Annotated in this window: 210 protein-coding genes, 4 tRNA genes and 3 pseudogenes (1 of these 217 only partly in view); 138 read left to right on the top strand and 79 right to left on the bottom strand. The window is 45.0% G+C overall.

Annotated features, from left to right (window positions below):
- Positions 1 to 181, top strand: partial view of a uroporphyrinogen-III synthase gene (locus ICN44_RS01530; protein ID WP_216262287.1) — the 3' portion only. Its footprint begins 644 nt before the window's first position; 181 of the gene's 825 nt are visible here — the last part of the coding sequence; its start codon lies beyond the left edge, outside the window; the stop codon is at positions 179 to 181.
- Positions 182 to 197: 16 nt separating this feature from the next.
- Here the strand turns inward: ICN44_RS01530 and ICN44_RS01525 are convergent, their stop codons facing one another.
- The 3 genes from ICN44_RS01525 to ICN44_RS01515 all read right to left on the bottom strand — a co-directional run bounded on the left by ICN44_RS01525 (position 198) and on the right by ICN44_RS01515 (position 4,017).
- The gene (locus ICN44_RS01525) at positions 198 to 770 is read right to left on the bottom strand and encodes a chorismate lyase (protein WP_216262286.1); all 573 of its coding nucleotides are present in this window, start codon (positions 768 to 770) and stop codon (positions 198 to 200) included.
- Positions 771 to 772: 2 nt separating this feature from the next.
- Positions 773 to 2,314, bottom strand: a complete 1,542-nt coding sequence (locus ICN44_RS01520) for a DEAD/DEAH box helicase (RefSeq protein WP_216262285.1) — start codon at positions 2,312 to 2,314, stop codon at positions 773 to 775.
- A gap of 305 nt (positions 2,315 to 2,619) precedes the next feature.
- The gene (locus tag ICN44_RS01515; protein WP_216262284.1) at positions 2,620 to 4,017 is read right to left on the bottom strand and encodes a coniferyl aldehyde dehydrogenase; all 1,398 of its coding nucleotides are present in this window, start codon (positions 4,015 to 4,017) and stop codon (positions 2,620 to 2,622) included.
- Positions 4,018 to 4,066: 49 nt separating this feature from the next.
- On the opposite strand from ICN44_RS01515, the gene msrA reads away from it, so the two are divergent.
- On the top strand, positions 4,067 to 4,639 hold the full coding sequence (gene msrA, locus ICN44_RS01510; protein ID WP_216262283.1) for a peptide-methionine (S)-S-oxide reductase MsrA: 573 nt from the start codon (positions 4,067 to 4,069) through the stop codon (positions 4,637 to 4,639).
- Positions 4,640 to 4,652: 13 nt separating this feature from the next.
- On the opposite strand, the gene pdxH is transcribed toward msrA, so the two are convergent.
- Complete coding sequence (pdxH, locus tag ICN44_RS01505; protein ID WP_216262281.1) at positions 4,653 to 5,288, bottom strand: pyridoxamine 5'-phosphate oxidase; 636 nt, start codon at positions 5,286 to 5,288, stop codon at positions 4,653 to 4,655.
- Between the two features lie 22 nt (positions 5,289 to 5,310).
- On the opposite strand from pdxH, the gene ICN44_RS01500 reads away from it, so the two are divergent.
- The 5 genes from ICN44_RS01500 (at position 5,311) to pepN (ending at position 12,137) form a co-directional block, all read left to right on the top strand.
- Positions 5,311 to 6,060, top strand: a complete 750-nt coding sequence (locus ICN44_RS01500) for a ThiF family adenylyltransferase (protein WP_216262279.1) — start codon at positions 5,311 to 5,313, stop codon at positions 6,058 to 6,060.
- A gap of 245 nt (positions 6,061 to 6,305) precedes the next feature.
- A complete protein-coding gene (locus ICN44_RS01495) occupies positions 6,306 to 7,688 on the top strand; it encodes an amino acid permease (protein ID WP_216262277.1) in 1,383 nt (460 codons plus the stop codon).
- A 12-nt stretch (positions 7,689 to 7,700) separates the two neighbouring features.
- Complete coding sequence (ald, locus tag ICN44_RS01490; protein WP_216262276.1) at positions 7,701 to 8,819, top strand: alanine dehydrogenase; 1,119 nt, start codon at positions 7,701 to 7,703, stop codon at positions 8,817 to 8,819.
- 87 nt (positions 8,820 to 8,906) lie between these two features.
- Entirely contained in the window at positions 8,907 to 9,482 is a 576-nt protein-coding gene (locus tag ICN44_RS01485) for a TMEM165/GDT1 family protein (RefSeq protein WP_216262275.1), read from the top strand.
- 45 nt (positions 9,483 to 9,527) lie between these two features.
- The gene (gene pepN / locus ICN44_RS01480; RefSeq protein ID WP_216262274.1) at positions 9,528 to 12,137 is read left to right on the top strand and encodes an aminopeptidase N; all 2,610 of its coding nucleotides are present in this window, start codon (positions 9,528 to 9,530) and stop codon (positions 12,135 to 12,137) included.
- 4 nt (positions 12,138 to 12,141) lie between these two features.
- Here pepN and ICN44_RS01475 read toward each other — a convergent pair whose 3' ends face one another.
- Both ICN44_RS01475 and ICN44_RS01470 read right to left on the bottom strand, forming a co-directional pair.
- Positions 12,142 to 12,525: a type II toxin-antitoxin system VapC family toxin gene (locus ICN44_RS01475; protein ID WP_216262273.1), complete on the bottom strand. Its 384-nt coding sequence runs from the start codon at positions 12,523 to 12,525 to the stop codon at positions 12,142 to 12,144.
- Between the two features lie 2 nt (positions 12,526 to 12,527).
- Entirely contained in the window at positions 12,528 to 12,731 is a 204-nt protein-coding gene (locus ICN44_RS01470) for a type II toxin-antitoxin system VapB family antitoxin (RefSeq protein WP_215320319.1), read from the bottom strand.
- Positions 12,732 to 12,900: 169 nt separating this feature from the next.
- Between ICN44_RS01470 and ICN44_RS01465 the strand changes: the two genes are divergently transcribed.
- Positions 12,901 to 13,899: a class 1 fructose-bisphosphatase gene (locus tag ICN44_RS01465; protein ID WP_216262272.1), complete on the top strand. Its 999-nt coding sequence runs from the start codon at positions 12,901 to 12,903 to the stop codon at positions 13,897 to 13,899.
- Between the two features lie 70 nt (positions 13,900 to 13,969).
- Here the strand turns inward: ICN44_RS01465 and cphA (ICN44_RS01460) are convergent, their stop codons facing one another.
- Both cphA (ICN44_RS01460) and cphA (ICN44_RS01455) read right to left on the bottom strand, forming a co-directional pair.
- A complete protein-coding gene (gene cphA, locus ICN44_RS01460; protein ID WP_216262271.1) occupies positions 13,970 to 16,540 on the bottom strand; it encodes a cyanophycin synthetase in 2,571 nt (856 codons plus the stop codon).
- Positions 16,541 to 18,733 (bottom strand): cyanophycin synthetase, encoded by a 2,193-nt coding sequence (gene cphA / locus ICN44_RS01455; RefSeq protein ID WP_216262269.1) that lies wholly within the window; start codon positions 18,731 to 18,733, stop codon positions 16,541 to 16,543. It lies immediately after the preceding gene.
- A gap of 204 nt (positions 18,734 to 18,937) precedes the next feature.
- Between cphA (ICN44_RS01455) and ICN44_RS01450 the strand changes: the two genes are divergently transcribed.
- The 8 genes from ICN44_RS01450 to ICN44_RS01415 all read left to right on the top strand — a co-directional run bounded on the left by ICN44_RS01450 (position 18,938) and on the right by ICN44_RS01415 (position 28,540).
- Positions 18,938 to 21,271, top strand: a complete 2,334-nt coding sequence (locus tag ICN44_RS01450) for an ABC transporter ATP-binding protein (protein ID WP_216262267.1) — start codon at positions 18,938 to 18,940, stop codon at positions 21,269 to 21,271.
- Positions 21,268 to 21,735 (top strand): DUF1854 domain-containing protein, encoded by a 468-nt coding sequence (locus tag ICN44_RS01445; protein WP_216262264.1) that lies wholly within the window; start codon positions 21,268 to 21,270, stop codon positions 21,733 to 21,735. The genes ICN44_RS01450 and ICN44_RS01445 overlap by 4 nt, the downstream gene beginning before the upstream one ends.
- Positions 21,736 to 22,283: 548 nt before the next feature.
- Positions 22,284 to 23,546, top strand: coding sequence for an oxalate/formate MFS antiporter (gene oxlT / locus ICN44_RS01440; RefSeq protein ID WP_216262263.1), 1,263 nt, complete (start codon positions 22,284 to 22,286; stop codon positions 23,544 to 23,546).
- Between the two features lie 113 nt (positions 23,547 to 23,659).
- Positions 23,660 to 24,031 (top strand): DUF2946 domain-containing protein, encoded by a 372-nt coding sequence (locus ICN44_RS01435; protein ID WP_215320305.1) that lies wholly within the window; start codon positions 23,660 to 23,662, stop codon positions 24,029 to 24,031.
- Positions 24,032 to 24,110: 79 nt separating this feature from the next.
- The gene (locus ICN44_RS01430; RefSeq protein WP_216262262.1) at positions 24,111 to 26,303 is read left to right on the top strand and encodes a TonB-dependent receptor; all 2,193 of its coding nucleotides are present in this window, start codon (positions 24,111 to 24,113) and stop codon (positions 26,301 to 26,303) included.
- A gap of 2 nt (positions 26,304 to 26,305) precedes the next feature.
- Positions 26,306 to 27,553, top strand: a complete 1,248-nt coding sequence (locus ICN44_RS01425; protein WP_216262261.1) for a sialidase family protein — start codon at positions 26,306 to 26,308, stop codon at positions 27,551 to 27,553.
- Positions 27,550 to 28,026, top strand: coding sequence for a TlpA disulfide reductase family protein (locus ICN44_RS01420; protein ID WP_216262260.1), 477 nt, complete (start codon positions 27,550 to 27,552; stop codon positions 28,024 to 28,026). The genes ICN44_RS01425 and ICN44_RS01420 overlap by 4 nt, the downstream gene beginning before the upstream one ends.
- Positions 28,027 to 28,063: 37 nt before the next feature.
- A complete protein-coding gene (locus ICN44_RS01415) occupies positions 28,064 to 28,540 on the top strand; it encodes a copper chaperone PCu(A)C (RefSeq protein ID WP_215320296.1) in 477 nt (158 codons plus the stop codon).
- Between the two features lie 85 nt (positions 28,541 to 28,625).
- Here the strand turns inward: ICN44_RS01415 and ilvD are convergent, their stop codons facing one another.
- Positions 28,626 to 30,317 carry a dihydroxy-acid dehydratase gene (gene ilvD, locus ICN44_RS01410; protein WP_216262259.1) on the bottom strand — a complete coding sequence of 564 codons (1,692 nt, stop codon included), beginning with the start codon at positions 30,315 to 30,317 and terminating at the stop codon, positions 28,626 to 28,628.
- A gap of 229 nt (positions 30,318 to 30,546) precedes the next feature.
- On the opposite strand from ilvD, the gene ICN44_RS01405 reads away from it, so the two are divergent.
- Positions 30,547 to 31,176: a response regulator transcription factor gene (locus tag ICN44_RS01405; protein WP_216262258.1), complete on the top strand. Its 630-nt coding sequence runs from the start codon at positions 30,547 to 30,549 to the stop codon at positions 31,174 to 31,176.
- Positions 31,177 to 31,253: 77 nt separating this feature from the next.
- Positions 31,254 to 32,264, top strand: a complete 1,011-nt coding sequence (locus tag ICN44_RS01400) for a helix-turn-helix domain-containing protein (protein WP_216262256.1) — start codon at positions 31,254 to 31,256, stop codon at positions 32,262 to 32,264.
- A gap of 34 nt (positions 32,265 to 32,298) precedes the next feature.
- On the opposite strand, the gene ICN44_RS01395 is transcribed toward ICN44_RS01400, so the two are convergent.
- From ICN44_RS01395 to ppa, 3 genes are all read right to left on the bottom strand, one after another.
- On the bottom strand, positions 32,299 to 32,637 hold the full coding sequence (locus ICN44_RS01395; protein ID WP_072583818.1) for a P-II family nitrogen regulator: 339 nt from the start codon (positions 32,635 to 32,637) through the stop codon (positions 32,299 to 32,301).
- 70 nt (positions 32,638 to 32,707) lie between these two features.
- Positions 32,708 to 34,327: an NAD+ synthase gene (locus ICN44_RS01390; protein ID WP_216262254.1), complete on the bottom strand. Its 1,620-nt coding sequence runs from the start codon at positions 34,325 to 34,327 to the stop codon at positions 32,708 to 32,710.
- 31 nt (positions 34,328 to 34,358) lie between these two features.
- Complete coding sequence (ppa, locus tag ICN44_RS01385) at positions 34,359 to 34,895, bottom strand: inorganic diphosphatase (protein ID WP_216262252.1); 537 nt, start codon at positions 34,893 to 34,895, stop codon at positions 34,359 to 34,361.
- 182 nt (positions 34,896 to 35,077) lie between these two features.
- On the opposite strand from ppa, the gene ICN44_RS01380 reads away from it, so the two are divergent.
- A complete protein-coding gene (locus tag ICN44_RS01380; RefSeq protein WP_216262250.1) occupies positions 35,078 to 37,138 on the top strand; it encodes a sodium-translocating pyrophosphatase in 2,061 nt (686 codons plus the stop codon).
- 111 nt (positions 37,139 to 37,249) lie between these two features.
- Here ICN44_RS01380 and trxB read toward each other — a convergent pair whose 3' ends face one another.
- On the bottom strand, positions 37,250 to 38,206 hold the full coding sequence (gene trxB / locus ICN44_RS01375; RefSeq protein WP_072583823.1) for a thioredoxin-disulfide reductase: 957 nt from the start codon (positions 38,204 to 38,206) through the stop codon (positions 37,250 to 37,252).
- Positions 38,207 to 38,245: 39 nt separating this feature from the next.
- Between trxB and ICN44_RS01370 the strand changes: the two genes are divergently transcribed.
- The 3 genes from ICN44_RS01370 to serS are packed head-to-tail and all read left to right on the top strand — an operon-like array spanning position 38,246 to position 42,607.
- Positions 38,246 to 40,558: a DNA translocase FtsK gene (locus ICN44_RS01370; RefSeq protein WP_216262248.1), complete on the top strand. Its 2,313-nt coding sequence runs from the start codon at positions 38,246 to 38,248 to the stop codon at positions 40,556 to 40,558.
- Between the two features lie 9 nt (positions 40,559 to 40,567).
- Positions 40,568 to 41,248, top strand: coding sequence for an outer membrane lipoprotein carrier protein LolA (locus ICN44_RS01365; RefSeq protein ID WP_216262247.1), 681 nt, complete (start codon positions 40,568 to 40,570; stop codon positions 41,246 to 41,248).
- Between the two features lie 48 nt (positions 41,249 to 41,296).
- A complete protein-coding gene (gene serS, locus ICN44_RS01360) occupies positions 41,297 to 42,607 on the top strand; it encodes a serine--tRNA ligase (protein ID WP_216262246.1) in 1,311 nt (436 codons plus the stop codon).
- Here serS and ICN44_RS01355 read toward each other — a convergent pair.
- Positions 42,604 to 43,026, bottom strand: a complete 423-nt coding sequence (locus ICN44_RS01355) for a type II toxin-antitoxin system VapC family toxin (RefSeq protein WP_216262245.1) — start codon at positions 43,024 to 43,026, stop codon at positions 42,604 to 42,606. The genes serS and ICN44_RS01355 overlap by 4 nt on opposite strands.
- Entirely contained in the window at positions 43,026 to 43,271 is a 246-nt protein-coding gene (locus ICN44_RS01350; protein ID WP_072583827.1) for an AbrB/MazE/SpoVT family DNA-binding domain-containing protein, read from the bottom strand. Before ICN44_RS01350 ends, ICN44_RS01355 begins: the two co-directional genes overlap by 1 nt.
- 135 nt (positions 43,272 to 43,406) lie before the next feature.
- Between ICN44_RS01350 and ICN44_RS01345 the strand changes: the two genes are divergently transcribed.
- Positions 43,407 to 43,496, top strand: a tRNA-Ser gene (locus ICN44_RS01345).
- A gap of 83 nt (positions 43,497 to 43,579) precedes the next feature.
- On the opposite strand, the gene ICN44_RS01340 is transcribed toward ICN44_RS01345, so the two are convergent.
- From ICN44_RS01340 to ICN44_RS01330, 3 genes are read right to left on the bottom strand one after another with little or no spacing between them, the layout of a single operon-like run.
- Positions 43,580 to 44,143 carry a hypothetical protein gene (locus ICN44_RS01340; protein WP_216262244.1) on the bottom strand — a complete coding sequence of 188 codons (564 nt, stop codon included), beginning with the start codon at positions 44,141 to 44,143 and terminating at the stop codon, positions 43,580 to 43,582.
- Positions 44,144 to 44,165: 22 nt separating this feature from the next.
- The gene (locus ICN44_RS01335; protein WP_216262243.1) at positions 44,166 to 44,711 is read right to left on the bottom strand and encodes a hypothetical protein; all 546 of its coding nucleotides are present in this window, start codon (positions 44,709 to 44,711) and stop codon (positions 44,166 to 44,168) included.
- Between the two features lie 17 nt (positions 44,712 to 44,728).
- The gene (locus ICN44_RS01330) at positions 44,729 to 45,094 is read right to left on the bottom strand and encodes a hypothetical protein (protein ID WP_216262242.1); all 366 of its coding nucleotides are present in this window, start codon (positions 45,092 to 45,094) and stop codon (positions 44,729 to 44,731) included.
- Positions 45,095 to 45,295: 201 nt separating this feature from the next.
- Between ICN44_RS01330 and ICN44_RS01325 the strand changes: the two genes are divergently transcribed.
- Complete coding sequence (locus tag ICN44_RS01325) at positions 45,296 to 45,646, top strand: hypothetical protein (RefSeq protein WP_216262241.1); 351 nt, start codon at positions 45,296 to 45,298, stop codon at positions 45,644 to 45,646.
- 325 nt (positions 45,647 to 45,971) lie between these two features.
- Here the strand turns inward: ICN44_RS01325 and ICN44_RS01320 are convergent, their stop codons facing one another.
- A complete protein-coding gene (locus ICN44_RS01320) occupies positions 45,972 to 47,063 on the bottom strand; it encodes a cyclic nucleotide-binding domain-containing protein (protein ID WP_216262239.1) in 1,092 nt (363 codons plus the stop codon).
- Positions 47,064 to 47,600: 537 nt separating this feature from the next.
- Here ICN44_RS01320 and ICN44_RS01315 point away from each other — a divergent pair.
- The 8 genes from ICN44_RS01315 (at position 47,601) to ICN44_RS01280 (ending at position 62,446) form a co-directional block, all read left to right on the top strand.
- Positions 47,601 to 49,163 (top strand): ShlB/FhaC/HecB family hemolysin secretion/activation protein, encoded by a 1,563-nt coding sequence (locus ICN44_RS01315; RefSeq protein WP_216262237.1) that lies wholly within the window; start codon positions 47,601 to 47,603, stop codon positions 49,161 to 49,163.
- Positions 49,164 to 49,169: 6 nt separating this feature from the next.
- Positions 49,170 to 53,774 carry a filamentous hemagglutinin N-terminal domain-containing protein gene (locus ICN44_RS01310; RefSeq protein ID WP_216262236.1) on the top strand — a complete coding sequence of 1,535 codons (4,605 nt, stop codon included), beginning with the start codon at positions 49,170 to 49,172 and terminating at the stop codon, positions 53,772 to 53,774.
- 323 nt (positions 53,775 to 54,097) lie between these two features.
- A complete protein-coding gene (locus ICN44_RS01305) occupies positions 54,098 to 55,951 on the top strand; it encodes a peptide transporter (protein ID WP_216262234.1) in 1,854 nt (617 codons plus the stop codon).
- Positions 55,952 to 56,538: 587 nt separating this feature from the next.
- Entirely contained in the window at positions 56,539 to 57,189 is a 651-nt protein-coding gene (locus ICN44_RS01300) for a response regulator transcription factor (protein ID WP_216262232.1), read from the top strand.
- Positions 57,177 to 58,478: a GAF domain-containing protein gene (locus ICN44_RS01295; RefSeq protein ID WP_216262230.1), complete on the top strand. Its 1,302-nt coding sequence runs from the start codon at positions 57,177 to 57,179 to the stop codon at positions 58,476 to 58,478. The genes ICN44_RS01300 and ICN44_RS01295 overlap by 13 nt, the downstream gene beginning before the upstream one ends.
- Before the next feature lie 266 nt (positions 58,479 to 58,744).
- Positions 58,745 to 58,969 carry a hypothetical protein gene (locus ICN44_RS01290; protein WP_216262228.1) on the top strand — a complete coding sequence of 75 codons (225 nt, stop codon included), beginning with the start codon at positions 58,745 to 58,747 and terminating at the stop codon, positions 58,967 to 58,969.
- A 407-nt stretch (positions 58,970 to 59,376) separates the two neighbouring features.
- Complete coding sequence (locus ICN44_RS01285; RefSeq protein WP_216262226.1) at positions 59,377 to 61,653, top strand: CHASE2 domain-containing protein; 2,277 nt, start codon at positions 59,377 to 59,379, stop codon at positions 61,651 to 61,653.
- 4 nt (positions 61,654 to 61,657) lie between these two features.
- Complete coding sequence (locus ICN44_RS01280) at positions 61,658 to 62,446, top strand: 3',5'-cyclic-nucleotide phosphodiesterase (RefSeq protein ID WP_216262224.1); 789 nt, start codon at positions 61,658 to 61,660, stop codon at positions 62,444 to 62,446.
- Positions 62,447 to 62,455: 9 nt separating this feature from the next.
- Here the strand turns inward: ICN44_RS01280 and ICN44_RS01275 are convergent, their stop codons facing one another.
- Genes ICN44_RS01275 through ICN44_RS01265 form a run of 3 tightly spaced genes read right to left on the bottom strand, consistent with a single transcriptional unit; the run spans position 62,456 to position 69,973 of the window.
- Positions 62,456 to 62,944 carry a FecR domain-containing protein gene (locus ICN44_RS01275; protein ID WP_216262222.1) on the bottom strand — a complete coding sequence of 163 codons (489 nt, stop codon included), beginning with the start codon at positions 62,942 to 62,944 and terminating at the stop codon, positions 62,456 to 62,458.
- A 13-nt stretch (positions 62,945 to 62,957) separates the two neighbouring features.
- A complete protein-coding gene (locus tag ICN44_RS01270) occupies positions 62,958 to 68,225 on the bottom strand; it encodes an S-layer family protein (RefSeq protein WP_216262220.1) in 5,268 nt (1,755 codons plus the stop codon).
- 26 nt (positions 68,226 to 68,251) lie between these two features.
- Positions 68,252 to 69,973: a ShlB/FhaC/HecB family hemolysin secretion/activation protein gene (locus ICN44_RS01265; protein ID WP_216262218.1), complete on the bottom strand. Its 1,722-nt coding sequence runs from the start codon at positions 69,971 to 69,973 to the stop codon at positions 68,252 to 68,254.
- 332 nt (positions 69,974 to 70,305) lie between these two features.
- Between ICN44_RS01265 and ICN44_RS01260 the strand changes: the two genes are divergently transcribed.
- Positions 70,306 to 73,482 carry an ESPR-type extended signal peptide-containing protein gene (locus ICN44_RS01260; RefSeq protein ID WP_216262216.1) on the top strand — a complete coding sequence of 1,059 codons (3,177 nt, stop codon included), beginning with the start codon at positions 70,306 to 70,308 and terminating at the stop codon, positions 73,480 to 73,482.
- A 31-nt stretch (positions 73,483 to 73,513) separates the two neighbouring features.
- Complete coding sequence (locus ICN44_RS01255) at positions 73,514 to 73,966, top strand: CBS domain-containing protein (RefSeq protein ID WP_216262214.1); 453 nt, start codon at positions 73,514 to 73,516, stop codon at positions 73,964 to 73,966.
- A gap of 125 nt (positions 73,967 to 74,091) precedes the next feature.
- Here ICN44_RS01255 and ICN44_RS01250 read toward each other — a convergent pair whose 3' ends face one another.
- From ICN44_RS01250 to ICN44_RS01230, 5 genes are all read right to left on the bottom strand, one after another.
- The gene (locus ICN44_RS01250; RefSeq protein ID WP_216262212.1) at positions 74,092 to 74,877 is read right to left on the bottom strand and encodes an SURF1 family protein; all 786 of its coding nucleotides are present in this window, start codon (positions 74,875 to 74,877) and stop codon (positions 74,092 to 74,094) included.
- A gap of 534 nt (positions 74,878 to 75,411) precedes the next feature.
- Positions 75,412 to 75,612: a hypothetical protein gene (locus ICN44_RS01245; protein ID WP_216262210.1), complete on the bottom strand. Its 201-nt coding sequence runs from the start codon at positions 75,610 to 75,612 to the stop codon at positions 75,412 to 75,414.
- Between the two features lie 198 nt (positions 75,613 to 75,810).
- Complete coding sequence (locus ICN44_RS01240) at positions 75,811 to 76,785, bottom strand: hypothetical protein (protein WP_216262208.1); 975 nt, start codon at positions 76,783 to 76,785, stop codon at positions 75,811 to 75,813.
- Positions 76,786 to 76,787: 2 nt separating this feature from the next.
- On the bottom strand, positions 76,788 to 77,207 hold the full coding sequence (locus ICN44_RS01235) for a hypothetical protein (RefSeq protein ID WP_216262205.1): 420 nt from the start codon (positions 77,205 to 77,207) through the stop codon (positions 76,788 to 76,790).
- A gap of 85 nt (positions 77,208 to 77,292) precedes the next feature.
- Positions 77,293 to 78,123 carry a hypothetical protein gene (locus tag ICN44_RS01230; RefSeq protein ID WP_216262203.1) on the bottom strand — a complete coding sequence of 277 codons (831 nt, stop codon included), beginning with the start codon at positions 78,121 to 78,123 and terminating at the stop codon, positions 77,293 to 77,295.
- 112 nt (positions 78,124 to 78,235) lie between these two features.
- Here ICN44_RS01230 and ICN44_RS01225 point away from each other — a divergent pair, with 112 nt between their 5' ends.
- From ICN44_RS01225 to phoR, 8 genes are all read left to right on the top strand, one after another.
- Complete coding sequence (locus ICN44_RS01225; RefSeq protein ID WP_216262201.1) at positions 78,236 to 79,249, top strand: CorA family divalent cation transporter; 1,014 nt, start codon at positions 78,236 to 78,238, stop codon at positions 79,247 to 79,249.
- Between the two features lie 181 nt (positions 79,250 to 79,430).
- Positions 79,431 to 80,453 (top strand): phosphate ABC transporter substrate-binding protein PstS, encoded by a 1,023-nt coding sequence (gene pstS, locus ICN44_RS01220; RefSeq protein ID WP_216262199.1) that lies wholly within the window; start codon positions 79,431 to 79,433, stop codon positions 80,451 to 80,453.
- A gap of 73 nt (positions 80,454 to 80,526) precedes the next feature.
- Complete coding sequence (gene pstC, locus ICN44_RS01215) at positions 80,527 to 81,513, top strand: phosphate ABC transporter permease subunit PstC (RefSeq protein ID WP_216262644.1); 987 nt, start codon at positions 80,527 to 80,529, stop codon at positions 81,511 to 81,513.
- Complete coding sequence (gene pstA / locus ICN44_RS01210; protein WP_215320256.1) at positions 81,510 to 82,376, top strand: phosphate ABC transporter permease PstA; 867 nt, start codon at positions 81,510 to 81,512, stop codon at positions 82,374 to 82,376. Before pstC ends, pstA begins: the two co-directional genes overlap by 4 nt.
- Positions 82,377 to 82,384: 8 nt before the next feature.
- A complete protein-coding gene (pstB, locus tag ICN44_RS01205; protein WP_223146584.1) occupies positions 82,385 to 83,221 on the top strand; it encodes a phosphate ABC transporter ATP-binding protein PstB in 837 nt (278 codons plus the stop codon).
- A 13-nt stretch (positions 83,222 to 83,234) separates the two neighbouring features.
- Positions 83,235 to 83,942 (top strand): phosphate signaling complex protein PhoU, encoded by a 708-nt coding sequence (phoU, locus tag ICN44_RS01200; protein ID WP_216262196.1) that lies wholly within the window; start codon positions 83,235 to 83,237, stop codon positions 83,940 to 83,942.
- Between the two features lie 14 nt (positions 83,943 to 83,956).
- Positions 83,957 to 84,670 carry a phosphate regulon transcriptional regulator PhoB gene (gene phoB / locus ICN44_RS01195; protein ID WP_216262194.1) on the top strand — a complete coding sequence of 238 codons (714 nt, stop codon included), beginning with the start codon at positions 83,957 to 83,959 and terminating at the stop codon, positions 84,668 to 84,670.
- A 64-nt stretch (positions 84,671 to 84,734) separates the two neighbouring features.
- A complete protein-coding gene (phoR, locus tag ICN44_RS01190) occupies positions 84,735 to 86,033 on the top strand; it encodes a phosphate regulon sensor histidine kinase PhoR (protein ID WP_216262192.1) in 1,299 nt (432 codons plus the stop codon).
- A 2-nt stretch (positions 86,034 to 86,035) separates the two neighbouring features.
- Here the strand turns inward: phoR and ICN44_RS01185 are convergent, their stop codons facing one another.
- Together ICN44_RS01185 and ICN44_RS01180 are read right to left on the bottom strand one after the other, a co-directional pair.
- The gene (locus tag ICN44_RS01185) at positions 86,036 to 86,236 is read right to left on the bottom strand and encodes a hypothetical protein (RefSeq protein ID WP_216262190.1); all 201 of its coding nucleotides are present in this window, start codon (positions 86,234 to 86,236) and stop codon (positions 86,036 to 86,038) included.
- 83 nt (positions 86,237 to 86,319) lie between these two features.
- Positions 86,320 to 86,796: an MgtC/SapB family protein gene (locus tag ICN44_RS01180; protein WP_216262188.1), complete on the bottom strand. Its 477-nt coding sequence runs from the start codon at positions 86,794 to 86,796 to the stop codon at positions 86,320 to 86,322.
- Positions 86,797 to 87,269: 473 nt separating this feature from the next.
- Between ICN44_RS01180 and ICN44_RS01175 the strand changes: the two genes are divergently transcribed.
- The 8 genes from ICN44_RS01175 (at position 87,270) to ppx (ending at position 94,440) form a co-directional block, all read left to right on the top strand.
- Entirely contained in the window at positions 87,270 to 87,446 is a 177-nt protein-coding gene (locus ICN44_RS01175) for a hypothetical protein (protein ID WP_216262185.1), read from the top strand.
- A 38-nt stretch (positions 87,447 to 87,484) separates the two neighbouring features.
- Complete coding sequence (locus ICN44_RS01170; protein ID WP_216262183.1) at positions 87,485 to 87,982, top strand: arsenate reductase ArsC; 498 nt, start codon at positions 87,485 to 87,487, stop codon at positions 87,980 to 87,982.
- 23 nt (positions 87,983 to 88,005) lie between these two features.
- The gene (locus tag ICN44_RS01165) at positions 88,006 to 88,446 is read left to right on the top strand and encodes a tautomerase family protein (protein ID WP_216262181.1); all 441 of its coding nucleotides are present in this window, start codon (positions 88,006 to 88,008) and stop codon (positions 88,444 to 88,446) included.
- Between the two features lie 144 nt (positions 88,447 to 88,590).
- Positions 88,591 to 89,937 carry a DUF2252 domain-containing protein gene (locus ICN44_RS01160; RefSeq protein ID WP_216262180.1) on the top strand — a complete coding sequence of 449 codons (1,347 nt, stop codon included), beginning with the start codon at positions 88,591 to 88,593 and terminating at the stop codon, positions 89,935 to 89,937.
- A gap of 93 nt (positions 89,938 to 90,030) precedes the next feature.
- Positions 90,031 to 91,776: an alkaline phosphatase gene (locus tag ICN44_RS01155; RefSeq protein ID WP_216262179.1), complete on the top strand. Its 1,746-nt coding sequence runs from the start codon at positions 90,031 to 90,033 to the stop codon at positions 91,774 to 91,776.
- A gap of 11 nt (positions 91,777 to 91,787) precedes the next feature.
- Complete coding sequence (locus ICN44_RS01150; RefSeq protein WP_216262178.1) at positions 91,788 to 92,504, top strand: MgtC/SapB family protein; 717 nt, start codon at positions 91,788 to 91,790, stop codon at positions 92,502 to 92,504.
- Between the two features lie 52 nt (positions 92,505 to 92,556).
- Positions 92,557 to 92,766, top strand: a complete 210-nt coding sequence (locus tag ICN44_RS12390) for a GDCCVxC domain-containing (seleno)protein (RefSeq protein ID WP_370624848.1) — start codon at positions 92,557 to 92,559, stop codon at positions 92,764 to 92,766.
- A 111-nt stretch (positions 92,767 to 92,877) separates the two neighbouring features.
- Entirely contained in the window at positions 92,878 to 94,440 is a 1,563-nt protein-coding gene (gene ppx / locus ICN44_RS01145; protein WP_255537316.1) for an exopolyphosphatase, read from the top strand.
- 71 nt (positions 94,441 to 94,511) lie between these two features.
- On the opposite strand, the gene ICN44_RS01140 is transcribed toward ppx, so the two are convergent.
- The 4 genes from ICN44_RS01140 to ICN44_RS01125 form a co-directional block, all read right to left on the bottom strand.
- On the bottom strand, positions 94,512 to 95,267 hold the full coding sequence (locus tag ICN44_RS01140) for a GNAT family N-acetyltransferase (protein WP_255537358.1): 756 nt from the start codon (positions 95,265 to 95,267) through the stop codon (positions 94,512 to 94,514).
- A gap of 187 nt (positions 95,268 to 95,454) precedes the next feature.
- Positions 95,455 to 95,859: a diacylglycerol kinase gene (locus ICN44_RS01135; protein ID WP_216262176.1), complete on the bottom strand. Its 405-nt coding sequence runs from the start codon at positions 95,857 to 95,859 to the stop codon at positions 95,455 to 95,457.
- 12 nt (positions 95,860 to 95,871) lie between these two features.
- A complete protein-coding gene (locus tag ICN44_RS01130; RefSeq protein WP_216262175.1) occupies positions 95,872 to 96,900 on the bottom strand; it encodes a glycosyltransferase family 1 protein in 1,029 nt (342 codons plus the stop codon).
- Positions 96,897 to 97,706 (bottom strand): UDP-2,3-diacylglucosamine diphosphatase, encoded by an 810-nt coding sequence (locus tag ICN44_RS01125; protein WP_370624847.1) that lies wholly within the window; start codon positions 97,704 to 97,706, stop codon positions 96,897 to 96,899. The genes ICN44_RS01130 and ICN44_RS01125 overlap by 4 nt, the downstream gene beginning before the upstream one ends.
- Positions 97,707 to 97,809: 103 nt before the next feature.
- On the opposite strand from ICN44_RS01125, the gene ICN44_RS01120 reads away from it, so the two are divergent.
- Together ICN44_RS01120 and ppk2 (ICN44_RS01115) are read left to right on the top strand one after the other, a co-directional pair.
- Positions 97,810 to 98,604 (top strand): 1-acyl-sn-glycerol-3-phosphate acyltransferase, encoded by a 795-nt coding sequence (locus ICN44_RS01120; protein ID WP_216262174.1) that lies wholly within the window; start codon positions 97,810 to 97,812, stop codon positions 98,602 to 98,604.
- A gap of 50 nt (positions 98,605 to 98,654) precedes the next feature.
- Positions 98,655 to 99,560 (top strand): polyphosphate kinase 2, encoded by a 906-nt coding sequence (gene ppk2 / locus ICN44_RS01115; RefSeq protein ID WP_216262172.1) that lies wholly within the window; start codon positions 98,655 to 98,657, stop codon positions 99,558 to 99,560.
- Between the two features lie 4 nt (positions 99,561 to 99,564).
- Here ppk2 (ICN44_RS01115) and ppk2 (ICN44_RS01110) read toward each other — a convergent pair whose 3' ends face one another.
- Entirely contained in the window at positions 99,565 to 100,338 is a 774-nt protein-coding gene (gene ppk2 / locus ICN44_RS01110; protein ID WP_216262170.1) for a polyphosphate kinase 2, read from the bottom strand.
- Entirely contained in the window at positions 100,338 to 100,628 is a 291-nt protein-coding gene (locus ICN44_RS01105) for a serine/threonine protein kinase (protein ID WP_216262168.1), read from the bottom strand. Before ICN44_RS01105 ends, ppk2 (ICN44_RS01110) begins: the two co-directional genes overlap by 1 nt.
- A 158-nt stretch (positions 100,629 to 100,786) precedes the next feature.
- Between ICN44_RS01105 and ICN44_RS01100 the strand changes: the two genes are divergently transcribed.
- The 7 genes from ICN44_RS01100 (at position 100,787) to ICN44_RS01070 (ending at position 106,117) form a co-directional block, all read left to right on the top strand.
- Positions 100,787 to 101,113: a helix-turn-helix transcriptional regulator gene (locus ICN44_RS01100; RefSeq protein ID WP_216262167.1), complete on the top strand. Its 327-nt coding sequence runs from the start codon at positions 100,787 to 100,789 to the stop codon at positions 101,111 to 101,113.
- A complete protein-coding gene (locus ICN44_RS01095) occupies positions 101,110 to 101,571 on the top strand; it encodes an ArsI/CadI family heavy metal resistance metalloenzyme (protein ID WP_216262165.1) in 462 nt (153 codons plus the stop codon). Before ICN44_RS01100 ends, ICN44_RS01095 begins: the two co-directional genes overlap by 4 nt.
- Positions 101,572 to 101,588: 17 nt before the next feature.
- Positions 101,589 to 102,068 (top strand): arsenate reductase ArsC, encoded by a 480-nt coding sequence (locus tag ICN44_RS01090; RefSeq protein WP_216262164.1) that lies wholly within the window; start codon positions 101,589 to 101,591, stop codon positions 102,066 to 102,068.
- Positions 102,065 to 103,108, top strand: a complete 1,044-nt coding sequence (gene arsB / locus ICN44_RS01085; protein WP_216262162.1) for an ACR3 family arsenite efflux transporter — start codon at positions 102,065 to 102,067, stop codon at positions 103,106 to 103,108. The genes ICN44_RS01090 and arsB overlap by 4 nt, the downstream gene beginning before the upstream one ends.
- Before the next feature lie 118 nt (positions 103,109 to 103,226).
- Positions 103,227 to 105,290 (top strand): hypothetical protein, encoded by a 2,064-nt coding sequence (locus ICN44_RS01080; protein ID WP_216262160.1) that lies wholly within the window; start codon positions 103,227 to 103,229, stop codon positions 105,288 to 105,290.
- A 114-nt stretch (positions 105,291 to 105,404) separates the two neighbouring features.
- Positions 105,405 to 105,803, top strand: a complete 399-nt coding sequence (locus ICN44_RS01075) for a hypothetical protein (protein WP_216262158.1) — start codon at positions 105,405 to 105,407, stop codon at positions 105,801 to 105,803.
- A gap of 56 nt (positions 105,804 to 105,859) precedes the next feature.
- The gene (locus tag ICN44_RS01070) at positions 105,860 to 106,117 is read left to right on the top strand and encodes a hypothetical protein (RefSeq protein WP_255537315.1); all 258 of its coding nucleotides are present in this window, start codon (positions 105,860 to 105,862) and stop codon (positions 106,115 to 106,117) included.
- A 32-nt stretch (positions 106,118 to 106,149) separates the two neighbouring features.
- On the opposite strand, the gene ICN44_RS01065 is transcribed toward ICN44_RS01070, so the two are convergent.
- Positions 106,150 to 107,028, bottom strand: coding sequence for a hypothetical protein (locus ICN44_RS01065; protein ID WP_216262154.1), 879 nt, complete (start codon positions 107,026 to 107,028; stop codon positions 106,150 to 106,152).
- A gap of 217 nt (positions 107,029 to 107,245) precedes the next feature.
- Between ICN44_RS01065 and ICN44_RS01060 the strand changes: the two genes are divergently transcribed.
- A complete protein-coding gene (locus tag ICN44_RS01060) occupies positions 107,246 to 107,461 on the top strand; it encodes a YdcH family protein (protein ID WP_215320203.1) in 216 nt (71 codons plus the stop codon).
- A gap of 63 nt (positions 107,462 to 107,524) precedes the next feature.
- On the opposite strand, the gene ICN44_RS01055 is transcribed toward ICN44_RS01060, so the two are convergent.
- Positions 107,525 to 107,869 (bottom strand): zinc ribbon domain-containing protein YjdM, encoded by a 345-nt coding sequence (locus tag ICN44_RS01055; RefSeq protein WP_216262152.1) that lies wholly within the window; start codon positions 107,867 to 107,869, stop codon positions 107,525 to 107,527.
- Positions 107,870 to 107,935: 66 nt separating this feature from the next.
- Here ICN44_RS01055 and ICN44_RS01050 point away from each other — a divergent pair, with 66 nt between their 5' ends.
- The gene (locus ICN44_RS01050; RefSeq protein WP_216262151.1) at positions 107,936 to 109,735 is read left to right on the top strand and encodes an AsmA family protein; all 1,800 of its coding nucleotides are present in this window, start codon (positions 107,936 to 107,938) and stop codon (positions 109,733 to 109,735) included.
- A 27-nt stretch (positions 109,736 to 109,762) separates the two neighbouring features.
- Here the strand turns inward: ICN44_RS01050 and ICN44_RS01045 are convergent, their stop codons facing one another.
- Genes ICN44_RS01045 through ICN44_RS01035 form a run of 3 tightly spaced genes read right to left on the bottom strand, consistent with a single transcriptional unit; the run spans position 109,763 to position 110,599 of the window.
- Positions 109,763 to 110,110 carry a phage holin family protein gene (locus ICN44_RS01045; protein ID WP_216262149.1) on the bottom strand — a complete coding sequence of 116 codons (348 nt, stop codon included), beginning with the start codon at positions 110,108 to 110,110 and terminating at the stop codon, positions 109,763 to 109,765.
- 59 nt (positions 110,111 to 110,169) lie between these two features.
- Positions 110,170 to 110,367 (bottom strand): SlyX family protein, encoded by a 198-nt coding sequence (locus ICN44_RS01040; RefSeq protein WP_216262147.1) that lies wholly within the window; start codon positions 110,365 to 110,367, stop codon positions 110,170 to 110,172.
- Between the two features lie 10 nt (positions 110,368 to 110,377).
- On the bottom strand, positions 110,378 to 110,599 hold the full coding sequence (locus ICN44_RS01035; protein WP_216262145.1) for a hypothetical protein: 222 nt from the start codon (positions 110,597 to 110,599) through the stop codon (positions 110,378 to 110,380).
- A 33-nt stretch (positions 110,600 to 110,632) separates the two neighbouring features.
- Here ICN44_RS01035 and ICN44_RS01030 point away from each other — a divergent pair, with 33 nt between their 5' ends.
- The gene (locus ICN44_RS01030) at positions 110,633 to 111,631 is read left to right on the top strand and encodes an LLM class flavin-dependent oxidoreductase (protein WP_216262143.1); all 999 of its coding nucleotides are present in this window, start codon (positions 110,633 to 110,635) and stop codon (positions 111,629 to 111,631) included.
- Here ICN44_RS01030 and ICN44_RS01025 read toward each other — a convergent pair.
- Positions 111,626 to 112,042, bottom strand: coding sequence for a putative toxin-antitoxin system toxin component, PIN family (locus ICN44_RS01025; RefSeq protein ID WP_216262141.1), 417 nt, complete (start codon positions 112,040 to 112,042; stop codon positions 111,626 to 111,628). The two genes, ICN44_RS01030 and ICN44_RS01025, sit on opposite strands and share 6 nt — an antisense overlap.
- Before the next feature lie 9 nt (positions 112,043 to 112,051).
- A complete protein-coding gene (locus tag ICN44_RS01020) occupies positions 112,052 to 112,597 on the bottom strand; it encodes a YaeQ family protein (RefSeq protein ID WP_216262139.1) in 546 nt (181 codons plus the stop codon).
- Between the two features lie 120 nt (positions 112,598 to 112,717).
- Between ICN44_RS01020 and ICN44_RS01015 the strand changes: the two genes are divergently transcribed.
- The 5 genes and pseudogenes from ICN44_RS01015 to ICN44_RS01000 all read left to right on the top strand — a co-directional run bounded on the left by ICN44_RS01015 (position 112,718) and on the right by ICN44_RS01000 (position 118,673).
- Positions 112,718 to 114,331 carry an NAD(P)/FAD-dependent oxidoreductase gene (locus tag ICN44_RS01015; protein ID WP_216262136.1) on the top strand — a complete coding sequence of 538 codons (1,614 nt, stop codon included), beginning with the start codon at positions 112,718 to 112,720 and terminating at the stop codon, positions 114,329 to 114,331.
- An 18-nt stretch (positions 114,332 to 114,349) separates the two neighbouring features.
- Positions 114,350 to 115,765: an oxygen-independent coproporphyrinogen III oxidase gene (hemN, locus tag ICN44_RS01010; RefSeq protein WP_216262134.1), complete on the top strand. Its 1,416-nt coding sequence runs from the start codon at positions 114,350 to 114,352 to the stop codon at positions 115,763 to 115,765.
- A gap of 169 nt (positions 115,766 to 115,934) precedes the next feature.
- Entirely contained in the window at positions 115,935 to 116,084 is a 150-nt protein-coding gene (locus ICN44_RS12305; protein ID WP_255537314.1) for a hypothetical protein, read from the top strand.
- 15 nt (positions 116,085 to 116,099) lie between these two features.
- Positions 116,100 to 116,570: pseudogene (locus ICN44_RS01005) on the top strand (OmpW family protein); the annotation flags it as partial.
- A gap of 156 nt (positions 116,571 to 116,726) precedes the next feature.
- A complete protein-coding gene (locus ICN44_RS01000) occupies positions 116,727 to 118,673 on the top strand; it encodes an ATP-binding cassette domain-containing protein (RefSeq protein ID WP_216262132.1) in 1,947 nt (648 codons plus the stop codon).
- 9 nt (positions 118,674 to 118,682) lie between these two features.
- Here the strand turns inward: ICN44_RS01000 and ICN44_RS00995 are convergent, their stop codons facing one another.
- From ICN44_RS00995 to ICN44_RS00980, 4 genes are all read right to left on the bottom strand, one after another.
- Positions 118,683 to 118,991, bottom strand: coding sequence for a chaperone modulator CbpM (locus tag ICN44_RS00995; protein ID WP_216262641.1), 309 nt, complete (start codon positions 118,989 to 118,991; stop codon positions 118,683 to 118,685).
- 5 nt (positions 118,992 to 118,996) lie between these two features.
- Positions 118,997 to 119,977 carry a DnaJ C-terminal domain-containing protein gene (locus ICN44_RS00990; protein WP_216262130.1) on the bottom strand — a complete coding sequence of 327 codons (981 nt, stop codon included), beginning with the start codon at positions 119,975 to 119,977 and terminating at the stop codon, positions 118,997 to 118,999.
- A 61-nt stretch (positions 119,978 to 120,038) separates the two neighbouring features.
- On the bottom strand, positions 120,039 to 121,586 hold the full coding sequence (locus ICN44_RS00985) for a UxaA family hydrolase (protein WP_216262640.1): 1,548 nt from the start codon (positions 121,584 to 121,586) through the stop codon (positions 120,039 to 120,041).
- A 26-nt stretch (positions 121,587 to 121,612) separates the two neighbouring features.
- On the bottom strand, positions 121,613 to 122,575 hold the full coding sequence (locus ICN44_RS00980; protein WP_216262127.1) for a tripartite tricarboxylate transporter substrate binding protein: 963 nt from the start codon (positions 122,573 to 122,575) through the stop codon (positions 121,613 to 121,615).
- A 54-nt stretch (positions 122,576 to 122,629) separates the two neighbouring features.
- Between ICN44_RS00980 and ICN44_RS00975 the strand changes: the two genes are divergently transcribed.
- Entirely contained in the window at positions 122,630 to 123,775 is a 1,146-nt protein-coding gene (locus ICN44_RS00975) for a mandelate racemase/muconate lactonizing enzyme family protein (protein ID WP_216262126.1), read from the top strand.
- On the opposite strand, the gene ICN44_RS00970 is transcribed toward ICN44_RS00975, so the two are convergent.
- Positions 123,762 to 124,697 carry a 3-hydroxyacyl-CoA dehydrogenase family protein gene (locus ICN44_RS00970; protein WP_216262125.1) on the bottom strand — a complete coding sequence of 312 codons (936 nt, stop codon included), beginning with the start codon at positions 124,695 to 124,697 and terminating at the stop codon, positions 123,762 to 123,764. The genes ICN44_RS00975 and ICN44_RS00970 overlap by 14 nt on opposite strands.
- A 141-nt stretch (positions 124,698 to 124,838) precedes the next feature.
- Here ICN44_RS00970 and ICN44_RS00965 point away from each other — a divergent pair, with 141 nt between their 5' ends.
- The 4 genes from ICN44_RS00965 to ICN44_RS00950 are packed head-to-tail and all read left to right on the top strand — an operon-like array spanning position 124,839 to position 128,575.
- Complete coding sequence (locus ICN44_RS00965) at positions 124,839 to 125,771, top strand: SMP-30/gluconolactonase/LRE family protein (protein WP_255537313.1); 933 nt, start codon at positions 124,839 to 124,841, stop codon at positions 125,769 to 125,771.
- A 1-nt stretch (position 125,772) separates the two neighbouring features.
- Complete coding sequence (locus tag ICN44_RS00960) at positions 125,773 to 126,507, top strand: GntR family transcriptional regulator (protein ID WP_216262124.1); 735 nt, start codon at positions 125,773 to 125,775, stop codon at positions 126,505 to 126,507.
- A gap of 6 nt (positions 126,508 to 126,513) precedes the next feature.
- On the top strand, positions 126,514 to 127,563 hold the full coding sequence (locus ICN44_RS00955; protein ID WP_216262123.1) for an Ldh family oxidoreductase: 1,050 nt from the start codon (positions 126,514 to 126,516) through the stop codon (positions 127,561 to 127,563).
- 28 nt (positions 127,564 to 127,591) lie between these two features.
- The gene (locus ICN44_RS00950; RefSeq protein WP_216262122.1) at positions 127,592 to 128,575 is read left to right on the top strand and encodes a tripartite tricarboxylate transporter substrate binding protein; all 984 of its coding nucleotides are present in this window, start codon (positions 127,592 to 127,594) and stop codon (positions 128,573 to 128,575) included.
- A 21-nt stretch (positions 128,576 to 128,596) separates the two neighbouring features.
- Here ICN44_RS00950 and ICN44_RS00945 read toward each other — a convergent pair whose 3' ends face one another.
- Entirely contained in the window at positions 128,597 to 129,298 is a 702-nt protein-coding gene (locus ICN44_RS00945) for a pirin family protein (RefSeq protein WP_216262121.1), read from the bottom strand.
- Positions 129,299 to 129,384: 86 nt separating this feature from the next.
- Between ICN44_RS00945 and ICN44_RS00940 the strand changes: the two genes are divergently transcribed.
- Positions 129,385 to 130,806: a TAXI family TRAP transporter solute-binding subunit gene (locus ICN44_RS00940; RefSeq protein ID WP_216262119.1), complete on the top strand. Its 1,422-nt coding sequence runs from the start codon at positions 129,385 to 129,387 to the stop codon at positions 130,804 to 130,806.
- Between the two features lie 4 nt (positions 130,807 to 130,810).
- Here the strand turns inward: ICN44_RS00940 and ICN44_RS00935 are convergent, their stop codons facing one another.
- The 3 genes from ICN44_RS00935 to ICN44_RS00925 form a co-directional block, all read right to left on the bottom strand.
- A complete protein-coding gene (locus ICN44_RS00935; protein ID WP_216262116.1) occupies positions 130,811 to 131,269 on the bottom strand; it encodes a phosphate-starvation-inducible protein PsiE in 459 nt (152 codons plus the stop codon).
- Between the two features lie 105 nt (positions 131,270 to 131,374).
- Positions 131,375 to 132,649, bottom strand: a complete 1,275-nt coding sequence (locus tag ICN44_RS00930) for an NAD(P)/FAD-dependent oxidoreductase (protein ID WP_216262114.1) — start codon at positions 132,647 to 132,649, stop codon at positions 131,375 to 131,377.
- 11 nt (positions 132,650 to 132,660) lie between these two features.
- Positions 132,661 to 132,996 carry a c-type cytochrome gene (locus ICN44_RS00925; protein WP_216262112.1) on the bottom strand — a complete coding sequence of 112 codons (336 nt, stop codon included), beginning with the start codon at positions 132,994 to 132,996 and terminating at the stop codon, positions 132,661 to 132,663.
- 182 nt (positions 132,997 to 133,178) lie between these two features.
- On the opposite strand from ICN44_RS00925, the gene ICN44_RS00920 reads away from it, so the two are divergent.
- From ICN44_RS00920 to ICN44_RS00900, 5 genes are all read left to right on the top strand, one after another.
- Positions 133,179 to 134,900 (top strand): glycosyltransferase family 39 protein, encoded by a 1,722-nt coding sequence (locus ICN44_RS00920; protein WP_216262110.1) that lies wholly within the window; start codon positions 133,179 to 133,181, stop codon positions 134,898 to 134,900.
- Complete coding sequence (locus tag ICN44_RS00915) at positions 134,897 to 136,135, top strand: exo-alpha-sialidase (RefSeq protein ID WP_216262108.1); 1,239 nt, start codon at positions 134,897 to 134,899, stop codon at positions 136,133 to 136,135. The genes ICN44_RS00920 and ICN44_RS00915 overlap by 4 nt, the downstream gene beginning before the upstream one ends.
- An 8-nt stretch (positions 136,136 to 136,143) precedes the next feature.
- Positions 136,144 to 136,746, top strand: coding sequence for a hypothetical protein (locus tag ICN44_RS00910; protein ID WP_255537311.1), 603 nt, complete (start codon positions 136,144 to 136,146; stop codon positions 136,744 to 136,746).
- 79 nt (positions 136,747 to 136,825) lie between these two features.
- Positions 136,826 to 138,112 carry a DUF3300 domain-containing protein gene (locus ICN44_RS00905; RefSeq protein WP_216262104.1) on the top strand — a complete coding sequence of 429 codons (1,287 nt, stop codon included), beginning with the start codon at positions 136,826 to 136,828 and terminating at the stop codon, positions 138,110 to 138,112.
- Positions 138,113 to 138,134: 22 nt separating this feature from the next.
- Complete coding sequence (locus ICN44_RS00900; protein WP_216262102.1) at positions 138,135 to 138,503, top strand: Rap1a/Tai family immunity protein; 369 nt, start codon at positions 138,135 to 138,137, stop codon at positions 138,501 to 138,503.
- 60 nt (positions 138,504 to 138,563) lie between these two features.
- Here ICN44_RS00900 and ICN44_RS00895 read toward each other — a convergent pair whose 3' ends face one another.
- From ICN44_RS00895 to fabI, 6 genes are all read right to left on the bottom strand, one after another.
- A complete protein-coding gene (locus tag ICN44_RS00895; RefSeq protein ID WP_216262100.1) occupies positions 138,564 to 139,553 on the bottom strand; it encodes a tripartite tricarboxylate transporter substrate binding protein BugD in 990 nt (329 codons plus the stop codon).
- A 94-nt stretch (positions 139,554 to 139,647) separates the two neighbouring features.
- The gene (locus ICN44_RS00890; protein ID WP_216262098.1) at positions 139,648 to 140,493 is read right to left on the bottom strand and encodes a CoA ester lyase; all 846 of its coding nucleotides are present in this window, start codon (positions 140,491 to 140,493) and stop codon (positions 139,648 to 139,650) included.
- 38 nt (positions 140,494 to 140,531) lie between these two features.
- Complete coding sequence (locus ICN44_RS00885) at positions 140,532 to 141,908, bottom strand: MmgE/PrpD family protein (RefSeq protein ID WP_216262096.1); 1,377 nt, start codon at positions 141,906 to 141,908, stop codon at positions 140,532 to 140,534.
- 18 nt (positions 141,909 to 141,926) lie between these two features.
- Positions 141,927 to 142,811 (bottom strand): MaoC family dehydratase N-terminal domain-containing protein, encoded by an 885-nt coding sequence (locus tag ICN44_RS00880; protein ID WP_216262094.1) that lies wholly within the window; start codon positions 142,809 to 142,811, stop codon positions 141,927 to 141,929.
- 22 nt (positions 142,812 to 142,833) lie between these two features.
- Positions 142,834 to 144,162: a chromate efflux transporter gene (gene chrA, locus ICN44_RS00875; protein WP_216262092.1), complete on the bottom strand. Its 1,329-nt coding sequence runs from the start codon at positions 144,160 to 144,162 to the stop codon at positions 142,834 to 142,836.
- Complete coding sequence (fabI, locus tag ICN44_RS00870) at positions 144,159 to 144,944, bottom strand: enoyl-ACP reductase FabI (RefSeq protein WP_072583474.1); 786 nt, start codon at positions 144,942 to 144,944, stop codon at positions 144,159 to 144,161. The genes chrA and fabI overlap by 4 nt, the downstream gene beginning before the upstream one ends.
- A 50-nt stretch (positions 144,945 to 144,994) precedes the next feature.
- Between fabI and ICN44_RS00865 the strand changes: the two genes are divergently transcribed.
- From ICN44_RS00865 to ICN44_RS00845, 5 genes are all read left to right on the top strand, one after another.
- Entirely contained in the window at positions 144,995 to 146,863 is a 1,869-nt protein-coding gene (locus ICN44_RS00865; protein WP_216262090.1) for an extracellular solute-binding protein, read from the top strand.
- An 11-nt stretch (positions 146,864 to 146,874) separates the two neighbouring features.
- On the top strand, positions 146,875 to 147,939 hold the full coding sequence (locus ICN44_RS00860) for a microcin C ABC transporter permease YejB (RefSeq protein ID WP_216262638.1): 1,065 nt from the start codon (positions 146,875 to 146,877) through the stop codon (positions 147,937 to 147,939).
- Positions 147,936 to 148,961, top strand: coding sequence for an ABC transporter permease (locus ICN44_RS00855; RefSeq protein WP_216262088.1), 1,026 nt, complete (start codon positions 147,936 to 147,938; stop codon positions 148,959 to 148,961). The genes ICN44_RS00860 and ICN44_RS00855 overlap by 4 nt, the downstream gene beginning before the upstream one ends.
- Positions 148,958 to 150,595: an ABC transporter ATP-binding protein gene (locus ICN44_RS00850; protein WP_216262086.1), complete on the top strand. Its 1,638-nt coding sequence runs from the start codon at positions 148,958 to 148,960 to the stop codon at positions 150,593 to 150,595. Before ICN44_RS00855 ends, ICN44_RS00850 begins: the two co-directional genes overlap by 4 nt.
- Before the next feature lie 137 nt (positions 150,596 to 150,732).
- On the top strand, positions 150,733 to 151,380 hold the full coding sequence (locus ICN44_RS00845; protein ID WP_216262084.1) for a C40 family peptidase: 648 nt from the start codon (positions 150,733 to 150,735) through the stop codon (positions 151,378 to 151,380).
- A 26-nt stretch (positions 151,381 to 151,406) separates the two neighbouring features.
- Here the strand turns inward: ICN44_RS00845 and ICN44_RS00840 are convergent, their stop codons facing one another.
- Positions 151,407 to 152,330, bottom strand: a complete 924-nt coding sequence (locus ICN44_RS00840; RefSeq protein WP_216262083.1) for a patatin-like phospholipase family protein — start codon at positions 152,328 to 152,330, stop codon at positions 151,407 to 151,409.
- A 186-nt stretch (positions 152,331 to 152,516) separates the two neighbouring features.
- On the opposite strand from ICN44_RS00840, the gene scpB (ICN44_RS00835) reads away from it, so the two are divergent.
- The 9 genes from scpB (ICN44_RS00835) to ICN44_RS00795 all read left to right on the top strand — a co-directional run bounded on the left by scpB (ICN44_RS00835) (position 152,517) and on the right by ICN44_RS00795 (position 165,615).
- A complete protein-coding gene (scpB, locus tag ICN44_RS00835) occupies positions 152,517 to 153,245 on the top strand; it encodes an SMC-Scp complex subunit ScpB (protein ID WP_216262081.1) in 729 nt (242 codons plus the stop codon).
- A 6-nt stretch (positions 153,246 to 153,251) separates the two neighbouring features.
- Complete coding sequence (locus ICN44_RS00830) at positions 153,252 to 155,054, top strand: pseudouridine synthase (protein ID WP_216262080.1); 1,803 nt, start codon at positions 153,252 to 153,254, stop codon at positions 155,052 to 155,054.
- Between the two features lie 173 nt (positions 155,055 to 155,227).
- Positions 155,228 to 155,719 carry a ribosome maturation factor RimP gene (rimP, locus tag ICN44_RS00825; protein ID WP_072583483.1) on the top strand — a complete coding sequence of 164 codons (492 nt, stop codon included), beginning with the start codon at positions 155,228 to 155,230 and terminating at the stop codon, positions 155,717 to 155,719.
- Entirely contained in the window at positions 155,716 to 157,197 is a 1,482-nt protein-coding gene (gene nusA, locus ICN44_RS00820) for a transcription termination factor NusA (protein ID WP_215320118.1), read from the top strand. Before rimP ends, nusA begins: the two co-directional genes overlap by 4 nt.
- A 13-nt stretch (positions 157,198 to 157,210) precedes the next feature.
- Complete coding sequence (gene infB / locus ICN44_RS00815) at positions 157,211 to 159,970, top strand: translation initiation factor IF-2 (RefSeq protein ID WP_216262078.1); 2,760 nt, start codon at positions 157,211 to 157,213, stop codon at positions 159,968 to 159,970.
- A gap of 5 nt (positions 159,971 to 159,975) precedes the next feature.
- Positions 159,976 to 160,356 (top strand): 30S ribosome-binding factor RbfA, encoded by a 381-nt coding sequence (gene rbfA, locus ICN44_RS00810; protein ID WP_216262076.1) that lies wholly within the window; start codon positions 159,976 to 159,978, stop codon positions 160,354 to 160,356.
- A gap of 3 nt (positions 160,357 to 160,359) precedes the next feature.
- Positions 160,360 to 161,271: a tRNA pseudouridine(55) synthase TruB gene (truB, locus tag ICN44_RS00805; RefSeq protein WP_216262074.1), complete on the top strand. Its 912-nt coding sequence runs from the start codon at positions 160,360 to 160,362 to the stop codon at positions 161,269 to 161,271.
- A 51-nt stretch (positions 161,272 to 161,322) separates the two neighbouring features.
- Positions 161,323 to 163,140, top strand: coding sequence for a translational GTPase TypA (gene typA, locus ICN44_RS00800; protein WP_072583488.1), 1,818 nt, complete (start codon positions 161,323 to 161,325; stop codon positions 163,138 to 163,140).
- A 111-nt stretch (positions 163,141 to 163,251) separates the two neighbouring features.
- A complete protein-coding gene (locus tag ICN44_RS00795; protein ID WP_216262072.1) occupies positions 163,252 to 165,615 on the top strand; it encodes a Tex family protein in 2,364 nt (787 codons plus the stop codon).
- A gap of 49 nt (positions 165,616 to 165,664) precedes the next feature.
- On the opposite strand, the gene ICN44_RS00790 is transcribed toward ICN44_RS00795, so the two are convergent.
- From ICN44_RS00790 to ICN44_RS00780, 3 genes are read right to left on the bottom strand one after another with little or no spacing between them, the layout of a single operon-like run.
- On the bottom strand, positions 165,665 to 166,618 hold the full coding sequence (locus tag ICN44_RS00790; protein ID WP_255537310.1) for a transglutaminase family protein: 954 nt from the start codon (positions 166,616 to 166,618) through the stop codon (positions 165,665 to 165,667).
- Positions 166,596 to 169,184 (bottom strand): circularly permuted type 2 ATP-grasp protein, encoded by a 2,589-nt coding sequence (locus ICN44_RS00785; protein ID WP_216860432.1) that lies wholly within the window; start codon positions 169,182 to 169,184, stop codon positions 166,596 to 166,598. Before ICN44_RS00785 ends, ICN44_RS00790 begins: the two co-directional genes overlap by 23 nt.
- A 35-nt stretch (positions 169,185 to 169,219) precedes the next feature.
- Positions 169,220 to 172,615 carry a DUF2126 domain-containing protein gene (locus ICN44_RS00780; RefSeq protein ID WP_216262068.1) on the bottom strand — a complete coding sequence of 1,132 codons (3,396 nt, stop codon included), beginning with the start codon at positions 172,613 to 172,615 and terminating at the stop codon, positions 169,220 to 169,222.
- Between the two features lie 195 nt (positions 172,616 to 172,810).
- Between ICN44_RS00780 and ICN44_RS00775 the strand changes: the two genes are divergently transcribed.
- The 5 genes from ICN44_RS00775 to ICN44_RS12385 all read left to right on the top strand — a co-directional run bounded on the left by ICN44_RS00775 (position 172,811) and on the right by ICN44_RS12385 (position 176,060).
- Entirely contained in the window at positions 172,811 to 173,026 is a 216-nt protein-coding gene (locus ICN44_RS00775; RefSeq protein ID WP_215320092.1) for a hypothetical protein, read from the top strand.
- A gap of 32 nt (positions 173,027 to 173,058) precedes the next feature.
- Positions 173,059 to 173,847, top strand: a complete 789-nt coding sequence (gene scpB / locus ICN44_RS00770; protein WP_216262066.1) for a methylmalonyl-CoA decarboxylase — start codon at positions 173,059 to 173,061, stop codon at positions 173,845 to 173,847.
- A gap of 59 nt (positions 173,848 to 173,906) precedes the next feature.
- Positions 173,907 to 174,809: a pseudouridine synthase gene (locus ICN44_RS00765; RefSeq protein WP_216262064.1), complete on the top strand. Its 903-nt coding sequence runs from the start codon at positions 173,907 to 173,909 to the stop codon at positions 174,807 to 174,809.
- Positions 174,810 to 174,906: 97 nt separating this feature from the next.
- Entirely contained in the window at positions 174,907 to 175,224 is a 318-nt protein-coding gene (locus tag ICN44_RS00760; protein ID WP_216262063.1) for a hypothetical protein, read from the top strand.
- Entirely contained in the window at positions 175,221 to 176,060 is an 840-nt protein-coding gene (locus ICN44_RS12385) for a GGDEF domain-containing protein (RefSeq protein ID WP_216262060.1), read from the top strand. The genes ICN44_RS00760 and ICN44_RS12385 overlap by 4 nt, the downstream gene beginning before the upstream one ends.
- A 26-nt stretch (positions 176,061 to 176,086) precedes the next feature.
- Here the strand turns inward: ICN44_RS12385 and ICN44_RS00750 are convergent, their stop codons facing one another.
- On the bottom strand, positions 176,087 to 177,727 hold the full coding sequence (locus ICN44_RS00750) for an FMN-binding glutamate synthase family protein (protein WP_216262058.1): 1,641 nt from the start codon (positions 177,725 to 177,727) through the stop codon (positions 176,087 to 176,089).
- A 139-nt stretch (positions 177,728 to 177,866) separates the two neighbouring features.
- Here ICN44_RS00750 and ICN44_RS00745 point away from each other — a divergent pair, with 139 nt between their 5' ends.
- The 6 genes from ICN44_RS00745 (at position 177,867) to ICN44_RS00720 (ending at position 181,597) form a co-directional block, all read left to right on the top strand.
- Positions 177,867 to 178,250: a translational machinery protein gene (locus ICN44_RS00745; RefSeq protein ID WP_215320084.1), complete on the top strand. Its 384-nt coding sequence runs from the start codon at positions 177,867 to 177,869 to the stop codon at positions 178,248 to 178,250.
- Positions 178,251 to 178,273: 23 nt separating this feature from the next.
- Positions 178,274 to 178,528 (top strand): hypothetical protein, encoded by a 255-nt coding sequence (locus ICN44_RS00740; protein ID WP_216262056.1) that lies wholly within the window; start codon positions 178,274 to 178,276, stop codon positions 178,526 to 178,528.
- 231 nt (positions 178,529 to 178,759) lie between these two features.
- Entirely contained in the window at positions 178,760 to 179,893 is a 1,134-nt protein-coding gene (locus ICN44_RS00735; protein ID WP_216262053.1) for a PAS domain S-box protein, read from the top strand.
- 13 nt (positions 179,894 to 179,906) lie between these two features.
- On the top strand, positions 179,907 to 180,275 hold the full coding sequence (locus tag ICN44_RS00730; RefSeq protein WP_216262051.1) for an HD-GYP domain-containing protein: 369 nt from the start codon (positions 179,907 to 179,909) through the stop codon (positions 180,273 to 180,275).
- 96 nt (positions 180,276 to 180,371) lie between these two features.
- Complete coding sequence (dusA, locus tag ICN44_RS00725) at positions 180,372 to 181,454, top strand: tRNA dihydrouridine(20/20a) synthase DusA (RefSeq protein ID WP_370624846.1); 1,083 nt, start codon at positions 180,372 to 180,374, stop codon at positions 181,452 to 181,454.
- A 67-nt stretch (positions 181,455 to 181,521) separates the two neighbouring features.
- Positions 181,522 to 181,597: transfer RNA gene (locus tag ICN44_RS00720), tRNA-His, on the top strand.
- A 68-nt stretch (positions 181,598 to 181,665) separates the two neighbouring features.
- Here the strand turns inward: ICN44_RS00720 and ICN44_RS00715 are convergent.
- Positions 181,666 to 182,157, bottom strand: a complete 492-nt coding sequence (locus ICN44_RS00715; RefSeq protein ID WP_216262047.1) for a hypothetical protein — start codon at positions 182,155 to 182,157, stop codon at positions 181,666 to 181,668.
- Between the two features lie 90 nt (positions 182,158 to 182,247).
- On the opposite strand from ICN44_RS00715, the gene ICN44_RS00710 reads away from it, so the two are divergent.
- The 7 genes from ICN44_RS00710 to ICN44_RS00680 are packed head-to-tail and all read left to right on the top strand — an operon-like array spanning position 182,248 to position 192,289.
- Positions 182,248 to 183,477 carry an HD domain-containing phosphohydrolase gene (locus ICN44_RS00710; protein ID WP_216262046.1) on the top strand — a complete coding sequence of 410 codons (1,230 nt, stop codon included), beginning with the start codon at positions 182,248 to 182,250 and terminating at the stop codon, positions 183,475 to 183,477.
- 5 nt (positions 183,478 to 183,482) lie between these two features.
- Positions 183,483 to 184,313: a GGDEF domain-containing protein gene (locus tag ICN44_RS00705; RefSeq protein WP_216262044.1), complete on the top strand. Its 831-nt coding sequence runs from the start codon at positions 183,483 to 183,485 to the stop codon at positions 184,311 to 184,313.
- A 40-nt stretch (positions 184,314 to 184,353) separates the two neighbouring features.
- Complete coding sequence (locus ICN44_RS00700; protein WP_215320065.1) at positions 184,354 to 184,698, top strand: diacylglycerol kinase; 345 nt, start codon at positions 184,354 to 184,356, stop codon at positions 184,696 to 184,698.
- The gene (locus tag ICN44_RS00695) at positions 184,698 to 185,390 is read left to right on the top strand and encodes a hypothetical protein (RefSeq protein WP_216262042.1); all 693 of its coding nucleotides are present in this window, start codon (positions 184,698 to 184,700) and stop codon (positions 185,388 to 185,390) included. Before ICN44_RS00700 ends, ICN44_RS00695 begins: the two co-directional genes overlap by 1 nt.
- 5 nt (positions 185,391 to 185,395) lie before the next feature.
- Positions 185,396 to 188,122 (top strand): UDP-forming cellulose synthase catalytic subunit, encoded by a 2,727-nt coding sequence (gene bcsA / locus ICN44_RS00690; protein ID WP_216262040.1) that lies wholly within the window; start codon positions 185,396 to 185,398, stop codon positions 188,120 to 188,122.
- A 5-nt stretch (positions 188,123 to 188,127) separates the two neighbouring features.
- The gene (locus ICN44_RS00685; protein ID WP_216262038.1) at positions 188,128 to 191,889 is read left to right on the top strand and encodes a cellulose synthase subunit BcsC-related outer membrane protein; all 3,762 of its coding nucleotides are present in this window, start codon (positions 188,128 to 188,130) and stop codon (positions 191,887 to 191,889) included.
- Between the two features lie 13 nt (positions 191,890 to 191,902).
- Positions 191,903 to 192,289 carry a hypothetical protein gene (locus ICN44_RS00680; RefSeq protein WP_216262036.1) on the top strand — a complete coding sequence of 129 codons (387 nt, stop codon included), beginning with the start codon at positions 191,903 to 191,905 and terminating at the stop codon, positions 192,287 to 192,289.
- Here ICN44_RS00680 and bcsG read toward each other — a convergent pair.
- On the bottom strand, positions 192,286 to 193,830 hold the full coding sequence (bcsG, locus tag ICN44_RS00675) for a cellulose biosynthesis protein BcsG (protein WP_255537355.1): 1,545 nt from the start codon (positions 193,828 to 193,830) through the stop codon (positions 192,286 to 192,288). The two genes, ICN44_RS00680 and bcsG, sit on opposite strands and share 4 nt — an antisense overlap.
- Before the next feature lies 1 nt (position 193,831).
- Positions 193,832 to 194,845, bottom strand: coding sequence for a glycosyl hydrolase family 8 (locus ICN44_RS00670; protein WP_216262031.1), 1,014 nt, complete (start codon positions 194,843 to 194,845; stop codon positions 193,832 to 193,834).
- Between the two features lie 118 nt (positions 194,846 to 194,963).
- Here ICN44_RS00670 and ICN44_RS00665 point away from each other — a divergent pair, with 118 nt between their 5' ends.
- The 6 genes and pseudogenes from ICN44_RS00665 to ICN44_RS00640 all read left to right on the top strand — a co-directional run bounded on the left by ICN44_RS00665 (position 194,964) and on the right by ICN44_RS00640 (position 200,638).
- Positions 194,964 to 196,274 (top strand): HD-GYP domain-containing protein, encoded by a 1,311-nt coding sequence (locus ICN44_RS00665; RefSeq protein WP_216262029.1) that lies wholly within the window; start codon positions 194,964 to 194,966, stop codon positions 196,272 to 196,274.
- Positions 196,271 to 197,824 (top strand): sensor domain-containing diguanylate cyclase, encoded by a 1,554-nt coding sequence (locus ICN44_RS00660; protein WP_216262027.1) that lies wholly within the window; start codon positions 196,271 to 196,273, stop codon positions 197,822 to 197,824. The genes ICN44_RS00665 and ICN44_RS00660 overlap by 4 nt, the downstream gene beginning before the upstream one ends.
- A 23-nt stretch (positions 197,825 to 197,847) precedes the next feature.
- Positions 197,848 to 198,633, top strand: a complete 786-nt coding sequence (locus ICN44_RS00655) for an SUMF1/EgtB/PvdO family nonheme iron enzyme (RefSeq protein WP_216262025.1) — start codon at positions 197,848 to 197,850, stop codon at positions 198,631 to 198,633.
- Positions 198,634 to 198,636: 3 nt separating this feature from the next.
- Positions 198,637 to 199,965, top strand: a complete 1,329-nt coding sequence (locus tag ICN44_RS00650; RefSeq protein ID WP_216262022.1) for an ATP-dependent RecD-like DNA helicase — start codon at positions 198,637 to 198,639, stop codon at positions 199,963 to 199,965.
- A gap of 55 nt (positions 199,966 to 200,020) precedes the next feature.
- A complete protein-coding gene (locus tag ICN44_RS00645) occupies positions 200,021 to 200,311 on the top strand; it encodes an AbrB/MazE/SpoVT family DNA-binding domain-containing protein (protein ID WP_255537308.1) in 291 nt (96 codons plus the stop codon).
- Positions 200,312 to 200,316: 5 nt separating this feature from the next.
- Positions 200,317 to 200,638: pseudogene (locus tag ICN44_RS00640) on the top strand (type II toxin-antitoxin system PemK/MazF family toxin).
- A gap of 8 nt (positions 200,639 to 200,646) precedes the next feature.
- On the opposite strand, the gene ICN44_RS00635 reads toward ICN44_RS00640, so the two are convergent.
- Together ICN44_RS00635 and ICN44_RS00630 are read right to left on the bottom strand one after the other, a co-directional pair.
- Complete coding sequence (locus tag ICN44_RS00635) at positions 200,647 to 202,233, bottom strand: gamma-glutamyltransferase family protein (RefSeq protein ID WP_216262021.1); 1,587 nt, start codon at positions 202,231 to 202,233, stop codon at positions 200,647 to 200,649.
- Between the two features lie 22 nt (positions 202,234 to 202,255).
- A complete protein-coding gene (locus ICN44_RS00630) occupies positions 202,256 to 203,236 on the bottom strand; it encodes a tripartite tricarboxylate transporter substrate binding protein (protein ID WP_216262020.1) in 981 nt (326 codons plus the stop codon).
- Positions 203,237 to 203,325: 89 nt separating this feature from the next.
- On the opposite strand from ICN44_RS00630, the gene ICN44_RS00625 reads away from it, so the two are divergent.
- The 3 genes and pseudogenes from ICN44_RS00625 to ICN44_RS00615 all read left to right on the top strand — a co-directional run bounded on the left by ICN44_RS00625 (position 203,326) and on the right by ICN44_RS00615 (position 205,331).
- Positions 203,326 to 204,666, top strand: coding sequence for an aspartate aminotransferase family protein (locus ICN44_RS00625; RefSeq protein WP_216262635.1), 1,341 nt, complete (start codon positions 203,326 to 203,328; stop codon positions 204,664 to 204,666).
- 63 nt (positions 204,667 to 204,729) lie between these two features.
- Positions 204,730 to 205,008 (top strand): annotated as a pseudogene (locus ICN44_RS00620) (type II toxin-antitoxin system RelE/ParE family toxin).
- An 8-nt stretch (positions 205,009 to 205,016) separates the two neighbouring features.
- Complete coding sequence (locus ICN44_RS00615) at positions 205,017 to 205,331, top strand: HigA family addiction module antitoxin (protein ID WP_216243822.1); 315 nt, start codon at positions 205,017 to 205,019, stop codon at positions 205,329 to 205,331.
- 15 nt (positions 205,332 to 205,346) lie between these two features.
- Here the strand turns inward: ICN44_RS00615 and ICN44_RS00610 are convergent, their stop codons facing one another.
- On the bottom strand, positions 205,347 to 206,075 hold the full coding sequence (locus ICN44_RS00610; RefSeq protein ID WP_216243821.1) for an LrgB family protein: 729 nt from the start codon (positions 206,073 to 206,075) through the stop codon (positions 205,347 to 205,349).
- Positions 206,068 to 206,415: a CidA/LrgA family protein gene (locus ICN44_RS00605; RefSeq protein ID WP_216262019.1), complete on the bottom strand. Its 348-nt coding sequence runs from the start codon at positions 206,413 to 206,415 to the stop codon at positions 206,068 to 206,070. The genes ICN44_RS00610 and ICN44_RS00605 overlap by 8 nt, the downstream gene beginning before the upstream one ends.
- Positions 206,416 to 206,633: 218 nt before the next feature.
- On the opposite strand from ICN44_RS00605, the gene ICN44_RS00600 reads away from it, so the two are divergent.
- The 12 genes from ICN44_RS00600 (at position 206,634) to soxA (ending at position 217,404) form a co-directional block, all read left to right on the top strand.
- Positions 206,634 to 207,785, top strand: coding sequence for a branched-chain amino acid ABC transporter substrate-binding protein (locus ICN44_RS00600; protein WP_215357072.1), 1,152 nt, complete (start codon positions 206,634 to 206,636; stop codon positions 207,783 to 207,785).
- Between the two features lie 31 nt (positions 207,786 to 207,816).
- Positions 207,817 to 208,749 (top strand): branched-chain amino acid ABC transporter permease, encoded by a 933-nt coding sequence (locus ICN44_RS00595; RefSeq protein ID WP_216262018.1) that lies wholly within the window; start codon positions 207,817 to 207,819, stop codon positions 208,747 to 208,749.
- Positions 208,750 to 208,751: 2 nt separating this feature from the next.
- A complete protein-coding gene (locus tag ICN44_RS00590; protein WP_215357068.1) occupies positions 208,752 to 209,894 on the top strand; it encodes a branched-chain amino acid ABC transporter permease in 1,143 nt (380 codons plus the stop codon).
- Positions 209,891 to 210,685: an ABC transporter ATP-binding protein gene (locus ICN44_RS00585; RefSeq protein ID WP_216262017.1), complete on the top strand. Its 795-nt coding sequence runs from the start codon at positions 209,891 to 209,893 to the stop codon at positions 210,683 to 210,685. The genes ICN44_RS00590 and ICN44_RS00585 overlap by 4 nt, the downstream gene beginning before the upstream one ends.
- Before the next feature lie 2 nt (positions 210,686 to 210,687).
- Positions 210,688 to 211,395, top strand: coding sequence for an ABC transporter ATP-binding protein (locus tag ICN44_RS00580; protein ID WP_215357064.1), 708 nt, complete (start codon positions 210,688 to 210,690; stop codon positions 211,393 to 211,395).
- A 6-nt stretch (positions 211,396 to 211,401) separates the two neighbouring features.
- Complete coding sequence (locus tag ICN44_RS00575; protein ID WP_216262015.1) at positions 211,402 to 212,547, top strand: M20 family metallopeptidase; 1,146 nt, start codon at positions 211,402 to 211,404, stop codon at positions 212,545 to 212,547.
- A 122-nt stretch (positions 212,548 to 212,669) separates the two neighbouring features.
- Positions 212,670 to 213,119, top strand: a complete 450-nt coding sequence (locus ICN44_RS00570; RefSeq protein ID WP_216122551.1) for a (2Fe-2S)-binding protein — start codon at positions 212,670 to 212,672, stop codon at positions 213,117 to 213,119.
- A gap of 10 nt (positions 213,120 to 213,129) precedes the next feature.
- Positions 213,130 to 215,346 carry a molybdopterin cofactor-binding domain-containing protein gene (locus tag ICN44_RS00565; RefSeq protein ID WP_216262013.1) on the top strand — a complete coding sequence of 739 codons (2,217 nt, stop codon included), beginning with the start codon at positions 213,130 to 213,132 and terminating at the stop codon, positions 215,344 to 215,346.
- Between the two features lie 27 nt (positions 215,347 to 215,373).
- Positions 215,374 to 215,814, top strand: coding sequence for a sulfur oxidation c-type cytochrome SoxX (gene soxX, locus ICN44_RS00560; protein ID WP_216262011.1), 441 nt, complete (start codon positions 215,374 to 215,376; stop codon positions 215,812 to 215,814).
- A gap of 11 nt (positions 215,815 to 215,825) precedes the next feature.
- Complete coding sequence (locus ICN44_RS00555) at positions 215,826 to 216,299, top strand: SoxY-related AACIE arm protein (RefSeq protein ID WP_216262009.1); 474 nt, start codon at positions 215,826 to 215,828, stop codon at positions 216,297 to 216,299.
- On the top strand, positions 216,296 to 216,625 hold the full coding sequence (locus ICN44_RS00550; RefSeq protein ID WP_216262008.1) for a thiosulfate oxidation carrier complex protein SoxZ: 330 nt from the start codon (positions 216,296 to 216,298) through the stop codon (positions 216,623 to 216,625). Before ICN44_RS00555 ends, ICN44_RS00550 begins: the two co-directional genes overlap by 4 nt.
- Positions 216,622 to 217,404, top strand: a complete 783-nt coding sequence (gene soxA, locus ICN44_RS00545) for a sulfur oxidation c-type cytochrome SoxA (protein ID WP_370624845.1) — start codon at positions 216,622 to 216,624, stop codon at positions 217,402 to 217,404. Before ICN44_RS00550 ends, soxA begins: the two co-directional genes overlap by 4 nt.
- Before the next feature lie 17 nt (positions 217,405 to 217,421).
- On the opposite strand, the gene purU is transcribed toward soxA, so the two are convergent.
- The 4 genes from purU to ICN44_RS00525 form a co-directional block, all read right to left on the bottom strand.
- Complete coding sequence (gene purU / locus ICN44_RS00540; RefSeq protein ID WP_216262005.1) at positions 217,422 to 218,276, bottom strand: formyltetrahydrofolate deformylase; 855 nt, start codon at positions 218,274 to 218,276, stop codon at positions 217,422 to 217,424.
- A gap of 75 nt (positions 218,277 to 218,351) precedes the next feature.
- A complete protein-coding gene (locus ICN44_RS00535) occupies positions 218,352 to 218,702 on the bottom strand; it encodes a hypothetical protein (RefSeq protein WP_216262003.1) in 351 nt (116 codons plus the stop codon).
- Positions 218,703 to 218,712: 10 nt separating this feature from the next.
- Positions 218,713 to 219,117: a surface-adhesin E family protein gene (locus ICN44_RS00530; protein WP_216262001.1), complete on the bottom strand. Its 405-nt coding sequence runs from the start codon at positions 219,115 to 219,117 to the stop codon at positions 218,713 to 218,715.
- An 85-nt stretch (positions 219,118 to 219,202) separates the two neighbouring features.
- Positions 219,203 to 221,662 (bottom strand): penicillin acylase family protein, encoded by a 2,460-nt coding sequence (locus tag ICN44_RS00525; RefSeq protein ID WP_216261999.1) that lies wholly within the window; start codon positions 221,660 to 221,662, stop codon positions 219,203 to 219,205.
- 135 nt (positions 221,663 to 221,797) lie between these two features.
- On the opposite strand from ICN44_RS00525, the gene ICN44_RS00520 reads away from it, so the two are divergent.
- Positions 221,798 to 221,886: transfer RNA gene (locus tag ICN44_RS00520), tRNA-Leu, on the top strand.
- A 20-nt stretch (positions 221,887 to 221,906) separates the two neighbouring features.
- Positions 221,907 to 222,371 (top strand): hypothetical protein, encoded by a 465-nt coding sequence (locus ICN44_RS00515; RefSeq protein WP_255537307.1) that lies wholly within the window; start codon positions 221,907 to 221,909, stop codon positions 222,369 to 222,371.
- Position 222,372: 1 nt separating this feature from the next.
- Here ICN44_RS00515 and ICN44_RS00510 read toward each other — a convergent pair whose 3' ends face one another.
- The 5 genes from ICN44_RS00510 to ICN44_RS00490 are packed head-to-tail and all read right to left on the bottom strand — an operon-like array spanning position 222,373 to position 226,539.
- Positions 222,373 to 222,786, bottom strand: a complete 414-nt coding sequence (locus ICN44_RS00510; RefSeq protein ID WP_215361198.1) for a biopolymer transporter ExbD — start codon at positions 222,784 to 222,786, stop codon at positions 222,373 to 222,375.
- Positions 222,787 to 222,788: 2 nt separating this feature from the next.
- A complete protein-coding gene (locus tag ICN44_RS00505; protein WP_216261998.1) occupies positions 222,789 to 223,481 on the bottom strand; it encodes a MotA/TolQ/ExbB proton channel family protein in 693 nt (230 codons plus the stop codon).
- 5 nt (positions 223,482 to 223,486) lie between these two features.
- Positions 223,487 to 224,173 (bottom strand): energy transducer TonB, encoded by a 687-nt coding sequence (locus ICN44_RS00500; protein WP_216261996.1) that lies wholly within the window; start codon positions 224,171 to 224,173, stop codon positions 223,487 to 223,489.
- Positions 224,170 to 224,976 carry a glutamate racemase gene (gene murI, locus ICN44_RS00495; RefSeq protein WP_216261994.1) on the bottom strand — a complete coding sequence of 269 codons (807 nt, stop codon included), beginning with the start codon at positions 224,974 to 224,976 and terminating at the stop codon, positions 224,170 to 224,172. The genes ICN44_RS00500 and murI overlap by 4 nt, the downstream gene beginning before the upstream one ends.
- Before the next feature lie 39 nt (positions 224,977 to 225,015).
- The gene (locus tag ICN44_RS00490) at positions 225,016 to 226,539 is read right to left on the bottom strand and encodes a fumarate hydratase (RefSeq protein WP_216261992.1); all 1,524 of its coding nucleotides are present in this window, start codon (positions 226,537 to 226,539) and stop codon (positions 225,016 to 225,018) included.
- A 187-nt stretch (positions 226,540 to 226,726) separates the two neighbouring features.
- On the opposite strand from ICN44_RS00490, the gene acs reads away from it, so the two are divergent.
- The 5 genes from acs (at position 226,727) to ICN44_RS00465 (ending at position 230,021) form a co-directional block, all read left to right on the top strand.
- Positions 226,727 to 228,700: an acetate--CoA ligase gene (gene acs / locus ICN44_RS00485; RefSeq protein WP_216261990.1), complete on the top strand. Its 1,974-nt coding sequence runs from the start codon at positions 226,727 to 226,729 to the stop codon at positions 228,698 to 228,700.
- A 57-nt stretch (positions 228,701 to 228,757) separates the two neighbouring features.
- Positions 228,758 to 228,848 (top strand) — tRNA-Ser (locus ICN44_RS00480).
- A 103-nt stretch (positions 228,849 to 228,951) separates the two neighbouring features.
- Positions 228,952 to 229,257: a YciI family protein gene (locus ICN44_RS00475; protein ID WP_216261988.1), complete on the top strand. Its 306-nt coding sequence runs from the start codon at positions 228,952 to 228,954 to the stop codon at positions 229,255 to 229,257.
- Between the two features lie 60 nt (positions 229,258 to 229,317).
- Positions 229,318 to 229,674: a DUF6516 family protein gene (locus tag ICN44_RS00470; RefSeq protein WP_216261986.1), complete on the top strand. Its 357-nt coding sequence runs from the start codon at positions 229,318 to 229,320 to the stop codon at positions 229,672 to 229,674.
- On the top strand, positions 229,671 to 230,021 hold the full coding sequence (locus ICN44_RS00465) for a winged helix DNA-binding protein (protein WP_216261985.1): 351 nt from the start codon (positions 229,671 to 229,673) through the stop codon (positions 230,019 to 230,021). The genes ICN44_RS00470 and ICN44_RS00465 overlap by 4 nt, the downstream gene beginning before the upstream one ends.
- Before the next feature lies 1 nt (position 230,022).
- Here ICN44_RS00465 and ICN44_RS00460 read toward each other — a convergent pair whose 3' ends face one another.
- Positions 230,023 to 230,616 (bottom strand): DUF1080 domain-containing protein, encoded by a 594-nt coding sequence (locus ICN44_RS00460; RefSeq protein ID WP_216261982.1) that lies wholly within the window; start codon positions 230,614 to 230,616, stop codon positions 230,023 to 230,025.
- Positions 230,617 to 230,686 lie beyond the last annotated feature (70 nt).

Raw genomic sequence — 230,686 nt, 5'->3', positions numbered from 1 at the left:
ACGTTACCTCGGCGAAGTCATGAAAGACCAGTTTACGCAAAACCTTAATGTCGCCAGTGCACTATGCCCACACCACAATATTGCGGATGCGGCCGAAATAATTGGGTTTGGTGAGGTCTTTATAAGTGAGCCGGGCGATGAAGCTTTGATCAAGTCAACCCTAGCTTGGCTGACAATCTAAAAGTAAAAGCGAATAATTAACGCTTTGCGGTCTGTAGCAAGGCAGGCAAAAAAATCTCATTTACCAAGATGGGATGACCCTTTAAGCGATAGAGGGTGCGTCTTGCCCATAAGGGTGAGTCCAAGTCAGCAAAATGCTTAGAGTATTTTTTCCACAATTCACTGCTTTTATCTAGACGTGCAATATCGCGCGGCGGCTTTGTCTTGGAGTATTTGCGAGTTTTACTAAACAAGACTGCGCCCAAAGGCTTAGTACCTAAGCGCAAGACCTGATGATTGCTGCCACTAGAACTGAGTGTTGGAATGACGCTGTGTGCCATCACTAAAGGAATGCCATTTGAGCAGAGCAATACTTCACGAACTCTGCAGCGTCTGAGCTTGAAATGAAAATAGCGACTTTCGTCGCTATTAAGTGATTGAGGACAGTCGCGCAAAACCTGAACTTCTAGCTTTTGCCCAATTGCATTCTCAATTTTTTGGGTGAGAGACCCGGTATCGCTTAGCCAAGGTTGCCACTCGCGTGGCGCCCGATGGATTTCACCGGAACCGACCCGATTCCATGCAGAACGGAGACGATTACGGTGAATCATTTTTAGCTACCGCTAAAGCTGCGACGTTGACCGCCGGCCTTTGGTTTAGCAAAACGTGGTCCGCCTGCTGGACGTGAGTCACCAGAGCGTGCCGGACGTGAGTCAGCAGAACGCGCAGGACGTAAGTCAGCAGAGCGCGCTGGACGTGAATCGCCTGAACGACCACCACCAGCATTACCACCACCAGCATTACCACCACCGAAGCCGCCGCCAGAGCGAGACTCTGAGCGAGCGCCCGAGCCATAACGACCACCGCCGCCACCGCCAGAGCGATTGCCACCGCCGAAGCCACCGCCACCAGAGCGATTGCCGCCACCGCCACCACCAAAGCTTGGCTTGGCTTGCGGCTCAAGACCAGCAATGACTGAAGCAACAATATCTTGCTGTGTGAAGCGTTCGATATTGCGGATCTTCGCGCGATCACGATGTTCAACCAAAGTGATAGCAACACCATTACGACCTGCACGACCTGTACGACCGATGCGGTGCGTATAGTCTTCTGGTTTCATTGGCAAGCCAAAGTTAATCACGTGACTAATACGTGGCACATCGATACCACGAGCCGCTACGTCAGTTGCAACCAAAATCTTGGTGTGACCTTTACGTAAGGACTCGAGACGGCGCATACGCACAGCTTGAGGCATTGCACCATGTAGGGCAGTTGCTTCATAGCCATTGGCACGCAATGTGTCAGCAATTTTTTCGCTCTCAACTTGAGTGCTTGCAAACACAACTGCTTGATCCAAATCGGCATCAGCCAAAATGTGCTCGAGCAATTTATGCTTGTGTGACATGCTGTCAGCCCAATGCAACTTCTGTTCAATGTTGGCGTGCTTTTCACCTGCGTGAGCAAGTTCAATACGCTTGGCATCTGTAGTCAACTCGTTTGCTAAAGACATAATCTTTGGCGCGAAAGTTGCAGAGAACATCAAAGTTTGGTTACGGCCTGCGCAACGCTTATCAATTGCCTCGAGATCGTCAGCAAATCCCATGTCGAGCATGCGGTCTGCTTCATCGATAACGAGTTGTTTAACATCATCTAAGCGAATTGCTTTGCTATCGCACAAGTCGAGTAAACGACCTGGAGTTGCAACAACTAACAACGCACCTTTCAATGCCTGGATCTGCTTGCCGTAAGGCATGCCGCCCATCACAGTTGCGATACGAATACCTTTCATGCCGCGAACTAAGTTCACTGCATCAGCAGAAACCTGCTGAGCCAATTCACGAGTAGGGCAGAGCACTAACACTTTAGGTTGTGCGCGACCTGGTACAGGTGAGTTGTTCGGGTTGTCTTCGATGAGTTGATTAATCAAAGGTAATAAAAAGGCTGCGGTTTTACCGCTACCGGTTTGGCTGCTGACCAATAAGTCGCCACCAGCTAAAGCCGCAGGAATAACCTGAGCTTGCACGGAAGTGGCTTGGGTATAACCCAGTTCAGCAACGTTTTTAAGGAGTGATGCCGCTAGGGCAAAATTCTGGAACTCAGTTCCAGTGCTCTTTGAGTCTTTCGACTCGTGATTAGTTTCTTTAGAAAAAGTCATGCTATTACACATCCCCTTTAAGGGATGTCTCCGTATGTTGCACCCATGGTTTTTTATAGGGTGCGATGGTCAAAGGCATCGACCATCAGACAAGCGGCAGCGCGTTTTGTGACTTCTGTGTTTATGACTTCTAAACGGTACGCTGAAATAGAGCTGGGGGGCGATGAATAAAATTGCTTTAAAAAGCCTCCTATTATGGCATTTTCAGCACTCTATTACAAGGGTTTTCCCGACTTAATTCAGAAATAGACGCTTAAATCTTCATCTTCTCAGCTTAGTCATACAAGCATTGCATGTTTGACTCTTTATTTGAGATAACGCAAAAGCCACTCAGTCATTTTTCCATATGGAGGGCGCGCTGTTTTGGTTCCCTTGAAAAGATTTAAGCCAAAGAAGCCGCGCACTTCCAGAATCGACTTTTGATGACTGAAGGTATTAAAGCCTGCTTTGCCGTGATAGCTTCCCATGCCACTTGCACCCACTCCACCAAAAGGAAGATCTTCAATGGTGATATGTAGAAGCGTGTCATTTATGGTGACGCCACCAGAACACGTTTCATTTAAAACCCGCTTCATATTCTTTTTGTCTTTGCCAAACCAATATAGAGCCAAGGGATTGGGTTTGTTGTTGACATAAGCAATTGCTGCCGAGGTATCTGCAACAGTCACGATCGGCAGAATGGGTCCAAAGATTTCTTCATGAAGAATGCGGGCTTCCGGCGGAACATTGATCAATGCAATGGGCTCGAATGGTCTTGCGCCAGCACCAGGGTTATTGAGCAAAGGAATCACTTTTGCACCACGGTCTTGAGCATCGCTGACTAGATGTTGCCAGTATTCTAGCTGTCGCTCATCAATCGGGCCTGTCAGCTCTTCTGGGTTGCTAAATTGTGTTTGAGCTGCAGTTTGTAATTCTTGAATAAATTCTTCTTGAATGCCTTGTTCTAGCAAAACATAGTCAGGGGCAATACAGGTTTGACCACCGTTCAGTAATTTGCCGTAAGCAATTGATGCAGCAGCATCTTTGAGATTGGCGCTCTTATCAATAATGACGGGTGTTGTACCGCCAAGCTCCAGAGTGACTGGTGTCAGATTTTCTGCGGCAGCACGCATCACTTTTTTACCAATGGCTCCTGAGCCAGTGAAGAAAAGATGGTTAAAAGGTAGTGCTGAAAACTGCTCGGCTACTTCTGGGCCGCCAGTAGTGACACAGAACTCGCTAGGGTGGAAATACTCTTGAATTAAGCTGGCAATAAATCCAGAGGTGCGTGAGCTTCGTTCAGAAGGCTTTAGCCAAACGCGATTACCAGCAGCAAGAGCTGCGATTGCTGGAATGAGTGCTAATTGAACCGGATAGTTCCATGGACTCAGAATGCCAACTACGCCTAGTGACTGACTTTGAACCCAAGCCTGCGAGGCGCCCATGTGTGTTGGAACTTCTCTTTGCTCAGGCTTCATCCATTCTTTGAGATGCTTGCGGGTGTACTTGCAGGCCTGATAAATCATCTGGCATTCAGCTAGTCTCGTTTCTACTGGGTGGCGCACCCCGAAGTCAGCCTCAAGGGCTTTGCAGATCTTCTCTTCATTTGCTTCAATCATTTTTTCAATGCGAGCAATTCGATCCAGTCTCACTTCGAGAGTGGCGTTTGGTTCTGCAGCGTAGGCTGCTTTCATTTCATCGAGCTGGATAGTGAGGCGATTCATAGTCTATTAATAGTTGGCAGGTATTGGAATAAGGCATTAGGATAAAGCCATGGAAACAAATTTAGATAAAAAAGAACCACTTTTAGAGCGTGCCACCTTGGGTGGGGGCTGTTTTTGGTGTTTGGAGGCGGTTTACCAGCAAATTTCTGGAGTGCGATCAGTGGTTTCTGGCTACGCCGGTGGCGCTAGACCTAATCCGACGTATGAGGCTGTTTGCACGGGTGTATCTGGCCATGCTGAAATTGTCGACATCTTGTTTGATTCGCAAATTGTTTCATTTAGGGATTTATTAGAAATCCTTTTCGTGATTCATGATCCGACTACCTTGAACTATCAAGGCAATGATCATGGCACGCAATATCGCTCGGTGATTTTTACGCATAGTGAAGAGCAGTCCAAGATTGCTCACGAGGTTGTGCAAGAACTTGAGGAATCAAAAATCTATGCCAACCCAGTGGTGACGAAGATCGATGCTGCGCCAACCATTTATCCCGCAGAAGACTATCACCAGAATTACTTTCAGCAGCATCCTAATCAAGGATATTGCATGGCGGTAGTCGCACCTAAGCTGGCTAAATTTAGAGCGAAATTTAAATCGCTCATAGCGCCACAATATTCCTAAGGATTAACAGTCTCTAGGGTGCTAGGCGATTCACTCGCCAGTTGGCACCTTCTAGTTTGTAGTGCATGCGGTCATGCAATCTAGAAGGGCGACCTTGCCAGAATTCAATTTCAGTGGGGCGCAAGCGGTAACCACCCCAATGCTCTGGGCGTGGAGGTGTATCACCAAACTCTGTCTTAAAACGTTTTTCCGCTTCTTCTAAGAATTCACGGTTTGGGATGGCAGTGCTCTGAGGCGAGGCCCAGGCACCAATTCTGGAGGCGGCTGGGCGAGAATGGAAGTACTCATCGCTTTCAGCTGCGCTAACTCGTTCAACAATACCCTGAATGCGTACCTGGCGCTCTAATTCATGCCAATGGAAGAGGAGGGCTGCTTGAGGGCGGATAGCCAAGTCTTTGCCTTTTTGACTCTCGTAGTTAGTAAAAAAGGTGAAGCCATTCTGGTCTGCGCCTTTTAGTAAGACAATACGGGCTGATGGATTGCCAGCTTGGTTAGCTGTTGCCAAGGTCATGGAGTTGGGTTCAGGACATTCTGCTTTCACCGCTTGATCAAACCAAAGCTTGAAAAGCTGAAGCGGGTCTTGGGGAACCTCGGTCTCTGAGAGCTGACCAAAGGTATAGTTTTTGCGAAGTTGTGCAATGGAGTCCATTTATTCAGTATAAAGAGAAGCTATGGCAGAAGACAAGGTAGAAGGCAGCTTAGAAAATCGTCGTTTTGGTGGGGTCTCACGACTCTATGGGCCAGAACTGCGCGAGCGCTTTCTGAATGCAACGGTTGTTGTGGCTGGTCTGGGGGGTGTTGGGTCCTGGGCGGCAGAGGCCTTAGCTCGCACGGGTATTGGGCACCTTGTCATTATTGATTTTGATCATATCTCCGAAAGCAATACCAATCGACAGCTGCACGCCATAGAAGGGCAGTTCGGCAAAGCAAAAGTTGAGGCGATGAAGGAGCGCATTCTGCAAATTAATCCAGAGATCAATTTGACTGCTTGTGATGAATTCTTAGAACCGGAAAACTTAGATCGACTTATTCCAACAAATGCATTGGTATTAGACGCGACCGATTCAGTACAAACCAAAATTGCTTTATCAGTGTGGGCCGTGAAAAATAATCGTGCATTAGTCATGTGTGGCGCCGCTGGTGGTAAGTCAGATCCCACATCAGTGCGCTGCGAAGATCTTTCTCGTACCGAACAAGATGCTTTATTGGCTAAAGTTCGCCAAGGACTCAGACAAGATCATGGGTTCTCCAGAAATCTGAAGAAAAAAATTGGCATTCGTGCGATCTACTCGCATGAACCACGAGCGGGAGCTTCCAGCGGAGGTCTGGCCTGCTCGGGCTATGGCTCCACCGTGATGGTAACGGCTGCTTGTGGGCTTGCAGCTGCCGCAGAAATTCTGAATCTCATCTCTACACAGTAAGTTTTTCTCAAAAATTACTGTAAATCCTTAAGGGGATTCCCTGTAGGAAATTACTGATTCTTTTGCAATCAGAAATAATTTATTTCAAACTCCGCGTTGATTTCAAAGACATTTCAATATTTGCCTAAATAGATTTATTTATTTAATCACTTTAGTAGTTTTTCTCCCCTAGTGCTGATCACCAGTCCTCCCTAGACTTTGCTCCGTTGGTAAGTTGCCAATGACAAATCAAAAGGAGGTCTCCCTTGCAGACTGAACACTCTGGCTTAAAACGTCACCTCAAAGTACGGCATATTCGTTTGATGGCCTTAGGCTCAACGATCGGCGTTGGATTATTTCTGGGGTCAGCAAGCGCAATTCAAATAGCAGGCCCATCCATTCTTCTAGGTTATTTGCTGGCAGGCATTGTTGCTTTTATTGTTCTGCGGACACTTGGTGAGATGGCGGTGCATGAACCTGTAGCCGGTTCTTTCGCGGCCTACGCCAATACCTATGTGGGTCCACTGGCGGGGTATATGGTGGGCTGGGGATACTGGACTTATTGGATTGTGGTTGGAATTGCTGAAGTTACAGCGGTTGGCATCTATATGGGCATTTGGTTTCCCGAGACCCCGCAGTGGATTTGGGCACTTTCTTCTATCGTGATGATGGGCTTAATCAACCTGATTGCAGTAAAGGTATTTGGAGAATTTGAGTTTTGGTTTGCTCTGATCAAAGTGGTAGCGATTGTCGCGATGATTGCTCTGGGAGGTTCAGTCATCTTGTTTGGCTTTACCAATAATTGGCAGCCCATTGGCCTGAGTAATTTATGGCAACATGGCGGCTTCTTTCCAAATGGCATCAGCGGAATGTTGTTGTCATTGCAAATGGTCTTGTTTGCTTATGTTGGTATAGAAATGATTGGTCTTTCTGCAGGCGAGGCTGAGAATCCACAAAAAACTATTCCGATGGCCATTGATTCATTGGCTTGGCGCATTCTCATTTTCTACATGGGCGCTATCCTGGTTATTTTGGCAATCTTTCCGTGGAATCAAGTTGGGCAGCAGGGTAGTCCATTCGTAGTGATGTTTGAGAGGTTGGGTTTGCGAGAAGCAGCGGGCTTAATTAACTTTGTTGTGATCACTGCAGCGCTCTCTTCTTGTAATGCCGGGATCTTTAGTGGTGGACGCTTGTTGTACTCCTTATCGTCTAACGGCTATGCTCCTAGATCTTTTTCAAGGCTCTCACGGTACGGCGTTCCTCATCGAGCGGTAATGACTACAGTCGGAGTCTGTATGTCGGGTGTAGTCCTGAACTATTTTGTACCAGACAAAGCCTTTCAATACATGATGGCTGCAGTGACCTTTATTGGCTTAATGGTTTGGATCGCGATCTTGATTACACAGATCAAATTCCGTCACTCGCTATCCAAATCCCAAGTAGCAGAGTTAGGGTACCGCGCTCCTTGGTGGCCATATTCCTCATGGTTTGCTTTGGCATTCATCGGATTAGTGGTGGTGTTGATGGGCTTTCATGAGGATGCACGGATCGCACTCATAGTGGGGCCGTGTTTATTGGGCGTGTATCTCGTAATGTTTTATGTCGTGGGCTTACATCGCAAAACAGCAAACCAGCGTGACTTTAAATAATAGGAGAAGGTAATGATTATTGGCGTACCTCAAGAGGTAAAAAATAATGAGTTTCGGGTGGGATTAACCCCGGGTAATGTCAGCGGACTTTGTAAGCAGGGACATTCTGTCCTGATTCAGAGAGGAGCAGGTGAGCAAATCGGTTTAACAGATGAGTCTTATCGGCTTGCCGGTGCCAGCCTCGTGGATAGTGCAGCAGAAGTGTTTCAAAGAGCGGAGATGATTGTCAAAGTCAAAGAGCCTCAGGCGCAAGAATGCGCCATGTTGCGCGAGGATCAAATTTTATTTACCTATTTACACTTAGCGCCAGATCCAAGGCAGACAAAAGCTTTACTGCAATCGGGCGCCACCTGTATTGCCTATGAAACAGTGACTGCTATGAATGGCGCTCTTCCTCTATTGGCGCCTATGAGTGAAGTAGCGGGCCGCATGTCCATTCAGGCAGCCGCATCACATTTAGAAAAAACCAATGGTGGCTTGGGTGTGTTGATGGCAGGTGTGCCTGGTGTATCGCCTGCCAAGATTATCATTTTGGGCGGTGGCGTTGTTGGCCGTAACGCTTTGCAAATGGCAGTCGGTATGGGGGCTGATGTTTGCATCTTTGATCGTGATATTGATCGCTTGCGTCAGATCGATATGTTCTATGGCAATCGCGTCAGAACTTTTTATTCTGACAGCTTGTTGATTGAGCAAGAAGTGTGTGAAGCGGATGTCGTGATTGGAGCGGTTTTGCTACCTGGGGCAGCGGCTCCCAAGTTGGTGACGCGTGAAATGATTAAAACAATGAAGCCTGGATCGGTTGTGGTGGATGTTGCCATTGATCAAGGCGGTTGTTTTGAAACATCTAAACCTACTACGCATGCTGATCCAACCTTTTTAGTAGATGGTGTACTGCATTATTGCGTAGCCAATATGCCCGGAGCGGTTGCGAGAACATCTACCTTTGCTTTAACCAATGCGACTTATCCTTTTGTTGAAGCTTTGGCAAACCGCGGAGTGCTGAAAGCACTCTCAATTGATCATCACTTGCGCAATGGTTTGAGTGTGCATAAAGGGATGTTGACATCAAAGCCGGTTGCAATGGCTCAGGGCCTAGACTATGCGCTGGCTGAGGAGCTTTTAGTGGCATAGCAATATATATCCAAAATGAGTGGGTCTAGTGAGTGCTAGGATTTAAACTATCCCTGACACGCAAAACTTACTGGACCTACATTATTTATGGATTTTTCAGCCTTAACCCTCTCTGCCGGGGTAGTTGCCCTAGCGGAGATGGGAGATAAAACCCAACTCCTCTCATTAATGCTTGCGGCTCGCTATCCCAAGCAAGCATTAGCGATCATTGCAGGCATCTTTATTGCCACTATTGCTAATCATGCTTGTGCTGCTTTATTAGGTCATTGGCTTACTACTTTAGTGTCACCGGATGTGATGCGTTGGATTTTGGGTTTGAGCTTTTTAGGAATCGGCCTGTGGTTGCTGGTGCCAGATCATATTGATGATGCAGCCGGATCTAAGTTAACTGATAGGGCCCCCCAAGTATTTTTGCTCACGGTAGGCTTGTTCTTTTTGGCCGAGATGGGCGATAAGACACAAATTGCGACTATCGCCTTGGGCGCTCGCTACGAGGATGTAGTTTCTGTAACGGTTGGCACCACATTGGGGATGATGCTGGCAAATGCCCCTGCCGTCTGGATTGGTCAGAAATTCACGAAACGTATGCCCATTAAGTGGGTGCATGCAGTGGCAGCCGTCACCTTTATTGCAATTGGCTTAGCTACCCTGATATGGGCCTGAGATAGCGAATCAACCCGTCTGCCAGCCAAGACTTAAAATAGGCTCATGAAAACTGATCTCCACCAGAGCTTTCGTAGGCTCGAATACCTACCACCTGTATACACCTTCGATCAAGTCGAACTCGATATCGCTCTGGATCCAGCGCGAACCATTGTGAAAAGTCGTATTGAGGTTTTGCCAGGCAAAAGCTTTAAGGCAGGAGCTCCCTTGGTTTTGGTTGGGCAAGAGCTCGAGTTTGTTAGTTTGCGCATCAATGGTGAAGCCCATCGTCATTTTGAATTAACACCAGAAACACTGACGATTCATACGCTGCCAAATGAAGGCAAAGAAAAGTTTGTCGTAGAAATTATTTGCGTTTGCGTCCCAGAAAAAAATACTACTTTGATGGGCTTGTATGTTTCCAACGGGAACTTTTTCACTCAATGTGAAGCAGAGGGTTTTAGAAAGATTGCTTACTTCTTGGATCGCCCGGATGTGATGGCGCGGTATCGCGTGACATTGCGTGCACGCGAAGCAGAGTGTCCTGTGCTGTTATCTAACGGCAACCTACTGACTACAGAAAAACTACCTAATGAATGGCATAGCGCTACTTGGGAAGATCCGTTTCCTAAGCCATCCTATTTGTTTGCCTTAGTTGCTGGTAAGTTGGAATGCATTGAAGAGACTATCACCACTAGTAGCGGTGCTAAGAAGTTACTGCAGATCTGGGTTGAGCCGCATGACCTCAAGAAGACTCGACATGCTATGGACTCCCTAATTGCCTCTATTCATTGGGACGAAAAGCGTTTTGGACTGGAGTTGGATTTAGAGCGCTTCATGATTGTGGCCGTAAGTGACTTCAATATGGGTGCAATGGAAAACAAGGGTTTGAATATTTTCAATACCAAGTTTGTTCTTGCTCAGCCAGAAACTGCGACAGATGCAGACTTCGCCAATATTGAAAGTGTCGTTGCCCATGAATACTTCCATAATTGGACGGGTAACCGCGTTACTTGCCAGGATTGGTTTCAGTTATCCCTGAAAGAAGGTTTGACTGTATTTAGAGATCAAGAGTTTTCTGCTGATCAAATGGGTAGTGAATCCGGTAGGGCGGTAAAGCGAATTGAAGATGTTCGCTTGCTTCGCCAATTGCAATTTCCTGAAGATGCGGGTCCGATGGCGCATCCGATTCGCCCGGATGAGTATCAAGAAATCAATAACTTCTATACCGTTACTATCTATGAGAAGGGTTCAGAAGTTGTTAGGATGTATCAAACTCTTTTGGGTAAAGACGGCTTCCGCAAAGGAATGGATCTCTACTTTAAGCGTCATGATGGTCAGGCGGTTACCTGCGATGATTTCTTGGCTGCGATGGCAGACGCTAATGGCAAGGACCTGACTCAGTTTAAGAATTGGTATAGCCAGGCAGGCACCCCAAGTGTTAAGGTGCAAGAGCACTATGACGCCGCCAAAAAACAGTACCAACTGACGCTGACACAAAGTTGTGCGCCTAGTCCGGGTCAGCCGGAGAAGAAGCCCTTTCATATTCCATTGAAGATGCGCTTAATCACAAAGGCGAATGACCAAGCAGAGCAGTTATTGGAATTAACACAAGAAACTCAAACTTGGACTTTTGACCAAATTGAAGAGCGACCAGTGCTTTCAATTAATCGCAATTTCTCGGCGCCGATTAATTTAGATTTCGAGCAATCCGAGGCAGATCTTCTGACTTTATTCTCAAGCGATGATGATGCATTTAATCGTTGGGAGGCTGGTCAGAAGTTAGCGATGCAAATGATTTTAAATAATCGTTTGCCTGATGAAAAACTGATTGAAGCGTACCGCAATATCTTGCTAGACCCTAATTTGGATCCAGCCTTTAAGGATCTGGCTTTAACGCTGCCTGCAGAGTCTTATTTGTATGAGCAATGCACGAGCGTTGATCCTCAGAAGATATTTGCTGCGCGACGCGCTTTCCGTAAAGAGATTGCGAAACAGTTGCAACTCGAGTGGGCTGCCTTGTATCAGCAGATGCAAACCCCTGGACCATTTAAGTCTGATGGAGTAGATGCTGGTAAGCGTGCCCTGAAAAATCTAGCATTGAGCATGTTGCTGGAGGCGGCACCAGCAGTGTGGGCACCAATGGCAGCCAATCAATATCAAATTGCTGACAATATGACTGACCGTTATGCAGCCTTAGTCGCATTAGTGGTGCACGGCGCAAAACAAGCTAAAGATTGCTTAATTGATTTTTATAATCGATTTGCGAATGATGCTTTGGTAATCGATAAGTGGTTTGGCTTGCAATCCAGTCGTCCCCCTGTTGATGGTCTTGATCCCACTCTCGCTGAGGTGAAGAAGCTCCGCGAACATCCTGCATTTAAGTTAAACAATCCAAACCGAGTTCGTAGCGTGATTCATTCGTTCTGCGCTAACAATCCAGCTAGCTTTCATCAGGCGGATGGCAGTGGTTATGAGTTCTGGGCCGATAGCGTATTAGCTCTTGATCCCATCAATCCCCAGGTAGCGGCTCGTCTTGCAAGAGCGCTGGACCGCTGGCGTTTATTTACCCAACCCTATCAAGATCATATGAAAGCGGCTCTAGAGCGTGTTTCTGCATGCCCAACACTCTCTCCCGACGTGAGAGAAGTGATTGGAAAGGCGCTGGGTAACTAAGAAGTTAATGGAGCTTATTGCCGTATGAAATACCCAATCGAATTGCAAGCTTTTCTAGGCTCTTATCCAGAGTCCAAAGCTGGGCATTTTCTGAAAGCAGAGTTGATGTAAGGAGTGACACATCAATAGCCCCACATCCAGATTCTTGGAGTTGATGCTTTTCAATAAACTCCAATATTTCATAAGGGGTGGCTATAGTTGCTTGTCGTAATTTTTTAATATAGCCCAAGGTTTTAGAGCGTGGCGATGGGGGTGATCCGCAGGCTAATTCTATTTGGATTAGGGGATGACACAGTATTTGGTCATTTAGTAGTAGAGCTTCGAAAGATGCATTTGACTTTCTAAAGTGAGCTACCCAGACTGATGTGTCAACTAAAACCATGGTCATGATTATTGGCCATCCTTCGGTTTGCGGCGAGGAATAGCCTTCATCTGAGGTGATTTACCACCCAATGCTACCAACCTCTTGGCAACTTGAACTCTTATGAATACGTTAATGGCCTCCCTAAAGAGATCAGCTTTATCCATATCAGGGTCAGCAAGATCCAAACCTCTTTGATATAGATCGTCGTCAATCGTGACAGTAGTTCTCATATATATTCCTCATCATTATTGATGCATTATAACATCTAAAATAACATCAAAATTAGAGTGGGTTGGTGCCCAAATGACCATTTAGATGGGAAATATCAATATTTTGAGGTTGGCATTCGGAACAAGGCAAAATAGACCTTAATTTCAATAGAGCTTTGGAGAAATACCTTTGTCCTCAAGTACCCATATCAATTTCAAGCAATATTTGACCTCCACGAAGCCAGCTGGTGCTGCTATCCCGGTTGGATTGCAAGATTTGCTGACCGCGGTTGTTAACACCTGCTCAACTCTCAGTCATGAAGTAGCGCAGGGCGCCTTGATTGGCTTGTTGGGTTCTGCTGGCACCGGCAACGTACAGGGTGAAGTTCAGCAAAAGCTCGACATCATTGCTAATGACCTATTGATTGATGGTGTAAAGGGTTGTAAATCACTCGCAGGTTTAGCTTCAGAAGAAATGGAGCTCCCAGTTCCGGTCCAGGGTACAGGTGACTACTTGCTACTGTTTGATCCACTGGATGGCTCATCCAATATTGATGTGAACGTGTCGATTGGCACTATTTTTTCTGTGCTCAAGAAACAAGACCCGAAGGCACCGTTACAGACCTCTGACTTTTTATTGTCAGGACGTCATCAAGTTGCTGCGGGTTATGTAGTATATGGCCCTCAAACTACGATGGCCTTGACCCTGGGTGATGGTGTAGTGATGTTTACCTTGAATAAAGTGACTGGTGAGTTTTTGCTCATTAAGGATGCGGTAAAGATTTCTCATTCAACCAAAGAGTTTGCAATCAATATGTCCAATATGCGCCACTGGGCTGACCCAGTTCGTCGTTATGTTGAAGAGTGCTTAGCTGGTGTCAGTGGCACGCGTGACAAGGATTTCAATATGCGCTGGATCGCTTCCATGGTTGCGGATGTACATCGTGTTTTATCTCGTGGCGGGGTGTTTATGTACCCATGGGATCAGCGTGAACCACACAAGCCAGGTAAGTTGCGCCTGATGTATGAGGCAAATCCAATGAGTTTCCTAGTGGAGCAGGCGGGTGGCGCATCTATCAATGGAACAGATCTCATTATGGATTTGCAGCCAACAGACTTGCATGAGCGAGTTTCCGTGATGCTAGGCTCTAAAGAAGAGATTGATCGCATTCGAAGCTATCACTCATAAGCGCATTAGTGCTTCACCAATAAAAAACCCAAGCAAGTGATTGGGTTTTTTAATGACCATGCAGTTGTGATTAAGGTCTCACCTGTTGTTTAAGGTAAGCAAGAGACTCTTCCACTTGGTCAATCAGAATCAAGCAAATATCGCCTGCAGAAAGATCATTTAGGGCTGTATCAATAGCCTTAAATTCACCATGTATTTCTTGAACTTGCTTTGCCTTAGTGGCGTCAACTAAGCCTTCTCGCAATAGCTTTAATACTTCACCATCTTCACGACCACGCTGGCAGGCATCTTGATAAAGAATGACGTTATCAAATGAGTTGCCCAAGATACGGGTTAGATCACGGATATCTTCGTCTCGACGATCACCTGCACCACTAATAACCACGTGCCTCCTCTTGGGTTTCATGGCCTCAACTGCGCTAGTAAGAGCGCGCATAGCATCGGGGTTATGGCCATAGTCAGCAATGACGGTGGCGCCATTATGTTGGAATTGATTAAAGCGTCCCGGTACGGAATTCGGATCGCTTTCAAAGCTATGTAAACCGCGAGCAATCTTTTCGGCATCAAGACCAAGGGCCCAGGCTGCGCCAATCGCAGCCATGGCATTTTCAATTTGGAAGCCTAGTATGCCATTTTGGGTTAGGGGAATTTCGCTTATGGGGAAGCGATACATCACACGCGATCCCTTGGAGGCAACTATGTAGGTGCCATCAAAATAAATGACTTTTTTATTCTTGGCACGATGAGCGGCAATGACTGGGTCGTGTTGATTTTGGGCAAAGAAAATCACTCGACCAGAGCACTTGTCACCCATCTTCACAACCATTGGGTCTGCCGCATTGAGGACGGCGGCACCAGTGGGCGCAACGTTCTGTACAATCACGCGTTTGAGGATGGCTAAATCTTCAACGCTAGTAATGTAATTAAGGCCTAAATGGTCACCTTCGCCAATATTGGTTACAACTGCAACTTCGCAGCGATCAAAGCCTAAACCTTCACGAAGCAAACCACCTCGGGCTGTTTCGAGTACGGCAGCATCTACATCGGGATGCATTAATACATTGCGAGCACTTTTAGGACCGCTGCAATCGCCGGTATCGATGAGGCGATGATTGATGTAAACACCATCAGTTCCTGTCATACCAACGCGTAGGCCAGTTTCATTTAACAAGTGAGCAATGAGGCGCACTGTAGTAGTTTTACCGTTCGTACCGGTAACCGCTACCACTGGAATGCGGCCATCTTCACCTAGTGGGAACATCATATTGATGATGTCTTCGCCAACGGGGCGTCCTTTGCCATACGAAGGCTTGAGATGCATACGTAAACCAGGCGCAGCATTGACTTCAACTATACCGCCACCTTGTTGTTCCAGTGGCTTGTAAATATTTTCACAAAGAATGTCTACACCAGCAATATCAAGTCCAATCATCTGGGCGGCAGCGACTGCACTTGCCGCAACATCTGGATGAACATCGTCAGTAACATCAGTAGCGGTTCCGCCGGTGCTGAGATTGGCGTTATTGCGAAGTAGAACGCGTTCGCCAGTCTTGGGGACGTATTGTGGGGTAAGACCAGAGCTTGCCAGATGCGCCATGGCAATGTCATCAAAGCGAATCTTGGTTAAAGCTGTTGCATGGCCATCGCCACGCAATGGATTTTTATTCTCGATTTCAACTAGCTCTGCAACAGAGTGACTGCCATCGCCAACTACTTGTGCTGGCTCACGCCGAGCAGCGGCCGAGAGGCGGTTGCCCACGACGAGCAAGCGATAGTCTGCACCAGGGAGATAGCGCTCAACAATGGTTTCCCGACCAAAGGCTTGGGTCACAATAAAGCCAGCGCGGACCTCTTCTTCGGTTTGAATATTGGCAACAACGCCTTTGCCTTGGTTACCATCTTTCGGCTTTAAAACAATCGGACCACCAATTTTTTGAGCAGCACGCCAAGCATCATCAGCAGTGGTAACTACTTCGCCTATGGGAACTGATACGCCAGCAGCGGCAAGTAAGTTCTTGGTAAGTTCTTTGTCTTGGGCAATCGCTTCAGCAATCGCGCTGGTATCACTGGTTTCTGCAGCTTGAATGCGTTTCTGTTTGCTACCCCAACCAAATTGCACCATGCTGCCTTCAGTCATGCGGCGGTATGGGATGTTACGTTGGACTGCGGCATCAACAATGGATCCAGTACTTGGTCCAAGGCGAACGTCCTCGTACAGGGCCTCTAATTCTGAGAGGGCGGCAGCAAGATCAAACGGCGCATCGTTGAGTGTTGCTTGAATCAAAGCAAAACCAAAGTCAAAAGCCATGCGACCAACTACTTCTTCGGTGTATTCCACGACGACTTGATAAACGCCAGCATCGACTGTTTGTACTGTGCGACTAAAGGTAACGGGGCAACCTGCTTGCGCTTGAAGGCCAAGCGCTGCATGCTCAAGAGCATGAGCTAAAGAAAGTACTTCATTGTGCCCGCCGCGACGCATGCTACCCAGTTGAGGAAAGCGCTCGCGAATCTTGGTTTCAAATTGAGGGATAGAATCGATTGAGCGTTCAGACTCATCACAAGAAACAATCGCTTCTAAAGCGGTGTGGCGGCTCCATAAATTTGGGCCGCGCAACATGCGAATACGGGTAATTTCCAATTAAGCCCCTGTAGCAGTAGTGGCGTCAGGCACGAATGTTTCTGCACCTGCTTCGATAACGTTGAATGGAATTTCAAGAGCCCAGGCTGCTGATATAGCCGCACCTAAATTCATGGTCTTCCAAGGAGTAGAGTGGTTGGCTTCAGAGTGACGTGGTACAGGAATGGATTTCTGATCTAGCTTTCCAGACTTCAGGGTAATTTGCTGTTTGCCAATGACAACTGCGCGACCACCGTTTGCTAAGTGGGATTTGACAATCTCAGAGTCCGAATTCTCGCTAAAGAAAATCACCTGACCATCACAAAGCTCGGCCATTTGTACGCACATTGGATCATCAGCATTGAGTACGGCAACACCGGTTGGAAGAACGACATCAATCTGGGTACGCACGACACTAAAGACTTGATCTTCGTCGTAAATAGCGTATTGCGGGAAGTTGGCTGTAGGATCCACATTGAGAACTACACCCACTTGGCAGCGATCGTAGGCTAAGCCTTCAATCAACATCGATAGATGATTATTCTCAATCACAACAGCTTCTACCGCACGATTGAGAAGGGTGCGTCGGGCATTCTCCCAATTTGATGCATTGGAGTTTGGAATGGCTCGATTACCAAAGAACAGGCCTTTACTGCAAGACAGGCCAACATAGACATTCATTAGGCGTAAGAAATGGGCAATCATTTCGGCGACAGGGGTTTTGCCGTGTTCACCGCAAACACCAACTACCGGAATACGGAAATCTACCCCAGGTGGAAAGAGGTGATTCGCAATTTCTTTGCCAACAGGTTGAGGTTTGCCGCTTGCGGGTTTGAGATGCATCAGAAGGCCTGGGCCTGCATTGACTTCAACAATGGCAGCATTTTGATCTGCCAATGGTTTGCTAATATCCTGTGCCACTAAATCAACGCCGGCAATTTCAAGACCAACAACGCGAGCAGCTAAGGCCACTTGACTAGCAACATCAGGGTGAATTAAATCTGTGACATCAAAGGCAACGTTGCCATTGCTCTGAATAAGTACTTTGTGGTCTGCTGCAGGAACGCTATCACCTTTTAATTGTTGACGTGCCAGCTCAAGCTCTACTGCAGAATCAATACGCACAGGATTTAGAGGATGCTCTTCTGCAGTGCCGCGCCGTGGATCAGAATTAATTTGTATTTGAATGAGTTCATGAACGGTATGTTTGCCATCACCAGTGACCCATACGGTTTCACCTTTTGCAGCAGCAACCACTTTATTACCTACCACTAGTAAGCGGTGTTCATCACCAACAATGTGGCGCTCAACCAAAACCTCGCTACCTTCATCGATCGCGACGGCATAAGCAGCTTCAATTTCTTGTTGGGTATAGAGGTTGATAAATACGCCGCGGCCATGATTGCCATCTATGGGCTTTACAACCACTGGTAAGCCAATATCTTGTGCCGCTTCCCAAGCATCATCGGGGCTGGTAACAGTTCTACCTTCAGGTGTTGGAACTCCGGCGCTACGTAGCAAGCTCTTGGTTAGGTCTTTGTCGCGAGAAATGGTTTCAGCAATTGCGCTCGTTTGATCAGTCTCGGCTGTCCAGATGCGGCGTTGTTTAGCGCCATAGCCTAACTGAACCAGGTTGCCTTCAGATAAACGAATCGATGGAATACCACGCTCTTCTGCTGCATTCACAATACATGCGGTACTTGGCCCAAGCAATAGATCATCACCAAGGTCACGTAAATTTTCGATGATGGTTTGCACAAGAGAAACACAATCAGCATTATCTTGCGCTAAAGCTAAATAAAGGTCACGCGCATATTTGAGGGCGGTAAGTGTGACCTCTTCATTGATGGCGCTAACCATGACTTTGTAAACGCCGCGCCTATCGCCGTCACGCGCCTTACCAAAGCCGCCAGGGATGCCAGCTAAGTTTTGTAACTCAAGAGTTAAGTGTTCGAGAATGTGAGCGGGCCAGGTACCTTCTTCAACGCGCTTTAAAAATCCGCCAGTTTCTCCATAGCTACAGCGATGTTCAACGAGGCTTGGGAGAGCTTTCACTATGCGTTCATAAAAGCCAGGAATCAGGTTAGAGGGGTAGTCCTCTAAATCGCCAATATCGAGCCAAACCTCAATCACGGGATGGTAAGTCCACATATTGGGACCACGGAGATGCTTAACACTCAGAATCTCGATGGATTTATCTAGTAATTGGGGCATATGCAGTGTTGCGATGGTCGGCGCCAGGTTTTGGCGTTGACGCGTCAGACAGTCTCTCTGTTTCTAATAGTTATTTGAAAAACTCACAAATTCAGCAAAAATACATAAAAGGGCCTACTTAGACAATTTAACGGCTTTTGACCCTCTAAAGTTGACAGGAGCAATAAATCTAAAAAATTCAGCTCCACTATACTTTTAAGGTCAATGAAGCCACAAATCCTACCTTTTGCCCCCGTGCTACCGAGCTATTGGTTGTCTGTTTTGGGGGCCAAAACTTCCCCAGTAAAGAGCCCTGAAGCCCTACTAGCTTGGGTTGAGCTCGATTTAGGCCTCGATTTACGCTTTGAAAAAAGCCTGCTTTTACTCAGTGAACAAGGCTTGTTTTGGACAGACGGCAATACATTTGAGTCTTGGAAACTAGAGAAAAATACTCATTTAATTCACGGTGATCATGCTGGAGTAGGGCATTTGCGCCTGGAAACTCCCGATAAATTGTTGAGATCCTGGAATTTCACCCTGGCGGTAAATCCTCAAGTACTTCGCCTGCAATCTAGTTTTAAGCAATTAACTCGTGGCGAGGAAATGAGCAATGGTGAGGTCAGCGAGTATGACAAGCAAGTTTGCCCAGTTTGCTTAAGCCCTAAGCCCGCGAATTCGGATTCTTGTCCGACTTGTGATCCTGAGGATGATGCACCGCCATCTACATGGACGCTCTTCAAGCTTTGGCGTTTTGCACGCCCTTACAAGAAACAATTGTTGTTGGGTTTTGTGTTGACTCTGTTATCTACAGGCGCGACTTTAATTCCGCCGTATCTCACGATGCCTTTAATGGATCATGTGTTGATTCCATATGAGCGCGGCAATCCTATCGATTTTCATTTGGCCAGCATGTATCTGTTGGCATTATTTGGCGCTGCAATTGTTGCGTGGGGTCTGGGTTGGTGGAAGACCTATTTACTTGCATTGGTGAGTGAGCGCATTGGTGCTGATTTACGCAATACTACTTTCGAACACCTACTCAAACTTTCACTGGAATACTTTGGCGGCAAGAGAACGGGTGACTTGATTGCCCGCATTGGCGCTGAGACAGATCGTATTTGCGTTTTCCTCTCCTTATACGCACTGGACTTTGCTACCGATGTGTTGATGATCACCATGACCGCGGCCATCCTGGTATCCATTGATCCTTTACTGGCCTTGGTTACCTTGGCGCCATTGCCATTCATTGTTTGGATGATTCATGTCGTGCGCGATCGTTTGCGTTTTGGTTTTGAAAAGATTGATCGCATCTGGTCTGAAGTAACTAATATTTTGGCGGACACTATTCCAGGCATTCGGGTAGTCAAAGCATTTGCACAAGAAGACCGCGAACTCAAGCGCTTCGTGGATTCTAATAAACATAATCTACAAATCAATGATCGCGTGAATCGCGTGTGGGGATTGTTTTCTCCTACGGTAACTTTGCTAACTGAAACCGGTTTACTAGTGGTGTGGGGTTTTGGTATCTGGCAAGTTGCGCACCAGAAAATTTCTGTTGGCGTCTTGATTGCTTTCTTGGCCTATATCGGACGTTTTTATATTCGCTTAGATTCCATGAGTCGGATTGTTTCTCATACTCAGAAAGCAGCCGCTGGCGCTAAACGTATTTTTGATATTTTGGATCACGTCTCTAGCGTTCCTGAGCCTATCAATCCAGCCCCATTAGGCGAAGTCAAAGGCCGTATCTCCCTGCGTGGCGTAGGCTTCCGTTACGGTAACCGTGCCGTATCTAAAGGCATTGACTTAGATATCGCTCCCGGAGAAATGATTGGCCTAGTAGGTCATAGTGGTTCTGGTAAGAGCACTTTGGTGAACTTGATCTGCCGCTTCTATGACGTGAGCGCGGGATCGATTTCCTTGGATGGTCGTGATATTCGCAGTATCAGAATTGCTGACTATCGCAAGCGTATTGGTTTGGTATTGCAAGAACCGTTTTTATTCTTTGGAACGATTGCGGAGAATATTGCTTACGGCAAACCTGATGCAACTCGCGAAGAAATTATTGAGGCAGCACGCGCTGCCCATGCCCATGAATTTATTCTTCGCCTCCCTCTAGGCTATGACTCCCTGGTAGGGGAGCGCGGCCAATCTCTCTCTGGTGGTGAACGTCAGCGCATATCAATTGCACGAGCATTACTGATTAATCCAAGCATTCTGATCCTAGATGAAGCAACATCATCGGTTGATACCACTACTGAAAAAGAAATCCAGCGCGCTTTGGATAACTTGGTTAAGGGCCGCACTACGATTGCAATTGCCCACCGTCTCTCCACCTTAAGAAAAGCGGATCGCTTAGTGGTTCTAGATAAAGGTGAGATTGTTGAAATAGGCTCTCACGATCAATTGATGGAAGCCCAGGGTGCGTATTACACCCTGTATCAAGCCCAGCTGCGTCATGCTGCGGAGCTCGTTGAAGGCGGTGCTATTGGTGAAAGTCTAGATGAAGCTCAAGAAGAAAGACTGGAAGAAGTTGCTAAGCAAGTTGGGGGTGGGGTATGAGCGCGACTCATCAGCTAGAGCGTGATGCGCTAGGACGTCTAGTCTTTATCGACAACAAGGGTGAGCGACACATTGGCGTTCATCCTGTCAGAGCTTTTCCAATTACTGCACCTGCTGCGGGTATTGGCATCATGAATCAATCTGGAAAAGAGCTTTGCTGGTTTTCGGATGTCACCGCTATTTCTGAAGCAGAGCTTGGATTGATCGAGGAAGAACTGGCTGAGCGCGAGTTCATGCCAGTCATTGAAAAGATCACTAAGGTTTCTACGTTCGCTACCCCTAGTATTTGGGATGTCGAAACGGATCGAGGCCCAACTCGAATTCGCCTCAAGGGCGAAGAAGATATTCGTCGAATTGCTGGCAATACATTGCTGATTGCCGATTCCAACGGGCTGCAATTTCTCATCAAAGACTCTACCCAATTGGATAAAGTCAGTAAAAAACTGCTAGACAGGTTCCGCTAAAAAGGGATTTACCGCACAAATCCCCATTCGGCAGGCGTATCCCAGGCATTTTCCCCTAAATTGAGTTAATTCCTTGTAAAAACATAGGCTTACGACACTTTTGCCCGTTTTTTAGGCCTATTGCACTGCAATAGTATTAGGGTTATACTCTAGGTACTAACCCTTAAGGAGATTCAAATGACTGTTTTATTGAATATGATCAACCAGCTTTTTTCTGAAAGCAAACCAAGCCAAGACAAGCCTGCTCGTCACTATGATTTCGACGGCGCATATCGCGGCATGTAATTAAAAAATTACAGTAGTTCAAAAGCCACCTTTGGGTGGCTTTTTTGTTTTCTGGTGTCACTCGTCTGTAGCGCCGCGCATCTGTTGATTTACCTGTGTAAAGCTTATATTTCATAGGGTTAAGGCAAGGGTAATCACTAGTGGGGATTTGAGTGAATCTTGATTACTGTCAAGTATTCCAATGTGTAAATGCTTAAAAATCACATAACCCAAATTTTTGGGCGTGATAAGTATTTATAAAAAGTAAAAATAGGAGATTCAGGATGAGCGGCGAGAAAACTGCAGGACCTTTAGGAGGTCGTTGGTTTCAGCTACTAATCGGCGTTGTTTGTATGTCGATGATTGCAAACTTGCAATACGGTTGGACTTTGTTTGTAAACCCAATTGACGCTAAGTTTGGTTGGGGTCGCGCAGCGATTCAAGTTGCGTTCACTATTTTCGTATTGACTGAAACTTGGTTGGTACCAATCGAAGGCTATCTCGTAGATAAATTTGGCCCACGCCCAGTGGTATTTGTTGGCGGTCTTTTGTGCGGTCTTGGTTGGATCATGAACTCCCATGCTGATACTCTCACCATGCTCTATACGGCTGCTGCTGTTAGTGGTGTAGGTGCTGGTGCTGTTTACGGCACTTGCGTAGGTAATGCGCTCAAGTGGTTCCCAGATCGCCGCGGTTTGGCTGCTGGTGTAACTGCTGCAGGCTTTGGTGCAGGCTCTGCTTTAACCGTGATTCCAATTGCAAAAATGATTGCAGAGCAAGGCTATCAAGAAACTTTCTGGTTCTTTGGCATTGGTCAAGGCGCAATTGTTGTTGTATTGAGTTTGTTGCTCTCCAAGCCAATCAAGGGCGCTATCACCACTGTTAAGGCTGCAGTTGCTCAGACCCGTAAGGACTTCCGTCCAATGGAAATGGTTAAGCAACCAGTATTCTGGATCATGTACATCATGTTCGTGATGGTTGCTGCTGGTGGCTTGATGGCTACTGCTCAATTGGCTCCAATCGCTAAAGACTTCCAGGTTGCTGGCGTAACAGTGAGCTTGCTGGGTCTGGCATTACCGGCTCTGACTTTTGCATTGACTATTGATCGCGTTTTGAACGGCTTAACCCGTCCTTTCTTCGGTTGGGTATCAGACAAGATTGGTCGCGAACAAACAATGACTTTGTGCTTCTCATTTGAGTGCTTAGGTATTCTTGGTCTTTACTACCTCGGCCGTGATCCAGTCATGTTTGTTCTATTAACTGGTTTAGTGTTCTTTGCATGGGGTGAGATTTACAGCTTGTTCCCATCAACCAACGCCGATACATTTGGATCAACTTACGCTGCCGGTAATGCAGGTCTCCTCTACACTGCAAAAGGAACTGCTTCATTGTTAGTGCCTTTGTCTAGTGTATTGGTAGCTACTACTGGTGGTTGGGAAGCGGTATTCTGGGTTGCTAGTATCTTGAACGGTACGGCTGCAATCTTGGCTTGGTTTGTATTGCGCCCAATGCGTCGCAAACTCATCGAGCGTTCTGCTTCTATGTAATTCAGGTCAAAAGCCTAATAAAAAAGGGTCTTCGGACCCTTTTTTATTGCCTGCACCAATACGAGGGCAAATCCAAGATGAGGTTGGGGAAAATCAGATAGAATTCCTTCATCATGAGTTCCTCCAAAAACCGCTTCGTTCACTGGATTGCTGCCTTAGCAATCGCAATGAGCGCGCTGGCGCCAGCCGCATCTCAAGCGGTTTCAGTGGCTAAGCATGGCGAAGGTTTTGCAATGGAGATTTGTTCTGTCGATGGCAGCAAGATGCAAATCGATGTTCAAGATGACGGGAAAGACGTTGCCAATCAAATGAAGCCTTGCCCGTATTGTGTAGCGCAGAGCGTTATCACTCCGGCATTCAACACTAATCTCAGATTTGAAGCTCCGCAGACTTTCGCTTTGCTGCCTCAGCTTTTCTATCAATCACCCAAACCACTTGCTGTTTGGATAACCCCGCCTTCAGCAGCTCCACCAGTACAAGCCTAATCAAATTAGGGCATAGCCTAGCTATGTAGTTGGCAACGATTTAATCAATACGTTGTCGTATTGTTCAGTGGAGCAGTAAATGTTATTTCAGCAAAAGAAAATCAGCGTATGCGTGGGTGTGCTATTTGGGTCTGTACTAATCAACGCGCAAGCACAAATTGCGCAGCCACCCGACTACGGTCAAAAAATAGGTGATGTGGTTGTTAGTGCCACTCGCTCTGGTACCGAGCTAAAGGACATGACTCAAAACACTTCTATTTTGACGAATGAAGATATTCAAAACGCCCCGGAAATGACGGTTGACCAGGTCTTAAAGAATCAAGCAAGTGTATTTTTAAATGATCAACCGTATTATGAAAAGGACCCCACCGGTCAGAGTTTGAATGTCCGTGGTCTTGGTGCTGCGCGGACTCTAGCATTGATCGATGGACTGCCTGCAAACGACGCTATGTATGGAACCATTCAATGGAATCTTGTCCCCCTCTCAGCAGTGCAGGATGTAGAACTGGTTCGCGGTGGCGTCTCCAATCTTTATGGCAACTATGGCATGGGTGGTTTAATCAACATCACTACCAAGCCCATTAACGATAACAAAGGCGAAGTGTCTGCCAGTTATGGTTCATACAATACAAGCAATGTGGCTGCTTCAAAAGAAGTGGCAGTAAATGACGTATTAAAGCTACGAGCATCTGCGGACTACTTTAATACGGATGGTTATATTAACCAGCCTACTATTTCTCCGGCAACAGTCTATCCAGCAAAGAATAGAGCAGGGCAGTCAGCACCTCTATTGCCTGGGATGGGTCCTGAAAGCGCTAACAGTGCAAATTACCGACTTCAAGGAGCCTTGAAATTAAGTTCTGATACGGATGCTTTTTTTAATCTTGGTTCCCACAATATGCAAAATCTACCATCTGGTGGATATAACTTTGCTACCAAGACAACTCAAGAAACTACTTTTTCTGGAGGAGCAACTACGCGTTTGAGCGCAACCCAAAAGGTTCAGGTGAATGCTTTCTACGAAAACACCACTCTCTGGCAGCAAAATGTCAGTAATAGCGGTGCAACACCAGCCTATATTAGTGCCAACTATAACGATCCTTATTCAACGCTGGGGGCATCTGCGCAATATACCCATGACTTAAAGGATCAAACCATTAATCAGGTAGTAGTAAGTGTTGATGGAAGACAGGTAGCTGCACAGAATTTAACGAATTCCTTTAGCTCTGCTGCTGGATATGCAAATGGAGTGGTTACCTCTTCTGATTACGCAAAAGGTCAGCAACAGTTTTATGGTGTGATGGCGCAAATGAAGGCCAAAACAGATGCCATCCCATTGCAAGCCACTCTCTCGCTTCGAGAGGATCAATGGCAAAGTCAGACTCCAACCTATTGGATCGCAGGTGCAAATGGTGTTCAAAATTACACCAATGTCCCTAATCAAAATGCATATAAGTTCAGCCCTAATCTGGGCTTGTTATTACAGGCCACTAAGGAGTGGGACTTTAGGGGTGCGGCCTATCAGGGTTTCCATGCGCCTGGTTTGAACAACACGCTTCGTACTTATGGAAATTCAACGAGCGTTAGCCTGGCCAATCCATTGCTGAGCCCCGAGAACATGACTGGTTATGAACTAGGGACTGACTATCGTTGGAATGCAGGCTTTGTGCAGATCACGGGCTTTAATGCGAATGTAAAAAACGCAGTTTATGCACCCAATGTTTCTCAGGCGCAAGCTGCTGCTGCAGGTTGTCCAATCTCAGTTTGTACCGGAGCTAATGGCCAAACATTTAGTTTGTATGGCAATAATCAGAATCTTCAAAGTCGTGGACTTGAGGTACAGGCACATCATGATCTCAATGCTCAGTGGGCTGTTGATGGTACATACACCCATACGAACACCATCCTTACTTGGATTGGTTCGGGGGTTAATGCATCCTTAAATCCAATCGGATCTCAGGTTGGTGGTGTGCCACAAAACATGGGTTATGCAGGAGTGACCTATATGCCGCTTCCAAAGACTAGTCTGACAGCCAATGTTCGTTATATTGGTAATTCTTGGTTGGATGGCGCGCATACCTTACCAGTTCCTTCCTATGCGGTTGTTGGTTTAAAGGTGAACCATCAATTAACGCCAGAAGCCTCGGTATTTGCCAGTGTGATCAATATGTTCAATCGAAGCTATATCACTTACGGTACGGGAACTAGTCAAGGAAGTTATATCGCTGGGCAACCACAGAGCATTACTGTAGGTGCACGTATCATCTTCTAATCATGAATCTGATCCCATACTCTTTTAATCGATTCTTATTGCTTGGAGCGTTTCTATTGGGGGCGCTGAGCTTTCCTGCGCAGGCGCAAATGCAAATGGATCATTCGTCTATGGTTAGTGCAAAGCCTGGCAATACCTGTCAGGGCGCTGGTTTGGAGTGCGCCAATGCTGCAACCCCATTTTTTACGCAGGATGGAAAGCTTCTGTTGGCATGGACGGCAAATGGGGTAGTTGCTGTTGCGCAGTCTTCCGATTTAGGAAAAACATTTTCACCAGCAGTCAAAATTGCTGAGCACGGTAAATCATTAGATGCTGGCGCTGATGCACGTCCACAAATTGTTGCTGATAAACAAGGGAATGTCTTTTTGGCATATGCATTTTTCAAAGATGCTCACTGGAATGCGCAAATTAATACCACTAGATCGACCGATGGGGCTAAGACATTCACCAAACCAGAGTCCTTGGTCAATGACAGCTCCAGTCAGCGTTTTCCATCCGTTCTGATAAAGCCAGATGGCGATATTTTTATCTCTTGGATCGATAAGCGTTTAGTTTCTGCTGCGAAGCAGGGTGGACAAAATCGTCTTGGCGGCTCAATTGCCTATTCTTTTTCTCAGGATGGCGGCAAAAACTTCCAGGCAGAGCGCTTTGCTAATGAGAGTAGTTGTGAGTGCTGTCGCATTGGTGGCAGCCTTGATCCAAAAGGTAATCCGGTGCTAGTGTACAGGGCAATATTTCCTGGAGGCATTCGGGATCAGGCTAGCCAAGTAATTTCAGCTTCAGGTGCTGGACCAATCCGTAAGGTGGCTGATGACAACTGGAAAACGGATGCTTGCCCACATCATGGGCCATACATAGCAGTATCAAATGACGACACATTCCATGTGGCTTGGTATACCCAAGGCAGTAAGCGCTCCGGAGTGTTTTATGCAAACTCTAGCAACCAAGGGGCTAGCTATACCAAGCCTAGTCGCGTAGGCTCTGAAAGTGCCAATGTATCCAGGCCATATCTATTGGCATTGGGCCAGCAAGTTTGGTTGGTATGGAAAGAATTCGATGGTGTGCAATCTTCCGTATATTTAAAAGAATCTAGCGACAATGGAAAAACTTGGGCAACTCCTAAAATACTATCTAGTACAGCAGGGTATAGCGACCATCCTTTGTTGCTAGCTCAAGAGAATCTTGTATTTTTATCCTGGCTTACGCGTCATGATGGATACCAGTTAATTAATATTGGACAAAAGCAATGAAAAGATATTGGCTCTTTTTTATACTCGCCTTATCGGTGACTGGGTTTACCTTTGCCGATCCAGTTTCTCTGAAGCCTTATCAGGCAGGCGATTGGAAATCCATCATCAAAGCTGCAAATGGTGGACCTCTAGCTATTAATTTTTGGGGGGTGACTTGCCCATCCTGCGTTAAAGAGATGCCGCAGTGGGGTTTGTTTATCAAAAACAATCCAAGCGCTAAAGTAGTTTTTATTCAGGTTGATGATGTATCAATCGAGTCGATGAAAAAAATGTTGAGCAAAGCAAATCTGGATAAGGCCAATAATTATTATGTCGCAGCGCCTTTTGATGAGCGCTTGCGCTATGAAATCGATCCTAAATGGCATGGCGAAACACCGACAACCATAGTGATCGATAAAAATGGTAAAGCTACCAGAAAAACAGGCTTAGTAGACTTTCAGCAATTACAAAATGCTTTGATGGTTAAACCATAATTAAATGTATCGCTTATCAATTACCGGGAGAATGTAAATGAAGACAAAACTATTAGTAACACTGTGTGCCGTTGCGGGGATGGCTTTCGTAGGGACGACATGGGCGCAAAACGTTTCCAAAACCGTCACTACTAACGCTATCAAAATTGAAGATGCTTATACCCGTGCCACAGTTCCTGGTCAGCAGGTAGCCGGTGGCTTTATGAAGATTGAAAACAAAGGCGCTGCTGATCAATTGATCTCTGCCAGCTCACCTGTTGCAGGTGAGGTGCAGCTCCACGAGATGGCAATGGAGGGCAATGTCATGAAGATGCGTCAGGTAAAAGATATTACTGTGCCAGCAGGTGGCGCTGTTGAATTAAAACCTGGCGGCTTGCACTTAATGTTTATCAACATTAAAGCTCCATTAGCTGCAGGTGAAACCGTTCCCGTGAAGCTGAAGTTTGCTAAGGCAGGTGATGTTGAGGTCAAGATGCCAGTTAATGCAATGGGTGCTGGAGCTATGAAGCACTAAGTCAATTGATTGGGTGGTACACGCAATAAAAAAGCCCCTAGTTTTACCTGGGGGCTTTTTCTTTTAAAGCTTTTGCTTTGTTAACTTAGTCACCCAAGTTCAAGTCAGTTACTGCGCCTTTACTTGCAGTACTTGCAAGGCGAGCATATTTTGCCAATAAACCACGAGTGTAGCGAGGCTTAGGTTGCACCCAAGCTGCGCGACGCTTCGCAATTTCTGCTTCATCAACGTTCAATTGAATCAGTAGTTGATGAGCATCAATAGTGACTGAGTCACCTTCATGAATGAGGGCAATCGTGCCACCTACGTAGGCTTCAGGAGCTACGTGACCCACAACCATACCCCAGGTGCCACCAGAGAAGCGGCCATCAGTGATGAGGCCTACAGACTCACCTAGACCTTGTCCAACAAGAGCAGAGGTTGGTGCAAGCATCTCACGCATCCCTGGGCCGCCTTTAGGACCTTCATAACGAATCACAACAATGTCACCATCCTTGATCTTCTGCGCCATGATGGCTGCCATGGCGTCGTCTTCAGAATCAAACACACGAGCTGGACCAGTGATCGAAGGATTCTTAAGGCCAGTAATCTTGGCGACACAACCCTCTGGAGAAATATTGCCCTTCAAGATTGCCAAGTGACCTTGTTTGTACAAAGGATAATCTAAGGTGCGAATCACTTTTTGATCAGCGCGCGGTACTGACGGAACATCTTTTAGTACTTCAGCGATTGTCTTGCCGGTAATGGTCATGCAGTCACCGTGGAGCAATCCGCCATCAAGCAAAATCTTCATTACTTGTGGAATGCCGCCGGCTTGATGCAAGTCAGTTGCAAGGTAAGTGCCGGATGGTTTCATATCCACGATCACAGGAACGCGCTTACGAATACGCTCAAAGTCATCGATTGTCCAATCGATTTCAGCTGCGCTGGTGATGGCCAAGAAATGCAATACGGCATTTGTGGATCCGCCAACTGCCATGATCACACTGACAGCGTTCTCAATGGACTTCTTGGTGATGATGTCACGGGGACGCAAGTTATTTTTGACTGCTTCAACCAGTACGCGCGCTGATTCGGCAGCACTCGCTACTTTTTCAGCATCAACGTTCGCCATCGTAGAGGAGTAGGGCAAGCTCATGCCCAAAGCCTCAAATGAGGAGCTCATGGTGTTTGCGGTGTACATCCCGCCACAAGAGCCGCTACCTGGACAGGCGTGCTGTTCCACACCTTTTAAATCTTCTTCACTCAATCGACCGGAAGTAAATTCACCAACCGCTTCAAATGCAGAAACAATATTGAGTTCCTTGCCTTTGTAATGACCTGGCTTAATCGTGCCGCCATAGACATAGATGCCGGGTACGTTCGTGCGGGCTAAAGCCATCATGCCGCCTGGCATGTTTTTATCGCAACCACCAATGACGACAACGCCATCTTGCCAAAGACCATTTACACACACTTCAATACTGTCAGCAATCACTTCACGTGACACTAGGGAGTACTTCATACCCTCAGTGCCCATACCGATACCATCGGAAACGGTTGGTGTGCCAAACACTTGTGCTTTTGCACCAGCCGCTTCTAGAGCTTCAACAGCAGCGTCAGCTAATTTTTGTAAACCACTATTACAAGGGGTAATAGTGGAGTGGCCGTTCGCAACGCCAACCATTGGCTTTACGAAATCCTTTTCTTCGTAACCCATTGCGTAATACATCGAACGATTAGGTGCGCGAGCGACCCCTTCGGTGACCATGCGCGAGCGTTCATTAAGGCGTTTCATGCTTATTACTCCAGAAAAGGTTTGTGTCGAAAGGCTCTATTGTGCCGTGAGATGGGTTAAGGGTGCTCTAGATCGATGAGCTCCTATTAATTACTAAAAATGTTGCACTGCAGTATGAAAATGCCAATGAAATCATTGATTTAGGTCTAAATATTAGCTAAGGAGCTAATAGCTTAGTAAAAGAGGCTGCAGTACATTAAGTCATCAATCACTTTTCCCTTTGAATTCAATGACTAAAGTCGGCCACATATACCTAGTTGATGATGACGAGTCGATGCGCATCTCTCTATCTAGAATGCTACGTGAATTAGGTTATCTCGTCGATGACTATGCGTCTGCTACCGTTTTCTTGGAAAAATCAGTTCCGGTATCTCCAGCCGTCATCTTGTTGGATATGCAGATGCCGGATATGACTGGCCTTGATTTACAAGAAAAACTGCAAAAGTTAGGTCGTAAAACGCCCATTGTATTTGTGAGTGGTCAAAGTCATCCGCACCAAATCGTTCAAGGCCTTAAGCGAGGCGCGCTGGATTTTTTATTCAAGCCATTTAATTTAGAGGAGCTCTTAAAGGCAGTGGCTGATGCAATTGATTTTGATAGTCGCCAACTCAAGCGAGTTTCTTTGGATGTAGAAGCTAAGAAAGACTACGAAAGCCTCACTCCTAGAGAGCGTGAGGTATGTGGATGGCTTGTTAAGGGCCTCCTAAACAAGGATATTGCCGTAAAACTAGGAACCACTGATGCCACCATTAAGGTGCACAAGGCTCGGGTGATGGACAAAATGCATGCGGATTCTCTTCAGGAGTTGGTGAGGAAGTACCTTGAATCTAACCTTGATAATCACCCATTAAATCACTAGCTTTGTGGCTAATCACCATTACTCCAGTTTGGTATTATTATCACCTTATTAATTCCACATGAGATCGTTGCTGCGCAGTGAATAAACCGGTCAAACTTCCCGAGATTCGCAAAGAGGCATTTACTAAGGCCAGAGAAAGCCTTGACCTCAGCACGAAAGATCTTTCGGGAATGGCTTGCCTTTCTGTTCGCCAAATTGAGCAGATTGAAAATGGTGAGACCAGCTCTTTCTACGGTGATCAAGTGAAATTCACAGCAGCAAAAAAAGTAGCTGGCTTACTTAAGCTCGCACCTGAAGAGGCATTTGTTTTTTCTGGTGTCGCGCAACCTGTTAAAGCGAGTGATGTTGAGGAGAAATTGCAGGGGGAGACAAAAGCTTCTGCGGAAGAAAATAAGGCAAAGACTGAGAGCGCCAAAGAAGAAAAAGAAACTGCACCAGCAGCGACTGCAAAACAAAAACCTCAGAAGAGTAACGTTAATAAAATTACAGACAGTGTTGTTGACTATCGAGTGAAGTCAGCGGCTTCTGCAAATCCTAAAAAGAAATTATTCCTACTGTTGGCAATTGGCGCGGCCGTGATTTTCTCTGTAGTGAACTTGCGCCCCCTATTTTTTCCTGAACCGGTTAAAGAGGAAGTGGTGATTATTCAAGAAGTAGCACAAGAGCCTGCCCCGGCAGATGCTCCGGCAGAGGCAAAGCAAGCCCCAGCAGCAGTACCAGAGACAACTCCATTAGCGGTTAGTGCGGAATGCCCGCCTGCAGATGCATCTGCACTCAATTACAGGCCCGAAGCCCCTAAAAAAGCGGGTGACATGGTTTATCTGCAATCAAAGACTGCGCAAACAGTATGTGTGGTGGATGCTACAGGTAAGACCCAGAATAAAACTCTAGAACCTGGAGTTGGTACGAGTGTTTATGGCAAGCCGCCATTAAAGGTTTTAACTGGTGGTTTAAATCAGGTGGATTTGTATTACCAAGGTGCAAAGGTGCGCGTGGGAAATACAACTAGTAAGACAATTATTTTGGAGCCGGCTGAAATGATTCAGCCTGCAGCTCCTCCAACCTCTACTGACTCTCAGCTACGTTGATGGCCTGAGAGGTTCGCAGGTTTAATTCGTTGAATTAAACTGCAGCGTTATCGGTTTCACCAGTACGAATACGAATCACTTGCTCTACTGCAGTCACGAAAATTTTGCCGTCACCAATCTTGCCGGTACGTGCAGCTTTAGTGATTGCCTCAATAGCTGCTTCAACACGGTCATCAGAAACCACGGCTTCCACTTTTACTTTAGGCAAAAAGTCGACTACATATTCAGCGCCACGATAGAGTTCAGTATGGCCTTTTTGACGGCCAAAGCCCTTAACTTCGGTAACGGTCAGACCTGTAACGCCGACTTCCGCCAATGACTCACGAACTTCATCGAGTTTGAACGGCTTAATGATGGATGTAATTAATTTCATGTGTTCCCCCTAATGCACTAATCATACCTAGATCTGTCCTGAAATACCAAAAACCAACCCGCTGAGCGTTCTAGGCTCTAAATTGGGAGGTAATGGGGTAGCGCCAATCGCGGCCAAAGGCGCGAGTGGTTACGCGAACCCCCGGCGGGGCTTGGCGACGCTTATATTCATTAAGCTTGATCAAGCGAGTCACTTTTTCTACGCTCTCAGCATCAAAGCCTGCAGCAATGATTTGGGCAATTGATTGGTTTTGCTCCATATAGAGCTCAACAATGCCATCCAGCACTTCATAAGAGGGCAGGCTATCCTGATCTTTTTGGTCTGGACGTAACTCTGCCGAAGGTGCGCGGGTCAGAATTCGCTCCGGAATGACTGGCGCAATACTATTACGATAGGCGCATAAGCGATACACCAAAGTCTTAGCGATATCTTTAATGACTGCAAAGCCACCCGCCATATCGCCATAGAGTGTGCAGTAGCCTACTGCCATTTCGCTCTTGTTGCCGGTAGTCAAAACAAGTCGACCTGTTTTATTAGATAGAGCCATCAGCAGAGTGCCACGCACGCGTGCCTGAATATTCTCTTCGGTAGCATCTACTGTTAAACCTTTGAATTGCTCCGCTAGAGATGCTTCTAAAGCATCTACCGGCCCGCTAATCGGAATCTCGTCGTATTGCACGCCTAAGTTCTGGGCCATCTCCCTTGCATCGATCCAAGAGATATCGGCGGTATAGCGAGAGGCCATCATGACGGTGCGTACCTTGTCAGCACCCAAGGCATCCACGGCAATTGCCAATACCAAAGCTGAATCTACACCGCCAGATAGGCCAATAATCACGCCAGGGAAGCGATTTTTGGTCACATAGTCACGTACACCCAAAACCAGCGCTTGATAGGCCTGTGCCTCAACGGATTGGGGTGGGGTGATCAGACCTTTTTCTAGCTCGCCAGTTGCTGTCACGGTAACAAGGCCTAGGCCGGTTTCAAACTGAGGCATTGCCATCACGACTTTGCCATCACTATTTAATGCAAATGAGCCGCCATCAAAAACTAATTCATCTTGACCGCCAACGGCATTGACGTAAACCAGTGGCATTTTGGTTTGTGCAATATGCCCGCGGAGCACTTCAATACGCAAGGCTTCTTTTTGCAGGTGGTAAGGAGAGGCGTTGGGGACTAACAATACTTGTGCGCCAGCAGCATGAGATTGTTTAGCGGGACCTGCATGCCAGGCATCTTCACACAAGATCAATCCATAGCGAACACCTTCGCATTCAAAAACACAAGCTTGATTACCAGGTACGAAGTAGCGAACTTCGTCAAATACTTCATGGTTAGGTAATTCTTGTTTTGCGTAGCCCGCAATGACTTTGCCGTTTCGTAAAACAGATGCGTAGTTTTGCAAACCTGCAGATGTTTGTTTGGGGTGACCGACGATGACTGTTAGATCAGAGTACTGAGCTAGCTCTTTCATCAAGAGCTCGAGCTGTGATTGTGCCGCCTCAATAAAAGCAGGGCGGAGGAGTAAGTCTTCTGGGGGATAGCCGGTGAGCGAAAGCTCAGGGGTGACTACGAGTTTGGCGCCTTGTGAGTTGGCATCTAGAGCGGCTTTGTGAATGAGTTGCGCGTTGCCAGCCAAATCACCCAGTAATGGGTTGATTTGGGCTAAGGCAATTTTCTGCGTGCTCACTCCGAATCACAAAGCCTTTTCAATAAAAGAATTACTTGTTCTCTTTGTTGTAGCGCTCGATGCCTTCAAGAATTTCTTTATGAGCATCAGCAACGCCACCCCAACCTCTCACTTTTACCCATTTACCTTTTTCGAGATCTTTATAGTGCTCGAAGAAGTGTTGAATTTGATTCAAGCGCAATGGGTTCATGTCTTCAGGTTTTTGCCAGTGTGTATAGATAGGCAAAATTTTGTCTTCTGGAACAGCCAATAATTTAGCGTCTTGACCAGCCTCATCTTCCATTTGTAGGATGCCAATTGCACGGCAGCTAACAACAACACCTGGAATGAGTGGAAATGGAGTAATTACGAGAACATCAACAGGGTCGCCATCACCGGCAATCGTTTTATTAATGTATCCGTAGTTACATGGGTAGTGCATTGCAGTGCCCATAAAACGGTCAACGAAAATTGCGCCAGACTCTTTATCCACTTCGTACTTCACTGGATCAGCGTTCATTGGGATTTCAATAATGACGTTGAAGCTTTCAGGGATCTTTTTACCTGGCTTGACTTTTTCGAGACTCATAAATACTCCGAATATTGATTAGTAAATACCCTGATCCTATCAAGGGTGAGCAGGGGTGATTCTGTTACATACTGATACAGCTTAAAGACCATAGTTTAAAGCTTTCGGAAACCAGGTCTACCTAAGTGCAGTTATACAAAACAATAAAGATTAACAAATGATTAACTTTGGGGAGTTCAAGCATGAGTAATGTCACTTTAGGCTTGTATTTTGCCTTGGCATGCGGTGTCCTGGCCGTGATTTACGGTTTTGTGATGCGCGGCTGGATTTTGAAGCAAAGTACGGGCAATGCCAAAATGCAAGAAATTGCTGAGGCGATTCAGCAGGGGGCGGCAGCGTATTTGTCACGCCAATATAAAACGATTGCCGTTGTTGGGGTGGTTCTGGCCATTCTCATGGCGCTCTTCCTTGATTTTGCGACCGCGATTGGCTTTGTCATTGGTGCTGTGCTTTCTGGTGCTTGCGGCTTTATTGGTATGAATGTCTCAGTACGCGCAAACGTGCGGACAGCGGAAGCGGCTACCAAGGGTATGAACGAAGCGCTTAATGTGGCATTCAAAGGTGGTGCCATTACCGGCATGTTGGTTGTTGGATTGGGTCTCTTGGGTGTTGGTCTCTTCTTTATGTTCCTTGTATCGATTGGCGCTGGACAAGATCTTTCTTCCGTATTACATCCCCTAATTGGTTTGGCATTTGGTTCTTCCTTGATTTCGATCTTTGCTCGTTTAGGTGGCGGCATCTTTACTAAAGGCGCAGACGTTGGCGCTGACTTGGTCGGTAAGGTTGAGGCTGGGATTCCGGAAGACGATCCACGCAATCCTGCGGTGATTGCTGATAACGTTGGCGACAACGTTGGCGACTGCGCAGGTATGGCGGCGGACTTATTCGAAACTTACGCGGTTACGCTGATTGCAACCATGGTGCTGGGATCCTTAATGGTTTCTAGCGCACCAGTGGCTGCGATTATTTATCCATTAGTACTGGGCGGCGTTTCTATCATCGCCTCCATCATTGGTTGCTCATTTGTCAAGGCAACACCTGGTATGAAAAATGTGATGCCTGCTTTGTATAAGGGCCTAATCATTGCTGGTGGTTTGTCACTGATTGCTTTCTACTTCGTAACCAACTTCATCATGCCAGACGATGCGCTAGGTATTCTTGGTAGCCAATGGCGCTTGTTTGGATCAACCGTCGTGGGCTTATTACTGACAGCAGGTTTGGTATGGATTACCGAGTACTACACCGGTACCCAGTTCAAGCCAGTGCAACATATTGCTGAAGCCTCAACCAAAGGTCACGGCACCAACATCATTGCTGGCTTAGGTATTTCGATGAAGTCAACTGCTTACCCAGTGCTCTTTGTTTGTGCAGCGATTTTTGCGGCGTATTGGTTGGCTGGTTTGTATGGCATTGCGATTGCTGCAACAGCCATGTTGTCCATGGCAGGCATTGTGGTGGCACTTGATGCATATGGTCCAATTACCGATAACGCCGGTGGTATTGCTGAGATGGCAGGCTTGCCACAATCAGTGCGCGATATTACCGATCCATTGGATGCAGTTGGCAACACTACTAAGGCAGTTACTAAAGGCTATGCAATTGGTTCAGCCGGTTTGGCATCGCTTGTACTCTTTGCTGACTACACCCATGCTTTAGAGGGTATGGGCCAACAAGTGTCTTTTGACTTGTCCAATCACATGGTCATCATTGGCCTCTTTATTGGCGGGATGATTCCTTACTTGTTTGGTGCGATGGCGATGGAAGCAGTAGGTCGTTGCGCTGGTGCGGTGGTAGAAGAGGTGCGCCGTCAGTTCCGCGATATCCCTGGAATTATGGAAGGCACTGCCAAGCCAGAGTACGGCAAAGCTGTAGATATGCTGACTTCTGCTGCTATTAAAGAAATGATCGTTCCTTCCCTCTTGCCAGTAGTTGCCCCAGTTGTTGTTGGTCTCTTATTAGGACCTGCAGCATTGGGTGGCTTACTCATGGGAACTATCGTGACTGGCTTATTTGTAGCGATCTCGATGTGTACGGGTGGTGGTGCTTGGGATAACGCCAAGAAATATATCGAAGAAGGTCACTTCGGCGGTAAAGGTTCTGAAGCTCACAAAGCTGCAGTGACGGGCGATACCGTTGGCGACCCTTACAAAGATACTGCAGGCCCTGCCGTTAACCCACTCATTAAGATTATTAATATCGTGGCATTACTTATCGTGCCACTCTTGCCAATGGCTTCTCGTTAAGTAATACGTAGTCATTAAATGCAGTAGCAATCAGACTGCAGCAAACAAAACGCCTAGCATTGCTAGGCGTTTTTTATTTCACACTTACTTTAAGTTCTAAGCAAATAAAACTTACTCCAAAGTTTCTAAATAACGTTGCGCATCTAATGCGGCCATACAACCTGTGCCAGCACTAGTAATCGCTTGACGATAGATGTGATCTTGAACGTCGCCGGCTGCAAAGACGCCAGGAATATTAGTAGCAGTGGCATTGCCTTCAAGGCCTGAATGGGTCTTGAGGTAGCCATTGTTCATATCGAGCTGACCAACAAAGAGTTCGGTATTCGGTTTATGGCCAATGGCAATAAAGGCGCCAGTTACAGCAAGGTCTTCAGTGCTGCCATCTTGTTTCTTAATGCGCACACCAGTTACACCTTTTTCATCACCTAGAACTTCGTCGAGAGTGGAGTTCAGTTTCAGCTCCACTTTGCCTTCAGCAACTTTTGCCATGAGACGATCATTCAAGATTGGTTCAGCACGGAACTTATCGCGACGATGAATCACGGTTACTTTTTTAGCAATACCAGTAAGGTAGAGCGCTTCTTCAACTGCAGTGTTGCCACCACCGACTACGCACACATCTTGATTACGGTAAAAGAAGCCATCGCAAGTTGCGCAACCAGAAACACCGCGACCCATGAATGCTTCTTCACTTGGTAAGCCAATATATTGAGCAGAAGCGCCAGTAGAAATAATCAAAGCATCGCAGGTATAGGTTCCGGAATCCCCAACTAGGCGAATCGGCTTTTCTTTCAGGGCTGCTGTATGAATATGGTCAAAAATGATTTCAGTATTAAAGCGTTCAGCATGCTTTAAAAAACGCTCCATGAGTTCTGGGCCTTGAACGCCATCGGCGTCCGCAGGCCAGTTTTCGACGTCAGTCGTGGTCATTAATTGACCACCCTGAGCTAGGCCGGTGATGAGGGTGGGGTTTAAATTGGCTCGGGCTGCGTAGACGGCTGCTGTATAGCCAGCAGGGCCAGATCCGAGGATCAGAACTTTGGAGTGTTTTGGGGTATTTGTAGTCATATTCAAATTATAGATTTGCTTGATTACAATCGATGGAACATGGCAAGAACCGCATACCCGAAGTCCAAGGCTCCAATGAGCTCCCAATCCCCAGAGAATGGCCCGCAGGGCAGGATGCCCCGTCTCTTATTGGAGGCTCGTTGGTTCATCTCTCTGGGCTTGTGCCTGGGCTTATTGGCCATTTTGCTGACCTATTCCAAGGCTGATCCAGCTTGGTCCCATGCTAGTTTTGAGGCTCCCAAGAACCTGGGGGGTCGTTTTGGGGCCTATTTAGCGGATTTAATGCTGTATATCTTTGGTATTTCTGCCTTTTGGTGGGTTGCTCTCTTTGGGCGCCGTGTCTTAAATGGCTGGCGTGAGCTTTGGAGCATACCTTTGCCGCCTGATCCGGATGCTAAGCCAGACTCTCTACTAATGCGTTGGTTGGGCTTTGGACTGACTCTATTCTGCAGTATGGGTTTGGAGTCCATTCGCATGCATTCGCTGTCCTGGGAGCTCCCTAGACCTCCTGGCGGTATTTTGGGTGAGCTGATTGGTGACCCATTGCAAATGTCTCTTGGTTTTACCGGCTCCACTTTGGTTCTCCTATTTGGTCTTTGTGCTGGCCTGTCTTTGTTCTTGCATTTCTCCTGGCTGGACGTTGCTGAAAAAGTAGGGCGTTTCTTGGAGGTGACTTATCACCGCATTCGTGAACGTCGCGATAGCGAAGAAGATCGTAAGTTAGGTGAAGCAGCTGCTGAAGAGCGTGAAGAGTTTGTGGAAGAGTTCCGCGGACGCGTTGAGGTTGCAGCGCCAGTGCAAATCGTACGTGCTCCCATTGAGATTCCAAAGAGTGCTCGTGTAGAGCGCGAAAAACAGCAGCCATTGTTTGTGGACATTCCTGATTCAGAATTACCGCCACTTGCATTGCTTGATCCAGTTCCAAAGGCAAAAGAAACGATCTCTGCTGACGTGCTGGAATTTACTTCACGCTTAATCGAACGCAAGTTAGCTGAGTTTAATGTTCAGGTGAAAGTGATTGCCGCCTATCCTGGCCCAGTAGTGACTCGCTACGAGATTGATCCTGCGATTGGTGTAAAGGGCAGTCAGATCGTGAATCTCTCACGTGACTTAGCACGCTCACTAGGCGTTGTCAGTATGCGTGTTGTAGAAACCATTCCTGGCAAAACTTGTATGGCTCTGGAGTTACCAAATCCCACACGCCAGTCTGTTTATTTGTCAGAGATTCTGACCTCACAGGTTTATAACGATAATCATTCCTTGCTGACTCTAGCCCTAGGTAAGGACATCTCTGGCAGCCCAATGGTGGCTGACTTAGCAAAGATGCCTCACTGTTTAGTTGCGGGCACTACGGGTGCCGGTAAATCAGTTGGTATCAACGCCATGATTCTGTCGCTGCTCTTTAAGGCTAAGCCTGATGAAGTGCGTTTGATCATGATTGATCCGAAGATGCTCGAGATGGCCATCTACGACAAGATCCCGCATTTGTTGTGCCCAGTTGTAACCGACATGAAGCAGGCATACAACGCACTTAACTGGGCGGTAAATGAGATGGAGCGCCGCTACAAACTGATGAGTAAGTTTGGCGTGCGGAATCTAGCTGGCTTTAATAAAAAGATTCTGGAAGCCGAAGAGAAAGGCGAGAAGCTCACCAATCCATTTAGCTTAACTCCAGATGATCCTGAGCCAATCTATAAAGCACCAGTCATTGTCATCGTGATTGATGAGTTGGCTGACTTGATGATGGTCTCCGGTAAGAAAATCGAAGAGTTGATTGCCCGTATTGCGCAAAAGGCTCGTGCTGCAGGTATTCATTTGGTATTAGCAACACAGCGTCCAAGCGTTGACGTCATTACCGGTTTGATTAAAGCCAACGTACCAACCCGCATCTCATTCCAAGTAAGCTCTAAGATCGACAGTCGTACGATTTTGGATCAGCAGGGCGCGGAAGCATTGCTCGGTATGGGTGACATGCTCTATATGGCTCCGGGTACCGGCCTGCCAGTTCGCGTACATGGCGCATTCGTATCGGATGATGAAGTCCATCGTGTTGTGGAATGGCTCAAAGAGAAGGGCGAAGCCAACTACATTGATGGCGTCCTTGAAGGTGTTGACGAATCCAATGTGGATGCGTTGACTGGCGAGGGAGGTGGTGAAGCAGATCCCCTTTATGACCAAGCCGTTGCTATAGTTCTAGAAAATAAACGCCCATCGATCTCACTAGTACAGCGTCACCTGCGTATCGGTTACAACCGTGCCGCACGCCTACTCGAAGATATGGAAAAAGCAGGACTTGTATCTAAGATGGGTAATGGCGGTAATCGCGAGATTCTTCATCGCCCTTCAGAGTAGGCAGCCATTTTGCAAAGATTCTTATCTGCAGTATTGCTTGGAGCAGCCATTCTGTTTTCAGGAGTTGCTTATTCGCAAAGTGAAAGTGGTTCAGAACAGTTGCGTCAATTTGTACGGAACTCCAAAACTGCAGAGGGAGATTTTGTGCAGCAACAATTACGTACACCTAAAGTCAATGAATCACAAGACAAAGGTTTAAAAGTTGTTCGTCAAACCCAAGGTCATTTTGTGTTTCAGCGTCCAGGAAGATTTATCTGGGACACCCAGAAGCCATACGAGCAAAAGTTAATTGCTGATGGCAAGCAACTAATCTTATGGGATAAAGATTTAAACCAGGCGACTTTTCGTCCAGCGGGTCAGGCCTTAGCTTCGACGCCGGCGGCTATTCTGTTTGGTGAAACTTCACTTGAACAGCATTTTGACTTGGTTGAAGGCGAAGAGCGTTTAGGGATGAAGTGGGTAGCTTTGACTCCTAAAAAAGATCCCAATGCCAAGACTAAAAATGACCTGCCTTATACAAAGATCTCGATTGGCATGGCTAATGGCTTACCGAAGGCGCTGGAGTTAACCGATGGGCTTGGAAGCGTAGTCTTGGTGACTTTGGATAAGATCCAACTCAACGTGAATTTGCCCGCCAATCGCTTTACTTTCACTCCGCCAGCCGGAGCCGAAGTCTTGCGCTTAAACTAGAGCCCGTATAAAACTAAAACCTAGAACCCCTAATCTACAGAGCATCACATGATTGATCCGCAATTACTCCGTAAAGATATCGCCGCAGCTGCTGCACGTTTAGCAACTCGCAAATTCCAGCTCGACGTTGAGAAATTCAACACCTTGGAATCAGAGCGTAAATCTTTACAAACCCGCACTGAAGAATTGCAAGCTAAACGCAACCAACTGTCTAAAGCCATTGGCATGAAAAAAGGTAAGGGTGAGGATGCCTCTGCCGAAATGGCTGAAGTTGCAGGCGTTAATGTTGATATGGAATCCGGTGCCGCAAGACTGGGCACTCTGCAAGCAGAGATTTCTGATTTCTTGATGGGCATTCCCAATCTACCAGATGAGTCTGTGCCTGCTGGTAAAGATGAAACAGAAAACAAAGAAGTAAAGCGTTGGGGTGAAGAGCCTATTTTTGATTTTGAGATTAAAGATCACGTTGATCTCGGCGGTCCACTCGGTTTGGACTTTGAGGTGGCAGCTAAGATTAGCGGTTCACGCTTTGTAGTTCTCAAGGGGCCAATTGCCAGATTGCACCGCGCCTTAGCGCAGTTCATGATTGATACTCATGCTACAGATCACCATTATCAAGAGGTCTATGCACCATACATGGTGAATGCTGCTTCTATGCGCGGTACTGGTCAGTTGCCAAAGTTTGAAGAGGATCTATTTAAGGTTCCGCGCCAAATGGGCGGTGAGGACGAGGGCGGTGAAGCGAAGACTGAAAACTTTTACCTCATTCCAACTGCAGAAGTACCTGTAACGAATTTAGTACGTGACGAAATCGTTAACGCTGATAACTTACCAATGAAGTTTGTGGCTCACACACCATGTTTCCGTTCAGAAGCCGGTAGTTATGGTCGCGATGTCCGAGGGATGATTCGTCAGCATCAGTTCGATAAAGTGGAGTTAGTACAAATTACCAAGCCAGAAGATTCCATGCAAGCCTTGGAAGAGCTCACGGGCCACGCTGAGCGTATTCTGGAATTGCTCGAGTTACCTTACAGAAAAGTATTACTCTGCACGGGCGATATGGGTTTTGGTAGCACCAAGACTTATGACTTAGAGGTTTGGGTCCCTTCACAAAAAGCCTATAGAGAAATAAGCTCATGCTCCAGCATGGGCGATTTCCAGGCAAGAAGGATGCAGGCCAGATTTAAATCAGGTCAAGGCAAACCAGAATTGGTTCACACCTTAAATGGTTCAGGTCTTGCAGTAGGTAGAGCATTGGTCGCATTGCTTGAGAACAAGCAACAAGTAGATGGCAGTATTGCTATTCCGAAGGCGCTGCAGTCTTACTTGGGTGGCTTAGAGATATTAAAGCCGAATTAAATTAAAACGGCTTTAATTTTTACTCTATCAACATTTTTTGCTAATACTTTATCAAGAGTTGCCAAAGATTTAGATTTGAATTGCTTTGCGGCGGCAAGATGAAGTGCGTCACCAGCCCTGAGATTTGATTTGCTATCAACAACTAAAATTCCAGCGGAGTAATACGTTTTGCTCTCAATGGGCATTAATTCAATATCGTTTTGGCAGAGATTGTCAAATTTTTTCCAAGCTTCGCGACTCTGTTTTTCACTTAATTGATTGGTTCTGACCTTTAGGCTAAGTGCACTAGAAAATTCTGTAAACGCCCAAGTAGATGAAATCATTTTTGCGGAACTGTTTTCATGCCACATATCAACAGCGCCACTCTTTTCTTCTATTGTGCATAAGGCCACTAAAATACTAGTATCAACATAAATCATTAGTAGCGCGCCCCTGAGCGAACTTCATCCATAACTGATTTACCCATCTTCAAAGTAGCTCTAAATGCTCTAAGATCTGCTGCAATTGCTTTGCGATCTAATTTTTGCGGTCTAATAATTAGTGAGCCATCCTTAGATAGGGTTGCTTCAACCTTATCCCCATCCTTTAGTTGAATTTCTTTGATGAAAGCAGCGGGAATCCTAAGCGCTAGGCTGTTACCCCACTTTGAAATTTGAATATTCATGTTTCACCTCTTTAAAATAGATATACGTATATGTATATCTATTTTAAAGAGGATGATCTCTTTTGGCTAGCCATTTTTAAGTCAACGTTGCCTATATGGCTTTATGTATCGCTGGCTATAATGATTTCTCAGTTCGGAGAGGTGGCAGAGTGGTCGAATGTACTTGACTCGAAATCAAGCGTAGGGTCAAACCTACCGAGGGTTCGAATCCCTCCCTCTCCGCCAAGTTAATAGGTATTACAAGGGTTTGTAGAGATACAACACTTCAGCTACCAAAATCATTACCAAAGAATTTAACTAATCTTCAATTAGGAGGGATTATTAGGAACGACTGCGCCTCCATTGCGCACAATTGATCTAAATAGTTCTAAGTTTCTCTTAACCCTTGCTTCAAACTTATTGGCGTATTGCGCATTAATAAAACTTGAAGGTTGTTTGCTATTAAAAATTTTGGCGCAGGCTTGTCCCACTGATTTTCCAAAATGATCATCATTGTCCGTGATGACGATTTCAATATGCAACATTTTGCGATATTCCTGCATTAAGGACTCTACTTTTTTATAGCCATCAACACTGCGTATAAATGATTTTTGAATGGTGAGTTCAATACAATGATCGGTTATATCTTGTATTGCAGTCTTATGTAGATTTTTTGGAAATCTTTCAGTTGGTACTTGTAGTAAAGATAGCTCGAGCGCCATAACGACTATACAAGACTCAATGACAAATAGGGTCGAATCGCCTTCTGCTAAATGTACCCCCAGGACGGCGTCTAGAGTATTGCCATCGAATAGATTGAGCTTTTCTTTATATCTGTGCAAAAAACTTGAGAGCGTAAGAAATTTTCCTTGGCTTGGTCTTCCTAATTGCATAAGTTTCCTAATTAATGAATATCTACAGCTGGATATTCTTATTCATCAAATCACTAATCTCCCTTGCTTGATTCGATAGTTTTACTGCTTCTGCTGCTGATTCAGCCGCTAGCCGCGAAGCATCAGCTGCTTCACTCGATGCTTTAAGAAGTGCTTCTTCAGCATGTTGAGAGACTGCTGCTGCCGCCGCCGCCGCCGCCGCTGCTGCTGCACCAGCTGATTCAATGGCTGCTACTGCAGCAGAGACTGCAGCTTTTACAGCCAAATCCACGACTGCCAAAAATGCATTATCTTTGGAGGCCAGTTCTGCGGCATTCATAGCATTTAAAGCGGCAATTCTAGATTGCTCAGCTGCTTTTGCGGCTCGCTTCGATGCCTCTGAAGACTGCAGGGTGAGTACTTGTAGCGATGATAGCGCTTCTGCATAGTTTTTACTCACCCCTTTATATGTGTTGCGCAGATCATCTAAATCTGCTTGCATTATTTCTAGCTTCTGATAAATCTGCTCAAGGCTCTGTGTCATCATATTCTCCGGGGCTGCTTTTGCATCATTTCTAGAGACTAACATTCAAAATACAATTTACTTCACATATTTTTACGATCTTTAACGATATATATTTCTTCTATCGTTTCAATATAGCTATTGATGAGGTCGATAAATTTTCCTGTGGGTCTAACATATTTAATCCGCTTATCTTGTGGATCAAGGTAATGTTCGATCCATCCATCATCGATAAAGCGCTGGTAATGGGACCTAACTGCAGTAGAGGAGTGGGGTAATGATGCAAATATCTGCTTTACCGTAACGTGGCCGTTAGCATAGTTATGAATTGAGAGCAGCAAAATTAAGTCATAGGCAATTAAAGAATTCTCAATCGGTAGATTTTCTTTGACCCACTTTCTTAATCTAAAGATAGATTCAATCAGAAGCGGATGTTTTTCGCTGAACATGCATCACTCTAATGCTATTAGGTCTTAATTGGTAGCGAAATAAGGTTTTAAATTAAAAGCTTATTTAAGCATCCTTATATTCTTGCTAATAACAAGAAGCTTTCTGATACTAAAAGTGCTAAATGACGCAACCCCCATTTAAGGTGGTTTTCATTCTTTTTCTGATGAGCTATTGTGGGGAAAAACTTTACTATGCTGAATATGAAATTAACTTACGCAACACCATTTGCTCGATTCTTAGATAATGTAGCTTCCTTACCCACCATTAGTCCTGCCATCAGATTAGATTTACTTGAAGAGCAATTATTAAATTACATTCTTCTCGCCTCTTTTAGAGGGGGCGCGCTATTAGTGGGCGACATCATTTCATTAAAGCAATTTGGGTCTCAAGCAACCTTACATGGCCGCATAAAGAATTTAGTCAGAAAAGGTTATATTCGCCTTCTAGATGATGGATTAGATCGCCGCAGAAAGCTAGTTCACTTAACAACCAAGGCTGAGAATTACTACGAACAACTATCTAAATGCCTCACATTGGTGCTCGAGCATTAGGTAATGGTGGTTCAAAAGATAACTAGATTCATGCGCATATGCTAACTCAGTCAAATTCAGGATTCTGGAAATGAAAATACCCTTTAGGGTCAGGAGTTTCATTGCTATTGGATCGGGCGAGATCTGAACTTGCGACTAATGGATGAAAAGAGGTCGCGGTCTTAAAGCTCTATATAAATCAATCGTTAGGGGATAGTTAAAACAGATAATCTATTGATAATTCGGTCTACACTGGTGATTATTTTAGGATTCGAACTTATCGAAAGTTACCTAAAATAATCCTGATTATAAGAAGGAAAATAAAAGATTAGTTAAGAGTTATTTTTCAAACGCCTTCTCGAAAGTATTTCTCTTGATTTTCTGAATTTGCTTGGCGCATGATTGCTACCAAAGCTTTCATGGATTCAAATGTATGTGGTACCCCATTACCGCTATAAACAAAATCATAAGCTGTTTTGTCTTTTGGAATAATGTTTTGGTCAATAACCATACACAGTAAATTGATAGTGATTGTTTGTGCAATAGCTGGACTTTTTTCAATGGCCGCCCTAAAGGCTGCGGTTGGCAAAAACATGAGATGAGCATCTTCAGTAACTAGAACAGTTGCTGAGCGTGGCATTCCATCAATTGATCCAAATTCTCCGACATACTGACCAGCACCTAAAGTCATTATTTCTTCAGTATTTTCATTATTTAATGTTGTTAACCGAATAGAGCAGCGGCCAGATAAAATGATAAATAGACCATTGGGGGCTTGACCCTCTATAAACAAACATTGACCTGCTTGTGCTTTTAGACTTCCCATAGAAGAGATGACTTGTATTAATTCATTGGTCTCTAGACCTCTAAAAAATGGAATATCTCCTAATTTTTGATTTCCATTATTTACGTCATCTATCGTGTAGGTTATTGGCTGTTGTGGACCGCTAACTATGGGCACATCAAAAACTGAGGAAGGCAGCCCAGTATTTTGTGTAAACCGCTGTGGGGTAATGCTTTGTGCGCTGATAAGTCTTTGAATATGTGCTTGCGCTGAATTTTGACCTAGCTTTAGAGCGTGTGAATAGTAACTTAAGGCCTTTTGATGATCTACCAGACCGCCGATACCATCTTCGTAGTATTTTGCGAGGGCAAGCATTGCTCCTGGGTGCCCTAGTCTGGCAGCTTCAGAGAAATTAAAGAATGCCTTGGAGGGATCGATATCGCAGCCAATACCTTCGCTTTGGCAATGGGCAACTTGAAACAAGCCTTCGATATTATTTTGTCTTGCTGCCATAGCAAAGTTGGCATAGGCTTTGACAAAACTCTTTCCAATATTATCCCCAGAAAGAAACTCTTTGGCGAGCTTTACTTGTGAACCAGCATCACCATTTTCAGCTTTTTTGAGTAAGCTATTGATTGAGTTATGGCCAAACATATAAGCTATTTAGTTTTTAAAATTCTATTTGTAAAAATACAATGAGTGTATTTTAAGGTTTATTAAAGCTGAAATTACTCAGAATTGGTCTTCATATGATGGCGGCTGATAAAGCTTGGCTAAGTTCAGAAATACTTAAAAAATCCATAGCAAATAGAGTCAATTTCCTTGTTGATATTGCAATAAATAGGCCTTAGTAACTCCTCGATATAGAGGCTGTCTATAAACCATTCTTACACAAACACAACTATTAGGTCGGTGAGAGGCCATTTATGTCAGACCAAGAAGCGTAGACAAGCTCTAAATTAAACTCAATCGAAGTCTTTATAGTTTTTACATGGACTCGTCCTTAAAGAGCCACTTTCCCCTCGCTAATAATCAGCCTAAGGGGTAGATACCCCTTATTTATGGGGTCGTATGTTTTTAGATACAAGTCTACAGTCTAAACATTCCAGCTTTTAAACAAAGGGTATTTGGTTGAAAGCTTTTTTTAAACCCTGTCTCGTCGCCATATTTCTTGCCTTATCTATTTTTCAGATGAGCGTCTGTGCACAGCCACACACTGTAATGATAAAGCAGGTTTATTGGAGTGATCAATCAAACGAACTCTTGCAGTCGATTTTACAGGCAAAAAAATCCTCTTTACTCGGTCGTGCTATTGACGATACGCAACTGGCTCACATTACTGAACGGCTCACTCAAGATTTACGACTGCAGGGGTATTTGATTGCTCAAGTAGTTGTGAGTTCTCAAGACCAAACTTACTTTTGGAATACAGGCTTTCTTCATTTAAGTGTATTTTTGGGCAGAGTGGGGCAGATCCAGATTAAAAATACCTCTTCCGTGAATGAGGCCTGGGTGGATGCTGTGGCGAACCGCACTCTATGTCCTGATGGAGTTGGCGAAAATTGTATTCTTACTAAGAATAAATTTGAGCGGATGACAAATTTACTGGAAGATACTGCCGGTTTAAAAATCGGCTCCTTGGAGTTGAGTCCTGATGGTGTTTCAATTGGCCAAACGAAGCTGATCATTACGGTAGTACCAAGCATCTCTGCTGTGAATGGCTCTGTGGGGGTTGATAACAATGGCTTTAGTTCAACCGGCCGCTATAGAACTGGGGTTTCTGTAGGCGCTAATAATATTTTTGGTGTGGGCGATGTTTTTGCTCTTAGTGCTTTTGTATCTAACCAGGGCGCTTTATCTGGCGTGTTTGATCTTAGCGGTCCACTGTCTTCCAATGGATTGCGCTGGCAATCTTCGCTGTCACGCACTCAGTTCTTTGTTTCTAATGTCAATACTAGTGGTTTTGGTAATTCTGCAAGCGCGGGCCTTGCTTACCCTCTGATGCGCAGTCTTGATGCGAACTGGACTGCTGGTTTGAATGCGGTTGTTGTCAGCACCAATATGACGACCAATAGTGTGACTACAGCTGATAAGACCCTTGTTTCAGGTCAAATTACCTTAGATGGAAACTCTGGTGATCGCTCAATTAAATTAGGTCAAGATACTTGGTTCACCCGTGTGGCTTTAGCAAATGGGCAGGTTAAGGATGCTGCGAACCCAATTAATGCCAGTGGTTCATTAGGTAATTACACCAAGCTAGCATTTCAAGGTTTAGGCAAGCTCGTACTTGATGATCCGAACAATATTTTTGTCGCTCTCAATATTCGTGGTCAAGTGGCCAACACTAATTTGGATGACTATGAAAAGCAGCTTATTGGTGGCGCTAATGCTATGCGCGCTTATGCCCCAGAGCAAGGGTCCTTTAACCAAGGAACTATTACTTCACTTGAATTAAGAAAAGTTATCAACACCGAGTGGGGTCAGTTAATTCCTATGCTCTTTGCTGATTATGCCAATGGCTGGATTAATCATTCCACCTATCCAAGCTGGCAGATAAATAGCGGCTACTCTAACCCCACTTTATCAAATCATATGGTTTTATCAGATGCTGGTTTGGGTCTAGATTGGAATAGTTTTAGTAAATATTCCCTCAGTGTTTCTTGGGCAAGACGCTTACCCATGAGTCCAGCAGGCTCAAGTAGTAGTGGTAACAGCAACTCTCAATTTTGGTTTGCGGCCAAAGCATTTTTCTGATGACTTATGAATAACAAGGCCTACCGTCTTGTCTTTAGTAAAACCCGTGGCATGCTTGTGGCTGTTGCGGAGATTATCTTTGGTCGCGGCAAAGGTTCGAGCTTTGCTCGATCTGCCACATCAAAAGGCGCCGTCTTTAGTCTAACCTTATTTCCTATCAAGACTCTAGCATTAGTCGCCTGCTTTGCATTTGGCGCTCATTATGATTTAGCGCGCGCACAAGCATTGCCTTCGGGCGGACTAGTCGTGGGCGGCGCGGCTTCGATCAACCAAACCTCTGCTAGCAAAATGGTAGTCACGCAAACGAGTGATAAAGCCGTGGTGAACTGGCAAAACTTCAATGTGGATGTTGGTAAGACGCTGCAGTTTGTGCAGCCTTCGGCTTCTTCACAAATTTTAAATCGGGTCGTTGGCGTCTCAGGCCCCAGTCAAATATTAGGGACGCTGACCGCTAATGGCCAAGTTTTTATTGTCAATTCGCAAGGTATTGTTTTTGGTAACGGTGCGATTGTCAACGTAGGCGGTTTATTGGCTACTACCAAAGACCTTTCACCGAGCGCCTTTATGACAGGCGGTCCCCTTACTTTGAATGGCGGCTCTAATGGTAGTGGTCTGATTAGTAATCAGGGTTCGCTCACCGCGACTGCTGGTTTTATTACTTTAGTAGGTGATCAGGTGCGCAATACCGGTACTTTGAATGCCCCCAATGGAAAAATTGCCTTAGCCAGTGGTGATCAAGCTACTTTAACCTTAAGCAATGGTCAGTTGGTGCAATTGACCATAGGGGCTAGTGCCAATAATGCATCGATCACTAGTAGTGGGGTCATTAGCGCAGAAGGGGGCAGGATTTTATTAACTACCAACGCCACCAATAGCTTACTGAACTCAGCAATGAATTTATCTGGTGTGGTAAATGCCCAAGGTGGAGGGATCCAGATTGATGGTGGGGCTGCTAGCAATGTCAACATCGGTAATGCTGTACTCAACGCCTCTAATACCCAAGGTCTTGGTGGCAACCTTACAGTGAGCGCCCAAAACATCAATCTAACTGGCAATGTCAGTTTATTGGCTAGTGGTAATCAAGGTGGTGGCACGGTTGTCTTAGCGGGTAACTCTGCACTAGCCAATAGTCAGACCACCATACTAGACTCAGCTATCAATGTCTCAGGCACCCAGGCTAATGCGACTGGGGGTACTGTTGTTCTATCGGGCAATCGGATTGGTCTATTTGGTAACAGCAGTATTGATGCAAGTGGTATGGGATCTGGTGGCCGGGTCATCATCGGAGGTGATCGCCTAGCCAAAGTCGCCGATATCATGAACGTGTCTTTAGCCAATCAAACGTATATTGGTGCAAATACGACAGTGAATATTGGTAGTGCGCAAGGTGATGGCGGCTTTGTAGAAACCTCTGGTCAAATACTCACCATGCTAGGGACTGTGGGCGGTACTAGCAAAGGCAAAAATGGTCAGTGGCTAATCGACCCAACTGATATTACGATTAACGCTTCTAACACATCAGGTGCTGTGAATGTCAGCAACACCTGGAATGGCGCTAGTACAACAGCCATAGTCAACAACGCCTCCATTGAGAGTGCTTTAAATAAGGGCTTAGATGTTTGCGTGACGACAGCAAGCTCTGGTGGTGCTGGAGGCAATCTGACAGTTGCTGCAAACATTATCAAAACTGGTGATAAAAAAAGTAACTTAACCCTCTTCGCCAATCAAAGCCTAAACTTCTCATACGTCAATGTCTGCGCTACAGGCAGTGGGTCACTAGGACTCATTGCTACTGCTGCCAACGGCACTTTAATGCTTAGGAATACCAACATTAGCCTAAATGGGGGTGATGGTAATCTAACAGGAAATAATGCAATAGTTGGAGCTAGCCCCGGTGTAAACATAGTTAACTCTAATATTAATGTGAGTGGGGGTAGTTTTAATATTACTGGCACTAGCAATAACTCTCAAGGCATTGTCTTGGCTGGTGGAATCACCCAAGACAATGGCACCATGAATATGAATGGCACCAGTACTAGCTCTCAAGGCATTTACGTTTCTGGTAGTATCACCCAAGCCAATGGCACCATGAATATGAATGGCACCAGTAATACCTATCAAGGCATTGTCTTGGCTGGCGGTAACATCACTCAAAATAATGGCATCTTGAACGTGAATGGCACTAGCAATACCGCTTCAGGCTTTGGCTTCTCTAGTGGCAATATCACACAAGTCAATGGCGCTATGAATTTGAATGGCGCCAGTACTACTAGCACAGGTATTTCCTGGGCTGGCGGGAACATCACTCAAGCCAATGGCAATGGTAGCTTGAATCTAAGTGGCACTAGTAATATCTCTCAAGGCATTAACTCTTCTGGTGGCAATATTACCCAAGCCACTACCACTAATGGCACCATCAATCTCAATGGCACTAGTAATACCTCTTATGGTGTTTACTTTTCTGGCAACAACATCACCCAAGCCACTGCTACTAATGGCACTATCAATCTCAATGGCACTAGTAATACCTCTAAAGGTGTTTACTTTTCTGGCGGCAATATTACCCAAGCCAATGGCACCATGAATGTGAATGGTAGCAGTACTAGCAACAGCAATAGCTCTCAAGGCATTTACTTTTCTAGTGGCAATATCACGCAAGCCAATGGCACCATGAATATGAATGGCACCAGTAATACGAATCGAGGTATTTCCTTGGCTGGCGGCAACATCACTCAAAATAATGGCATCTTAAATGTGAATGGAAGGGGCAATGCCAATTTGCAAGGCGTTTACTTGACTGGCGGTAACATCACTCAAAATAATGGAACCTTTAATTTGAGTGGCTCTAGTAATGCATTTGTTGGCTTGACCATGGCTGGCGGCACCATAACCCAAGCTAATGGCACCCTGAATGTGAATGGCACTACTACTTCTAGTCTAGCTATTTTCATGCCTGGCGGCATCATTACTAAATCGGATCTTAATAGTGCGGGCTATGTTTCTTTATATGCCGATTCGGGTTCTATACAGTTAAATAATTCTATTTCGGCAGCTAATTTATCTATCAGCACAGCATCTGGCAATATTTCTCAAGCTAGTAACAGTAAGCTGAATGTTAGTGGTAATTTATCGATATTGGCCGGCATTGCTAAACTAGCAGGTGATATTAATGGCGGTAATGTCACTTTAGTTAGTTCAGGGGTTAATGTAGGATCAAGTAGCACTGTGACGATACTCTCTGGCAACTCCACCAATACCTTGGCACTTCAAGGAAGTATTTCTGGAGCAAACTCTACTGGAGTCAATTACAAAACCTATAACGCATCTAACGCTAACATTGCATCAGTTGCTGGTACAAGAAATTACTACTACCGTAATAATCCTAACCTTTCTATAAATAATGTTAGTGATAAGGTATATGACACCACTACCAATGCCAGCGGTAACATCTTAGGTGGCCTCATTGATGGTGACACCGCTTCTATTGTGAGAATGCAGTTTAATAGTTCTAGCGCAGGACTAAGGTCTGTAAATCTTGGTAGCGGGGCATCATTTACTAATGCTAATTGGAGTGTTTCTGGATATGGAATTAATAGCGCCTCTAGTATTCTTAATAACGCCACGATTAGTAAAGCCAATGTCACCCTCACTACCAATGGCACCGTCAGTGATAAGGTCTATGACGCCACCACCAATGCAGCAGTCCTTACCAATAGCTCTGGAGTAGTGCAGCTAGGTAATGCGACCCTAGCCAATGGGGCTACCACCAGTACCAGCTTTACAAATGTCACTACCACGGGTTCTTTTAACAATGCCAGCGCCGGTAATCAAAAAACCGTGGTTTTAAATAATGCACTGCTCGATAGCACCAACTACACCATTGTGAATGGCGCACAGTTAAGTACCACCGCCACGATTAGTAAAGCCAATGTCACCCTCACTACCAATGGCACCGTCAGTGATAAGGTCTATGATGGCGGAACGAGTGCAACTATCTTATCTGGTCCTACGGGAACAATTCTGATGGGGAATAGCGCATTGGCAGATGGGAGCACTATAACTCTTGCCCCTAATACCTTAAATCAGTACTTAAGCACGACAGCCTCTTTTGCAAATCCTGGGGTTGGTAATCAAACCGTTAATTTCCAATATAAGTCTCTCGACCCCATCAATTTCAATATCTCTAGATATAGTGGGTATGGTGTTGCCTATATTTCACCTTCTCTACCTAGCAACAATTCACAGATTCTAGGAATAAATCAACTTTCTGATTTTGCCTTCCCTTATATGCAAATGGCCCTGAAGTCTGCTCAAGATCCTATGTTGATAGCGGATATGCTAAAGCTGATGAAGCTTAAGTATCTCAATATTGATAATAGGTGGTTAAGTGAATCACGCTCTGACAATCAATCTCCTATGGAGTACTCAAATTCTGCAAGTTCACCCATTAACCCCAGTCCTGTAGATGGGATGGCTAATGACAATACATTCAAGCCACAAAAGTTAAACGGAACGGGTATTGGGAGAGGCATACTTTTAAAACCATTTCCTTTAAAGGTAAACACAATTGACAGAATCATCCAAAGTTCTGTAGTCAATCCGTATCATTAAAGCCAGGTGATACCCAGAAATAAAAGAGACCGGCAATGTATAGGTTAGAAGGAGCAGTTAGTCTTATTTTGGAGCTTAGTATTTTGTCTCAAGATTGGAATCATCCCTGGGGAAGATTCCTTAGACAAGTAAGTTACCAAGTTTGCATTACTTAAATCTATCCAAAAGTGAGCCATTACAGCTGAAGGTACTCAATATTTAAGAAGGTTTAGCGTTAGGGTAATAAATTTTATTGATCACAGTTCTTACCTATAGTGCCAGTGTATGCTTAGCATTAATTTCACCTCAACAAATAAACACAAATTAATAGAAAGTGTAATGTCATGGGGTTTTCATTAGAAAAATTTGAGGCTTATGCCTATAGTCAAAACCATGAAATGGGAATGCGGGAGTTAAAGCTTTTTTTAGATAGCCTAGATTCAAATTATGGTTCGGTAGGTTCAGACTTCGAAGCGCAACCACTATATTCAGTATCGCAATTCGAGGTCGATCAACATATTTTTACCAGGATAGCATCTGCAACATCTTGCTTGCTTTCAAATAAATCATTGGTTATTTCTCCAGAGTGGACGCAGCGGCTTTTAGCGACACACCGATGGATTTTTATTTTATTTGCAGCTAGCCCATTTCATAATGCAGATCATGTGATCAGGGCATTAAATGTCAAAGACAATCCATCAGATTTAAATCACTTGGAAGTGGCCCAAGAAGAATTGTTAAAGTTTTGCCTTCTATATACTCCCGATTCTGAAATTGCTTTAGACTTGGATGCTTTGTGGGCTGGCAATAAAGAGCTGGCTGCATGTTTATGTTTGGTATTGCTTTCCCCCCGCTTCTTGGGCTCTCCATTAGCGCATAGTAAGCGTGAGCAAATCCTGCCCTGGTTAGCGGCGCGTTTAGATCAAATTGATGATATTGAGCAATTGCCTATTGGGGTTCTACATGATCTTTATATGCATTGCAGTTATGCCGATCGCGCAGACAAACACGATATCAAAAAATCAATCAATGCTTTAATCCGCAGAAAGCTGAGAAACAACCATGTCCTAGAGATTGAAATCCCTAGGCTAAAACTTTCAACTAAACCCGATAAGAATAAGCCAGTCATGTTGGTAATACTTGAGTGGTTTGGCAGCTCCCATTCAATCTATCGCACGCATTCAAGAACTATAGAAGGTGCCCGTCGTCATTTTCGGGTAGTAGCGATGGCTTATGAAAATTGTGTTGATGAAGTGACCAAACAAGTTTTTGATGAATTTATTCCCCTATCTAACGTGGGGATGATGGATCAATTAAAACAAATTCAGGATGTTGCGCAAAAATTAAATGCCCAAATTTGCTACATGCCCAGCGTAGGCATGTTCCCATTAACCATGTGGGTTTCTAACTTACGTATTGCCCCATTGCAAATGATGGCACTTGGTCATCCTGCAACTACCCATGCGCATGCAATTGATTATGTCGTTGTAGAGGAAGATTATGTTGGCAGCAAAAATTGTTTTAGTGAAAAGCTGTTAATTTTGCCCAAAGATGGGATGCCTTATCGGCCTTCGGCCTCCGCCAAAGAGATGTCTATTTCAAAAAAGTTTCTTGCTAAACCTGAGGTAGTCAAAATTGCAGTTTGTGCAACTACAATGAAATTAAATCCAAGCTTTTTGCAGGCCTGTGCGCAAATCATTGAGAAATCTCGCGTCCCGATTGAATTTAGATTTTTGGTAGGTCAGGCTCAGGGCATGGTTTATCATTATGTTCAGCGTGTTGTAAAACGCTTTTTGGGTGATGGGGTAATCATTTATCCTCATCAAAACTATCAGGACTATATGGCAGTGATTAGCGACTGCGATATGTTCATTAATCCATTTCCATTTGGAAATACTAATGGAATTATCGATACCGTTAGCGCTGGTTTGATCGGAGTTTGTAAAACTGGGCCTGAGGTTCACGAACATATTGATCAAGGAATGTTCGAACGCTTAAATTATCCGAAGTGGATGGTTGCAGAAAATATCACTGATTACGTTAATGCTGCAGTTCGATTGGCAGAAAACCACGCCGAGCGAATTAAATTATCTAAGACCTTATCTGGAAAAAATAAGGTTGATGTATTTTTTAATGGCCGCCCAGAAATTCTTGGTGATCTATTTATTAAAAAGCTTAAATCTTTAAGGCTTTCGTAATCTGCAAATTGACACTAATTATTTCGCTTGAACTCAACCCCATATTTATGGGGTAAAACCATATTGAACATTTCACATCAATCACTTAAAATTAATATTTATTACACGCTTTATTGCTTCAAGGTAAGTGATATTTCTCGAAAAATTATTGATGAAGGCTGTGTTGGTCAAATGACTTCCAAAAGTTTTGATTCGACTGACGGTACTTCGAATACTGAATTTAATTAATAAAGAAATGCCATTATTTCCTCATCAATCGAATGCGAATGAGATGAAGAACGATGATGTCGACAAACGCTTGCAACGATACTGGTAAGACCCTATTGGGCACTAAAATGGCTATAGCCTTCAGTAAGCTTACTACGATCCAAACTAGAAACGCTTCTAGCGTCTCTAGTTCTAGTGTTGCAAACTCACTGGGAATTTGTCAATTTACCTCAATATTGGGTATGAGATGAAGCTTCATAGGACTTTGGTCAAATTGAGTCGAACTCGCGCTCTTCATGCGGGTAAAATCTGTTGAGTTTCTACCCCCGCATTTATAGGGTAAGTTAATGTATCATTTTTGATAGCGGATAGATTTGACTATGACCTTAAATCAAACAAGCATCTTTATTGTTGAGGATGACTTATTCTTTACCAGTTTATATACCGCTGAAATTGCTCTGGATGCTCAATTTAATTTGAGAGGGTCAAGTGAAACTGGCACAGAAGCGCTAGATTTTTTAAAGTCAAATCCGATTGACCTCCTAATATGTGACTTGCACCTTCCTGATATGAATGGCGCTAAGGTAATCTCACAGGCCAAGCTAATGCAACCTGACCTAGCTATTTTAGTTATCACAGGAATAGGGCAGGAGGATGATTTTTTCGAGTGCTTGAATTTTGACGTTAAGGGGTTCATTCAAAAGGATGAACTACCAAAAAACTTTAGCAATATTCTGAGTAGTGTTAAACAGGGCTATGCGACCCTGAGTCCAAAAATTGCTAAAAAGCTTCTCAATAAAAATGCTAACAATCAAACTCAGGCCCAAGATACTCAAAATCCTCTGACTAGCAGAGAAACCGAAGTGTTAACAATGTTAGCCAAAGGTCTGCCCATTAAATCAGTAGCAACTGAGCTTAACCTCTCTCCCCATACAGTGAGCGGCTATACAAAGATTATTTACAGCAAGTTGCAGGTGCGTTCCAACGTCCAGGCTGTGATGAAGGGTCAAAAAAATCGATGGATTCCCTGAAAAATCACACGACAAATTTTGCCGTTAAGGAAGAGGATAATGTCGATCCCAATCATTTAGCAACCTTAGTTGATATATTTGCTGGTTTTGGTATCGATAGGAATGCAAATCTGTTGATGCAAAAGTTGCTGTATCTGGCGATTGATGCATCGTCTTGCGAGGGCGGATCAATCTATACAGTCACCAATCGCAATACCTTGCAATTTCAGCATTTTATTAACAATGCCCTTCTCCAGGACGGCGAAAGTGAGGACTCCTTAAGCTCGCCTGGCAGAATAGAAATCCCATTGTTAGATGCCATAGGCACACCAGACCATACCCATCTTTGCTCTTATGTATATCATCAGAAAAAGGTATTGCACATCGAGGACGCTTATACTCACAAAGTTTTTGAATGTGAAGGCATCAAGAGGTTTGATGAAAAGAATGGTTATAGAACACAGTCAGTGCTGACTGTTCCTATATTCGCTAATGACAAAGGCGTTATTGGAGTGTTGCAATTAATTAATGCGCGTCATCCAAGAACTGGGTTTCATATGCCATTTCCCGTGGATACGCAAAAGTTTATGGGGGCACTTGCCGCTATCTGTGGATTCCAAATGGACAACCTGCAGTTAATTGATCAATTAAATACCCAAATTCACATCAACAATTATATTGCTCTTGAGAAAGAGCGTATGTTGCGTGATTTGCATGATGGCCTCGGCTCCCAACTGACTAAAGCATCTATTGGTATGCAGAATGGAATTTATTCTCCAGCTGAATCAATCAAATTGATTGATGCTGCAATTGAGGAGATGAATCATATTTTTGAAAACTATTTGAATTTTGAATTATCACTTCACAAGATGATGGTTTTAACTATTCATCAATATTCCGATCTTTTCAAATCGCAGAAAGAATGCTCTATTTCATATCACTCAATTGGTGCAGAGGAAACATCCGCCCTCTATCCCAAGGATTTAGTTGTTAATCTAATGCAAGTAGTGCGAGAGATTTTGACTAATTCCTTAAAGTATTCCTCTGCTAAAAAATTGGAAATCATTCTGTCCGCTAATGATGACCACATCAAGTTGAGTATCTCAGAAAATGATCTAGGAGAGGTAACGCCAACTTTGCCAGCCTTTCAAAGCCGAGGATTTGGACAAAAAAATATGCTGCATCGTATTGAGTCTGCATTAAATGGGAGTATTTTATTTTCTAAACTAGCAAATTCCCATTTAATAGAAATTAGCATCCCCAATATCGTCCCTGATGCGAGTTTCACCAAACATCAGATAAAGGCTTAGTAATACTCTTATTTCTACTAACAACTACATCGATAGTATGCAGTGATATTCTCTTGGCTATTGATTGATAGTGACTTTAAAGATACATTTAAGTTAATAATTTCTACTCAATAGCTTGCAGTTGCTATGCAAGGGCTTTGTATTGAGCCTAACAAAAACTATATCGTACTTAAAGTGGCTCTAAGACCCCCATAATTAGGGGATATGCAAAACCTCCTAATACGTCGAATATGAATGAAGTTATTTTATATAGAGGACGGAGCATTATGGGTCGCGCACAAAATTCAATCATGTTAGATGCACTTCAGGCTGGTGTTCACTTAAGAGTAAGACCATCTATTAATGAGGTATTTGATATCACCCGATGGGTTGACAGCAGAGAAAAGATGTCCGCGGCAGAGCGCAAGCAAATTAAGTCGTTGATATACGAACTGTCAAAACAAGCTTTGCAAAATATCAAACCAAGCTGGCATATAAAAACTGGTAGATAGGCTGCATATTTATGAGGGCTATAGTGCTTTAAAACGAAAGGCTTAGTAACGCTGAATCAATAGCCTTTATCGATGTTTTTAGATGTGCCACTAAGAAATCAATATTGAACAAAAATAGTGATGGGAATCCTCGGAACTACTTTGTAGAAACTCTAACCCATGGAAATGCACTAAATTAGACCCAATCTAATTATTTCGGACTCTTTACAGCATTACCGAAATCCAGTCATTAGAAGACCTTCTGTAGCTCTTATTTTTATTCAGGGCTTACTTAGTTAGCTAGGGTCAAAAATCTTCGACCTAAAATAGTTTTTCAAACTGATCTAGGAGGGTAAAAATCAAATTAAGTGCTATGATTTTTCGAAGCGCTTTTATCCACGTCAAGAAATACTAAAGACCCATAGTCGATGCCCTCCAAATCAAAAGAATTTTTGGCTAGTTTCAAAAAAAATATTCCTCGAATTAGCATCAGCCTATTCATTGCTATTGTATTTGCATGTCAAGCTGGTGGGTGGTTAGCTATCCCCATAATCGATCGGTTTGATGGCATGATTTATGATGCACACTTGCGCTTAACAGCCCCTGGTGGCATTGATCCTCGCGTAGTGATTGTTGATATTGATGAAAAAAGCTTGCGTGAACGTGAAGCTGGTGGAGAAGGACGCTGGCCATGGCCACGAGATCGTTTGGCATTACTGATCAGCCGACTAAATGACGACTATCAGGTAGCGCTAACCGGATTTGATGTGATCTTTTCTGAGCGAGATGAATCTTCAGGCATTCGCACTATGGATCGTTTGGCTAAAAATGATTTAAAAAATGATGCCGTATTTCAGCTGGAGTATGGGCGCATCAAGCCGCTGTTAGATTTCGATAGTCAATTTGCAAGTAGTTTCAAAGATCGCATTACTATTTTGGCTTATAACTTTTTAAGTCCTGGCGATCAGTCTCAAAAAGGCACTCTTCCGTCAGAGGTATTTACCACCTCCCAAATACCGTTAAATATTGCTGAACCTTTAATCCGACAAGGCTTTACTGGTAATCTAGTGCAATTACAAAATAGTGCGACTGATGGGGGTCATATCAACCCCATTATTGATTCTGATGGCATTATTCGTCGCATTCCGATGCTGATAGTTCATGATGGTAAGTATTATGAGTCACTCGCTTTAGCATGCGTAAAGGCCTTATTGGGGGGTTTACCATTGAAGGCATTAGATGCAAATGGTAAAGAGTTAACTGGCGTACCAAATTACTTTGGAGCTATTGAATTCCTAGATATTGGCGGTGCAATTTTGCCAGTTGATAGTCAGCTTGCAAGCTATATCCCTTATCGCGGCCCCTATAAAAGCTTTGAATATATTTCTGCAAGTGATGTTCTTAATAAGTCAGTTGCCAAGGAAAAATTAGAGGGAAAGATTGTTCTGATAGGCGCAACTGCTCCCGGTCTGCTAGATTTAAGAGTTACTCCCGTTGGTAATGCTTACCCTGGGGCGGAGATTCATGCCAATATGATTGCTGGCATCCTAGACGGCACAATCAAACAAGCGCCGTTATGGACAAATGCAGTAAACCTAGCGCTGATTGCTATGCTGGGAATTTTTCTTGCCCTCATACTGCCATGGCTTAGCCCACTTTGGGGCACTATTACTTCTATTATGGCGCTTGCCGCAATACTTGGGCTGAATTTTTTTGCTTATCAAAAAGGCATTCTTTTGCCCTTAGCTTCTTTATTGGCAAGCAGCTTGGGGATATATCTTTTTAATATTACTTATGGCTATTTTGTTGAGTTCAAAAGTAAACGTTTGATAACCAGCTTGTTTGGCCAGTATGTTCCACCTCAGTTTGTCGACGAAATGGCTCAAAACCCCGACAACTTTAGTATGGAAAGTGAAAGTCGTGAACTCACGATTTTGTTTAGTGATGTACGAGGATTTACTACTATCGCTGAAAGTTTAGATGCCAAAACCTTATCAGAATTTATCAATGCCTTCTTAACGCCCTTAACGCAAGTCATCTATCAACATCGCGGTACGATCGATAAATATATGGGTGATTGCATCATGGCTTTTTGGGGTGCGCCTATTCAAGACGAGAATCATGCTCGTCAGGGCGTTCTTTCTGCCTTTGAAATGCTTAAAGCTGTAGATTTACTCAATCTTGAATTTGTAAAACGGGGGTGGCCACCGATTAAAGTCGGGATAGGGCTCAATTCCGGTCGAGTTAGTGTAGGTAATATGGGCTCCCAAATTCGTCTAGCGTATACGGTAATGGGCGATGCAGTGAACTTGGCCTCTCGCCTTGAAGGTATTGCCGGCGAATATGGTGTTGCCATCATCATTGGTGATCAAACGAACCAACAGATTCCAGACTTGATTTCACGAGAATTAGATAAAGTCAAAGTCAAAGGTAAGGATATTGCGGTAACAATTTATGAGCCTCTTGGGTTTGAGGGGCAGGTCTCCGCTGAGAGGCTAGAAGCTCTCAGTCTGTATGATCAGGCTTTAGCAGCTTATCGAGCACAAGATTGGCAGAGCGCGCGCGAGCAGTTTGAAACGCTTCTACATCACCACGCACATACAGGTAAGGTTCTTTATGAGCTATATCTAGAGCGGATTATGTACCTGAGTCAGAACTCCCCGGGAAGTCATTGGGATGGCAGTTATACCTTAGCGAAGAAATAATACAATGACTTGTACATTACGCGTGCTCGGCTGTAGCGGTGGTATTGGCGGAGAATTAAGAACAACCTCATTTTTACTCAATCAAAATATTCTGATCGATGCTGGCACAGGTGTTGGCGACCTCTCCTTGGATGAATTACGTGAAATAGATCATGTTTTTTTGACGCATAGTCATTTAGACCATATCTGCAGTCTTCCCTTTATTGCTGATGCTGTTGGTGGATCAAGAGATGTACCCTTAAAAATCTACGGCATCTATGAAACGATTCATGCGCTACAGGAATACATCTTTAATGATGTGATTTGGCCTGATTTTACAAAAATACCAAGTACTAAGAAACCATTTGTTAGCTTTAATCTCATTGAAGTCGATGAGCCGATTCAGATCAACGGCCTCACAATGACTGCTTTACCGGTTAATCATAGTATTGCCGCAAATGCTTATGCAATCAGTTCAGATTCTGGCGCTCTTGTGTTTAGTGGTGATACTGGAGTCAGTGATGCTTTTTGGCAATCGGTTAATCAGCAGAAGAATTTAAAGCATCTGATCATTGAAACTTCCTTCCTAGATCAAGAAGAATTGGCGATTATTACAGGGCATCTTTCACCTTCATTATTGATGGGAGAGATTGCGAAATTAGATCAGCAGGTGGCAGCCTCTGATTTACAGATTTGGATCTGTCACCTCAAGCCAGATGTTGGTGATGTGATCATGAAAGAGATTGCAATGCTTTCTCAAAATACTGCACTAAAGCCACAAAAGTTAAGCAGAAATACGACCCTGCATTTTTAATGAGAGTGGTTAGTTTTTTGTAGTACTTTCATTTGCAAAATCTTCATCATCTGAACCAACTTCAATGACAAAGTTGGTTCCACGTATTCCAATGCTTGCTGTTGGTGAATTAAATTGAACATTTTCCCTGCTAGTTTTTCCCAGCGTACCCGATGCCACTTGAATAATTCCTTTAACAACATTGACCTTCATTACTCCCTTCTGTGTTTCGGGATTAAATTCATAGTTAGCTAGGTTCAGTTTGGTGTTTGCTCCTGCAGTAATTCTTGTACCGTCAGTCAGCATCATTCCAACAAAGGCAGATGCCGTAGTTTCAATCACGTCTTTTGAATACAAAGACATTTCTTTTGTAACAGCCAAACTTTCATTACCTCTTTGCACGCTAGCGCTACCTAATAAGGTTTTGACCGTACCAGCCATTGTTTGCGCACAAATATTATTTACTAAACCTAAGTACAGCCAGCAAGCCAGAAAAGTAGAGATGATGGTTTTTTTCATGTCACTCCCTCAATCATTGCGCGGCACTTTGAGGTACACCCTGTTGGATATTTTGATAAATTTGTTTCAAGATATCCCTGTTTGTAGTATCAAATATTGGAGCTTGTTTCCCATCAACATTGACGGATACGTAAGCATTATTGATCAACGAAGTAGCGGTTCCAATCGTAACCGTGATAGCGCCAACCTTGCCATTTTCATCGGGAAGAAGGGCATAACGCTCTTGACCCTTGACCAAGCTAGAGCCATAGAAACCTGGCGATGGAATCGTGATGAAGGTGTTTTGCCTCTCTTTTGCAGTCATAGCCTTACTATCTTTTTTACTCTTCTTCTCTTTCGCGGTAGATCCATTCTTGCTCGAAGAAGAGCTGCTGGAGTCGGAGGACGATGTTTCTACTGAAGAATCATCGCCTCCCGATGAGGACGTATCAGCAATGCCACTCATTAGAGAGCCGTTAGAGTCAGAGGGTGCTCCAACGATTTCTGCGCCATCACCTCCTGATGGGGATGTATTAACACCTCCCAAGGAAGATGTACTAGCGCCTGTACTGGATGAAGAGCTAGCATTCATATTAAGCGGTATTGGGACATAAGTAGATGCCAATGGTGCTTTGATCGTTAAAGCTGTTGAATTACTTGGAGCCTGTACAAAAAGATAATTGCCATTATTTGCTGTTAAGCCAGAGCCAGTAATAGCGTAATTGCCTGCACTAGAAGTCGCCGTGGCAGACGTAGCAAACAGTGCGGCGCCACCAGTGGCACTAGCTAGAGTATCGTTATTCACAAAACCAGTAACCGTACCAGCGTTCACACTAGGAGCATTGCCGTAACTACTGGTCGTTGGCGTGGCGGTATAGGTCAGTGTTGCTGGAGTGATGGTGAACGCACCATTTGTAAGAGCAAGACCATAACCTAATGCCCCTAAGCCATTGCTATAGCCAGATGGAACGATGCTGTATGAGCCTACATTTCCATATAAATTTGCAGTCGTTTGTAAAGTACCCCCCGTAATCATTAAAGCTGAGTCCCCATTCCAAGGGGCGCTCATATTTGTACTGAACGTAGGCAAGCTTGTAGCGCCATAAACCATGCTGGCATTATCAGCAGCAATGGTAATGATGGGTTGCTCACGATAAATTAAATTCACTCCAGAACTTAATGGAGCGGTACTCGCATCATAGCCAGAAGAAGTTGCTGTACTGTTATAGCGAAAATGACCGACGGGTACCAAAGAAGCTACTCCACGACTTCCCTCAAGCGTTCCGGTAAAAAGCATCGCACTACCTCCGCTACCAACTTCAATAGTTGGATTGCCAATTACTTGGATATCACTTCCAGTAGTCGTCGAGCCTTTACTTAAGGTATTACCTGCGTTGATCACAATCGCATTACTTGCGTTACTTGAAGCAGAAAGATTGCCAGCAAGAATGATATTTCCGGTGGTGGTTTCAAGATCCATCGTGGCTGCAGATAAAAAATTATTAATATTGATGCCTGCGTCAGATGTCACATTTAATGAGCTTAATGATGCTGTGCTGCCGATCACCCCATTAAAATTGGTGGTACCTCTATCAGAAATATTCAAAGATTGAGCACCAGCAGAGCTTGCATCAATCGTTGAGTTAAAGGTGATGCCATTGCCAGTTAAGGTTGTATTAGCGCCTAAAGTTATTGCGCCGTTATAAATTTGACTGCCAACAGTTGCAATACTGAAAGGGCCAGAAATGTATTCGGGATTAAAAATAATTCCTGATGAAGTGACATTTAATGAGCTTAATGGGATCGATCCACCTACCCGGCCATAAAATCGAGTGTCAGCACTAGAATCATGGATAGTTAAAGCATGAGGCCCCACAATATTATATGCAAAGTTAATACCATTGCCTGTTAAGGTTGTGTCAGCACCCAGGACTACAGAGCCACAGCAATAATTTTGAGATTGACCCGTTGTAACATTGCTGGTATTAATATTAATCACACCAACATTTGTGTTTATTATCTCTAATCCATCCACTATTCCATTAAGATTTAGGATCCCGTTACCACTTTGAGCAAAATATAATTGACCACCACCAACCCTAGAATTAAAGGTAAGGTTATTGGTATAAAAAGATACGATATCGCCCAACAAGGTTACCCCACCGTTATAAGTTTGATTGCCACCCGTATTAATCTCAATGCCAGACTCTAAGTAAATAGAGTCTGCGGTTAATGTTAGCGAACTAGTGCCAATATTATTAAGAGGGTGGATGTCATTGTTGACAGAGATCACCCCAGTTCCCCCAAGCGGTATTGTAGAAATTGCTACCGAAGTAGAGGCCAAGACTGCACCAAGATCGTTAGCGCTGATATTAGGGTTGGGGCCGCCAATACTAAAGTTATTTGCTTCAATAAACCAGGTACCCGGGATACCGCCCGCTCCAGTCGATACGATAGTATTGCCACTAAGTGTCAAGACGTTTCCCGACGTTGCAATTAATCCGGCATTACCGGAAGTGCCATTGGCGGAGGCGTAAAGATAACTACTGCTTATTGTATTAGTAGCGCCCCAAATGAGAATATTACCCCCGTTGCCACTATTTCCATAGCCATTCGTATCTGATGTTAAGTGGCTGGAATCTATATGAGTGGATTCTGATGTGGGTACAGCAACGACCAAAGATAGGGGCGGCAGGAGCGCAGCTGTTGCAGCGCTAGCTGGCAAGGGATTTGATTTGAAATCACGGCCGATGATGATATTGCCATCGCTTGAGCCGCCCGCACCGATAGTGGCATTTACGATATTGGTACTAGTAAGTCCAGATTGAGCAATCGTTCCACCTAAGCCTGAATACCCCCCAGCCATAACAGAGCCAGAATTTTGATAAGTTCCCGAGGGTGAGCTCAGGATAATCAAGCCGCCATTATCAGAACTGGCTGAAATGTAAGCTGAGATGTCGAGGCTATTATTGCCGGCAATATAGATTTGACCTGCGTGAGAGTTAAGGGCTATAAGGGGGTCGGTAGCGCAGTCACATTTTGCGTTTGCCGTGATATTGGTAACATTATCTAATAAGGTATTGCTTGATAGAATATTGCTTGTGCTTGATGGTGTGAAATTTGCCGCTGTCAACAAAGTAGCCACTTGGGTGTTAATTGATGGGGGCGCTGAGGTTAAGCCAGAGCCCACACCATTGGCGATACCAATCTGAATAACACCGCCTTGGGTGTATCCATCGACAGATACTTGTGCGTTAGAGAGCGTAGTGAGATTTTTTGCAGCAATCGTAATTACGCCACCAGTACCATTGCTACCATTTCCAACTGCATCAATAACGCCATAATTGTTAATATTGCCGTTTACGGAAATAATATTGATTGACCCACCGTTTAGCCCATTAGCAGCAAGGCGACTCCCTAGTAAATTAACAACATCAGAAGAGGAGCCAATATTAATATCACTCGTTGCAATGATATTTATATTGCCGCCATTGGAGGTGTAAATGGTGGTGTCAGCTGATAATCCATTGAGAGCGCCCCCCGAAACCCAAGATTGGCGTTGATTGGTAAGATTAATATTGGCTTGATTTAAGCTGTTAGAACTAGTGTTATTACTACTATTTCCATTGGAACCTATATTGCCTAAGATGTTAATAATTGCACCAGCTAAATAGATGTTGCCATTGATTCCACCATTGGTGTTGATTGAACCGTTGCTGTTGACATTGATCGCTTGGGCTACAGCATAGACTGCCCCAGCAGTAATATTGCTGCTCACATCAATTCCACCTTGAGCAATTAACGTAAGGCTAGTAAATGGGTTGGCCGAATACATATCAAATGAGAAGGTAATATTTACGGTGGCATTTAGAGTAACATTCCCCATTCCGAGGGCTGTCGATAGAGCATCAGCTGCATCACTATCACCAATCGTGATTGAGTCTGGATCAGTTAACCAATTGCCGAATTTTCCATGTGGTGCACTCGTATCGACTACCAAACCTTTACCATAAGTCACTACTCCAGCAGAGCTGGTTTCAATATTTCCGCCATTGCCTGCAACCATACCGCCAGTTGCCTTCAAGACACCAGCAATATTGGTCGCAATTTGTGACCAAATACTGATGGATCCACCATTACCATTTTGTGTGCTTGATGCATCGACTAAGGCACCCTGAACAATATTCACAGTATTAGCATTTACTTGGCTTAGGGCAGTGTTTTGCGCTGTTTTACCAACCAGGATTTGACCGCCGTTAGATGCTCCAGTAGCAGTTGTTTTTGATGTGGAGTTTAGATTAACTAGATTGCCTGAAATAGTGATTTCGCCACCATTTGCTTGCGCTGAATTTGCACTCACAGTACCACTTTGATTTACTGTGCCAGCAGTTAAAAATACTCGTCCGCCTTCATTTTTGACTGCGCTTGCGCTAATGATGCCCGTATTATTCATCGCTGAGGAGCGTAAATCTGATGCTGAATTAGCTGCAATAATAACTTGGCCACCATCCGTCTTAATCAAACGCTTATTGGAAATTAAGGAATTAATGACTGAGGCATCTACCGTTACATTAATCAACTGACTGCCGCTAATCGATAAAGTGACTTGTTGACCAGAGACTAGTGCAATAGCATTATTTCCAGATAAGTTTGCGATCAACACACCTTCGTTTTTCACTTCAGGCGCCATCAATGCGATATAGCCGTTAATGTTATTGACGGTAATAGTGCCTTTATTAATCACTTTTCCAGTTTCACCACCAGAGTAGGTGGATTTTCCAGCCATATAGTCAGCATCACTAATATTCATCGTAGTGGCTACTATTCCACCGGTATTGACCTCAGCGCCTTTACCAAACACAACCCCGTTGGGGTTAACAAAGATCACTTGGCCATTTGAATTGACCGCGCCATTGATCATCGATTTGCTAGCGCTATTGACACGATTCAATGTGGAACTGTTAGCGTTTGGTTGATTAAAGTTCACCGTACTATTTGCGCCTACATTAAAGCTATTCCAATTAATCACCGCCCGTTGAGTGCTTTGATTGATGTTCATGGTGTTACCAGACTGGTTAATCGTTGCTTGGCCTGCAGCAACTTGCCCACCGGTAGGCAAGGCATTGCCGGCAAGGCCAGCTGCTTGAGTATTGACGATGCCAAATGTAAAGGTACAAGCAATGACCAATCTAGAAGTCGTTAACAATGAAGCTATATTTCCTAAAGGCGCACCTTGCCGATTTCGCTGCTTTAAGGCAGTGATTGCTTTGGATGAAAGGGCGGGGGAGCGAACCAATTTCAAGTGTTTAGCCTTGCATGGTCAAAAAGTCAGAACGCATAGGATCCTCTAATCCAAGCTTGCACAGTTTTATACGCATTGTCGGTATTAAGCTGTTGACCACTAGAGTTATAAAGCGGATTTTCTCCAAGCCGCAGCGCTAAGGAGGCATTGACCAACCAACGGTCATAGGTATATTTAGCACTCAACCCAGTCGCAGCTACTTGATAGTTGTTATTAGCATTAGTTAATCCTTGCCAATTTGGATAGAGATTGACGAACTGTTGCACCCAACCTATATCAACGAATCCACCAACACCCCAGTTTTCATTAATTCGGTGTTGTAGCTCCGTCGTAACAATCGCGCCTTGTGAGCCCCCGCCTTGCGCTACCGGATAAGCTCTAACGGCATACGGACCACCCATATAAATTTGCTCAGAAGAGTTCAGATTCTTATTGGCAAACTGCCCATACGCCGAGATTAACCAATTTGTATTGGGCAAAAAACTCAACTCTTGATTGCGATTAATACTAAAGCCAACTTTCTGGAAACCTCCAGCGCTTCCTGGACCTGAAAAGTCTTGGCCAGCTTGCGTGATGTTGTTGATATTCAGGTTGCCAGAAGTGCCAGTCAGACTGTAGTTAATAATGGAGCTTGTTGTATCAGCAAAGTTGCCATTCACGCCGAAGGTAAATGCAGTAATTTGGTATTGGCTAATGTTTTGGCCGAACTGGGTATTGCTGTAATTTCGATTTTCAATTGCAGCACGCACATTCATGGAATTACCGGTTTCACGAATCAGCGCATAGCTCGTATTAGCGCCAATAGTAGCGGCGGTTCCTTGCGTTTGATTGGTATTCCAACTGGCCAGAGTTTGATAAGTGAGGTAACCGCCTTGTACTCCAACGCGTAAACCATCATGCCCCACTGGTAATGAATAACTCAACTGAGCATAACTAGACCCCAAAGACTGTAGCGCATCTAAAGTGGCTTGATCACCAACGCCTGAGGGATTATTCAAGCTTAAGTTTGCAAAGGCTTGACCAGTTCCAGTGCTGGGTGAACCGTAGTTAGAGAGTGCAGCTTGGCCGCTAAAAAGCGGACCATCACCCAGTTTGACGAGAAAATTACTTTCGCTTGGATTGGCCCCTGGTTCAAATACTCCCGTAGCGTAGACACCAGGCAATTCGTTTAGCAAAATCAGACCGCGCGTCAAAGGTTTAGTGTCAATGTACTGGGTGCCATTGGGCTCAGTAATGAGATAAGGTCTTACTGTTTCTGGTGATATTCGCAAGGATAAACCTGGTGGATCTGAATCCACAATGACGGTGCCTAATTTACCTTCATGAATATCAATCAGAATAATCCCCTCTTTGATTTCTTGAGGAGGCACATCGGCAATAACAATGCGATTTTGTTTTGCGTAAAAATCCTGAATAGCGGTAGTGACATCTTTTAAATCACTAAATGTAATTTGACTATTTGTCCAAGGTTTAACAATCGCTTGGAGTTGTTCATTGCTTGCCAATGTATTACCGCTGAACTTGAATCCTTTTACTGAAATCTTTTGCCCATTTGAGTTTTCTTGCTTAGGTTCTGTAGGTTGAACACGTTCTACCTGGGGAGCGGGAGCAGAACGTTCAATTTGAAGCTGTAGCTCCCGTTGCAAAGCGCCGGCATCTTGCGCATGAGAATTTTGAACGAGGCAAACATTCAAGAAAAAGACGAGAGTCTTTCCAGGGCAATTTGTCAAAGTTTTAAATAATGTCATCTGGATTCTATTTAAAGTGTTAATAACCAGATTTGGTGAGCTACTTCGGCGAAAAGCTACATATAAAGCGTTTGGTGAATTCTAGCTTACATGTAGCCTAGGCGAACCCCATAAATATGGGGCATAAAAATTAGTATAAAAAAATATCTCTAATTTTTATTAACAAATATTAGATGTTAGTACGCCCCCGTAAATATGGGGGTACATTCAAACTTGTTCTAATAAAAAAGCAACCTCTTAATGAATTTCAATTTATTAAAAAGTGTAATTAAAAGGATTGCCTCTCCAATGCTCTCATTCAAAAACGTAGATAAAAGTTCTTAAGTACCGATATGAACCAAATCTACAACATTATTTTTAGTAAAGTAAAAGGCTGCTTAGTTGCTGTCGGCGAAAATGTCACTGGCCAAGGTAAAGGAAAGAGCAAATCTTCTCCAGTGGGTGGTTCATCCACGAATATCAAGACCCCTGCCATAAAAGACTTCACAGGTCCTGCTAGATTAATTATTGTTGCCCTGTCTGGGTTGATAGTTTTGATGTTTTTACCAGGCGAAGCGCTGGCTACCTGCATTGATATTTCTATTGATACATCAGCAGAGATACATCCCGCAGATGGAGCTTGCTACAACGTTTCAAGCGGCGTTACAGTTTCGAAATTTTATACTAGCACGTTTGACAGCCCATCAAAAAATTTTACAATTAACAATTCTGGGAGCGTTGAGTTAGTTGATAGCGCAGGGGTTGTAACTTTTAACAATTCTGGAGTAAGTCACGGGGTTTATGCATATGGAGGAATAAATTTTACCAACCAGATTGGTGGCATCGTCTCAGTAAGCTCAGACAACTGGGCACTAGCGTTAGTAGATAATGGAGATTTAACAGTAGTTAATCATGGAACCATCTCAATATTAGATAATGGTGTCCCTGGGGATGGTCCAGGGGGAATCTTATCCTTAGGCACGGGTATTTTTTCAGCAACCAATACAGGGTCGATTACAGGGGGCGATTATGCTGCCGGTATAGCTAGTTTATCAAGCAGCCCGAATTCAAGCGTTGTTAATTCAGGCAGTATTTCTGTCGGTATCGGTGGCTTTGGAATTATTAACGGCGCTCCCGCGACTCTGACCACCATCACCAACACTGGAACCATTTCAGCTGGAACAGGAGGTTATGGCATTGCGAATCTTGGAACAATTACTACTTTAAATAATGCGCAGGGCGTAGGAAATCCAGCAGGACCCCTTACCTATGCTGGAAATTTGCCAGCGAATTACAACATTATTATTCGGGGCTCATCATATGGTCAGCTTAATGTAGCTACAGGGAGCTTAAATATTAATAACCCTATAGATTATCAAATTTATCCAATAACTAGCGGTACAGGCTCTACCAATTTTGGTATTTATACTGGTTCAACACTTTCAGCGGGAACTTATAGCGCAGTTTTAATGGGAATTGACAGCTCCAAAATTACCAACTATGGCTCGATATACAATGTTTGGAATAACTTTAATAGTTCTTATAAGTGGGAGTTAGTTGATGGAAGTAATGCTTCAACTTGGAATTTATTGGTTGCATATAGATCTCCTATCTCAGGCTCTGGATCGATCTATCAGTCTTCTAGTTTAGACAGTACTGCTAGTCCAGTTTTTGATGGTGGCACACTTAAAGTTTCTAGTGCTGGGACGATTACTAATAACATTGCAATCACAGGCAATAATGGAGTGATCAACCAAAACGGCTTAAGCTCTAACTTAAGTGGAAACATCACAGACTCTGGTGTTGGCATACATGGCAAACTGACTATTTCTAATCCTGCCAGTACAGCTGGTTCAGTCACACTTTCAGGCAACAATACCTACTCTGGTGGTACTTTTGTCGCCGCGGGTGCGAATCTTTCGATTAGCTCGGCAAATAATATTGGTACAGGTGGCTTGGATTTGGTGGGTAGTAGCACTATGTCAGCTACATTGACTACCACTGCCAGTATGACAATTGCTAATAGCATTACTGTGGCGGGTGACCCGGTATTTGATGTGGCACCAGGCACCACCACCACCATATCCAGCCCCATTATTAATGGCAGCTCGGCTGGTAATGTCATAGTTCAGGGCGGGGGTACCTTAGCGCTGACAGCCGCCAATACTTACAGTGGCCCAACGTACATTAATTCTGGGTCTGCCTTAGCCTTATCGGGAGCTGGTTCAATAGCTACATCCAGTGGCTTAACCAATAACGGTACTTTCAATGTCACTGGCAAGACAGGTAATGTCAGTATTGCAAATTACACCCAAGGCTCTAGCGGCACCTTGAGGATGAACTTAGCACCTTCAGGCAGTCAACAGCTCAATGTTGCTGGAGCTACGTCTCTAGCGGGCAATCTGCTATTAAACGCGGCACCTGGAAGCTATAGTAAGAATTCATATACAACCATTCTGACTTCTAGCGCCGGCATCACTGGAAAATTTGATTCTTTAAGCACGAACTTGGGAAGCTACACTAATCTGGGTTATTACTTAACCTATGATGCTAATGACGTATATCTCTTTATAGAGCCACCTTATCCAACAACCGCCGACACTCAGCAGTCTTTAGTGAACACCGCAGTTTCTCTTCAAAGTACCTTCGCACTGCAGAACTCTGTTCTTGCCAATAGCTTTAGTTACGACTGTACGGAGTTTGGTGCTCATGGAGTTTGTATCTCTGCTGGTGGACGCAATACCGCTGTATCTGCTGCTAATGGCTTAAATAATACAAGTGGTCTTTTGATTGCCGCTTATCGCCCCCATCCAAACTACCGTATTGGTGCTTATGCTGATCAGAACCTCTCAGTAAAGAATGCTGGCAGCACTGTCACATTGGGAAATAACACTCCTTTGATTGGTTTATTTGGCGCTTGGAATCAAAGACTAGATGGCACGGGCACTGAAGTCAAAGTTTCGGCAGCTTATGGGCAAAAAAACACCACTGTGACTCGCTCTGTAGTTGGCACATCAGAAGCGGGTTCTGGTTCATCACAACTTAACAGCCAAGGTGCTCAAGTGACGGCTAAGTATGGTTTTGCTGTTACGGATAAAGCGATTGTTTCCCCTTATGTCGGCATTCGTTATGCTCAAAACAATATGGGTGGCTATACCGAAGGCAGTAGTGCTAGCGTCACAGCGCCTCTGACTTACTCTGCACTCAATACCAATGCTACTACTGCATTGGCTGGAGTAGGTGCAAGCTATCAAGTGATTCCAAAAGTAACTACCTTTGCAAGTGTTGGCATTGAAACCGATACCAATAAGGCTAACGGTTCTTACTATGGAACGAATTCAAACATCGCTGGCTTAACCCCTGTGAACTTTAATGCCAATCCGGTGAAAACTAGGCCAACTGCTACATTGGGCGCTTACTATGATGTCACCAAGAATCAAAGACTGGGTATTACGGGCATTTACCGACAAGAGTCTTATCAAGCAGTCTCAACCACTACAGTGATGGCTACTTATTCAGTAGGCTTCTAAATCAGCCCATCTCTCATTGGATTAACTGGAAATGCCAAATACTGTAAAAGATTGCCTAGCTAATAAATCGAATGCTCTAGTTTGGGTTTCATCCACTGATTATGTGGAAAAGGTGCTCAAGTTGATGCGAGACAATCTAGTACGCTCAGTACTAGTTATTGATTCTGGGGATTTGGTTGGAATTGTTTCTCAGGGTGATTGCGCTATTAAAGTCCTTCTACCGGGTTTATTGGCTAATAAGGTCTTAGTGAAAGACGTCATGACTATCAATCCAATCTCTGTTGGTTATAAAGATTTATTAAGCGACTGTATGGAATTGATGACCTCCAAAAGAATTCGTCACTTACCTGTTTTAGAGGAAGGCAAGGTAAGGGGGGTGATTTCAGTTGGTGATGTTGTTAAAGATACCCTTGAATTTCATGTGAGAGATATTCAATTTTTAGAGCGTTATATCAAAGCATGGGATTCTTCAGTCAATACATAAAGCATTATCAAGCTTCATTACGTTTTTTGGCTTCCGGAGTTATCAGATCGTAATCTCCGCTAATATTGGTTTGAATGCCAATAACAATTTATTTTATTAGCTTCTACCCACTAGCAAAACATTGCTTAATTAGAAGTCCATTCTTTGGCGGAATTATTTCGTAAATAGACAATCCCGCTAATTAGCCAAAATCCAATGGCGATAAATAAAGTAAACCACCAAGTTCTAAGGTCAAAAGTATAGTCAGGTAAGTAAAAGTAATTTTTCTCTGGGCGAATTAAGTTATCTGATCCTTTGCCGGTTTGTGTAATCAGAAATGGATATACGTTGCGGTTGGGTAAATCTTTTTTATCATCGTGAAGATAAAAATTCAAGGCAATTACGTGGCCATTGACTTTGCGTGTTTGTTCGTCGGGCATTTCAAAGATATCTTTTTTTCCCAGCGATATATAACCTGTAATTTGTTCTTCATGAACAGGGTGTTTAGTATCTGGAATCTGATGACGATCAATAAGACTCCTACCAATCCACCCCCGGTTTACCCAAACAATTTGTCCCGTTTTTAGCAAGAAGGGCATCATGATTTGAAAGCCTGAAGACTTTTTACTATTGGGTTTTGGGCTATCTTGAGAAACGCGATTTTCTAGGTAAATCTCGTGGTCGGTTAAAAGTGAGCCCTCTAATGTCACCTGTCGATAAAGCAAGTTCTGTGAAGATTGTGGGCTATAGTCAATGGTGGGTGGCAGCTCAGTAAGCACGGGCAAGGCGCTACGCTCGTTAAATAGAGCTAGATTTTGCATATTTGCGCTGATTTGCCGTTCCTTGCTTGCAATAAAGAAGATGCACAATGCTGCTACCAGAGCAGCAGCAAGGCTAATTGACGGTCTAGCAGAGATAATTCTAGGTAGCATTTAGCAAAAAGTATAACCATGATCCTAAAGTCTAATAAACCCCTCAAATCAGACCCCGAGCTTGAGGAGGGTCTAGTGATTGCCCAGGCTGAATATTTAAGGGCAAATCTTTATGTAGCAAACGTGGGCACTACCTCGATCATTTTGCTTTTAAGTTACTTCTTCTGGGGGGGATGATTTAGCGGGTGATCTGATCATTTGGATTTTGGGAGGCCTTTTAAGCGCAGCAATGCGGGGAGCCTTGATGTATCTATATCAAGGTGTCGATTGTTTTAAGGGGAAACCACAGAGCGCAAAGAGATATCTATATCTGTATACCTTAGCAACCATCACTGCAGGAGCTACATTTGGTCTTGGGTGGTTAACGATAGTTCCTCATCTGTCATCGTATGAGCAATTAATTTACCTTCTCTCTATTGTTGCTCTGCTGTTTGGCGGCCTGTTTGCATACTCACCTTATTTTCCGGCATATATTGGATTTTCGGCAACTGCATTTTGGCTTTCTCCACTACTACTCAACTTTACTAGTGAAATTTATATTACTGGCTTGGCTTTTGGTATCTGGCTAATTTCTTTAGTGTCTATTTTGAATCGGGCTTTAAGAGCCTTTTTAATCTTTTTTTGAGTCAAATGTTGCCAAATTAATCTTTTCTTTAGAAAAGAATCAGGTTCTTTGCTGATGTCAGGCTTTTTTTCTAGGCTGGTATCTTCACTTTGATGACGTTTGCCACTCATGATGACCTCGTGAGACTAAAGAATTTGGTTACCTATGGGCTGTTAGTACAAACTATTTACAACCAGCAAAAAGAGAATTGCACTTCATCTCCCATAAGTAGGGCTCAACTCTACAAATTAAATATGACAGATTGATGTGATTTTGATGACATTTCATCACCCAAACATCAAAGTGATATGGAATTTTCTGTTAGGCCTTCAGGGCCCTGGAGTAGTCATATTTTGTCTTAGCAGAATTGGCGTAAAGGTAAATGGTTGCTCAGACTTCGGATTTACCCCAATCGTTATGGCTTGGACTTGTTCTGCACCCATCACCTCTAGTCGTAATACATTCTCCAGAGTATGTTTTTGATCTGCCGTTTTCAGCGGCTGATCAAGAATAAGTCGATGGCTATCGCCATGAATTAACAGTACAGGCTTCTTGAATGCTTGAGCATTCTTACTTAATACCTGCAAAGTATCTCGATAGCCGCTATCTGGGTTCACAGCCTGCGTGGGTGTGTAGAACATATCGGCTTGGTAGCAAAAGATGATTCCTAAATAATTCATCTTTTGGGCTAACGCAAAGCTGTTTTGGATCCACTCTAGATTGGCTTGGTTGCGCTCGTAGTATTCTGCTTTCGCTTGTTCATTCCGCTCAAAGTTATTGTTAGATCCAGGAATATGTATGCTGACAAATAGAAATTGACTTTTTACCCAATAAGCGTTTTCAACAAACTTTTGATGCCTAGGGTCAATATCGGATTGTCTGGTGAGTTCTAGTTGTTGCTTGCCAAAACTCTTGCGTGTATTAAAGAAAGTGCTTCTGAGTTTGTCTAATCGTTCAATAGGATCATAAGATCCAGCTAGCGGTCGATGGCAGTCTGTCCACTCATTGTCCCCAATGCTATAAATTAATGGGGATGTAAATTGATTGAAATAGCCCTTAACCTTTTGGTTGTATTCATCGCTACAAGGTGTTGAGCCTGATTTAGTGTCACCAATAAAGATGCTAAAACTCGGATTAGTCTGATTGATTGTGGCAATTAATCTTTCGTAGCGTGGGTAGTCCTCAGGGATGGAGTAAGGCATATCTCCTAAGGCTACAAATTTAAACGACTCTAATGACTGCGCAGATGCTCCTAAGGAGCACGTGAAAAGTAGCCCAACAAGTATTGATTTAAGTAATTTCATGCTTATTTATAAGAGGTGGGTGCATGATCTAGCTCCTTTACTTCAAGCTCGCCAAAGACGTACGATTCTGAGCTCACTTGCTTCCAGCCTAGGTCATGGAAAACATCTTCATAACTTTTGGAATATTTTTTATTGCTCTGATAAAAGATATCCGTTAATTCATCCTGCTCATCTTCCTCTACTGTATCGGAAAAATAAATGACTTTTTCCCCGCCATAAGTCTTGCTAATGACCCCACCAGGGATGTCTTCAATGCAGATGCCAATGTTGGGATCGTATGCCTTAATAAATGCGGGTTTAATCTTGGTTAAAACGGAGCCTAATTTCCAGACCATGCCGCACTTAATCTCTTTATTGAGTTGCTGAAATATGTTGCGCTCTACTAGGGAGCCCATTTCTAAAGGAATAATTTGATAGTACATTTAGTTGCTCCAGTTTAAATGTAATGGGATTCCTTTAGTTTGATGGAAAATTGTGACAACTTGATATTCCATATCCAATAGGAATTTAAAATCTCCAAGTAACCCCAACTTCGCTCCGTGTGGCGCAGGCTGCTTGCGCTGCAAAAGTTTCGCCGTAGTTTGCGCCTGTCCGCATATAGGAGACGCCAAGATCTACATTGTTGGTTAGGGAATAAATCCCCGCAATCAAGGCGTAATGGCTTAAGTATTGTTCGGATGATGGTGGGTTGGTTGCCGCCCCAAGGTCTAAAGCGATTTTTAAATTCTTGGAGATAGACCAAACAGGAGCAATAGACACTAAAAAGATGTTTGTCCGATTAAGGTCGGTAGTGGTCCCGACGCTGTAATTCGTGTTGTATGGCGAGCGCATATAAACAGCATTCACGTGTAACTCGATGTCTTCCCAGTATTTAGAGGCGATAAAGTTCACACCATAATTCAATGCAGCCAAGCCTAGGCCTGCAACTTGCTGCTGTTTACCGGCAGGCAATACAACCGTAGGCTTAACGGCGAGTGCATAGCCTAGATCGCTATCCTCATGAAAGCGCCACTTACTTGCCAATACATAATTTGAAAACTTAGAGAAAGTGCCACTTGGCTCGTTGTAGTAGGTTGCAGACAGTGATGCCTCTACTTGATCGCTTAATCCGCGCGTATATGTAAATGGAAAAGCTTTTGCATCCGTTCTACCGGTGTACTCTTCTCCTGGAGTGACGACATCGGCTTGCTGGGATCCACCATTTCGGTTAATGGAGAAAAAATATTGCTCGATTTGATTCCCACCAGCTTTTACAGTGCCCGCATCATCCGTATTTAGCGGCTCAAAGGCATAGGCAAATGCTGGCACAAGCAGAAACGCAAGGAATAATGCTTTCATTGGAATCTACAAAGGCCTACGTAATGTTTAAACAACCTATGTAGACTAATTTCATGTCATTTTGATGTCAGATAGGTGCGGTACTGCTTAGCGTGTGCCATACAATTTAACAATGACTACAGATATTATTGCAAAGCCTTTTCCGGTTGCAGGCGTTGTATTTGCTTGGGCCATGCCTATATCGGGCAATGGGTATGAAATTCCATTATTTGAAATTGCTGACGCACTTGAAAATCCAGATATCTCTATCTGGCTACATTTAAACCTATCAAATTCTCAAATACAGAGATGGCTTGAAAACACGCCGTTGATTCCAGAGCGCGTAGTGGAGATGATTCAGGAGGGGGTTAACCTCAGTCGTTTAGAGCGTATTGAAAAGTTAGATGACTGTCTTTTGATGGTCATGAACGACTTTCAGCAAGAGTTTGGGGATGAGGGTGGTGACTCTAGTTTGGGAACTCTTTGGGCGATTGTTCGGCCAAAGCTGATGGTTTCTCTGCGCAACAACCCCCTGAGAACTACTGATAAATTGCGGTATGACTTAAGGAATGGTCAACTCAATCCAGCCTCTGTTATTGAATTATTTCATGAGCTACTGGATTTGCGTGCTGAGCAATTGAGAACGCTTTTGGCGCATCTTTCAGAGAATATGGATGATTTGGAGGAAAAACTTCTAAAAGGAAGGGAGTTTCCAGAGCATGAAAATCTCGGCAGGATACGCATTCAATGTAGTCGCCTTAGAAGGCACTTTTCACCTGAATTAATAGCGCTACATCGCTTGTTGAAGCGCCTCCCATATTGGTTTAGCGAGGAAGATAAGCATCGCTTAAATGATGACTTGGACTTGCTTTCCTACTTGGTACAGGAGATTTCCAGTCTTTATGATCGCGCAAAGGTATTGCAAGATGAGCAGGCGGCCCACGTAGCAGAATTTAATGCCAAAAACTTGCAAGTTTTGTCCGTAATGACGGTGATCTTTTTGCCAATGACCTTAATTACTGGTGTCATGGGTATGAATATGGAAGATCTGCCGGGATTGAAGGGATCTTTTTATGAGGTTATGGTGCTGATGTCAATCACGGGGGCGGCAGTTTTTGCCTCACTAAAGCTAAAAAGGATTATTTAATCTCCTGATTAAGTCTTCCCTAGTTGGTCGAATTGCATCATAGCGGGCTGGAAAATATTGTATAAACCATTGATTTATAATGAATTTTTCCTTAATGACACTTTGTCATTAAATCGTCACAGTGAAAACGTATTGTCTCTTTATCGCAATGTTGCGTTATTTCAATACCAGGACTAATCACATGAAATCTTTTTTGAAAAAAGCACTAGTTATCAGTGCTATTGCTTTAGCCCCTACAGCTTACGCTGTTGAAATGACTGGAGCTGGCTCTTCATTCATCTATCCAGTGCTCAGCAAATGGGCTGAGTCTTATAAAGCTAAAAGTGGTGATGGCCTTAACTATCAGTCTATCGGTTCAGGTGGTGGTATTAAACAAATTAAAGCTAAGACAGTAGATTTTGGCGCTACTGATGCCCCAATGGCGTTTGATGATCTCCAAAGTCATGGCATGGTTCAGTTCCCTGCAATTATTGGTGGCGTAGTAGTTGTTGTGAATATTGAAGGTGTTGGTCCAAATCAGCTCAAGCTCTCAGGCGACTTGTTGTCAGATATTTTCCAGGGTAGCGTAACTGATTGGAGCGATAAGCGCGTTGCTCTCTTGAACCCAGGCATGAAGATTCCTTCAGGGCCAATTACAGTTGTTACTCGTGCCGATGGATCAGGTACTACTGCAATTTTTACTAGCTTCCTTTCTAAGGCAAGCAGCAACTTTAAAGAAGCGGTTGGTTTTGGTGCGCAAGTTAAGTGGCCTGCAGCCTCTACAGTTAGCGGCAAAGGTAATGAAGGCGTTGCTGCAAACGTAGCCCGCATTAAGAATTCTATTGGTTATGTTGAGTATGCATATGCCAAAAAGAATAATTTGAGCTACACACAAGTTCGCAATGCTGATGGCGTAATGGTTTCTCCAACTGCTGAAGCATTTGCAGCCGCTTCCGCTGGTACAGATTGGTCTAAGTTTCCTGGCATGAATACATTCATCACATATGCTGCTGGTGCAAAATCCTGGCCTATTACCGGCGCTACTTTTGTGGTGCTTTACAAAAAGCCAGAAAACAAATCTCAAGCTGCTGCAGTATTGAAATTCTTTGAGTACTCTTTCAAAGATGGCAAAAAAGCAGCTTCAGAATTGGATTACGTTCCAATGCCTGATGCAACTGTAGATTACATTCGCAAACAAGTTTGGTCACAGGTTGACACTAAGTAATTCTTCTTTGTATTTTTGATCATTACGACCCTGGCTTCCAGGGTCGTTTTTTAACTTTAGCTTAAGTCTAATGATGAATACTTTGGAATCAGCGGGCGCGCCGACGCTAGTGGCCGCAAGAATTGCGCGTCTTCAGCGCATTCAAGATTTTCTATTCCACCGCGTAACTCAATTTTTCTCTCTTTCTGTGCTTTTTGCGCTCTTGGGGATTATTGGCTCCTTATTTGTGAATGCATGGCCTGCATTGAAAGAGTTTGGACCGCAATTTTTCATTACACCAGCCTGGGATATTGTTAATGGTGATTTTGGTGGATTAATTGCTATTTATGGCACCTTGGTCTCCTCGGTGATTGCGCTATTGATTGCAGTACCACTCAGTTTTGGCATTGCTTTTTTCTTGACCGAAATTTGTCCTCCACCTTTAAGGCGTCCACTTGGGACTGCGGTGGAGTTGTTGGCAGCAGTACCATCTATTATTTATGGCATGTTTGGTTTATTTGTTTTTGCACCAATCTTTGGTGACTATATTGAGCCGGCACTTCAGGCCACTCTGGGTCAAATTCCCTTTGTCGGAATTTTATTTTCTGGCCCACCAAACGGAATAGGAATGTTATGTGCGGGATTAATTCTTGCGTTAATGATTCTTCCTTTTATTGCATCGGTCATGCGCGATGTCTTTGAAATCGTGCCTCCTGTTCTAAAAGAGTCAGCTTATGGTATTGGTTGTACTACTTGGGAAGTGGTGAGAAATATTGTTTTGCCATATACCAAAGCGGGAGTAATTGGGGGTGTGATGTTAGGTCTTGGCAGAGCGCTTGGTGAGACGATGGCTGTTACTTTCGTTATTGGTAATGCGCAGCGTATTTCAGCTTCTCTTTTTGCGCCAGGAAGCTCAATAGCATCAACATTAGCCAATCAGTTTGGCGAGGCAGAGGCTGGTTTACATTACTCATCTCTCTTCGCGCTCGGACTTGCTCTATTTTTTATTACGTTTGTTGTATTGGCTTTTGCTAAATGGATGTTGATCAGCATGGAAAAGAAGCAAGGACTTAAATCATGAGTTCAAATGTTAACTTTGATATGACCGTGTTTGCCCGTCGTAAAAGGACAAATAAAATTGGTCTTACTTTATCCATGATTGCAATGGCAATTGGAATGGCAAGTTTGATCTGGATTTTAAGCATCCTTTTTATTAAAGGGTTTTCTGCAATTAATCTAAATATGTTTACAGCAAGCACACCAGCTCCAGGCACTGAGGGTGGTGGATTGGCTAATGCAATTGTTGGTAGCCTTTTATTGGTGGGGTCATGTACATTTATCAGCACGCCTGTAGGTGTGTTGGCGGGTCTCTATCTTTCTGAATATGGTGATCGCAGTCGAGTGGCCTCTTTGACTCGTTTCGTTACCGATATCATGCTGTCAGCACCATCAATCGTAATTGGCCTGTTTGTCTATGCCTTATATGTTGCTAAGGTACAGCATTTTTCAGGATGGGCGGGCACTATTGCATTGGCTCTGATTGCAATTCCAGTGGTTGTGCGCACCACAGAAAATATGCTGCGCTTAGTACCTGGAAGTTTGCGTGAGGCGGCTTATGCGTTGGGAACGCCTAAGTGGAAAGTGGCATTTATGGTTACCTTGCGCGCTGCACAAAGCGGCATTATGACCGGCATTCTTCTAGCTCTTGCTCGAGTTAGTGGCGAAACAGCGCCTTTATTGTTTACTGCTTTGAGCAATCAATTTTTCTCCACAGATATGAATAAGCCTATGGCTAATTTACCGGTGGTTATTTTCCAATTTGCGATGAGCCCCTATGACAACTGGGTAAGTCTTGCTTGGGGTGGATCTCTTTTGATTACATTTACCGTTCTCGGTTTGAATATTTTGGCACGAGTGGTATTTCGTGAGAAGGTCCAGGGATGATGAGTAATATGAAAACTATGTTTGACTTAAATAAGATTGATGGTCAAGGGGGTAAAGTGGAAACAACAAATCAACATTCAGAGCAGGCAGCAATTAATGCCCTTGAAGTCAGAAATCTGAATTTCTTTTACGGTGCTTTCCAGGGCCTCAAGAATATTAATCTGGATATTGAGCAGGGCAAAGTAACAGCATTCATTGGCCCTTCAGGCTGTGGCAAATCCACATTACTACGTACCTTGAATCGTATGTACGACCTCTATCCAGGGCAACGTGCTGAAGGTGAAATCAATTTCTATGGCCAGAATATTTTGGAGCCAGGACAGGACTTGAACCTGCTTCGTTCACGTATTGGTATGGTTTTCCAAAAACCAACCCCATTTCCAATGTCGATCTATGAAAACATTGCCTTTGGTGTCCGTCTTTATGAAAAACTTTCTCGCTCTGAGATGGATGAGCGTGTTGAATGGGCGTTGAACAAAGCTGCTTTGTGGACTGAAGCAAAGGACAAGTTAAACCAAAGTGGCTTGTCCCTCTCTGGTGGTCAGCAGCAACGTCTGTGTATTGCTCGTGGTGTTGCAGTAAAACCATCAGTGATATTGCTTGATGAGCCAACTTCTGCTTTAGATCCAATTTCGACTGGAAAAATTGAAGAGTTGATCAATGAGCTCAAGCATGAGTACACCATTGCTATCGTTACTCACAATATGCAACAGGCAGCCCGCGTATCCGACTACACTGCTTATATGTACCTTGGTAGTTTGGTGGAGTATGGTAAAACAGATGAAATCTTTATCAAGCCTAAGCGTAAAGAAACAGAAGACTACATTACCGGTCGCTTCGGTTAATTGGAGACACTAAATGCCAGATAAACACCTATCCTCACAATTTGATGCCGATCTTAATTCGCTTTCAAGCCGTTTGCTTGAAATGGGCGGATTAGTTGAGTCTCAAATTGCCACAGCTATGCGTGCATTTACGCAAATGGATCTTGATACTTGCAATATCGTGATTGAAAACGAAAAGCTTGTAAACGATCTAGAAATTCAAATTGATTTAGCTTGTACTGAAGTGATTGCACGTCGTCAGCCAACTGCGCGCGATCTTCGCTTGGTAATGGCTGTATCTAAAGCGATTACGAATTTGGAGCGAGCGGGTGACGAAGCGGAGCGTGTTGCTAAACGTACTAAGCGTTTAATTGAGTCTGGTAGTCCACACAATATTAACGTTGCCGAGATTCGTCTTTCAGGACAAATGGCCATTACTTTATTGCGTCGTAGCTTAGATGCGTTTGCAAGACTAGATACTGTAGCTGCTGCAGAAGTGGTTGCTGAAGACCGTCAAATTGATGAGGAGTTCAGAGGCTTCGTTCGTAAGTTAATCACTTATATGTCTGAAGACCCCCACATCATCAGCACTGGATTAGATATGCTGACGATTGCCAAGGCGATCGAACGTATTGGTGATCATGCAAAAAATATTGCTGAATTCGTGATTTACATCGCAAAAGGGTCTGATGTTCGTCACATTCCGCACGAAGATTTGGTGCGCGAAGCTAATAAGCAATAACTCAACTTCTGAATATGACTCACCGCATACTAATAGTTGAAGATGAGCCATCAATTGCAGAGTTAATTGCAATTAACTTGACTCATGCTGGTTATGAAGTGGAGAAGGCGATGCAAGCCGACATAGCTCATGGCATGATGAAGGAACAGTTGCCCAATCTGGTGATTTTGGACTGGATGCTTCCTGGAAAGTCTGGCGTTCAGTTTGCTAAAGAATTAAGAGCAAATGACCGTACAAGGGGTTTGCCTATTCTGATGTTGACTGCTAAAAGCGAAGAGGCGGATAAAGTCTTGGGCTTAGATTCCGGGGCTGATGATTATGTGACTAAACCGTTCTCGCCTAAGGAGCTGATTGCTAGAGTTCGAGCGCTGCTGCGAAGACAGACCGCCGTTGATGATACTGGCCCTCTCACGGTTGGACCACTCAAGTTAGACCCCAGCTCCCACAGAGTCTTAGCAGTGTGGCCAAATTCTGAGACAAAGCCAGTATCCCTTGGACCTACTGAATATAGACTTCTTCAATATTTCATGGCCAATCCAGAACGAGTGCATTCACGTGCAAATTTGCTCGATAAAGTATGGGGCAATGAAGTCTATATCGAAGAGCGCACTGTGGACGTACACATCAAACGCTTAAGGGCCGCATTAAGTCCTGTTGACTGCGATCGATTTATTGAGACAGTTAGGGGCAGCGGTTACCGTATCACCAAGATACCAACCGAATCCTAGAGCCTATTTTCAAGGCTTTTAAGGCTATTTCAGGACTCTCCCTGAGATAGTCTAAGATTGCACCATGATTTCCGCCATCTCGCGCTACATTATCTTTGCATGCTTTGTTTTAATAGTTTCATTTATTGCCTTCTATACTTGGGGTGCTCAATGGGCTATTTTCACAAGCATTGCCTTAATGTCTATTCCTTTGATTTACTCTTACGTCAATCTAGCGCGCCTATTAAAGAATATTCAATCAGACACCGTTGAGAGCATGCCTTTGCCTAGCGGTTTTTGGGAAGAGATTTTTTTTAAGCTGCAGCGTTTGGTAAAAAACTTAAAGCAAAGAATGCGCATTATTGAGCAGCAACATGAGCATTTTATAGAGGCCTTCCAAGCATCCCCTAATGGTATTGTGATGCTTGATGAGAGCGATCATATTGAGTGGTGCAACTCAATTGCAGAAAGTTTCTTTGGTCTGAACTATAAGCGTGATGTCATGCAGCGGATTAATTTTCTTATTCGTCGCCCAGAATTTATTCAATATTTAAGCAGACGTCATTTTGAAGAGCCATTACTTTTAGAGCGAATGGGGCCAGATAATAACCTTAGCATAATGGTGCAAGCATTTCCATTTGGAAATCAACGTAATTTATTGTTGGTGCAAAACGTGACCGATCTGCAAAAAGCAGATTCTATGAGGCGCGATTTCGTTGCTAACGTATCTCATGAGATGAGAACCCCTATTACCGTCTTAATGGGGTTTCTAGAGACCGTTCAAACCCTGGATCTCGAGAGGAGTCAACGCGATCAATATTTTGACATGATGATGTCCCAGGCGCACCGTATGAAAAGTTTGGTTGAGGACCTGTTGACGCTAGCAAATTTGGAGGCAAATTCATTGCCAGCTGCAATGAACAAGATCAATACCGAAACTTTGATGGCATTGTTGAGAAATGATGCTGAAGCTTTATCCCAAGGAAAGCATAGCTTTAGTTTTGAGGTCGCTGATAAGCAATGCTTGTTGGGTGAGGAAAGAGAAATACTCTCTGCATTTAGTAATTTAGTTTCAAATGCAATTCGCTACACGCCAGATGCAGGTTCAATTCATGTAAGGTGGTGCACTAATGCACAAGGGCAGGGTGAATTTTCTGTTACAGATACTGGCCCCGGGATTGCCTCAGAGCACCTTACAAGGCTGACGGAGCGTTTTTATCGAGTGGACAGAAGTCGTTCTCGTGATACGGGTGGTACCGGCCTAGGCTTGGCAATCGTCAAGCATATTGCAAGTCGCCATCAAGCTCAGTTATTAATTGAAAGCATGCCAGGCAAAGGCAGTACTTTCACACTTCGATTTCCTAAAGAGCGCTTAACTCTTTAAGGCTAATCCTTTTTCTTTTTCTTCTTCTTTTTAGATTCTTTGGTCAGCTTTTCGGTTTTTCCGCTGGCGTATAGGCACCATACCTTGATTTCTTCAAACAGCTCCACTAGATCATCGTGTGGAAGACTTTTTAGGTCAACCAGCCCAATGGCACCAGTCTCTTGCAGTTGTTTCACTGCATCTTCATATCGATAATCACTCATGGCATATATTTGTCATTGTTTGGATAGGGGATAGTAGCAAAGTAATATGACAAAAATCCATTTTTCGACTGTTTTGATGGGTTTTAGTCAGGATCGTTCGAAATCTCAGAGCTGCGCCTAACCCCATTTATCCTGGCAAATAACCGCTCCATAGGGCCGCCAATCATTAAAGTGAGCAAGATTGCGCCCAAGGAGAATCCCCCAAGGGCAAATTGTCCAGCCCCAAATGCAGCCCCAATGAGGGCGCAAGCCCAAAGGCTTGCTGCTGTAGTTAGTCCATGAACTCGTTGTGAACGTTGTTCTCGAATAATGACGCCAGCACCCAGGAAGCCAAGGCCAGTTATAAGGCCCTGAAGAACTCGGCTAACAGACTGGGCATCATCTTTTACGAAGTCGCTGATAAGCATTACGGCGGTTGCTGAGCCAATCGCCACCAAAGAGTGGGTACGAATCCCGGCAGATTTATGGTGCAGCCAGCGGTTTAGGCCAAGCACAGATCCAACAAAAAGGGCCAGGGCTAATCTGAGGGCAATAGTGCTGTAGAGATCCCAATCAAACATCTGAATTTCCTTGTTAGATAAGTGTTTATATAAGCCGGAGTGTATCTCAGCTATGTCAATCAGTCACAAAAGCGCCTTCACCCTGTCATTTCGACAGTAAATAATTGAATGCTAGTTTCGCGACATTTCTACAAAATAAAAATGTCTTAATTAATCTTTCACCACAAGGATTTATATGAAAAAAACTTTATTAGCAATTTGGCAGGCCTGGTACGAAGCACGCCTAGCTTATGCAAATCGTTACACTTCCCACCGCCTTGGTAGTTAACTTTATTTTTATTGTTTAGTCATTTCTTTGTAACAAAGCGCCGCTATCGTTAACTTGTCAGAAAGCTCCTGACCAAGACAAATCTGTATCGTTCTTCCTTTGCACCCAGCTTATGCTGGGTGTTCTTTTATCTAGCATTAATAAAACTGAAATAAATACAACATACGATGATGAGAATGATGATTTACCGGAAAGCGAAAATCCTATGAATACAGATTTAACAAAATACCTGTCTGATGTTTTTCGTAATGAAGTTCAGGGAAGTGCTAGCCTCAAATCCATCAATACTGAAATGCAAGCCAGTAGAGATTTGGTAGACCCAAAGTTCGATCAATTTGTGCTTGATAAAAGGTTCTCATTGCGCTTGGATGAAATCATTTAATTAGTATTTTTTAGTAGCCATTTATTGATGACTCATTGATGACTCATTCTTACAATATTTTATTTCTGTGTACCGGTAATTCTGCTCGCTCCATCCTTGCTGAAGCGCTTGCAACTACTCTTAGTCATGGACGTTTTATAGGCTACTCAGCCGGCTCAAATCCAAAGAAATTCGTTCATCCGATCGCTTTGAAGCTCGTCAGGGAAATGGGATATCCACTCGAATTACTGAGAAGCAAGACTTGGGATGAGTTTGGTAGGCATGATGCGCCGCATATGGATTTCATTATTACTGTTTGTGATTCAGCTGCAGGTGAGGAGTGCCCTTATTGGCCCGGACATCCTACAACTGCTCATTGGGGCTTTATCGATCCAGCCGCCGTTACTGGCAGTGAACAGGAAATGTGGGATGCCTTTAGAAAAGTCGAGATGGGTTTACGCAATCGTATCGAGTTATTGCTTGATCTTCCAATAGATAAGTTAGATCACTTGCAAATAAAAGATGAACTCCATTCTATTCATCAACAATGCAATTAAAGCATTTATAAGTACACCACACTATGGCTACCTATACCGTCAATTACGCTGGCATCTCGCTCACAACGCATCAAAAATTTACTATTGCTAAAGCAATTACTAAAATTCATGCTGATGTCACTGGTGCTGAGGCCTATTTTGCTCAAGTCATTTTTAAACAATTGGACCTACATGATTGTTTTATTGGTGGCGTGCTTCTTGACGAGCCCCATCTCTTTTTAAGTGGGCAAATCCGCAGCGGTAGAAGTGAGCAAATGAAAAAACAACTTCTCGTTGAGTTGGAGGTTGCCATTCAGAGTGCCACTGGATTGGCGGGCCAACAAATTTGGGCTTATATTGATGAAATTATTCCTGGCCAAATGATCGAATATGGCCAAATACTACCCGCGGTGGGGGATGATAGTGTTTGGTTCTCGACTCTTCCGGCGGGCATTCAGAAGAAGTTGAACTACCTCAATTCATAGTTAGCCTCTTTTGGGGAATAGCTTTAATATGGGTGGGTAAATTCATTGCCCAGGTAGCCCATGCACTCACAGAAGAAGCCCAAATTTGCTGTTCTTAGGTCGGTAGAGTCCTTTAGTAATCCAAGACCTAGTATCAAAAAGCGCATGGCAGACGGCAAAGCCTTGCGAAAGGTGGTGAGCTTCGCTCAGCAAGGTATTTATACGCCACCTCCACATCGGATCGATCCCATCACTATTTTGGAAAATCAAGCCAAGACTCGAATCGAGTCCTTGATTCCGATTCGTCATGAGCGCATGTTGCAGTCACCCTTTGCTTTTTATCGTGGGGGTGCTGCGATCATGGCTCAAGACTTAGCCAACCAGCCATATACAAGGATTACTGTTCAGCTTTGTGGAGATATGCACGTCTCTAATTTTGGTTTGTTTGGAACTGCAGAGCATCGGCTGGTATTTGGCATCAATGACTTTGATGAAACTCTGCCAGGTAGTTGGGAATGGGATCTCAAACGTCTTGTTACGAGTGCAGTGATTGCTTGTGAAAGCAACGGTGGCGATAAAGTATTGAGTAAAAAAATTGTATTGCGTATTTGTGCTGAATACCAAAAGCGAATGATGCAATATGCCAAGATGACCTATTTAGATTTAGCTCAAGAATTCATTAGTGATACAGATATTCGCAAACATTTCAGTAAGGACCATCAAAAGCAAGTAGATGCTTACTTAAAGCAGACCAAAGGGCAGGGCAATGTACAGGTTTTACAAAAACTCACTACCCTGGTTGGTAAAGATAGAAAGATTATCAATAAGCCGCCATTAATCGAGCACTTCAAAAAGAATGCTTTTGGTCACCCCTTGAGCACACTCATTGATAAGGCTTTGGTGAATTATTCAAGTACCTTACTGGCCGATCGTAAGATTTTGTTTGAGCGTTATGTTTTGAAGGACTTTGCACGTAAAGTAGTTGGTGTCGGAAGCGTAGGTACGAATTGTATGGTTCTTTATTTTGAGGGTGATAGTGAAAACGATCCCTTATTCTTGCAATACAAGGAAGCTCAAAAATCTGTCTTAAGTCCATATTTGGGAGAATCCATCTACCGAGATATGGGTCAGCGCGTGGTGGCTGGTCAGAGATTGCTCCAAGGTGCCCCAGATATCTTTTTGAATTACGGCTCTATGCAATTCGATATCGATAAAAGTCAGGGGTTCTATCTTCGCCAATTGCGTGATATGAAAGGCGGGATACCGATTGGTCCAGGCGGTGTTTCCATAAAGAATTTTGCAGACTATTCCAAGTTGTATGGCTGGGCGCTAGCCCTTGGTCATGCCCGTTCTGGGGATGCAGCCGAGATTGCTGGATATTGTGGTGTGGAAAAAGAGTTTGGTGAGGTCATGTATTCATTTGCCAGATCTTATGCAAAGCAGAATGAGCGCGACTTTGAATTATTCCGTAAGGCGATCAAGAGTGGAAGGCTTAAGGCTGCCAAGGCATGAATGCGCTGAAGTAGTGTGTTGTGAGGCAGTCATCAAATTGTCATTTGATTGAGAGATAGTCTAGTTTGACCCATCTCATGCACTATTTATCCCATGAATACATCACCATTTCTGAGAGCTGCATTTCTCATCTTCCTAGGTAGCTTTGTCGGTTTAGCACAAGCTGCGGCAGTTTATCCAATCGATCAGGCCAATATATTGGCGGGTTCTAAGTTCGACATCAAGGTTGAATTCAATACCGTTACCACTCCTGAGGAAGTTGTAATCGAACTTAACGGAGTACCAATCAATAAAGCCATTAGCGCTAAACCAGAGTTCATTTCAAATGAAAATGGTAAGGGTAGCTCGTTTCTATTTAGGGATGTTCAGCTATCCAAAGCGGGTAAATATCAAATCATCGCTCGAGCATCCCAAGAACGCTTACAGGTAAGTTGGGATGTATATGCAACAGGCCCTCGCCGTGTTAAGAATGTGATTCTATTTATTGGTGATGGCATGACGATTGCCAATCGTACAACCGCTAGAGTTCTGTCTAAAGGTATTCAGGAAGGAAAGTATCAAGGTCGTTTGGCCTTTGACGATATGCCCAATACGGCAATGATTGGGACATCAGGGTCTGATTCTCTGATCACTGATTCTGCGAATTCAATGAGTGCTTATACAACGGGGCATAAAACAGCGGTGAACGCCATGGGCGTTTATGTATCCCGAGCCAGCGATAATCTCTCGCATCCCAAGGTGGAAACAATTGCAGAGCTAATCAAGCGCAACACCAAGATGGCGGTAGGTATCGTTTCTGATGCTGAGTTAGAAGATGCAACGCCAGGCGCCATGGTTTCCCATACAAGACGCAGAGCCGATAAGCAATATATTGCCGATCAATTGCTATTAAGTGGTGCTGAAGTCATTCTTGGCGGTGGCTCTGCCTATTTTTATCCGCAATCCTCTAAGGGCTCAAGGCGCAAGGATGAGAAGAATTTGGTTGAAAGCTTCAAGTCGAATGGTTATCAGTTAGCTTTTACAAAACAAGAATTACTTTCAGCATCAGAGAGTAAGGATACAAAAAAACTATTTGGTGTCTTTCATCCAGATAATATGGATGGATCGCTGGATCGTTTGTATCTGAAAAAGAATACGGTTGAGCAATATCCCAATCAGCCAGATCTTACAGAGATGACCCAATCCGCAATTGATGTTTTATCTAGAAATCCCAATGGATTTTTCTTGATGGTTGAGGCGGCATTGATTGATAAGTTCAATCATCCTCTCGATTGGGAGCGGGCGGCATTTGACACCATCATGTTGAGTAATGCTGTACAGATTGCTAAAGATTTTGCTAAAACGCATCCTGATACTTTGATTATTGTTACACCTGACCACACGCATAGCGGATCCATTAGCGGGGTAGTGCAGGACGACAAGCCGGGACCCTTGCGTGAAAAGGTGGGTATTTATGCTGAGGCTGGATATCCTAACTATCCAAAAGCAGATATTCAGGGTTATCCAAATAAGATTGATGTGTCTAAGCGTATTGCATTCTTCTATGGCAACTATCCTGATCACTATGAAACTTTGCACCCAAAACTGGATGGCACTTTTGTTCCTGCCGTTAAAGATGATGCCGGTAAATATGTAGCCAATCCAAAATACCTCCAGATTCAGGAGGATGCAATTCATGTGGGCGGTAATTTACCCTCACATCAAGATTCTGGCGTGCACACAGCAGATGATGCTGTTCTCAATGCCATGGGTCCAGGGGCAGACAAATTTAAGGGTTTCATGGATAACACTGAGGTATTCAAAGTAATGGTAGAGTCCTTAGGTCTTGGCTCAAAATAATTACTAGTCCTATGGAGTTTGTTAGCAATATTAATTATGCGTCGTTAACTGATACCGCAATCAGTCTGACTGCTGCCTTTTTCTTTGGCGGCTTAATTGGTTTAGAGCGCCAATATCGCCAGAGAACTGCAGGCTTAAGAACCAATATTTTGGTTGCTATTGGTGCCGCGATTTTTGTTGATGCTGGTAATCGTCTGACTGGCCATGATGGAGCTGTACATGTGATGGCTTATGTTGTCTCTGGTATTGGCTTTTTAGGTGCCGGCGTCATCATGCGCGAAGAGGGTAATGTTCGCGGGATCAATACGGCAGCTACCTTATGGGCCTCAGGGGCTGTGGGCGCCTGTGCAGGCGCAGATTTGATATTAGAGTCCGGATTAGCCACCGTATTTATTTTGGCAGCCAATACTCTTTTAAGACCCGTAGTAACTTTTATTAATCGCCAACCACTAGACACCATCTCGGTTGAGGTGACGAATTCTGTTTATATCATCACTCCTAAGCATGCCCAAAAGCACGCCTTAAAGCAATTTATTAAGACGCTAGAAGAGGCGGGCTATCAAACCCAAGACATTGAAGTGCATCAATTTGGCAACGATGATATTGAAATTCAGGCCGTATTAACAGCGTCGGCTGTTGATGGGGATAAGATGGATAAATTGATCGCTAAAATTGCCGATCAAGAATTTGTTTCGCAGGCCTTTTGGAGTCCCAGCACAACGGATTAACCCTTATTGGTCTTGACACAATACTGAAATAATTTTGGTTCAATATAACTTTGTGAATACCAACACTGCTTCAGAATCTATCGTTACCTGCCCTTATTGCCAAGCTTCAGAGGCTATTAAAATTGAGCAAGGCTCTTCTCAGCATTTATATCGTTGCCGCTCATGTAGCGCGATCTTGAAGCCAAAGTCGGGGGATTGCTGCATCTTATGCAGCTTTGGCAATCGCGATTGTTCTAGTTCTGAGCAAAACTTAGCGGCCTAATCAAAGCCCTTAATCCCAGTCATAAAGGCTTGCTGGCATTTTCATCAATGTGTCACGTTTTTTACATAAAATAGTCATAATTGATACAGCATTCCATTTTTGGGGAATATTTTGGCCAGCAATCCCGTAGATCCTTTAGTTCATTCAGAAGACCTTGTTGCTGCGGTCGATTTGGGATCGAATAGTTTTCGCATGTTGGTAGCCCAAGCAGTAAATACCCCCTCTGGCACACAGTTACGTCCTATTGATACCTTGCGTGAGACAGTTCGCTTGGCCGCCGGTCTGACTGAAAATAAATTGCTTGGCAATGACGCCTATCAGCGGGGATTAATAGCTATTCGACGCTTTGGTGAGCGCATTCGCGGCTTTGATCCTGCCAATGTTCGAGCGGTGGCAACCAATACTTTGCGCGTTGCCAAAAATTCTCAACAATTTATTGAAGATGCGCAAGTAGCTCTAGGGTTCCCGATTGAAGTCATTGCTGGAGTTGAGGAAGCTCGACTCATCTATATTGGCGCAGCACATGAAGTTCAAGCAGTTCAGGGCAATAGGCTGGTCATTGATATTGGCGGCGGTTCTACTGAATTCATTATTGGCAAAGGTTATGAGCCAAAGTTGATGGAAAGTCTCTATATTGGTTGCGTCTCTCATAGCATGCGTTTTTTCCCCAAGGGAAATATTGATGCCCATGCTTTTAAAGAGGCTGAGTTGGCAGCTCGCCGTGAAATACAGGTAATTTCTGGCGCTTATTTAAGAAGCGGCTGGAAGCAGGTTATTGGTTCCTCTGGTACCGCTAGAGCTCTAGCCGATCTCATTGGAAATAATCATTTCAATGGAAGTGGCGACGGCTTAATGATGGGCCGCGTCAATAGCTCAAGTGGAATAATTACCCGTGAAGGCCTTAAGAATCTCAAAAAACACCTTCTCAAGTATGAACATGTAAATCAAGTGGAGCTAGAGGGTCTGAAGGATGACAGAAGATCCGTGTGGCCAGGCGGTTTAGCGATTATGTTGGCAGCATTCGATGAATTAGGCATTGAAGAAATGGAAGTAACCGATGCTGCATTGCGTAGCGGTGTTTTGTACGACTTGCTTGGCCGATCACAACATCACGATATGCGCTATGTGACCGTAGAGCAATTTATGCAACGCTATACCGTCGATCGTGAGCAGGCTGATCGGGTTGGTAAATTGGCTGCTGATTTTTTACAGCAATTACCAAAACCTGAATCAGAGAGTAGGGCAGATAATGTGGCGTTATTGCAATGGGCGGCCAATCTGCATGAAATCGGATTATCAATCTCCCACAATGGCTATCACAAGCATTCTGCGTACATAGCAGGTAACGCAGATATGCCGGGCTTCTCTAAAAATGATCAGGCTAGACTAGCGGCTTTGCTGATTGGACATACCGGCAAATTAGGAAAGCTTGCCAATAACCATAGCTTTGAAGACTGGCGTATGCTTTTTTGTTTGAGACTGGCACAGGTACTTTGTCGCGGCCGAAATGACACCAATTTTCCGAATGTAAAAGTTTCTGAGCATGACGGCTCATATTTGGTTAGTCTTTCTAAGGAATGGGTAGCCAAACACCCCTTGACTGAATTTAGTCTATTAAAAGAGGCGGCAGAATGGGAAAGGGTAGGGCGTTCTTACCAAGTTAGCTTTAAGTAGGGGTATATCTCAGAATAAAAAAGCCACTTCAATGCGAAGTGGCTTTTTCTTTAAGAGCTGATGCTTAAATATTACAAACCAAAAAAATGCTTTGCGTAACGAGGGTTGATTTCTGAAAGGCGGAGCATCGTCAATAAGTCAGCTGTATTAAAGTCGGGATCCCAGGCTGGAGCGCTACAAATTTTTGCACCTAGCTTCAGGTAACCTTTGATCAATGGTGGAGGCTGCACATCTAAACCACCATTTAGCTTATCAAGAGGCAGAGGCAGGCGCGGGAATGCATGAAACTCTGTTGGCGCCATTTGGTCGTTGCCTAGGGAGTTATAAAGACTCGCTGCAAAGTGACCGCCGTCAGCCATTGGAATACTGGCACAACCAAGCATGATTTCATAACCATTCTTTTGCATGTATTGAGCTAAGCCACTCCATAGGGCCATAATGACAGCGCCTGAGCGATAGTCTTGGTGAACACAAGATCTACCGAGCTCAACCAATTTAGGGCGCAGGTGGTCAATACGGGATAGATCAAACTCAGAATCAGAATAGAGGCGACCGATCTCTTGAGCCTTATGAGGTGGAAGTACGCGGTAGGTGCCAACTACTTTCAGACTGTCTTGATCACGAATCAACAAATGATCGCAATAGGAATCGAATTCATCGACATCTAAGCCTTCAGCGTTCTTAGGTAGGCTAGCACCCATCTCCTCGGCGAATACTTTATAGCGCAATCTTTGCGCTTCTTTAATTTCACCAGGTGTGCTTGCCCAAACAATTTGAAATGCCGGTTTTTTAGGCTTATCAATCTGAACCGCAGGAACAGGAGCCATTTCTCTGAACTCGGCCCTTGTTGTATTTACAAATTTCTTGCCAAACAGCTTCTTAGCTAACTTTTTGGTGAGTTTTTTAAGGGGATTTGGCTTGATTCTTTTTAAGGCTTTGACCTTCTTGGGGGTAAAGATCTCAAATGAACCTATTGGATTGGGGATGTCAGACATGGCTGGCCTTAGTGGGTAATTAAAATGATGGGAGCAAGGGGATGCAAACTGCAGCCCAGAGTAGAGCCGCTACAAGTAGAGCAAGCATGACAGCAGCACTACCAAAATCTTTTGCCCTTTTGGAGAGGTCATGGTGTTCGAATGAGATTCGATCGATTGCTGCTTCCACGCTGGAATTCAATAGTTCAATAACAAGCACCATCATCAAGGAAGAAACTAGTAATGATTTCTCTAGCAGTGTTATTGGTAACAAGAGGGCGGCTGGTGTTAGCAAAGCAAATAAAGTCAGCTCTTGTCTAAAGGCGCTCTCTTCCATAAATGCATAAACCAAACCACACCAAGAGTTCTTGGCTGCATGCCATGCTCTGGCAAGGCCACGATTGCCTTTATGGGGATTCTGATCTATGTGATATGGAGAGTTCACGCTGGGTTTTCTTTAGGCTAGTGCTGTTACGTGAACTTCTGTAGTTGGTACTGGCTTTAGGTGATTGGCAAATTGCTCAGAAGCAGCTCTCCAGGAGAATTTTTCTGCATGTGCGCGTGCTACTTCGCGGGGAATTTTGAGAGCCTGCAGGCAAGCTTCACGCAAATCTTCGTTCATGGCACCTGAATTAGAATTTCCCAGTACGTCAATCGGACCGGTCACTGGATAGGCTGCCACTGGAGTGCCGCATGCCATGGCTTCAAGCAACACCAAGCCAAATGTATCCGTCTTGCTAGGAAATACAAATACATCTGCTGCCGCATATACTTTTGCTAATTCGTGCTGCTGCAGTACGCCTAGATAATTCACCTCTGGGTATTTTTCTTTGATTCCAGCCATCGCTGGACCGTCCCCTACTACCCACTTTGAACCTGGCAAATCGATTTCTAAAAAGGCATTGATATTTTTCTCAACAGCAACTCTACCAACGTATAAAAAGATGGGATGTGCAGTATTTAGGGCCTTGGACTCCTGCATCTTGAAAATGTCTAGATCAACACCTCTTGACCACAACACGACGTTATCAAGACCATAAGCTTCTAGATCATTTTTAACGATAATCGTTGGAGCCATGACAGCCATTGACGGCTTATGAAACCAGCGAATAAAGGCATAGGTGATTGCTAAAGGAATGCCGGTACGCGCTTTGACATATTCCGGGAAGCGGGTGTGATAAGCAGTTGAAAAAGGCAGGCTATTTTTGACTGCATAGGCGCGAGCAGATAAACCTAGTGGGCCTTCTGTTGCAATATGCATTGCATCAGGCGCAAATTCTTTAATGCGACGAGCTACTTCTTTGCCTGGGAAGAGTGAGAGGGCGATATCAGGATAGGTTGGGCAAGGAATGGATTTAAAGCCATTGGGGGTAATCATCTCTACTTGATGTCCCATTGCGATTAATTCGGCACGAGTTTGTTTCAAGGTGCGGACAACGCCGTTTACTTGTGGATCCCATGCATCCGTAATAATCATAATTTTCATAGCACAGCCTCTTTTATGAGTGATTCGATAGCAGGTTGAAGAGTAATCTGAGGAGTTTCAACTGGTTCACCCTTAATGTGCGTCCAGTAAATAATTTTGAGTTCGCCTGTTTGTGTTTCAACTAGGGCAGAAAGGCTTTCAACCCAATCACCATCGTTGCAATACAACAAGCCATCAATCTCACGTATTTCTGCTTTATGAATATGGCCGCAAACTACGCCATCGCAACCACGTAAGCGGGCTTCTCTGGCCATGATGTGTTCAAAGTCTGCGATATAGCTGACGGCGTTCTTTACTTGGTGTTTAAGGTATTGCGATAGCGACCAATATTGCAGGCCCATCTTGGCGCGGACCATATTGAAATAACGGTTTATGTAAAGAATGAGTGAATAGAGGTTGTCACCAACGTATGCAAGCCACTTAGCGTATTGCATTACGCCATCAAACTGATCGCCATGGGTTACCCATAGCTTTCTACCATCAACTGTCGTGTGAATCACTTCCTCAACTACTTTGACATCACCAAAAGACATTCCAAAGAATTGTCTGGCGCTTTCATCATGATTTCCGGGAACATAGATGACTTCGGTCCCCTTACGTGCCTTACGCAAGAGTTTTTGTACTACATCATTATGTGATTGAGGCCAGTAGAAAGACTTCTTCAGTCTCCAGCCATCAATAATGTCGCCAACTAGGTAGAATTTATCCGCTTCGTTGTGCTTTAGGAAATCCAGAAGGTAGTCTGCCTGACACCCTGATGTTCCTAGGTGTACGTCTGAAATCCAGATGGCTTTGTAATGCATCATGAAACAGTATTAAGCCTACTGAGTATGAAACTAGAATGACAGTTCCAAGACAGTTTTATGACGACGCAGCAATTTCTGAATTTGTTTTATATTCCTACAACATATGAGTCTGAATACACACTCCAAACAGCCCCCGTTTCAATATTGGGCTTATGTATGGTCGTGGGTTTTGGTGTGGTGTCATGTGATTGCTGGATTGGCGATCCTGTCTTTTCAGTTCCCATTTGCCACTCAGGAGGCTAAAAATACGCATATTCAGATGTGGTCAAAAAGACTGCTAGCTATTTTTGGTATTGACTTAAGACTCAGAAATCCAGAAATTCTTCCTACCACCCCTTATCTACTCGCATCAAACCATATCTCTTGGATGGACATCCATGCGATTAATGCTTTTAAGCCAATTCGATTTGTAGCAAAGTCTGATGTGGAGGGGTGGCCCGTTTTTGGATGGATGGCCAAACAATTGGGCACGGTATTTATCAAGCGCGATAACTCTCGTCATGGAAAGCAGGTTGCGAGCGAGGTGGCTAAGGTTCTTCAAACCCAGTCAGTCTGCATTTTTCCAGAGGGCACCTCCACAATAGGCGAGGGCGTCCTACCATTCAAACCTAATTTATTTGAATCGGCTGTTATTGCTCAAGTGCCAGTCTATTCCTTGGCGATTAGCTATAGATCATCCCTTTCAGGCGAGAGAAGTGATGTGACAGCCTTTATTGGGGATATGGGGCTGCTAGAGTCCATGGCTAAGATCCTGAAGGATCGGAACCTGATCGTGGAGCTGACCTTTTTGCCACCCTCGGGAGCTAGCCCAGATACATCGAGAGACCGAAAGTGGCTGGCATTACATAGCCAGGAGGCTATCTCTGCTTATATAAAAGGCAATCCTCGCCTGATGTAATAAATGTGTCATCATTTCTAGCTATAAATCTAGTCTAGGAGCGTAAACCAATGACATCGAAGCATAATGAAATGGCCGACTGGTATCGCCGTGCTCAGGAGGAGATTCTTGATAGCATGGACGAAGAGCTTGAGATGGAGCTCGACGACGATCGTTTATCTGCTGATGGCAGTGAAAGCTCCGAAATTCCACGCAATGTTTACTTCCGTGAGCTTTTTAGACTCCAGGGAGAGCTAGTCAAACTTCAGGATTGGGTTGTAGCAAACAAGCTGAAGGTGGCAGTCCTATTTGAAGGTCGTGATTCTGCAGGTAAGGGCGGAGCGATTAAGCGTATTACACAGCGACTCAATCCTCGGGTTTGTAAGGTAGTTGCTTTACCTGCGCCTAATGAGCGCGAGAAAACACAGTGGTACTTTCAACGATATATTTCCCAGTTACCTGCTGGCGGCGAGATTGTTCTATTTGACAGAAGTTGGTACAACCGAGCTGGCGTTGAGAGGGTGATGGGTTTCTGTACGGATTATGAATACGAAGAGTTCCTAAGAACAGTTCCTGATCTTGAGCGCATGATGATTAGTTCAGGCGTTATCTTGATTAAATATTGGTTTTCAATTTCTGACGAAGAGCAATACAACCGCTTCATGATGCGTATTCATGACCCGTTAAAGCAGTGGAAGTTAAGCCCAATGGACCTAGAGGCTAGAAGGCTTTGGGAGGCCTATACCAAGGCTAAAGAAACCATGCTTGAGCGAACACACATCCCTGAAGCGCCGTGGTGGGTGGTTGCTGCCAATGATAAGAAAAAGGCTCGCCTAAACTGCATTTCGCATTTGCTGAGTCAAATCCCCTATCAAGAGATTGATCACCCAGAGATTACTTTACCAAAACGCGTTCATAACCAGGATTACCTACGAGGCCCAGTACCACCTGAGATGTATGTTCCCGAGGTTTTCTAAGGACTTATTCTTCGAGCTTAGATAGCTTGCCGTCCCATTGGAAGACGATATTCTTATCAGCCTTCAGTAAGCCTTTATCTTTTCCTGGATATGAAACTCTAGAAAGAAGATCCTCAATCATATTAAGATGAGCAACTTTTTTATCGTTCGCTTTCACAATGATCCAGGGCGCATCTTTAGAGCTGGTTTTTTCTAGCATGTCATTTCTACATTTGCTGTAGGCATTCCAGTTTTTCTGCGCTTGCTGATCAATCGGACTAATCTTCCATTGCTTGAGTGGATCTTTAGCCCTATCTGCAAGACGAAGAGCTTGTTCCGTTTTAGAGATATCTAAATAATATTTAAGAATAGTCATACCTGAGCTAGCCAGAATGGACTCAAACTCATTTACGGTCCCCATGAAGTTGGTATATTGCGCCTTCGTGCAGAAATTCATGACCATCTCAACGCCAGCACGGTTGTACCAACTACGATTGAAGAGAACAATCTCACCTTTTTTAGGTAGTTCGGCAACATACCTTTGAAAGTACCATTCCGCAGACTCGCTATCGGATGGTTTTCCGAGGGCAACCACGCGAGTTTCCCTGGGGCTTAAGTGTTGGGTGATCACTTTAATAGTGCCATCCTTGCCTGCCGTATCGCGGCCCTCAAGAATGACTAGTATTTGATCACCTTTACTTATCAAGCTATTTTGTAGCTTAACTAACTCAATTTGCAACAAGCGAAGTTGATCGTCATAGCTAGATACCTCTGGCTTATCTTTGCCTTTTTGCCCCATTAGCTTGCTTCGTTTGTATTAGCAGGGCTAGCAGGAGCGGTTTTCTTTGCAGCCGCCTTTTTAGCAGGAGCTTTCTTAGCTGGGACTTTCTTGGCGGGGGCCTTTTTAGCAGGAGCTTTCTTGACCGGAGTCTTTTTGGCGGCAGCTTTCTTAGCCGGAGTTTTTTTGCTAGCTACTTTTTTATCTAACTTATCCAATGCTTTTCCAAGCTTATCGATGAGCTTTTCTCTGTCTGATTCTAATTTATCAAGCTTTTTTAATAGTTGCTTAACTAATTTCTTTTGGCTCATGCTGATTCCTGGGTTGATTGGCATTTCGTTGTATTGGCGTATCTTGAATCAATCCTACGTTTAATTTTCTCTATTTTCAAGCAAATATGACACAAATCTGTCATTTAAATGACTTGGCTTGTCACAATTCAGAAATATATTTCGATATAATTGGAAATATGAAAAATACTGATGCCATCAAAGCATTCCTGGCTCTAGGCCAAGAGACCCGCTTGAATATTTTTCGCTTGATAGTTCAGCGTGGTGATACTGGATTAACGCCTAGCGAGATTATTGAAAAACTAGGGGTTGCCAACGCCACACTGAGTTTTCACCTCAAAGAACTAGTAAGCGCCGAGTTATTGACGGTAGAGCGTCACAGCCGCAATCTCATCTATCGACCTAATGCAAGCTTGGTGCAAGAGTTAAGTGGGTTCTTGCTAGAAAACTGCTGCGGTGGAAATTCTTGTGAGGCAGTAAAGAAAAAGAAGGTAATTTGTAAATGAAAAGACTTCATCTTCATGTGGCAGTGGCTGATATTCCATCCTCAATTCCATTTTACGCAAAGATGTTTGGCTGTGCGCCAACTATTGTAAAGAGCGATTACGCCAAATGGCAGCTGGAGGATCCTAGGGTAAATTTTGCTATATCAGCTCGTGGGGCGCCTGTGGGCATTAATCATTTAGGAATTCAGGTGGAAAGTGGTGCTGAGCTCGAAGAGATGAAAGGTCGACTCGATACGATTGACGAGGGAGTAATTGCGGAGATGGGTACCGCATGTTGTTACGCAAAATCAGATAAGTATTGGGTAAATGATCCTGCAGGTATTCCATGGGAAACATTTCATACCCTAGACTCAATCCCTGTTTTTAATAACGTCCAAGACGGGGAAGATGCATGTTGTGTGCCGACACCTTTGGCAACGGTTTTAGTGGCATCCATCACAAAAAAATCTTGCTGTTAATTAATTAAGGATTTGTAATGAAACAATTCAATATTCTCTTCTTATGTACCCATAATTCTGCTCGGTCCGTTTTGGGGGAGGCTCTTGCTTCAACTCATGTCAGCGGCAAATTTGTGGGCTACTCAGCAGGATCCACTCCAGGCACTTCAGTAAATCCATTTGCACGTGAGTTGGCTTTGCAGATGGGTTACGACGAATCTAAATTACGCTCCAAGTCATGGGATGAGTTTGGTTTGCAAGATGCCCCGAAGATGGATTTCATTATTACGGTTTGTGATAACGCGGCAGGCGAAGTGTGCCCATTTTGGCCGGGTAAACCGGCTACCGCCCATTGGGGATTCCCAGATCCATCGCAAGTGACTGGATCGGATGACGATAAACGCCGTGCATTTAAAGAGGTCATGATTGGCTTAAAAAAACGCATTGATCTTCTGGCAGATATGCCTTTAGATCGACTCAATTCACTTAGCCTTCAAGAAATTCACACTAAATCATGAGCACAGTTACCAGCAAGCTTTCCTTTTTAGATCGATATCTCACTGTTTGGATCTTTGCTGCCATGGCAGCAGGTATTGGCTTGGGATATTTTGTTCCTGGAGTAGAGGGGTTCATTAATTCCTTTCAATCGGGCACTACCAATATCCCAATAGCCATTGGATTGATACTGATGATGTATCCACCGTTTGCTAAGGTGAAGTACGAAGACTTGCCTGACGTCTTTAGAGATAAGCAGATCTTTGGATTGGCATTCTTACTCAATTGGATTGTTGCGCCTATCTTGATGTTCTTCTTGGCCATCCTCTTTGTTCCCAATCAGCCTGAATACATGGCAGGTCTTATTTTGATTGGGATAGCGCCTTGTATTGCCATGGTGATTGTCTGGAACGATATTGCCAAAGGCTCTACGGAATATGCAGCTGGCTTAGTGGCTTTTAACGCAGTGTTTCAAGTGCTGTTCTTTAGCCTATACGCCTATTTTTTCTTAACTGTCTTGCCACCATATTTTGGCTTTGCAGGATCCGTCGTCAATATCACCATTGGTGAGATCGCTAAGACGGTTGCTATCTATCTAGGCGTTCCTTGTGTTGCAGGATTCTTGACGAGATACATTGCCCTCAAATTTGTGTCGAGAGAGTCATATCAAAATACTTTTGTTCCCAGAATAGGCAAACTCACCTTAATTGCTTTGCTCTTTACTATCGTAGTGATGTTTAGTTTGAAGGGTAAGCTAATTCTTCAGTTGCCAATGGATGTGGTTACCATCGCAATTCCATTGCTAGTCTTCTTTGTGGTGATGTTCTTGCTGACATTCTTGATCACTATCAAAATGGGTATTGAGTACAAGCGCTGCTGCACTTTATCGTTTACAGCATCTAGCAACAACTTCGAGTTAGCCATTGCAGTAGCCATTGCCGTCTTTGGAATTAACTCTGGAGCAGCCTTTGCGGCAGTGATTGGGCCCTTAGTAGAGGTGCCGATCATGATTGGGCTGGTATCGGTTGCTTTATGGCTAAGAGATAAGTTCTTTCAGGCCTAAAACATGTGATTAGGGCCTCCAAAGGGGTCTTATATTAAAAATTGTGCCGCAATAGAGGGGATTAGCTCTAGGGAGAATGTAGAATCAGATTTCCTTATTTACAGAAAGCGTCATCTGCATGCCTACCTCTATCACTCTCAAATTTTGGCGCTATATTTCCCTGGGCTTCTTGGCATTAGTAATGCTTGGTTTGGCTGCCTGCGGCGGTGGTAGTGATAGTGGCAGTAGTTCTGCTGTCGCAACCCCGAGCGTCTTTTACGTTGTGAGTAATACCAACGACTCTGGTGTCGGATCTCTGCGAGATGCGATTACAGCAGTTAATAGCGCATCAACTTCCCAATATTCAGGCATTACTTTTTCTGTAGCCGGTGTAATCACTCTTGCAAGCGATTTGCCTGCTATTACAAAAAAAGTATTAATTGATGGCGGTACTGCTCCTGGCTATGTAGCTGGTAATACTACTACTGCGCCATTGGTTGCGGTGAACTTCAATAACGTTGCCTCAGGTTTTACCTTTAATAGTGGCTCTGCAGGCTCTGGAATTTATGCTTTGTCAATCATTGGATCTAATTCAAATGGCGTTACCTTAAATGCGGGCAATATCGTTTTATTAAGAAACTACATCGGCCTTAACTTAAGTGGTGCAGCTGCTGGCAATGCAAAAGATGGCATTTACATTTCCGCTTCTTCTACTAACAACGTTGTTGGTACAAACCCAAACAGTATCTCTGGTCTTTACTCTAATGTGATTTCCGGTAATACGCAGAATGGTATCCAGATCTATGGCAGTGCAGGCAACAAGATTCAAGCCAATGCAATTGGTACCAATCCAGCAGGAACGGCAAAGATTGCTAACGGATTCAACGGTATCTATGTAACTTATTATGCGGTTGATAACACTATTGGTGGTACTGCATATATCAATTCTGCTACAGGGCAAACTAATAATCCAACGGGCAACAAGGGTACAGTTCCAATCGTTTCTATTGCTCCGCCCTTAGGCAATCTGATTTCCGGAAATTCTCGTAACGGAGTTTTAATTGATGGTGGTTCAGAGTTAACGGTGTTAAGTGGCAACTTTATCGGTACCAATAATGTTGGTACAGCAGCTGTGGGCAACACCTTGGATGGTGTATTAATTCGCAATGCGAATAACAATCAACTGATTGGTTGCACCTTTGAAGACAACCCATTCATTTATTACAATGTATTGAGCGGTAATGGTGCTAATGGCCTTCATGTAGCAGACTCCAATGCAATTTTGGTTCAGGCTAACTTCTTTGGTGCTGGTGCAAACAATGCATCCATGGTTCCAAATGGCGGCCACGGCATCTTAGTTGACGGTAGCTCTGCTGGTGTTCAGGTTGGCGGTGTAATCCCGCTTGGTAACGTGTCAGCTGGCAATACACTTGATGGTATTAAGGTTTCAGGAACTGCTAGTGGCTTCACCACCTTCAATACGTTTGGTGGCTTGTACGCCTTTCAGGGTGCCGCTCCGAATGGTGGAAACGGGATCACAATTGATTCTACTGGCGGTAACAATTTAGTTCGCACTAACGTATTCTCTGGAAATATGCATCATGGTATTGAGATTTCCGGAAACGCATCTGGTGTTACTGTCGATCCTAACGTGGTTGGTTTGAATACTGAAGGTACTGGCGCTCTTGCTAATGGCCCTGGCGCCAATGGTGCTGGTAACGGCGGTAGCGGGGTTTACATTGCGGGAACTGCCCATGGAAACTATATTGGCGGTTACAACAATTCTGTTATTCCGCAAAACACCTTCTCTGGCAACGCAAGATACGGCATTGAAATTGTCGGTACTGCAAATAGCAATACTGTATTTAATTCTGTAATTGGCCTTGGAACTACTCAGGTTTCCGCTTTTGGTAATGGACTGGGTGGTATTTATATTGGCGGAGGAAGTAACAATAACTCTGTTATCGCCTATACACCTTCCAGTTCATATACTGCAATGTCTAGTGTGATCAGCGGAAATACAGGGGATGGTGTTCTTATTGCTGACACTGCATTTAATAATACTGTTCAAGGAAATTATTTTGGTTACGGTAAACGTTCCATTGTCGGTAATTTGGTTGCCGGGCTATTTCCCAATTCATTACTTCCGGTTCATGTAACGAGCTCTGGCTCGGGCAATGTGACCACCCCAAACAACCCTTAATATGAGCATTAATCTAAAACTTACTTAAGTTGCCGTTGATTTATAAAAGCCAGCTAGTCTTTGACTGGTTGGCTTTTTTATTTATTAGGGTATCAACCTGAAAGAGATTGTGATTTGACAAAGCTCCCCATTTATTTATTGGTAATCGCAGAATTCTCTAGTTTTGCTTTAGCTCAAATGCCACCCTCAATGATGCCACCCCAGGAAATGCAGCAGGGCATGCCCAGAACACCTCAAGGGGGTCCAGGTGGCCCAGGAGGCATGATGCGTGATGATCCTCGTCGACCCGTTGACCAAATTAGTCGTGGTCTTGGGGTGACGCCAGACCAATTTAGAGCTTGCTTTAATGATGTCAATCCCGCACCCCAAGGTTCTTTGCCGGGTTCCAATCAGAAGCATGCCAATAAGCAAGTTCTCTTAAGCTGTCTCCAGCGTGCAAATCCGAGTATTACCAATAACAGCCTAGATGCGGTGATGGATCAATACAGGCCTGGGGGCAGGGCGGCTCAGTAATTCTGGTGCCCTAAGATAGAATCAATCTATCCCTCATCTTTTAGGCGGTATTGAAAATGGTACGTCATTACTTAGTGGTTTTTCTAGGCCTGATGTTAGCGGCCTGCTCAACACCAGTTAGTCAGTTTGGTGTGTACAAGCAATCAGATGGCACAGTTGGGGTTCATGCGCCCAAAGATGCAAAAGAAAATGAAGCGCAAGAAATGGCGCTCGAGGAGTGTAAAAAACTGGGGAAGAGAACTGCGACGATTGTAGAAAGCAGAAAAACGGTCAATGACCGTTTTCCCTTAACTTATATCTATCTTTGCAGATAGTGGCGAGTAGTTAATTCGCCATTCATTGGTGCTTAGCTAAGCAACCACTTCTTAATCGACTTGTTGACGCACATCGCATCTAAAGCAAGACCAAAGAACTCAGAACCGTTGGTAACCATGCTTTCGATTGCTTCCACTTTGCCAGACTTGATGCCACGCAAATAGGTTGCAGCACGGTAACGCAAGAAGTGCTCAGTTTCACCATTTTCATTCTCGGTTGGGCAGATTTCAAGGCTGCCATAGCGAGTTTCTGGGTTAATGTTGAGAACAGCTAGGCTCAAAGCCCCAACCAATTTCTCGGGCACTGGGATAGGCACATAGGAGTAGAGGGAGATCATCATTTCCTCTTCGTCTACTTCAATGATGTGATCAATGTCCAGCACATCTTTTTCGGTTAACTCTGTCTCACCAGAATCGCCACCACCAAATGTGGATTCAAACTGCAACATTGCAGTATTGCTTCCTTTGGAGATCTCGATCATGTCAGGGTAGCCAAGCAAACCTTTCCACCAATACATCAACGAGAAGGTGCAGGGCTTTACTTCAACCAATCCCTTGTTAGTAGACTTTGCAAAATACAGGCCGTAAAACTCATCATCTTGCTCAAGACCATATTGGTCTACTTTAGGTGATTTAGATGAAGCAGGTTTTGCAGTCTTCTTGGCAACTTTCTTCGCTGCTGGCTTTTTGGCCGCAGGTTTCTTTGCCACTAATTTTTTAAGTGCCACTTTTTTGGCAGCAGGCTTCTTTGCGGCCACTTTCTTGGCTGCTGGTTTTTTCACTACCTTTTTGACCGTCTTTTTGCTTGCTACTTTCTTGGCAGTAACTTTCTTGACAGCTTTTTTAACAGGGGCTTTTTTTACCACCTTGGTAGCTACTTTCTTTTTTGCTGGAGACTTCTTTGTAGCCATGGTTTATTACCCTTCTTTCGGTAGTTATCGTGCTTGATGCACTTTCTGATATTACTGCAAATTCCCTCGGGAATTGCCCTTTCCTATATGGGGTTTGTCCCACGGAATACAAGGGAGGGGATGAAATAAATAGATGGCAGAAGGCATTGTTCTTGGAATGGAGGGTTGCTACACTAAAAGCGTGAAGTTTTGTGCAACCTAAATATCAAGAGGGCTTATGTTTCCTGAATATCGCGAACTCATTACCAAGCTGAAAACGACAGATCGTCATTTCTCGCATTTATTTGATAAGCACAACAATTTAGATCAAAAGATCCAAAGAATGGAGTCCCATTCAGAGCCGAGTACTCCAGAAGAAATCGAGACCTTGAAAAAGGAAAAGCTCCTTTTAAAAGACCAGATTTATGCCGTCTTAAAGAAGGCAAGTAACTAGCTAAGCAACTAGCTAAGCAAATAAGCAAGCATTGATTTGGAAAAGCCTAGAGGCAAAATGCTCCTAGGCTTTTTTCAGGAAGCAGGCCTTGAGTAGCATATTGCCCGCTTCTGTTTTGCAGTCGACTTCATGATCACCTGATACCAGGCGAATCCCTTTAATCTTGGTGCCCACCTTCAGGGTAGTGGAAGAGCCTTTGACCTTGAGGTCTTTGATGAGGGTGACTGTGTCGCCATCTGCTAGAAGATTGCTATTGGCATCTTTCACAATGAGCCCAGCCTCAGACTCTTCTGCAGCAGCAGCCATAGGCCATTCATGGCCACACTGGGCGCAAACATAATTTTCCCCATCGGGGTAGGTCATATCTTCCTGGCAGGCAGGACACTTCGGTAGATTATCTGTGCTCATCACTTCATTTTAGTCTAGGGGTAATGAGTCTTGGCCCTCATCTAGTACTCGATTTAGAATGGGTAAGTGAATAAAACCCTGAAGATTTCTCTTATTGCTTTGTTAGGCTGTCTTGCCATAATGGGTTTGGGCGCATGGTACGCGTCCTCTTTTGTAAATCCTGCCCAGGTAACCAAGCTCCTGAGTTCTTCGGTAAAAGAGGCTACTGGGCGTGAGTTGAAAATCACCGGTCCAGTCAGTCTGAGCCTTTTCCCATCAATTAGCGTAAAAGCAGAACAGGTGTCTCTGAGCAATGCCTCATGGGCAAGCATTCCTGACATGTTCATATTCAAGAACATTGAGTTAGATATTAGGATACTTCCGCTTCTGAAAGGTAGCGTTGAAATCAGCAGAATCGGTATCAGGGGACTAGAAGCAAACTTACAAACCAATAAGGCTGGGGAGGGTAATTGGAATCTCACTCCGCCTACGATAGTTGCCAGTGGTTTGCCAACACAGTCTGCAACTAGCGATTCTTCTAGTAATGCCCTTGTCTCCATTAAAACTCTTGATGTCGTAGATGCCCGTATCAATTATCAAGACGGACAAAAAGCAGCCAGCCCGATTAGTATTCCTAAACTTTCTTTAGATGCTAGCGATGGGAAGTCTACGATTCTGGTAGATGTGCAGCGCACTAATTACACATTGAACCTAAAAGGCAAAACAACTTCACTGCGTAATGCTTACTTCGCTTGGAATCAATCTCCAGTAAACCTAGATCTCGATTTAGTTTTGACTTTAAACGGTAAGTCGCTTGCAATTTCGGGCGAGATCGATAAAAAGCCAGATCTATTGCCAAAATTCAATATCAATCTCAACTCAAAGTCCTTTGATTTAGCACCCTTAGCGGGTTCTGTTGTTATTGCTGGATCAGCTGGAAAAACTTCCCAAGCATCTACACATAAGGCCCAAGGAAAGTATTTATTCACCGATGACGCATTGCCGTTTGATCTTTTGCCTTTGGCTGATGGCCTTATTAATATCAATATTGCTGAGCTTGGGATTCCGCATCAGGCGCCATTTACGAACTTTAAAACGACACTTCAATTTCAGAAAGATAGGATTGATGCGAGTGATATCAGCTTTAATGTAGGTAAGGGAAGTGCCCAAGCACAGCTGTCCATTAATCAGTTCACGAGCCCTGCGCCTAAGATTTCTGTGAAGGGTATTGCTAAAGACTTTGCCTTAGAGCAGATTATTGCCGTCACCGATTCAAGCGCTAGAGTTTCTGGTGGTGATACAAAAGTGGCCTGGAACTTACAGGGAAGTGGTGTGAGCCCACATCAAATGGTTAGTCGAGCTAATGGGGCTATTCAGGTTTCAGTGGGTCAAAGTAAATTAGATTCGAAGTTCATCAATAAAGGCGGGGACTTTGTCATCACTGTAATAGATGCAATCAATCCGATGTATAAGAAATCCAATCAAACTACTTTGAATTGTGCTGTTGCCTACTTACCCATCAATAGCGGGATGGTAAATATTCAGAATTCAGTTGGCATTGAGACGGACCGTCTTGATATCACCTTAGCGGGCACAATCAATCTTGCCAACGAGGCTCTCAATATCAGTATTAATCCAAGAGAAAAATCAGGCCTTACAACGGGCTTGGATCTGGCCGGACTTGTAAAGATTGAGGGAACATTACAAAACCCGCAAACTGGAGTGAATAAGGCAGGAGTGGTGAATAGCGCCGTCTCTATTGGGTTAGGCTTCTTAACCGGCGGCATAAGTATCGCGGCGGAGAATGCTAAATCATTGGCGACCAAGTCGCAGCCATGTAAAACAGCACTGCACTCTTGGTCGGACATCTATCCTGCTAGCAAGTAAGCCTAGCTAAGCTCGTAAATCAGCTTCTTAAAAAACTAAGCCGCTGACAAAGAGGCTAAATAAAGAAATAAAGATGCTGGCAAAGAACGCTGTCCAGAAGCTGGAGATCGTAAAGCCACTCACCACTGTAGAAACCAGCATCAATACCAAGGCATTAATCACGAGCAAGAAGAGGCCCATGGTTACTACTGTTAATGGCAGCGTGAAAAGAATGAGCAAAGGCTTGACGATGGCATTGGCAAATCCCAAGAGTAGGGCAGCGATTAATAGTGAGCCACCATCTGCAAAGCGCAAGCCACTAAAGATATAGCTGGCAACCCAAAGAGATAAAGAAGTCAGGCCCCACTGGACTAGAAATAAAGTTAAGTTGCTCATGGATATTCCTTTGCTTATGTTGTAAGGGGTTTATGCCTAATGACTATATTAGCAGCTGATTAATAGTGTGGGGGGATTTCATCTTTAGAACTCCCGCCTCCGCCGCCACTGCCGGCTTGCTCTTTGATTGCCTTTAACTCGCGATACAGAAATTCGATTTGCTGTTGCTGTTTGTAGATTGTCTCATTGAGTTTCTCAATTAAGTCTTCCGTGAAGCTCAATTTGATTTCTAGATTAGTGATGCGTTCTTCTGACATAACTTACTTTCTATTCTGAGATAAGCTCAAAGCGCCCATCTTCCATTTCTGCTTTAGGTCTAATCCAAAAATCATGCGATTGCATGGATTCGTAAACATAAGCTGGCTCCAGATTTGCTTCTACATTAGCCAAGAAGACAACCTTATAAAATCCACCAGTCTTAATGTGTCGCAATTTACTGCCTGGCTTAAAGAGGCCATCGTCAGGATCGGCCATTTTGGGTTTAATCATGTCAACAATGCACTTTCTCGGTATGATCTAGCGATGGCAAATTCCATCCCATACTCCATTCTAGATATATCTCCGATTCCTCAGGGTTTTACTGCTGCCGATGCACTTCGTAACTCTTTGGATGTGGCAAGGCATGCCGAAAAATGGGGCTATACCCGCTATTGGGTAGCAGAGCATCACAATATGACGGGCAATGCGAGCTCTGCAACTGCAGTCTTGATTGGCTATATTGCTGCTGGCACCTCCCATATCCGAGTGGGCTCTGGTGGCGTCATGTTGCCAAATCATGCTCCCTTAGTGATTGCTGAGCAATTTGGCACCCTAGAAGCTTTATACCCAGGAAGAATTGAGCTTGGCTTGGGCCGTGCACCCGGTACCGATCAAATGACTGCTAGGGCATTGCGTAGGGACTTATTGGGCAGTGATGATCGCTTTCCGCAGGATGTCCGTGAGTTACAGCATTATTTTGGCCCGTTACAAGAAGGGCAATCTGTAAAGGCGATACCAGGAATCGATAGCAATGTTCCGATCTGGATTTTAGGTTCTAGTTTGTATGGAGCTCAATTAGCCGCTCACTTTGGCTTACCTTATGCCTTCGCTTCTCACTTTGCGCCAGAGCAGCTTTTAGAGGCAATGAAGATTTATCTTGAGCTCTTTAAGCCATCAGCTCAGCAAGCTAAACCGTATGCAGCATTTGTGATGAATGTAGTTGCTGCGGATACCGATGAAGAAGCTCAACATCTATTTACTACTCTGCAACAAAATGTTGTCAGAATGCGGCGCAATACTCGCGGACAATTACCGCCCCCAATTGCTGACATAAATGAATTTTGTGAGCCTCATGAACGAGCAGCTGCAGATCATACCTTGCAGGTTTCAGTAGTGGGTTCGCTAGAGACAGTAAAGAAGGGGATGCGTCGTTGGTTGGATCTTACTGGCGCAAACGAAATCATCTTGACTGGGCAAATTTTCGATCATCAGGCTCGTCTCAGATCTTTTGAGATTGCCGCACAGGCCGCGCAAAGCCTATAAGATCGCTGCGTTGTAATCTGCGGTAATCAATACTTGTTCTTTTGCAGCCTGATTCGCAAATCGCAGCACTGCATTGTCTTTGCTGATTAAGATGCAGGGCTTTGCGGTGTAAGCAAGATCTAAAAAGACTTGATCATCTGGGTCTTGGCATATCCAGGGCGCTTTGACCAAGTTTTTATCATCCATGATTCTTGTTAAACCATGCCATTGCTCGCGAATTTGCTCTTGTTGCACTTCATCAAGCGAAAACAGGGGGCGAGCAATCACATCAGTAAATTCTTCTAAAGTGATTGGAGTTGCTAGGGCATCTATTTTGCCTTCAATCAATGCTTGTTTTAAATGAAGTGCTCTAAAGTCATTGAAGACAAAAAGATCTAGCAATGCGTTGGTATCAAAAACTACTACCTTCATTTATAACGCCTATTGATTGTTGCGCCAAATCTCTGGGGTAATGGTGACCTGACCTTTATCGGAGGAAACATATGCTTCGCCATCTTGCACATTGACATGGATCACCATGCTGCGCTCAACCAACTTGTTCAGCTCTTCCGCTTGTTCTGCTGGAATAGAGACTATTTGTAAATTGCGAGCACGATTGAGTTTGTTGGCAATACCATCCCACCAGATTTTGCTGGTATGTCCGCCATAGCAATAGACAATCACTTGATCAGCACGACCACAGGCTTTCAGAATACGACGCTCGTCTGGTTGGCCGATTTCAATCCATAACTTGATTGCATCGGTAAGATCTTTAATCCACAGATCGGGTTCGTCGGTATCACTCAAACCCTTTGTAAACACTAGATCCTCATTTGCCTGCAATGCAAAGGCAATGATGCGGATCATCATCCGCTGCTCAGTCTCAGAAGGGTGCTTAGCAATAGTTAATGAATGGCTGCCATAGTAGTGGCGGTCAGAATCTGCGACATGAAGGTCGGCTTTGTGGATAGTTGCGCGTAGAGCCATGACCTATTATCGCCTTTATGAACTAACTCCTGGCCTGAGTGAGCTTATAACCAGTATTATTTGGCTTAGGGCTCCTGATGAGCCTGGAAATGCCTCAAATTACTGTGTGCCGTAAAACCCATGATCCGTATTACTGAATTACGTCTGCCAATTGACCATGCTCCAGAAGCTCTGGAGAAGGCGATATTGAAGCGCCTCAATTTAGACGCTAAAGACTTAATACGATTTGAGGTCTTTAAGCGTAGTTACGATGCTCGAAAGAACGTCGCCCTCTCTTTTATCTATACGGTTGACTTATCTGCAAAGCATGAAGATCTTCTTCTGAAGCAGTTTTCTGGTGATATTCATGTAAGACCATCCCCGGATACGAGCTACCACTTTGTAGCAAAAGCCCCTGAAACTATAGACTCTGGAAAAGCACTGCGCCCAGTAGTCATTGGATTTGGCCCATGCGGTATTTTTGCTGCTCTAGTGTTAGCGCAAATGGGATTTAAGCCTATCGTTCTTGAGCGTGGCAAAAAAGTTCGTGAACGCACTCAAGATACCTGGGGCTTGTGGCGTAAGAATGTTTTAAATCCAGAATCCAATGTGCAATTTGGAGAGGGCGGGGCTGGTACGTTTTCAGATGGTAAGTTATATAGCCAGATCAAGGATCCTAAGTTTTATGGACGCAAGGTCATTCATGAGTTTGTGAAAGCCGGCGCTCCCGCAGAAATTACCTATGTAGCTAAGCCACATATCGGCACCTTTCGCCTAGTTGGCGTGGTAGAGAAGATGCGTCAAGAAATTATTGACTTAGGCGGTGAGATTCGGTTCTCGCAAAAGGTGATTGGCTTTGATATTGAGAATGAGCAAATTACCGGGGTCAAGATTGAGGGGCAGGCAGATCTACCTGCCAACCATGTCATCTTGGCTTTAGGGCATAGTGCACGGGATACCTTTGAAGCCTTGCATCATGCTGGCGTCTTCATGGAAGCTAAACCCTTTTCTGTTGGCTTTCGGATTGAGCACCCACAGTCACTGATCGATAAAGCACGCCTTGGTCCTCATGCGGGCAATGAGTTAATTGGTGCGGCAGATTACAAATTAGTCCATCACGCCAAAAATGGTCGTTCTGTCTATAGTTTTTGCATGTGCCCTGGTGGCACAGTAGTCGCTGCTACCTCCGAGCCGAATCGAGTTGTAACCAATGGCATGAGCCAATATTCTCGTAACGAACGAAATGCCAATGCGGGCATCGTTGTTGGCATTACGCCAGAAGATTACCCAGGCGGCCCATTAGCAGGCATTGAGTTTCAGCGTGCTATTGAATCAAAGGCTTTTGAATTAGGTGGTAGAACTTATGAAGCGCCGGGTCAGCTGATTGGCGATTTTTTAGAAGGGAAGGCTTCCACTCAGTTTGGTAGTGTGATGCCGTCGTATAAGCCGGGTGTTCATTTAACGGATCTGGCAGAAAGCTTGCCTGCTTATGCCATTGAGGCGATTCGTGAAGCGATTCCTGCTTTTGAGAAGCAAATTAAAGGCTTCTCTATGAAAGATGCTGTCTTAACCGGCGTAGAGACGCGCACTTCCTCCCCTTTGCGAATTACTCGAGGCGCAAACTATCAAAGCCTAAATATCAAAGGCCTTTACCCAGCAGGTGAGGGCGCCGGTTACGCGGGTGGAATCTTGTCTGCAGGAGTTGATGGGATTAAAGTAGCAGAAGCAGTGGCGTTAGACTATCTGTCAAAGTAAACACCACATAAGAATCCTATGAACCCCGTAGCAACTCATTCATCAGTCGAAGAAAAAGAAGTACTTTTTCATCCAGAGCTGTTGAAAAGGTTTGATATCAATGGGCCGCGCTATACGTCCTATCCCAGTGCTGATCGATTTCATGGGGATTTTTCTGAGGCTGACTATTTAGGAGCGCTGGAGCGGGTGGCCAAAGCTAATGAGCCACTGTCCTTATATTTCCATTTACCGTTTTGCCCCAATATTTGTTATTACTGTGGCTGCAACAAGATCATCACCAAGGATCATGGGCGTAGCGCCAAATACATCAAATATCTCGCTAAAGAAATGGCCATAGTGACTAAGGCCATGGGTGCTCAGAAAAAGATTCCCGTTACACAATTGCACTGGGGTGGTGGTACCCCCACTTTTCTATCGCATGAAGAAATGACAGAGTTAATGCAGTACACTCGCGAGCATTTTGAGTTACTACCTGGCGGTGAGTATTCGATTGAGATTGATCCGCGCCGCGTTACTGAGCAAGATATTGCACTCTTGGCTCATCTGGGCTTTAACCGCATTAGCTTGGGTGTGCAGGATTTCAACTTGGCAGTTCAAGAGGCTGTTCATCGCGTACAAACGATTGAAGAGACACAGGCAGTTATGGATTGGTCTAGAAAGTATGGGTTTAAATCCAGAAGCGTTGACTTGATCTATGGCCTACCAAAGCAAACGCCAGAGACTTTCAAGGAAACGGTTGATGCGGTATTGGCTATGAATCCCGATCGTCTTTCTGTCTATAACTACGCACACTTGCCACATATCTTTAAGCCGCAACGCCGTATTGCTGAAGCTGACTTGCCTGCGGCAGCAGATAAGCTGGATATTCTCTCCAATACTATTGCACGCTTAGGTGAGGCAGGATATGTTTTTATTGGCATGGACCATTTCGCTAAACCAGATGATGAATTAGCTATTGCCCAACGAAAAGGTAAGTTGCATCGCAATTTCCAAGGCTACTCCACTCAGGCAGAATGCGATCTTCTAGCATTTGGAATTTCTTCAATTGGTAAAGTGGATGATTGCTACTCTCAGAATGTGCGCACTTTGGATGAATATTACGAGGCATTAGATACTGGTCACTTACCGGTGCTCCGAGGTTTGCGTCTTGATGAAGACGATCTGATGCGCCGTGAGTTAATTGGTGAGTTGATGTGCCAATTTGCCTTAGACACCAAAGCTTTTGCGACATCACATCAAATTGAATTCTCAAATTACTTTAAGACGGAAATAGAAGAACTCAAGAGTCTAGAGGAGGCTGGTCTCCTCAACTGGGAGGGTGAAAGTATTTTAGTTCCCACCAAAGGTCGTCTACTTGCTAGACGGGTAGCCATGACTTTTGATCGGCACCTCAGAGAATCTCGAGCCAAAGGGACCTATTCCAAGGTTCTGTAAGGGTAAGTCTGAGGTAATTTGATCTAGATCAAATAAGCCCAAAAACTCTGTTGCTTTTTAACCAATAAAAAATCTCCAGCCTCAGTCAATTTGATTTACATCAAATTGCACTCCCTTCATCAATTCGAAAATGATTTCATCGAAATTGATAAGAAAAAGGGAAACCATCATGCGTATTAAGACACTCATAGCAGCAATGGCTGCTGTAGCATCCTTAGCCCCAATCGCGGCTCAAGCTCAAGCAGAAGAAAATCCATGGATGTTGCGTGTCCGTGCGGTGGATCTGCTTTGGCAAAATGGACAGTCTGGCTTGGTTTAAGCCGCAAACGTAAAAGCTAAAAATCAAGTTATTCCTGAGTTTGATGTTTCTTACTTTTTCACAAAAAATATTGCTGCTGAATTGGTGTTGACATGGCCGCAGCAGGTGAATATTACTTATGGCCCAGGTAGTGCCAACGCCGGTAAGATTACAGCTTTGCCGCCATCACTTTTAGCTCAGTACCACTTTACTGATTTAGGTGCTTTTAAACCTTATGTTGGCGCTGGTATCAATTACACCATCTTTGGAAATCGTCAAAATTTCCCTGCGCTCGGAAATCAGGTTCAAGTTGATCAGTCAAGCGTTGGTTTTGTTGGTCAAGTTGGCATGGATTACATGCTGGATAAAAATTGGGGTTTAAACGTTAATGTGAAATATGCAACTATGAATACCAATGTAACTGGTAGCGGAGCGCTTGCCGGCGCATCTGGCAAGTTGACATTGAATCCATGGATGCCAGCTGTTGGTGTGACTTACAAGTTCTAAGAATTTAGTTCTTAGGTCTTAAGATAGAGCCCCTTAGGGGCTCTATTTTTTGACTAGTCCAACCTACCAAGTCCCGCATGGCCTGCAAGGAAGGAGAAGTCTTCCCGAAATGAGCAGAAATATCTCCTCTTTTGAGGAAATGACGATAATGTCGGCATGGCTTTAATCGTACTCACTGATGCAAAACTGGCTTTTGGCCACGTTGACCTCCTCGCAAACACCGCTTTCTCACTGGAATCTGGTGAACGTGTTGGCTTAATTGGCCGCAATGGCACTGGTAAATCTTCTTTGTTGAAGATATTGGCCGGTATAGAAAAAATGGATGATGGCCTGTTGCAATATCAGCAAGGCCTCAGAACTGCTTATGTTCCTCAAGAGCCTATATTTGAGGCTGAAGAGACTGTCTTCGAGGCGGTATCGAAAGGCGTTGCTCAAGCTAAGGCCTTGCGCGAGGAATACGAGGCTCTTAGCGTTGGTGAATGGGATGATGCTTCCCATGATCGTCTTGACGAAGTGCAGTCGCAATTAGAGGCTTTGAGCGGTTGGAATTGGGAGCAACGTGTTTATGAAACATTAGATCGTTTGCACTTAGAGGCTGATCTCAAAATCAATACACTTTCTGGCGGCACTAAGAAACGGGTTGCCTTAGCGCGTGCTTTAGTTGAGATGCCTGACGTGCTGCTACTTGATGAGCCAACCAACCATTTGGATTTGGATTCGATTGCATGGTTAGAGGAATTGCTCAAAGAGTATCAAGGCTCAGTCATTTTGATTACCCATGATCGCGCCTTCTTGGATAACGTCTGCACCCAGATTGTTGAGCTCGATCGCGGCATCCTCCGTAGCTACCCTGGTAACTTTACACAATATGAAGTTTTAAAAGAACAAGAACTGAATTCTGAATCTTTGGCTAATGCTCGTGCCGATAAATTATTGGCGCAAGAAGAGGTCTGGATTCGTAAAGGGGTTGAGGCACGCCGCACTCGAAGCGTTGCCCGAATTGCCCGTTTAGAAAAATTACGGAGTAGCCGTGCCGAACGCAGAGATGCGATGGGGCAGGTGAAGTTGGCTGTTTCTGCTGGAGATCGAAGCGGCAAGATTGTGGCTGATCTTCAAAACGTTAGCAAAACCTATGATCGTCCGATTGTGCAAGATTTCACGGCAACGATTTTGCGCGGTGATAAGGTTGGTTTACTGGGTCCTAATGGCGCAGGCAAAACAACTTTGCTGAAATTGATTTTGGGAACTATTGCGCCAGACTCTGGTACCGCAACTATGGGTACACGTATTGAGGTCGCTTACTTTGATCAAATGCGCGAAGGTTTGGATCTGAATGCTTCGCTGGAAGATTACATTAGCCCAGGTAGTGAGTGGATTGAAATCAATGGCAATAAAAAGCACGTTAAGAGTTACCTGAGCGATTTCTTATTTGCTCCTGAGAGAACCAATTCCCCAGTAAGTACTTTATCGGGTGGTGAGCGTAATCGTTTATTACTAGCACGCCTATTTGCGCGGCCTGCAAACGTCTTGGTCTTGGATGAACCTACTAACGATTTAGATATTGATACTTTAGATTTGCTTGAGCAACTCTTGCAAGACTATAAGGGCACGGTTTTCTTGGTCAGTCATGATCGTTACTTCCTAGATAACGTCGTCACTAGCATTATTGCCAACGAGGGTGATGGCTTCTGGCGTGAGTACGAAGGGGGTTATGAGGATTGGAAAATCCAGAAAGCGCGCTCAGACAAAATTCGTGCTGCCACTGCCAATGCCAACACAAAATCTGTAGATAAGCTTGAGGTCAAAGCAGAGGCAAAGGTAGAAGCTAAGACAGAAGCTAAGACAGAAGTTAAGCCTGTAGCTAAGAGTGGAGTTCAGAAGCTCAATGGCAAAGAGCGCCAAGAACTGGAAGTTTTGCCATTACAGATCGAGACATTGGAAACTGAGCAGGCCGACATTGGTATTGCCATGAGCAATCCCGATCTCTATAAAAATGAACCTGAGTTGGCAGCGAGCATGCAAGCGCGCTTGAGTGAAATCACTGCTGACTTAGATCAAAAGCTACAACGCTGGGAGCAGTTATTGAGTCGTTCAGAGTCTTAGTGCTATAGCCTAGTCGCGAGGTAAACGAGCGCGCAACTGGGCGATTTCATCAAGCAAGTCTAGTGCTAAGGCAACCCCAGGCACATTCAACTCGAGATCATGGGTGAGGTGTGCCGCGGTTTTTGCTCTTCGCAAAGAGTCGCCACTAAAGCGCCAATTCTGAGGTGAAGAGCCGGCTGGACTTAAAACACCTTCGGATACCCAGGTCATGATGAGATCTTCAGGTGTGCGTGAGGCATGAGAGAGTTCAACAATGGTCATGTGCACCTCATTCTCTACAACAGCACCTTCAATCCAAGTGATATTGGTTTGTGTCATATCAATCATCCCTTCAAGTGTGTTCTAGGGTTGAAATCAAAAGCCTTCTCAAAGGCTTGATAAGCTTCTTTTTGTGATTCAGTATCAGCAGGAGGCAAGGCGATAGAAGGTACCGCATATAAATCACCTGGCTCTGAACTTGGTATGCCTTTACCTTTAAGGCGCATCTTCCGACCAGCAACAGTTCCGGCGGGGATCTTCAATTCTAAAGTACTGCCTGCAGGAGTGGGGACGTTGACGGTAGTACCCAGTGCCGCTTCCCACGGCGCCAAAGGAATATCGATGAAGACATCTTTGCCTTCTACGCGATAAATAGCGTTAGGATGAAATTCAATTTCGAGATAGAGGTCACCAGCAGGGCCCTCGCCAACACCAGGGCCACCTTGTCCAGAGAGTCGCAGATTTTGGCCAGCCTTAATGCCTTTAGGGATGCTGACATCTAACTTGCGTTCTTGGGTACTGACGTGGCCGCTTGCATCTTGCACGGGCATATGTAATGCAATAGTGCGCTTAGCTCCGTTATAGGCATCTGCGAGATCAATCAAAATTTTGGCGTGATGATCTTGGCCTTTGAAATTCATACCCTGGCGAGGATTGCCACCACGACCACCTTGGCGATGTTTGCCGCGACCAAACAGAGATTCAAAGAATTCGCTTTGATCACCTTCAAAACCGCCACCGTAACCTGGATGACCACCGCCAAAGCCGTCATCAGAATATTCAAAGCCTTCATTCCAATTTGGCGGAGGGGTAAAGTCTTGACCGTTTTTCCAGTTCTCGCCAAAGCGATCGTAGGCTGCGCGTTTCTCAGTGTCCTTTAATACTGCATAAGCTTCGCCGATTTGCTTGAATTGTTCTTCAGCACCAGGCTCTTTATTAACATCCGGATGGAACTTGCGCGCCATCTTGCGATAGGCTGATTTAATCTCAGCTTCAGTGGCGCCACGAGCTACGCCAAGAGTTTCGTAGTAATCCCTAAATTTCATAAGCCTGTTTCAGTTCGGTTTCTGTCTAGGTTAAGCTAATAGGATTGATTCTACAGTTCTCTTAGCTCATTACCCCAATTTGCCATGGAACAAATTCATAATCTCCTAGGCCAAGAAGTTCGCTTTTGGAGGCCTCCCCGGAGGCAGTACGCAGGAATAACTCAAATATCCGCTGACCCATCTCCTGAACGGAGACGGTGCCATCCAAAATCTCACCGCAATTAATGTCCATATCTTCAGTAAGGCGCTGGTACATTGGCGTATTGGTGGCTAATTTGATGCAGGGCGCAGGCTTAGAGCCGAACATGGATCCACGACCGGTGGTAAAGGCAATCAGATTAGCGCCGCCAGCGATCTGGCCAGTGGCGGATACGGGGTCAAATCCCGGGGTATCCATAAATACAAAGCCTTTAGTGCTCACTGGCTCTGCGTACTTATAGACTTCCATTAGAGGACCAGTGCCACCCTTCATGGAGGAGCCTAGGGACTTCTCAAAAATATTCGCTAAACCACCAATTTGATTGCCGGGACTTACTTGCCCGTTAATTTGCACATCTCTACCAACAGAGTATTCATCCTTCCACCAGCGAATTCGCTTAATGAGCTTTTCACCCACTTCTTTGCTAACAGCGCGGCGGGTAAGGGTGTGCTCTACACCATAAATCTCTGGGGTTTCCGAAAGAATGCCAGTGCCACCATGACGGGACAAAATATCAATCGCAGCACCTAGTGCAGGATTGGCTGTAATTGATGAAAAGCCATCGGAACCACCACACTGCAAGCCAACAGTCAGGTGACTTGCTGATACCGTTTCCCGTTTTACTTGATTAGCCGCAGGCAGAAGTGCTTTGACAGCTTCGATGCCAGCCTCAATAGTTTTGCGCGTACCACCCGATTCTTGCATGATGAAGGTATACAGAGTATTGCCTTCGGCCAGGTCCTCCTGCTCCATCAAACCTTTTAATTGATTGCGCTCGCAACCAAGACCCACAATTAGAGCAGCCGCTAGGTTGGGGTGACGAGCATATCCAGCCATAGTGCGGCGAAGTAATTGCATCGGCTCACCACTCATCTCCATGCCACAGCCGATGTCATGACTAAACGCTACGACTCCATCTACATTAGGAAAATCTTTCAATCTTTCAGGGGTAAACCAATCTGCAATTTTGTTCACAACAGTTGCCGAACAATTTACTGTCGATAGGATGCCGATGAAATTACGTGTTCCTACTTTTCCATTGGGTCTGACATAACCCTGAAATGTAGCGCGCTGATCTTCAGGTAATAATTGGGTCGGCTTATATTCGCTTGCATAAGCATAGTCACGATCAAACTCGCGAAACTCGGTATTGTGGCTATGTACCATCGTGCCGGGTTCAATGTCGGTATTCGCAAAACCTACCGTGACGTTGTATTTCAGAATTGGCTCGCCCTTGAGGATCTTTTTGGTAGCAATTTTGTAGCCAGCAGGCACTTGGCTGCGACTTGTAAAGTTCTCGCTAGGAACTTCAGCACCAATTCCAACATCAACCCGTGCGACCACAATATTGTCATTAGGATGCAGACGAATAATAGGGCCAGCCAGTTTTTTTTCAGAGATCTCAATCATCGGTTTCTTTCGATTCAATAGTTTAATTATTCAGCAGTTGCGCCAGATTTCTTAACAATAGGGGCCCACTTAGCCACTTCGGACTTAATGTAGTCACCCAAATAGTTTGGGGTACTGGTGACCACTTCAAAGCCCTTTCCATTAATTTGCGCTTTGATTTCTGGATTGTTAAGCACACTGATGAGTTGTGCATTCAGTTTGTCGACAATCACTTTTGGTGTCCGTGCTGGTGCAACGATTGCGTATACAAGCTCAACTTCAAATTTAGGTAGGTACTCTGAAATCGCTGGAATTTCTGGGGCGCTTGGAGAGCGTTTAAGACTGGTAATTCCTAGTGGGATCAATTTTCCAGAACGCACATAGGGTAAAGCTGCAGGCGTACCAACAAGCGCAGTTTCAATTTGACCACCAAGTACATCAGTTAATGCTGGTGCGGCGCCCTTATAAGGCACATGCAGAATATCGGTTCCCGCTTGCGTATTAAATAGTTCGCCACCTAGGTGAAGTGGTGTCCCAGCACCTGATGAGGCAAAGCTTACTTTATTGGGATTAGCTTTCGCGTAGGCAATGAGTTCTGGAATTGTTTTGAAAGGTGCCGATGGGTTAGCCACAAATAATAGCGATGAAGATGCGACCAAGCTTACAGGAGCAAAATCTTTAACGAGGTTGTAATTCAGTTTTTTGTAAAGCGTTTCGTTAATGGCTTGGGTACCTACCATCATCAGAAAAAGGGTGTAGCCATCGGGTTTGGAATTGGCTACATACTCAGCGGCAAGATTGGCACCTGCGCCCGGCTTGTTTTCAATAATGATAGGTTGACCAAGGTTTTCGCCAAGTTTGGGAGTAAAACCTCTCGCCAAAACATCAGAAGGCCCACCCGCAGCAAATGGAACGATTAGCTTGATGGGTTGAGTGGGGTAGCTCTGCGCCTGTATGCTGTTGGTAAAGCCAATGCTAACTAGCGATAATGCAATAAAGATTTTTCTCATGTAATGTTCTCCGTATTCTTATTGTTTATTCTTATGTAAATGTTGTGTAAAAAAATGAAAATCACTCAGGCAACCATCTTCCCGCTTTCAATTCCACTCATTGAGCCAATCAAGATGGCTAAAGAAGTGATTGTGGATGCCAAAACTGTATTGCTTTGCCTCACCGATGAAGAGGGTCGCCAAGGTTGGGGTGAGGCATCTGTTGCACCCCTCATGACTGGTGAGACTCTCGAGAGCCTATTAGCGAGCGTAAAGTATTTGGTGGAAAAAGCACGTGCAATTGAGTGGGGTGATCCTAAGGATTTTTCTAAACTATTTGATGCAATTTTGTATGGCAATCCATCAGCTAAGTCTTGTTTGGAGATGGCATTACTTGATCTGTATACACAGAAAAATTCGATCGCGCTATGGAAATATTTGCGCTCATTTGCTGTAGGCGTTGCTTCACCGGAAGTGGCCCAGATTCCCTTGCTGCGCATGCTTGGCGGTTCATTGGAAAAAGAAATCGCTGACGCTAAATTATTTCGTGAAGCAGGATTTAAGCATTGGAAAATAAAGATTGGTTCTTTATCAGTTGAAGAGGATTTACGTCGAGTCAAGGCGCTCTCAGATCTGCTAGAGGGCGACGTCATTTCAGTGGATGCTAACGGTGCCATGTCATTAGAAGGGGCTATACAGTTTTGCACCTCAAAGCAGGCGTGCAAACTGTCATTTGCTGAACAGCTGATTAACGCAGATTCTGCAATGGCTGATTTCGTCTTGCTCAAGCAGCAATCCCCAATTCCAATTGGCTTGGATGAATCTATCCATGGCACAGATGAGATAGAGGAATTTGTGAAAGCTAAGGCCCTTGATGGCGCTAGTCTAAAACTTATTAAAACTGGCGGTGTACTGGCGGCCTGCAAAAGCGCACAAACCTTGCGAGCAAATAATCTAAAACTCAACTTAGCTTGCAAAGTAGCAGAAACATCTCTAGCGGGGGCTGCAACAGCATCCATCGGTTTTGCGATAGGAGATGTGCCTTGGGGATTTAGCATGTCAAATCAATATCTACGCTTTGATATCTGCGATCGTCCATTAACGGCAACGCATGGCCATCTTGATATCGCTCAATTGAGCTCTATTGGCATCGGGATTACTCCCAACCTCGATCTTGTGAAAGATGCTGTAGCTCAAGATTACTCAATCATTCAATATTGAGAACGTCAAAAGCAGCCTTCAACCTACGAGAGTAGGAGTCGGAAACAGTTTTGATTTCTTCCGGGGTCCACTTCCTAAATCCTTCCCCAGCTTTCATACCTGTTTTCCCATCGGCCATGAGTTGCACTACTTTTGGAGGTAGGGCAGTGATATTAGAAAGCGAAGGATAAATTTCCTTAGCGGCATTCGCCATTCCATCCCAGCCTGAAATTTCTTTTTGTGTCATCGGGCCTACAGCGGCGTAACGGAAGCCAAAGCTATATCTCACCGCATCATCAATATCGGCTGGCGTAGCAATTCCCTCTTGTACGAGCGAGAGCGCTTCTCTCATCAAAGCATGTTGAATACGGTTCGCTAAAAATCCAGGAATATCCTTCTTTACCAGGACGGGCTTCTTTTCGATAGCCCGATACAGTTCGCAAGCTTGCTCCGCATATTTGAGCTCTGTTTTTTGTCCCATAACAATCTCAACCAGAGGAACAACTTCTGCGGGCATGAAATAGTGCGCACCCATCATACGGTTTGCAGTTTTGAGGCCTTCTGCAATTTTGCTGATGGGGAAGCCTGAGCTATTGCTGCCAATAGGAATATCTAGTGGCACCACTTGATCAAGGTGTTGGAAAACTTTTTGTTTTAGTTCTAAGTTCTCGGCAACAGTCTCAATCACCCAGGAGAATTGATTCCAGTCCTGCCAATCCTCTAGGACCCCAATGAATTGCTGCTTCTTTATGTCAGCATCATCTTTAGCAGCATTGTCTCCAACCATACCTATTTTTTTTGCAAGGCTGATGGCTTTATCCAAGCAGGCGTCAGCCTTGTCTTTTGATCTCCCCAGAATCACTACGGGTATGTTTTGGGCAATAAAGCCGGCTGCAATGCCAGCACCCATGATTCCAGTTCCAATAACAGCTACAGATTTCATATTTTTCAACCTATTCGGTTAAGTTATAAACAGCTTAAATTAATTTTTATCAACAAGGACTTAAGGTTATCATTATTTATGGTTTAATTGTTTAATAATAAAACATACTTATCCGTATAACTTACCCTAGGAGATCCCCCCATGACGATGCACAACCCTTTCCAGCCCGTTGAGAAAATTAAAACGGAAGTGTTTTCAACTATGCCAGAGAAGTTTCGCAAAAAATCCCGTACCGGATGGTCCGATCCTAATCGTCAAGGTGCAGAGGTTGAGTGCTTTTTAGAGGGACCTTCATTCGATCGTGAAGGTAATTTATGGTTTGTTGACATTCCCTTTGGTCGCATTTTCCGCATTGACACCAAGGGCGAGTGGGAGCTAATTACTCAATATGATGGTTGGCCAAACGGCATGAAGTTTCATAAAGATGGTCGTGCTTTTATTTGCGACTACAAAGCAGGTTTGCTGGCGCTAGATCCAAAAACTGGAAAAATTGAAACTATCTTAGGATCAATGTATAGCGAAAACTTTAAAGGTTTGAACGATCTACACTTTGCCTCGAATGGCGATTTGTATTTCACAGATCAAGGTCAGACCGGTATTGCTGACCCAACTGGTCGCGTGTTTAGATTGCGTGCCAATGGGCAACTGGATCGTTTGGCGCTTAATGTGCCAAGCCCAAACGGCATTACTTTGAACACTCAAGAAAAGCATGTATTCGTCGCAGCCACTAGATCTCAGCAAATCTGGAGATTGCCTTTGATGGCTGATGGCTCTGTTTCCAAGACGGGTTTAGCAATACAGTTAACAGGTGGTGTTGCAGGTCCAGATGGTATTGAAATGGATTCAGAAAATGGTTTGTTGGTATGTCATCTTGGTATTGGAATCTGGAGATTTGATAACAATATGTTACCAACCCACTTGATCTACTCTGAGAACCCACATCACCATCATTTGGCTAATATGTGTTTTGGTGGGGCGGACGGAAAAGATCTCTACATTACCGAGTCTTTATCTGGCGATATTCTGAAAGCACATCTGCCAGTTGCTGGTAAAAAAATGTTTGGACTTTCTTAAATTGAGTGAACGATCACCGTTATATAAGTCTCTAGCCAAAACGCTAGAGCAGCGTATTTATAACGGTGATTGGCCAGTGGGATCCGTCTTGCCTGCCGAGACGGATCTTTGTCGAGATTTTCAGTCTAGCCGGCATACATTACGGCATGCACTACAAATTCTGGAGGCTAATGGCCTTATTTATCGCCATCAAGGCGCGCCTACAAAAGTGGTGTCTAGACAGCGCTTACGTCGTTTCACCCAAAGCTATAACTCTCCAATTGATATCCTGAGTTATTCACGGGATACCTATCGACAGAACATAGTCGAAGAATTTATTGAGCTAAATAAGTCTCTAAGTCAGATTGTTGGTGCGCCAATTGGATCATCTTGGTATCACATTGGCGGAATTCGAAAGCGTCAGCAGGCGGAGGAGGTCATAGCCTGGACGGATATTTATATATTGCCCCAGTTTGCTTCGTTGACAAAAGATCCAGAACATACCCAAGTAATGGTGTACGAGCAGATTGAGGAAAAATATGGCGCTCGGATCGAGAGGGCGGAGGTAGATGTATATGCCTCTCAAGTGTCGCCAGAAATTGCGGAAAAACTCCACATCAAGCCTGACACTGCATGTCTAGTCATTATTCGTCGCTATTTTGATGATCAGGATAAATTATTTGAAGTTACGGTAACGCATCATCCGGAGAATAAATATGTTTACAGCATGGAATTTAAAGCAAGCTCAGAGGCTTAAATCACAATGAACTATTTATCTATAAGTGGTGCAGAGCGTTTTATCTCGAGCGCACTTCAAGCGGAAAAAGTTCCTGCAAGTGATGCAGACATCATTGCCAATCTGATGGTGCAGTCTGATCTCGTTGGCGCGGATGGTCATGGAATTTTCCGTTTGCCATCTTATTTAAAAAGAATTCGGGCAGGTGGCGTGAATTTGAATCCCAATATTCATATTGAGCGTGAGCAGGGTGCAACTGCGTTGATTAATGGTGACAATGCCTTAGGGCATTTGGTTATGAATAGAGCTGTAGACCTCGCTATCGAAAAAGTGAAGCAGCACAGCGTATGTTGGATTGGTAGTCATTACGGCAATCATTCAGGAGCTGCTTCGGTATATGTTCGTAAGCTAGCAGAGCAGGGTTATATCGGTATTTATATGGCTGTTGGTAACGCAAATCATATGGCGCCATGGGGTGGCATTGACTTATTGTTGTCAACCAATCCAATTGCAATTGCAGTTCCAGCAGGCGATGGGCCAACAGTGCTTTTGGATATTGCAACTACTGTAGCGGCCTACGGCAAAGTAAAAGTAGCTGCGCAAAAGGGGGAGTCCATTCCAGATGATTGGATGATTGATCGCCAGGGCAAGCCAATAACGGATCCTAAAAAATCTGCCGAAGGATCTTTATTGCCCATTGGTGGATATAAGGGTTATGGCTTAGCAGTCATGATTGGCTTGCTTGCAGGCGCACTTAATAATGCAGCAGTTGGCAAAGGAACAATTGATTTCAATGCTCACCACGACTTGGTTACAAACACGGGGCAAACGATTATTGCAGTCGATCCAAGTGCGTTTGGAAACACGGAAGAGTTTATTAACAGGGTAATTGCTTTAGTGAATGATTTGAAAAATTCATCAACATTGCCTGGCGTTAAAGAGATTCGTGTGCCAGGTGAAGGCGCAGCAAAAACAATGGCAGAGAGAAGTGAAAGGGGTATCCCTGTCTCGCCCGAGCTGCTAGAGGCATTGAACGCTTGCGCTCAGGAATGCGGCATCCCCGCTTTAACGTTTTAAAAAAATACTAACTTACTGGAGGAGACATATGTTTAAAAAACTAATAAAAAACATAGTAATAAGTGCGGTAGTTGTTCCGGCGGTTGTTCCAGTATTTGCAGGGGCAGCCTGGGCTGCCTACCCAGATAAACCCATCAAAATGATGATTGGCTATGCGCCAGGAAGCTCTACTGATATTGTCGGCAGGATGATTGCCAATGATCTCAGTCTTGCTTTAAAGCAGCCCATTATTGTTGAGAATCGTGGCGGCGCAGCAGGAAGCCTAGCAGCAGATGCGGTGGCAAAAAGCGCCCCTGATGGCTACACCATCTTGTTCGCACAAAATGGACTGGCTATTAATGTGGCAGCCAATCCAAAACTGCCGTTCAATGGACAAAAAGATTTATTGCCGGTCGTTGGGGTCGCGGCAACTCCTCATATTCTGATTGTCAATAACAACTCACCAGCCAAGAGCGTTGCGGATTTAATGGCAATGCTTAAAGCCGAGCCAGGTAAATTGAGTTTTGGCTCTTCAGGAATTGGTAACTCCGATCATATGGCTGGTGAATTATTTTTAGCCACTACTGGATTACAAGCGATTCATATTCCCTATAAGGGTGGCTCACCCGCTGCTACAGACTTAATGGGCGGGCAGATCGACTTTTATTTCGCAGGCATGCCAGTAGGCCTCCCTTTGTATAAAGGCGACAAGGTAAGGGCATTGGCTGTCACCAGTAAAAATCGTTTTAGTGGCGCCCCAGAATTAGTAACGATTCAAGAAACGGGCGTTAAGGGTTACGAGATGGCTTTGTGGCAGGGAGTATTTGTGCCTGCCAAAACGCCTCAAGGAATCATCAAGGAGCTGAATAACTCTATTTTGAAGATTCTAGAAACCCCTGAGATGAAGGACCGCTTTCAAAAGGCTGGAGTGCAAATTGCCCCAATGAATACTCAGCAATTTTCAGATCTGTATTTTTCAGATATTGCTCGCTGGAAAACAGTGATTGAAAAGGCCAAAATTAAGTTAGATTAACTCTGGCCCTTGAGAAATACGCTAAGCGCTGAGGTCAAATACCAAGACTTCGGCGCTTTTTCCGTCAGAGAGTGCTAATTGGTTTTCCTCTTGCATTAAGAGGGCATCACCGCTATTTAAAAGGTGGCCATTCACATCAAGTGAACCACGAATAAGGTGAACGTAGAACTTTCTATTGGGGTCTAATGCTAGCTCGCATGATTGACCCTGATCAAAGAGCCCAGCATATACCTTGGCATCTGCATTAATTTTCACAGCACCATCAGTTCCGGTAGGGGAGGCAATGATGCGCAGCTTGCCATCTTTTTCTATTTCTGGAATGGATTTTTGTTCATAGCTCGGCTCAATTTCTAATACATTGGGCTCTATCCAGATCTGTAAAAAATGAGTAGTTTGATCTTTGGCATGGTTGAACTCGCTATGAGTAACTCCACTACCAGCACTCATGCGCTGGACATCACCTGGCGGAATGCCTTTGACGTTGCCCATACTATCTTCGTGCGCCAACTCTCCAGATAGTACGTAACTAATAATTTCCATATTGCGATGGCTGTGCTTGCCAAAACCCATTCCTGCAGCCACGCGATCCTCATTAATGACGCGCAGATTTCCCCAGCCCATAAAACGGGGGTCGTGGTAGCCAGCAAATGAGAAAGAGTGAAAGCTTTTAAGCCAGCCATGGTCAGCATAGCCGCGATCTTGGGATTTTCTAAGATTTATCATGTTTTCGGGGTGTTAAAAGTCTAATTGAAAGAATCAGAATAAGCCTATTATCATTAGCTTTAATGATATTTGTCGATCGGTAGCACATGGGAAGCTTTAAACAAGACATTCAAGAAACGTATCTAGGGCTTTCTGAGAGCGCTCGGGAGAAGTGGGATGACTTTACTCAGTTCCTACAGGAGGCTTGGCCGCTCCTCATTCTCTTGTTAGCAATACTGATGGGGATCTGGTGGTATGCAGATCCACCGCCCCCAAGACATGTCCTTATGGCCACCGGTTCATCAGGCAGTTCATACGAAGCCCTAGGGAAAAAGTATGTAGAGTTTTTCAGGGCAAAGGGAATTACTCTCGAGCTCGTAGCAACTACGGGAGCACAAGAAAACATTGATCGATTATCGGATCGCAATGACCCCGTGCAAGTAGCCTTTGTTCAAGCTGGGGTTGATCATGCCAAAGAGGTGACTGGTATTCAGTCTCTGGGCGCAATCGCCTATGACCCGATTTGGTTTTTTTATCGAGGTTCGGAGCTAAAGTCTACCGAGTCAGATTCGGTTGGCGTCGTACTTCAACATTTTGCTAATAAAAAGATTTCTGTGGGAATTGAGGGTAGTGGTACCTATGCTCAGTCAACCAAAATACTGAAGGCCGCCGGCTATGAAAAAGGAGTGCAAGTTTTCAATCTTGCTGGGCATGATGCGGTGAAAGCACTCCAGGCGGGCGAGATAGATGGAACCTTTATTGTGGATTCCTATGATGCCCCCAATGTGCAAGCCTTGTTAAACGATAAGTCGTTGCATTTAGTCACTTTTAAACGTGCAGCAGCCTATGTCAAATTAATGCCTTATCTCAATATTTTGGATGTCCCCCAAGGGGCTTTTAATTTGCCACGTAACTTTCCATCAACTGATATGAAGCTGTTGGCAACAACAACAAATCTATTGATTGATGATCGCATGCATCCGGCGATTCAATTTCTATTTTTGGAAGCTGCCAGAGAGATTAATGGCAAAGAATCTTTCTTTTCTGAGCGCGGAGAGTTTCCCTCATTTAAGGATTCCATGTTGCCTGAAAGTCCTGTTGCAATTCATTACGAGAAAAATAATTACCCTTTGTTGGTGAATTATTTTCCTTTTTGGCTAGCCGAGCTCATTAGTCGCCTCATTTTTATAATGTTGCCATTCTGTGTTTTAGGGTATCCCATTTTGCAAGCGCTGCCTGGGTATCGCGCCAGAAGAATGCAAAATAAGATTAATCGTTTATACGGCTCTTTAAAATACTTAGAGCAAGAGTTGCTCAATGGATTTAACGACGAACAGCGCGATGATTATTTAAAAAGACTCAATTTGCTCGAGTACCAGGCCTTAAATATCAATATTTCACAACGTATGTCTGATGACTACTATGCATTGCGTGCGAGCATTGATTACGTTCGAAACTGCTTAAATAGGGGCGTTCACCCCTATCAATTTGATGAGGGTGAAGGGGGAAGAGTAGAGTCCCTCTTATAAAGCATTATTCACTCTCGCCCGATCTGCTGGGAAATTTAAATGATGCGTAACGAACGACGGCATTAGCCAGGGCCAAAATGAGGATAGTCAGCCCCATAAATAGGATGGGCATATCAGCCTCATGCTTGGTATTAACCAAGTCAATGATGAGACGAGTAACGGCAGTGATCGCTACATAGATCAAAAAGCGGACTGGCATATGGTTGGTCTTGAAATAAATTCCAACCATGGCGCCAATTTCGAGATAGATAAAAAGCAAGAGGAGATCTTCAATCGAAGCTGAGCCCTTGTTGACCATTCCCAAGAATGCAACAGCCGCAGACCAAACGGTTGCAGCACCGATTCCGAATAGCGCAATCCGATGGAATAAAGAGACAAATAAATTTCCAATGGGGACAGTCCATCTTTCAATGGCATTCTCTAGTTTGGATGCATCCTTTGGTGAAGTAGGGGTCATGCTCATAAAGTCTCCGATTTATTTAATATGTTTTACTTAGTATAGGTATCTATAGGGCCATGTAAACAAAAAAGAAGCGCTCAGCCTCATTTTTTTAAGTATTAACTTAGATCAACCCAGGCTGTCTGCCCAAATATTGTGAGCCCAGCCCCAGGCATATACCCCTTCAAGAGTGGAGGGTGCTGGAGAGAGGCCTCCTGATCCTGGAACTGGCTTGAAGGTTTTTTCGGCAGCAATGTACTGGTGGACGCTAGCGACGTGAACCACTTCTCGGTCATTTACAAAGCTATAGCAGGTATTGGTGAGAACTGGTGCGGGGTTAACTTCCCAATTACTCAGCTCTGCCACAATGGCAGCAGCAGCTACCTTGGCGTGTTGGTTAGCCATATGACCTGATTTGGGCATTGCATAGGCAACTTGAATCGAATCTCCTAAAACATGAATATCTTTTTGCGCGGTGGATTCAAAGTTTAGGAAATTTACATTGACCCAACGACCATTAGAGTTAGCTAAGCCTGTTTTAACAGCAATCTCACCAGCACTCATTGCAGGCAATAGATTTAAAACATCCGCCTTAATATCATCTTGAACTTCAAGCTTAACCATTTTGGTTTTTGCATCTACTGCCACCACATTGTGTTTTGGTAAGTACTCAATCAATCCTGAATATTGCTCAGCCCACACTTTTTTGAATAGAGCGCCCTTTGAGGTGACATCTTGATTGGCATCCAGAATTAGCACCTTAGACTTTGGCTTATTGTGCTTGAGATAGTTTGCGACTTGGCAAGCGCGCTCATAAGGACCAGGAGGGCAGCGATACGGTGCTTCCGGAATGCTGATGGCAAAAGTGCCACCATCGCGCATAGAGGCGAGTTGTTTATGTAAGGCGGTAGTTTCAGGACCCGCTTTCCAGGCCTGGAGTGTGACGCCAGCTTTATTGGCTTGTGCAAGCCCCTCAATGCTATTCATCATCAAGGTAACGCCAGGTGAAACTACAGCCTTATCGTAGCGCAAGGTTTTTCCAGAGGCGAGTTTGACTGTTTTCTTATCAGGATCCATGCTGGTGACGCTATCCTGAATGATCTTGATCCCATGACGTTTGCTGAGGTTGTCATAAGAGCTGGTGATATCAGAGAGGGTGCGTGAACCACCTACAACTAAGTTTGAAAGCGGGCAGGAAATGAACGTAGGGTTTGGTTCAATCAATGTCACCTTAGCAGTGTTGTTAGAGAACAGGCGTAAATATTTAGCAGCAGTAGCACCGCCATACCCTCCGCCAATCACAAGGATTTCTGCTTTTTGTAAATTGGCCTTCGCTTGGCCAGAGAAGCCTGCAAGTAAGCCGATGGCAGCTGCGCTATTCCCAATAAAGTGTCGACGATCCATGATGTGCTTCCTTATTGTTTCTTGCCAAGTTGATTGGCAATGGTTTCGAGTTGCTCGTCTGAGTAGCCTTTAGCTAGTTGAGGCATGATGGTGCCTTCACGCGCACCAGATTTAAACGCTTTCAGTTGAGTCAGTATTTGTTCGCTAGTAAGGTTGTTTATCAACGGCATCCCACCATCAACCACACCCTTACCATCTGTTCCATGACAGTTTGCACAAGTAGCAGCTAGCCCACTTTTGTATAAATTACTGGCATCAGTGTTTTGAGCAAGAGCGGAGCCGCTCCAATGACTTATGGCAATATAAATGGACAAAAGGATTGCGGGTTTTAAATGCTTTGCTTGCATCAAGACTATCTCCGTTCGGAATATTTTCTGGGTAATAAGTTGTACATTGCTTTTTTAGCATCTTAATCAAGAAGGCGTTGCAATGGGTTATTCATTTCAGATTCATTTTTCATAAGCCCATTCGAAAATATGGCCAACTTTGGTTTTAATTGAGTTTCCCATAAGCCCTATAAACTATAGCCATGCGAGCTTCATTCTCTTACCGTTCCGCCTTATTGATACTCCTTTTAGGTGTATTTACCTACCTTTATGGTTTGGATAGCCGATTTGCGCCAAAAAACGGTGATGAGTACCCCTATATGCATATTGTGCGCATGACGGCGGAGTCGAGCCATTGGCTGCCTCTGCAGTCTGAAATGGATGGCATTAAAAACACTAAGCCGCCATTGATATTTTGGCAGGGTATTGCTAGCACGCATTGGGCAAGCGAATGGAGTTTGGCAAATTTGCGTTGGCCTAGTGTTTTATATACCGCACTTACGGCATTTCTCTTATTTTTAGCAGTCCGACGTTTCAGTGGCAAAACGCAAACTGGAATATTGGCAGCATTAGTTTGGCTTTCCTTTTTTGCAACCTATCGCTACGGTCGACCATTCTTAGCGGATCCCCCAGAAGTATTTTGGGTATCGCTACCATTTATGGCGATTTTGTATTGGGGTAAGAGTGCGTTTGAATCTAAATTCTTTTTCCCATTGATGGCGGGGATTTGTTTTGGTCTTGCACTATTTGCAAAATCTTTTGCCTACATCGTTCCTGCTACTTTTGCTTTGGGACTGTATTACTGGCGCTGGCGGCAGTGGAGTATTCCTCAGGCACTTATCCGCGACCTATATAAGTTGATCCTGATTGCTGTACTTGCCCTAGGCGTATTTGCCTTGTGGTTTGCCATGGACCCCTATCCAGAAGCTGTTTGGAACGAATTTGTACTGGGCGAGAATGCCGGTAAGTTTGCTGCTCGCCAGTCTAGTTATTTAATGGATTTGCTGCGCGGTGGAGACAGCATTTGGCTTTTAATTTTGACGACGATTGCTAATGCAGGCTTATTTAGCTTTGTGTTGATATCGAGTTTGATGCAATGCTGGCGTGCACGTCGCTTTCTGAATTTAGAAGAGGTTCTATTACTGCTCTTGATAGCAGCGTTCTTTATTGTGTTCAGCTTACCTAGTCAGCGTTCAGGTCGTTACCTTTTGCCAGTGATGCCAGCGTTTGCGGCGCTAATTGCCTTATATTGGGATAAGTTGCCTTTATGGGGCTTCCGCATTGCCTTGCTTTTGCAATTACTGGTGTTATCGCTCTTGCTATGGATTGGTATCAATCTTCAGTTCTCACAATTTATGGGTGATGCTGGCGCATGGACTTACTCCTATTGTCATTGGATTCTCATGGCGGCAGGAATATTGCTGGTCTTGCTTGGCTTACTGAATCGGCGTTTTACTAAAACCATTTCTTTGGCAGCCTGCTTTTTGGTTTATTGCGGGTTGACTAGTAGTCTTGCTCCATTAGAAGGGCGCTTAGGGCGCTACTCGGCAGAAACGATTGCTCAGTTGCAAGGCAGGGATGTTTGGATTCCTTGTGACTATCGAGCCAAGGATGAGGAGTATCGATTGTTGCTGCCGGGTGCAAAGCTGCATGGCTATTTAGCGAAAGATGCTAGTGATGTCGCAACTCTGACATCCGCCTACCCTTTAGTTGCGGTACATACTTCTTTGGGTGCTCAGCCTCCACTCTGTGATTCTTGTCAGATTGTTGGACAAAGAATGGAGATGAGAGCCCGTCACTCTAATGAAGAAATTCAGGAAATGTTGATGGGGCAGATTGGCAAACATTTATTTGTCAATGAGTACCTGATCTCTACACCGGTAGCGAACCCAGATTTATCGAACTTAAAGGATGTTTGTAGATGAGTCGTGTCATTGCCCTTTGTTTTTTGTTGCTTGCTGCAGTGATTGGCTTTCTGCATATTGATAGTCACCCAGTGTGGGCGCCATTTGCTACTCCTTCTTTCCAGGTAGATGAAGTTCTGGATGAGCCAGCAGTAACGAAGACAAAAGGCCCCATCAAAATCAACATTCCTATACCGCAATCACATTGGCTTCCTGATACTGGTGCTGCCTCAGTCCATGCAGCTTCAATGATTGCTCTCAAAGATGGTGCAGTGAGAGCATTTTGGTTTGCCGGTAGTCGCGAGGGTGCTGCTGATGTATCGATCTACAGCTCCGTATATGACCTGAAGTCTTCTAGCTGGAGTGCGCCTATTGTTGTGATGGATCGCATTAGTGCGGAGAAGGGGCTTTCACGTTATATCGCTAAGTTAGGCAATCCTGTACCAGCCAGATTGGCCGATGGTCGTCTGCAATTGTTCTTCGTCACCGTCTCTATTGGCGGTTGGGCAGGTAGTTCAATTTCTGCCATAACATCGGATGATGAAGGTTTGACATGGAGTAAGCCGCAACGCCTCATTAGCTCCCCCTTACTGAATTTAAGTACCCTCGTGAAATCCCCTAATGTGATGTTCGCCGATGGTCTACTGGGCTTGCCAGCCTATCATGAATGGATAGGGCGTTTTGGCGAGTTTCTAAGAATAGAGGCGGGTCAAGTAATCGATAAACGTCGTATGAGCTCTGGACGCAGTGCGATTCAGCCACTCGTATTTGTAAATGATGCGCAAGATGCCAGTGCTTATTTTCGGCAAACACGAAGCTCTGGGTTGCCAAAGCAAATCCCGGTTAGTCATACAGAAAATGCGGGTCAAACATGGCATCAGTCAGAAGATTTGGCCATTGCCAATCCCAATTCTGCAGTTGCTGGGCTTGTTCTCAAAAGCGGCGCTCGTATTTTGGTTTTAAACAATACTGAAAATGGGCGTTATCGTTTGGTCTTATTGATGAGCGATGTCAAATCTGGGCAGTGGCAAACCATTGAGGTATTAGAGGATGATGAAGCTATACTTGAAGCTCAACGTAAAGAATTCTCATACCCTTACTTAATCACTGTAGTTGGCGATGATGCGCATTTGGTATACACCTGGGATCGCAAGAAGATTCGGCATCGATATTTTTCTGGTGCTTGGTTAAAGCATGCCTATCAGCAAGTAAGCAGGACTGAAGCAGATCCGGCTCATCAGGAGGTGCAGCAATGAATCAGTTTATGCAAATCATAGCTTTGATTGAATTGTCTATTTCTTGTGCGGTAGTGGGTGTTTGGATCTTGCAAAAGTTTTCTCCAAATACTTTTCCATTTGCTATCAAAGTATTTTTAACCCTTCTGATGGGAAATATTCTATTTTGGCCGTTAGGTATGAACTTACCCTTGGTTGCCTATGTGCGTGGCTTGACTGGTGATCTGAGCATCGTGTTGACTTTATTGTTGTGGATCTCATTGCTACCAGCCAATAAGCCCGCACCGATTGTTTTCAAATTTGCCGTGGCAATCATCGCATTATGTTTTTATCCATTTGCCTTGGGCTTGGGAATGGCCGATCCTTATGCATGGGGTTACGGATCTATTTCATTTTTAGTTGCGGTCCTATTTTTTGCTTTAGTGTGTGGCTTGGCAAGTTGGACGAAGGGCGTATGGGTTATTGCTATCGCCATTCTGGCTTGGACACTCCATTGGCATGAGTCTGCCAATCTTTGGGATTACTTGCTGGATCCATTCTTGGCCATCTGGGCTATGTGCGCCTGTATCGGCATGGTATATAGAAGGAAAAGGGACAAAGCCCGTTCTGGATATTTGTTTAGACCGGGTTAGGGCTCATCAAACGCAAGGTTGTAAAGTAATATGAATCTCGTGAGTTATTGAATTTACATAAATCAATGCTGAGGCAGATATGAAGCAGACAAGTCAACAAAGTATTCCTGTGTTGAGTAAGAAAGTGGGATTTCTGACAGTAGTAACAATCACTTTCGGATCTCTTCTCAATGGATGCGTTATGAATCCCGGTCCTTATCAAGAAAGTGGATATTACCCTCAAGGGTATACACAAGGTGGGGGATACGGTGGTGCGGGCTACAACGCGGGGCCACAAACCATTTCTTCAGAGCAATTGCAGTCATTGGTTTCCCCAATAGCGCTGTACCCCGATTCTTTGCTTTCGTTGATGCTCCTTGCCTCAACCTATCCGTTAGAGGTAGCAGAAGCCCATAATTGGCGAACTAGCAATGCTTCATTGACGGGCGATGATCTGCAAAATGCACTCAAGGCCCAATCTTGGAACGATAGCGTTAAATCTTTAATGTCATTTCCAAAAGCATTCAATATGATGGGTAAAAAATTAGAGTGGACCCAGAATCTAGGTAATGCATACAAGCTCCAGGCAGCAGACACCATGAAAGCAGTTCAAGCACTCAGAAAAATGGCTGTTCAAGCTGGTACCCTGAAGTCTAATAATCAAATTACTGTAACTACTGATGTAAGCGGTAATATCTTGATTGGCCCAGCCAATACAAAAGTAGTTTATGTCCCAAGCTATAACCCCACACTTGTTTATGGGCCATGGCCTTATCCAGAGTACCCACCATATCCTATCTATGACCCTGCTTGGGGTCTGATGACTTTTGGTGTGGGCTTTATGATCGGCGATGATTTTTGGGCGCAACCCAATTGGAATGATGGCACGATTAACTCTACGAACATCAATGCATCTGGGCGCATACCTTCTCGCGCAATTATCGGACCAGCAAATGTTGCTAACCAGCAGCGCTTGCTGAACGACTGGAAAAATAAAGCGACTCCAGAGGAGAGGCAGGCGGCCAGAATGGATGGTCAACGCGCTAATAATGCTTTTCAGAAAGATGCAACTCCTGAAGAAAGAAATCAAGCAGCGCGTTTAAATCAAGAAGCACGCAATGATGCCCAGATGGATAGATCTAATCCCAATATCTATCGCGAGGCCGCTCAAGAAAACGCTTTGCGAGATCAGGCACGCTTTGATGGCAATCAAGATCGCTCACGTAGCTTTGATGAGGGTGGGCGAGATGGTGGATTTGGCGGTGGTCATATGGGTGGATTTGCCGGTGGTGGTGGCGGACATATGGGTGGATTTGGTGGCGGTGGAGGCGGTGGAAGCCATATGAGTGGCTTTGGTGGTGGGCACATGAGCGGTTTTAGGCGTTAACCTTTATTGAGAGAAAAGAATCATGAAAACATTCATAGCAACATTCGTACTTATTGCATCCACCCTTTCCTTTGCTCCAAGTGCATTTGCGCAGAAGGATCTCCCGGTGGATGATGCTAGTACTGCTGCATTTGTTGAGCTCTGCAAAAATCCTGATGATGAGCAAGGCCGAAGTTTTTGTTTTGGCTTTGGCGAAGGAGTGTATCAAGGATACTTGGCGAATCGTCGTCCAGATGCCAAGCCAGCCATTTGCTTTGTAAATAAGAGCGAGACTCGTAATGAGGTCTTGCAAAAGTTCCTGGCGTGGACCAGGGCAAACCCTCAGTTTAATAAAGAGAAAGCAGCCAAAACTTTAATGCGTTTCTTTACTGATAATTACCCCTGTAAATAAGAACGCAGCACAATAAAAAAGCCAGCGAGATGCTGGCTTTTTTATTTCTAAGGTAAGCCCTTAATCAGCATAGGCTCCAGCCTTACGAATTACAGGACCCCATTTATTAATCTCAGCTTCAAGATGTTCTTGCAAGCCTTTTGGAGTTCTCTTAGCTGGTGAAACAATTTCAATATTGGACTCGGCTAAACGAGCCTTTACTTCAGGGTCATTCAAAGCAACGTTAAGAGCCTTATTGATTTTATTGACAACTGCTGGAGGTGTGCCTTTAGAGACATACATACCGTGCCAAACTTTTACTTCAAAACCTTTCAAGCCTTGCTCATCCAAGGTGGGTATGTTCGGTAAGGCTGGCAGACGTTTTGGAGTGGTAACACCATAGGCCTTTACTAAGCCATCTTTAATATAAGGAACAGTCTGTGTGGTCTGATCGCAGAGTAGGTCAACCTGACCACCAAGCAAATCGGTTAATGCTGGGCCAGTTCCTTTGTAGGGAACGGTTGTTAATTCCACGCCTTCGCGCGACATAAATAAAAGGCCACATAACTGAGATACCGCACCAGGACCAGCATTAGCCAGTGTCACTTTATCCTTATTGGCCTTGATGTAGGTCTCTAATTCTTTAAAGTTGTTTGGTGGGAAATTCTTGCGACCCAAAAGCACCATTGGCACATCCACGACTTGGCCGATGTATTCAAAGTCTTTCATCGGGTCAAAGTTCAATTTTTTATACAAAGCCGGCGCAGTAGCCATGCCCATGTGATGAATAAAAATCATGTAGCCATCTGGAGCGGAGCGCGCAACACGGGTAGCCGCAATGGTGCCACCAGCACCAACAGTATTTTCAACAATAACGGTTTGGCCCAATTCTTTACCCATAGGCACGGCAATCAGACGAGCAACAGCGTCTGTAGGTCCGCCAGCAGCAAATGGCACAACTAAGGTGACGGGCTTATTTGGATAAGGATCTGCAGCTAACGCATTACCTGCAATAAATCCCAGGGTGGCGATTGCATAGAAACCGGCAAATAGCGATTGACGTAATTTCATTTTAGTCTCTAGTAGTAGTTATAAAAATTATATGAGTGCAAAACAACTCAGGGTTATTTTGCCAGTTTTGCAGCTCTTTAGACAGAGGAAACTCTTAGTGTTTACCAGCAATTGCCAGGGTTCTTTTGGCTAGTAGCACCACGGGTCGATCAATCATACGGCCATCTAGCTTTACAGCGCTACCCTTGGAGGCCATGTCTGCCTCAACCACCCGTTGGGCCCAGGCTAGTTCTTCTTCAGTTGGTGTAAATGCCTTGATGACGATAGCCACTTGTTTTGGGTGAATACAGAGTTTTCCGCCAAAACCCATACGCTTTGCGCGTTCTGCGTCGTCGGTAATGCGCTCAATGTCGTCAGTGGAGGGTGTAACCCCATCAATAGGAGGGGCAATCTGTGCAAGTCGTGATGCTAAAACGATCTGAAAACGCGCAGTTTGCAGTTCGGTCTCTTGGCGGTCGCAGGCCATGCCCAGATCCGCTTGTAAATCTAAATTACCCAAAGCAAGGCGAATGACTTGATTGGAGTTTGCAATTTCTTTTAGTTTATCCAGGCCAATTGCCGTTTCAATCATGGGAATAATTGCAGTATTGGGGAGTATGAGGGCGGCTCCATTAATTTGGTCGAGCGATTCGCTCTTCGGAATTAATAGGCAGGCAACTTCAAGTTGTTGAGCGAGGATCAGGTCAGCTGAATAAAATTTACTACCAGGTGAGTTTATACGAATAACTAGACGCTTCTTTTGCTCAGGACTAAAGCTAGGCCATGCGGTGCGAATGGAGTCACGTGCACTCTCTTTGTCTTCCTCCGCAACGGCATCTTCTAAATCCAAGACAACGCCGCTAGCACCACTATCGAGGGCTTTCATAAAACGTTCAGGACGTGTGCCTGGTACAAATAGAAAGTTAGTGCTAAAGCCTAGTGGCGTTTCGAGTGGATTCATATCAATCTAGAGAATAAGGGAGCGAGTGGTGGGTTTACTTATGTGGATGGCAGTAGAAAGCCTATCTTGGCTTGTTTGCGGATATTCCACAAGAGATCAATTGCTTTGCTCATCTCTTTTGGGTTAGCGCCCCCGCTAAAAGCGGCTAGGCGCATTGCTTTATCGGTAATTTCTGCGCGAGATAGGGTATTGCTAGGGTCGCCTTTAGGTTCGTCTACGCGACCCTCCAGAATTTGTCCATTGTTCAAGTGAACTTTGACTTTGCCAATCCAACGTTGCGGATAAGCGCTATCTACCTCTGGATCTAGCGTCATAGAGACACGCTCACGGAAAGCGCAGATGGCATCATCATGAAAGTGCTGATCAAATTCTTGCAAGCCAGCAAATTGGTAATATGCAACCAAAGCGAGCACCGTTCCCATAGAAAATTTAGACTGATGCACGGTAGTAGGGTCAGTTACCGGGCCTAATACATCAATAGCGCCTTGGTGAACCAAGGTTTCTACTTTCGCAATATCGCTGGGCGATAGTTTGTTTGCCAGCATGACTTGAAGTAGGGCATCTGCAGCGGGGTGAGTATGACGACATGAAGCGTAATACTTAAAGCTTGTTTCTGCCAAAGCCCAGCGAGTACCTAAACGATCAACCAATTTACTGGGGTCGCTATCGCTTGACATGCCTGCCGCTAATCCCTGCTTGCCCTCCAGAATATGTTCAGCGCCTGTAAAGCCAGCTTGCGCAATATAGGCAGACATTAAGCCGGTGGAGGCTGCATGGGCGGTGTGTAGTTGCTTGGAGTCTGCAGCATCACGCAGAAACTCCCAAAGGCCGGCTGATTGCGTGCCTGCAGAGCCAAAGGCGTGGAGCATTTGATCTGGATTGAGTTTGAGTAGGCGTCCAACTGCCGCAGCTGCAGCTAATGTGCCAGCTGTACCGGTGGTATGAAACACTTTGTAATGAGAGCGTCCTAAAAACTCACCAACCCGAATACCTACCTCGTAGCCTGCGACTGCCGCAACCAATAAATCTTCACCAGATGCACCAATGGCTTGTGCACAAGCAAGCGCAGGTGGAAATACTACTGTGGCAGGATGAAAAACTGAGCCATTGTGAACATCATCCTGTTCGGCAACATGTGATGCTGCGGCATTAGCCATTGCTGCTAAAAAGGGGCTAGAGGTTTTACGAGAAACGAAAACTTCAGAGGGGCCAGCGTGTGTTGCATCAAACCCACCCATATTTTGGACAAACTGAGTAATGAGCTCCACTGGGCGCGAGCCCTTACCAGCAATACCTGAACCAAACCAATCGACTAATAGGTCTTCGGCGCGGCTCATGACGTCGCTTGGAATATCTGATGCCTGTAAATTGGCCGCAAAGCTAGCTAGCTCGCGAGAAAGGTGTTGAGTGGTCATCAGTAAACCTTCTTGTGTTTAGGCTAGAACAGCAGTGGCTTGCATAGTGAGCCAGCCCTCATGATCTTGGGCCCAAATGGAAATAGTTTTTCCACTCGGATCTTTTTCTAGATACGGCTTGGCATTTACTTTAAAGATATTGATATCAAAAGTAGGGCGTACAGCGCGGAACTCAAAACTCTTAAGCTTGCATTCTGGAATGCTTTGGCGCACGAGATCAACTAATAGAGTTGCAATCAAAGGGCCATGAACAATGAGGCCTGGATAGCCTTCAACTTCAGTGACATATTTACGATCATAGTGAATACGATGGCCATTAAAAGTTAATGCTGAATAACGAAAGAGAAGCACGTCATCAGGTGTAATTGTTTTACTCCACTTAGCATCGGTAGGCGCAGCAGTAGGGGCAACAGGTTTATCGTCTGGCCCTGGAGCATCACGATACACAATGTCATGCTCTTCAATAATCGCCAGACCGTTCTGGTTAGAGATTTTGTGATTGACCAATACGAAAATTAAATCACCGGTGCGACCTGCTTTATGGGTTACTGACTCAATTGTGGAAACGCGTTCAATTTCGTCGCCAACGCCAAGTGGTTTTAACCATTCAATGCGACTACCTGCCCACATGCGACGAGGTAACGGAACCGGCGGAAGAAAGCCACCACGTTTTGGATGACCATCAGGTCCGATTTCGGATTCGCGGGCGTGGGGCAGAAAATACAGCCAGTGCCACAGCTCAGGTAAAAAAGTTCCCTTACTTGGTGCAGCATCATCGCGATCCAAGGTTGCGGATAGTGCGCGCACGGGGGCTGCTGTGACGGTGTCTTGCAGAGACTCGGTTTTACCAAGCCATTCTTGCAGGTGGGTGATAGTTTGAGGTTCGATTCGCATAAGTTCCATTATGCCAATCTTGTGAAAAAACTCACCCTATCAAAATAGAGATGTAGTAGAAGAGTAATCCAGCAATTGCTGACCCGCCCAATACCGAAAGAACACCCTTTTGATACTTAAATAAAGCTAAACCAGCTAGAGCGCAGATCAAAATCGAGATCCAAGAGATCGAGCCGCCAAAGCCTCTTGGTAAAAAGACGTGATAAGCAAAGAAGAGGCCTAGATTAGCAATGACGCCAACGACTGCTGCTGTGATTGCTGTTAGCGGTGCTGTAAAGCCTAGCTTGCCATGCGTTGATTCAATTAACGGACCGCCTACTAAGATAAAAAAGAAGGAGGGTAAAAAAGTAAACCAAGTAGCAACACAAGCACCCAACACCCCAAACCAAAATGGATTGGTATTGCCAATGAGGTGTTGGATATGTCCTGCAAGATAACCAACAAAAGCCACTACCATGATGAGTGGGCCTGGCGTAGCCTCGCCTAGCGCTAAACCATCAATCATTTGGTTGGCACTGAGCCAATGAAAGTGTTCGACCGCTCCTTGGTATACGTAGGGTAGAACTGCGTACGCACCACCAAAAGTCATCAAGGCGGCTTTGGTAAAGAACCACGCGATATTTGGGTACAAGGTCTTCCAGTCAAAGATGGCTATCAATGCGCCAATAGGAAGTAGCCAGCAAGTAAATGCTACAAGGCTATGACGCACCGCTTTTGAATAAGTAAATTTGGCGTGCTCGGGAGTAGGAGTGTCGTCATCAATGATGGCGCTACCAAATTGTTTTGCTTCTTTCGTGCTATGCCCACCAGCTTGTTGGAAATATTCTGGATACCGTTTACCACCCCAGTATCCGATTGCTGCTGCAATCAGTACGATGATGGGAAAAGCGAGATTCAGAATAAAGATGGCTAGAAAAGATCCAAGAGCGATCCATTGAAGTGCTAGGTTATGAATGGTTCGTTTACCAATTCGCACGGCAGCGTGCAACACGATTGCAGTCACTGCAGGTTTGATGCCAAAAAAGATGGCGGCAATCCAGGGAACTTGTCCGAAGGTGAGATATACCCATGACAATCCAATCAAAATGAACAAGGAAGGCAACACAAAGAGCGTACCCGCTAGGATACCGCCCCAACTGCGGTGCATGAGCCAGCCAATATAGGTCACTAGCTGTTGGGCCTCTGGCCCTGGTAATAGCATGCAGTAGTTCAGCGCATGTAAAAAGCGCCGCTCAGAAATCCAGCGACGCTTTTCAACTAATTCTTGGTGTAGAACGGCAATCTGTCCTGCGGGCCCACCAAAACTGATGAAGCCTAGCTTAGCCCAAAACTTCAGGGCCTCGCGCAGTGGAATGCTCAAACTTCATCCATTCCGCCAACTACTTGACTAAAGCCGTTGTCAACGTAAATGATTTCAGCGGTGATGCCATTTGCTAAGTCAGACAATAAGAATGCAGCAGTATTGCCCACATCATCAATCGTCACATTACGGCGCAGTGGAGCAGTTTCCTCAACCGCTTGCAAAATCTTGCCAAAGCCTTTTATGCCAGAAGCCGCTAAAGTTTTAATTGGGCCAGCAGAGATGCCGTTAGCGCGAATGCCTTTAGGACCAACTGAGCCTGCGAGGTAGCGAACAGATGCTTCAAGCGATGCTTTTGCTAAACCCATAGTGTTGTAGTTAGGAACATTCTTCATGGATCCTAAATAAGTCAATGTGAGCAATGAAGATTTGTCACGCAACATCGGGAGCGCTTCTTTTGCCATTGCTGGGAAGCTGTAAGCAGAAATGTCGTGCGCAATCTTGAAGCCTTCACGAGAAAGGCCTTCCAAGAAATCGCCAGCAATTGCTTCGCGTGGCGCAAAACCAATCGCGTGTACAAAACCATCAAATTGGGGCCAGGATTTAGCTAAATCCTTAAAAAGGGCGCTGATTTGCTCATCGCTACCCACATCGCAGTCAAAAATGAGTTCGGTATTGAATTCTTTTGCAAAATCAACGATACGGTCCTTAAAGCGCTCACCTACATAGGTAAAGGCTAGTTCGGCACCTTCGCGGTGGCAAGCCTTGGCTATGCCATAGGCAATAGAACGGTTAGAGAGGAGGCCGGTAATGAGGATTTTTTTGCCGGTGAGAAAGCCCATGTTGTGTCCTTTACTTCAAATATGATTAGCTATCTACAATTGTTGCATATATGCCCACCTTAAAGCCCATTCGACAAATTGCCTATTTATTGCTGCTAGCCCTGCTAGCGGGGCTAGGGGCCAATATAGCTCTGGCAGGACAAGGGATTGCACAATACGGCAAGCCTAAATATCCCGATGGATTTGCCCATTTTGATTACGTTAATCCCAATGCTCCCCGCGGTGGAACCCTGGTCTTACCAAACCCAGGGCAAAGAACGAGCTTTGATAAATTCAATCCATTTACCCTGAGAGGTATCACCGCTCCCGGTATTGAATTGATGTTTGAGTCATTGGCCGAAGGAAGTGCTGATGAGGTCTCTAGTATTTACGGTTTATTGGCAGACGATATTCAGGTAGCCAAAGATCACAAGTCGGCCACCTTCCATCTTCGATCTGAGGCAAAATTTTCAGATGGTAGCCCAGTCTTGGCTGCTGACGTTAAATATAGTTTTGATACCTTGATGAGCGGTAAAGCGCACCCGCGTTATAAAACTACATTTGCCGATATTAAAGAGGCAGTTGTTTTATCTGATCGGTCTATTCGCTTCGACTTTAAGAATGACAACACTGAACTACCCATCCTGGCAGGAACATTCCCAGTGTTCTCGCGGAACTGGGGTAAGCAAGCAGATGGAACGGTGATTCCATTTGAGAAGCTCGCTTTTGAAACTCCAATTGGTAGCGGGCCTTATTTGATTGAATCTTTCAAAGCAGGTAAATCGATTGTTTTTAAAAAGAACCCAAACTATTGGGCTGATCAACTCGGAAAACCCTTAAATATCCGCGTTGGCTTTTATAACTTTGATCGAGTCCTTTATAAGCTTTACAGCGACGATGCTGTTAGGCTGGAAGCCTTTAAAGCGGGGGAGTTTGATGCTCTGGTTGAGTATCGCGCCAAGATTTGGGCTAAAGGGTATGTGGGCTCTAAGTTTGATCAAGGTGTTCTCTTAAAGAAAGCATTCCTAAATCACAATGGCGCTGGCATGCAAGGTTTCGCAATGAATGTGCGACGTCCTATTTTTAAAGATGTGCGTGTGCGCGAAGCTTTAGGCTATGCGCTTGATTTTGAATGGCTCAATCGCCAAATATTTTTTGATCAGTACAGCCGTATCAATAGTTATTTCACCAACAGTGATTTGAGTGCCAACTTTGATGGTCCTCGCAAACCTACAGAGTCAGAGTTAAAGCTTCTCAAGCCCTTAAAAGCAAAATACCCACAGTGGGTTCCGGATGCCGTCTTTGGCCCAATGCCTGAGGCGCCATCAACCCAGCCTCCTGGGAGCCTACGCCAGAATTTAAAGAAAGCCCGTGAGCTCCTTCTTCATGCGGGCTGGCAATATCGTGACGGTGCATTGCGTAATGAAAAGGGTGAGCCATTTCGTTTTGAGATTGTGGAAGATGGCGGATTCTTCTTGAGGGTGATTTCTGCTTATGTACGCAACTTAGAAAAGCTGGGAGTACAAGTAGATATTCGGACCAGCGATTTTGCTTTGCATCAAAAGCGCATGAATGAATACGATTTTGATATGACCACCGTCAGATTTCAGGACTCTCAAAATCCAGGCAATGAACTCTGGGACCGCTTTGGCAGTCAGGCTGCCAAAGAAAAAGGCTCTGATAATGTGATTGGTGTGCAATCTCCCGTGGTGGATGCTTTGATTGATGAAATTACCAAAGCACAAAATCGGGAACAGTTAAGAACTGCAACGAGAGCCCTAGATAGAGTTCTGTGGAATAGTTATTACGTTGTGCCGCAGTGGTACAACCCAACCCATCGCGTTGCCTTCCGCCACGAGATGCGTTATCCAGAACCTCCTTTGTATTACTCAGCCGAGGCATGGATCATGCAAAACTGGTGGAAAGAAGAGGCTAAATAATGCAAGGTCAAATGCGCGCTTACATTTTTAAACGTTTGCTCTTGATGATTCCGACAATCTTGGGGGTGCTAACTCTTACCTTTGCAGTAGTGCAATTTGTTCCAGGTGGTCCAGTAGAGCAAATGGTATTGGAGTTAAAAGGGAAGGGTGGTGCTGCAACAGGCGGCTCCGAGTCCTCCGGATCCGGATCAACCTATCGCGGCCGTCAAGGTGTCGATGCACAGCGTTTAGAGGAAGTGAAAGCATTATATGGTTTCGATAAGCCACCTCTTGAACGCTATTTCATGATGTTAGGCCGCTTTGCCAGATTTGACTTAGGTGAAAGCTATTACCAACACGAAAGCGTTTGGACTTTAGTGGTCTCTAAGTTGCCAGTCTCGATCAGCATCGGACTGTGGACCTTCTTCATTACGTATTTAGTTTCCATACCCTTAGGAATAGCCAAAGCAGTACGCGATGGTTCACGTTTTGATGCCGTCACCAGCAGCATGATCTTAGTGGGTTATGCGATTCCTGGTTTTGTATTGGGTGTCTTATTGCTGGTGCTTTTTGGCGGAGGTAGTTTCTTGCAACTTTTTCCGCTACGAGGCCTTACTTCGGATAATTGGAGTGATCTGAGTTTGCTTGGCAAGATCATGGATTACTTGTGGCATTTAGTGTTGCCGATTACCGCCTCTGTTTTAGGTAGCTTTGCCGTAGTAACCATGTTGACTAAAAATTCCTTTTTGGAAGAAATTCGTAAGCAGTATGTTTTGACTGCGCGCGCAAAGGGGCTTACTGAAAAGCAAGTGCTATGGAAGCATGTATTCCGTAACGCACTCTTGCCTTTAGTGACAGGATTCCCGGCTGCATTTATCGGTGCATTTTTTACTGGCTCGCTTTTAATTGAAACGCTGTTCTCATTAGACGGGCTTGGCTTACTTTCATATGAATCCGTGATGCGACGTGACTATCCGGTGGTCTTTGGCACTCTGTACTTATTCACTCTCATTGGCTTATTCACCAAGTTAATCTCGGATCTTTGCTATGTTTATGTGGACCCACGTATTCAATTTGGTGCAGGAGGCGGCTCATGAGTCGTTGGCAGCGCTTCAAGAATAGTCGCATGGGGTATGCAAGCCTGTGGATCTTCATGGTCCTGTTTGGTTTATCGATGTGTGCTGAATTGATTGCGAATGACAAGCCTTTGGTGGTGCGCTATGAAGGCCATTTCTATTTTCCGATTGTGAAGAGTCAGCCAGAAACTGTCTTTGGTGGTGACTTTGCGACTCCAACTGATTTCTTAGATCCCGATATTCGTCAGAACATTACCAGTAATGGAAACTGGGCAATCTACCCGCCGATTCACTATAGCTATGAGACGCTCAATTATTTTTCACAAGTACCTAATCCAGCGCCACCTTCATGGGAGAACTGGTTTGGGACCGATGATCGTGGGCGCGATGTTTTGGCTCGCCTGATCTATGGTTTCCGCTTATCTATTCTTTTTGGTCTTGCACTAACGATTGTTGGCGTGAGTGTGGGCATCATCACTGGATCTTTAATGGGCTTCTTTGGAGGTAAGTTTGACTTAGTCTCGCAGCGCCTCATAGAAATCTGGTCAGCTATGCCAGAGTTATACTTGCTCATTATTTTTGCCTCGATCTTTAATCCTAGCGTTTCCCTACTGATTATTTTGTTGGCCGCTTTTGGTTGGATGGGCCTCTCGGATTACGTCCGGGCTGAGTTTTTTCGTAATCGCGCTCTGGAATATGTGCGTGCAGCAAGAGCATTGGGTTTAACCAATTTACAAATCATGTGGCGTCACATCCTTCCTAATAGTTTGACGCCAGTGATTACCTTTTTGCCATTTCGCATGAGTGCCGCCATTTTGTCCTTAACCAGTTTGGACTTTTTAGGCTTGGGTGTACCCCCGGGCACTCCAAGCTTAGGCGAACTACTCTCTCAAGGTAAAAGCAATCTTGATGCCTGGTGGATCTCTCTCTCAACCTTTGTTGTCTTGGTGGCAACTCTGTTGCTATTAACTTTTATGGGTGAAGCATTGCGTAATGCTTTTGATTCTCGTAAGGCTGGCGTAATGAGCGGAGGTCGCTCATGAGTTTGCTTCGTTATGAGGATCTGTGCATTTCATTTGGAACGGGTCGCCGTGAAAAGTTTGCGGTCAATCATCTTGATTTAGAAATCGGCATTGGTGAGCGTGTGGCATTGGTTGGGGAATCCGGCTCAGGTAAGACGCTGACTGCATTGGCGCCATTACGTTTAGAGCCCGAGGGCGCCAAAGTCTCTGGAAAGATTCTGTGGAATAAAAAAGATGGGAAGGGCACAGTAGACTTGCTCTCGATGTCTATCCAAGATATTCGGGAGATTCGTGGTCGCGAAATTGCGATGGTGTTTCAGGAGCCGATGACGGCCTTGAACCCGCTCTTTACTGTGGGCAATCAAATTATTGAAGCAGTGCAGATCTATCAACCTTTGATATCTAAAGCGGATTCGATTGATGCCGCAATTGATTTGCTTCGTAAGACGGGAATACCTGAGCCTGAGCGCCGCTTTCATTCTTATCCACATCAACTCTCGGGCGGCCAAAGACAGCGCGCCATGATTGCGATGGCTTTGGCGTGTAAGCCACGACTACTGATTGCCGATGAGCCTACGACAGCTTTAGATGTGAGTTTGCGTTTGCAAATCTTGGATTTACTCAAAGAGCTCCAAGAGGAATCCAAAGATCATGGTGGTATGGGCATTCTGTTGATCACCCATGATCTCAATTTGGTGAAGCATTTTGCACAACGTGTAGCTGTGCTCAATCAAGGTAACTTGATGGAGGCTGGGCCAACCAAACAAGTGTTTGAACACCCAGAGGATCCTTATACGCGCGCCTTGGTTAATAGTGAACCGGTACGTGACCTGGCACCTTTGATGCCATTAGCTCCAGTGTTGTTGAAAACAGAGGATCTATCGGTTGCTTACCCGAGCGCAGAGTCAGTCTCTTGGTTTAAAAAAGCGCCATCACATAAAGTGTTGAAAAAAGTCAGCTTTGCATTAAAGCAAGGTCAGACTATCGGTGTCATTGGCGAATCAGGCTCTGGCAAAACCACTCTAGGTATGGCTGTGCTCGGTTTGCTGGGTGATTCAATGGCAGAAGTGACTGGCAATGTTGATGTGCTTGGCAGCGATTGGCAAACACTCAAGCCTATTGAGCGACGTGCGATGCGTTCTAGCTTGCAGGTGATCTTTCAGGATCCCTTTGGCTCGCTGTCACCGCGCATGAACGTATTGCAGATTATTTCTGAGGGCTTGGATGTGCATTTTCCGAAACTGTCTACTGCAGAACGTGAGACACGTGTAGTGGATATGCTCAAAGAAGTGGGTTTAGATCGTTCTGCGCTATTGCGCTACCCCCATGAATTTTCTGGAGGGCAGCGCCAAAGAATTGCGATTGCGCGTGCCTTAATTTTGCGTCCACAAATTTTGGTACTAGATGAGCCCACCTCGGCATTGGATGTCTCGATTCAAAAACAGGTGCTTGCGTTATTGACCGAGCTGCAAAAAAAGTACAACTTGGCCTATCTCATGATTAGTCACGACCTAGCAGTGATTAGAGCAATGTCTCACGAAGTGATGGTTCTCAAGGGGGGCAAGGTAGTGGAATTTGGCGATACCGAAACCCTCATTAAGCATCCCCGTCAGACCTATACCAGGGAGCTATTTGCAGCTGCAGAGCTGACTTAGATAGCAGATCAAAACCCTCTTGAATGGGCTAATTTGGTGCATTTGCCCTGATATAAGGCAATATTATCTTTATAAACAAAGACTTAAGCATAGAGTGAAGACTTGGTTAATTGAAGGTTCTTTGTTAAACTGATCCGATGTCATTGAAAAAAGCACTTCTTTTGAAACTGCTGGGCCTAGGTTTAGGCACCATCATCTCTGTATCTGCCTATGCGGTTGATACGGCGGTAGAGGCATCCTCCGATGCGGTGGTTCCTAAGGAAAGTATGTTCCAAGCAGGGCGCTCTTACATTGCCCGAGTATCAGACCGCTTGGCCGATACCGTGACTGGCAAATCAGAGGAATTAATTAACCGCGCTATGGAAGTTATTGGCGTGCGCTATCGCTGGGATACAGAATTACCGCAGTCTGGATTAGATGGCAGTAGCTTTGTTGGCTATGTCTTTAAAGATAAGCTGGGATTCTTATTGCCACGCAAGTCAACGCAAATGAGTCGTGTTGGTAAGCCGATTACCCGTGAAGAATTGCAGCCAGGAGATCTTGTATTTTTTAATACGATGCGACTCACTTTTTCTCACGTCGGAATTTATGTGGGCGATAACAAATTCATTCACTCACCTTCCAAAGGCACCAATGTTCGAGTGGATGATCTCGGTAGCCTCTATTGGGATAAACGTTTTGACGGGGCACGTCGTTTAGATGGTAGCGACAATCTCGATGACTCTGAGCGTCAAGAGCTTCTTAACGAAGTCAAAAATCTTAAGCGTAATTCACGCAGCCTTTAATCAAGCGCTCTGCAGCCTGACGGTTGCTAGCCTTTCAGCTTCTCTTTAATCAAACCCATTTGCTCTTGCGCAGCAACTTCGCCAGCGAGTATGGCGGCATTTCTAGATTTGAAATCACCGCTACCCATTTGTTTTAACTGCGGCTGAATCACGATATCAGCACTCTTGAGCTCGTATTGATTGATGCTTCTCTGCATGATAGAAATAGTTTGCTGCAAAACACCTAAGGTTCCGCTGGCATCTTGATGAACCGGCTCGGAAGAAATATTTACTGCAATCACTAAGGTTGCCCCCATCTGTCTTGCATAACTGACTGGTACTGGCGCCACCAAACCGCCATCGACATATTCTTTGCCGCTGATCACTGCCGGCTGAAATACTCCGGGTACGCTGCAAGATGCGCGAACGGCTAAACCGGTATTGCCTGTTCTAAATAGAACCCCTTGGCCAGATTGCAATTCAGTAGCAACAATTCCTAAGGGGATGCGCATTTGTTCAATCGATTTATTTTGCACTTCTCGATTCACCATATTTTGCAGGGCATCACCCTTGATGAGTCCGCCAAATCGGCCAGCAAATGGGAGGCCCCAGTCGGCAATCGTGGCCTCATCTAGATTGAGGGCTAAGCGATTGAGATCATTCCCAGTAGCACCTGATGCTAGTAGAGTGGCAATCACGCTGCCAGCGCTACTACCAACAACAATATCGGGTCTGATGCCTTGGGCTTCTAATGTCTTGATGACGCCCACGTGAGCAAAACCTCGAGCTGCTCCAGCGCCTAGAACTAGGCCAACCACAGGTTTTTTACTCCCAACAAGGCTGCAAGAGCTCAAACCTGCACCCCCAAGGAGGGCTCCTATGCCAATTCCGAGGCTGAGGAGTCGACGGCGCTCCAAGGAATGGATGACCTGAGGCATGGATAAAGGGGGTTTGGTGGAATTCTTGTGCATGTGGCTATTGTATTGAGCCTACCTTATAATGGGTGCAAGGTGAACGAAAAGTACTTCGTTTCAGCGCGGGCATATCCCAAGAAGAATTGATGAGATGGATTGTCCGTAGTAGCTTGAGAACACCAAAACCCATTACTAAATACCTTTTAAAGCCTAGTCAGGATCACTCCTGGTAGCCCGAATTTTATGGACGATCACAATAAGCGCGTCATTGAAACAGCCCTCCTGTGCGCACAGGAACCACTCACCGTTGCTGATTTGTCTCGCTTATTTATAGAAGACATCACTACGGCAGATATCGATGAAGCATTAGTCGAGCTGCAACGCGCTTGGGATGACAAGGGTATGGAATTGGTGCATATCGCAACTGGCTGGCGTTTTCAAAGCCGTCTTTCGATGCGTGAGTACCTTGATCGCCTAACTCCAGAAAAGCCGCCGAAGTATTCACGTGCTGTTATGGAAACTTTAGCTATCATCGCTTACCGCCAACCTGTAACCCGTGGTGAGATCGAGGAAATTCGTGGTGTTGCTGTGAGTAGTAACGTAATGAAGCAATTAGAAGATCGTGGTTGGGTTGAGGTAATTGGTCATAAAGAAACTATTGGTCGCCCAGGCTTGTATGCCACCACCAAACAATTTTTAGATGATCTCAGTCTGACCAATTTGCAAAGCTTGCCGATTTTGGAGGATGCGGCGCCAATGGCTGCTGCAGCGCAATTAGGCCAAGCAGTTATGGAGTTTGACCCATCTGCCACTGTGGAGACAGTAGTGATTGATGCGGATGCTCAAGAGGTGAGCGAGATTGACGAAGAGACAACCGAAGCAACTTTAGAAGAAACCAGTATTGAGGTTTCTGAAGAAGAGGCTAAAGAAGTTACCCCTGAGTCTGAAGACAACCCAGACGAAACAAAATAATAATTAATGACAAGCTCTAACGAAAACGATTCATCCCCGGTAGTAAATCCATCGGCAACCCCTTCTAATGCAGATGCTGCACCATCGAACTCCGATGGCCAAAAGTCTGAAGGTGGAGAGCGTGGTGAACGTCGCCCGCGCCGCCAAGGTGCCGGAGGCAGTAAACACCCGTTTAATAAGAAGCGCCCATTCAATAAAGATCGACCACGCCGTGAAGGTGGTGATGCCAATGGTCCGCGCGAAGGTGGTAACAATCAAGGCAATAACCAATCTTCTAAATTAGCCCCCAATCCAGCTGAGAGTGAGGCTTTGTTTGCTTCAGTTGTCTCTGGTGAGTTTGACGCGGCTTTAGATGCTCCAGAAGTTGAGGAATTAAAAAATCCCGATGGCGTGAATGAGAACGAGGTATCTCATCAAACTGGTGCAGAGCGTCGCGCGCAACGTGCACAACGCTCACGCGAAGATGAAGATTCAGATGTGCCAACCGATGAGGAAATGAGTAGTCTGCAGTTTGCCAACGTTGACGATCTCCCACTCAGTTTGCGTGATGAAGTTTGGTCTGACCTCGATGGTTTAGATGATGATGCTGATGATGAAGATACCGTTAAGTTGCACAAGGTATTAGCTGATGTTGGCATGGGATCCCGTCGCGATATGGAAGACTTGATTATTCAAGGGCGCGTATCAGTTAACGGATTACCAGCGCATATTGGTCAGCGTATTGGACCAACAGATCAAGTGCGTATCAATGGCAAACCTGTTCATCGCAAGATTCAGACTAAGCCGCCGCGCGTGATCATGTATCACAAGCCGGCAGGTGAGATCGTTAGCCAGTCAGACCCAGAGGGTCGTCCAACCGTATTTGATCGTTTACCTAAACCGCGTCAAGGACGCTGGATCGCGGTAGGTCGATTGGACTTTAATACCGAAGGTCTTTTGTTGTTCACCACTTCTGGTGAGTTAGCAAATCGCTTAATGCATCCCCGTTACGGTGTCGAGCGTGAATACGCCGTGCGTATCTTAGGTGACTTGAGTCAAGAAAATACTTCGCTCTTAAAGAGTGGCATTACGCTCGATGATGGCCAAGCAAAATTCTTGCGCCTAGCGATGGGCGGCGGCGAAGGTGCTAACCGTTGGTATCACGTTGCATTAAGTGAGGGTCGTAATCGCGAAGTGCGTCGCATGTTCGAAGCAGTTGGTCATACGGTCTCTCGCTTGATTAGAACTCGTTACGGCATTTTCTTATTACCTCCACGCCTCAGACGTGGTAAATGGGAAGAGATTGAGGCCGGCGGCATCTATAACTTGATGAAGTCTGCTGGTTTAAAAATGCCACAACCTCAAGATAAGGGTCGCAACCCTAACGCTAATTCGAATAACCGTGATCGTCGTCCAGTTGGAGAAGATTTCCAGCCGGATCCAATGCAAACCTCCGTTTCCTACTGGGGATCCCGTGATGCTCTAACCCTTGCTAGTGGCCATAACGGCCTAACGCATCAGGGTAGAGGTGGAAAACCTGGTGGCGGCAGTGGTTCTGGCGAAGGGCGTGGACCTTTCCGGGGTCGCACTCAAGGCGGCAGACCTGGGCAGGGTGGCCAAGGCGGTCGCAGTGGGCAAGGCGGACAGGGTGGTCAAGGTGGTCAGGGCCAAAACCGCAGTAAAGGCGGCAAAGTTCACCACGGGCAGTCTGCTTTTGTGACGGGCAACCCCCAGAGTCCTGGAAATGGGCCTAAACGTAGCGCACCAAAAGGGCGCAAACCCTTCAATAAAGGGCCTAGAAAACCCCGTAATCCGGGCGAAAGCTTCTGATTTGTATCAGTTTTCTGCCAAATAGGCTATAATTTTGGTCTTACAGCAGGATTCTGCTGTTTTTAGTAGTTACCGACTGATGTTGCGATCAACGTAAGTCGGCCTGTTCTGAATTTCGAGAATATGGGCTTTGAAGCCCATTTTTTTTTGCCATTTTGGTATGAAGGGGTGTCGTGAAGGATCAGCAGGTTATTTCTGCAGAGCTGGAAAACTTGGGTTACACGCTAGTGGAGATAGAGCGTGAAGCCGGAGGATTGCTGCGCGTCACGATTGAAAACCCAGATTACGAACGCTTGATATCTGTTTTGGATTGCGAGAAGGTGAGTCATCAGTTGAGTTACACCTTGCCAGTTGAAAACATTCCATATGAGCGTTTAGAGATTTCATCTCCAGGATTGGATCGTCCAGTGAAAAGTGCCGCTGATTATGAGCGCTTTGCTGGAATGCAAGTGGATTTGAAATTGCGCGTGGCAGTTGGCGGTCGCAAGAATTTTCGTGGTGAGTTGCAAGGTTTGCTGAGTGGTGAATTGAATTCACCAGATGCAAAGTTTGGTTTGGTATTTGAGGGTGCTGATGGTCAGCCCTCTCAATTGGAGTTCTCTTTAGCCGAGGTCGATAAGACTCGGTTGGTCCCTGTTATTGATTTCAAAGGAAGAAAGTCATGAGCCGAGAAGTTCTCATGTTGGCAGACGCGTTAGCGCGTGAAAAGAACGTTGATCAAGCTATCGTATTCGAAGCGTTGGAGATGGCTTTGGCCTCTGCGACTAAGAAGCGTTACGCTACAGAAGATGTGGATATCCGCGTTGCGATTGATCGTGAAACTGGTGAATACGAAACCTTCCGTCGCTGGTTGGTTGTGCCCAATGAAGCTGGTTTGCAAGAGCCGGACAAAGAGATTCTGCAATTTGAAGCCCAAGAGCAACTCGCCGACATGGAAGTTGGTGACTACATCGAAGAGCAAATCGAATCTTTAGCGTTTGGTCGTATCGGTGCACAAGCTGCTAAGCAAGTGATCTTGCAACGCATTCGTGACGCTGAACGCGAACAGATTTTGAACGACTACCTTGAGCGTGGCGAAAAAGTCATGACCGGTACCGTCAAACGGGCAGACAAGAATGGCCTGATTATTGAGTCTGGTCGTGTTGAAGCATTGCTCCGCCGCGATCAAATGATTCCGAAAGAGAACTTACGTTCTGGCGATCGTGTTCGCGCATACATCCTTAAGGTGGATCGTGAAGCACGTGGCCCTCAGATTGAGCTTTCTCGTACTTGCCCAGATTTCTTGATTAAGTTATTTGAGAATGAAGTTCCTGAGATGGAGCAGGGTTTATTGGAGATTAAAGGCGCTGCCCGTGATCCTGGTATCCGCGCAAAAATTGCAGTCATTACTTATGACAAGCGCATCGATCCAATTGGCACTTGCGTTGGCGTACGTGGCACCCGTGTTACCGCGGTTCGCAATGAAGTTGCTGGTGAAGCAGTAGATATCGTATTGTGGTCTGAAGATCCAGCCCAATTTGTGATTGGTGCTTTGGCTCCAGCTCAGGTTTCATCAATCGTGGTTGATGAAGAGCGTCATGCAATGGATGTGGTGGTTGATGAAGAAAATTTAGCAATCGCGATTGGCCGTAGTGGACAGAACGTTCGTTTGGCGAGTGATTTGACTGGTTGGCAGATCAACATCATGACTCCTGAAGAGTCTGCTGAGAAAACAGAAAAAGAAGCTTCTTCTGTACGTCAATTGTTTATGGACAAGTTAGACGTAGACCAAGAAGTGGCTGATATTTTGATTGAAGAAGGTTTCAACACATTAGAAGAAGTGGCCTACGTACCACTCTCTGAAATGTTAGAGATTGATTCATTTGATGAAGATACTGTGAATGAGTTGCGTACCCGCGCTCGTGATTCTTTGTTAACTATGGAGTTGGCAAAAGAAGAGCGTATCGGCGAAGTGTCACAAGACTTGCGTTCCCTAGAAGGAATGACTACAGAGCTGATTGCTAAACTTGCTGACAATCAAGTACATACCCGTGACGACCTTGCTGAATTAGCTGTTGATGAGCTAGTTGAGGCGACACAAATTGACGAAGAAACTGCGAAAACGCTCATCATGAAAGCGCGCGAACATTGGTTTACTTCATGAGAGGAAGTAGTGCATGGCAACAACAGTAAAAGTACTCGCTAAAGAATTAAAACGTACCGCGCCAGACCTCTTGGAGCAGTTGAAGGCGGCCGGTATCGAAAAAGGTTCTGAGGACGATAGCATTACCGAAAAGGACAAAACTGTCCTGCTTGAGCATTTACAAAAAGCTCATGGCAGTGCTGATGCGGGCGCTCGCAAAAAGATTACTTTAATCAAACGTGAGAGCTCAGAAATTCGTCAAGCGGATTCTGCTGGACGTACTCGCACCGTACAGGTTGAAGTTCGTAAAAAGCGTGTACTTGTAAAGGCCGGTGATAAGGCGCCTGAAGAGGCTCCGGCTCCAGTAGTTAAACCAGTTGCTCAAGTGGCACCATCTAAACCCATAATTTCTGAAGAGGAATTAGAGAAACGCGCAGCTGAAGCAACACGCCAGGCTGAGTTATTGGCTCGTCAAGAAGCAGAAATGAAGGCCGCTGAAGAAGCGCGTCAAAAAGAAGTTGCAGCCCCGGTAATTGCTAAAGAAGAAGTGCCTGCAGATGCAGCGCCTGCTGCAGCCGCAGCTGCTGCAGAGAAAAAGGCAGCAGCAGATAAAGCAGCTAAAGATTTAGCAGCTAGTAAAGAAAAAGAGTTAGCAGATATTCGTGTTCGTCGTGCTGCGGCTGAAGCTGAAGCTTTAGCGATTCGCGACATGATGAGCACTCCTGCGCGTGTTCTCAAAGCACCAAGTGAAATTGCTTCTGAAGAGGCGAAAAAAGGTACTTTGCACAAACCTGCAAAAGTTGAAGGTGCTGACGATAAGAAGAAGGCTGTTGCCAAAGTTGGTGGCAAGACTATTAAATCTTCTGAGACATCATCCACTTGGCAAGAAGAAGGCGCTAAGAAACCTGGTGGCCTAAAGACACGCGGAGATTCTTCTGGTGGTGTTGGCGGTTGGCGCTCAGGCGGTGGACGTAAGAAGCAGCGTCAAATTGCTGAAGCGAACGTAGATACCAACTTCCAAGTGCCTACAGAAGCTATAGTGCGTGATGTTCACGTACCAGAAACTATAACTGTTGCTGAGTTAGCTCATGCAATGGCAGTGAAGAGTGCTGAAGTGATTAAGTTGCTGATGGGTATGGGCCAGATGGTCACCATCAATCAAGTGCTTGATCAAGATACCGCAATGATTCTCGTAGAAGAAATGGGCCATACAGCTCATGCTGCAAAATTAGATGATCCAGATTTGGACCTTGGTACTGCTGGTCATGATGCAGAGTTATTGCCACGTCCTCCGGTCGTTACAGTAATGGGCCACGTTGACCACGGTAAAACTTCTTTGCTCGATAAGATTCGTGCAGCTAAAGTAGCTACCGGCGAGGCTGGCGGCATTACTCAGCACATTGGTGCATACCATGTGGAAACTCCACGCGGCATGATTACCTTCTTAGATACTCCGGGTCACGAAGCCTTTACGGCAATGCGTGCTCGCGGTGCTAAGGCAACGGACATTGTGATCTTGGTTGTTGCGGCAGATGACGGCGTAATGCCGCAAACAAAAGAAGCGATTCACCATGCGCTTGCAGGTGGCGTTCCAATTGTTGTGGCAATTAACAAGATTGATAAGCCAGAAGCCAATTCTGAGCGCGTCAAAACTGAGTTGGTTGCAGAGCAAGTGGTTCCTGAGGAATATGGTGGCGATGTGCCATTTATTCCCGTATCCGCAAAAACTGGTGAGGGCATTGATGCCTTGCTAGAGAACGTACTCTTGCAAGCTGAAATCTTGGAATTGAAGGCACCTAAAGACGCGCCAGCTCAAGGTTTAGTCATTGAAGCGCGTTTGGATAAGGGTAAGGGTCCTGTAGCAACTGTATTGGTTCAATCAGGCACACTCAAACGTGGAGATATGTTGTTGGCGGGCTCAACTTACGGACGCGTACGCGCTATGTTGGATGAAAACGGCAAGCCATGTAACGAAGCCGGCCCATCTATCCCAGTAGAAATTCAAGGTTTAGCCGATGTTCCTGCAGCTGGCGAGTCAGTACAGGTAGTTCCTGATGAGCGTAAAGCTCGCGAAATCGCATTGTTCCGTCAAGGCAAGTTCCGTGATGTGAAGTTAGCGAAACAGCAGGCATTCAAGCTTGAAACCATGATGGAAAACATGGAAGAAGGCGCTGTTGAAGCTAAGTTGTTACCGTTGATTATTAAGGCTGACGTACAAGGTTCTCAAGAAGCTTTGGCACAGTCTTTGATGAAGCTTTCTACACCAGAGGTGAAGGTACAAATTGTTCACGCAGGCGTTGGCGGCATTACTGAAACCGACGTCAACTTGGCAGTTGCTTCTAAAGCGGTTATTTTTGGATTTAATTCCCGTGCGGATGCCGCTGCTCGTAAGTTAGCTGAAAACAATGGTGTGGATATTCGTTATCACAACATTATTTATGACGCAGTGGATGAAGTGAAATTGGCATTGAGCGGCATGTTGACTCCAGATAAGAAAGAAGAAATTACTGGTCTCGTTGAGATTCGTCAAGTCTTCCTGGTATCTAAGGTGGGTGCGATTGCGGGTTGCTTGGTGGTTGATGGAATTATCAAGCGCACATCTAGTGTTCGTCTCTTGCGTGACAACGTTGTTGTTTGGACTGGCGAACTGGACTCTCTCAAGCGCTTCAAAGATGATGCTAAAGAAGTTCGAGCTGGTGTCGAGTGCGGCCTGTCATTAAAAGGCTATAACGACATTAAAGAAGGTGACCAGCTTGAGGTATTTGAAGTTACTGAAGTTGCACGTTCACTCTAAGCAATATGCATAAAACTAGCCCGCATCGTAACCAGCGTCTCGCCGATCAAATTCAGCGAGACCTGGCCGAACTTATTCCGCGTGAATTGCGCAGTCCGAGTTTAGGCTTGATTACTTTACAAAGTATTGAGCTCACACCGGATCTGGCCCATGCCAAAGTGTTCTTTACGGTTTTGGGTGCTGAGCCTGAGCATGCTTTAAAAGCGCTTCAAGAAAAAGCCGGGTATTTGCACTCACTCTTGTTTAAGCGTTTGCATATTCACACGGTTCCTACCTTACATTTTCACTATGACAGCTCAGTAGAGCATGGCATAGAAATGTCTCGATTGATCGATCAGGCCGTTGATAGTGATCGCAGCAGCGACCATAGAGATGAGACTAAATAATTCATGTCAATACGGATCGACGGCGTAGTGCTGCTAGATAAACCTGCTGGAATGAGTTCACAGGGTGCCGTTACTGCAGTCAAGCGCGCCTTTAATGCTGACAAGGCCGGCCATACCGGTACATTGGATCCAATGGCGACTGGCCTATTGCCTATCTGCTTAGGTGAGGCAACTAAATATTCACAAGACCTGCTTGAGGCTGATAAGACCTACATCGCAAGAGTGAAGTTTGGCTCGCGTACCGATACTGGTGATGCAGAAGGTCTGACCATTGAAGAATTACCTTTACCTGCATTTTCAAGCGTAGTTGAAATCAAAGCTGCATTAGATGCTTTACTTCCAAAATTTACGGGGCCAATATCTCAAGTGCCGCCAATGTATTCCGCACTCAAGCGTGATGGCAAACCTTTATATGAATATGCGCGTGCAGGTGTCGAGTTAGAGCGCACTCCACGAGATATTACAATTCACTCCATTCGTTGGACTGAAATTGCTTGGCCAGAAGCTACGTTAGAAGTCAGCTGCAGCAAAGGAACCTATATTCGCGTATTGGCTGAAGACATTGGAAATGCTTTAGGTTGTGGCGCCCATTTAGTGGGTTTGCGTCGCACCGAAGTAGGACATCTGAATCTTGAGCAGTCGTTTACGCTTGAATCAATTCAAAGCGGCTTGCAAAATAGCGCTAACTACATATTGCCTGTGGATGCCTTGCTGCAAACATTGCCGCACTTAACCGTGGATGAGCAACAAGCTAAACGTCTTGAGATGGGGCAGCGTGTACCTCTGAACTTACCTTCCATTGAAGCATTGGTTCGCATTTATCGCGCGACTGCTGCTCCTCATAACTTTATTGGTACTGCTGATTGGCGTTCTGGTGTGTTGCATCCAAAGCGCTTAATTTCTCAGGCTCATTAATTAATTTTTATTTATAACCCTTTTACTTATCTTTAACTCAAGAAGCTTCACATGACTAAACGCGCACTTCGTAACATCGCCATCATCGCCCACGTTGACCACGGAAAAACTACCTTGGTTGACCAACTCTTGCGCCAATCTGGCACATTCCGTTCAAATGAAAAAATGACCGAACGCGTCATGGACTCAAACGACTTGGAAAAAGAGCGTGGCATTACTATTTTGTCCAAGAACTGTGCAGTGGAATATGACGGTACACATATTAATATCGTTGATACCCCAGGGCACGCGGACTTCGGTGGTGAAGTTGAGCGCGTTCTCTCGATGGTTGATGGTGTATTGCTCTTGGTTGATGCGGTTGAAGGTCCAATGCCGCAGACCCGCTTCGTTACCAAGAAAGCCTTGGCATTAGGTTTGAAGCCAATCGTTGTGATTAATAAGGTTGACCGTCCAGGCGCACGTTGCGACTACGTGATCAATGCAACTTTTGAATTGTTTGACAAACTTGGTGCAACTGAAGAGCAGTTAGATTTCCCAGTGATCTATGCATCAGGCTTGAATGGTTATGCGGGAGAGTCAGAAGATGTGCGTGAAGGTACTATGCGCCCCTTGTTTGATGCTGTTCTGAAGCACGTTCCTGTGCGTGACGACGACGCAGAAGGCCCATTGCAATTCCAGATTTCTTCAATTGACTACAACAGCTATGTTGGCAAGATCGGTGTTGGTCGTATTAGTCGCGGCCGCGTGAAGTCAGGCATGGAAGTGGTCTGCATGAACGGTCCTGATGGCACGCCATTCAAAGGCCGTATCAACCAAGTATTGAAATTTAAAGGTCTCGAGCGAGAAATCGTTGACGAGGCAGTTGCTGGTGATATCGCCCTCATCAATGGTATTGAAGATTTGGCCATTGGCACAACAGTATGTGCGGTTGATAAGCCAGATCCATTGCCAATGCTCAAGATTGATGAGCCGACCTTGACCATGAACTTTATGGTGAACACTAGTCCATTAGCTGGTCGTGAAGGTAAGTTTGTAACTAGCCGTCAAATTCGTGAGCGTTTAGACCGCGAATTAAAGGCTAATATGGCTCTGCGTGTAAAAGAGACTGATGATGACACCGTATTTGAAGTATCAGGTCGCGGCGAGTTGCATCTCACTATCTTGGTAGAGACCATGCGTCGTGAAGGCTATGAAATGGCAGTTTCCCGTCCACGCGTTGTCTTTCATGAAGAGAATGGCGTCAAAATGGAGCCGTATGAGAACTTAACGGTGGACGTTGAAGATGCCACTCAAGGTTCTGTGATGGAAGATTTGGGTAAGCGTAAGGGTGAGTTGCAAGATATGGTGAGTGATGGCAAAGGCCGCACCCGTCTTGAGTACCGCATTCCTGCACGTGGTCTGATCGGCTTCCAAGGTGACTTCATGACCATGACTCGCGGCAATGGTTTGATGAGTCACACATTTGATTCTTATGCTCCAGCGAAAGATGGCATCTTGGGTGAACGCCATAATGGCGTATTGATCAGTCAAGATGATGGTGAAGCAGTTGCCTACGCTATTTGGAAGTTACAAGATCGTGGTCGTATGTTTGTTAGTCATGGTGATCCTGTATACGAGGGAATGGTTATTGGTATCCATAGTCGAGACAATGACTTGGTTGTTAACCCAATTAAGGGTAAGCAATTAACCAACGTTCGCTCTTCTGGAACTGACGAAGCAGTTCGCTTGGTAACACCAATTGATTTGACCTTGGAATATGCGGTTGAATTCATTAGTGATGATGAGTTGGTTGAAGTAACGCCGAAAAGCGTTCGTATCCGTAAGCGCCACTTGAAAGAGCATGATCGTAAGAAAGCATCCCGCGAGTAAGCTCTTTTCCAGCTTCACAACAAAAGTCACCTCCGGGTGGCTTTTGTTCTTCATTGAAATCAAAACTATAAATTAATCATTTATAAGTTAAATAAATAAAACTAGATATACATGCTGCCATCAATTGAACAACGCCTTGCCCAAGAACTTGCTGCTAAACCGGCTCAAGTAGCTGCTGCTATAGCTCTGATGGATGAGGGCGCTACCGTACCATTTATCGCTCGTTATCGTAAAGAAGCTACCGGTGGCTTGGATGATACGCAGTTACGTTTATTGGAAGAACGTCTTAGCTATCTTCGTGAACTAGAGGATCGCCGCAAAACAATCGTTGCTTCCATTGAGGAGCAGGGCAAGATGACGCCAGAGTTGCTGAAAGCCATTATGTTGGCAGAGGATAAGACTCGCTTAGAGGATCTTTACCTGCCGTATAAACCTAAGAGAAGGACTAAGGCGCAAATTGCTTTAGAGGCTGGCTTAGAGCCCTTGGCAAATGATCTGCTCAATAACCCCAAGCTCGATCCTGAAACAGAGGCTGCAAAGTATCTGAAGGATGCGTTTCAGGTCGATGGAACAGATAATCCTGGCGTTGCGGATACCAAGACTGCGCTTGAAGGCGCACGTCAAATTTTGATGGAGCGCTTTGCAGAAGATGCAGCATTGGTGCAATCTCTTAGAGAGTACTTGCAAGATCATGGTGTAGTCGAAGCCAAAGTGATTTCTGGTAAAGAGCAAGAGGGAGAGAAGTTCGCTGATTACTTTGATTACTCTGAGCCGATTAAAGCCATTCCATCGCATCGTGCCCTAGCTTTATTTAGAGGTCGTCGGGAACAGATGTTAATGGTCAACCTGCGCCTAGATTCTGAAGAAGAAAAGCCAAAATGGGATTCTCCTCACAATCCTTGTGAAAACCGGATCGCCAATCATTTCAAGATCAAAAACGAGGGGCGACCCGCCGATGCTTGGTTAGCCGATACGGTTCGCTGGACTTGGCGCATTAAGTGCTCACTGCATTTAGAGTCAGAGCTAATGACAGCACTACGTGAGCGCTCAGAAACTGAAGCGATTAATGTATTTGCTCGCAACCTTAAAGCCCTCTTGCTGGCAGCGCCTGCTGGCCCAAGAGTCACTATCGGCCTTGACCCCGGCATGCGCACTGGTGTGAAAGTGGCCGTAGTGGATGCTACTGGAAAAGTAGTGGACACCGAAGTAATTTACCCGCATCAACCAAAAAATGATTGGGCTGGTTCATTGGATGTCTTGGCTAAATTAGCTGAGAAGCACAATGCCACCTTAATCTCGATTGGTAACGGTACTGCATCTCGCGAGACTGATAAATTAGCCCAAGAACTGATTAAGGCTAAGCCAGAACTCAAACTCACCAAGATTGTTGTTTCTGAAGCGGGTGCCTCTGTTTACTCTGCATCTGAATACGCCTCAAAAGAATTACCAGGTATGGATGTATCGCTCCGTGGTGCGGTATCGATTGCACGTCGACTGCAAGATCCCTTGGCTGAGTTAGTGAAGATTGATCCTAAATCAATTGGCGTAGGTCAGTACCAGCACGACGTCATGCAAACTCAGTTGGCTAAATCATTAGTCGCAGTAGTTGAGGATTGCGTGAATGCTGTCGGTGTTGATGTGAACACTGCTTCAGCCCCATTGCTAGCAAGGGTTTCCGGTTTAAGCTCAACAGTGGCTGAGGGAATAGTGGCCTATCGCGATAGCAAGGGTGCATTTAAATCAAGAGTTGATCTAAAGAGTGTTCCGCGACTCGGCGATAAAACGTATGAGCAAGCTGCTGGATTCTTGCGCATCATGAATGGTGATGATCCATTAGATGCTTCTGCAGTTCATCCTGAATCTTATCCTTTGGTAGAAAAGATACTGAAGGATATTAAGAAAGGTGTGAAAGAAGTGATTGGTGATGCTAGCTTGCTGAAGTCACTTTCACCAGAAAAGTATGCTGATGGTCAGTTTGGTGTACCCACCGTGACTGACATTCTTAAAGAATTAGAAAAGCCTGGTCGAGATCCACGTCCGGAATTTACTACTGCAACTTTTAAAGATGGTGTCGAAAAAATTAGCGATCTCAAAACGGATATGATTTTAGAAGGCGTAGTGACTAACGTTGCCGCCTTTGGTGCCTTTGTGGATATTGGTGTACATCAAGATGGTTTGGTGCATATCTCTGCTTTATCTAATACCTTCGTAAAAGATCCGCATAGTGTTGTTAAAGCGGGGCAGGTTGTGAAAGTCAAAGTGCTAGAGGTGGACGAAAAGCGTAAGCGTATTGCATTAACGATGCGCTTGAGTGATGAAGCCCCAAAGGAGAGTGCTAAGGCAGGAGCCAAAACTGAGCAAAGAGCCACCAATCGCCCTAGGTCAACAGAAAACAGAAAACCACAGGAAGATAGAAGGTCGGCTGCACCTATTAATAACGCCATGGCTATGGCATTAGCTAAGTTAAAAAAATAGCAGCTTATTTTTTTGTATAAGTACAGAAGCCTAATGGTTTTATCGATCCTTAGGGAATGATAGGCATTACCGTTACAGCTACATCAAGCGTATGGTCTGCTCCGCCATGAATGACGCCACGGATAGGGGAGACATCGGAGTAATCTCTTCCCTGGGCCAAGTGAACATAATCTTCACCAGGAGTTCCGTAGCCCCAGCGATTATTAGTTGGGTCTAGATCACACCAAATGCCCTTACCTAAAATACCGTTTTCATCCATGCTGGGAACATAAACTGAGACCCAAGCATGCGAAGCATCGCCGCCAATCAGTCTTGCTTGACCAGGCGCAGGGTTCGTCAGAATATAGCCGCTCATATATTTTGCTGGAATGCCGATACTGCGGAGCGACGCAATCAAAATATGTGCAAAGTCCTGGCAAACACCTTCACGCTTATTTAGCGCCTCTAGTGCAGGGGTGTTGATATCGGTACTTTTACTAACGTAATGAAATTCACTATAGATGCGTTTCATCAAATCAATTGCCGCATCTAATATAGGCCTACCAGCCGTGAAATTAGCCCTCGCAAATTCTGCGAACTCTGGTCTCAAAGTAATGAATGGAGATGTAAATAGAAATTCTGAGGCAGCATCCCATTGAGTATTGGAGTGATACCGGAAGTATTCGCGTACCAGCTCCCAGGGTGCGGTTTCCTGGGGCTTAGGGCCATATTCGGTAGCTTTAGTCTCGATCAGTGATTTGGCTGTGATGAGTAATTCGCTGTGCCTATTCTGCAAAGAAAAGAAGGTGCACACATTTCCATGGCTATCTCGATTTTCTTCGCTCCAAGAAGGCCTCGGGCTCACCTGAACTTCTGACTTTAATACCCGTTGTGTTTCTAGATCTGCTGGTTTGAGGTGAGCAAAATGCTGGGCAATCTCAACATCAGGATCATAAGCGTAGCGCGTATCGTGGGTAATTTCTAGCAACATAATTGGCGCATTACATTTGGATACTGTATTCATTAGAGTGAATCAGATTGAAATAGCGTGCGCTAATTGCATCTGAAACATTCCAAGCGGATTGCGAGCAATTGCTCAAACAATTTCTTAGGTTGGAGAGATTACCAAACCCATCGGCAGTCGATAAGGTGTATAGGTCGTAATCTAGTAAATTAATGACACTACGGGTTAGCTCATCCGGGTTATTTCGCTCGGTGCCCGCAAGTTTGGAGAGTCTGGCGCGGAGCGCTTTGCTAACCCATGCCAGGGAACGTGGATTTTCATCATCCATTACCAGCAAGCTGATTAAAGGGGCTATCTCGCGACTTTGTTGGTGCTGTGCATGAAAGGTGATCGTGCTGTCAAATAAATTGAGTAGAGCGGTATAACCTGAGCTGTCTGCATTTGGATTATTAAGTAAGCCAGAAACGATGGCTGAATCTAATGCGTTTGTCAGAAAGGCCAGCCTCTCAATATGTCTTCCAATGGAAAGTAGTTGCCAGCCATCATCACGTGTCATACGGTCAGTTTGAGCGCCGGTGATCGCCGCTAAGCAGCTACTCGCACCATTTAAAGCGTCGATAGCGAGCGAGGCAGAAAAATCATTAAAGGTATTGGCTTTATGGCAATCAGCTTGAAATTGCTCAATGCAATGATTGATAGTGCTCCATTGTTCGGGCGACAGACGCTCTCTAACATTAGAGGCCGTGCGCTTCATGGCATTCAGGTTATAGCCCACGCTGGTGACGCTGTCGCTGGCATTGAGAGAGTTAATTAAAGTGCGCTCAAAAATTCGGTGACGCATATCACTCTGATCAAAGTTACTTGGTACCCCTTCAGGCACAAGTCCGTAGTAGTGACATAGGTTTTCTAGCCAAGACCACAATGAACGGGAAGGGGTGTATTCGCTATTAATATTTTCAAGATAAAGCTTGGCTAAGCGCAGAATATTTTCACTGCGCTCGGTATAGCGCCCAAACCAATAGAGATTCTCGGCAGCGCGGCTGGTAACCAAGCGCTTACGCATTACTTTTTCAGTGGTTTGAATCGGGTGCTGTGGTTGTTGTTCTTGCTCTTGGGAGGGCTGTGGGCTTTGAACCCATACATCTGCACTACTACCGCCCCGTTGCATAGAAGCAATACCTGAATCAGTGCTGGCGATACGGGCAAGTCCACCTGGTAATACTTGCCAGCTATTAGAACCATCACTCAGGGCAAAGACTCGTAACATATATGAGTGGGGCTCAATCAAAGACGCATCATTGAGGTTAAAGGCATTTAACCAGGTTGGCATTTGTGCCAATGGAATGTAGGTTTGTACAGTGTGCTCATCGGGTTGCCTAGTAATGCGGCCCACCCATTCATCTAACTGAGCCTGATTTAGATCGCAGCCTAAAGCGGATTCGTAACTTTGATGACCTGTGCCATTCGGAAACGTCGGCTTAATGGCGCTATGCCCTAAATTCGGAATGGCAGCCTCAAGTGCAGCGCGTTCACCACACCACCAGGTATCCATTGCTGGAAGCTGCACTTTTTCATTTAAAAGTCTCTCGCTAATCGACGGCAAGAATCCCAGTAGAGCGGGGGATTCTAGGAAAGCTGAGCCAGGAGCATTTGCCAGTACAACATTACCAGCGCGTATCGCTTGCAATAGACCGGGGACGCCTAGAGTCGAATCAGAGCGCAGTTCTAATGGATCTAAAAACTCATCATCCAAACGCTTGAGCAAAATATGTACAGGCTCTAAACCGCGTACCGTTTTCAAAAACAAATGTTGGTCGCGTACGGTTAAGTCACCACCCTCAACCAAAGTTAGGCCAAGATAACGAGCGAGATAGGCGTGCTCAAAGTAGGTCTCGTTATAAGGTCCCGGGGTAAGGAGGGCAATATGGGCATTAGCACCTGCCGGACTTTCAAGCTTCAATGCATCGATTAAGTCTCTATAGGCATTTGCTAGTGGGGCAATCTGCATGAGCTCATATGCTTTGGGAAATTGCCTTGCAATCAGATTGCGATTTTCCAAAAGATACCCCAGACCAGAAGGTGCTTGGGTGCGTTGCGACAGTACTGACCATGATCCATCGGGTGCTCTGGCTAAATCAAAAGCCATGATGTGAAGATATTTTCTATTCTTCAGCTCGACACCATGCATGGAGCGCAAGTAACCAGGATGTCCATGAATTAATGCTGGAGGAATCCATCCTTCCTTCAACAAATTTTGCTGCCCATACACATCCGCCATAATGGCTTCGAGTAAACGCGCTCGCTGCAAAACTCCAGACTGAATTTTTTGCCAAGAATCGGGGCTAATGAGGAGCGGGAATAAATCTACTGACCAAGGGCGCTGCGGACCAAACTCGTCGGCATAGACGTTATACGTAATGCCGTTATCCCGAATCTGCCTGTTGAGTTCTTGAGTACGTTGATCAAGATCGCTTAACCCAGAGGGGCCAAGAGATTCAAAAAAAGTTTGCCATTGGGGCAGTAGCGACTCTGATTCCCCTCGCAACTCATCAAAGTGTCCCTTTTTAGGTGTGGGTGATAGACGGTTGATGTCCTCCACCAGCGAAGGGTTGCTGGAGTCTTTCAAAGTATAAGCCTGAGGGTTGTCCACAAACTATTGTCTCACCGCCGCATATCCAGCGTAAATGGAAATTCCTTGCTAGCCGGGAGGTCAATATTCGCCTGAACCCCTTCAATAGTTCCTGGGGTATGGCCCATCCTAAAGAAGCGAGAAAGACGGCGACTCTCTGCCTCATAGGCATTGATAGGGAAGTTATCGTAGTTTCGGCCGCCAGGATGGGCAACGTGATACTGGCAGCCCCCCACGGAGCGTTTATTCCAGGTATCGATCACATCAAAAATCAATGGAACATGAATGCCAATACTAGGGTGCAGGCTAGATGGAGGATTCCAAGCCTTATAACGAACGCCTGCTACATACTCTCCCGCAACTCCTGTTGGTTGTAGCGGCAAAGGCTCGCCATTACAGGTAATGGTGTAGCGGCTTTGATTTAAGCCGGTAACACGTAATTCAATTCTCTCTAATGAGGAGTCAACATAGCGTGCAGTACCGCCTGCAGCATTTTCCTCGCCCATAACGTGCCATGGTTCAAGTGCATTGCGTAAGGTAATTTCTGTACCCATAGTTTGCAATTGTCCAATGAGCGGGAAGCGGAACTCAAGGTGAGGTGCAAACCACTCCGGCTTAAAGTCGTAGCCGTGCTTTTGCATCTCTTGAATGACATCATCAAAGTCCATTTTGATAAATGTTGGCAAGAGGCAGCGGTCATGGAGTTCAGTTCCCCAGCGCGTCATTGGTGCCTCATAAGGCTTATCCCAGAAGCGAGCTATCAAGGCGCGAATGAGTAATTGCTGAACAATGCTCATATGCGCATGTGGAGGCATTTCAAAAGCACGTAATTCTAGTAAGCCTAAGCGACCCGTTTGACTATCTGGTGAATACATCTTATCAATACAGAACTCACTGCGATGGGTGTTGCCAGTGACATCAATCAGGATATTGCGTAGGGTTCTATCGACCAGCCATGGCGGCATGCTTTGGCCAAACTTCTTGCGATTCTCACGAATTTCTTTCAGCGCGATTTCTAATTCGTAGATTTGGTCATTGCGTGCTTCATCCACGCGAGGTGCTTGACTGGTTGGTCCAATAAACATGCCGCTAAAGAGATAGCTCAAGCTCGGGTGGTTGTGCCAATACAAAATCAGGCTGGCCAAGAGCTCAGGTTTGCGTAAGAACGGACTATCAATCGGCGTTGCACCACCCATCACAAAGTGATTGCCACCACCTGTACCGGTATGACGGCCATCCGCCATAAATTTCTCAGCAGAAAGGCGAGATTCAAAAGCAGCTTGATATAAGAATTCCGTATGCTCAACCAATTCGCCCCAGTTATGGGCTGGATGAATATTGACTTCAATAACGCCTGGATCTGGTGTCACCTGTAATAACTTCAAGCGTGGGTCGCGTGGTGGGGTATATCCCTCCAGCACAATTTGAAACTGAAGTTCTTCAGCAGTTGCTTCTACCGCCTCCAGTAAATTGAGATAGTCTTCAAGACGAGCGAGTGGGGGCATGAAGACATATAGCACGCCTGACTTACCGCCATGCTCATTCTCAGCCTTAGGTCCATTGGAGCGCATTGGATCACGTGCTTCTACGCACATCGCTGTTCTGGTAACCCATGCAGCTGATTCTTGACGTTTTGGATGTCTTACTTCTTGCGACTGACTCCAAATCGTTTTGCCAGACGCTGGAAATTCTTTACGAGCGGGTTGTTGTTGGTGAACAATTGACGCTTGACTATTTAAAGGCGGCCTGGGAGCAAATGGATCTTGCTCAATGAGATAAGGGTAGTCGGCTTTACTAACCCAGGGTAGGGACTCCAGGGGGAGTCGATAGCCCATGGGGGAGTCACCTGGTAGCAGATAGAGACGATCATCACGATATTCCCAGGGACCCGTTTTCCAAGCGGTGTCTAGATAGTTCTTTCCTTCATTCGCTTCGATAGGGAGGACGTAGCCCACCACGGAATCTAATTTCTGCGTGAAGACCCGCTTTAAGCGAGTGCGCTCCATCTCATCGTCTAGGTTTGATTTGAAGGGGTCAACGTTGACAGGTAACTTGGATTCCCGCCAGAGGTAATAGAAAACATCCTCATAAGCGGGTTCGATAAATTTATCCGCTAAACCTAATTTTTTGGAAAGTGTGTAGACAAATTTTTCAGCATCTTTACTGGTGTAGTTCGTAGGGTGACGTTCATCGGCGAAGAGTTTGGGATTTTTCCAAATAGGCTGTCCATCAGCCCTCCAGTAGATTGACAAAGCCCAACGAGGGAGTTGTTCTCCTGGATACCATTTGCCTTGACCAAAATGAAGGAAGCCACCATCGCCATATTCTTTGCGAAGTTTTTCTACTAAATCGGTTGCGTAACCTCGCTTCGTTGGCCCTAATGCATCTACATTCCATTCACGTTCATCACGTCCATTAACGGATACAAAAGTAGGCTCACCACCCATGGTCAAGCGAACGTCGCCCGCAACCAATTGCTTATCAACTTGATGACCCAGATCGACAATCGCTTGCCACTGTTCTTCGGTGTACGGTTTGGTTACTCGGGGCGCTTCATAAATGCGAGTAACCTCCATGGAGTGAGCAAATTGCACTTCACATTCGTCAACACCACCTTCAATCGGGGCTGCACCTGAAGGTTCAGGGGTGCAGGCAACAGGAATATGGCCTTCGCCAGCAAATAGGCCGGAAGTCGGGTCCAAACCAATCCATCCTGCACCTGGCAAATACACCTCACACCAGGCGTGCAAGTCGGTGAAATCTACCTCTGTTCCGCTTGGTCCATCAAGTGCCTTGACATCTGGCTTGAGCTGTATGAGATAGCCTGAAACAAAGCGCGACGCGAGTCCGCAAAGACGCAAGAGATTCACCATTAACCAAGCAGAATCACGACAAGAACCACTGCGAAGTTTTAAAGTCTCATCTGGGGTCTGTACTCCAGGCTCCATTCGAATGGTGTAGCTAATATCCTTGTGAACTTTTTGATTGAGCGCAACCAAAAAATCGATAGTGCGCATCTTGCTGCGATCAACCGTTTTAAAGTATTTGTTGATGCCGTCATTTCGCTTTTTACCTAGGTAAGGGCGCAACTCTTTCTTCAGATCTTGGCCGTAGGTAAAGGGGTAGTCTTCAGCATCTGGCTCTAAAAAGAAATCAAATGGGTTGTATACGGCCATCTCCGTAACAAGATCGACCGTTACTTTAAAGCGTGTCGTTGGTTCAGGAAAAACCAAACGCGCTTGATAGTTTGAAAACGGGTCTTGTTGCCAGTTAATGAAATGACCCTCAGGCTCAATCTTGAGAGAGTAAGAAAGAATGTGACTGCGGCAGTGAGGTGCCGGTCGCAGACGAATTACCTGCGGCCCCAGTTTGACTGGGCGGTCATATATATATTCGGTGACGTGGTGTAGGGCGGCGTGTATAGACATGACTCAAAGTCTATAAGTTCACCACAAGGGTGCATTATTGCGGCGCACAAGATGGGTGCGTAAAGGTGAGGCGTGCCCAGATTTGGGCAGAACATGTCAAAAACAGGGCATTTAGTAACTTATCCCCATTTCAGGAGGGATAAGTTGGAGTTATGAGCCAGCCTATATTTAGTTGGTCAATAGCCAGGAGGAAATATGGTCGTCTATATCACTCGAAATATCATCGCCAGAATGCGTCGTAATGATGGTACCGATAATGGCTGTAGACCTCTAAACCCTGGAAAGTATGAGGCTAACAAGACCAATGATGGGGCACTGGAAATTCTTCAGGATGCTGGCGAGCCAGTCTATCTTTTACCCTTTATCTGGTGGGAAAAGATGGAGTTAGGCGATATTTTGATTGCAGCTTAACAAGACGTAAATATCAACTCAGAGACAGCATCTTGAACTATCAATACATCAAAACAGAGCAGGCTGATTTAATCGCCACAATTCGGTTTAATCACTACGAAAAGCGTAATGCATTAAGTGAGTGCTTGATAGAAGAGATGCATCATGCTTTGGAGGAGTTTGGCAAGCAAGATGTGCGGGTCTTGGTTTTGAGATCGGACCAAAAGAATAAGGTGTGGTCTGCAGGCCATGATGTGATGGAATTGCCTAGATCAGAGCGGGATCCCTTACCCGCTGATGACCCTGTCATGGTTTTGCTGCAATCCATCAGAGCCTTTAGAGCGCCGGTGATAGCCATGGTAGATGGTTCGGTATGGGGTGCTTCAACTGATTTGATCATGAGTTGCGATATTGCTATTGGCGATCATGACTCCACCTTTGCAATTACACCGGCCAAGTTAGGGCTCCCCTATACCGCGAGCGGAATTTTGCATTTCATGTCACGAATGCCCTTGAATGTCGTCAAAGAGATGTTCCTGACTGCTGATCCTATTGGCGCTGATCGGGCCTTACAGATTGGCATCCTGAATCATCTCTACGTCTCTGGTGAATTAGAGCTAAAAACTTACCAAATGGCTCGAACTATTGCTTCGCGTTCACCCCAGGCTAACTCTGTGCTCAAAGCCCAAGCGCAAATGCTCTCTGATGCTGCAGTCATGAACCCCGCCGTATTTGAGCACCTACAATCCTTGCGTAAGAATGTGTATATGGGAAGTGATTACCGAGAGGGTATTACCGCCTTCCTAGAAAAGCGCGACCCAGTATTTGGTCAGGCCAAATAAAGCGACGCCAATAACACTCAGGGAAAAGCATAAAATAGGGCTCCTATCTATGGGGCGCTATGAGCACACAAGTTAATTCAGAAGGAGTCTCAGCATCGCGGGTGTATTTGCCTGCAGATCAATCTCATCTGAATTTGCTGGCATTTTTTATTGCCCAGTTTCCGCACATTAGCGAAGTAGAGTGGATCGATCGCTTTCATGAAGGGCTTGTGCTCGACCAAGAAGGCCATGCCCTTAATGCAAGTGACGTCTATATACCTAATACTCACTTGCTGTACTTCAGGCGACTAGCTCGCGAACCAGAGATTCCATTTGAAGAGCAGATCCTCTATCAAGATGAACATATTCTGGTTGCAGATAAACCCCATTTCTTGCCGGTAACGCCAAGCGGACTCTACTTGCATCAAACTCTATTAAATCGACTCAAGAAAAAAACAGGCATCCAAACACTCAGCCCGATACATCGAATTGATCGTGATACTGCAGGACTGGTTATCTTTTCAGTTAACCCAAGTGAACGAGCTCAGTACCAAAATTTATTCAGAGATAGGGCAGTCAAAAAGGTGTATGAAGCAATAGCACCATACTCTGAAGAATTAGAAAAACAACTTCCAATCACTTATCAAAGCCGCATTCAAGAATCAGAACATTTTCTGCAAATGCAAGAAGTTGAGGGTGAGCCAAACTCAGATACCTTGATTGAGCTCATAGCAACAAACAAGCCATGGGCTAAGTATCAACTTACCCCGGGTAGTGGCAAAAAGCATCAACTGCGTTGCCATCTCAATGCCCTCAATATTCCAATAAAGAATGATCAGATCTACCCCATACTTACGCCTTACCAAGAATATAGTTTGGACTTTTCAAAACCATTACAGCTGCTGGCCAAAGTATTAGAGTTTATTGATCCAATTGACGGGTCAAAAAAAGTCTTTAATAGCATTCAAGACCTAGTACTTTAGTTCTACATCACTTGATTTTGGTCGTTAGGATCGGCCTAGGCACTTAAAAAAGCATAGAACTTAGCACGATATTAGCTCTTAAGCTAACATGTTACCCATGACGTCTAAACCTCGTTACCGCTGGCTTTTAAATCGATTGAGGCACCAGCCAGCCAGCCTGGAGGAGTGCAGCCCCGACCTCATCGTGGAATATGCAAAAGCAACCGGTGCAAAAGTATTTTATCGTTCCAATGAATATCCACGCTGCCCACAATTAAGTCGTGACTTTAGTAAGTTGGTTAGACTTAATTTGGTAGCCCGAAGAAGATCTTTTCTTTACGACCTCAGCGGATTTATGGTGTCTCCAAAATCGACCTATGTTTATCGCTTAACACCAGTAGCTGCAAATTCACTTACTTGGGTTGATCGAGAGTGATTCAAGTGAATGGTATCGATAATCTATTTGGAATAAAACCAACAATAGCAGTGCAGCTTGGATTTACTTCACTACTTTTAATTTTAGTTCTCGACATCGTATCGCCTGATGATTACCGGTTAGTTCTGCTTTACTTATTTCCTGCTGCAATCATTGCCTTAAATGCAAAGTCAATGAAGGTGGTGATCGCTGCGTTAATTATCACCACTATTTTTGAAAATTATTTTCTTTTTAGAGATGAGTATTTCCCTCTTTATTTTACGAAGATTGAAATATTGAATATCGCCATTCGATTTCTGGCAACCCTATTAATCATGTGGCTTGCAAGGTCGCTTAGACGTAGTCAATTGCGCGTAAATCTTTTGGCAAATACGGATTCATTAACGGGCTTATGGAATAGGCGCTGGGCTCGAATCATGATAGAGCAGGCGATTGCAAGGCTAGAAGAGGCCCAGGAAGTATTTTCTGTTGCGCTGATTGACGTAAATGACTTCAAAAAAATTAATGATGTTCGAGGACATTTGGTAGGCGATCAAGTTTTGACAAAGATCGCACATACCCTGATGGAATTTTCGTCTGAGGATGTCTTGTTTTTCCGCTTGGGTGGCGATGAGTTTTTGATTGTTGCATCAAAGGTAAATGAGCAACAAATGCATCAGGTGTGTGGCGACATCGTTAAAACAGTTGATCAGACGATGATTGAATCCGGATACCCAGTTAGCTTAAGTATTGGCATGGCTACATATAGCGATACAGTCAGATCCGTCTCAGACATCCTGCATGAAGTAGATCTAGAGATGTATCGCCATAAAACTGAAGGTAAAAAGGCGCTATAAAACTCTTCTTTAGAGATGCTTTAGACCTAGGTCTTCAGAGCAGAAAAGCTTTGGGCCTGGGATCGATGCCAATACAGCTCAAATACTCTCGGCAGATTCAGGCTCGGATCTATGTGCTCAGCCTTGAGTAGTAGGCCAGCAGGCATCTCAGGCAGCAGGAAAGAGAGAAGTCTCACTTCATTTTTGCTAATGCGGCGAATAATATGATGGGCATCTATTTCAGTTGGGTGATTTAGTCCGGCTGCCTCAACCAGTTCTTTTAAAGTTTTCAGAGTTTCATTATGAAAATTAAATACACGCTCAGATTTGTCCGTTACAACTAAGGCCTTCTGCCTGATCGGATCTTGGGTGGTAACACCAGTTGGACAAAAGCCGGTGTTGCAGACTTGAGCTTGAATACAGCCAATGGAGAACATAAAGCCGCGAGCGCTATTGCACCAGTCTGCCCCCAGTGCAAATGTAACAGCCATATCAAAAGCACTAATGACTTTGCCCGAGCAGCCAATCTTGATCTTGTCGCGTAAATTAACCCCCATTAAGGTATTGTGTACCAGGCGCAAGCCATCTTGTAGCGGTGTGCCAACGTGATTAGTAAACTCTACTGGCGATGCTCCAGTGCCACCCTCAGAGCCATCAACCACGATAAAGTCTGGATGAATATTAGTTTCTAACATAGCTTTTACCAAGCCAAACCATTCCCAGGGGTGGCCTATGCAAAGTTTAAAACCAACCGGTTTTCCACCCGAGAGATCACGAAGTTTTTGAATGAAGTGCATCATCTCTAATGGTGTTGAAAATGCACTATGTGAGGATGGGGAAATACAGCTTTCGCCTTCTTTAACTCCGCGAGCGGCAGCAATCTCGGCAGTGACTTTGGGTCCAGGTAATATCCCGCCATGTCCAGGCTTGGCTCCTTGGCTGAGTTTGATTTCAATCATCTTGACCTGAGGGTCTAAGGCATTTTCTTTGAACTTGTCTGCGTTAAAGCCGCCATCAGGATTGCGGCAGCCAAAATAACCTGAGCCAATTTCCCAAATGAGGTCTCCACCATGAACGCGATGGTAATGGGAGATGGAGCCCTCACCAGTGTCATGAGCAAACCCACCTTTTCTAGCGCCTAGGTTTAAGGCAAGAATGGCATTAGCGCTCAAGGACCCAAAGCTCATAGCGGAGATATTGAAAATACTGGCTGAATACTTTTGTTTGCAATCCTTGCCGCCAATCTCTATTCGAAAATCATGGCTAGGTAAGTGGGTGGGCGCTAATGATTGATTGATCCATTGGTAGCCTGGTGCCATTACATCTAAAGTAGTGCCAAAGGGAATTTCATCGGCTACTGCCTTCGAGCGTGAATAGACTAAAGTTCTTTGCTCTCTGGAGAAGGGGGTTTTATCGTTATCACCCTCAATAAAGTACTGCCTAATCTCTGGGCGAATAAATTCTAATAAAAAACGCATATGCCCCAGAATGGGATAGTTTCGCAAAATAGCATGCTTGGTTTGTGTACAGTCGTATATGCCTACAATTGTTAGCAATCCAAAAACCAATAAGACTGGCCAATCAAAAATACCCATCAATAGAGCAATTCCGCTCAAAGCTGTTCCGCATATACAGATAGCAAAAGTACTTAGTCGGATAGGTAGTAGGGGGTGTGATTGTTTGCTCATAAGGGGCTCAATTCAAGGGGATTTCAGTATGGATAGTAATTAAGTAGGTTTTATTGTGCTTTAAATCAAATTTTGACATGAAACTAGCCCTTTGCTGGAGTATTCTGAAGTGGTAGCCACTATCAACAATAGGAACCATATGTCACTAAACCATGCAGTAATTTGGATTGACCATAAAGAAGCTCACGTCATGTTCTTAAGTGAGGAGGCTAGCGAAGCCGAAGTGATTCGCAGCAAAAGCACCCACACTCATCTGCATCACAAAGCCAATGAGGTCGGTAGTGGCAAAGTCGCTTTAGATTCCAAGTATTTGCATTCAGTCATCAATGCCGTGAATGAATCCAAAGAAATTTTGATTCTTGGTCCAGGTTCAGCAAAATTAGAGCTCATCAAGCACGCGCACAAGCATGATGCCAATATCGCAGAAAAAATTGTTGGCGTAGAAACGGTTGATCATCCTACTGATAAAGAAATTCTTGCTTATGCACGCAAGTTTTTCTACAAAGTAGATCAAATGATTTAAAAAACGAATCAAGGAAATTGAAAATGAAAGAAACTCAAGAGCCCTTAGGTCCAGATGGACTCCCTGGACATGATTATTTTCTAGATGCAGTAAATCATATTGATGAAGCTGTGGCGAACAATACGATTGCCGCTGGCGCAGCTAAAGGCTTGGTATTTAGCTTGGTTGAAACCTTAGGCGCAATGGTGGGTGATCCAGATCTACCGAATCATCTGAAGTCCGGTTATATGGGCGCTTTAGATCTTGCGGTTGAGTTAGAGGCGAAGCTATCTAATTAGGCTAACTATTCAGAGCATCTAGAGTAAGGGCGGCTTCGGTTGCCCTTATTTATTTCAAAAGACGGGTCGATTGTTGTGAGGCAAAGACCCCTTTTATCACCCAAATAGTATTTAATGACGTCATCTTTTGATCAAAAGAGGTATTGGGCATATTCAGTTAGTCTGATAGCGCACAGACACCCCTAAAACGTATTTATATATTTGTGTGCTAGTTCATTCAAATATAAATTTATGACCACAGATCTCTCATCAACAATTTCCATAGATCCCTCACAAGAGGCTCTTGGGCGAGACGCTATTTCAAGATTATTGGCGATCGTTAATAGTTCCGATGATGGAATTCTTGGATTGGACCTACAGGGAACAATTACTAGTTGGAACCCGGGGGCTGAAAAAATCTTTTCCTATACTCCCCAAGAAGTAATTGGTCAAACGATGGCATTTCTGATGCCCGCTAATAGATTGGACGAAGAAGACAATATTTTAAAAAAGATGCTTAAGGGTGTTACGGTTAATCAGTTAGAAACGGAGAGGGTTGGTAAAGGCGGTCATCACATAGCGGTATCAATTAAAGCCTGCCCAGTAATGAGTTTGGATGGCAAAGTTATTGGATTCTCTAAAATTATTCGCGACATTACAACGCAAAAGAAAGAGGCTCAGGCTCTCATTGATGTTAATAACGAGTTAATTTTTCAAAATGAAGAAAAAGTAAAGCGTGCAGCTGAACTTGTTATTGCTAATGAAGAATTGACATACCAAAATAATGAGAAAGAAAAAAGATTAAAAGAGCTAATCTTTCAAAATGAGGAAAAGGCAAAGCGTGCAGCTGAACTTGTGGTTGCTAATGAAGAGTTGCTTCATCAAAATGAAGAAAAAGCAAAGCGCGCGGCCGAACTAGTCTTGGCAAGTGAAGAGAAGGCTAAGCGGGTGCATGAGTTAGTCGTTGCTAATGAAGAATTGCTATATCAGAACGAAGAAAAAGTGAAGCGTGCAGATGAGCTTGTTATAGCTAATGAGGAAAAAACTAAACGGGTTGATGAGTTGGTCATTGCGAATTTTGAGAAGGCCAAAAGATCTGCTGAACTTGAGGCAAGCATTAAAGAAACACATCAAACAGAATACCAAATGCTGACTAGCTTAAATGCATTGTCTCTTGCTCGAGATAATGAAACTGGCAATCACGTAATTAGAACTCAGCATTATGTTAGGGCTATTGCCACTAGATTATTTGAGATGGGAAAATATCCAGATCAAATCAATAGAGAAACTATCGAGCTAATGTTCAATGCAGCTCCACTTCATGATCTGGGTAAGGTTGGAATTCCGGATACTATTCTGCAAAAAAAACGGGAAATTGACAGATGATGAGTGGATGGTGATGAAAACTCATACCACAATTGGTGTGAATGTCTTGTCCGCCGCCCATCTTCAGTCTGTAAGAACCAATCAGGTGATTGGGGTGGCTATTAAAATTGCAGGAGGCCATCATGAGCATTGGGACGGTACTGGTTACCCAAAAGGATTGAGCGAAGAAGCCATACCATTGGCAGCAAGAATTATGGCAATTGCAGATGTATACGATGCCTTGGTCAGTAAGAGGGTCTACAAGGAGAAGTGGATATATGAACTCGCAATTAAAGAAATTCTTTCTTTAAGGGGACTCCAGTTTGATCCAGTTATTGTTGATGCTTTCGAGTTAGAGGAAAGTCATTTCTTAGAAATAGAAAAACTTCACTGCGATACATAACATCTAGGGCGATTACCATTATCCTGAAAGTTTAATTTGCCCCTAAACCAAAACAAACTAAAATAATCAGTAATAAATTATTGATAAAAAGTGTCCGTGGAAATTCAAACAAAGAAAAGGCTTGCCGTAGCGCCCATGATGGAGTGGACTGATCGCCATTGCCGTTCTTTTCATCGCACGCTTACTAAGGAGGCTGTTCTTTATACGGAGATGGTCACTTCTGGCGCGCTCATGCATGGGGATGTGCCTCGTCATTTAGATTATTCACAAGAGCAACATCCTGTCGTTTTGCAATTGGGTGGTTCAGAGCCCAGCGACTTAGCAAAGTCTGCCGAACTAGCGCAGCAGTGGGGCTACGATGAAATCGACCTTAACTGCGGTTGCCCCTCAGAGCGGGTGCAACGTGGTGCCTTTGGTGCTTGCTTAATGGCTGAGCCTAATTTAGTTGCAGACTGTGTACGCTCCATGAAGGGCTCAGTTGATATTCCAATCTCTGTAAAGCATCGCTTAGGTTTGGATTCAATGGATGCTGCCAATTCTGAAGCTGATTACCAATTTGCGCTGAACTTTATTCTTGCTGTTGCCGAAGCAGGCGCAAGTCAGGTAACAATTCATGCGCGTAATGCGGTGCTCAAAGGCTTATCACCCAAAGAGAATCGCAGCAAACCACCACTGCGTTATGAGGTAGCTGCCAAACTGAGATTGGATGTACAAAAGCAATTTCCGAATCTCAAAGTATTGCTTAATGGTGGCCTCGAAACCAATGAGCAAATTGCGGGTCACTGGAATGACTTTGATGGTTTTATGGTCGGCAGGGCTGCCTATCATTTTCCGGCGCTACTTTTAGGCTGGGATGACATGATTAATACGGATGGTGACGCAGCTGGCTACCTATTTAGCGAAACCGAGTGGCATCGCATTCAAATTGCCTTAGTCAAGCAAGTTCAAGCTTGGTTTGATGAGTGCCAAGCCAAAGGCAAACCTTTTTATATCGGCGCTTTTACTAGGCATATCCTCGGCTTGGCTCATGGCAGAGCGGGATCGCGGTATTGGCGTCAGCGTCTCTCAGATCATCACGCTTTGGCCAAAGTTCAGAGCAAAGCCGCCATCTTGGATTTCTTTATAGATGCAAGCCTGTGTCTTGGGGATTGGGCAGCTTTTGAGTTCGAAAGTGCCTAGGAACAGGCCTTGAAGGGGTGTTTTTGACAGGTTTTTGAGCAAAAAGCTATAATCTAGGTCTTCAGTGGCGGACGTAGCTCAGTTGGTAGAGTCCCAGATTGTGATTCTGGTTGTCGCGGGTTCGAGCCCCGTCGTTCGCCCCACAGTATTAAAGTAAAAAAGCTCCTCAATGGGAGCTTTTTTCTTTCCGTCGCCCCTATCTCTTTCGCTCTTATTTTTTATTTCTGGCTGATCTAGCCGATTCAGCGGCAAGGTTAGACATTTTCACGGCTTCGGCGGCGGCCATGGCTGCGCGCTTAGTAGCTTCCGCTGCTTCGGCTGAGGCCAAAATTGAGGACTCCTCAGCTTGATGAGCAACGGCGGCAGCAGCAGCTGCGGCAGCTGCGGAGGCGGCAGCGGCAGCTTCAATGGCGGCTTCGGCAGAGGCAGCAGCGGCATTAGCAGCGGCCTCTGCGGCAGCTACTAATGCTTCTGATGCGGCTAGCTTGGCCGCAGTTGCGCAATTTTTGGCGGAGAGGGAAGCTTTTTCAGCAGATATAGCAGCTCTCTTGGCGGCCTCAAGCGCGCTTGAAGTAAGGACCTTTAAGGTGCCCAACGCTTCTGCATAACGGGCATTTACAGTAATGTAACCCTGTCGTAGATTACTAACTTCAGTTTCAAGGCTGATGAGCTTTGAGTAAATTTTCTCAATATCGTCTTTCATAGACCCTTAATGATGATTTTGTCTTTTGATAGTCTGCTTATTTATTGTTAATAGCAAGGTTTTTATAGCTTTTAGATACATAATCAAGGCATGAAAACAAAGCCATTCGGTGCGCCAGTAACATTACCCCAAGAGGCTATTCAACAAGAGCTAGAGAAGCGAGGCTGGGCTTTGTCTGCGCTTTCGGATGCTGCTGCTGCGTTGGCACGTGCAAACTCTACTGAGCTATTGATTCAAGAAGTGTGTCAAGCAATTGCATCACAAGGCCCATATGTCCTTGCTTGGGTAGGGCAGGCTGAGCATGATGTTTTTAAAACAGTTAAGGTTGCAGGATCTGCGGGTTCTGCAATGGGTTATATAGAAAACATTGTAGTCAGTTGGTCAGAGAATGAAGTTACCGGAAGCGGCCCTGCTGGCAGATCTATTCGCGCTAATAAAACGTATGTAGTAGAAGATGGTGAAATAGATCCTGGTTTTGTAGCATGGCGCGAACGAGCCAAAAAATTTGGTATTCGGTCTGTAATTGGGTGCCCAATTCCTGATGGTGTTGACGGCACTCCTTTTGGAGCTCTAATAGTGTATTCAAAAGCTCCCAATACTTTTGGATCCTCGGAAATTCAGTTATTTGAAAGTCTTGCTAAAGAAATTGGGTTTGGACTTCGCTCTATTGAACGTCAACATAAGTTAGATGATCAAATTCATGAAAAAGAATTAACGCAAGAGCGCCTGGCAACTGCATTACGTGCAACTATTGAGGCTATGTCCAAAACCATGGAGTGGCGCGATCCCTATACCGCTGGTCATCAAAAGAGGGTGGCTAGTATTGCGATGGCTATCGGTAGTCAATTAGGTTGGGACAATGAGCGTATTCAGGCTATCTATATGGCAGCAATGGTGCATGACATTGGCAAGATGGCAGTACCATCAGAAATTTTGACTAAGCCCTCGCGATTGACTGACCTTGAGATGAAAATGGTGCAAGGGCACGTAGAGGCCGGCTATCAAATTCTGAAAGATATTCCATTTCCCTGGCCAATCGCCGATATGGTGCGCCAGCATCATGAGCGTTTAGATGGCAGCGGTTATCCGCTGGGCTTGAAAGATGAGCAGATCAGTCAAGAGGGAAGGGTGTTGGCCGTAGCCGATACGATCGAAGCAATGGCAAGTCATAGACCCTATCGCCCCGCCAAGGGATTGAATTCAGCAATGGATGAAATTCAAGCTGAGGCAGGTACAAAGCTAGATACAAAAGTTGTCGAAGCTGCATTCAAGTTGCTTGAAAATGGAAATGAGCTACAAAAGATATTAGATGTGCATTAACGGTGATGATTAAATTGATTGCGCTCGGCGCATATTATTTGGCATTACTTTCGCAAGTTTTTGCAACAATTTTTGCGCTCAAGATATTTTTTAAATCAAAAGCGTATCGTCTTGCTAGCGGTGCATTAGCTCTCGGTTTTGGTTTGATGATAGGAAGGCGGATTACTCCTCTTCTGCATTTTTATCTAGATGGCTACTACAACCCCTCAGACGCAGTCTTGGCCTTTTTTATTTCAGTACTGCTTTTTATCGGGCTAATGCAAATCAAAAAAATTATTTTAGAGTTAGAGGAAAAGAATTTCCTGCTTGATCACATATCAAAGACGGATTCATTAACTCAAGCCTTAAGTCGATTAGAAACTTTCCATCAAGCAGAATTGGAGATTGAGAGATCTTTGCGCAATGGGGAGTCGGTAGCTTTTCTCATGCTGGATATTGATCACTTTAAAAATATCAATGATGAGTATGGCCATCCGCTAGGCGACATAGTTCTGACAAATCTTGTAAAGCACTGTCAGAAAGAGCTCCGTGTTATTGATATCTTCGGGCGTGTAGGGGGCGAGGAATTCTTCGTTGTTTTGCCAGGCAATGATCTTGGTAGTGCTTTTGAGGCGGCTGAGCGCCTACGAAAAAGGGTGGCCTCCACCCCTTCGGCTCATGTGGCCGGCAAAGAGATCTATATATCGATCAGCATTGGGGTTGCCAGTTTTAGTCCTAAAGAGGATGAGGAGACCAAGTCCAGTCTGGTTTTAAGGGCTTTTTATGCCAAGGCTGACCAAGCCATGTATGCGGCTAAGTCTAAAGGCCGTAACCGAACGGAGATTTGGACTCAATAGGCTAATAAAATAGCTTATATTCCTAATAAAATTGATAGTAATGCAAAAAAAGCGAAATATTATTCATGCAACTATTAATGCAATTGATGGTGCCAAAGAGCTCATCCTTCAAAAAGCGGCCCGTAGAGAGTTAATTCTTGCGGTGATTGCTATCGGATTTTTTTGTTATCGCCCAAATGTATATACCGTATTAATAGCTGTTCTATCCCTGGTTTTGCTGGCGGTTGAAGCTCTTAATACAGCTATTGAAAAGATCTGTGATCTCATTACCTTGGAAGAGCACCCTGAGATTAAAAAGATCAAAGATCTTGGAGCGGCAGCAGTGATGATTATCGTGCTGGCTATTGTTCTCATCTTTATTCGCTACTTATCTCCATTCTTCTGATGAGTAACTTTTTAAGTGCCTTTCATATACAAATCATTCCTAGGAGTGATATAGAGTCAACGGATGAATCATCTCATCAAGCCATTCGCGAGAAGCTACTTCTTTTGATTTCAAGAATTTGTAAAGATTTTCGCGGTGCACCATTTGAAGAGTCTCGCGGAAAAATCATTTATTCATTTGAGCAAATCAGTTTCGCAGCTCAAGCAGCTATGGCCATTCAAATAGAGGCAGATGCGTTGAATGCAAAAAATCATTCAGACCCTATATGTTTGGCCTCGATTGGGATTGTTGCTCTGATTAACCCATTCACTGGATTCAGGGAGGAGGAGCGCTCGATCCAGCTAGCCTCGTTCATGGCAGAGGCTGCTGGCCCTGGAGAGCTTTATCTATCCGAGGGCGCGCATGATTCCTTAAAAAACCCAGGCTCACTTCTATGTCGCTTTACACGACAGCTACTGAGAACTGGTGAAGATAGAGCCCTCAATGCCTATGAAGTCTTTTGGAATCCAACAGAGGTTGATCCAGGAAGGCTCCATAAAGATCCTAATAGCATCGATTTGGAGCTTCAGCCAATTCGCTCCTTTGGTCTGAAATTGGCTGCCGGAGTTTTGCTACTGTTCTTTGGAGTGCTTTTGCTGACTGTAGGCTGGGAAGCACTTTGGGTCTGGTTTATTGCGGTGGTGAATCGCTAATGTTTATGCGCGATCGTCATTTTAGAATCACTGCAAGCTTATGCATGTTTGCCTTGGGTATTGGCGTCATGATTTACTTCGCCGAGGAATTGCTTAATTTTGGTGGCCAACTCTATTTAGGTTGGGGCTCTTTCTTCATCATCTTCTTAATGTCGAAGGTGAAGTATTTCCGCAATCAACCTTGGCGTTCTTTATTCATTGTTTTAGCGCTCTTTGTTAGTTGCCGTTATATGGCATGGCGTATTTTTGACACCTTAATTTATACCGGTTTCTTTGATTTTATCGGGACCGCTCTATTGTTCCTGGCGGAGCTATATGGCTTCACCTTATTTCTACTAGACATGTTTGTGAACTTCTCGCCAATGTCTAGTGAAATTATTCCCTTATCTAATGACGAGTCCTCCTATCCCTCTGTAGACATCTTTATTCCTACTTACGATGAGTCTGAAACTATTGTTCGCATGACGGTGACGGCTGCGACTCAGATTCAATACCCTAAAGAAAAGCTCAATATTTACATCCTGGACGACGGCGGGACCCATGCCAAGCGTCGCAGCAAGGAAACGGGCCATCAAGCCTGGAGACGCCATTACAACTTAAGAAGACTTGCTAAAGAGTTGGGTGTGCAATACATCACCCGCGATACCAATCAAAAAGCTAAGGCCGGCAATATCAATCATGCTTTGCAGCATAGCAAAGGCGATCTCATTTTAATTTTGGATTGCGATCAAATACCGACCAAAGATATATTGCACAACACAGTGGGGCAGTTTATAAGCGATCCCAAAATGTTCTTGGTGCAAACCCCGCATTTCTTCATCAATGAAACTCCAGTCAATAATGTGATTACTGGCGTTTCTAATCGCCCGGATGAGAGTGAGATGTTTTATCGCAAGATTCAACCCGCGATGAATTTTTGGAACTCGGCCTTTTTCTGTGGCTCCGCAGCAGTTCTGCGCCGTCAGTACCTCATGGAAGTAGGCGGTATTGCGATTAAGACAATTACGGAAGATTGTGAGACTTCACTGATTCTCCATGCGCATGGCTATAACAGCAGTTATATCAATAAGCCCATGGTCTGCGGTCTTTCCCCAGAAACTCCATCTGACTATCTAACCCAGCATTCTCGTTGGGCCAAGGGGATGCTCCAGATCTTGATGCATTACAACCCCTTGTTTATGCGTGGGCTGAGTCTGCCCCAACGCCTGGCTTATTTTTCTTCGTCATACTCTTGGCTTTTTGGATTTGCTCGCTATATTTTTTTCTTGGCGCCATCAGCATTTTTAATCCTAGGGCTGAATGTGTATTCAGCCAATTGGCACGAGATGGTAGATTTCACCGTTCCTTATGCGCTGAGTATTTTGGTGGTGATCTCATACTTCTTTGCTGGTTCGCGTCAACTCTTCTTCTCGGAAATTTATGAAACTGTAAAAGGTTTTAGGATGATTCGAGAGCTTATGCCAGTTCTCCTAAATCCTTGGAAGCAAAAGTTTCTGGTAACACCAAAAGGTCTTACTTTAGAAAAAGAGCAGCTCAGCTGGGACGCCTTCCCGTTATTTATCCTGGTAACCATCAACGCTGTTTCTATTCTTATTGCTGCTCTTCGCTGGCATTACGAGCCTATTTGGCATGACAACATTGTCATTACTGCAATATGGTGTTGTATCAATATTTGGTTGGGCTTAATGTCTCTAGGTGCCTTTTGGGAGAAACGTCAAGTCAGAGCCTATTACCGAATTGGTGGCGGCGGTACAGTTACGGTGCTTCGTGGTGATGGCCTAGCTGTTATCGAAGCAAATTTAGAGGATGTTTCGGTAAGCGGCATTGGGTTCGTTCTTCCATTCAATACTGACCTGAAAGTTAGCGAATCCATTCAATTGGCCGTGAATGATAGTTATGGAAATCACTATACATTTAGGGCAAAAGTGGTTCGTATGCAAAAAGAGGCTGACCATTATTTTTGTGGCACACAGTTTGTTGCAGAGCAAATTGGAAGTCCTGGCGCTATTGCATTTGTATATGGAGATAGTGGTCGTTGGCAGCATATTTGGGATGCTAGCGCGGAACTCAAGCATTCAAAACTCCAGTTGTATTTGTTAACGAAGTTGGGGCTTAAGGCCGTACGCGAAAACTTTGCGAGCTATTTTGCTTACATTGCAAAAAGCGTAGGCACTTTTATAGTGATGCTTTTTAATCCCTATGTTTGGTTTTACGCGATCACTGGCCTAGCAAACTGGGCTATTTACTTGCTCTATTTATTTATCGTCTACACCATTGGTTTAGTCGATCATGAGCAGGCGAGAACCTTCCCTCGCTTACAGGCTGGGGAAAAGATGACAGTGTATTTTCCTAAGTTGAACGCCACGCTAGAAGGGTGGGTCTTTGATATTTCCTTAACCGGCATCGGCATCAAAGTGAATCTACCGTTCTTAATTGACGATAATGAACTAATCGAGGTTTCTGTATCTGGCGTATTGAAAACGCAACAGCGCATGGATTGCATCATTCGTCGGGTCATCAAGGACGGCGATGAAGTTATTTTGGGCGCTGAATTTATTGTGGATAACAGTAATTTCTTCAAGATCGTGAGCTTTGTCTACGGCCAAGGATCCAAAATGGTATTTTCATTGGCGATTCAAAATTTAAGAAGAATTTTGTCGTATCTCTTTTTCACCGGTGAGTTGTCGGAGGAGCGTAAGAAACTTACATCCTCTAAGTCTTTGGGTAAATAACGACTTTGAAAATAAAAGCCCTTCATCTCTGCCTAGGTTTTGCATTGCTCTCATCGGTTGGCATAGTTGAGCTTGTCCATGCTTCGGATGGCACCCTTAGTAGGCAGGAGATTTCAGAAGCTAGAAGGGTATTAACCCAAGCTACGATTCTTCAAAAGAGTGGCAAGTCAGCCGAGGCAAATGCATTTCTAAAAGAGAAGTTCCCAAACGGACCACCTGCGGGTGATCTGGCGGTGGGCTATTACAAAATTATTGCTAGCTTGCCTGGGGGGTGGAACGAGGCACGCTCAGGATTAGAGGGCTTGGTTAAATCTGATCCTAAAAACTTGCAATACACCTTGGCTTTAGACGCTTTATTAGGCTCAAAGCCTGAAACCCGTAACCTTGCATTTCAAAATTTGGCTGCGACATATCAAGTTCGCAAGGTGGATAAGCAGAGAGTGCTTCAAGTTTGGAGAGAGGTGCTCAATGCTCAACAAATCGGCCCAGATCTGATCCCCCTTTATGAGCAGTATCTAAAGTTAGATCCCCATAATCAAGAAATAACCGGTCGCTGGATTCTGGAGAAGGATGTGCTTGAAGAGCGTAAACGTATTGCAAGCGATCCTTTGCTCAGGCGTCGTCAGGTTGGTTTAGATCTGTTGGATAAAGGTGACATCGTAGGTGCAGAAGCGCCGCTCATGGATACCCTCAAGGATAGGCCAAAGGATTATTTGGCATTGGGTGGCATGGGCTTAATTCGGATGAGGCAAGGCAATTATCAAGAAGCTGTTGCTTACTATCAGAGAGCCTTAGCGCTCAATCCTGAAAACAGTGGCAAGTGGAAGAGTCTGATATCCACCAGTCAATATTGGGGTCAAATTCATCAGGCCGAGGACGCAAGAGATAAAAAGAACTACCCCTTAGCGATGGAGAAAATCCGCGCCGCTATTCAGCTGGAGCCGCAGGGTGCAGAAGGGATTGCTGTATTGGGCACTATTGAAGCTGAGCGAGGAAATAACAAAGAAGCCGAAAAGCAATTCCGAGAAGCCTTAGCCATTGAATCTGATAATGGCATTGCATTACGGGGATTAGTTCAGTTATTAATTAATACTGGTAGACGAGATGATGCTTTGGCATTAATCAATGCGCAGGCGCCTGCAAACAGCCCTGCTGGTAAGGGGTATGATTATTTGCGCATCAAGATTTTGAGTTCACAGGCAGATGATTTAGTAAATAAAGGGCATGGTGAGGCTGCTATCCCCTATCTTCAGAGCGCACTAAAGCTTGATCCACTCAATCCTTGGTTGCGCTTTCAGCTGGCTGGAGTTTATGAGAGCCTGGGCTCAGTCGACAAAGGTTTGGCTGTAATGAAAGAGGGCTTACGACTTGCCCCCAATGATCCCGAGATGACGAATGCCAATGTACTGTTCTTATTGAGTGCCGATAAGACGGAAGAAGCATTAAGTCTCATGCGCAGTGCGCTATCCAAACCTTCCGCAGATGTAAATTCACTCCGCTTAACGTATGCCAATGTACTTAATCGCCTCCAACGTGATGATGAGTTAAACCCTGTACTGCAACAACTTGCCAAAGCCCAGTTATCAGTTGGTGATAAGCTCAAATTTACTCAGATACGTCTTGATTTTGATATTCGCCAAGCGCTTAAAGCGGGCGATACTCAAAAAGCCATCGTCCTTCTAAAGCAGGCAATCGCACTAGACAAGGATGAGATTTGGTTGCGCTTGGATTTGGCACGTTTATACGCAAAGCTGCATCGCCCAAAAGAGGGTATCGCAATATTTGATGCTTTTCTGAAGACTCATCCCAATAGTGTTGAAGGTTTATACGCTTATGCTTTGTACTTATCTGGCCTCGAACAAAATCAACCGGCACTAAAGGTCTTAGAGCGCATTCCAGCGGCGGAGCGTACTCCTAAAATCATCCGCTTTCAAAGGGGTGTGTGGGTTGATCTGCAGTTGACTCAGATAAATAGACTCAATGCCCAGGAAAATCATGAAATGGCTATCGCCCAGCTAAGCGTGCTTGAGGATGAGGTATCCAACGATCCCGATCTTTCTTCCTTGGTTGCGTTGATGTGGGGCAAAATCGGAAAAGTAGAGCAAGCCAATGCGCTCTTTCAGAAAATTGAACAAGGTACTCCAAACCTTTCAGTTGAATGGCATTTGCGTTACGCAAATTTTCTGCTGAATAATGATCAGCCAGAGGCATTCCAAAAGGAGATGGGGCTGGTCTCAATTCAAAAGTTAAGTCCAGGTCAAAAGCAGGATTATGCTGATCTTCAAGAGGCAGCAGAGCTTAGGGCGATTGGTCAATTCATTCGGTCTGGCGATATTCAAGTGGCTAAAGAAAAGCTACAGCCGCTGATTTCTGCGAAGCCCAATAATTACAAGATGATGTATTTGGATAGTCAGATCCAAAGAAGAGAGGGGTATCTGGATAAGGCGATCGATATTGAACAACGCGCCCTTGTTCAATCTCCAGTGCCACTCTCTAGTTACCAAAGTCTGTCTACACTCAAGCCAGTAGCAAGCTCGTCCGGAGTTTCTGTATTTCAGATTGAACCACCAATTCTGGAGCCATCAGCCGTTCCATCAGGAAGTGCATATCAATATAAACAGATGGCTGACATGATTGACATGCGCACTAATTGGCTTGATTCAGCGGTCGACTATTTATCCCTCAATGGCACCCCAGGACAGTCTTATTACCGTGCTACAGAGATTCCGCTGGAGTGGAAGATGCCAATGCGTTCGGATGAAAGGATGACATTCCGTGTAGATCAGGTCAATATTAATGCAGGCACCATCGATGCTGGCAATGCATATCAAGTAAGTACTTTTGGTTCGATGGCTGCTTGTAAAACTAATTGCCCAACAACATTTTCAAACCAATCTGCATCAGGAACTGCTCTGAATATTGGGTATGAGAAGCAAAACTTCAAGGCTGATATCGGTACAACCCCATTAGGCTTCCTTACCCAAAATTGGATTGGTGGAGTAAAGCAGAAACTGGATGCGGGCCCTGTTGGTATCTCATTGGAATTAGCGCGCCGTCCCATGACCAGTACCTTACTTTCTTATGCTGGTACTCGTGATCCTGTGACTGGTTCCGTTTGGGGCGGTATGGTTGCTACTGGCGGAACGGTTGGCTTGAGCCTAGATCAGGGTGGTACCTTGGGCGGATGGACCTACTATCGCGCGCGCAGCCTGACGGGTACCAATGTGCAGAGCAATAGTGACAATCAATTTATGGCCGGTCTGAACTGGCGTATCGTCAATGAAACTGATCGTCAGCTCTCTAGCGGTCTCACGGGCATGCTCTGGGGCTTTAAAAGAAATGCCGGAGAGTTTACTTATGGGCAGGGTGGTTACTATAGTCCGCAAAGCTATCGCTCTGTAACCCTTCCTTTAAATTACTCGCAACGTTTTGCGCGCTTCTCCTATGTTGTTGGTGGCTCGGTATCAACCAACTGGTCTCGTACTGATGCGGCACCATACTTTCCTACCAATTCAGAATATCAAGCCGCCTCGAATAATGCCACGTATTCAGGAAGCTCTGGACCTGGTAGCGCCTATTCTTTCTTAGCGGCTTGGGAATATCAAGTCACACCATCAGTCTTTGTTGGTAATCGTTTAAAGTTAGAGCGTTCGCCTTACTATGCTCCAAATAGTTTTGTGCTGTACGTCAGAATTGCTCTTGAAGGCACTGCGCCAAACCCAGTGCCTTTGCAAACGCAGCCGGTAATCCCGACGTCCCGCTTTTAATGAATTTTAGATCATGAACAAATCTAGCTCATCCTCTATCTTGCTTCTGGTGATGGGTTTGCTCGCATGCTCAATGCTGAGTGCTCAGCCCTTGAGTGGTTCCCCGGAGTTTGATCCCTACCTTCCTGGGGAGCTCAATGAACGTGCACTGTATGCGTTGAAGGAGCAAGATATCTCTACCGCAGTCATCCTGCTGGAGAGAGCATATCGCTTAAATCCGCATAGCCCTGACATTAAGGCTAACTTAGAAGCAGTTCGAAAAATTGCTCAAGAAAAGACTTCAATAGAAATCAATGGCGAGGTTGTTTACTTAGATGCACTTGGTAATTCAGTGAGCACTGATAAAGTGATTGATATTCCTGCGCTATGGCCGGAGTCTACAGCGAAGCCGAAGCTTTAGTTATTGGTTTCGAATAAATTCCAATTGATATCGTTGGAGCGGAAGTAGTACGAGGCCCCAAACTTCATAATCACTGAATCTTCATTCTCAGCCACAAAGCGTGTACTCGGCAGGTTCTTTAGATAAATCTCTGGACTTGGAGTATTGGCGCCAAAAGGTGCCTTACCCACAAACTTAGAGATTAAGTCGGAAGCAGCCAGGTAGCTAGTCGGCTGTTCGATGATATTTGTCTTGACCGGCGCATCTGCTTTACCAGTAAACATGATTCCCACAGGAATATTCGTCACGTTAGGGCTTGGGATTTCACGCATACCCACGATCTCATTTTTGTTTCTGCGAATCGCTGCACCATGCTCAGGGATGAACATAATTACCACTTGTCGGCCAGAGCTATTGACCTTGGCATAAAAGCGATCAATATCACTCAATAATTTACGTGCTCTGCGAGAGTAGGTTTCGACGCTGTTTTCTAGCTTGCCACCATCCAGCGCACGATTGCCGTCATGTAAAGAGATCGTGTTGTAAAAGAGTGCAACTCGCTCATTTGGGGACTTCATGCGGGCATCCCACCAATTGGATAGCACGGAGAAGTCATCATAGACTTGCGAGCCATCAAAACCCCTCAAGTAAGGTGCTGCATTCGTGTTATCGAATAGCGGGGCAGACATACCGCCCTCATTACGGATTTCCTTTAGGAGGTCACCGTATTTACCATCATGATTCAAAGCCAACTGTACTTGATAGCCCGTTTTATTGAGATTACTAAATATCAGAGAATCTTCGATGGCCGGTTTGTATAAATCCCGTTGGTCTTGCTGGCCGCGACTGCTGCGTAATAGGCGAATGATCGAAGGTCCGCTATAGGAGGATGCTGAATTAAAGTTGGTAAATAAGTAATGGAAGCGCTGGAAGAGTGGATTGTTATCTTCTTTGATATATTTCAGGTCATCCCAAGCCAGGGAGCAGACATTGATTACCAGGACATCAAATGGGGCTCCACTAGCCTTTTGTGAGCGGTTGAAGGCGGTACGAGACGATTCTTCAATAAAGAAGCCGTCAAGGGATTCGGTGAGTTCTAAATCGCTAGGCAGACCAATGACTTGACCATCTGAATCGTAGGCTAAGGAAGGCATAGTCACCCCCAGTGGAAGCAAGGTACTAAAGATGGCCAGGGTGGCTATTGTTGTCATTCTGATCTTCTTAGAAAGAAGGAAGTAAACAATATAGAGTCCCAACAAGATGGCTATAACTCGCCAATCCAAAATTCTGGTTAAGAGCTCAAGATAGTACTGAAAACTAAAGTCGAGTAGCTGGCTAATTTTAGGAATGATACTGCGCAGAGGTGGCAGTGGACTATCAAAATACAGAATAACAATGGCAATGGGCAGTGCTATCCATTTACGAATCCGTAGCAAGGTCGGATTAACATGGGAAAAAATCAGAAATAGCGCAAAAGCAGCATTAACAAAAAAATGGAACTGGATATAGCCTGTATAGAACAGGATTATTTTGATAATGAAATAAAAGCTCCAAATTCCCATATTACTTTTTGGCATCCTCTAAAGCTATTTGGGTGAATAAAGAAAGCATGGAAGAGTAATAGCCTTCGGACGGATTAAAGCTGGGCAAGGGGGTTGAATGTACATTGGGGTAAGCAAGTGTTATTGCTGCAACACTATGAAAGCCTGTAGATGCATTGTACGTTGCCATCTCACCAGTATTCACGTTTACCCAAGCTGGTAAAAGCGGTTTTCCAGCAAAGGGGCCCCAGAAGTTTTGAAAGGGCTTAATCGTGTTGGGGCTGGCTTGCTGTCCCCAGATGAGGTAAAGAGGTATGCGGACAGCGTTGTAACCGAATTGATCGTCATCTACTGGAGTAATGGCCTCACCCTCAAGCTGTAACCAATCAGGCGGTAGTTGCCATTTACCAAAGCGGGCTTCTTGAATGAGCTGTAAACCCGTTGCCCTTAATGCTTCCCATTCCGGTGCCGGGTCAAGCAAAGCAAGATCGGCAATAGCAGGGAAGACCCAGTAGGAGAGGTTGAGTTTCAGGCCTTCTGGCTTTTCAAAACCTATAGCACCAGGAAGTAAAACAGTTCCTTTGCTAGTTTTACGTAAAAGCTTTGCTCTAATAGATTGACTGACTTGGATGGCTGCAAACAGATAACTAGGTTCATTCCATTTGCGATATGCACGCGATAAAGCCCAGGCAATAAACAAGTCGCCATCGCTGGCATTGTTCATATCATTAATACCCGTCTTAGGAGACCAACTCCAAGCAAACAATTTATCATCACGCACTTGAAGATTGCGTTGGGTCCAGGTCCAGATTTGGGCAAAGGTGGCCGGGTCATTATTTTGTACTGCAAGTAGCAATGCCATTCCTTGACCCTCGGTATGGCTAATACCATTCTGGCCGACATCGATCACTCGACCATTCTCAATAAATACAGATTTAAATTGAGCCCAGTCTTCACTAGCAACTGCATGTGCTGGAAAGTGGACTACAAGAGCAAGACTCAAAAGCCAAAACCGGAGAAGGGTGTGCCAAGTCATTGAGAGATTGAATTTAGGTGAACGATAGACTGGCAATTGATTATGATTAGTAATACTGACTAATAAGGTACATTATGTATTACCGGCATTTAATTGGCCTATTTTATTTAGATATTTCATGCAGTTAGCAAATCAAACCTTTTACTTTGCCACATTCATTGTCCTAGTTGGCTTGATGGGCCGTTTCTTAGCAAGCCGGGATGACGACCGCGCTCAATTCAGGGTAATTTATTGGCCAATCGGCCTGAGTTTTTTGGCGGCTTCCATGTTGGGTTATGCAACTGCCCCATGGGGTGGCAAGATTGTGTTGGCCTTGGCTAATATCTTCCTGATTGCAGGCGTTGCTAATATTTCTTTATTGTTCAGCGTTTGGAATGGTGCACCAAGGAATTCAAGCAGGCTGGTTGCTCTGACCTTATTTGTAAGCGCCTCTTTAATTTATGTCTATCTGCACTTTTTTGGAGAAACACAACACCGCATTCATTTAATGAATGTTGCGCTCAGTATCTTTTGTATTTGGCAGATCGTATCTTTAAGTCAGCTATTAAAAAAGGATAACGCTTATCAAATTAAATTATTGATTGGAGTTGAGTTTTTCCAGCTTGGTACCCGCATCATTCGATCACTTTTGTCGCTTGAAGGGATAACTCACCCTGGAACCTTGTATCAAGAAGGCGGCCTGGCTTTTGCAATGCGTGTAGCTGCAATTCTGTCGATTGTCACAATTTGTATATTAATTACTAATTACTATATGGAAAAACTCTGGCATGAATACCGTAAGAGCTCGAACGCCATTGAAGATGGAATGCTCAATAGCCTAAATATTCTATCGATGGTTCGTGATAACGAAACCGGCAACCATATTCTGCGTACCAAAAACTATGTACGTGCTTTAGCTGAAAGATTGAGGTCAAGCGGGGCCTATGAAGACGAGTTAACTTTAAAAGCAATAGAGAACATCGTGAAGGCTGCACCATTGCATGATATTGGGAAAGTCGGAATTCCCGATGAAATCCTAAAAAAGCCGGGATCACTGACCGACAATGAGTGGAGCATCATGAAAACCCATGCCAATTTGGGTAAAGATGTTCTCAGTGCTGCCAAACTCAAAGATGCTAAGAACACTCATGTTTTGGATGCCGCAATTAATATTGCTGGTGGCCATCATGAGAATTGGGATGGCACTGGCTATCCTCTGGGTCTAAAAGGTGAAGAAATTCCATTGGCAGCGCGGTTAATGTCCTTGGCTGATACCTACGATGCTCTAGTTAATGAACGGGTTTATAAAAAGAAGTGGTCTCATGAAGAGGCTTGTTTAGAGATTACTCGTCTAAAAGGAATTCGCTTTGATCCACAAATAGTGGAAGCATTCATTCAGGAGAAAGACAATTTCTTGAAAATCTCTGAGATATATGGAGACTCGAAATGACGATTAGTTTCGAGCCCAGTTCTAATGTTCGACTTAACTCCCGTCTTATTTTGGGTGCTTCCATTATTTTGGCGATCATCTTCGTCATTAATGCGCTAATTTCTGGATATTTGCTACGCCGTAATACAACAGATGATCGTGCAGATCAACTTGCCACCTTGACATTAATATTGGCCGAGCACACTTCGCAGATTATTTTTTCGGCCAATACTGTTTTAAATAGTATTGATGATGTGGTTTATGCAGCAAAAATTGAAAATGAGAAAAGCTATCGCAAGTTCACATCAAATAAAAATCAGTTTGAGCTGCTGGAGGAAAAGACAAAATCTAATTCTATTTTAGATGTCACTACTTTTGTGGCTAATGACGGTAAAGTCCTTAATTTTTCCCGTTCCTATCCTGCGCCTGAAATTAATCTGGCGGACCGAGATTATTTTGTCTACTTGAAAAATCACAATGATCTTGAGACCTTCTACAGCGCTCCCGTCCAGAATAAGGGGAACGGTAAATGGGTTTTTTATTTGGCTAGGCGCATCAATGGTGCGCACGATGAGTTTCTGGGTATCATTTTGGTGGGCGTCTCCGTTGAGGTCTTTTCCTCTTTGTATGAGAGGCTAGGCTCTAACTTGGGTGATGGCGCAGCGATAACTCTTTATCGCCAAGACAAGACCTTATTAACTCGTTGGCCACTAGTTGAAAATCTGATAGGTCGCGTCAATACTAATGACTTGATTGAGCAATCTTTAGGTGCTGCAGCAGACGGTAACGGTGTGATCTTTACATCCAAGACCGGCTTTACTCGGCAAAATACGTCCCCGGTTGAGCGCATGATTTCCTACAGAAAAGTTTCCGGATATCCATTCATTGTTGGAGCCGTAGTCCCTGAGACTTTGTATTTGGCCAACTGGTATAAAAATGCGACTGGCGGATTAATTGCCACCATTTTGAGCATCATCATTTTATTCATTGGCACCTATTTTCTGCTGAGTACTTATCGGCGTAATGCTGAAAACCAGTACCGTGCCCATCACGATGTTCTCACCAGGCTTCCTAATAGGACTTTATTTTCAGATCGTCTTTCTTATTCCCTGGCCAATTGCAAGCGCAACCAAACTAAATTGGCACTTCTTTTTACTGATTTAGATAATCTTAAAACGATTAATGATGTCTACGGCCATCTCGTAGGAGATGCAGTCCTAATGCAGGTTGCCGAAAGAATACGAGCCCGTTTACGAGATACTGATACTGTAGCCCGTCTCGGCGGAGATGAATTTATTGTGCTCTTGCCGGGCGTTGGTGATGAGAGTAATGCCTTAATGGTTGCTGAAAAAATTCGATCTTCTCTCATGATGCCGATGACAGCGAATGGCATAACTGTAAGTACAAGCGCAAGTATTGGAGTGGCTTTATATCCCGATCATGGATCTAATGAGTCTGATTTAATGAACAACGCCGATATGGCGATGTATGAGGCTAAATCTAGCGGGCGAAATACCATTCAGGTATTCAGCGAGAAAGTGCTTAAATCAGTTTTCAAAGATATCTCATAAGCCCAATGCTGGGTGGATTGGTTATGAAAAAATTGGAGACCTATAAAACCCTTTTAATCCCATTGATCAGCCTTGGGTTCTTATTCATAGGACTTAGATCAACTCCAAGTCAAAGCGCACCCACTTCAATCATTCCCACGGTGCAAATTGGAAGCCTGATCTGGGATCAAACGGAGATGAATATTGCCGACGTGAAAACGTATGTGTCATCCACAGGTTTTGTGAGTGTCGCAGAGCAGAAGGGTGGCGGATTATCTTATGAAGCGGGCTTTGTTCAAAAGCCAGGCTGGACTTGGCAGACCCCTTATGGTGTCCCTGCAAAAGATGCAGAGCCAGCAGCTCACCTCAATCAAAAGGAGGCCGAATCGATCTGTCGCTATTACGGTAAAAGATTGCCAACTGAAGCTGAATGGACGAATGCTGCATTCTTAGAGCAAAGAAATAATCCTCCAGCCGGATATATAAAGGGTCAGCGCTACCTATATCCGGGTGGCAGCACTCCAGTGGCATCTCACTGCCTGAGTGGTTGCGGTGACTACAAAGGTCTTGCACCGGCCGGCGCTCTGAACCGAGGTACTGGACACGTGATTACTGGCTCAACCAAGCCCGGCGTCAATGGCTTGTTTGATATGGGGGGCAATGTATGGGAGTGGACCGCTACTGAACGCAATGGTGGCTACATTACTCGTGGAGCATCGTGGTGGTATGGCCCTAATAGACAGCAAGAGGGTGATGTGGAATCGAAGCCAGGTGATATTGCCGTGGTTTATATCGGATTTCGTTGTGTAGCCGATGCCGTGAAACAATAGGGGATGACTAATCCCGTTGTAGATTCTTCTGAAATTGAAATTACTCCCGATTACCAAGCGGTAATAGAGGCCATTGAGCGTCGCGATCCTTATATCTTTGTCAGCGGTAAAGCGGGTACTGGTAAAACAACCTTAATCGGCTATCTGCGAGAAACGATTCCTGGCAATGTCGTGGTGGTTGCACCAACAGGGGTTGCTGCGCTTCAGGTTAAGGGGGTGACAATCCATTCCTTCTTTAGATTACCTCCGCGACTCATTTTTCCTGAGGAAGATATCAAGCCGCTGCGCGACAAGCGCCTTTATAAAGATATCCGTTTGCTCATCATTGATGAGATCTCGATGGTGCGTGCGGATGTCGTAGATGCAATGGATTTGTTTCTACGTGAGAACGGTCCTGAAAAAGGTAAGTCCTTTGGCGGCATTCAGGTGATGTTTGTGGGGGATTTGTTTCAGCTGCCCCCAGTGGTTTCTAGTTCTGATATGCAAGTCCTATCAGAGCGTGGTTACGAGGGACCTTATTTCTTTTGCGCCATGGCCTTGCATCGAAAAGATGTCACGATGGTGGAGCTCTCTAAGATCTTCCGTCAAAAGGATGAACACTTCGCAGGCTTATTAAATCGCATTCGCATTAATCATGACATTGATGAGGCTCTTGATACTCTGAATGCACAGTGCTATCGCAAAGATGCCGAGATAGATGAGCAGACCATTACTCTGACCACTACAAATGCACGAGCAGATCAAATCAATGGTGCTGGTTTGCGGGCAATTACTGTTGAGGGCAAAGTCTACTCAGGTCAGTCGACCGGAAAATTTAATATTGATGAGCGTAATTTGCCGTCACCCAACAATTTAGTGCTTAAGGTAGGCGCCAAAGTCATGTTTACCGCAACGGATCCAGGGTTTCCGAAGCGTTGGGTTAACGGCACTATCGGGGTAGTGCGTGAGTTATTACCTGATAAGGTGAAGGTGATGGTGCAAAACGGGCCTTATGCAAATACGGTTGAGGTTACAGGGCATCAATGGGAGTCATATCGCTACGACCACGACATGATGTCAGGAAAGATATCTCCCAGCATCATTGGCACTTATGTTCAGATACCGCTCATGCTGGCATGGGCTGTAACGATTCATAAGAGCCAGGGAAAAACGCTCGATAAAGTGAAAGTTGACCTCTCATCAGGAGCGTTTGCCTCGGGACAAGTCTATGTTGCCCTAAGCCGTTGTAAAACGATTGAAGGTATTTCTCTACAGCGGCCGATTGAGCCCAGAGATGTCAGTTGCGATCAGGAGATTAAGCGTTTCTATCTGAATTGCTTGCCTTCCAAATAAGGCTATTTTTTCTTATTTGACGTCTGCCGGCTTATGTAAAAACATTGTTATTACTATGAATAAGAACCATAAATCCATTGCTGAAACTAGGGCACCGCTGCAGGTAGCTATTCGAGCTATTGGCAACTCTAAAGGCGTGGTTATCCCAAAGATTATTCTTGAACAATCTGGAATAAAGGAGATTGTTGAGATGTCAGTCAACGGAGAAAAAATTGTTCTAAGTAAACCTAAAAATACCGTGAGAGAGCATTGGGCTCAAGATGCCCAAAGCTTTGCTAAGGTTGGCGAGGATAAGTTGGTACTTGGAGATTTTGCAAACGAAGAAGATGGAGATTGGGTTTGGTAAAGAGCATCGTTTCTCGTGGAGAAATTTGGCTTATCAATTTAGATCCTACGATCGGAAGTGAAATTAAAAAAAATACGTCCTTGTATTGTGGTATCGCCTCAAGATTTAAATGATCATTTGCGTACCATCATTGTTGCGCCTATGACTAGCAAGGGTAGACCTGCAGGCTTTCGGATACCCATTACGCACGATGGCAAGAAGGGGCTGATTCTTTTAGATCAAATCAGAGCTGTTGATAAAGCGTGCTTGGTCAAGAAAGTGGGCAAGAGCAATCCAAAACCCCTATCTGCCAGTCTTGGTGTGCTACAAGAAGCTTTTGCTATTTAGCTTCTTTATTAGAAGCCAGCCGCCAATCCATCTCTACGGTGATCACTGCCAGCAATATAAGCAGAGTCGGCATCTTCAGAGAGCTTGGCAATTGCTTGTGTGCTACCAAAGTCTAGACTATTTGCTGGCTGTACAGCAACTTCATGTCCCAGCGCTTTCAACCCATCAACCACACTCTGGGGCATCGCCGCTTCCACAGTGAGTTTGCCTATATCATCGATACGCCAACGGGGCGCATCAGAACAGGCTTGTGGATTAAGGTATTCATCTACAAAGCGCATCACGAATTGAATATGACCTTGTGGTTGCATATTGCCGCCCATGACGCCAAATGCCATAGTAGGTTTGCCATCCTTAGTGAGGAAGGCGGGAAGAATGGTGTGGAAAGGGCGCTTACCCGGAGCAACTTGATTGGGGTGCCCATCTTCTAATCTGAAGCTCATGCCACGATTATGAAAGGCAATGCCACCTGGGGCAACTACTCCAGAACCAAAGCCTTTGAAGTTAGATTGAATATAAGAAATCATCATGCCGGATTCATCGGCGGCGCATAAGTAAACAGTGCCACCAGAATGCGGATCTCCGGGTCCATAGCTACCAGCCTTTTTGTGATCAATCATGACTGCGCGACTAGCTAAGTAATCCCGATCTAATAGGGAGCTCACTGGCATTTGCATGGAGCGCGCATCAGAGACATAAGCATAGACATCGGCAAAAGCCATCCGCATTGCTTCGATTTGCAAATGAATACGTTGCGCTGAATTAGCTGGGTACTGCTTCACATTGGCTGCCTGCAAAATACCTAAGGCAATTTGAGCGGCAATTCCGGAGCCGTTTGGTGGAATTTCATGGAGAGTGTAATCGCCATAATCGAAGGCTAAAGGCTCAACCCATTCTGGCTGGTTATCAGCGAAGTCTTGCATAGTGAAGCAACCGCCAGTAGCTTGAGCAAAGTCCACCATACTTTGTGCAAGTGGACCTTTATAAAAAGAATCGCCTTCCGTGGCAGCAATTTCTTTCAGAGTTTTGGCTTGCGCAGGATATTTCCAGATTTGTCCCGCTTGAGGTGCTTTGCCATCAATTAAAAAGGACTCTACAAAACCAGGTTGATTCTTCAGGATTGGAATGGCTTCACGCCATTGACGAGCGATAACAGGTGAAACCGGAAAACCATTTTCTGCATAGTCAATTGCACGTTTAAACAATTGCGCAAAGGGCAGCTTGCCAAATTTTCTGGAGAGCTCGATCCAACCAGCAACCATGCCTGGGACAGTGACTGTATTCCAACCAATTAAATCCATAGCCTCTTTGCCAGCAAAATACTCTGGCTTCCAAGCTGAAGGAGCGCGACCAGAAGCATTTAAGCCATGTATCTTCTTACCATCCCAAAGAATTGCAAAGCCATCTCCACCTATGCCATTCATCGTAGGTTCAACAACGGTGAGCGTGATTGCAGTTGCAAGTGCTGCATCCACTGCGTTGCCGCCACTCTGAAGAGCCTCAATGCCAGCCTGAGTGGCCAGTGGCTGAGAACTCGCAACCGTGTTTTTAGCCAGAACAGGGGCACGACTACCAAAAGGAGGGGATATCAACATAAGAACTTATCTATTTAACGACTTAATCAACTTTAACATTCGCTGACTTTACTACCTTCTCCCATTTACTAGCTTCGCTTGCAGTAATTTCAGATAATTTTTCTGAGTTTGCAAACTGAGGGTGAATACCTTGGGCTGCCATACGTGCTTTGAAATCCGGATTCGTGAGAATTTTACGAACTTCCTTTTCTAATTTTGCAATGATTACTGGAGAAGTTCCTTTGGGAACATAAACCGCATAAAAGTTTTCTACATCAAACTGCTTCAGGCCATCTTGTCCGAGAGTGGGAACATTGGGCATTAAAGGAGAGCGTTCTGCTGCGGCGATAGCAATCGGACGTAGCTTGCCACTCTGAATATGGGGCAATGAAGCGGTCACGCTATCAAACATCATGAGAGTATTGCCTGCAATCAAATCAGGCAAAGCAAAGCTGCTGCCCTTATAAGGGATATGCGTTCCCGTTGCTCCAATACGCTGCATAAACAAAGTGGATTCCAAGTGGGAGAGGCTGCCATTACCTTGGGATGCGTAATTAAAGTCACCCTTTTTAGACTTGATGAATGCAATGAGTTCAGGAAGATTTTTTGCTGGAACACTTGGGTTCACCACAATTAAATGCGGAATTGTTCCAATTAATGCAACTGGAACAAAATCTTTCTGTAAGTCAGCCGGAGGATTTTTAAATAGGGCTGAAGAAATCGATTGATTTGTCAGCGCACTAATGTTGATGGTGTAGCCATCAGGGGCGGCTTTAGCAGCGGCTTGTAAGCCAATCATTCCACCAGCGCCAGGTTTATTTTCGACAACGATGGATTGACCCAATGCTTCAGCTAAAGGCGCGGTCACACTACGCGCAAAAATATCAGTAGATCCGCCTGCAGGAAAGGACACAATCGCAACAATCGGTTTTTTAGGCCAATCTGTATCGGAGGCGGCAAGAGCCAAGTTACTTAAAGTCAACAGTCCTAATGAGCCAAGGATGAGAGATTTGAAATAGTGCATTTAATGATCCGATAGTGAGATGAGTAATATAGTATTGGAAATTCAGAATCTAGTTTTAAAAAGATCAAATAGAGAAACGCATGACAACAATGAACAAAACAACCAGCGGAATTGATATGTCAGCTTATTGGCTGCCATTTACACCTAACCGCTACTTTCAGCACCATCCGAAGATCATGCAGTCAGCTAAGGGAGCTTACTACTTTGATGATCAGGGTCGTAAGCTATTTGATGGCTTATCTGGGCTGTGGTGCTCTCCATTGGGGCATGCTGATCCACGTATTGGTGCAGCGATTCAAAAGCAGTTTGAAACGATGGATTATTGCCCTGCATTTCAGATGGCTAGTGAAACAACTTTTAGCTTGGCTAGTCGAATTGCAAAGATGGCGCCGGAGGGATTGAATAAAGTATTTTTCACCAACTCTGGTTCTGAGGCGGTTGATACTGCATTGAAGATCGCCATTGGTTATCACCGAGTAATGGGCAATGCATCCCGTATTCGACTAATTGGACGAGATCGCGCTTATCACGGCGTTGGTATCGCTGGTATATCGGTGGGTGGTATGGTCGCCAATCGCAAAATGTTTGCCAGCATGATGATGCCCGGTGTGGATCATTTGCCGCATACACTCAATCTCTCACAGATGGCTTTCTCAAAAGGGCAGCCAAAGTGGGGAGCGCATTTGGCAGAAGAGTTAGAAAAGATTGTTGCTCTTCATGATGCCAATACGATTGCCGCTGTCATCATGGAGCCTGTGCAGGGATCGACTGGGGTAATAGTGCCGCCGGATGGCTATTTACAAAAGATTCGTGAGATCTGTACTAAGCACGGTATTTTGCTGATCTTTGATGAGGTGATTACTGGCTTTGGTCGCTTAGGGGCAAACTTCGGCGCTGATCGCTTTGGTGTAACGCCCGACATGATTACGTTTGCCAAAGGAATTACGAATGGTGTAATTCCAATGGGTGGCGTGATTGTGCGTGGAGATATTTACGACAACATTATTTCGAATGGTGGGCAAGAGCAAGCGATTGAATTTTTCCATGGCTATACCTACTCAGGTCATCCGATACCTGCGGCTGCAGGCCATGCAGTGCTTGATATTTTTGAGTCTGATGATTTGGTCAATCGGGCTCGAGCACTAGAACCTGTTTTAGAAAATGGACTTCATGCCCTAAAGGGTAAGTCTGGCATTTTGGATATTCGTAACTTTGGTTTATCTGGCGCTGTTGAGCTTGATCCTGTGCCAGGAAAGCCAGGTCTACGTTCCATGAAGGTGCTGGAGGCCTGCATCGAAAGAGGTGCTTTAGTAAGGGTGGCTGGTGACGCTATTGCCGTAGGCCCCCCATTTATATCCAAGCCTGAAGAAGTGGAATTTCTGTGTAGCGTTTTAGGTGATGCTATTGATGAGGCGATGAAGGTTAATTAACCGCGTAAATATTAGGCTTTTAATTGGCTTGAATTATTGTATAGCTACGCTATACAATATGGTATGATTAAATCGTTTAGGCATAAAGGATTGCAGTTATTTTTTGAAACTGGAAGCCGTGCTGGCATTCAAAGTTCTCATGCTCCTCGTCTTTCAAGACAATTATCCAGATTGAATGAGGCCCGTAATTGGGAGGATGTGAATATTCCTGGCTGGCGATTACATTCCTTAGGTGGAAAACTGGTTGGCCACTTTTCAATTTCAGTTAGTGGAAACTAGAGAATTACTTTTAGGTTTGAAGGCGAAGACGTAGTGTTGGTCAATTATCAGGACTACCATTGATGATAAAAATGAGAAAAATGCACAACCCCCCGCATCCAGGACTCACCTTGCGTGATGATATTCTCCCTGCTTTAGGGATTACTGTTACTGCCGCAGCTGATCAGCTTGGTGTGACTAGAGCCGCTTTATCTCGAGTATTAAATGCTAAAGCTGCAATTTCGCCTGAGATGGCATTGAGAATTGAGGCATGGTTAGGCGTTGAAAATGGTGGCAGTGCAAGTATTTGGTTGGCCCAACAGTCTGCTTATGATTTGTGGAAAGCTAGAAAGACTATTAAACCTAAAGTGAAGCACATACAAATACCGGATTTACTGGCCGCCTAATTATTGGCGACTCAATTAGCGATTAAATAAGTGATAGATCACAGGAATCGCTACCGCACTAACAACGCCATTCATGCCCATCGCTAGGCTGGCGTATGTTCCTGCTTCAGGATGAATGCTAAACGCACGTGAGGTGCCGATACCATGAGCGCCAATGCCAATCGCAAAACCTCTTTGCCACCAAGCTTTCATACCCAATGCGTTCAATACAAAGGGTGCCAAGATAGCACCTAGTATTCCGGTGCTCACGGCAAAGATGGCCGTTAGAGTGGGTGAGACGCCAATACGTTCTGCAATACCCATGGCAATTGGTGCTGTGACTGATTTGGGATACATTGCCCCAGTAATGCTGGAGTCCGCCCCGAGCATAGTAGCAATACCTACCGCACTAATGATTGAAACCAATCCGCCCGTGCATAGCGAAGCAATCAAAGGGATTGATCTCCCCTTAAGGCTACTTAATCCCCTATAGATGGGGATTGCTAAAGATACTGTCGCCGATCCCAATAGAAAGTGAATAAACTGAGCGCCCTCAAAATAGGTTGAGTAGGGCATTTCAATAAATTGAATCGTACTTGCCACAATCAGAATGGCAATTGCTACTGGATTTGCTAATGGATTCTGATGACTAGCCTTATAAATGCTGAGTCCAATTTGATAGGCCGCTAGCGTAATAAACAGGGCAAAAAGCGGGCTTCCTGATAGGTAAACCCAAATCTCAACGATGGAGTGCTTTTCACTCATGAGATTCTTTCCTGCTCAATAAACGGGCGACTAACGCGCTAGAGGCAATAGTGAGGATGACGCTACCAATGAGGGCGCTAATAATGGCCCATGCATTTGCCTTGAGCTGGGGCAAGAAAAGCACCACGCCAACAGCGGCTGGAACAAAGAGAAGTCCGAGGTACTGGCTAAAGCCATCGCCCACCATGGCTAAGTCGGGATTAATCCCTTTGCGCAAAACCAGCCACAGCACCAAGAGAACCAATCCAATGACCGGTCCAGGGAGCGTCGGCAGAAGGAACTTAGAAACGAGTTCACCCAGGCTTTGAAATAGAAGGATTTGTACAAGGCCAAAAATCATGTAGCTATCTTACCGCCTGCGTGAATAGAGTGCCCAGATAACCATCCCAGTGCCAGAGGCACCAAACAAGGGGCTTTTATAAAGCTTCACTGTGACTTTCTAAGTTAGATTTGAGTTATTCAGGGATGCCCTGAGGATTCCAGTCAATATCTTGTATACAAAACCTTGCTACACTGGTCTGAAAATAGCAGTTCATATTAATAAATAGGAGATTCAACATGAAGTCACTCGTATCTGGCTTGCTTCTTGCTTTGTGTTCCAGCCTTTCTTTTTCTGTATCGGCTAAAGATACGGTCAAGATTGCCTACATTGGGCCATTGACCGGAGGTGTTTCCGCAAATGGTATTGGTGGTCGTAACTCTGCTGATCTAGCGGTTCGCCTCAAAAACCAAGACCCGAATGCTAAATATAAGTATGAATTGGTTACTGCAGATGATGAGTGCAAGCCAAACGTAGGCGTTCAAGTCGCTACCAAAATTGCGTCAGATAGCTCCATCATCGCTGGTGTAACGCATTACTGCTCCGCAGTCGCAATGAGTACTGTTGACGTTTATCACAAGTTTGGTTTGCCAGTGATGGTGTGGGGTGCTGTTCTTCCCGAAATCACTTATGGCAATGACTATAAAGAGATTCATCGTGTAAACGGTACGATGATTAATCAAAATGAAGTAGCAGCTAAATTCTTAACTGGCTTAGGCTACAAGAAGTGGGTCATCATTCATGACACTACCGATTACGGCAAAGGTCACAATAAGTATTTTTCTCAGTTCCTGACTAAAAATGGCGGCCAGATCTTGGGCACCTTTGGTGTCACCGCTGACCAGCAAGACTTCACGGCTGAGTTAACCAAAATCAAGCAGTTGAATCCTGAAGTGGTTTACTTTGGCGGTCTCACACCAATTGGTATTCGTATCCGCACGCAAATGGATCGCTTGGGTATCAAGGCGGTATTTGAAGGAACTTCTGGAATTAAGTCTGATGCTTATATCGAGGGCTTAGGTAAATTATCTGAAGGCTCTTTGTCTTTCATCGAGGGTGCGCCATGGGAAAAACTCCCAGGTGGACTCGAGTTCATTGCCAAGTATTCACAACAAAAGTATCCGGATGCGCCTGAAGCCTATGGTCCTTTTGCCTATACTGCGACTAATCTGATCATGGCCGCAATTGAAAAGGCAGGACCTAATCGCAAGAAGGTCATGGATCTTTTAAATAACACCCAAAACGTAGAAACGATTATTGGCAAGGTCAGTTTTGATGATCATCGTCAAAATATTGTTCCCTTGATCTCTAAGTATGTTGCGCAAGATGGCAAATGGGTTCTCTGGGAAGACAGTCTCTATGCTAAGAAGCAGCGTAAGTTAGGGCAGTAATTGAAATCGTAGTAGAAGAGGGTATTTTTGCATGTCATTTGATATTTTTTTGCAGTACTTACTCAATGGTTTGATGTTGGGTGTAATTTATGCAATCGTGGCAGTTGGATTTACCCTCTACTTCGGTGTTTTGGATGTCATTAAGTTTTCTCATGGTGACATCCTCATGGTGGGGGCCTTTGCTGGCCTCACCGCCTATATTGGTATAGCCGAGACTTTTACCTCTCCTTGGCTACAGCTTTTAGTATTAATAGTAGTGAGTCTGGCTGTTGCAGCCTTTCTTGGGGCAGTCATTGCGCGCTACCTCATTCTGCCTTTGCAGAAAGCACCCCCAATCAACACCTTATTGGTAACCTTGATGTTGGGCTTGGCGCTGCGTGAATTAGTCCGTTTGTTTTATCCAAATGGATCCAATCCCAAACCTTTTCCAAAGTTGCTACCGGTTGATGGCATTGTTCTTGGTGAATTTACACTGCGCTCCGATAGTCTTATCTTGCTCATTACCGGAGTTTTAATCATTGTTGCGGTTCAACGCCTGATCACCAAGAGCAAGATTGGCTTAGCTATTCGTGCGGTTGCACAAGATAGCGAGACAGCACGCATTATGGGCATTAACTTCCATCGAATTGTCTTGATTACATTCATGTTAGGTTCAGCCTTGGCTGCACTAGCTGGCTTAATGAATGGTCTGTATTACAACGAAGTCAATTTCAGTATGGGTTTATTGCTAGGTGTAATTGGCTTCTCGGCCGCTGTAGTAGGTGGCTTGGGAAATTTCTATGGTGCGATTGTTGGAGGGTTCTTATTTGCAGGACTCCAAACGATTGGCGCTGTTTTGCTGCCAGCCATATTGCCCAGTGTTCCTAGTGCATACAAAGACGTCTTTGCCTTTGCGGTAATCATCATCATCATGGGATTGAAGCCTACAGGCTTGATTTCTGAAAAATCCAGCGAGCGAGTTTAAGTATGAAGTTATTAATATCTGCCTTCATTGCCTGCCTGGTCTATTGCATTCTATTGTTGGGCTCTGAAAACCAGTTAGAAGTTGGCGCTCTTGTAATCCTCGCGTTTGTAACCAGTTTGGTTGGTAAAAAATTAGGGTTGATGGATAAGCTAGCAAATGCCGTGAGAGAACATCCTCAGTTTCCCGCTTACGCCTCGATTGCAGGTGTGCTCATAACCATGCTGGTGTTCCATAATTCACACTTTGCACTCTTGATGCTCGCTACAGTGCTGATCTATTCCATTGTTTGCCTTGGTTTAAACATTCAATTTGGTTATGTCGGCATCGTGAACTTTGCAGGTGCCGCTTTCTTTGGTATCGGCAGTTATACCGCTGCAATATTGTCGACCCACACCGCGATCCCGCATTTGCTGGTTCTATTTATAGCCGCAGGTATCTCTGCCCTGATTGGTTCCATATTGATCTACCCAGTGTTGAGAACACGTGGGCACTATGCGGCTTTAGTCACCATCGCTTTCGGTATCTTGTTCCGCAACTTCTTGGAGGTGAATGACACCTTGGGTGGTCCGCAGGGGTTAAAGATTCCTCCGCTCACTATTTTTGGCTGGAATTTATCGGATGGTTTGGACATAGGTGGTTTTGAATTGTCTTTCTACATCCCATACCTCCTGATCGCATTAGTTCTGCTAATTGCTAGTTTTAGAATCACCCGCAATTTAGAGCGCTCATGGATTGGATTGAGTATGGATATGGTCCGTACCGATGAAATTGCAGCCTCTACTTTTGGTGTGAATATTGCGCACTGGAAGGTAGTGGCATTCACATTAGGCAACTTCATTGCTGGTATGGCAGGAGCACTCTACGGAATGATGACGGCCTATGTTGCCCCAAATAACTTTACCTTTGCTGACTCCTTGATATTGGTATCAATTGTGATTTTGGGTGGTATTGGCAACCCATGGGGAATCATTCCTGCAGCAGCCATTGTGGTGATTCTTCCTGAGAAGCTTCAATTCATTCAGGAATATCGTTTCTTGCTCTATGCCATTGTGGTGATCTTGATCTTGCTATTCCGTCCTGATGGTTTGTTGCCAAGGCGGATTCGAGAGTATTTCCCGGGCAACAAAGCGGGAGGTCAAAAATGAGTTCATTGACATCATCCAAGAAGCAAATCCTAGTCGCAGAAAAACTCACCATGCGTTTTGGTGGTGTAACAGCATTAGATTCGTTGGACCTTCATGTGAATGAGGGTGAAGTATTGGGATTGCTAGGTCCAAATGGTTCAGGCAAGACCACTTTCTTTAACGTCATTACCGGTTTGTATCGGGCCAGCTCAGGCAGTGTTTTATTTCGTGGTGAGGATTTAACTGATGCTACTGCTCAGCAAGTGTATCTGCATGCAATTACTCGTACGTTTCAACGCTCGCGTTTGTCTTTGCCTCTAACGGTCTTCGATAACATCGCGATTGGAGATAACCGTCGATTAAATACTGGGCTTTTCTTTAATTTGTTTCAAAGAGAGAAATTTAAGCAAGAATACGAAGGCTTGGTTGAGCAGGTAAGGCAGCTGCTCCTTACATTTAATCCTAAGTTAGCTGACAAAATATTTGAGCCAGTGGCAAGCTTGCCAATGATTGATCGCCGCCGCATTGAAATCTGCAGAGCCTTGATTAGTCAACCTGATTTACTTCTTCTAGATGAGCCTTCAGCCGGCATGACTCACGATGAGACCGCTGAAGTAATGGATGACATTTTGCAGGTACGTAGCAAGATTAAGCCATTCACTATTATTTTGATTGAGCATGAAATGGGTTTGATTCAAAGAATGACTGAGCGTTGCATTGTTCTGAACTATGGAAAGAAAATTGCTGAGGGCACTTACGATGAGATCGTGAACAATCCCGAAGTACAAGTCGCTTATTTGGGGCAGGAATAATCATGGCCTTATTAGAGATTGAACACATCTATACCGCATACGATCGCATTGATGTTTTGGAAGACGTCTCCATCAAAGTCGAGAAGGGTGAAATTACCTGCATTCTTGGTGCCAATGGCGCCGGTAAATCTACCTTAATTCGATCCGTCCTAGGATTGACCCCGGCTAATCGTGGAAAAATCATTTTTAATGGCGTAGATATTGCCCATTTGCCAACACATCGCATTATTGAAGCAGGAATTGCATGTGTTCCAGAAGGACGTCGCGTGTTTCCGCGTATGACGGTGGATGAAAATCTATCTGCTGGAGCTTATCTGGTAACTGATAAAAAAGTGATTGAAGAGCGTCGTGAGCATGTAAAGCATTTATTTCCGCGCCTTGCCGAGCGCTCTAATCAGTTAGCGGGGACTATGTCCGGTGGTGAACAGGCGATGCTGGCGATTAGTCGCAGCCTCATGAGTTCGCCTGAGTTGCTGATATTTGATGAGCCTTCACTGGGCCTGTCACCTTTGTTTGTAAAAGAAAACTTTAAGATCATTAAAGAAATCAATCAAATGGGTACCACTGTCTTATTGGTTGAGCAGAATGTTCGTCAAACCTTGGCAATCGCCCATCGTGGATATGTCATTACCAAAGGCCAAGTGGTGGCTGAGGGAAGCGCCACAGCATTGGCTGAGAATGCGGAAGTACAAGCAGCTTATTTTGGATAAATACAGATGACAACCAACATTCCTGATCCAATTGCATTAACTCAAGAGCTGATTCGTTTTAATACGATTAATCCCCCGGGCAATGAAGATCAAGTCTGTGAATATCTAGCGAAACTCTTAGAGTCTGTAGGCTATGAATGTCGCAAGATTGAATTTGCCCCACATCGAATGAGTTTAGTTGCCAAAATTGGCGCCTGTTCCGATCAAAAGCCTAGTATCTGCTTTACTGGGCATGTAGACGTTGTTCCTTTGGGTGCTCGCACTTGGAAATATGAACCCTTTGCCGGCATTATTGAAGATGGCAAGCTATATGGGCGCGGCTCTAGTGATATGAAGAGTGGCGTCGCTGCTTTTGTTGTTGCAGCTATGAAAATGGCTGACTCCGCAAAGCAAGGCGCTGGCGTGAGCATGATCATTACCGCAGGAGAAGAGACGGGCTGCGAGGGCGCATTTCATTTGGCAGCCAACCAAGAGATTTTGGATTTTCTGGGCCCTGCTGGATGCTTTATTGTGGCTGAGCCAACGGCCAATGAACCTTTGCTGGGTCATAAAGGGGCTTACTGGTTAAAAGCCTCCACCGATGGTGTCACAGCACATGGCTCGATGCCTGAGCGTGGAGACAATGCGTTCTATAAGCTGGCTAAGGCGGCATTAACGCTAGAGAAATTTTCTTTTGATACTCCTGTTCATGAGTTGATGGGTCAGGGCACCCTGAATGTGGGCACTGCAAAATCCGGCATCAATATCAACTCCGTTCCTGATGCAGCAGAAATGACGCTGGATATTCGTACGGTTGCAGGGCAAAGCCACCAACATATTTATGGCTGCCTTTGTAAAGCACTAGGCCCTTCAGTACGGCTGGACACCATCATTGATATCGAAGGTGTTTTCACTCCAGCCACAGATCCCTGGATGGCAAGCGTGTTTGATTTTTGCGAAAAGATTAATGGGGTTCGCCCAGTTGAAAAGACCGTGTCTTACTTTACTGATGCATCAGCATTAAAGCCCGCTATCGGCAATCCACCTACGGTGATTCTAGGGCCGGGCCAGCCAGAAATGGCCCATCAAACCGACGAATTTTGTTATGTCGACAAGATTACAGACGCGACCCAGTTATTTTCTGAATTAATCCTTGATTGGCAGGCTCACTAATCCTTTGCCTTCAATACATGTTGCATTGCAATATATTAATTCTTAGTTAAGATAAGCACACGATAAGAAGGGGTAATGAAGTTACCCCTGAAACCATAAAAAGAATTTATAGGAGAGCACTCATGGCTGAATTGAATGTCAATGGCAAAAAATACAAGGTGGACGTAGATCCAGAAACCCCATTGCTTTGGGTGATCCGCGAACAGGTTGGATTAACCGGTACTAAGTATGGATGCGGAGTGGGTCAATGCGGCGCATGCACAGTGTTATTTGAAGGCCAGGCCATTCGTAGCTGCTCTATTCCAGTAGGTGCTGCTGAAGGTAAAAAAATCGAGACTATTGAAAGTCTAGAGAAGAGTGGTCAGCTATCCAAAGTTCAAAAAGCGTGGGTAGACAATCAAGTGCCTCAGTGTGGTTACTGTCAGTCTGGCATGGTGATGGCAACCACTGCTTTGTTAAGAAACAATCCAAAGCCTACCGATGCGCAGATCGATGAATCCATTACTAATATCTGCCGCTGTGGCACATTCCAGCAAGTACGCGCAGCGATTCATGCGGCTAGCAAGGCCTAAGGGGAAAGACATGACTACAAATACAAATATTTCTCGTCGCCACTTTGTTATTGGTTCTAGTGCAATTGCCACTGGCTTAGCTATTGGCTTTGATCTCACATTCATGTCTGCTGCAAATGCAGCAGTCGGTTCAGGCGCATCCGCCATGGCCCCATTAGCTAGCCCAGAAATTGGTATTTGGGTGGTGGTAAAGCCAAATGATGATGTTGTTGTGCGCATTGTTCGTTCCGAAATGGGGCAGGGCACGATCACAGGTTTGGCGCAGCTAGTTGCGGAAGAATTACAGTGCGACTGGAAAAAAGTATCTTATGACTATCCATCGCCTGGCGAGAATTTAAAGCGTAAGCTGGCATGGGGCAGCTACTCCACTGGTGGTAGTCGCGGCATCCGCACATCCGAGCAGTATGTTCGCAAAGGCGGAGCTGCTGCGCGCATGATGTTGATTCAGGCTGCAGCCAACCAGTGGAATGTTCCTGCTTCTGAATGCGTTGCAAAAGATAGCGTGATTACCCATACGCCGTCTGGCAAAAAAACGACTTTCGGTAAAGTATCTGTAGCAGCATCACAGTTGGAAGTGCCAAAAGACGTCCCATTGAAGGATCCAAAAGAGTGGACCTTGATTGGTAAGCCTGTCAATCGTATCGACGGTGTTTCTGACAAGGTAACTGGTCGACAGGTCTATGCAATTGACTTGAAGATGCCAGGTATGTTGGTGGCGAACATTAAAGAGTCTCCAGTATTTGGCGGCAAAGTGAAAAGCTACGATGCAGCTAAAGCACAGAACATGAAAGGTGTTAAGAAAGTAGTTCAGGTAGGTGACTCAGCAGTAGCCGTTGTCGCCGAGACTTTCTGGCAAGCTAAAACCGCGTTAGATCAAGTGAATATCGTTTGGGATAGTGGTTCCAACGCCAACGTCTCCAGCGCTTCTATTAAGAAGATGTTGGAAGATGGTTTGAACGCTGATGATGCTTTTGTACACAACACCAATGGTGATGTCAAAGCAGCGATGTCTGGCGCATCTAAGAAATTAGAGGCTACTTATTTCTACCCATTCTTAAATCATGCCACTCTAGAGCCACAAACAGCGACTGCAAAGTGGACCGCTGACTCTTGCGAGGCTTGGGTTCCAACGCAAGACGGCGAAGCTTCATTAGCGGCTGTGATTGCTGCATCTGGACTTCCTGCGGAAAAATGCAATGTCTACAAGGTAAACCTTGGCGGTGGATTTGGTCGCCGTGGCGCTTTCCAGGATTACACGACACAAGCGGTTAATATTGCTAAGCAAATGCCGGGCACTCCTATTAAGTTGATTTGGACTCGTGAAGAGGATATGACCCAGGGTCGCTACCATCCCATCATGATGTGTAAGATGACTGCGGCAATCGATGACAAGAAAAATGTCACCGGTATTAATATGCGCCTATCAGGTCAATCTATCTTAGCTTCGGTGCGTCCGGCGGTAGTTGCCGCAAATAAAGGTAAAGATCCTCTGACCTTCCAGGGTCTTGAGGACAGCGGGGAGCATGGAATTACTTATAGCTTCCCCAATATCACGATTGACCATGCCATGCGCAATACCCACGTGCCACCAGGTTTCTGGCGTGGTGTGAACGTTAACCAAAACGCAATCTTTATTGAAACGTTTATGGATGAGTTAGCTGAAGCTACTGGCATGGATGCAGTAGAGTTCCGTCGCAAACATATGGAAAAGTACCCTCGTGCAGTTGCAGTATTGAATGCGGTAGCTGATGGTATCGGTTGGACTAAGCCTGCTGCCCCAGGCGTATATCGCGGGGTTGCACAAATGCGCTCATTCGGTAGTTACGTTGCTGCAGCCTGTGAGCTTTCAGTTAAGAACGGCAATGAAGTGAAGATTCATCGTATTGTTGCTGCTACTGATCCAGGTTATGCGGTGAACCCTGCGCAAATCGCACGTCAAGTATCCGGTTCCTTTGTTTATGGCTTATCCGCTTTATTCGAAGAAGAGATCACGATTGAAAATGGTGCTGTTGTTCAGAAGAACTTTGATACCTTTAACTCGATCCGCCTCTATCAGATGCCGAAAGTTGAAACCATCATCATTCAAGGTGGCGGCAAAGACTGGGGCGGGGTAGGTGAACCAACGATTGCAGTAGCTGCACCAGCTGTTCTCAATGCCATTTATCGTGCAACAGGCAAACGCTTGCGCACAGTGCCTTTGAAAAACAGCGGCATTAAGTTGGTCTAAGAGTTAGTTCACAGTGAAATTGTGTCGATGAGAAAGAGGATTGCACTAGCGTTTTCATTGCTAGTCATCCTCAATCTGAATGCTGTGCATGCTCAAGTAATTACGGGGGATTCGATTTTCGAATCCCTTTCTTCTGAGGCAGGCAACCCAGTACGTGGCAGAGCAATCGTAGCAAGTCGTCAAACAGGTTTATGTTTGTTGTGTCATAGCGGCCCCTTTCCAGAAGAGCGCTTTCAAGGAAATTTAGCTCCTGAATTGAAGGCGAGCGTAGCGAGGTTAAATGCACCTCAATTAAGAGCACGCATTGTGAATGCAGCACATTTCAATCCAGCAACCATCATGCCAGCCTACTATCAAACAAGCCATCTCAATCGTGTAGCCTCTAAATTTGTTGGTCAAACCATATTGAGTGGCCAAGAGATCGAAGACGTGGTCGCTTTCTTAATGACTTTGAATAATCAAAACTAACTGAACTCTAGATGAAAAATATTATTCAGCATCGCCGGCAATGGCTTAAGCAAGCTCAAGGTCTTGGACTGATAGCCCTAGGCTTGTTAGCAAATCCTTTAACAGTCTTTGCTAAAAAAGAAGAGGCTGATGAGGCTATTAAAAAGATTGTTAGTGGAGCTGCTATTCGGGAAGGTAAGGTAACTTTAACCATTCCTCCTCTAGTAGAGAACGGCAATCTTGTGGTTTTGAAGGTCAGTGTTGATAGCCCCATGACTGCCAATGATTACGTCAAGACCATACATGTCATAGCCGAAGGAAATCCTTTGCCTAATATCTTTACCGTTTACCTCACTCCACGTTCGGGCACTGCCAATATTACGACGCGCGTTCGTTTAGCGGATAGTCAGAAGGTATGGGCTATTGCGCAAATGAGTAATGGTAGTTTTTGGCAAGGCTCTGCTGAAACTTTGGTAACCCTTTCAGCATGTACGGAAATGGTATGAGTAAAACTTCCCGTACATCCATCACAATGCCGGCGACGGCTAAAAAAGATTCCATTATTGAGATTCGCGCAATTGCGCAACATGATATGGAGTCAGGCTTTCGCTATACCGAGGGCGGCAAGCTCATTCCCCGCGACATTATTCGCACCTTTACCTGCACCTACAACACTGTGGAAGTGTTTAAAGCGGATTACTATTCAGGAATTGGTGCCAATCCCTTAATCATCTTCACCACGATCGCTGTTGAATCCGGAACTCTTGAATTCAGGTGGGTGGGGGATGATGGATATGAAGCAGTGAACCAGGCTCGCATTACTGTTTCGTGAATCAGCAGACACCTTTATTCCTAGGCAGTATTTATTTAATACTTGCCAACCTCATGCCTATGGGGGTAGCTAAAGCAGTGCAGCCTTCCCAGCAATCGAGTTATGAATTAATGTCTACTGAGAACAAGGCGATGCAGGATGACCCTTCACTAAACCCAGCGATGTTTTGGGTTGGTGATGGTGAAAGTTTGTGGCAGCAGAAGGTAGGACTACAGAGCAAATCTTGTAGCGCCTGTCATGGTGATGCAAAGAAATCCATGCGCGGTGTAGCCACCCAATACCCTAAATTAATCAAAGGCAAACTCCAGACCCTAGAGGGGCAAATTAATCAGTGTCGAGTTGGCGCTCAATCAGCTCCCGCTTTAGCTTATGAGAGCAAAGACCTGCTAGCTTTAACAGCCTTCATTGCGTTTCAGTCTAAAGGGATGCCAATTACAGTTAGTGAAAATTCTGCTAACGCAGCTTTCATGAAAAAGGGTAGGCAGACCTTTAACGAGCGTATGGGACAGCTCAATTTATCTTGTGCGCAATGCCATGAGGATAGGGCGGGCCTTAAGCTTGGTGGTAGCCCAATACCTCAAGGACACCCCAATGCCTACCCAATATATCGTTTGGAATGGCAAACCTTAGGTTCATTGCAAAGGCGCCTTCGTAACTGCATGAGTGGTGTAAGGGCACAACAATTTGAATATGGTTCGCCAGAGATGGCGCAGTTAGAGTTATTTCTGATGTGGCGAGCTAGAGGCCTACCCCTAGAATCTCCGGGGGTGAGGCCTTAGCAAAATCTTTTTTGGACTTAGTCCGAAAAGACTACTGAAGTTGCTCCATTTATAAGCACGCGGTCATGTAGGTAGTAACGTAAAGCTCTTGATAGCACGGTGCGCTCTAAATCCCGACCCTTGCGAACTAAATCATCTGGTGTATCGCCATGCGTAACGCGAGTCACATCTTGCTCGATGATCGGACCTTCATCCAAATCGCTAGTCACAAAATGGGCAGTAGCGCCAATGAGTTTGATCCCGCGCGCATGCGCTTGGTGATAAGGCTTAGCACCCTTAAAACTAGGTAAGAATGAGTGATGTACGTTAATGCAGCGACCAGATAACTTAGTCGATAAATCATCTGACAAGATTTGCATGTAGCGCGCTAGGATCACCATGTCCACATTAGATTCTGCAACGATTTCGAGAAGTCTCGCTTCTTGAGCTGGCTTGGTGTCGGGAGTGACTGGTAAGTGGTAGAAGGGGATATCCGCAAAATCAATGCTGGCATAGACGTCACGAGGATGGTTGGAGACAATGCCGCAGATAATCATCGGCAACTCACCAATACGCCAGCGATAGAGAAGGTCAACCAGGCAATGGTCTAGCTTGGAAGCCATGATTAATACGCGTTTAAGATCCTTTACTGCACGCAAATCCCAAGTAAGCTCAAAACGCTTTGCAATTTCCACAAAGCCCGCTCTAAGTGACTCTACATTCGCAGGGCAGCTAAAGCTAACGCGCATAAAAAAGCGCTTCGAGGCTTTGTCATCAAACTGTTGAGCTTCTTCAATGTCGCCGCCTAGTTCAAATATATAAGTGGAGACCGCAGCAACAATACCGGGTTTATTTGGGCAGGTAAGGGTTAGGTAATAGTTTTCGGTAGCCATATCAAATCGTTAGTGAATTACTTGTAAAAAGTAATTTTAGTCTGTTATCCCACTGGTTGGGGGTGGTCGGCCTAGTTATTGCTGGGCAGATTGCTTGGTCTTATCCGCAGGCCCCAATAAGGGCTCACTTTTATCTGTAATGGTTGGTAATACAACCTCAATGCAGATGGGCTTTGAGTCAATTACATTAAAGAAGCTGCATTCTTTTTTGGTGGCAGCAGAGGCGGCGTGCTCTAAGGGGGATTTGCCTGTGGCTGCAGTTGAGGCAAGACTAACTGCTGTTCCAGGATTGGCTACAGCAGCAGTTCCAATAGTGCTGGCAGCTGCCGTGCCAGAGCTACTAAGCGCTACCAATGGCGCAGCGCAGGCACTCAAAAATCCTAGTGCGCAGATTAAACCAATCCAGCGGATATGGATTAAGCGCAATTACGGAAAATTATTTGCTACGACACGCAACATTAAATACGCCTGCAGCCCATGAGCCGTTAGGAATGGCTTCAAAAATGCTATCAGGAGTTTTTTGATCTACAACAACTTTGCCTTTACCGCGATTGCCAGTGAATACTTTGAATTCAATCGGGCGATACTTACCAGTACTGCAATCGTATTCATTTAAACCAATAATCGAATTCACATTCTCTTTGGTTTGTGGATCTTGACCGGGTTTTTTAAAGTCCAGCATCGACATGATCTGCGCAAGGTTGCCCTGGGTTTGCAGGGTGGCAGTATCTACGTAGACAGTGGATTGATCATTCTTGCCAATATCTTGCCAGGCGGCTACAGCATTTCCACTTACGAGTAATGTGGCTGAAATTGCGAACAGAGTAGTGATAGATTTCATGAGAATTCAGTCCTTAGTAATTACTTTAAATGTGTATACGGTATTTTAAACACCTATGGCATGAACTACCAATAAGGGGAGTGGTTTACTTATTCACTAATTCTAGCTGGCGACTGGTCTTTTCTGGGCTCATCTGCAGGGGAAGGTACTCATTGTTTGCCCACAATGAGTTCATATTGCGATACAGCTTACTTTGCACCCAGCCTGATTGACCTGTCTGATATACAAAGAGTGATTTCTCCAGATCGGATAAATCATAGACTGTCCGCAAGCTTGGCGCTTGCAGTGTTTCATAGGGATTTTTGGATTGCATCAGCTCGAGACGTCCCACGTTGACAGAAAAGCTATCTCCCGGAAAAGGCGTTTTGATGTTAAACAAACTTCCTAGAAGCGGTACCTTGCTCAGTGGACGATGTTCAGAGATGGCGATATGTGCTTTACCCCAAGCCCAAGTATTGGGATCGTTGCCATACTCTTTGCTGAGGTAATCCAAAGCTTTATCAAGCGCCTTGTTGGAGGACTCTTGGCAGGATTCAATCTGCTCAGTCTTGGGATCATCGCACCAGGGGCTGTTGGGATTTTTGATTTGCTGTATTAGTGGAGCGCGGTAGTTGCGTGTTCCATAATTTTCGGTAAATAGGTAACTTAATCTAGAGAAGAGATTGCGGGTTAACTGGTCTGCCCAGGCATTAAACAAGAGTGCACCTGCGCTATCTACTTTCATATTGCCGTCAAAACTTTTGCCAATTTCCATTGCTTGCGCGCTCAGTGAGTGAGCGCTTTGGCTGGACTTAAATAAATCTAATAATGGTGTTGCCCCAAGCGATAGGGTATCGCCTTGCATGGTTTTCATATCATCAGCCGAATGGAGGCTCTTGGATTTAATAAGATCGACTATTCGGTCATAACGGGTTGGTAAGTCCCAGTCGCCCGTTAAAGGGTTGGGATCATTAGCCGCAATAATTTTTTGATTGGCGGTCGCTATCCAACCTTGCTCTGGGTTGTTGCTGGAGGGGAGTTGTTCAAATGGGACATAGCCATTCCAGTCATACTGACGTTCCCAGCCAGGAGCTGGCGCTACCCCATAAAGCCCCTGGTGCAGAATTCTTTTGGGAGCCACTCCCGCCGCCTGATAAGCAATATTACCTTCTGTATCTGCCATCACCACGTTTTGCATCGGGGCATAATTTTTTCGTAGAGCTTGTTTAAATTGGTCAAGATCAGCTGCACGATTCATATCCATCAAGCCAGCAACTGATTGGTTTTCAAGATCGAGTGCTGTCCAGCGCAAGGCAAGAGCAAAGCGATCCGTATCAATCGTACGTTTGGCCTTTGCATAGGAATCAGAGATAATGGGACCATGTCGAGTTTCTTTTACCAAGAAAGTCAGCGATGGAGATCCTTTGATATCAATAATCTCTTGATGCACTTTGAATGGAAGTGGTCCATCAGGACCTCGATACATACCCGGATTCTTTGAATCAATTTGCTCAATGTATAAATCTTGAACGTCAGGCCCGGTATTGGTAAAACTCCATGCAAACTTATCCGTTCTACCCAAAACCACTGCAGGTATTCCAGGGAGGGTGCCACCGATGACATTTAAACCAGGGGCTTCAAGGTGGGCGAAGTACCAGACAGCCGGAGCGGAAAGTCCCAGATGGGGATCATTGGCCAATAAGGGCTTGCCAGAAGTACTGAGCTTGCCGCTCAAGGCCCAGTTATTGGAGCCGATACCATCTCTTGCTCCCATTTGATCTAACTGGCTCAATTCGGTTGCAGGCAAATTCTGAGGCCTGCTTTCTGCTGGACCAGGAGAGGGGTGAAAGACCTTCAACTCTCTATAGAGCTTGGAAAAATCAACATTGCTGACGGGCTCATCATTTTCATATGGCTGAATCACTTCCCATACTTGTTTGGTGCTCAGGAATTGTGAGAGCTCAAGTCTTTGTAACTCTTTCTGCCAATTTCCACCTAAGTCATAAGCCATCATCAGCATCCAAGCTACGCTATCTGTTGGTGACCAATGGCCTGGTTTTGAACCTGTTAAGAAATACTCCACTGGGAGAGCCCAGCCTAATTGCGCATTACCAGCATTGACACCATCGGCATAGGCTTGTAGTAGACGCTTGGCAGAAACGGGGTAACGATCAAATTGGCGTTCAGCTGCACGCTTGATGCCGAGGGTGCGCACAAAGCGATCAATTTTTACGGTGTCATTACCCAATATTTCTGAAAGTCGACCGCTCGCAATACGTCGATTCATTTCCATTTGCCAGGATCGTTCACTAGCATGGAGGTAGCCCAAGGCAAAGTAGGCATCTGCCTGGCTTTTTGCATTGATATGCGGAATATCAGACGCATCAAAGGTAATGGCAACAGAATCACCTAGACTTTTAATTGTGCGCTTGCCGGAGATGTTGGATTGGGCGGAATATAAATAGGCTAGAGTGACTACTAAGCCAGTAATGAGACATAACCCTATTAGCCAGAGCCCAGCCCGTAAAAGCTTGCCAAGTTCCGATGATTTTGCCGGTAAATTCATGAGGATATTTTAGATGTTTTGTTCAGTGCACCCTTGGGGAGCGGGGTAAAAAGGGCTCCAGGGGCTTATAAGGGGCTTGCGTGCTAAAATTTCACTTGTCTTGATTTATTTAGCACGGCTTTATTGTTGATGCGAGCCCGAGTGGTGAAATCGGTAGACACAGCAGATTTAAAATCTGCCGACTCAAAAAAGTCGTGCCGGTTCGATTCCGGCCTCGGGCACCAAAGACACTCATTCATCATTTATGAATATACCCAAACTTCTCATTTGCTCTAGCTTGATTTTTTCACCACTTGCATGGGGTGTTGACGTTCTAGAGTTTAATTGCAAACGTTCGGAAAAGGGCTACACCGAAGAGTATGAGATGAAAATGACCCTTGCTTCGGGTGCCCAAAAGGCCAAGATTTTCTTGGATGATCGTGACCTAGATCGGTCAGATATGTATGGGACACAAGTTGTTAAGAGCATCACTCTGGCACGTCCCAATATCTTGATTTTGATTGAGGCGAATTTTCAGCCTGAAGAAATTATGGACGTTTCTTATCCTGCGGGTAATGTCATCACCAACATTACGCTTGACCCAGTGACCGGCAAGTTCAAGAAGGTAGAGAAAATACAGGGCGGCATCTTGGGTGCAACTATTGGAAACGGCATCCACATCAGTGAAGAGACTTGCTTTCCCTCTAAAGCCCCCTACAGGACTAAGTAGCTTAGTTTGGCTCGGTTACAAACCCGAGCTTAGTGAGGCCAGCGCGGCGCGATGCAGCCAAGACCTGCGCAACATATTCATACTTCACAGATTTATCAGCTCGCAGATTGATCTCTGGTTGAGGATCTTTTTGGGCGGCTTTTTCTGCATAGCCATCAAAGGTCTTTAAATCAATGGGGGTGCTGTTCCAGAAGATTTGACCATTTGCATCAATTGACAGCTGAACTGACTCAGGCTTTACTTCATTGCGAACGCTATTGGCCTTTGGAAGTTCTACCTTCACTGCTTGCTGAATCACAGGCAGGGTGATGATGAAAATAATCAATAGCACCAACATGACGTCCACCATCGGCGTCATATTGATTTCCGACATGATGTTGTCGTCGTTTTGGTCGTCTTGTATATGAAAAGACATGACTATTCTCCGGAGTTAACGCGGGCACCAGTAACGAAGAAGGCTAATAAATCATTGCCAAAGCGATTGAGGTCAGCCACAAATAATTTATTGGCGCGATTGATGGCGTTAAAACTCAATACGGCAGGGATAGCAACCGCAAGACCAAGGGCGGTCATGATGAGTGCTTCGCCAATAGGTCCGGCCACTTGATCCAGTTGTGCGCTTCCTGAGCTGCTGATGGCAATCAGGGCATGATAGATGCCCCACACGGTGCCAAACAAACCAATAAATGGAGCGATAGCACCAGTAGATCCCAAGAAGGTTAAGCCCTTCTGCAATCCCGCTGCAATGCTGTCAACGCTATTTTTAAGGCTTCTGGCCATCCACTCAGAATAGTTCAGTGTTTGCAGTAATTCACGGTGATTGGTGGATTGACTTTGGTGGTGCGCAGATGCTTTGGTTGCTGACTTAGCAATTTGATAATACGGATTGATAGCATGATTGCTAAAAGCTTCTAGGCCTTGTTCAAACGAAGTGGCGCGCCAGAATTGCTCAAGCTCAGGTCTGAGCTTGCGAAGGTTGCGTAAATCCCAAAGTCGAGTGAGCAAAATGACCCAAGTTACGATAGAGCAGGTCAGCAGGGCAATTGCTACAAATCGAGTAATCACATCGCCTTCAAGCCAGAGATTTGCTATGCCAAATGGTGTATTCATATTGATTAATTCTTGAGATTAAATTTGATTAAAAGATTGGTGGAAATTCTTTGGGGTGAACCGTTTACTAAAAAAGGTTTAAAGCGATAACGTTTGCCAATATCAGTTGCAGCACGATCAAGTCTGGGGAAGGTGCTCGATTGAAGCAATGCTACATCTTCCACGTTTCCGCTCTCGTCAATAATTAATCGCACTACCACTGCACCTTGTTCGCCAGAGCGTTTAGAAAAAGATGGATAGTAAGCATCTGCATCTGGCTGGTAAGCCACAACTAGTTTACCAATGTCAGTCTGAATAGGGGTGCCGCTAGCACCCCCACTGGTTGCAGGGGCTACGGATGCATTTTGTTGTGGAGCATCAGATTTGCTTTGGGCCTGGTTTTGCTGCGTTTGTTGTGGTGCCTGCGTAGGGCTGGGCTTTTCTACGGGCTTTTCTTTAGGTTTCTCCTGAACTGCTTTCTTTTCTTCTTTTGGTTTTGGCGGCGTAGCAGCGGGAGGTTGCTGAGTTTTAGAAGCTTCTGGACTAACTAAATTGGCCATAACGCGCTCATCATCCATTTGCGGCGGTCGCTGACTAAAGTGCAAAAACTCTAGCGCAGGAAGTGCATGTAGTAGCACCACAATGCCAATAATGATGCGTTCAGATTTATTGAATGGTAGAAAATCGTCTAACTTTTTCAGAAAGGCGCTCATCTTATTTCACCCAAGATGCGTGCTTCAACTACATGCGAAGTTAAATCGGCAGACATTAAATCTTGCGCCATGACTAATAGGGACTCTTCATTTTTGCTACTCAGGAATAGTATTGCTCCATATTCATTACTAGAGCTTGTAGCTTTAAGATTCTCAAGTTGTCTTTTGAGCTGCCTAACTACAGCGTCACTGGTGTCAATCAGCGTAATAGATTCGCCTAGCAGTTTACGAATAGCTTTTCTCAAGAAGGGGTAATGCGTGCAGCCCAGCACTAGGGTATCTGCACCTGCGTCTTGAATGGGCTCAAGATGTTTTGCTAGCAACTCTAAGGTTTCTTCGTTATCTGCTTTACCGGACTCTATCAACGGCACCAATCCTGCGCCAGCTTGTTTGATGAACTGACAATCATTTGGCAGGGTATTTAATAAAGCATTGAACTTATCGCTCTTGAGAGTCGCCTCGGTAGCGAGGACCCCGACTATATTATTTTGCGATTGCATGGCTGCTGGCTTAATACCTGGCTCAACCCCAATGATCGGAACAGAAATTGACTCCCGAATTTGTTGAATCGCTTCAGCCGTTGCAGTGTTGCAGGCAACTACGATGGCGTCACATCCTTTGCTGGCTAGATAGCTGCAAAGGGCGAGGCTGCGTTTTGCAATCCAGGCGCTCGATTTTTCGCCGTAAGGCGCGTTGGCTGAATCGGCAAGATAAATATAGTCATGCTGAGGAAGCTGGCGCAGAGCCTCATCCAATACGGATAAGCCTCCAACGCCAGAATCAAAAACCCCGATGAGTGCCAATGTTGACTATGCTTACTCTGTAATGAAGTTGTTAGGGTGTTAAGCAATCTTGACTGGAATACCAGCAATCTTCGCTTGCCACTCACGTGGACCTTCATTGTGCATTGAGATGCCTTCTGAGTTCACTGCAACAGTTACTGGCATGTCTTTGACATCAAACTCGTAAATGGCTTCCATGCCTAAATCGGCAAAGCCAACCACTTTAGAAGTTTGAATGGCTTTAGATACCAAGTACGCAGCGCCGCCAACAGCCATTAAGTAAGCTGACTTATGTTTCTTGATGGCTTCAATCGCCTCTGGTCCGCGCTCAGCTTTACCAATCATCGAAATCAAGCCAGTTTTGGCAAGCATCATCTCAGTAAATTTATCCATACGAGTTGCAGTAGTAGGGCCTGCTGGGCCAACTGCCTCCTCACGTACCGGATCCACCGGGCCAACGTAATAGATCACGCGGTTTTTAAAGCTCACTGGCAACTCTTCGCCTTTAGCGAGCATGTCTTGAATGCGCTTATGTGCGGCATCACGACCAGTCAAAATCTTGCCATTCAGCAATAGTGTTTCACCTAGTTTCCAACTAGCCACTTCTTCAGCAGTGAGGGTGTCTAAATTTACGCGCTTAGATTTTTGAACATCGGGTGTCCAAGTTACATCTGGCCAATCTGAAAGTGAAGGGGCTTCGAGTTTTGCAGGACCATCGCCATGTAAATGGAAATGAATATGACGAGTCGCTGCGCAATTCGGAATCATGGCAACTGGTAATGAAGCAGCATGCGTTGGGTAATCCAGGATCTTGATATCGAGCACAGTGGCTAAACCACCTAGGCCTTGAGCGCCGATGCCGAGTTTGTTTACTTTTTCATAGAGCTCGAGACGTAGTTCATCAACGCGATTTTTAGGGCCACGCTCAATCAGTTCTTGAATATCAACGGGACCCATTAAGGCTTCTTTAGCCATGAGCATGGCTTTTTCTGGTGTGCCGCCAATACCAATGCCGAGGATGCCTGGAGGGCACCAACCTGCGCCCATAGTGGGAACGGTTTTGAGAACCCAATCCACAATGGAATCGGAAGGGTTGAGCATAACCATCTTGGCTTTATTTTCTGAGCCGCCGCCTTTAGCCGCACAAATCACTTCAACATCATCCCCCGGGACAATTTCATAGTGGATGACAGCGGGAGTGTTATCCCCAGTATTTTTGCGTTTGCCTGCTGGATCTGTCAGCACTGAAGCGCGCAACATATTGTCAGGATTAAGGTAAGCGCGACGCACGCCTTCATTGATCATATCGGTGACGCTCATGGTCGCATCAGGCCATTGAACATTCATGCCGATTTTGAGGAAGACTACGGCAATACCAGTGTCTTGGCACATTGGCCTGTGACCTTCGGCGCACATGCGGCTATTGGTCAAAATTTGGGCAATCGCGTCTTTGGCACCATGACCTTGTTCCAATTCATAAGCCTTGCCCATGGCAGTAATGAAGTCCTTGGGATGGTAGTAGGAAATGAATTGAAATGCGTCCGCAACGCTTTGAATCAGGTCGTTTTGTTTGATATTGGTCATGGTTATCTGCTTATTTCCACATTATTAGTAAGGTTTGCCCTATTTTAAGGGTTTGCCATAGAGCAAATCCCAAGTGTTTTCACTTATCTTCTAAGGTCTTGAGAGTCTAAAACTGTCATTTTGCGACATTTTCTCGCATTTGTTGTTGATATTAGATTATTGATTATTAGATAGAGGGCTGTGAAGCATGGAACCATTAAAGCAAGAAAACCGCGTTTTTAACCCGCCTGCAGACTTTGTAAAGGGTGCGGCAATTCCAGGTATGGAGGCTTATAACAAGCTCTGTGCTGAAGCCAATTCAGATTACGACGGTTTTTGGGGTCGTCTTGCTAAAGAGAACCTCTATTGGAAAAAGCCATTTACCAAGGTTTTAGATGAATCCAAGGCGCCTTTCTACAAATGGTTTGAAGATGGCACAACGAACGCGTCATACAACTGTTTAGATCGCCAAGTTGAAGCCGGCTTAGGTGATAAGACAGCCATTATTTTTGAAGCAGATGACGGTACGGTTACTAAGGTAACTTACAAAGAAATGCTTGAGCGTGTTTGCAAGATGGCAAACGCACTGCGCAAGATGGGCGTCAAGTCTGGTGACAGCGTCATTATTTACATGGCAATGACCATCGAAGGCATTGTTGCCATGCAAGCCTGTGCGCGTATTGGCGCAATTCACTCTGTAGTGTTTGGCGGTTTTTCTGCCCAAGCATTGCGTGACCGCATTATGGACGTGGGTGCAGTTGCAGTGATTACTGCTGATGGCCAGTTCCGCGGAGGCAAAGCATTGCCACTCAAAGCAATTTGTGACGAAGCGCTTTCCACAGGCGAATGCCCTAAGGTTAAGCATGTCATCGTGAGCAAGCGTACTGGCACTGATGTCACTATGCAAGCAGGTCGCGATGTTTGGATGCAAGAGATCGTAGCTAATGAAGCAACGACTTGTGAGCCAGAGTGGGTAAGCGCTGAGCATCCATTATTTATTCTGTACACATCCGGTTCAACCGGTAAGCCAAAGGGTGTTCAACACTCTACAGGCGGCTACCTTTTGTGGGCCATTCTCACAATGAAGTGGACCTTTGATATCAAGCCTAATGACGTGTTCTGGTGTACCGCCGACATTGGTTGGGTAACAGGCCACTCCTATATTACTTATGGCCCACTCGCAGTCGGCGCTACTGAGATCGTATTTGAAGGCGTGCCAACCTATCCAAATGCTGGCCGTTTCTGGGATATGATCCAAAAACACAAAGCATCTATTTTCTATACAGCACCAACAGCGATTCGTTCATTAATCAAAGCATCAAGCAATGATGAAGCAGTGCATCCAAAGAGCTACGATTTGTCATCATTACGCCTTCTAGGATCTGTAGGTGAGCCAATTAACCCAGAGGCTTGGATGTGGTACTACGAGCATGTGGGTAATTCAAATTGCCCGATCGCAGATACGTTCTGGCAAACAGAAACTGGTGGTCACATGATTTCACCATTACCAGGCGCAACTCCAATGATTCCCGGTTCATGCACATTGCCATTGCCAGGTATTCAGGCGGCGATTGTGGATGAGGCTGGTGTAGACGTTCCTAACGGTCAAGGCGGAATCTTGGTTGTGAAGCGTCCATGGCCTTCCATGATTCGTACGATTTGGAATGATGCAGATCGTTTCGTGAAGTCTTACTTCCCAGAAGAGTTGGGTGGTACTTTGTATCTTGCTGGTGACGGTGCAATCCGTAACAAAGATACTGGCTACTTCACGATTACTGGTCGTATCGATGACGTATTGAACGTTTCTGGTCACCGCATGGGAACCATGGAAATTGAATCTTGCTTAGTGGCTAACCCATTGGTTGCTGAGGCAGCAGTTGTGGGTCGTCCTGACGAGCTGACTGGTGAAGCCATTTGCGTATTCGTCGTTCTGAAGGGTGGACGCCCAACTGGTGATGAAGCCAAGAAGCTTGCTACTGAGCTACGTAACTGGGTAGGTAAGGAGATCGGCCCGATCGCTAAGCCTAAGGATGTTCGTTTCGGTGATAACTTGCCTAAGACCCGTTCCGGCAAGATCATGCGCCGTCTCTTACGTGTGATTGCTAAAGGCGAAGAAGTGACTCAAGACACCTCAACCCTGGAAAATCCACACATCTTGGACCAGCTCAAAGAGTCTCTGTAATAAGCTAAATCAAGATTTAGACCAAATCTCTTCGGGAATCGTATAATCATCGGTTCCGGAAGGGTGGATGAGCGGTTTAAGTCACACGCCTGGAAAGCGTGCGTAGGTTAATAGCCTACCGCGGGTTCGAATCCCGCCTCTTCCGCCAAGCATCAAGAAAACCACCTGCGGGTGGTTTTTTCTTTGGAACTTACCGTAGTATCTTGCTAATTAAGATTTAAAAATAAAACCAATTAAAAGATGGAGAAAACATGATCTTTGCAATTTTGTTGATGGATAAGCCTGGTACTGCTGACTTGCGTGTACAAATCCGACCAGAGCACCGTGCTTATTTAGCGCAACTTTCTGACCGCATGGCTTTTGCTGGGCCCCTCACATCTGAAGATGGTAAGACTACAGTTGGCAGCTTGCTCGCAATCGACTTTCCTAGCAGGGCAGATGCGGATGCTTGGTTAAAGGATGAGCCCTATACCAAGGCAGGTGTTTATGAAAAGCCCATCATCCATGTATTTAATAATATGTGGGAGCAAAAAGCAGGCTTTCCGCCAGCAAAATAAACCCATAATTTAAGCGGGTCTGTTACTTTTGATATATCATCTGGTGATATATCATGAGTGATGGGAAATCGTGGAGTTATCACTCTTTTAGATCTGCACCAAGAGATCATTGATCAAGGCGATGGTTACTGGGTAAAGATTGAGGCTTGGGAGGTAGCTGTTAGCGAGGCAGTACCGCACGGGGTGCGCTATTCATTAACCTTGCACAACCCCAAAGGCTTGAGAATTTTGGGTTATGACAATGCTCATGCGGTTAGGCTTAGAGCAGTCTATTCAGGTAGAAAATTGGCATTCGATCACAGGCATCGTAGTTCAAGTGACCCAGGCGTTGCCTATGAGTTTAGGGATGCGCACCAACTCCTAAGTGATTTTTTTGTCGATGTTGATAAAGTCTTAAAGGTAGATAAAGATATATGAAAGTCATCAAAATAGGGATTGCATCACAAAAAGATATTCGGGCACGCGTCTTGGCCATTGCTAAAGGCGATCTAAAACCAAAGGCATCTGATCCGAAGATATGGTTTACCTCGATGCGTTCACTGGCGCAGGTATTGAGTGATGAGAACAGGGCCTTACTGCATGTCATCAGAGCATCTAAGCCTGTATCGATTTCTGAGCTAGCTGAACTTACCGGAAGAAAGCAGGGGAACTTATCCCGCACGCTAAAAACAATGTCGCATTACGGCTTAGTCAAAATGCTCCAAGAGGCCAAGGCCCTGAGGCCCGTGGCATGTGGCGATCGCTACGAAATCAGTATTCAATAATTTAAAGCGGCTTAATCTGTAGCTTTCTAAATTTAATGACGCCACCAGCAGATTGCAGGGCAATGTGGCCTTCAGAATATTTACTGTCTTGGCCATTAGCTACCGTGACTACACCATTCATCATGACCTTAAAGTTGGGGCCATTTGCAATAATCTCCATGGTGTTCCAGTGTCCTCCTGCCTTAGGTACTGGGTCAACTTTGGCAACATCCACAATCGCTCCAGTTGCATAAGCTTGCTCGGGGCGTGTATCCCAAATATTAATTTCATAGGAAGTGGCTGCGCTAACCTTATTTGGGTCTTGGCAGCGAATAAAAATACCGCTATTTGTATCGGGCTCGGCATAGAACTCTGCCTTGATGATGAAGTTCTTGTAGAACTTAGTGGTCACTAAAAACCCTGAAGGTTTATTGCCTTCGACAATACCGTTACCAATGACCCAGTTGGCGCTACCAATAATGTTCCACCCACTCAAACTCACGCCATCAATCAGATCGGTAAACCCGTCTGAATTTTGGGCGTTAGCAACACCACCGATCGATAGGGTGGAAAGGCACGCAATAGATAAGGCCAGTTTTTTGAGGAATATTTTCATGGGTCTCCTGAGAGGGTATATTTATTAATCTGCGTTCATTTTCATTGTTACTGATATTGACCTATAAAGA

Origin of the sequence: Polynucleobacter sp. JS-Fieb-80-E5 (assembly GCF_018882015.1) — a bacterium.
GTDB lineage: Bacteria > Pseudomonadota > Gammaproteobacteria > Burkholderiales > Burkholderiaceae > Polynucleobacter.
Note: the sequence above shows the minus strand (reverse complement) of the source record. Positions and strands in the feature narration are given on the sequence as shown.

Bases quoted from the DNA above. Each gene is read 5' to 3' on its own strand.
- ICN44_RS01525 (WP_216262286.1), bottom strand. From the start codon at position 770: ATGATTCACCGTAATCGTCTCCGTTCTGCATGGAATCGGGTCGGTTCC.
- ICN44_RS01520 (WP_216262285.1), bottom strand. From the start codon at position 2,314: ATGACTTTTTCTAAAGAAACTAATCACGAGTCGAAAGACTCAAAGAGC.
- ICN44_RS01515 (WP_216262284.1), bottom strand. From the start codon at position 4,017: ATGAATCGCCTCACTATCCAGCTCGATGAAATGAAAGCAGCCTACGCT.
- msrA (WP_216262283.1), top strand. From the start codon at position 4,067: ATGGAAACAAATTTAGATAAAAAAGAACCACTTTTAGAGCGTGCCACC.
- pdxH (WP_216262281.1), bottom strand. From the start codon at position 5,288: ATGGACTCCATTGCACAACTTCGCAAAAACTATACCTTTGGTCAGCTC.
- ICN44_RS01500 (WP_216262279.1), top strand. From the start codon at position 5,311: ATGGCAGAAGACAAGGTAGAAGGCAGCTTAGAAAATCGTCGTTTTGGT.
- ald (WP_216262276.1), top strand. From the start codon at position 7,701: ATGATTATTGGCGTACCTCAAGAGGTAAAAAATAATGAGTTTCGGGTG.
- ICN44_RS01485 (WP_216262275.1), top strand. From the start codon at position 8,907: ATGGATTTTTCAGCCTTAACCCTCTCTGCCGGGGTAGTTGCCCTAGCG.
- pepN (WP_216262274.1), top strand. From the start codon at position 9,528: ATGAAAACTGATCTCCACCAGAGCTTTCGTAGGCTCGAATACCTACCA.
- ICN44_RS01475 (WP_216262273.1), bottom strand. From the start codon at position 12,525: ATGACCATGGTTTTAGTTGACACATCAGTCTGGGTAGCTCACTTTAGA.
- ICN44_RS01470 (WP_215320319.1), bottom strand. From the start codon at position 12,731: ATGAGAACTACTGTCACGATTGACGACGATCTATATCAAAGAGGTTTG.
- cphA (WP_216262269.1), bottom strand. From the start codon at position 18,733: ATGCCCCAATTACTAGATAAATCCATCGAGATTCTGAGTGTTAAGCAT.
- ICN44_RS01450 (WP_216262267.1), top strand. From the start codon at position 18,938: ATGAAGCCACAAATCCTACCTTTTGCCCCCGTGCTACCGAGCTATTGG.
- ICN44_RS01445 (WP_216262264.1), top strand. From the start codon at position 21,268: ATGAGCGCGACTCATCAGCTAGAGCGTGATGCGCTAGGACGTCTAGTC.
- oxlT (WP_216262263.1), top strand. From the start codon at position 22,284: ATGAGCGGCGAGAAAACTGCAGGACCTTTAGGAGGTCGTTGGTTTCAG.
- ICN44_RS01435 (WP_215320305.1), top strand. From the start codon at position 23,660: ATGAGTTCCTCCAAAAACCGCTTCGTTCACTGGATTGCTGCCTTAGCA.
- ICN44_RS01430 (WP_216262262.1), top strand. From the start codon at position 24,111: ATGTTATTTCAGCAAAAGAAAATCAGCGTATGCGTGGGTGTGCTATTT.
- ICN44_RS01425 (WP_216262261.1), top strand. From the start codon at position 26,306: ATGAATCTGATCCCATACTCTTTTAATCGATTCTTATTGCTTGGAGCG.
- ICN44_RS01420 (WP_216262260.1), top strand. From the start codon at position 27,550: ATGAAAAGATATTGGCTCTTTTTTATACTCGCCTTATCGGTGACTGGG.
- ICN44_RS01415 (WP_215320296.1), top strand. From the start codon at position 28,064: ATGAAGACAAAACTATTAGTAACACTGTGTGCCGTTGCGGGGATGGCT.
- ilvD (WP_216262259.1), bottom strand. From the start codon at position 30,317: ATGAAACGCCTTAATGAACGCTCGCGCATGGTCACCGAAGGGGTCGCT.
- ICN44_RS01405 (WP_216262258.1), top strand. From the start codon at position 30,547: ATGACTAAAGTCGGCCACATATACCTAGTTGATGATGACGAGTCGATG.
- ICN44_RS01395 (WP_072583818.1), bottom strand. From the start codon at position 32,637: ATGAAATTAATTACATCCATCATTAAGCCGTTCAAACTCGATGAAGTT.
- ppa (WP_216262252.1), bottom strand. From the start codon at position 34,895: ATGAGTCTCGAAAAAGTCAAGCCAGGTAAAAAGATCCCTGAAAGCTTC.
- ICN44_RS01380 (WP_216262250.1), top strand. From the start codon at position 35,078: ATGAGTAATGTCACTTTAGGCTTGTATTTTGCCTTGGCATGCGGTGTC.
- trxB (WP_072583823.1), bottom strand. From the start codon at position 38,206: ATGACTACAAATACCCCAAAACACTCCAAAGTTCTGATCCTCGGATCT.
- ICN44_RS01370 (WP_216262248.1), top strand. From the start codon at position 38,246: ATGGCAAGAACCGCATACCCGAAGTCCAAGGCTCCAATGAGCTCCCAA.
- serS (WP_216262246.1), top strand. From the start codon at position 41,297: ATGATTGATCCGCAATTACTCCGTAAAGATATCGCCGCAGCTGCTGCA.
- ICN44_RS01355 (WP_216262245.1), bottom strand. From the start codon at position 43,026: ATGATTTATGTTGATACTAGTATTTTAGTGGCCTTATGCACAATAGAA.
- ICN44_RS01350 (WP_072583827.1), bottom strand. From the start codon at position 43,271: ATGAATATTCAAATTTCAAAGTGGGGTAACAGCCTAGCGCTTAGGATT.
- ICN44_RS01340 (WP_216262244.1), bottom strand. From the start codon at position 44,143: ATGCAATTAGGAAGACCAAGCCAAGGAAAATTTCTTACGCTCTCAAGT.
- ICN44_RS01335 (WP_216262243.1), bottom strand. From the start codon at position 44,711: ATGTTAGTCTCTAGAAATGATGCAAAAGCAGCCCCGGAGAATATGATG.
- ICN44_RS01330 (WP_216262242.1), bottom strand. From the start codon at position 45,094: ATGTTCAGCGAAAAACATCCGCTTCTGATTGAATCTATCTTTAGATTA.
- ICN44_RS01325 (WP_216262241.1), top strand. From the start codon at position 45,296: ATGAAATTAACTTACGCAACACCATTTGCTCGATTCTTAGATAATGTA.
- ICN44_RS01320 (WP_216262239.1), bottom strand. From the start codon at position 47,063: ATGTTTGGCCATAACTCAATCAATAGCTTACTCAAAAAAGCTGAAAAT.
- ICN44_RS01315 (WP_216262237.1), top strand. From the start codon at position 47,601: ATGAGCGTCTGTGCACAGCCACACACTGTAATGATAAAGCAGGTTTAT.
- ICN44_RS01310 (WP_216262236.1), top strand. From the start codon at position 49,170: ATGAATAACAAGGCCTACCGTCTTGTCTTTAGTAAAACCCGTGGCATG.
- ICN44_RS01305 (WP_216262234.1), top strand. From the start codon at position 54,098: ATGGGGTTTTCATTAGAAAAATTTGAGGCTTATGCCTATAGTCAAAAC.
- ICN44_RS01300 (WP_216262232.1), top strand. From the start codon at position 56,539: ATGACCTTAAATCAAACAAGCATCTTTATTGTTGAGGATGACTTATTC.
- ICN44_RS01295 (WP_216262230.1), top strand. From the start codon at position 57,177: ATGGATTCCCTGAAAAATCACACGACAAATTTTGCCGTTAAGGAAGAG.
- ICN44_RS01290 (WP_216262228.1), top strand. From the start codon at position 58,745: ATGGGTCGCGCACAAAATTCAATCATGTTAGATGCACTTCAGGCTGGT.
- ICN44_RS01285 (WP_216262226.1), top strand. From the start codon at position 59,377: ATGCCCTCCAAATCAAAAGAATTTTTGGCTAGTTTCAAAAAAAATATT.
- ICN44_RS01280 (WP_216262224.1), top strand. From the start codon at position 61,658: ATGACTTGTACATTACGCGTGCTCGGCTGTAGCGGTGGTATTGGCGGA.
- ICN44_RS01275 (WP_216262222.1), bottom strand. From the start codon at position 62,944: ATGAAAAAAACCATCATCTCTACTTTTCTGGCTTGCTGGCTGTACTTA.
- ICN44_RS01265 (WP_216262218.1), bottom strand. From the start codon at position 69,973: ATGACATTATTTAAAACTTTGACAAATTGCCCTGGAAAGACTCTCGTC.
- ICN44_RS01260 (WP_216262216.1), top strand. From the start codon at position 70,306: ATGAACCAAATCTACAACATTATTTTTAGTAAAGTAAAAGGCTGCTTA.
- ICN44_RS01255 (WP_216262214.1), top strand. From the start codon at position 73,514: ATGCCAAATACTGTAAAAGATTGCCTAGCTAATAAATCGAATGCTCTA.
- ICN44_RS01250 (WP_216262212.1), bottom strand. From the start codon at position 74,877: ATGCTACCTAGAATTATCTCTGCTAGACCGTCAATTAGCCTTGCTGCT.
- ICN44_RS01245 (WP_216262210.1), bottom strand. From the start codon at position 75,612: ATGAGTGGCAAACGTCATCAAAGTGAAGATACCAGCCTAGAAAAAAAG.
- ICN44_RS01240 (WP_216262208.1), bottom strand. From the start codon at position 76,785: ATGAAATTACTTAAATCAATACTTGTTGGGCTACTTTTCACGTGCTCC.
- ICN44_RS01235 (WP_216262205.1), bottom strand. From the start codon at position 77,207: ATGTACTATCAAATTATTCCTTTAGAAATGGGCTCCCTAGTAGAGCGC.
- ICN44_RS01230 (WP_216262203.1), bottom strand. From the start codon at position 78,123: ATGAAAGCATTATTCCTTGCGTTTCTGCTTGTGCCAGCATTTGCCTAT.
- ICN44_RS01225 (WP_216262201.1), top strand. From the start codon at position 78,236: ATGACTACAGATATTATTGCAAAGCCTTTTCCGGTTGCAGGCGTTGTA.
- pstS (WP_216262199.1), top strand. From the start codon at position 79,431: ATGAAATCTTTTTTGAAAAAAGCACTAGTTATCAGTGCTATTGCTTTA.
- pstC (WP_216262644.1), top strand. From the start codon at position 80,527: ATGAATACTTTGGAATCAGCGGGCGCGCCGACGCTAGTGGCCGCAAGA.
- pstA (WP_215320256.1), top strand. From the start codon at position 81,510: ATGAGTTCAAATGTTAACTTTGATATGACCGTGTTTGCCCGTCGTAAA.
- pstB (WP_223146584.1), top strand. From the start codon at position 82,385: ATGAAAACTATGTTTGACTTAAATAAGATTGATGGTCAAGGGGGTAAA.
- phoU (WP_216262196.1), top strand. From the start codon at position 83,235: ATGCCAGATAAACACCTATCCTCACAATTTGATGCCGATCTTAATTCG.
- phoB (WP_216262194.1), top strand. From the start codon at position 83,957: ATGACTCACCGCATACTAATAGTTGAAGATGAGCCATCAATTGCAGAG.
- phoR (WP_216262192.1), top strand. From the start codon at position 84,735: ATGATTTCCGCCATCTCGCGCTACATTATCTTTGCATGCTTTGTTTTA.
- ICN44_RS01185 (WP_216262190.1), bottom strand. From the start codon at position 86,236: ATGAGTGATTATCGATATGAAGATGCAGTGAAACAACTGCAAGAGACT.
- ICN44_RS01180 (WP_216262188.1), bottom strand. From the start codon at position 86,796: ATGTTTGATTGGGATCTCTACAGCACTATTGCCCTCAGATTAGCCCTG.
- ICN44_RS01175 (WP_216262185.1), top strand. From the start codon at position 87,270: ATGAATACAGATTTAACAAAATACCTGTCTGATGTTTTTCGTAATGAA.
- ICN44_RS01170 (WP_216262183.1), top strand. From the start codon at position 87,485: ATGACTCATTCTTACAATATTTTATTTCTGTGTACCGGTAATTCTGCT.
- ICN44_RS01165 (WP_216262181.1), top strand. From the start codon at position 88,006: ATGGCTACCTATACCGTCAATTACGCTGGCATCTCGCTCACAACGCAT.
- ICN44_RS01160 (WP_216262180.1), top strand. From the start codon at position 88,591: ATGGCAGACGGCAAAGCCTTGCGAAAGGTGGTGAGCTTCGCTCAGCAA.
- ICN44_RS01155 (WP_216262179.1), top strand. From the start codon at position 90,031: ATGAATACATCACCATTTCTGAGAGCTGCATTTCTCATCTTCCTAGGT.
- ICN44_RS01150 (WP_216262178.1), top strand. From the start codon at position 91,788: ATGGAGTTTGTTAGCAATATTAATTATGCGTCGTTAACTGATACCGCA.
- ICN44_RS01140 (WP_255537358.1), bottom strand. From the start codon at position 95,267: ATGGCTCCTGTTCCTGCGGTTCAGATTGATAAGCCTAAAAAACCGGCA.
- ICN44_RS01130 (WP_216262175.1), bottom strand. From the start codon at position 96,900: ATGAAAATTATGATTATTACGGATGCATGGGATCCACAAGTAAACGGC.
- ICN44_RS01125 (WP_370624847.1), bottom strand. From the start codon at position 97,706: ATGATGCATTACAAAGCCATCTGGATTTCAGACGTACACCTAGGAACA.
- ICN44_RS01120 (WP_216262174.1), top strand. From the start codon at position 97,810: ATGAGTCTGAATACACACTCCAAACAGCCCCCGTTTCAATATTGGGCT.
- ppk2 (WP_216262172.1), top strand. From the start codon at position 98,655: ATGACATCGAAGCATAATGAAATGGCCGACTGGTATCGCCGTGCTCAG.
- ppk2 (WP_216262170.1), bottom strand. From the start codon at position 100,338: ATGGGGCAAAAAGGCAAAGATAAGCCAGAGGTATCTAGCTATGACGAT.
- ICN44_RS01105 (WP_216262168.1), bottom strand. From the start codon at position 100,628: ATGAGCCAAAAGAAATTAGTTAAGCAACTATTAAAAAAGCTTGATAAA.
- ICN44_RS01100 (WP_216262167.1), top strand. From the start codon at position 100,787: ATGAAAAATACTGATGCCATCAAAGCATTCCTGGCTCTAGGCCAAGAG.
- ICN44_RS01095 (WP_216262165.1), top strand. From the start codon at position 101,110: ATGAAAAGACTTCATCTTCATGTGGCAGTGGCTGATATTCCATCCTCA.
- ICN44_RS01090 (WP_216262164.1), top strand. From the start codon at position 101,589: ATGAAACAATTCAATATTCTCTTCTTATGTACCCATAATTCTGCTCGG.
- arsB (WP_216262162.1), top strand. From the start codon at position 102,065: ATGAGCACAGTTACCAGCAAGCTTTCCTTTTTAGATCGATATCTCACT.
- ICN44_RS01080 (WP_216262160.1), top strand. From the start codon at position 103,227: ATGCCTACCTCTATCACTCTCAAATTTTGGCGCTATATTTCCCTGGGC.
- ICN44_RS01070 (WP_255537315.1), top strand. From the start codon at position 105,860: ATGGTACGTCATTACTTAGTGGTTTTTCTAGGCCTGATGTTAGCGGCC.
- ICN44_RS01065 (WP_216262154.1), bottom strand. From the start codon at position 107,028: ATGGCTACAAAGAAGTCTCCAGCAAAAAAGAAAGTAGCTACCAAGGTG.
- ICN44_RS01060 (WP_215320203.1), top strand. From the start codon at position 107,246: ATGTTTCCTGAATATCGCGAACTCATTACCAAGCTGAAAACGACAGAT.
- ICN44_RS01055 (WP_216262152.1), bottom strand. From the start codon at position 107,869: ATGAGCACAGATAATCTACCGAAGTGTCCTGCCTGCCAGGAAGATATG.
- ICN44_RS01045 (WP_216262149.1), bottom strand. From the start codon at position 110,110: ATGAGCAACTTAACTTTATTTCTAGTCCAGTGGGGCCTGACTTCTTTA.
- ICN44_RS01040 (WP_216262147.1), bottom strand. From the start codon at position 110,367: ATGTCAGAAGAACGCATCACTAATCTAGAAATCAAATTGAGCTTCACG.
- ICN44_RS01035 (WP_216262145.1), bottom strand. From the start codon at position 110,599: ATGATTAAACCCAAAATGGCCGATCCTGACGATGGCCTCTTTAAGCCA.
- ICN44_RS01030 (WP_216262143.1), top strand. From the start codon at position 110,633: ATGGCAAATTCCATCCCATACTCCATTCTAGATATATCTCCGATTCCT.
- ICN44_RS01025 (WP_216262141.1), bottom strand. From the start codon at position 112,042: ATGAAGGTAGTAGTTTTTGATACCAACGCATTGCTAGATCTTTTTGTC.
- ICN44_RS01020 (WP_216262139.1), bottom strand. From the start codon at position 112,597: ATGGCTCTACGCGCAACTATCCACAAAGCCGACCTTCATGTCGCAGAT.
- ICN44_RS01015 (WP_216262136.1), top strand. From the start codon at position 112,718: ATGATCCGTATTACTGAATTACGTCTGCCAATTGACCATGCTCCAGAA.
- hemN (WP_216262134.1), top strand. From the start codon at position 114,350: ATGAACCCCGTAGCAACTCATTCATCAGTCGAAGAAAAAGAAGTACTT.
- ICN44_RS12305 (WP_255537314.1), top strand. From the start codon at position 115,935: ATGCGTATTAAGACACTCATAGCAGCAATGGCTGCTGTAGCATCCTTA.
- ICN44_RS01000 (WP_216262132.1), top strand. From the start codon at position 116,727: ATGGCTTTAATCGTACTCACTGATGCAAAACTGGCTTTTGGCCACGTT.
- ICN44_RS00995 (WP_216262641.1), bottom strand. From the start codon at position 118,991: ATGACACAAACCAATATCACTTGGATTGAAGGTGCTGTTGTAGAGAAT.
- ICN44_RS00990 (WP_216262130.1), bottom strand. From the start codon at position 119,977: ATGAAATTTAGGGATTACTACGAAACTCTTGGCGTAGCTCGTGGCGCC.
- ICN44_RS00985 (WP_216262640.1), bottom strand. From the start codon at position 121,586: ATGATTGAGATCTCTGAAAAAAAACTGGCTGGCCCTATTATTCGTCTG.
- ICN44_RS00980 (WP_216262127.1), bottom strand. From the start codon at position 122,575: ATGAGAAAAATCTTTATTGCATTATCGCTAGTTAGCATTGGCTTTACC.
- ICN44_RS00975 (WP_216262126.1), top strand. From the start codon at position 122,630: ATGAAAATCACTCAGGCAACCATCTTCCCGCTTTCAATTCCACTCATT.
- ICN44_RS00970 (WP_216262125.1), bottom strand. From the start codon at position 124,697: ATGAAATCTGTAGCTGTTATTGGAACTGGAATCATGGGTGCTGGCATT.
- ICN44_RS00965 (WP_255537313.1), top strand. From the start codon at position 124,839: ATGACGATGCACAACCCTTTCCAGCCCGTTGAGAAAATTAAAACGGAA.
- ICN44_RS00955 (WP_216262123.1), top strand. From the start codon at position 126,514: ATGAACTATTTATCTATAAGTGGTGCAGAGCGTTTTATCTCGAGCGCA.
- ICN44_RS00950 (WP_216262122.1), top strand. From the start codon at position 127,592: ATGTTTAAAAAACTAATAAAAAACATAGTAATAAGTGCGGTAGTTGTT.
- ICN44_RS00945 (WP_216262121.1), bottom strand. From the start codon at position 129,298: ATGATAAATCTTAGAAAATCCCAAGATCGCGGCTATGCTGACCATGGC.
- ICN44_RS00940 (WP_216262119.1), top strand. From the start codon at position 129,385: ATGGGAAGCTTTAAACAAGACATTCAAGAAACGTATCTAGGGCTTTCT.
- ICN44_RS00935 (WP_216262116.1), bottom strand. From the start codon at position 131,269: ATGAGCATGACCCCTACTTCACCAAAGGATGCATCCAAACTAGAGAAT.
- ICN44_RS00930 (WP_216262114.1), bottom strand. From the start codon at position 132,649: ATGGATCGTCGACACTTTATTGGGAATAGCGCAGCTGCCATCGGCTTA.
- ICN44_RS00925 (WP_216262112.1), bottom strand. From the start codon at position 132,996: ATGCAAGCAAAGCATTTAAAACCCGCAATCCTTTTGTCCATTTATATT.
- ICN44_RS00920 (WP_216262110.1), top strand. From the start codon at position 133,179: ATGCGAGCTTCATTCTCTTACCGTTCCGCCTTATTGATACTCCTTTTA.
- ICN44_RS00915 (WP_216262108.1), top strand. From the start codon at position 134,897: ATGAGTCGTGTCATTGCCCTTTGTTTTTTGTTGCTTGCTGCAGTGATT.
- ICN44_RS00910 (WP_255537311.1), top strand. From the start codon at position 136,144: ATGCAAATCATAGCTTTGATTGAATTGTCTATTTCTTGTGCGGTAGTG.
- ICN44_RS00905 (WP_216262104.1), top strand. From the start codon at position 136,826: ATGAAGCAGACAAGTCAACAAAGTATTCCTGTGTTGAGTAAGAAAGTG.
- ICN44_RS00900 (WP_216262102.1), top strand. From the start codon at position 138,135: ATGAAAACATTCATAGCAACATTCGTACTTATTGCATCCACCCTTTCC.
- ICN44_RS00895 (WP_216262100.1), bottom strand. From the start codon at position 139,553: ATGAAATTACGTCAATCGCTATTTGCCGGTTTCTATGCAATCGCCACC.
- ICN44_RS00890 (WP_216262098.1), bottom strand. From the start codon at position 140,493: ATGAATCCACTCGAAACGCCACTAGGCTTTAGCACTAACTTTCTATTT.
- ICN44_RS00885 (WP_216262096.1), bottom strand. From the start codon at position 141,908: ATGACCACTCAACACCTTTCTCGCGAGCTAGCTAGCTTTGCGGCCAAT.
- ICN44_RS00880 (WP_216262094.1), bottom strand. From the start codon at position 142,811: ATGGAACTTATGCGAATCGAACCTCAAACTATCACCCACCTGCAAGAA.
- fabI (WP_072583474.1), bottom strand. From the start codon at position 144,944: ATGGGCTTTCTCACCGGCAAAAAAATCCTCATTACCGGCCTCCTCTCT.
- ICN44_RS00865 (WP_216262090.1), top strand. From the start codon at position 144,995: ATGCCCACCTTAAAGCCCATTCGACAAATTGCCTATTTATTGCTGCTA.
- ICN44_RS00860 (WP_216262638.1), top strand. From the start codon at position 146,875: ATGCGCGCTTACATTTTTAAACGTTTGCTCTTGATGATTCCGACAATC.
- ICN44_RS00855 (WP_216262088.1), top strand. From the start codon at position 147,936: ATGAGTCGTTGGCAGCGCTTCAAGAATAGTCGCATGGGGTATGCAAGC.
- ICN44_RS00850 (WP_216262086.1), top strand. From the start codon at position 148,958: ATGAGTTTGCTTCGTTATGAGGATCTGTGCATTTCATTTGGAACGGGT.
- ICN44_RS00845 (WP_216262084.1), top strand. From the start codon at position 150,733: ATGTCATTGAAAAAAGCACTTCTTTTGAAACTGCTGGGCCTAGGTTTA.
- ICN44_RS00840 (WP_216262083.1), bottom strand. From the start codon at position 152,330: ATGCACAAGAATTCCACCAAACCCCCTTTATCCATGCCTCAGGTCATC.
- scpB (WP_216262081.1), top strand. From the start codon at position 152,517: ATGGACGATCACAATAAGCGCGTCATTGAAACAGCCCTCCTGTGCGCA.
- ICN44_RS00830 (WP_216262080.1), top strand. From the start codon at position 153,252: ATGACAAGCTCTAACGAAAACGATTCATCCCCGGTAGTAAATCCATCG.
- nusA (WP_215320118.1), top strand. From the start codon at position 155,716: ATGAGCCGAGAAGTTCTCATGTTGGCAGACGCGTTAGCGCGTGAAAAG.
- infB (WP_216262078.1), top strand. From the start codon at position 157,211: ATGGCAACAACAGTAAAAGTACTCGCTAAAGAATTAAAACGTACCGCG.
- rbfA (WP_216262076.1), top strand. From the start codon at position 159,976: ATGCATAAAACTAGCCCGCATCGTAACCAGCGTCTCGCCGATCAAATT.
- truB (WP_216262074.1), top strand. From the start codon at position 160,360: ATGTCAATACGGATCGACGGCGTAGTGCTGCTAGATAAACCTGCTGGA.
- typA (WP_072583488.1), top strand. From the start codon at position 161,323: ATGACTAAACGCGCACTTCGTAACATCGCCATCATCGCCCACGTTGAC.
- ICN44_RS00795 (WP_216262072.1), top strand. From the start codon at position 163,252: ATGCTGCCATCAATTGAACAACGCCTTGCCCAAGAACTTGCTGCTAAA.
- ICN44_RS00790 (WP_255537310.1), bottom strand. From the start codon at position 166,618: ATGAATACAGTATCCAAATGTAATGCGCCAATTATGTTGCTAGAAATT.
- ICN44_RS00780 (WP_216262068.1), bottom strand. From the start codon at position 172,615: ATGTCTATACACGCCGCCCTACACCACGTCACCGAATATATATATGAC.
- ICN44_RS00775 (WP_215320092.1), top strand. From the start codon at position 172,811: ATGGTCGTCTATATCACTCGAAATATCATCGCCAGAATGCGTCGTAAT.
- ICN44_RS00765 (WP_216262064.1), top strand. From the start codon at position 173,907: ATGAGCACACAAGTTAATTCAGAAGGAGTCTCAGCATCGCGGGTGTAT.
- ICN44_RS00760 (WP_216262063.1), top strand. From the start codon at position 174,907: ATGACGTCTAAACCTCGTTACCGCTGGCTTTTAAATCGATTGAGGCAC.
- ICN44_RS00750 (WP_216262058.1), bottom strand. From the start codon at position 177,727: ATGAGCAAACAATCACACCCCCTACTACCTATCCGACTAAGTACTTTT.
- ICN44_RS00745 (WP_215320084.1), top strand. From the start codon at position 177,867: ATGTCACTAAACCATGCAGTAATTTGGATTGACCATAAAGAAGCTCAC.
- ICN44_RS00740 (WP_216262056.1), top strand. From the start codon at position 178,274: ATGAAAGAAACTCAAGAGCCCTTAGGTCCAGATGGACTCCCTGGACAT.
- ICN44_RS00735 (WP_216262053.1), top strand. From the start codon at position 178,760: ATGACCACAGATCTCTCATCAACAATTTCCATAGATCCCTCACAAGAG.
- ICN44_RS00730 (WP_216262051.1), top strand. From the start codon at position 179,907: ATGAAAACTCATACCACAATTGGTGTGAATGTCTTGTCCGCCGCCCAT.
- ICN44_RS00715 (WP_216262047.1), bottom strand. From the start codon at position 182,157: ATGAAAGACGATATTGAGAAAATTTACTCAAAGCTCATCAGCCTTGAA.
- ICN44_RS00710 (WP_216262046.1), top strand. From the start codon at position 182,248: ATGAAAACAAAGCCATTCGGTGCGCCAGTAACATTACCCCAAGAGGCT.
- ICN44_RS00705 (WP_216262044.1), top strand. From the start codon at position 183,483: ATGATTAAATTGATTGCGCTCGGCGCATATTATTTGGCATTACTTTCG.
- ICN44_RS00700 (WP_215320065.1), top strand. From the start codon at position 184,354: ATGCAAAAAAAGCGAAATATTATTCATGCAACTATTAATGCAATTGAT.
- ICN44_RS00695 (WP_216262042.1), top strand. From the start codon at position 184,698: ATGAGTAACTTTTTAAGTGCCTTTCATATACAAATCATTCCTAGGAGT.
- bcsA (WP_216262040.1), top strand. From the start codon at position 185,396: ATGCGCGATCGTCATTTTAGAATCACTGCAAGCTTATGCATGTTTGCC.
- ICN44_RS00680 (WP_216262036.1), top strand. From the start codon at position 191,903: ATGAACAAATCTAGCTCATCCTCTATCTTGCTTCTGGTGATGGGTTTG.
- bcsG (WP_255537355.1), bottom strand. From the start codon at position 193,830: ATGGGAATTTGGAGCTTTTATTTCATTATCAAAATAATCCTGTTCTAT.
- ICN44_RS00670 (WP_216262031.1), bottom strand. From the start codon at position 194,845: ATGACTTGGCACACCCTTCTCCGGTTTTGGCTTTTGAGTCTTGCTCTT.
- ICN44_RS00665 (WP_216262029.1), top strand. From the start codon at position 194,964: ATGCAGTTAGCAAATCAAACCTTTTACTTTGCCACATTCATTGTCCTA.
- ICN44_RS00660 (WP_216262027.1), top strand. From the start codon at position 196,271: ATGACGATTAGTTTCGAGCCCAGTTCTAATGTTCGACTTAACTCCCGT.
- ICN44_RS00655 (WP_216262025.1), top strand. From the start codon at position 197,848: ATGAAAAAATTGGAGACCTATAAAACCCTTTTAATCCCATTGATCAGC.
- ICN44_RS00650 (WP_216262022.1), top strand. From the start codon at position 198,637: ATGACTAATCCCGTTGTAGATTCTTCTGAAATTGAAATTACTCCCGAT.
- ICN44_RS00645 (WP_255537308.1), top strand. From the start codon at position 200,021: ATGAATAAGAACCATAAATCCATTGCTGAAACTAGGGCACCGCTGCAG.
- ICN44_RS00635 (WP_216262021.1), bottom strand. From the start codon at position 202,233: ATGTTGATATCCCCTCCTTTTGGTAGTCGTGCCCCTGTTCTGGCTAAA.
- ICN44_RS00630 (WP_216262020.1), bottom strand. From the start codon at position 203,236: ATGCACTATTTCAAATCTCTCATCCTTGGCTCATTAGGACTGTTGACT.
- ICN44_RS00625 (WP_216262635.1), top strand. From the start codon at position 203,326: ATGAACAAAACAACCAGCGGAATTGATATGTCAGCTTATTGGCTGCCA.
- ICN44_RS00615 (WP_216243822.1), top strand. From the start codon at position 205,017: ATGAGAAAAATGCACAACCCCCCGCATCCAGGACTCACCTTGCGTGAT.
- ICN44_RS00610 (WP_216243821.1), bottom strand. From the start codon at position 206,075: ATGAGTGAAAAGCACTCCATCGTTGAGATTTGGGTTTACCTATCAGGA.
- ICN44_RS00605 (WP_216262019.1), bottom strand. From the start codon at position 206,415: ATGATTTTTGGCCTTGTACAAATCCTTCTATTTCAAAGCCTGGGTGAA.
- ICN44_RS00600 (WP_215357072.1), top strand. From the start codon at position 206,634: ATGAAGTCACTCGTATCTGGCTTGCTTCTTGCTTTGTGTTCCAGCCTT.
- ICN44_RS00595 (WP_216262018.1), top strand. From the start codon at position 207,817: ATGTCATTTGATATTTTTTTGCAGTACTTACTCAATGGTTTGATGTTG.
- ICN44_RS00590 (WP_215357068.1), top strand. From the start codon at position 208,752: ATGAAGTTATTAATATCTGCCTTCATTGCCTGCCTGGTCTATTGCATT.
- ICN44_RS00585 (WP_216262017.1), top strand. From the start codon at position 209,891: ATGAGTTCATTGACATCATCCAAGAAGCAAATCCTAGTCGCAGAAAAA.
- ICN44_RS00580 (WP_215357064.1), top strand. From the start codon at position 210,688: ATGGCCTTATTAGAGATTGAACACATCTATACCGCATACGATCGCATT.
- ICN44_RS00575 (WP_216262015.1), top strand. From the start codon at position 211,402: ATGACAACCAACATTCCTGATCCAATTGCATTAACTCAAGAGCTGATT.
- ICN44_RS00570 (WP_216122551.1), top strand. From the start codon at position 212,670: ATGGCTGAATTGAATGTCAATGGCAAAAAATACAAGGTGGACGTAGAT.
- ICN44_RS00565 (WP_216262013.1), top strand. From the start codon at position 213,130: ATGACTACAAATACAAATATTTCTCGTCGCCACTTTGTTATTGGTTCT.
- soxX (WP_216262011.1), top strand. From the start codon at position 215,374: ATGAGAAAGAGGATTGCACTAGCGTTTTCATTGCTAGTCATCCTCAAT.
- ICN44_RS00555 (WP_216262009.1), top strand. From the start codon at position 215,826: ATGAAAAATATTATTCAGCATCGCCGGCAATGGCTTAAGCAAGCTCAA.
- ICN44_RS00550 (WP_216262008.1), top strand. From the start codon at position 216,296: ATGAGTAAAACTTCCCGTACATCCATCACAATGCCGGCGACGGCTAAA.
- purU (WP_216262005.1), bottom strand. From the start codon at position 218,276: ATGGCTACCGAAAACTATTACCTAACCCTTACCTGCCCAAATAAACCC.
- ICN44_RS00530 (WP_216262001.1), bottom strand. From the start codon at position 219,117: ATGAAATCTATCACTACTCTGTTCGCAATTTCAGCCACATTACTCGTA.
- ICN44_RS00525 (WP_216261999.1), bottom strand. From the start codon at position 221,662: ATGAATTTACCGGCAAAATCATCGGAACTTGGCAAGCTTTTACGGGCT.
- ICN44_RS00515 (WP_255537307.1), top strand. From the start codon at position 221,907: ATGAATATACCCAAACTTCTCATTTGCTCTAGCTTGATTTTTTCACCA.
- ICN44_RS00510 (WP_215361198.1), bottom strand. From the start codon at position 222,786: ATGTCTTTTCATATACAAGACGACCAAAACGACGACAACATCATGTCG.
- ICN44_RS00505 (WP_216261998.1), bottom strand. From the start codon at position 223,481: ATGAATACACCATTTGGCATAGCAAATCTCTGGCTTGAAGGCGATGTG.
- ICN44_RS00500 (WP_216261996.1), bottom strand. From the start codon at position 224,173: ATGAGCGCCTTTCTGAAAAAGTTAGACGATTTTCTACCATTCAATAAA.
- ICN44_RS00490 (WP_216261992.1), bottom strand. From the start codon at position 226,539: ATGACCAATATCAAACAAAACGACCTGATTCAAAGCGTTGCGGACGCA.
- acs (WP_216261990.1), top strand. From the start codon at position 226,727: ATGGAACCATTAAAGCAAGAAAACCGCGTTTTTAACCCGCCTGCAGAC.
- ICN44_RS00475 (WP_216261988.1), top strand. From the start codon at position 228,952: ATGATCTTTGCAATTTTGTTGATGGATAAGCCTGGTACTGCTGACTTG.
- ICN44_RS00470 (WP_216261986.1), top strand. From the start codon at position 229,318: ATGGGAAATCGTGGAGTTATCACTCTTTTAGATCTGCACCAAGAGATC.
- ICN44_RS00465 (WP_216261985.1), top strand. From the start codon at position 229,671: ATGAAAGTCATCAAAATAGGGATTGCATCACAAAAAGATATTCGGGCA.
- ICN44_RS00460 (WP_216261982.1), bottom strand. From the start codon at position 230,616: ATGAAAATATTCCTCAAAAAACTGGCCTTATCTATTGCGTGCCTTTCC.